Annotated in this window: 223 protein-coding genes and 5 tRNA genes (1 of these 228 running past the window's edge); 123 read left to right on the top strand and 105 right to left on the bottom strand. The window is 70.8% G+C overall.

Features of this window, described 5'->3' with window-relative positions; genetic code table 11:
• From pknB to EDF47_RS10155, 7 genes are all read right to left on the bottom strand, one after another.
• On the bottom strand, positions 1–637 hold the beginning of the coding sequence (pknB, locus tag EDF47_RS10185) for a Stk1 family PASTA domain-containing Ser/Thr kinase (RefSeq protein WP_131845192.1). Its footprint begins 1,184 nt before the window's first position; the window shows 637 of its 1,821 coding nt (coding positions 1–637); it begins with the start codon at positions 635–637; its stop codon lies off the left edge, out of view.
• 133 nt (positions 638–770) lie between these two features.
• Entirely contained in the window at positions 771–2,555 is a 1,785-nt protein-coding gene (locus EDF47_RS10180) for a serine/threonine-protein kinase (protein WP_133938101.1), read from the bottom strand.
• The gene (locus tag EDF47_RS10175) at positions 2,552–4,006 is read right to left on the bottom strand and encodes a penicillin-binding protein 2 (protein WP_111083694.1); all 1,455 of its coding nucleotides are present in this window, start codon (positions 4,004–4,006) and stop codon (positions 2,552–2,554) included. The genes EDF47_RS10180 and EDF47_RS10175 overlap by 4 nt, the downstream gene beginning before the upstream one ends.
• Complete coding sequence (locus EDF47_RS10170; protein ID WP_123339315.1) at positions 4,003–5,445, bottom strand: FtsW/RodA/SpoVE family cell cycle protein; 1,443 nt, start codon at positions 5,443–5,445, stop codon at positions 4,003–4,005. The genes EDF47_RS10175 and EDF47_RS10170 overlap by 4 nt, the downstream gene beginning before the upstream one ends.
• Complete coding sequence (locus tag EDF47_RS10165) at positions 5,442–6,800, bottom strand: Stp1/IreP family PP2C-type Ser/Thr phosphatase (protein WP_111083696.1); 1,359 nt, start codon at positions 6,798–6,800, stop codon at positions 5,442–5,444. Before EDF47_RS10165 ends, EDF47_RS10170 begins: the two co-directional genes overlap by 4 nt.
• 6 nt (positions 6,801–6,806) lie before the next feature.
• Positions 6,807–7,358, bottom strand: coding sequence for an FHA domain-containing protein (locus EDF47_RS10160; RefSeq protein ID WP_111083697.1), 552 nt, complete (start codon positions 7,356–7,358; stop codon positions 6,807–6,809).
• Entirely contained in the window at positions 7,355–8,035 is a 681-nt protein-coding gene (locus tag EDF47_RS10155) for a DUF3662 and FHA domain-containing protein (RefSeq protein WP_133938099.1), read from the bottom strand. The genes EDF47_RS10160 and EDF47_RS10155 overlap by 4 nt, the downstream gene beginning before the upstream one ends.
• A gap of 86 nt (positions 8,036–8,121) precedes the next feature.
• Between EDF47_RS10155 and EDF47_RS10150 the strand changes: the two genes are divergently transcribed.
• Positions 8,122–8,208: transfer RNA gene (locus EDF47_RS10150), tRNA-Leu, on the top strand.
• 86 nt (positions 8,209–8,294) lie between these two features.
• On the opposite strand, the gene EDF47_RS10145 is transcribed toward EDF47_RS10150, so the two are convergent.
• Complete coding sequence (locus EDF47_RS10145) at positions 8,295–8,774, bottom strand: hypothetical protein (protein WP_133938097.1); 480 nt, start codon at positions 8,772–8,774, stop codon at positions 8,295–8,297.
• Positions 8,775–8,832: 58 nt separating this feature from the next.
• Between EDF47_RS10145 and EDF47_RS10140 the strand changes: the two genes are divergently transcribed.
• On the top strand, positions 8,833–9,534 hold the full coding sequence (locus EDF47_RS10140; protein WP_123292927.1) for an NUDIX domain-containing protein: 702 nt from the start codon (positions 8,833–8,835) through the stop codon (positions 9,532–9,534).
• Here EDF47_RS10140 and EDF47_RS10135 read toward each other — a convergent pair.
• Together EDF47_RS10135 and EDF47_RS10130 are read right to left on the bottom strand one after the other, a co-directional pair.
• Complete coding sequence (locus EDF47_RS10135) at positions 9,517–10,134, bottom strand: TetR family transcriptional regulator (protein ID WP_133938095.1); 618 nt, start codon at positions 10,132–10,134, stop codon at positions 9,517–9,519. The two genes, EDF47_RS10140 and EDF47_RS10135, sit on opposite strands and share 18 nt — an antisense overlap.
• Positions 10,135–10,154: 20 nt before the next feature.
• Positions 10,155–11,690, bottom strand: a complete 1,536-nt coding sequence (locus EDF47_RS10130) for a PucR family transcriptional regulator (protein ID WP_131877947.1) — start codon at positions 11,688–11,690, stop codon at positions 10,155–10,157.
• A gap of 92 nt (positions 11,691–11,782) precedes the next feature.
• Between EDF47_RS10130 and gabT the strand changes: the two genes are divergently transcribed.
• From gabT to EDF47_RS19820, 4 genes are read left to right on the top strand one after another with little or no spacing between them, the layout of a single operon-like run.
• Entirely contained in the window at positions 11,783–13,144 is a 1,362-nt protein-coding gene (gene gabT, locus EDF47_RS10125) for a 4-aminobutyrate--2-oxoglutarate transaminase (RefSeq protein WP_133938093.1), read from the top strand.
• A complete protein-coding gene (locus EDF47_RS10120) occupies positions 13,141–14,673 on the top strand; it encodes an NAD-dependent succinate-semialdehyde dehydrogenase (RefSeq protein WP_133938091.1) in 1,533 nt (510 codons plus the stop codon). The genes gabT and EDF47_RS10120 overlap by 4 nt, the downstream gene beginning before the upstream one ends.
• Positions 14,670–16,058, top strand: a complete 1,389-nt coding sequence (locus EDF47_RS10115) for an NAD(P)/FAD-dependent oxidoreductase (protein WP_133938089.1) — start codon at positions 14,670–14,672, stop codon at positions 16,056–16,058. Before EDF47_RS10120 ends, EDF47_RS10115 begins: the two co-directional genes overlap by 4 nt.
• A gap of 36 nt (positions 16,059–16,094) precedes the next feature.
• On the top strand, positions 16,095–16,256 hold the full coding sequence (locus EDF47_RS19820; RefSeq protein WP_166673220.1) for a hypothetical protein: 162 nt from the start codon (positions 16,095–16,097) through the stop codon (positions 16,254–16,256).
• A gap of 84 nt (positions 16,257–16,340) precedes the next feature.
• Here the strand turns inward: EDF47_RS19820 and EDF47_RS10110 are convergent, their stop codons facing one another.
• From EDF47_RS10110 to EDF47_RS10095, 4 genes are all read right to left on the bottom strand, one after another.
• On the bottom strand, positions 16,341–17,705 hold the full coding sequence (locus EDF47_RS10110; protein ID WP_133938088.1) for an NAD-dependent succinate-semialdehyde dehydrogenase: 1,365 nt from the start codon (positions 17,703–17,705) through the stop codon (positions 16,341–16,343).
• A gap of 19 nt (positions 17,706–17,724) precedes the next feature.
• A complete protein-coding gene (locus EDF47_RS10105; protein ID WP_123937135.1) occupies positions 17,725–19,146 on the bottom strand; it encodes an APC family permease in 1,422 nt (473 codons plus the stop codon).
• A gap of 161 nt (positions 19,147–19,307) precedes the next feature.
• Positions 19,308–20,318 carry an agmatine deiminase family protein gene (locus EDF47_RS10100; RefSeq protein ID WP_133938086.1) on the bottom strand — a complete coding sequence of 337 codons (1,011 nt, stop codon included), beginning with the start codon at positions 20,316–20,318 and terminating at the stop codon, positions 19,308–19,310.
• Complete coding sequence (locus EDF47_RS10095; RefSeq protein ID WP_133938084.1) at positions 20,315–21,349, bottom strand: nitrilase-related carbon-nitrogen hydrolase; 1,035 nt, start codon at positions 21,347–21,349, stop codon at positions 20,315–20,317. Before EDF47_RS10095 ends, EDF47_RS10100 begins: the two co-directional genes overlap by 4 nt.
• A gap of 60 nt (positions 21,350–21,409) precedes the next feature.
• Here EDF47_RS10095 and EDF47_RS10090 point away from each other — a divergent pair, with 60 nt between their 5' ends.
• Together EDF47_RS10090 and EDF47_RS10085 are read left to right on the top strand one after the other, a co-directional pair.
• Positions 21,410–21,850, top strand: a complete 441-nt coding sequence (locus EDF47_RS10090) for a VOC family protein (RefSeq protein WP_133938082.1) — start codon at positions 21,410–21,412, stop codon at positions 21,848–21,850.
• A gap of 106 nt (positions 21,851–21,956) precedes the next feature.
• Entirely contained in the window at positions 21,957–22,775 is an 819-nt protein-coding gene (locus tag EDF47_RS10085) for an SDR family oxidoreductase (RefSeq protein WP_133938080.1), read from the top strand.
• 6 nt (positions 22,776–22,781) lie between these two features.
• Here the strand turns inward: EDF47_RS10085 and EDF47_RS10080 are convergent, their stop codons facing one another.
• Entirely contained in the window at positions 22,782–23,435 is a 654-nt protein-coding gene (locus EDF47_RS10080; protein ID WP_133938078.1) for a DUF1345 domain-containing protein, read from the bottom strand.
• Positions 23,436–23,594: 159 nt separating this feature from the next.
• Between EDF47_RS10080 and EDF47_RS10075 the strand changes: the two genes are divergently transcribed.
• Positions 23,595–24,047, top strand: coding sequence for a hypothetical protein (locus EDF47_RS10075; RefSeq protein ID WP_132099251.1), 453 nt, complete (start codon positions 23,595–23,597; stop codon positions 24,045–24,047).
• A 135-nt stretch (positions 24,048–24,182) separates the two neighbouring features.
• Positions 24,183–25,649 (top strand): Abi family protein, encoded by a 1,467-nt coding sequence (locus tag EDF47_RS10070; RefSeq protein ID WP_165918697.1) that lies wholly within the window; start codon positions 24,183–24,185, stop codon positions 25,647–25,649.
• A gap of 4 nt (positions 25,650–25,653) precedes the next feature.
• Here the strand turns inward: EDF47_RS10070 and EDF47_RS10065 are convergent, their stop codons facing one another.
• Genes EDF47_RS10065 through EDF47_RS10050 form a run of 4 tightly spaced genes read right to left on the bottom strand, consistent with a single transcriptional unit; the run spans position 25,654 to position 30,267 of the window.
• A complete protein-coding gene (locus EDF47_RS10065; protein WP_133938076.1) occupies positions 25,654–26,991 on the bottom strand; it encodes an NAD(P)/FAD-dependent oxidoreductase in 1,338 nt (445 codons plus the stop codon).
• Positions 26,991–28,355, bottom strand: a complete 1,365-nt coding sequence (locus tag EDF47_RS10060; RefSeq protein ID WP_133938074.1) for an FAD-dependent oxidoreductase — start codon at positions 28,353–28,355, stop codon at positions 26,991–26,993. The genes EDF47_RS10065 and EDF47_RS10060 overlap by 1 nt, the downstream gene beginning before the upstream one ends.
• Before the next feature lie 2 nt (positions 28,356–28,357).
• The gene (locus EDF47_RS10055) at positions 28,358–29,800 is read right to left on the bottom strand and encodes an aspartate aminotransferase family protein (protein ID WP_123292906.1); all 1,443 of its coding nucleotides are present in this window, start codon (positions 29,798–29,800) and stop codon (positions 28,358–28,360) included.
• A complete protein-coding gene (locus tag EDF47_RS10050) occupies positions 29,797–30,267 on the bottom strand; it encodes an Lrp/AsnC family transcriptional regulator (protein ID WP_027466949.1) in 471 nt (156 codons plus the stop codon). Before EDF47_RS10050 ends, EDF47_RS10055 begins: the two co-directional genes overlap by 4 nt.
• A 145-nt stretch (positions 30,268–30,412) precedes the next feature.
• Here EDF47_RS10050 and EDF47_RS10045 point away from each other — a divergent pair, with 145 nt between their 5' ends.
• From EDF47_RS10045 to EDF47_RS10005, 9 genes are all read left to right on the top strand, one after another.
• Complete coding sequence (locus EDF47_RS10045) at positions 30,413–31,867, top strand: aminobutyraldehyde dehydrogenase (protein ID WP_133938072.1); 1,455 nt, start codon at positions 30,413–30,415, stop codon at positions 31,865–31,867.
• Positions 31,868–31,898: 31 nt separating this feature from the next.
• Positions 31,899–33,086 carry an ABC transporter ATP-binding protein gene (locus EDF47_RS10040; RefSeq protein ID WP_123292904.1) on the top strand — a complete coding sequence of 396 codons (1,188 nt, stop codon included), beginning with the start codon at positions 31,899–31,901 and terminating at the stop codon, positions 33,084–33,086.
• Positions 33,083–34,303 (top strand): spermidine/putrescine ABC transporter substrate-binding protein, encoded by a 1,221-nt coding sequence (locus EDF47_RS10035; protein ID WP_165918680.1) that lies wholly within the window; start codon positions 33,083–33,085, stop codon positions 34,301–34,303. Before EDF47_RS10040 ends, EDF47_RS10035 begins: the two co-directional genes overlap by 4 nt.
• Positions 34,300–35,235 carry an ABC transporter permease gene (locus EDF47_RS10030; RefSeq protein WP_123339295.1) on the top strand — a complete coding sequence of 312 codons (936 nt, stop codon included), beginning with the start codon at positions 34,300–34,302 and terminating at the stop codon, positions 35,233–35,235. The genes EDF47_RS10035 and EDF47_RS10030 overlap by 4 nt, the downstream gene beginning before the upstream one ends.
• A complete protein-coding gene (locus EDF47_RS10025; protein ID WP_133938070.1) occupies positions 35,232–36,101 on the top strand; it encodes an ABC transporter permease in 870 nt (289 codons plus the stop codon). The genes EDF47_RS10030 and EDF47_RS10025 overlap by 4 nt, the downstream gene beginning before the upstream one ends.
• 611 nt (positions 36,102–36,712) lie before the next feature.
• Complete coding sequence (locus EDF47_RS10020) at positions 36,713–39,280, top strand: carboxylate--amine ligase/circularly permuted type 2 ATP-grasp protein (protein WP_133938068.1); 2,568 nt, start codon at positions 36,713–36,715, stop codon at positions 39,278–39,280.
• Complete coding sequence (locus tag EDF47_RS10015; RefSeq protein ID WP_133938066.1) at positions 39,280–41,064, top strand: N-acetylglutaminylglutamine amidotransferase; 1,785 nt, start codon at positions 39,280–39,282, stop codon at positions 41,062–41,064. Before EDF47_RS10020 ends, EDF47_RS10015 begins: the two co-directional genes overlap by 1 nt.
• Positions 41,061–43,010, top strand: a complete 1,950-nt coding sequence (locus EDF47_RS10010; RefSeq protein ID WP_133938064.1) for a prolyl oligopeptidase family serine peptidase — start codon at positions 41,061–41,063, stop codon at positions 43,008–43,010. The genes EDF47_RS10015 and EDF47_RS10010 overlap by 4 nt, the downstream gene beginning before the upstream one ends.
• A gap of 155 nt (positions 43,011–43,165) precedes the next feature.
• Positions 43,166–44,083: a GNAT family N-acetyltransferase gene (locus EDF47_RS10005; protein ID WP_208320977.1), complete on the top strand. Its 918-nt coding sequence runs from the start codon at positions 43,166–43,168 to the stop codon at positions 44,081–44,083.
• A gap of 20 nt (positions 44,084–44,103) precedes the next feature.
• Here the strand turns inward: EDF47_RS10005 and EDF47_RS10000 are convergent, their stop codons facing one another.
• Complete coding sequence (locus EDF47_RS10000) at positions 44,104–44,991, bottom strand: aminoglycoside phosphotransferase family protein (protein WP_131877992.1); 888 nt, start codon at positions 44,989–44,991, stop codon at positions 44,104–44,106.
• 130 nt (positions 44,992–45,121) lie between these two features.
• On the opposite strand from EDF47_RS10000, the gene EDF47_RS09995 reads away from it, so the two are divergent.
• The 9 genes from EDF47_RS09995 (at position 45,122) to EDF47_RS09955 (ending at position 54,873) form a co-directional block, all read left to right on the top strand.
• Positions 45,122–46,099 carry a matrixin family metalloprotease gene (locus EDF47_RS09995; protein WP_165918698.1) on the top strand — a complete coding sequence of 326 codons (978 nt, stop codon included), beginning with the start codon at positions 45,122–45,124 and terminating at the stop codon, positions 46,097–46,099.
• A gap of 84 nt (positions 46,100–46,183) precedes the next feature.
• Positions 46,184–47,203, top strand: coding sequence for a PDDEXK nuclease domain-containing protein (locus tag EDF47_RS09990; protein ID WP_131877996.1), 1,020 nt, complete (start codon positions 46,184–46,186; stop codon positions 47,201–47,203).
• Positions 47,204–47,247: 44 nt separating this feature from the next.
• Positions 47,248–47,964 (top strand): GntR family transcriptional regulator, encoded by a 717-nt coding sequence (locus EDF47_RS09985; protein WP_131877998.1) that lies wholly within the window; start codon positions 47,248–47,250, stop codon positions 47,962–47,964.
• Positions 47,965–48,055: 91 nt separating this feature from the next.
• Positions 48,056–49,102 (top strand): TIM barrel protein, encoded by a 1,047-nt coding sequence (locus tag EDF47_RS09980; RefSeq protein WP_132099261.1) that lies wholly within the window; start codon positions 48,056–48,058, stop codon positions 49,100–49,102.
• The gene (locus tag EDF47_RS09975; RefSeq protein WP_131878002.1) at positions 49,099–50,052 is read left to right on the top strand and encodes a 3-hydroxyacyl-CoA dehydrogenase family protein; all 954 of its coding nucleotides are present in this window, start codon (positions 49,099–49,101) and stop codon (positions 50,050–50,052) included. The genes EDF47_RS09980 and EDF47_RS09975 overlap by 4 nt, the downstream gene beginning before the upstream one ends.
• Before the next feature lie 11 nt (positions 50,053–50,063).
• On the top strand, positions 50,064–50,849 hold the full coding sequence (locus tag EDF47_RS09970) for an SDR family oxidoreductase (RefSeq protein WP_133938062.1): 786 nt from the start codon (positions 50,064–50,066) through the stop codon (positions 50,847–50,849).
• Positions 50,850–51,020: 171 nt separating this feature from the next.
• A complete protein-coding gene (locus EDF47_RS09965; protein ID WP_133938060.1) occupies positions 51,021–52,412 on the top strand; it encodes an MFS transporter in 1,392 nt (463 codons plus the stop codon).
• Positions 52,409–54,115, top strand: coding sequence for a dihydroxyacetone kinase family protein (locus EDF47_RS09960; RefSeq protein ID WP_133938058.1), 1,707 nt, complete (start codon positions 52,409–52,411; stop codon positions 54,113–54,115). Before EDF47_RS09965 ends, EDF47_RS09960 begins: the two co-directional genes overlap by 4 nt.
• Positions 54,112–54,873 carry a triose-phosphate isomerase family protein gene (locus EDF47_RS09955; RefSeq protein ID WP_132099263.1) on the top strand — a complete coding sequence of 254 codons (762 nt, stop codon included), beginning with the start codon at positions 54,112–54,114 and terminating at the stop codon, positions 54,871–54,873. The genes EDF47_RS09960 and EDF47_RS09955 overlap by 4 nt, the downstream gene beginning before the upstream one ends.
• On the opposite strand, the gene EDF47_RS09950 is transcribed toward EDF47_RS09955, so the two are convergent.
• The gene (locus tag EDF47_RS09950; RefSeq protein WP_132099264.1) at positions 54,866–55,708 is read right to left on the bottom strand and encodes an NAD(P)H-binding protein; all 843 of its coding nucleotides are present in this window, start codon (positions 55,706–55,708) and stop codon (positions 54,866–54,868) included. The two genes, EDF47_RS09955 and EDF47_RS09950, sit on opposite strands and share 8 nt — an antisense overlap.
• A 79-nt stretch (positions 55,709–55,787) precedes the next feature.
• On the opposite strand from EDF47_RS09950, the gene EDF47_RS09945 reads away from it, so the two are divergent.
• On the top strand, positions 55,788–56,519 hold the full coding sequence (locus EDF47_RS09945) for a TetR/AcrR family transcriptional regulator (RefSeq protein WP_235036037.1): 732 nt from the start codon (positions 55,788–55,790) through the stop codon (positions 56,517–56,519).
• On the opposite strand, the gene EDF47_RS09940 is transcribed toward EDF47_RS09945, so the two are convergent.
• The 3 genes from EDF47_RS09940 to EDF47_RS09930 form a co-directional block, all read right to left on the bottom strand.
• On the bottom strand, positions 56,516–57,190 hold the full coding sequence (locus EDF47_RS09940; RefSeq protein WP_132099265.1) for a response regulator transcription factor: 675 nt from the start codon (positions 57,188–57,190) through the stop codon (positions 56,516–56,518). The genes EDF47_RS09945 and EDF47_RS09940 overlap by 4 nt on opposite strands.
• Positions 57,187–58,398 (bottom strand): histidine kinase, encoded by a 1,212-nt coding sequence (locus EDF47_RS09935; protein ID WP_131878012.1) that lies wholly within the window; start codon positions 58,396–58,398, stop codon positions 57,187–57,189. Before EDF47_RS09935 ends, EDF47_RS09940 begins: the two co-directional genes overlap by 4 nt.
• A 343-nt stretch (positions 58,399–58,741) precedes the next feature.
• A complete protein-coding gene (locus tag EDF47_RS09930) occupies positions 58,742–59,512 on the bottom strand; it encodes an alpha/beta fold hydrolase (protein ID WP_131878014.1) in 771 nt (256 codons plus the stop codon).
• Positions 59,513–59,562: 50 nt separating this feature from the next.
• Here EDF47_RS09930 and EDF47_RS09925 point away from each other — a divergent pair, with 50 nt between their 5' ends.
• Together EDF47_RS09925 and EDF47_RS09920 are read left to right on the top strand one after the other, a co-directional pair.
• Positions 59,563–59,976, top strand: coding sequence for a helix-turn-helix domain-containing protein (locus EDF47_RS09925; RefSeq protein WP_131878016.1), 414 nt, complete (start codon positions 59,563–59,565; stop codon positions 59,974–59,976).
• Between the two features lie 91 nt (positions 59,977–60,067).
• Positions 60,068–60,859 (top strand): NAD(P)-dependent oxidoreductase, encoded by a 792-nt coding sequence (locus EDF47_RS09920; RefSeq protein ID WP_131878018.1) that lies wholly within the window; start codon positions 60,068–60,070, stop codon positions 60,857–60,859.
• Positions 60,860–61,349: 490 nt separating this feature from the next.
• Here the strand turns inward: EDF47_RS09920 and EDF47_RS09915 are convergent, their stop codons facing one another.
• Positions 61,350–62,036 (bottom strand): SDR family oxidoreductase, encoded by a 687-nt coding sequence (locus EDF47_RS09915; RefSeq protein WP_131878020.1) that lies wholly within the window; start codon positions 62,034–62,036, stop codon positions 61,350–61,352.
• A gap of 113 nt (positions 62,037–62,149) precedes the next feature.
• Between EDF47_RS09915 and EDF47_RS09910 the strand changes: the two genes are divergently transcribed.
• Positions 62,150–62,356 carry a hypothetical protein gene (locus tag EDF47_RS09910; protein ID WP_131878022.1) on the top strand — a complete coding sequence of 69 codons (207 nt, stop codon included), beginning with the start codon at positions 62,150–62,152 and terminating at the stop codon, positions 62,354–62,356.
• A gap of 57 nt (positions 62,357–62,413) precedes the next feature.
• Here EDF47_RS09910 and EDF47_RS09905 read toward each other — a convergent pair whose 3' ends face one another.
• The gene (locus EDF47_RS09905) at positions 62,414–63,064 is read right to left on the bottom strand and encodes a helix-turn-helix domain-containing protein (protein ID WP_243692337.1); all 651 of its coding nucleotides are present in this window, start codon (positions 63,062–63,064) and stop codon (positions 62,414–62,416) included.
• Positions 63,061–64,581 (bottom strand): APC family permease, encoded by a 1,521-nt coding sequence (locus EDF47_RS09900; RefSeq protein WP_133938056.1) that lies wholly within the window; start codon positions 64,579–64,581, stop codon positions 63,061–63,063. Before EDF47_RS09900 ends, EDF47_RS09905 begins: the two co-directional genes overlap by 4 nt.
• Positions 64,582–64,800: 219 nt before the next feature.
• On the opposite strand from EDF47_RS09900, the gene EDF47_RS09895 reads away from it, so the two are divergent.
• The 6 genes from EDF47_RS09895 to EDF47_RS09870 all read left to right on the top strand — a co-directional run bounded on the left by EDF47_RS09895 (position 64,801) and on the right by EDF47_RS09870 (position 71,099).
• Positions 64,801–66,294 carry an APC family permease gene (locus EDF47_RS09895; protein ID WP_133938054.1) on the top strand — a complete coding sequence of 498 codons (1,494 nt, stop codon included), beginning with the start codon at positions 64,801–64,803 and terminating at the stop codon, positions 66,292–66,294.
• 80 nt (positions 66,295–66,374) lie between these two features.
• Positions 66,375–68,414: a primary-amine oxidase gene (locus tag EDF47_RS09890; RefSeq protein ID WP_133938052.1), complete on the top strand. Its 2,040-nt coding sequence runs from the start codon at positions 66,375–66,377 to the stop codon at positions 68,412–68,414.
• Between the two features lies 1 nt (position 68,415).
• A complete protein-coding gene (locus EDF47_RS09885) occupies positions 68,416–69,033 on the top strand; it encodes a hypothetical protein (RefSeq protein WP_133938050.1) in 618 nt (205 codons plus the stop codon).
• A gap of 563 nt (positions 69,034–69,596) precedes the next feature.
• Complete coding sequence (locus EDF47_RS09880) at positions 69,597–69,779, top strand: hypothetical protein (RefSeq protein ID WP_123292879.1); 183 nt, start codon at positions 69,597–69,599, stop codon at positions 69,777–69,779.
• 18 nt (positions 69,780–69,797) lie between these two features.
• Positions 69,798–70,475: a MarR family transcriptional regulator gene (locus EDF47_RS09875; RefSeq protein ID WP_133938048.1), complete on the top strand. Its 678-nt coding sequence runs from the start codon at positions 69,798–69,800 to the stop codon at positions 70,473–70,475.
• Between the two features lie 9 nt (positions 70,476–70,484).
• Positions 70,485–71,099, top strand: a complete 615-nt coding sequence (locus EDF47_RS09870; protein ID WP_131844991.1) for a TetR/AcrR family transcriptional regulator — start codon at positions 70,485–70,487, stop codon at positions 71,097–71,099.
• Between the two features lie 136 nt (positions 71,100–71,235).
• On the opposite strand, the gene EDF47_RS09865 is transcribed toward EDF47_RS09870, so the two are convergent.
• Positions 71,236–72,372, bottom strand: a complete 1,137-nt coding sequence (locus tag EDF47_RS09865) for a Gfo/Idh/MocA family oxidoreductase (RefSeq protein ID WP_123294463.1) — start codon at positions 72,370–72,372, stop codon at positions 71,236–71,238.
• A complete protein-coding gene (locus EDF47_RS09860; RefSeq protein ID WP_173169103.1) occupies positions 72,348–73,148 on the bottom strand; it encodes a sugar phosphate isomerase/epimerase in 801 nt (266 codons plus the stop codon). Before EDF47_RS09860 ends, EDF47_RS09865 begins: the two co-directional genes overlap by 25 nt.
• A 255-nt stretch (positions 73,149–73,403) precedes the next feature.
• On the opposite strand from EDF47_RS09860, the gene EDF47_RS09855 reads away from it, so the two are divergent.
• The 5 genes from EDF47_RS09855 (at position 73,404) to EDF47_RS09835 (ending at position 78,530) form a co-directional block, all read left to right on the top strand.
• Positions 73,404–74,702, top strand: coding sequence for an MFS transporter (locus tag EDF47_RS09855; protein ID WP_133938046.1), 1,299 nt, complete (start codon positions 73,404–73,406; stop codon positions 74,700–74,702).
• Between the two features lie 4 nt (positions 74,703–74,706).
• Positions 74,707–75,939, top strand: coding sequence for an MFS transporter (locus EDF47_RS09850; protein WP_131920713.1), 1,233 nt, complete (start codon positions 74,707–74,709; stop codon positions 75,937–75,939).
• A 10-nt stretch (positions 75,940–75,949) separates the two neighbouring features.
• Positions 75,950–77,272, top strand: a complete 1,323-nt coding sequence (locus EDF47_RS09845) for a carboxylesterase family protein (protein ID WP_133938044.1) — start codon at positions 75,950–75,952, stop codon at positions 77,270–77,272.
• A 148-nt stretch (positions 77,273–77,420) separates the two neighbouring features.
• Positions 77,421–78,011 carry a TetR family transcriptional regulator C-terminal domain-containing protein gene (locus EDF47_RS09840; RefSeq protein ID WP_133938042.1) on the top strand — a complete coding sequence of 197 codons (591 nt, stop codon included), beginning with the start codon at positions 77,421–77,423 and terminating at the stop codon, positions 78,009–78,011.
• Between the two features lie 78 nt (positions 78,012–78,089).
• Positions 78,090–78,530, top strand: coding sequence for an NUDIX domain-containing protein (locus EDF47_RS09835; protein ID WP_123294468.1), 441 nt, complete (start codon positions 78,090–78,092; stop codon positions 78,528–78,530).
• 69 nt (positions 78,531–78,599) lie between these two features.
• On the opposite strand, the gene EDF47_RS09830 is transcribed toward EDF47_RS09835, so the two are convergent.
• Together EDF47_RS09830 and EDF47_RS09825 are read right to left on the bottom strand one after the other, a co-directional pair.
• Positions 78,600–78,788, bottom strand: a complete 189-nt coding sequence (locus tag EDF47_RS09830; RefSeq protein ID WP_131878038.1) for a hypothetical protein — start codon at positions 78,786–78,788, stop codon at positions 78,600–78,602.
• A gap of 76 nt (positions 78,789–78,864) precedes the next feature.
• Positions 78,865–79,233 carry a VOC family protein gene (locus EDF47_RS09825; protein ID WP_131920703.1) on the bottom strand — a complete coding sequence of 123 codons (369 nt, stop codon included), beginning with the start codon at positions 79,231–79,233 and terminating at the stop codon, positions 78,865–78,867.
• 54 nt (positions 79,234–79,287) lie between these two features.
• Here EDF47_RS09825 and EDF47_RS09820 point away from each other — a divergent pair, with 54 nt between their 5' ends.
• On the top strand, positions 79,288–79,926 hold the full coding sequence (locus tag EDF47_RS09820) for a nucleoside/nucleotide kinase family protein (RefSeq protein WP_123294471.1): 639 nt from the start codon (positions 79,288–79,290) through the stop codon (positions 79,924–79,926).
• A 37-nt stretch (positions 79,927–79,963) separates the two neighbouring features.
• Entirely contained in the window at positions 79,964–80,797 is an 834-nt protein-coding gene (locus EDF47_RS09815; RefSeq protein ID WP_133938040.1) for an SDR family oxidoreductase, read from the top strand.
• A gap of 121 nt (positions 80,798–80,918) precedes the next feature.
• Here the strand turns inward: EDF47_RS09815 and EDF47_RS09810 are convergent, their stop codons facing one another.
• The 4 genes from EDF47_RS09810 to EDF47_RS09795 all read right to left on the bottom strand — a co-directional run bounded on the left by EDF47_RS09810 (position 80,919) and on the right by EDF47_RS09795 (position 85,197).
• Positions 80,919–82,286 carry an MFS transporter gene (locus EDF47_RS09810; RefSeq protein ID WP_347876471.1) on the bottom strand — a complete coding sequence of 456 codons (1,368 nt, stop codon included), beginning with the start codon at positions 82,284–82,286 and terminating at the stop codon, positions 80,919–80,921.
• Positions 82,283–82,939, bottom strand: coding sequence for an HAD hydrolase-like protein (locus tag EDF47_RS09805; protein WP_133938039.1), 657 nt, complete (start codon positions 82,937–82,939; stop codon positions 82,283–82,285). Before EDF47_RS09805 ends, EDF47_RS09810 begins: the two co-directional genes overlap by 4 nt.
• A 221-nt stretch (positions 82,940–83,160) precedes the next feature.
• Positions 83,161–83,856: an endonuclease NucS gene (nucS, locus tag EDF47_RS09800; RefSeq protein WP_111083752.1), complete on the bottom strand. Its 696-nt coding sequence runs from the start codon at positions 83,854–83,856 to the stop codon at positions 83,161–83,163.
• A 9-nt stretch (positions 83,857–83,865) separates the two neighbouring features.
• A complete protein-coding gene (locus EDF47_RS09795) occupies positions 83,866–85,197 on the bottom strand; it encodes an MFS transporter (RefSeq protein ID WP_243834041.1) in 1,332 nt (443 codons plus the stop codon).
• Positions 85,198–85,315: 118 nt separating this feature from the next.
• Here EDF47_RS09795 and EDF47_RS09790 point away from each other — a divergent pair, with 118 nt between their 5' ends.
• Positions 85,316–86,443, top strand: coding sequence for a LacI family DNA-binding transcriptional regulator (locus EDF47_RS09790; protein ID WP_208320975.1), 1,128 nt, complete (start codon positions 85,316–85,318; stop codon positions 86,441–86,443).
• Positions 86,444–86,500: 57 nt separating this feature from the next.
• Here the strand turns inward: EDF47_RS09790 and EDF47_RS09785 are convergent, their stop codons facing one another.
• The 3 genes from EDF47_RS09785 to EDF47_RS19810 are packed head-to-tail and all read right to left on the bottom strand — an operon-like array spanning position 86,501 to position 88,184.
• Entirely contained in the window at positions 86,501–87,097 is a 597-nt protein-coding gene (locus EDF47_RS09785) for a TetR-like C-terminal domain-containing protein (protein ID WP_123294474.1), read from the bottom strand.
• A complete protein-coding gene (locus tag EDF47_RS19815) occupies positions 87,094–87,735 on the bottom strand; it encodes an amidohydrolase family protein (RefSeq protein ID WP_166673219.1) in 642 nt (213 codons plus the stop codon). The genes EDF47_RS09785 and EDF47_RS19815 overlap by 4 nt, the downstream gene beginning before the upstream one ends.
• On the bottom strand, positions 87,732–88,184 hold the full coding sequence (locus EDF47_RS19810; protein ID WP_166673218.1) for a hypothetical protein: 453 nt from the start codon (positions 88,182–88,184) through the stop codon (positions 87,732–87,734). The genes EDF47_RS19815 and EDF47_RS19810 overlap by 4 nt, the downstream gene beginning before the upstream one ends.
• A 485-nt stretch (positions 88,185–88,669) precedes the next feature.
• Here EDF47_RS19810 and EDF47_RS20050 point away from each other — a divergent pair, with 485 nt between their 5' ends.
• The gene (locus EDF47_RS20050; RefSeq protein WP_208320974.1) at positions 88,670–89,194 is read left to right on the top strand and encodes an amidohydrolase family protein; all 525 of its coding nucleotides are present in this window, start codon (positions 88,670–88,672) and stop codon (positions 89,192–89,194) included.
• Here the strand turns inward: EDF47_RS20050 and EDF47_RS09770 are convergent.
• The gene (locus tag EDF47_RS09770) at positions 89,160–89,798 is read right to left on the bottom strand and encodes a TetR family transcriptional regulator (RefSeq protein ID WP_123294477.1); all 639 of its coding nucleotides are present in this window, start codon (positions 89,796–89,798) and stop codon (positions 89,160–89,162) included. The two genes, EDF47_RS20050 and EDF47_RS09770, sit on opposite strands and share 35 nt — an antisense overlap.
• A 116-nt stretch (positions 89,799–89,914) precedes the next feature.
• Here EDF47_RS09770 and EDF47_RS09765 point away from each other — a divergent pair, with 116 nt between their 5' ends.
• Both EDF47_RS09765 and EDF47_RS09760 read left to right on the top strand, forming a co-directional pair.
• The gene (locus EDF47_RS09765) at positions 89,915–91,654 is read left to right on the top strand and encodes a CocE/NonD family hydrolase (protein ID WP_133938036.1); all 1,740 of its coding nucleotides are present in this window, start codon (positions 89,915–89,917) and stop codon (positions 91,652–91,654) included.
• Positions 91,651–92,307: a hypothetical protein gene (locus EDF47_RS09760; protein ID WP_123294478.1), complete on the top strand. Its 657-nt coding sequence runs from the start codon at positions 91,651–91,653 to the stop codon at positions 92,305–92,307. Before EDF47_RS09765 ends, EDF47_RS09760 begins: the two co-directional genes overlap by 4 nt.
• A 106-nt stretch (positions 92,308–92,413) precedes the next feature.
• On the opposite strand, the gene EDF47_RS09755 is transcribed toward EDF47_RS09760, so the two are convergent.
• From EDF47_RS09755 to EDF47_RS09740, 4 genes are all read right to left on the bottom strand, one after another.
• Entirely contained in the window at positions 92,414–93,217 is an 804-nt protein-coding gene (locus EDF47_RS09755; protein WP_208320973.1) for a MerR family transcriptional regulator, read from the bottom strand.
• Complete coding sequence (locus EDF47_RS09750) at positions 93,210–93,746, bottom strand: VOC family protein (RefSeq protein ID WP_123294480.1); 537 nt, start codon at positions 93,744–93,746, stop codon at positions 93,210–93,212. Before EDF47_RS09750 ends, EDF47_RS09755 begins: the two co-directional genes overlap by 8 nt.
• Positions 93,747–93,886: 140 nt before the next feature.
• On the bottom strand, positions 93,887–94,528 hold the full coding sequence (locus EDF47_RS09745) for a GNAT family N-acetyltransferase (protein WP_133938033.1): 642 nt from the start codon (positions 94,526–94,528) through the stop codon (positions 93,887–93,889).
• A 63-nt stretch (positions 94,529–94,591) separates the two neighbouring features.
• Positions 94,592–95,014 (bottom strand): NUDIX domain-containing protein, encoded by a 423-nt coding sequence (locus EDF47_RS09740; protein WP_133938031.1) that lies wholly within the window; start codon positions 95,012–95,014, stop codon positions 94,592–94,594.
• Between the two features lie 110 nt (positions 95,015–95,124).
• Here EDF47_RS09740 and EDF47_RS09735 point away from each other — a divergent pair, with 110 nt between their 5' ends.
• Positions 95,125–95,661 (top strand): AAA family ATPase, encoded by a 537-nt coding sequence (locus EDF47_RS09735; protein ID WP_133938029.1) that lies wholly within the window; start codon positions 95,125–95,127, stop codon positions 95,659–95,661.
• Positions 95,662–96,498: 837 nt separating this feature from the next.
• On the opposite strand, the gene EDF47_RS09730 is transcribed toward EDF47_RS09735, so the two are convergent.
• The gene (locus tag EDF47_RS09730; protein WP_131921971.1) at positions 96,499–97,083 is read right to left on the bottom strand and encodes a recombinase family protein; all 585 of its coding nucleotides are present in this window, start codon (positions 97,081–97,083) and stop codon (positions 96,499–96,501) included.
• A 516-nt stretch (positions 97,084–97,599) separates the two neighbouring features.
• On the opposite strand from EDF47_RS09730, the gene EDF47_RS09725 reads away from it, so the two are divergent.
• Together EDF47_RS09725 and EDF47_RS09720 are read left to right on the top strand one after the other, a co-directional pair.
• Positions 97,600–98,154, top strand: a complete 555-nt coding sequence (locus tag EDF47_RS09725; RefSeq protein WP_123291680.1) for a hypothetical protein — start codon at positions 97,600–97,602, stop codon at positions 98,152–98,154.
• A gap of 23 nt (positions 98,155–98,177) precedes the next feature.
• Entirely contained in the window at positions 98,178–98,636 is a 459-nt protein-coding gene (locus tag EDF47_RS09720; RefSeq protein WP_131921972.1) for a hypothetical protein, read from the top strand.
• On the opposite strand, the gene EDF47_RS09715 is transcribed toward EDF47_RS09720, so the two are convergent.
• Complete coding sequence (locus tag EDF47_RS09715) at positions 98,626–98,994, bottom strand: hypothetical protein (RefSeq protein ID WP_131921973.1); 369 nt, start codon at positions 98,992–98,994, stop codon at positions 98,626–98,628. The two genes, EDF47_RS09720 and EDF47_RS09715, sit on opposite strands and share 11 nt — an antisense overlap.
• A gap of 349 nt (positions 98,995–99,343) precedes the next feature.
• On the opposite strand from EDF47_RS09715, the gene EDF47_RS09710 reads away from it, so the two are divergent.
• Positions 99,344–100,024 carry a hypothetical protein gene (locus tag EDF47_RS09710; RefSeq protein WP_131922103.1) on the top strand — a complete coding sequence of 227 codons (681 nt, stop codon included), beginning with the start codon at positions 99,344–99,346 and terminating at the stop codon, positions 100,022–100,024.
• A 466-nt stretch (positions 100,025–100,490) separates the two neighbouring features.
• Here the strand turns inward: EDF47_RS09710 and EDF47_RS09705 are convergent, their stop codons facing one another.
• The 5 genes from EDF47_RS09705 to EDF47_RS09695 all read right to left on the bottom strand — a co-directional run bounded on the left by EDF47_RS09705 (position 100,491) and on the right by EDF47_RS09695 (position 105,424).
• Positions 100,491–101,900 carry a hypothetical protein gene (locus EDF47_RS09705; protein ID WP_133938614.1) on the bottom strand — a complete coding sequence of 470 codons (1,410 nt, stop codon included), beginning with the start codon at positions 101,898–101,900 and terminating at the stop codon, positions 100,491–100,493.
• A 284-nt stretch (positions 101,901–102,184) separates the two neighbouring features.
• On the bottom strand, positions 102,185–102,349 hold the full coding sequence (locus EDF47_RS19805; RefSeq protein ID WP_166673217.1) for a hypothetical protein: 165 nt from the start codon (positions 102,347–102,349) through the stop codon (positions 102,185–102,187).
• Between the two features lie 135 nt (positions 102,350–102,484).
• Positions 102,485–102,634 (bottom strand): hypothetical protein, encoded by a 150-nt coding sequence (locus EDF47_RS19800; protein WP_166673216.1) that lies wholly within the window; start codon positions 102,632–102,634, stop codon positions 102,485–102,487.
• Positions 102,635–102,848: 214 nt separating this feature from the next.
• On the bottom strand, positions 102,849–104,036 hold the full coding sequence (locus EDF47_RS09700) for a hypothetical protein (RefSeq protein WP_133938616.1): 1,188 nt from the start codon (positions 104,034–104,036) through the stop codon (positions 102,849–102,851).
• 65 nt (positions 104,037–104,101) lie between these two features.
• A complete protein-coding gene (locus EDF47_RS09695; protein WP_166673223.1) occupies positions 104,102–105,424 on the bottom strand; it encodes an MATE family efflux transporter in 1,323 nt (440 codons plus the stop codon).
• On the opposite strand from EDF47_RS09695, the gene EDF47_RS09690 reads away from it, so the two are divergent.
• Positions 105,408–106,376: an ornithine carbamoyltransferase gene (locus tag EDF47_RS09690; protein WP_243834040.1), complete on the top strand. Its 969-nt coding sequence runs from the start codon at positions 105,408–105,410 to the stop codon at positions 106,374–106,376. The two genes, EDF47_RS09695 and EDF47_RS09690, sit on opposite strands and share 17 nt — an antisense overlap.
• A 15-nt stretch (positions 106,377–106,391) precedes the next feature.
• On the opposite strand, the gene EDF47_RS09685 is transcribed toward EDF47_RS09690, so the two are convergent.
• The 5 genes from EDF47_RS09685 to EDF47_RS09665 all read right to left on the bottom strand — a co-directional run bounded on the left by EDF47_RS09685 (position 106,392) and on the right by EDF47_RS09665 (position 110,995).
• Entirely contained in the window at positions 106,392–107,318 is a 927-nt protein-coding gene (locus tag EDF47_RS09685) for an arginase family protein (RefSeq protein WP_133938618.1), read from the bottom strand.
• Positions 107,319–107,357: 39 nt separating this feature from the next.
• A complete protein-coding gene (locus EDF47_RS09680) occupies positions 107,358–108,014 on the bottom strand; it encodes a response regulator transcription factor (RefSeq protein ID WP_133938620.1) in 657 nt (218 codons plus the stop codon).
• On the bottom strand, positions 108,011–109,120 hold the full coding sequence (locus tag EDF47_RS09675) for a histidine kinase (protein WP_133938622.1): 1,110 nt from the start codon (positions 109,118–109,120) through the stop codon (positions 108,011–108,013). Before EDF47_RS09675 ends, EDF47_RS09680 begins: the two co-directional genes overlap by 4 nt.
• A gap of 68 nt (positions 109,121–109,188) precedes the next feature.
• Entirely contained in the window at positions 109,189–109,998 is an 810-nt protein-coding gene (locus tag EDF47_RS09670) for a hypothetical protein (RefSeq protein ID WP_133938624.1), read from the bottom strand.
• Between the two features lie 184 nt (positions 109,999–110,182).
• Positions 110,183–110,995, bottom strand: coding sequence for an isocitrate lyase/phosphoenolpyruvate mutase family protein (locus tag EDF47_RS09665; RefSeq protein ID WP_133938626.1), 813 nt, complete (start codon positions 110,993–110,995; stop codon positions 110,183–110,185).
• 64 nt (positions 110,996–111,059) lie between these two features.
• Between EDF47_RS09665 and EDF47_RS09660 the strand changes: the two genes are divergently transcribed.
• From EDF47_RS09660 to EDF47_RS09650, 3 genes are all read left to right on the top strand, one after another.
• The gene (locus tag EDF47_RS09660; RefSeq protein WP_208320994.1) at positions 111,060–111,551 is read left to right on the top strand and encodes a GNAT family N-acetyltransferase; all 492 of its coding nucleotides are present in this window, start codon (positions 111,060–111,062) and stop codon (positions 111,549–111,551) included.
• 78 nt (positions 111,552–111,629) lie between these two features.
• A complete protein-coding gene (locus EDF47_RS09655; RefSeq protein WP_133938630.1) occupies positions 111,630–112,205 on the top strand; it encodes a sigma-70 family RNA polymerase sigma factor in 576 nt (191 codons plus the stop codon).
• The gene (locus tag EDF47_RS09650; RefSeq protein ID WP_133938632.1) at positions 112,205–112,969 is read left to right on the top strand and encodes a hypothetical protein; all 765 of its coding nucleotides are present in this window, start codon (positions 112,205–112,207) and stop codon (positions 112,967–112,969) included. Before EDF47_RS09655 ends, EDF47_RS09650 begins: the two co-directional genes overlap by 1 nt.
• A 170-nt stretch (positions 112,970–113,139) precedes the next feature.
• Here EDF47_RS09650 and EDF47_RS09645 read toward each other — a convergent pair whose 3' ends face one another.
• Positions 113,140–114,477, bottom strand: coding sequence for a solute carrier family 23 protein (locus EDF47_RS09645; protein WP_133938634.1), 1,338 nt, complete (start codon positions 114,475–114,477; stop codon positions 113,140–113,142).
• Between the two features lie 81 nt (positions 114,478–114,558).
• On the opposite strand from EDF47_RS09645, the gene EDF47_RS09640 reads away from it, so the two are divergent.
• Positions 114,559–116,523: a M13-type metalloendopeptidase gene (locus EDF47_RS09640; protein ID WP_133938636.1), complete on the top strand. Its 1,965-nt coding sequence runs from the start codon at positions 114,559–114,561 to the stop codon at positions 116,521–116,523.
• Positions 116,523–117,461 (top strand): serine hydrolase, encoded by a 939-nt coding sequence (locus tag EDF47_RS09635; RefSeq protein WP_131880861.1) that lies wholly within the window; start codon positions 116,523–116,525, stop codon positions 117,459–117,461. Before EDF47_RS09640 ends, EDF47_RS09635 begins: the two co-directional genes overlap by 1 nt.
• A gap of 9 nt (positions 117,462–117,470) precedes the next feature.
• On the opposite strand, the gene EDF47_RS09630 is transcribed toward EDF47_RS09635, so the two are convergent.
• From EDF47_RS09630 to EDF47_RS09620, 3 genes are all read right to left on the bottom strand, one after another.
• Complete coding sequence (locus tag EDF47_RS09630) at positions 117,471–118,826, bottom strand: hypothetical protein (RefSeq protein WP_133938638.1); 1,356 nt, start codon at positions 118,824–118,826, stop codon at positions 117,471–117,473.
• Positions 118,827–118,885: 59 nt separating this feature from the next.
• Entirely contained in the window at positions 118,886–119,305 is a 420-nt protein-coding gene (locus EDF47_RS09625; protein WP_133938640.1) for a GNAT family N-acetyltransferase, read from the bottom strand.
• Between the two features lie 137 nt (positions 119,306–119,442).
• Positions 119,443–120,141 (bottom strand): DUF4232 domain-containing protein, encoded by a 699-nt coding sequence (locus EDF47_RS09620; protein ID WP_133938642.1) that lies wholly within the window; start codon positions 120,139–120,141, stop codon positions 119,443–119,445.
• A 99-nt stretch (positions 120,142–120,240) separates the two neighbouring features.
• On the opposite strand from EDF47_RS09620, the gene EDF47_RS09615 reads away from it, so the two are divergent.
• A complete protein-coding gene (locus EDF47_RS09615) occupies positions 120,241–120,516 on the top strand; it encodes a hypothetical protein (RefSeq protein WP_123294504.1) in 276 nt (91 codons plus the stop codon).
• A 3-nt stretch (positions 120,517–120,519) separates the two neighbouring features.
• On the opposite strand, the gene EDF47_RS09610 is transcribed toward EDF47_RS09615, so the two are convergent.
• Positions 120,520–120,924 (bottom strand): NUDIX domain-containing protein, encoded by a 405-nt coding sequence (locus EDF47_RS09610; RefSeq protein WP_279586403.1) that lies wholly within the window; start codon positions 120,922–120,924, stop codon positions 120,520–120,522.
• Between the two features lie 32 nt (positions 120,925–120,956).
• The gene (locus tag EDF47_RS09605) at positions 120,957–122,279 is read right to left on the bottom strand and encodes a glutamyl-tRNA reductase (RefSeq protein WP_133938644.1); all 1,323 of its coding nucleotides are present in this window, start codon (positions 122,277–122,279) and stop codon (positions 120,957–120,959) included.
• A 38-nt stretch (positions 122,280–122,317) separates the two neighbouring features.
• Here EDF47_RS09605 and hemE point away from each other — a divergent pair, with 38 nt between their 5' ends.
• From hemE to EDF47_RS09545, 12 genes are all read left to right on the top strand, one after another.
• A complete protein-coding gene (gene hemE / locus EDF47_RS09600; protein WP_133938646.1) occupies positions 122,318–123,424 on the top strand; it encodes a uroporphyrinogen decarboxylase in 1,107 nt (368 codons plus the stop codon).
• Positions 123,421–124,761: an FAD-dependent oxidoreductase gene (locus EDF47_RS09595; RefSeq protein WP_133938648.1), complete on the top strand. Its 1,341-nt coding sequence runs from the start codon at positions 123,421–123,423 to the stop codon at positions 124,759–124,761. The genes hemE and EDF47_RS09595 overlap by 4 nt, the downstream gene beginning before the upstream one ends.
• A gap of 100 nt (positions 124,762–124,861) precedes the next feature.
• Complete coding sequence (locus EDF47_RS09590; RefSeq protein WP_017887727.1) at positions 124,862–125,116, top strand: hypothetical protein; 255 nt, start codon at positions 124,862–124,864, stop codon at positions 125,114–125,116.
• Positions 125,113–125,571 carry a phage holin family protein gene (locus EDF47_RS09585; RefSeq protein ID WP_111083766.1) on the top strand — a complete coding sequence of 153 codons (459 nt, stop codon included), beginning with the start codon at positions 125,113–125,115 and terminating at the stop codon, positions 125,569–125,571. The genes EDF47_RS09590 and EDF47_RS09585 overlap by 4 nt, the downstream gene beginning before the upstream one ends.
• 32 nt (positions 125,572–125,603) lie before the next feature.
• Entirely contained in the window at positions 125,604–125,834 is a 231-nt protein-coding gene (locus EDF47_RS09580; RefSeq protein WP_111083767.1) for a DUF3618 domain-containing protein, read from the top strand.
• A gap of 67 nt (positions 125,835–125,901) precedes the next feature.
• Positions 125,902–126,645: a hydrogen peroxide-dependent heme synthase gene (gene hemQ / locus EDF47_RS09575; protein WP_243834039.1), complete on the top strand. Its 744-nt coding sequence runs from the start codon at positions 125,902–125,904 to the stop codon at positions 126,643–126,645.
• On the top strand, positions 126,642–127,877 hold the full coding sequence (locus EDF47_RS09570) for a ferrochelatase (RefSeq protein WP_133938650.1): 1,236 nt from the start codon (positions 126,642–126,644) through the stop codon (positions 127,875–127,877). The genes hemQ and EDF47_RS09570 overlap by 4 nt, the downstream gene beginning before the upstream one ends.
• Entirely contained in the window at positions 127,874–128,833 is a 960-nt protein-coding gene (gene hemC / locus EDF47_RS09565; RefSeq protein ID WP_131844972.1) for a hydroxymethylbilane synthase, read from the top strand. Before EDF47_RS09570 ends, hemC begins: the two co-directional genes overlap by 4 nt.
• Positions 128,722–129,585, top strand: a complete 864-nt coding sequence (locus EDF47_RS09560; RefSeq protein WP_133938651.1) for a uroporphyrinogen-III synthase — start codon at positions 128,722–128,724, stop codon at positions 129,583–129,585. The genes hemC and EDF47_RS09560 overlap by 112 nt, the downstream gene beginning before the upstream one ends.
• On the top strand, positions 129,582–130,637 hold the full coding sequence (hemB, locus tag EDF47_RS09555) for a porphobilinogen synthase (RefSeq protein WP_260154506.1): 1,056 nt from the start codon (positions 129,582–129,584) through the stop codon (positions 130,635–130,637). Before EDF47_RS09560 ends, hemB begins: the two co-directional genes overlap by 4 nt.
• The gene (hemL, locus tag EDF47_RS09550; RefSeq protein ID WP_131844970.1) at positions 130,634–131,965 is read left to right on the top strand and encodes a glutamate-1-semialdehyde 2,1-aminomutase; all 1,332 of its coding nucleotides are present in this window, start codon (positions 130,634–130,636) and stop codon (positions 131,963–131,965) included. The genes hemB and hemL overlap by 4 nt, the downstream gene beginning before the upstream one ends.
• Positions 131,966–132,033: 68 nt before the next feature.
• A complete protein-coding gene (locus EDF47_RS09545; RefSeq protein ID WP_133938653.1) occupies positions 132,034–132,498 on the top strand; it encodes a DIP1984 family protein in 465 nt (154 codons plus the stop codon).
• A gap of 226 nt (positions 132,499–132,724) precedes the next feature.
• Here EDF47_RS09545 and EDF47_RS09540 read toward each other — a convergent pair whose 3' ends face one another.
• From EDF47_RS09540 to EDF47_RS09520, 5 genes are all read right to left on the bottom strand, one after another.
• A complete protein-coding gene (locus EDF47_RS09540; RefSeq protein WP_131921989.1) occupies positions 132,725–133,318 on the bottom strand; it encodes a hypothetical protein in 594 nt (197 codons plus the stop codon).
• A 142-nt stretch (positions 133,319–133,460) separates the two neighbouring features.
• A complete protein-coding gene (locus EDF47_RS09535) occupies positions 133,461–134,291 on the bottom strand; it encodes an ATP-binding cassette domain-containing protein (protein WP_243692340.1) in 831 nt (276 codons plus the stop codon).
• Between the two features lie 19 nt (positions 134,292–134,310).
• Complete coding sequence (locus EDF47_RS09530) at positions 134,311–135,018, bottom strand: GntR family transcriptional regulator (RefSeq protein WP_123294516.1); 708 nt, start codon at positions 135,016–135,018, stop codon at positions 134,311–134,313.
• A gap of 88 nt (positions 135,019–135,106) precedes the next feature.
• Positions 135,107–136,084: an MDR family oxidoreductase gene (locus EDF47_RS09525; RefSeq protein WP_133938655.1), complete on the bottom strand. Its 978-nt coding sequence runs from the start codon at positions 136,082–136,084 to the stop codon at positions 135,107–135,109.
• 153 nt (positions 136,085–136,237) lie between these two features.
• Complete coding sequence (locus tag EDF47_RS09520; RefSeq protein ID WP_111083779.1) at positions 136,238–137,266, bottom strand: 6-phosphofructokinase; 1,029 nt, start codon at positions 137,264–137,266, stop codon at positions 136,238–136,240.
• Positions 137,267–137,354: 88 nt separating this feature from the next.
• Here EDF47_RS09520 and EDF47_RS09515 point away from each other — a divergent pair, with 88 nt between their 5' ends.
• Positions 137,355–138,317: a DNA-3-methyladenine glycosylase 2 family protein gene (locus EDF47_RS09515; protein ID WP_133938657.1), complete on the top strand. Its 963-nt coding sequence runs from the start codon at positions 137,355–137,357 to the stop codon at positions 138,315–138,317.
• 96 nt (positions 138,318–138,413) lie between these two features.
• Here EDF47_RS09515 and EDF47_RS09510 read toward each other — a convergent pair whose 3' ends face one another.
• Both EDF47_RS09510 and EDF47_RS09505 read right to left on the bottom strand, forming a co-directional pair.
• Positions 138,414–139,271 carry an NAD-dependent epimerase/dehydratase family protein gene (locus tag EDF47_RS09510; protein WP_133938659.1) on the bottom strand — a complete coding sequence of 286 codons (858 nt, stop codon included), beginning with the start codon at positions 139,269–139,271 and terminating at the stop codon, positions 138,414–138,416.
• A 71-nt stretch (positions 139,272–139,342) separates the two neighbouring features.
• On the bottom strand, positions 139,343–140,353 hold the full coding sequence (locus tag EDF47_RS09505; protein ID WP_123294520.1) for a TerC family protein: 1,011 nt from the start codon (positions 140,351–140,353) through the stop codon (positions 139,343–139,345).
• Positions 140,354–140,491: 138 nt separating this feature from the next.
• Between EDF47_RS09505 and EDF47_RS09500 the strand changes: the two genes are divergently transcribed.
• Genes EDF47_RS09500 through EDF47_RS09490 form a run of 3 tightly spaced genes read left to right on the top strand, consistent with a single transcriptional unit; the run spans position 140,492 to position 142,397 of the window.
• On the top strand, positions 140,492–141,181 hold the full coding sequence (locus EDF47_RS09500; RefSeq protein WP_133938661.1) for a YceI family protein: 690 nt from the start codon (positions 140,492–140,494) through the stop codon (positions 141,179–141,181).
• Positions 141,178–141,693 carry a sigma-70 family RNA polymerase sigma factor gene (locus tag EDF47_RS09495; protein WP_133938663.1) on the top strand — a complete coding sequence of 172 codons (516 nt, stop codon included), beginning with the start codon at positions 141,178–141,180 and terminating at the stop codon, positions 141,691–141,693. Before EDF47_RS09500 ends, EDF47_RS09495 begins: the two co-directional genes overlap by 4 nt.
• Positions 141,690–142,397 carry a zf-HC2 domain-containing protein gene (locus EDF47_RS09490; protein WP_123937209.1) on the top strand — a complete coding sequence of 236 codons (708 nt, stop codon included), beginning with the start codon at positions 141,690–141,692 and terminating at the stop codon, positions 142,395–142,397. The genes EDF47_RS09495 and EDF47_RS09490 overlap by 4 nt, the downstream gene beginning before the upstream one ends.
• A 178-nt stretch (positions 142,398–142,575) precedes the next feature.
• Here EDF47_RS09490 and EDF47_RS09485 read toward each other — a convergent pair whose 3' ends face one another.
• Entirely contained in the window at positions 142,576–143,052 is a 477-nt protein-coding gene (locus tag EDF47_RS09485; RefSeq protein ID WP_131921995.1) for a MarR family winged helix-turn-helix transcriptional regulator, read from the bottom strand.
• 153 nt (positions 143,053–143,205) lie between these two features.
• Between EDF47_RS09485 and EDF47_RS09480 the strand changes: the two genes are divergently transcribed.
• Both EDF47_RS09480 and EDF47_RS09475 read left to right on the top strand, forming a co-directional pair.
• Positions 143,206–143,466, top strand: coding sequence for a DUF4190 domain-containing protein (locus EDF47_RS09480; RefSeq protein ID WP_166673215.1), 261 nt, complete (start codon positions 143,206–143,208; stop codon positions 143,464–143,466).
• Positions 143,467–143,545: 79 nt separating this feature from the next.
• The gene (locus EDF47_RS09475; protein WP_133938667.1) at positions 143,546–147,118 is read left to right on the top strand and encodes a bifunctional proline dehydrogenase/L-glutamate gamma-semialdehyde dehydrogenase; all 3,573 of its coding nucleotides are present in this window, start codon (positions 143,546–143,548) and stop codon (positions 147,116–147,118) included.
• A 93-nt stretch (positions 147,119–147,211) separates the two neighbouring features.
• Here the strand turns inward: EDF47_RS09475 and EDF47_RS09470 are convergent, their stop codons facing one another.
• Genes EDF47_RS09470 through EDF47_RS09455 form a run of 4 tightly spaced genes read right to left on the bottom strand, consistent with a single transcriptional unit; the run spans position 147,212 to position 149,354 of the window.
• Positions 147,212–147,409, bottom strand: a complete 198-nt coding sequence (locus EDF47_RS09470) for a hypothetical protein (RefSeq protein WP_123339214.1) — start codon at positions 147,407–147,409, stop codon at positions 147,212–147,214.
• A gap of 10 nt (positions 147,410–147,419) precedes the next feature.
• On the bottom strand, positions 147,420–147,962 hold the full coding sequence (locus EDF47_RS09465; protein WP_133938669.1) for a dihydrofolate reductase family protein: 543 nt from the start codon (positions 147,960–147,962) through the stop codon (positions 147,420–147,422).
• A gap of 58 nt (positions 147,963–148,020) precedes the next feature.
• Positions 148,021–148,362: a hypothetical protein gene (locus EDF47_RS09460; RefSeq protein WP_131844960.1), complete on the bottom strand. Its 342-nt coding sequence runs from the start codon at positions 148,360–148,362 to the stop codon at positions 148,021–148,023.
• Entirely contained in the window at positions 148,359–149,354 is a 996-nt protein-coding gene (locus EDF47_RS09455; protein ID WP_133938671.1) for an SDR family oxidoreductase, read from the bottom strand. The genes EDF47_RS09460 and EDF47_RS09455 overlap by 4 nt, the downstream gene beginning before the upstream one ends.
• 100 nt (positions 149,355–149,454) lie before the next feature.
• Here EDF47_RS09455 and EDF47_RS09450 point away from each other — a divergent pair, with 100 nt between their 5' ends.
• Positions 149,455–150,117, top strand: coding sequence for a hypothetical protein (locus EDF47_RS09450; protein WP_133938673.1), 663 nt, complete (start codon positions 149,455–149,457; stop codon positions 150,115–150,117).
• Here the strand turns inward: EDF47_RS09450 and EDF47_RS09445 are convergent.
• The 4 genes from EDF47_RS09445 to EDF47_RS09430 are packed head-to-tail and all read right to left on the bottom strand — an operon-like array spanning position 150,089 to position 152,537.
• Positions 150,089–150,862: a DUF2071 domain-containing protein gene (locus tag EDF47_RS09445; protein WP_208320995.1), complete on the bottom strand. Its 774-nt coding sequence runs from the start codon at positions 150,860–150,862 to the stop codon at positions 150,089–150,091. The genes EDF47_RS09450 and EDF47_RS09445 overlap by 29 nt on opposite strands.
• Entirely contained in the window at positions 150,859–151,692 is an 834-nt protein-coding gene (locus EDF47_RS09440; RefSeq protein ID WP_133938675.1) for a nitroreductase family protein, read from the bottom strand. Before EDF47_RS09440 ends, EDF47_RS09445 begins: the two co-directional genes overlap by 4 nt.
• Before the next feature lie 22 nt (positions 151,693–151,714).
• Positions 151,715–152,089, bottom strand: coding sequence for a hypothetical protein (locus EDF47_RS09435; protein WP_132099294.1), 375 nt, complete (start codon positions 152,087–152,089; stop codon positions 151,715–151,717).
• A 10-nt stretch (positions 152,090–152,099) separates the two neighbouring features.
• Entirely contained in the window at positions 152,100–152,537 is a 438-nt protein-coding gene (locus EDF47_RS09430; RefSeq protein ID WP_111083794.1) for an Lrp/AsnC family transcriptional regulator, read from the bottom strand.
• Between the two features lie 246 nt (positions 152,538–152,783).
• Here EDF47_RS09430 and ddaH point away from each other — a divergent pair, with 246 nt between their 5' ends.
• Both ddaH and rocD read left to right on the top strand, forming a co-directional pair.
• Positions 152,784–153,686, top strand: a complete 903-nt coding sequence (gene ddaH / locus EDF47_RS09425) for a dimethylargininase (protein WP_123339207.1) — start codon at positions 152,784–152,786, stop codon at positions 153,684–153,686.
• Positions 153,686–154,915, top strand: a complete 1,230-nt coding sequence (rocD, locus tag EDF47_RS09420) for an ornithine--oxo-acid transaminase (protein ID WP_133938677.1) — start codon at positions 153,686–153,688, stop codon at positions 154,913–154,915. The genes ddaH and rocD overlap by 1 nt, the downstream gene beginning before the upstream one ends.
• A 104-nt stretch (positions 154,916–155,019) precedes the next feature.
• Here rocD and EDF47_RS09415 read toward each other — a convergent pair whose 3' ends face one another.
• Entirely contained in the window at positions 155,020–156,012 is a 993-nt protein-coding gene (locus EDF47_RS09415; protein ID WP_133938679.1) for an SDR family oxidoreductase, read from the bottom strand.
• 342 nt (positions 156,013–156,354) lie between these two features.
• On the opposite strand from EDF47_RS09415, the gene EDF47_RS09410 reads away from it, so the two are divergent.
• Positions 156,355–157,365, top strand: coding sequence for an aldo/keto reductase family protein (locus EDF47_RS09410; protein WP_133938681.1), 1,011 nt, complete (start codon positions 156,355–156,357; stop codon positions 157,363–157,365).
• 65 nt (positions 157,366–157,430) lie between these two features.
• On the opposite strand, the gene EDF47_RS09405 is transcribed toward EDF47_RS09410, so the two are convergent.
• The 3 genes from EDF47_RS09405 to EDF47_RS09395 all read right to left on the bottom strand — a co-directional run bounded on the left by EDF47_RS09405 (position 157,431) and on the right by EDF47_RS09395 (position 157,710).
• Positions 157,431–157,506 (bottom strand) — tRNA-Phe (locus EDF47_RS09405).
• 1 nt (position 157,507) lies between these two features.
• Positions 157,508–157,584: transfer RNA gene (locus EDF47_RS09400), tRNA-Asp, on the bottom strand.
• A gap of 53 nt (positions 157,585–157,637) precedes the next feature.
• Positions 157,638–157,710, bottom strand: a tRNA-Glu gene (locus EDF47_RS09395).
• Positions 157,711–157,968: 258 nt separating this feature from the next.
• Here EDF47_RS09395 and EDF47_RS09390 point away from each other — a divergent pair.
• Together EDF47_RS09390 and EDF47_RS09385 are read left to right on the top strand one after the other, a co-directional pair.
• Positions 157,969–159,246: a M23 family metallopeptidase gene (locus EDF47_RS09390; RefSeq protein WP_131922004.1), complete on the top strand. Its 1,278-nt coding sequence runs from the start codon at positions 157,969–157,971 to the stop codon at positions 159,244–159,246.
• 33 nt (positions 159,247–159,279) lie between these two features.
• On the top strand, positions 159,280–160,737 hold the full coding sequence (locus EDF47_RS09385; RefSeq protein ID WP_133938683.1) for an NlpC/P60 family protein: 1,458 nt from the start codon (positions 159,280–159,282) through the stop codon (positions 160,735–160,737).
• 201 nt (positions 160,738–160,938) lie between these two features.
• On the opposite strand, the gene EDF47_RS09380 is transcribed toward EDF47_RS09385, so the two are convergent.
• The gene (locus EDF47_RS09380) at positions 160,939–161,430 is read right to left on the bottom strand and encodes an inorganic diphosphatase (protein ID WP_123294540.1); all 492 of its coding nucleotides are present in this window, start codon (positions 161,428–161,430) and stop codon (positions 160,939–160,941) included.
• A gap of 64 nt (positions 161,431–161,494) precedes the next feature.
• On the opposite strand from EDF47_RS09380, the gene tilS reads away from it, so the two are divergent.
• The 14 genes from tilS (at position 161,495) to EDF47_RS09315 (ending at position 174,229) form a co-directional block, all read left to right on the top strand.
• Entirely contained in the window at positions 161,495–162,514 is a 1,020-nt protein-coding gene (tilS, locus tag EDF47_RS09375) for a tRNA lysidine(34) synthetase TilS (protein WP_133938685.1), read from the top strand.
• Between the two features lie 9 nt (positions 162,515–162,523).
• The gene (hpt, locus tag EDF47_RS09370; protein ID WP_111086933.1) at positions 162,524–163,075 is read left to right on the top strand and encodes a hypoxanthine phosphoribosyltransferase; all 552 of its coding nucleotides are present in this window, start codon (positions 162,524–162,526) and stop codon (positions 163,073–163,075) included.
• 135 nt (positions 163,076–163,210) lie between these two features.
• Positions 163,211–165,199 carry an ATP-dependent zinc metalloprotease FtsH gene (ftsH, locus tag EDF47_RS09365; RefSeq protein WP_123294542.1) on the top strand — a complete coding sequence of 663 codons (1,989 nt, stop codon included), beginning with the start codon at positions 163,211–163,213 and terminating at the stop codon, positions 165,197–165,199.
• A 9-nt stretch (positions 165,200–165,208) separates the two neighbouring features.
• Positions 165,209–166,075, top strand: coding sequence for a dihydropteroate synthase (gene folP, locus EDF47_RS09360; RefSeq protein WP_208320996.1), 867 nt, complete (start codon positions 165,209–165,211; stop codon positions 166,073–166,075).
• Complete coding sequence (gene folB / locus EDF47_RS09355; protein WP_123294543.1) at positions 166,072–166,461, top strand: dihydroneopterin aldolase; 390 nt, start codon at positions 166,072–166,074, stop codon at positions 166,459–166,461. Before folP ends, folB begins: the two co-directional genes overlap by 4 nt.
• Positions 166,458–167,015 carry a 2-amino-4-hydroxy-6-hydroxymethyldihydropteridine diphosphokinase gene (gene folK, locus EDF47_RS09350; protein ID WP_133938687.1) on the top strand — a complete coding sequence of 186 codons (558 nt, stop codon included), beginning with the start codon at positions 166,458–166,460 and terminating at the stop codon, positions 167,013–167,015. The genes folB and folK overlap by 4 nt, the downstream gene beginning before the upstream one ends.
• The gene (locus tag EDF47_RS09345) at positions 167,012–167,500 is read left to right on the top strand and encodes a DUF3180 domain-containing protein (protein ID WP_123294545.1); all 489 of its coding nucleotides are present in this window, start codon (positions 167,012–167,014) and stop codon (positions 167,498–167,500) included. The genes folK and EDF47_RS09345 overlap by 4 nt, the downstream gene beginning before the upstream one ends.
• A 58-nt stretch (positions 167,501–167,558) precedes the next feature.
• Positions 167,559–168,080, top strand: coding sequence for a PH domain-containing protein (locus tag EDF47_RS09340; RefSeq protein ID WP_123937224.1), 522 nt, complete (start codon positions 167,559–167,561; stop codon positions 168,078–168,080).
• Positions 168,081–168,089: 9 nt separating this feature from the next.
• Positions 168,090–169,847 carry a PH domain-containing protein gene (locus EDF47_RS09335; RefSeq protein WP_133938689.1) on the top strand — a complete coding sequence of 586 codons (1,758 nt, stop codon included), beginning with the start codon at positions 168,090–168,092 and terminating at the stop codon, positions 169,845–169,847.
• Positions 169,844–170,536, top strand: a complete 693-nt coding sequence (locus tag EDF47_RS09330) for a Rossmann-like and DUF2520 domain-containing protein (RefSeq protein ID WP_165901298.1) — start codon at positions 169,844–169,846, stop codon at positions 170,534–170,536. Before EDF47_RS09335 ends, EDF47_RS09330 begins: the two co-directional genes overlap by 4 nt.
• Positions 170,537–170,753: 217 nt before the next feature.
• Positions 170,754–172,280 (top strand): lysine--tRNA ligase, encoded by a 1,527-nt coding sequence (lysS, locus tag EDF47_RS09325; RefSeq protein ID WP_131922009.1) that lies wholly within the window; start codon positions 170,754–170,756, stop codon positions 172,278–172,280.
• Positions 172,281–172,309: 29 nt separating this feature from the next.
• Positions 172,310–172,513, top strand: a complete 204-nt coding sequence (locus EDF47_RS09320; RefSeq protein WP_131880928.1) for a hypothetical protein — start codon at positions 172,310–172,312, stop codon at positions 172,511–172,513.
• Positions 172,514–172,660: 147 nt separating this feature from the next.
• The gene (locus EDF47_RS20340) at positions 172,661–172,792 is read left to right on the top strand and encodes a hypothetical protein (protein WP_258373406.1); all 132 of its coding nucleotides are present in this window, start codon (positions 172,661–172,663) and stop codon (positions 172,790–172,792) included.
• Positions 172,793–173,170: 378 nt separating this feature from the next.
• Positions 173,171–174,229: a sigma-70 family RNA polymerase sigma factor gene (locus EDF47_RS09315; RefSeq protein ID WP_133938693.1), complete on the top strand. Its 1,059-nt coding sequence runs from the start codon at positions 173,171–173,173 to the stop codon at positions 174,227–174,229.
• 149 nt (positions 174,230–174,378) lie between these two features.
• On the opposite strand, the gene EDF47_RS09310 is transcribed toward EDF47_RS09315, so the two are convergent.
• On the bottom strand, positions 174,379–175,311 hold the full coding sequence (locus EDF47_RS09310) for an NAD(+)/NADH kinase (protein ID WP_111086944.1): 933 nt from the start codon (positions 175,309–175,311) through the stop codon (positions 174,379–174,381).
• 70 nt (positions 175,312–175,381) lie between these two features.
• Here EDF47_RS09310 and EDF47_RS09305 point away from each other — a divergent pair, with 70 nt between their 5' ends.
• Both EDF47_RS09305 and EDF47_RS09300 read left to right on the top strand, forming a co-directional pair.
• A complete protein-coding gene (locus tag EDF47_RS09305; protein WP_166673214.1) occupies positions 175,382–175,858 on the top strand; it encodes a Clp protease N-terminal domain-containing protein in 477 nt (158 codons plus the stop codon).
• 222 nt (positions 175,859–176,080) lie between these two features.
• On the top strand, positions 176,081–178,600 hold the full coding sequence (locus tag EDF47_RS09300) for an ATP-dependent Clp protease ATP-binding subunit (protein ID WP_123294552.1): 2,520 nt from the start codon (positions 176,081–176,083) through the stop codon (positions 178,598–178,600).
• An 84-nt stretch (positions 178,601–178,684) separates the two neighbouring features.
• On the opposite strand, the gene EDF47_RS09295 is transcribed toward EDF47_RS09300, so the two are convergent.
• The gene (locus tag EDF47_RS09295) at positions 178,685–179,137 is read right to left on the bottom strand and encodes an SRPBCC family protein (RefSeq protein ID WP_123294553.1); all 453 of its coding nucleotides are present in this window, start codon (positions 179,135–179,137) and stop codon (positions 178,685–178,687) included.
• Positions 179,138–179,235: 98 nt separating this feature from the next.
• On the opposite strand from EDF47_RS09295, the gene EDF47_RS09290 reads away from it, so the two are divergent.
• Together EDF47_RS09290 and EDF47_RS09285 are read left to right on the top strand one after the other, a co-directional pair.
• Positions 179,236–179,778 carry an amino-acid N-acetyltransferase gene (locus EDF47_RS09290; protein ID WP_173170102.1) on the top strand — a complete coding sequence of 181 codons (543 nt, stop codon included), beginning with the start codon at positions 179,236–179,238 and terminating at the stop codon, positions 179,776–179,778.
• A 64-nt stretch (positions 179,779–179,842) separates the two neighbouring features.
• Positions 179,843–180,511 carry a hypothetical protein gene (locus EDF47_RS09285; RefSeq protein WP_133938697.1) on the top strand — a complete coding sequence of 223 codons (669 nt, stop codon included), beginning with the start codon at positions 179,843–179,845 and terminating at the stop codon, positions 180,509–180,511.
• 93 nt (positions 180,512–180,604) lie between these two features.
• Here EDF47_RS09285 and EDF47_RS09280 read toward each other — a convergent pair whose 3' ends face one another.
• Both EDF47_RS09280 and EDF47_RS09275 read right to left on the bottom strand, forming a co-directional pair.
• A complete protein-coding gene (locus tag EDF47_RS09280) occupies positions 180,605–181,336 on the bottom strand; it encodes a DUF3800 domain-containing protein (RefSeq protein WP_133938699.1) in 732 nt (243 codons plus the stop codon).
• A 74-nt stretch (positions 181,337–181,410) separates the two neighbouring features.
• A complete protein-coding gene (locus tag EDF47_RS09275) occupies positions 181,411–181,620 on the bottom strand; it encodes a cold-shock protein (RefSeq protein ID WP_017887662.1) in 210 nt (69 codons plus the stop codon).
• Between the two features lie 281 nt (positions 181,621–181,901).
• Here EDF47_RS09275 and EDF47_RS09270 point away from each other — a divergent pair, with 281 nt between their 5' ends.
• Entirely contained in the window at positions 181,902–182,285 is a 384-nt protein-coding gene (locus EDF47_RS09270) for an SseB family protein (protein WP_133938701.1), read from the top strand.
• Between the two features lie 4 nt (positions 182,286–182,289).
• Here the strand turns inward: EDF47_RS09270 and radA are convergent, their stop codons facing one another.
• Together radA and EDF47_RS09260 are read right to left on the bottom strand one after the other, a co-directional pair.
• A complete protein-coding gene (radA, locus tag EDF47_RS09265; RefSeq protein ID WP_243834038.1) occupies positions 182,290–183,651 on the bottom strand; it encodes a DNA repair protein RadA in 1,362 nt (453 codons plus the stop codon).
• 10 nt (positions 183,652–183,661) lie between these two features.
• A complete protein-coding gene (locus EDF47_RS09260; protein WP_133938706.1) occupies positions 183,662–184,627 on the bottom strand; it encodes an SGNH/GDSL hydrolase family protein in 966 nt (321 codons plus the stop codon).
• Between the two features lie 143 nt (positions 184,628–184,770).
• Between EDF47_RS09260 and EDF47_RS09255 the strand changes: the two genes are divergently transcribed.
• A tRNA-Ser gene (locus EDF47_RS09255) sits at positions 184,771–184,860 on the top strand.
• Positions 184,861–184,962: 102 nt separating this feature from the next.
• Here the strand turns inward: EDF47_RS09255 and EDF47_RS09250 are convergent.
• The 9 genes from EDF47_RS09250 to EDF47_RS09210 form a co-directional block, all read right to left on the bottom strand.
• Positions 184,963–185,382 carry a hypothetical protein gene (locus EDF47_RS09250; RefSeq protein ID WP_133938708.1) on the bottom strand — a complete coding sequence of 140 codons (420 nt, stop codon included), beginning with the start codon at positions 185,380–185,382 and terminating at the stop codon, positions 184,963–184,965.
• Positions 185,382–185,606: a hypothetical protein gene (locus EDF47_RS09245; protein ID WP_133938710.1), complete on the bottom strand. Its 225-nt coding sequence runs from the start codon at positions 185,604–185,606 to the stop codon at positions 185,382–185,384. Before EDF47_RS09245 ends, EDF47_RS09250 begins: the two co-directional genes overlap by 1 nt.
• A 287-nt stretch (positions 185,607–185,893) precedes the next feature.
• Positions 185,894–186,502 carry a biotin transporter BioY gene (locus tag EDF47_RS09240; RefSeq protein ID WP_133938712.1) on the bottom strand — a complete coding sequence of 203 codons (609 nt, stop codon included), beginning with the start codon at positions 186,500–186,502 and terminating at the stop codon, positions 185,894–185,896.
• Positions 186,503–186,547: 45 nt separating this feature from the next.
• A complete protein-coding gene (locus tag EDF47_RS09235) occupies positions 186,548–187,240 on the bottom strand; it encodes a TetR/AcrR family transcriptional regulator (RefSeq protein WP_133938714.1) in 693 nt (230 codons plus the stop codon).
• Between the two features lie 26 nt (positions 187,241–187,266).
• On the bottom strand, positions 187,267–188,955 hold the full coding sequence (atzF, locus tag EDF47_RS09230) for an allophanate hydrolase (protein ID WP_133938716.1): 1,689 nt from the start codon (positions 188,953–188,955) through the stop codon (positions 187,267–187,269).
• The gene (gene uca, locus EDF47_RS09225) at positions 188,952–192,623 is read right to left on the bottom strand and encodes an urea carboxylase (RefSeq protein WP_133938718.1); all 3,672 of its coding nucleotides are present in this window, start codon (positions 192,621–192,623) and stop codon (positions 188,952–188,954) included. Before uca ends, atzF begins: the two co-directional genes overlap by 4 nt.
• 26 nt (positions 192,624–192,649) lie before the next feature.
• Positions 192,650–193,354: an urea amidolyase associated protein UAAP2 gene (locus EDF47_RS09220; RefSeq protein ID WP_131880947.1), complete on the bottom strand. Its 705-nt coding sequence runs from the start codon at positions 193,352–193,354 to the stop codon at positions 192,650–192,652.
• Positions 193,354–194,193, bottom strand: a complete 840-nt coding sequence (locus EDF47_RS09215) for an urea amidolyase associated protein UAAP1 (protein WP_133938720.1) — start codon at positions 194,191–194,193, stop codon at positions 193,354–193,356. Before EDF47_RS09215 ends, EDF47_RS09220 begins: the two co-directional genes overlap by 1 nt.
• 13 nt (positions 194,194–194,206) lie before the next feature.
• Complete coding sequence (locus tag EDF47_RS09210; RefSeq protein WP_133938722.1) at positions 194,207–195,835, bottom strand: amino acid permease; 1,629 nt, start codon at positions 195,833–195,835, stop codon at positions 194,207–194,209.
• A 224-nt stretch (positions 195,836–196,059) separates the two neighbouring features.
• Between EDF47_RS09210 and EDF47_RS09205 the strand changes: the two genes are divergently transcribed.
• Together EDF47_RS09205 and EDF47_RS09200 are read left to right on the top strand one after the other, a co-directional pair.
• On the top strand, positions 196,060–197,079 hold the full coding sequence (locus tag EDF47_RS09205; protein WP_133938724.1) for a phosphotriesterase: 1,020 nt from the start codon (positions 196,060–196,062) through the stop codon (positions 197,077–197,079).
• Positions 197,080–197,125: 46 nt separating this feature from the next.
• Positions 197,126–198,580, top strand: a complete 1,455-nt coding sequence (locus EDF47_RS09200; RefSeq protein WP_111086482.1) for an aldehyde dehydrogenase family protein — start codon at positions 197,126–197,128, stop codon at positions 198,578–198,580.
• Here EDF47_RS09200 and EDF47_RS09195 read toward each other — a convergent pair.
• Positions 198,567–199,769: an MFS transporter gene (locus EDF47_RS09195; RefSeq protein WP_159572869.1), complete on the bottom strand. Its 1,203-nt coding sequence runs from the start codon at positions 199,767–199,769 to the stop codon at positions 198,567–198,569. The two genes, EDF47_RS09200 and EDF47_RS09195, sit on opposite strands and share 14 nt — an antisense overlap.
• The gene (locus tag EDF47_RS09190) at positions 199,766–200,272 is read right to left on the bottom strand and encodes a RidA family protein (protein ID WP_131844897.1); all 507 of its coding nucleotides are present in this window, start codon (positions 200,270–200,272) and stop codon (positions 199,766–199,768) included. Before EDF47_RS09190 ends, EDF47_RS09195 begins: the two co-directional genes overlap by 4 nt.
• 100 nt (positions 200,273–200,372) lie before the next feature.
• Between EDF47_RS09190 and EDF47_RS09185 the strand changes: the two genes are divergently transcribed.
• From EDF47_RS09185 to EDF47_RS09165, 5 genes are read left to right on the top strand one after another with little or no spacing between them, the layout of a single operon-like run.
• Positions 200,373–201,614 (top strand): aminotransferase class V-fold PLP-dependent enzyme, encoded by a 1,242-nt coding sequence (locus EDF47_RS09185; protein WP_131844896.1) that lies wholly within the window; start codon positions 200,373–200,375, stop codon positions 201,612–201,614.
• Complete coding sequence (locus tag EDF47_RS09180) at positions 201,611–202,705, top strand: FAD-dependent oxidoreductase (RefSeq protein ID WP_133938726.1); 1,095 nt, start codon at positions 201,611–201,613, stop codon at positions 202,703–202,705. Before EDF47_RS09185 ends, EDF47_RS09180 begins: the two co-directional genes overlap by 4 nt.
• The gene (locus EDF47_RS09175) at positions 202,702–204,258 is read left to right on the top strand and encodes a gamma-glutamyltransferase (RefSeq protein WP_133938728.1); all 1,557 of its coding nucleotides are present in this window, start codon (positions 202,702–202,704) and stop codon (positions 204,256–204,258) included. The genes EDF47_RS09180 and EDF47_RS09175 overlap by 4 nt, the downstream gene beginning before the upstream one ends.
• A gap of 28 nt (positions 204,259–204,286) precedes the next feature.
• The gene (locus EDF47_RS09170) at positions 204,287–206,296 is read left to right on the top strand and encodes a primary-amine oxidase (protein WP_133938730.1); all 2,010 of its coding nucleotides are present in this window, start codon (positions 204,287–204,289) and stop codon (positions 206,294–206,296) included.
• Complete coding sequence (locus EDF47_RS09165) at positions 206,296–207,729, top strand: amidase family protein (protein ID WP_133938732.1); 1,434 nt, start codon at positions 206,296–206,298, stop codon at positions 207,727–207,729. Before EDF47_RS09170 ends, EDF47_RS09165 begins: the two co-directional genes overlap by 1 nt.
• Before the next feature lie 102 nt (positions 207,730–207,831).
• Here EDF47_RS09165 and EDF47_RS09160 read toward each other — a convergent pair whose 3' ends face one another.
• Positions 207,832–208,527: a GntR family transcriptional regulator gene (locus EDF47_RS09160; RefSeq protein ID WP_200849186.1), complete on the bottom strand. Its 696-nt coding sequence runs from the start codon at positions 208,525–208,527 to the stop codon at positions 207,832–207,834.
• Between the two features lie 110 nt (positions 208,528–208,637).
• Between EDF47_RS09160 and EDF47_RS09155 the strand changes: the two genes are divergently transcribed.
• The 10 genes from EDF47_RS09155 (at position 208,638) to EDF47_RS09110 (ending at position 219,398) form a co-directional block, all read left to right on the top strand.
• Positions 208,638–209,138, top strand: coding sequence for a hypothetical protein (locus EDF47_RS09155; protein WP_131880965.1), 501 nt, complete (start codon positions 208,638–208,640; stop codon positions 209,136–209,138).
• Positions 209,139–209,279: 141 nt separating this feature from the next.
• Positions 209,280–210,041 (top strand): amidohydrolase family protein, encoded by a 762-nt coding sequence (locus EDF47_RS09150; protein ID WP_133938734.1) that lies wholly within the window; start codon positions 209,280–209,282, stop codon positions 210,039–210,041.
• On the top strand, positions 210,038–210,574 hold the full coding sequence (locus tag EDF47_RS09145; RefSeq protein WP_208320997.1) for a hypothetical protein: 537 nt from the start codon (positions 210,038–210,040) through the stop codon (positions 210,572–210,574). The genes EDF47_RS09150 and EDF47_RS09145 overlap by 4 nt, the downstream gene beginning before the upstream one ends.
• Positions 210,575–210,688: 114 nt before the next feature.
• On the top strand, positions 210,689–211,294 hold the full coding sequence (locus tag EDF47_RS09140) for an isochorismatase family cysteine hydrolase (protein ID WP_133938736.1): 606 nt from the start codon (positions 210,689–210,691) through the stop codon (positions 211,292–211,294).
• Entirely contained in the window at positions 211,287–212,678 is a 1,392-nt protein-coding gene (locus EDF47_RS09135) for an amidohydrolase family protein (protein WP_133938738.1), read from the top strand. Before EDF47_RS09140 ends, EDF47_RS09135 begins: the two co-directional genes overlap by 8 nt.
• A gap of 110 nt (positions 212,679–212,788) precedes the next feature.
• Positions 212,789–214,369 (top strand): ABC transporter substrate-binding protein, encoded by a 1,581-nt coding sequence (locus tag EDF47_RS09130; protein ID WP_166673213.1) that lies wholly within the window; start codon positions 212,789–212,791, stop codon positions 214,367–214,369.
• Between the two features lie 93 nt (positions 214,370–214,462).
• Positions 214,463–215,533, top strand: a complete 1,071-nt coding sequence (locus tag EDF47_RS09125) for an ABC transporter permease (protein ID WP_133938742.1) — start codon at positions 214,463–214,465, stop codon at positions 215,531–215,533.
• A complete protein-coding gene (locus tag EDF47_RS09120) occupies positions 215,526–217,286 on the top strand; it encodes a dipeptide/oligopeptide/nickel ABC transporter permease/ATP-binding protein (protein ID WP_243834037.1) in 1,761 nt (586 codons plus the stop codon). The genes EDF47_RS09125 and EDF47_RS09120 overlap by 8 nt, the downstream gene beginning before the upstream one ends.
• Entirely contained in the window at positions 217,283–218,101 is an 819-nt protein-coding gene (locus EDF47_RS09115) for an ABC transporter ATP-binding protein (protein ID WP_111086467.1), read from the top strand. The genes EDF47_RS09120 and EDF47_RS09115 overlap by 4 nt, the downstream gene beginning before the upstream one ends.
• Before the next feature lie 19 nt (positions 218,102–218,120).
• Positions 218,121–219,398, top strand: a complete 1,278-nt coding sequence (locus tag EDF47_RS09110) for an amidohydrolase family protein (protein ID WP_133938744.1) — start codon at positions 218,121–218,123, stop codon at positions 219,396–219,398.
• 30 nt (positions 219,399–219,428) lie between these two features.
• On the opposite strand, the gene EDF47_RS09105 is transcribed toward EDF47_RS09110, so the two are convergent.
• Together EDF47_RS09105 and EDF47_RS09100 are read right to left on the bottom strand one after the other, a co-directional pair.
• Positions 219,429–220,115, bottom strand: a complete 687-nt coding sequence (locus EDF47_RS09105) for an alpha/beta hydrolase (protein WP_133938746.1) — start codon at positions 220,113–220,115, stop codon at positions 219,429–219,431.
• Positions 220,112–220,762, bottom strand: a complete 651-nt coding sequence (locus EDF47_RS09100; RefSeq protein WP_131844886.1) for a cyclase family protein — start codon at positions 220,760–220,762, stop codon at positions 220,112–220,114. Before EDF47_RS09100 ends, EDF47_RS09105 begins: the two co-directional genes overlap by 4 nt.
• Positions 220,763–220,838: 76 nt before the next feature.
• Here EDF47_RS09100 and EDF47_RS09095 point away from each other — a divergent pair, with 76 nt between their 5' ends.
• Positions 220,839–221,648: an N-acyl homoserine lactonase family protein gene (locus EDF47_RS09095; protein ID WP_166673212.1), complete on the top strand. Its 810-nt coding sequence runs from the start codon at positions 220,839–220,841 to the stop codon at positions 221,646–221,648.
• A 42-nt stretch (positions 221,649–221,690) separates the two neighbouring features.
• Here the strand turns inward: EDF47_RS09095 and EDF47_RS09090 are convergent, their stop codons facing one another.
• From EDF47_RS09090 to ppk2, 3 genes are all read right to left on the bottom strand, one after another.
• Positions 221,691–222,206: a DUF6611 family protein gene (locus tag EDF47_RS09090; protein WP_133938750.1), complete on the bottom strand. Its 516-nt coding sequence runs from the start codon at positions 222,204–222,206 to the stop codon at positions 221,691–221,693.
• Positions 222,203–222,739 carry a hypothetical protein gene (locus EDF47_RS09085; protein WP_133938752.1) on the bottom strand — a complete coding sequence of 179 codons (537 nt, stop codon included), beginning with the start codon at positions 222,737–222,739 and terminating at the stop codon, positions 222,203–222,205. Before EDF47_RS09085 ends, EDF47_RS09090 begins: the two co-directional genes overlap by 4 nt.
• An 86-nt stretch (positions 222,740–222,825) precedes the next feature.
• Positions 222,826–223,773 carry a polyphosphate kinase 2 gene (ppk2, locus tag EDF47_RS09080; protein WP_131880988.1) on the bottom strand — a complete coding sequence of 316 codons (948 nt, stop codon included), beginning with the start codon at positions 223,771–223,773 and terminating at the stop codon, positions 222,826–222,828.
• Between the two features lie 120 nt (positions 223,774–223,893).
• On the opposite strand from ppk2, the gene EDF47_RS09075 reads away from it, so the two are divergent.
• Positions 223,894–224,895 (top strand): aldo/keto reductase, encoded by a 1,002-nt coding sequence (locus EDF47_RS09075; protein ID WP_133938754.1) that lies wholly within the window; start codon positions 223,894–223,896, stop codon positions 224,893–224,895.
• Positions 224,896–225,044: the final 149 nt, after the last annotated feature.

Genomic DNA, 225,044 nt, shown 5'->3' with positions numbered 1-225,044 from the left:
CGAACAGCACGACACCGGTGGAGTAGATGTCCGTACGGGCGTCGACGGTCTCGCCACGGGCCTGCTCCGGCGAGAAGTACGACGCAGTGCCGAGGATCGACGTGGTCTGCGCGACCGTGGCGGAGGTGTCGGTGATGGCTCGGGCGATGCCGAAGTCCATGACCTTGACCTGGCCGCTGTGCGTGACCATGACGTTGGCGGGCTTGATGTCGCGGTGCACGACGCCGGCGCGGTGGGAGTACTCGAGCGCGGTGAGGATGCCCTCGGTGATGCGGACGGCCTCGGCCGGAGCGACGGCGCCCTCGGCGATGATGTCGGAGAGCGGGCGGCCCTCGACGTACTCCATCACGATGAAGGGGACCTGCACCTCGGCGCCCGAGGTCTCGGTTACGGTCTCTTCGCCGGCGTCGTACACGCGGACGACCGTGGGGTGCGCCATACGTGCGGCGGCCTGGGCTTCCTGCCGGAACCGGGTGCGGAACGCCGGGTCGTTGGCCAGGCTCGGCTTCAGGAGCTTCACCGCGACCTTGCGACCGAGACGGGTGTCGTTGCCGAGGTGCACGGTTGCCATGCCGCCTCGGCCGATGACATCACCGATCTCGTAACGGTTGGCGAGGAGGGTGATCCCCGCGGTCACACCTTCTGGCACGTACTCCTCCGTCTGTCCGTCCGGGCTAGTGTACGGCAGCACCACCTGGTGAGACGCTGGTCAGGGAGGGGTCGACCGAACCGTTACCGAACGGTGTCGACAGTCCCCGTCCGGGGGTCGTTCAGTTGCCGTCCATCGGGGCGTCGGTCGGGTCGATGCCGTCGTTCGGGTCGGTCGTGGGCTCCTCGGTGGGCTCGGTCCAGGTGACCTGCGCAGCCTCCGAGGAGTTCGACACCGCTGACCCACCGCCGACGGACGAGCACGCAACCGTGTACGTGAACGTGGTCGGCGCGCCGGGTGTGGCGGCGGCGATCGTCACAGCCGTTCCGGTCGTCGACCCTTCGCTGCTGCCGTTCGAGACCACCGTCCCGTTCGTCACCGTGTACGCGTACGTCGTCTTACTGGTGTACCCAGTGGGGCACTTCTCGTACGTGGGCCAGGTAAAGGTCACACGCCCTGACTCGGACACCGCTCCGGGCGTCGCAGCAGCGGGTGCATCTGGCGTCGGGATGGCCTTGTACGCCTTGATTGAGATTGTCGTCCCAGGCTCGAGACTTCCCTCGGGTGTGAGGGATTGAACGGTCCCGACGAGATCCTCGGAAGGCGCGTTGTCACCGTCCGTGACGTTGACGGTAAAGCCTTGAGCTCGAAGCTGATTGGCGACGTCCTGGGCGTCCTGGCCGTTGTAATCCGAGGCGTTGACCGTGATTCGGGTGTCGACCGGCGTCTGGGACGGGGTCTCCGACGGGGTCTGCGACGGACGCGAGGTCTTCGAGGCGGACTTCGACGGGCTCGGGTCGGGGTCAGCCGGGTTGTTCAGGGCGTACACACCGAAGCCACCCGCGATGGCGAGCACCACGACGATGCCGACGACCCACCAGATCCAGGCGCGCTTCTTCTTCGGTTCCTCGGGCTCGTCCGTCGCCGGGGAGCGCGGTCCGACGGGTCCACCGGCACCGCCGGCGGCTGCACCGGACTGGGTGCCGAGCAGCGCGGTGGCAGCGTCGTTGCCCTGACCCTGCGGCGGGTTGAACGCGACGGTGCCGCCCTGTGCGATGGCGGGGACGGCGACGGTGGCCGCTGCGACGTCACCACGGCGGAGCGCCTGTGCGGCGCGCGCCAGGTTGGCGGCGGTGGCGGGACGATCGGCGGGCTTCTTCGCGATGCACGAGATCACGAGGGCGGCGACGGGCTCGGGGATGTCCCCGGGCAACGCCGGCGGCTGCTCGTTGATGTGCGCCATCGCGATCGCGACCTGCGACTCGCCCGTGAAGGGACGACGACCCGCCAGGGCTTCGTACGCGACGATGCCGAGCGAGTAGATGTCGGTCGACGGCGACGCCGGGTGCCCGCTCGCCTGCTCGGGCGAGAGGTACTGCACGGTGCCCATGACCTGGCCGGTCGCGGTGAGCGGGACCTGGTCGGCGATGCGTGCGATGCCGAAGTCGGTGATCTTGACGCGGCCGTCCGGCGTGATGAGCAGGTTGCCGGGCTTGATGTCGCGGTGCACGAGACCGACCGCGTGCGCGGCCTGCAGGGCGTTCGCGGTCTGCGCGACGATGTCCAGGACCTTGTCGACCGGCAGCGTGTGCTCGCGCTCGATCATGGTCGAGAGCGCTTCGCCGGGGACGAGCTCCATCACGAGGTAGGCGCTGCCGTCCTCTTCGCCGTAGTCGAAGACGTTGGCGATGCCCTCGTGGTTGACGAGCGCAGCGTGCCGGGCCTCGGCGCGGAAGCGCTCGAGGAACCCGGGGTCGCCGAGGTACTCGTCCTTGAGGATCTTGAGTGCGACGGTTCGGCCGATGACGAGGTCGGTGGCCTGCCACACCTCTCCCATGCCGCCGATGGCGACCCGGGACGAGAGCTGGTACCGCCCACCGAAGGTGAGTCCGCTGGTGGGTCTCATTTGTTCAGCACCGCCTCCATGACTTTCTTCGCGACCGGGGCCGCGACTGTGTTGCCGACTCCCGACTGGCCGAGCCCGCCGCCGTCTCCGACGACGACCGCCACGGCGACCTCCGGGTCCTTCGCGGGCGCGAACCCGGTGAACCAGAGGGTGTAGGGATCGCCTGTTCCGCCCTCGGCCGTGCCCGTCTTCCCTGCGACGTCGACACCGTCGATCTTGGCATTCGTTCCGGTCCCGGCGTTCACGACGCTCTGCATGGCCTCGGTGAGGTCAGCGGACTCGGAGGAGGACAGCGGATCACTGTACTGCCTCGGGGAGAAGGACTCGACCGTCTTCAGGTCGCTCGTGGTGATCGAGTCGACGAGCGAGGGCTGCATGACCTTGCCGCCGTTCGCGATGCCGGCCGACACCATGGCCATCTGCAGCGGGGACACCCGGACGCTCGCCTGGCCGAACGCGCTGAGCATGAGCTGCGCGGTGGAGTCGACCTCGGGGTACTGGCTGGCGGTCGCGGACATCGGGACCTCGATGGCGTCACCGAAGCCGTACTTGTCGGCCATGCTCTTGATCGCGTCGTACCCGAGCTTCTGTCCGAGCTCGGCGAACGGGATGTTGCACGAGTACTGGATGGCCGTGCGGAGCTTGACCTTGTCGCCGCCCCCGCACGTGCCACCCTCGGCGTTGTTGATGTACGAGCTCGTGCCGGGGAGCTGCAGGCGCGACGGGTTCGGGAACGTCGAGTCGAGGTTGTACTTGCCGCCCTCGAGCGCCGCCGATGCCACGACGAGCTTGAAGACGGACCCGGGCGTGTACAGGTCGCCGCCGATCGCGCGGTTCTGCAGCGGGGACGACGAGGCGCCGAGCAGGGCGTCGTACTGCTCCTTGACCTTCGCGGTGTCGTGCGAGGTGAGGGTGTTCGGGTCGTAGCTCGGCTTCGAGACCATCGCGAGGATCTTGCCGGTCTTCGGCTGGATGGCCACGACGGCGCCGCTGTTCGTGCCGAGGGCGTCGTACGCGGCCTGCTGCACGGCGGGGTCGATCGTCAGGTTGACGTTGTCGCCCTGCACGTCCTGGCCGGTGAGGATCGAGTTGAGGTTCTGGAAGAACGAGGCGTCGGAGTTGCCGGAGAGCACGGTGTTCTCCGCGCTCTCGATGCCGGTGTTGCCCTGGCCGATGGTGAAGTACCCGGTGACCGCCGAGTACAGGTCACCGTTCGTGTACTTGCGCTGGTACTCGTACTGGTCGTCCACGGGGGTCGACTCGGCGATCGGGCTGCCGTCGACGAGGATCGCACCGCGCTTGGTCGAGTAGCTGTCCAAGATGGTGCGTGAGTTGCGGGAGTCGGCGCGGAGCGTGTCCGCCGAGAAGAACTGGATCGAGGTCGTCGACACGAAGAGTGCGACGAACATGAGCACGATGACGGTCGAGACACCGCGGAGCTGTCGGTTCATCGACGACGCTCCTTCCTGGTCGCGCGCGCGGACCGCCCGCTCGCGGCGGGGATCGCACCCTGCTGGACGCGTTGTTCGGCTGGGATGGAATCGGTGAGTCGCAGCAGCATCGCGGCGATGATCCAGTTGGCGATGAGCGAGGAACCACCCGCAGCCATGAACGGCGTGGTCAGGCCGGTCACCGGGATCACGCGGGTGATGCCACCGACGACGACGAACACCTGCAGGGCGATCACGAAGCCGAAGCCGACGCCGAGCAGCTTGCCGAAGTCGTCCTGCGCCATGAACCCGACGCGGATGCCGCGCGAGGCCAGCACGATGAAGAGCGCCAGGATCGCGAAGACGCCGATCAGGCCGAGCTCCTCGCCGAGCGAGGCGATGATGTAGTCCGCGTTGGCGACGGGCGTGATGTAGGGGCGCCCCTGGCCGAGGCCGGTGCCGGTGATGCCGCCGTTCGCGAAGCCGAACAGTCCCTGCACGAGCTGGTAGCTCGCCTGGGTGTCGCGGCTGAAGACCTCTTGGTTGAACGGGTCGAGCCACTGCTCGAAGCGGCCGTGCACGTACTCGAGGGCGCTCTGCGCGACGAGGGCACCACCGACGAACAGCGCCAGACCGATGACGACCCAGCTGATCCGCGCGGTCGCGACGTAGATCATCACGAGGAACAGGCCGAAGTACAGCAGCGCCGTGCCGAGGTCGCGCTGGAAGACGAGGACCGCCATCGCGGCGCCCCACATCACCAGGATCGGGCCGAGGTCGCGGGCACGCGGGAACGTCATGCCGAGGAACTTCTTGCCGACGATCGACAGCGAGTCGCGCGCGGTGACGAGGTACCCGGCGAAGAACAGCGCCATGGTGATCTTCGCGAGCTCGCCCGGCTGGAACGAGAACGGTCCGATCTTGATCCAGACCCGTGCACCACCGATGTTCTGACCGATGCCGGGCAGGATCGGCAGCAGCAGCAGCGCGATCGTCAGGAACATGAAGATGTAGCGGTAGCGCTGCAGGAACCGGTGGTTCCGGACCAGCAGCAGCGTGATGATCGCCAGGACCATCGCGAGCATCGTCCAGACGATCTGCTTCACACCGATGGCGTCCCAGCCGGTCAGGCCGTTGTGGACGTCGATGCGGTAGATCTCCGCGATGCCGATGCCGTTCAGCACGAGTGCGATCGGCAGGACGAACGGGTCGGCGTTCTTGGCGACGACCCGCAGCACGACGTGCATCACGAGCCCCAACCCGAGGATGCCCCCGCCGACCCACAGCACCGAGGTGTCGAACAGTCGCCCCTTGGTGCCGAGCTGCACGAGCACCATCGCGCCGGCGCAGATGCCGCAGGCGATGACGAGCAGCACGAGCTCGAGGTTCCGAGCACGTGCGGGTTCACGGAGCTTGATCGTGATCGCCTGCGTGAACGACTGGGCGGTGGCGTTGCTCATCGCGAGCCCCGGGTCGGGGACGGGGAGGGCGTCGACGACCGGGTCGGTGACGGCGAGGGTGACGAGGTGGATCCGCCGTCACCGCCGGTACCGGCTTGGTCCTGCCCGGTCTCGGCGGCCTTGCGCAGTCGGTCGACGATGTCCCGCGCGTCGTCGAGCGACTGCGCGTTGATCGTCGAGCGGACGTTCTCGCGGGTGTAGTCCGGGAGCATCGACACGGTGATGTCGGTGTCCTCGTAGACGTCCGACAGCGCCAGTGGTCCGATCGACTGCTGGACGCCCTTGTAGATCGCGACCGTGCCGCGGTCGGTGCCGACGTAGTAGTGGTCCTGGGTGATCCGCCAGCCGAGGAACACGGCCCCGACCAGGGCAGCGACCGCCACCACGAGCGCGACCGTCCACGAGACCCGACGTCGGATGCGGCGTCGGCGGTCCTCGGCGATCAGCTCCGCGAAGAACTGGTCGGACTCGGGCTCGAAGTGCGAGTCCTCCGGGGCGGTGGTGACCTTGAGCGGGTGCAGCAGGATCGTGGGGAGGCGGATCGGCTTGCGACCGGTCGACGCCTCGAAGGTCAGGGGAGCGGCCGCGGACCCGACGGTGGTGGCCGCGTCGTCGTCGTCGTCGACCTCGTCCGCGGTGACGTCCATGACGACGACGGTGACGTTGTCGGGGGCGCCGTGGTCGAGGGTCTCCTTGACCAGGCGCTGTGTGACCTGGTTGGCGTCCATGTTCGACGCCAGGGCGTGCCGGATGCGCTCTTCGGCCAGGTACGACGACAGGCCGTCGGAGCACAGCAGCCAGCGGTCGCCCGGCTGGATGTCCATGATCGCGGTGTCGACCTCTGGTGCGGCATCGACGTCGCCGAGCACCCGCATGAGCACCGAGCGACGGGGGTGGACCGCGGCTTCCTCCGGGGTGATCCGGCCGCTGTCGACCAGGCGCTGCACGAAGGTGTGGTCCGACGTGATCTGCTGCAGCTCACCGTCACGGTGGCGGTAGATGCGCGAGTCACCGATGTGCGCGATCGCGATCTGCTCGCCGACCCGGATCATCGCGGACACCGTGGTGCCCATGCCGGTCAGTTCCTGGTGCTCGAAGACCGTCTCGGTGATCAGCTGGTTCGCGGCGATCAGGGCCGACTGCAGCGCGAACTCGGCGTCGTGGGCCGAGGGGAACTCGCGGTCCACCTCCCTGATGCGCCGGATCGCGATCGCCGAGGCGACGTCGCCGCCGGCGTGCCCACCCATGCCGTCCGCGACCGCGAACAGGTGCGCCCCGGCGTAGCCGGAGTCCTGGTTGTTCGCGCGGATGCGGCCCACGTGGGACACAGCGGCGCTCAACGTGCGAGCGGTCATGCCGGGTTACCGCCGCAGCTCGAACGTCGTCGTCCCGATCGTGATCGGCGTGCGCTCCGCGACGATCAGGGGAGCGCTCACCTTCTGACCGTTGACGAAGGTGCCGTTCGTGGACTCGAGGTCGGTGAGGAGCCAGCCGTCGGCGCGCAGGTCGAGCCGGGCGTGGTTGGTCGAGGTGTAGTCGTCGCGGATCACGACGTTGGACTCGCTGGAGCGGCCGATCGTGATCGGCCCGCCGCCGAGTGGCATCTCCATGCCCTCACGCGCGCCCTCGGTGATCACGAGGCGCACCGCTGCCGGCGAGGGCGACTGCGTCGCCGCCGTGGGTTGCCCGATGAGGTCGGTGAACGCGCCGCCCGAGGCCGCTGCCGGCGCCGCCGCTGCGGGGATCGTCGGGGTCGTCGGGCCGGAGGGAGCCGACTTGGAATCCGTGGGGATCGTGCGCACGCGCTGGCCGAAGAGATCACTGCGCAGGGCGAAGACGATCACGAAGACGAACAGCCAGAGCACCGCGAGGAACGCGAAGCGCAGGACGAGCAGGGTCAGGCCTGTGGTCATCGAGCACCTCCGTCGTTCTCCGGGATCACCCGGAACACCATACGGGTACGACCGATCTCGATGGTGGAGTCCGGCTCCACGATCGCCTGTTGGAAGTGCTGTCCGTTCAGCTTCGAGCCGTTCGTCGAGCCCAGATCCGTGGCCTGGGCGTGCTTGCCGTCCCACAGGACCTCGACGTGCTTCCGGCTCGTCCCGGTGTCCGCGACGGTGATGTCGGCGTCGCTGCCGCGGCCGATCACGGTGCGTCCGCGCTGCAGGCGGTGGCGCTGCGAGCCGATGTCGAGCACGGCGATCCAGGCGACGTCGCGCTGCACCGTGGTGGAGTCGATCTGCAGGATGCCGGTCGACAGGGTGCCGTCCTGCTGCAGCCGGATGGTGACCGGTCCGGAGAACGAGTAGTTCTGCGCGACGGCGTGCTGGTGGGCCATCTGCGTGAGTTCGTCGATGAGCGGACGACCGACGTCGTTCATGCGCGTGAAGTCCGGCGGTGCGAGGCGCACGGTGAACTCGTTCGGCACCAGGATGCGCTCTCGCGACACCACGGCGGCCTTCGTGTCGAGCTCACGGCGCAGGGCGCTGGAGATCTCGACCGGCTGCACACCGGAGCGGAAGGTCTTCGCGAACGCGCCGTTCACGGCGCGCTCCAGCCCTCGCTCGAAGTTGTCCAGCAGGCCCATGTGTCTCCAGAGTCGTCGGTCGTCAACCACTGCATGGTAGTGGTTGGCGCAGGGGGCAGTCTGTGCGTGGTAGTGTTTTGGGGCTGGCGCGAGTGGCGGAATTGGTAGACGCGCACGGTTCAGGTCCGTGTGCTGGAAACGGCGTGGGGGTTCAAGTCCCCCCTCGCGCACCAGGCGAAACAGCGAAAGGCCCCGGAGGAATCCGGGGCCTTTCGTGTTCCCCCAGGACGTACCGGGGCGGCCGTCGCCGGATGGCGGATCAGGTCCGATCGGCGTCCGTCGCGTGGTCGGGATCCGGCCAGGAGGCGCGGCTCGACCCCGACACGCCGGGTCCGGAGAACCCGTGGTCGGTTCTTCCCGCATCGCTCGGTGCGAAGAACGGGCGCGCGCTGGGCAGGAAGAGGAGGACCGCGGCGACGACCGACAGCGCGATCGTCAGGAGTCCGAGTTCGCCGCTCGTGAGGCTGAGCACCGCACGGGCCACGGCGACGACGACCAGCACGATGCGTGCAACCCGCGACCCGGCGGCCATGCGGACGACCGCCCACCCGACGAGTCCCCAGACCACGATGGCGACGAGCACCGTCAGGACCGTGCCGAGGGCGTTGCCTCCCGTGCCCGCCACGAACTGCAGGACGGTCGCCACCAGGCAGACCGCGACCCAGACCAGCCAGAGCACGAACGACACGGTGACGACCTGCGGTCGGTCCGGGCGACGGGTGAACGGTGTCCTGGTCATGGCTGCACGGTACCGGGCGGGCAGGTCGTGCGAGCAGCCGCCCCGCTAGCGTGACCAGGTGACCGATGATCGTGCAGCAGCCCCTCGTCCCGGTGTCGACGTCCCCGATGCCCGTGGGCGGACCGGACTCGACGCCGTCGGCCGTGACCTCGACCGCAATCCCGACGTCGTCGTGCGGGACGTCGAGGTCGTGTCGGACGGCTGGCACGTGCTCCGTCGCACCACGCTCGACGTCCGGCGCCGGGACGGCCGGTGGGACCGGCAGCAGCGGGAGACCTACGACCGCGGGAACGGCGCCACCGTGCTGCCGTACGACGCCGAGCGCCGCACGGTCCTGCTCACGCGGCAGTTCCGGTGGCCGGCGTACGTGAACGGGCACCCGGACGGCATGCTCATCGAGGCGGCGGCGGGGCTGCTCGACGAGGACGACCCCGAGACCGCCGTCCGCCGCGAGGCCGCCGAGGAGCTCGGCATCCGGCTGGGTGAGCTGGTGCGCGTCGGCGACGTCTTCATGAGCCCCGGTTCGGTCACCGAACGTGTCCATTTCTACGTCGGTGCGTACACACCGGCGGACCGGGTCGAGGCGGGCGGCGGGGTCGAGGACGAGGGCGAGGACATCGAGGTGCTCGAGCTGGCACTCGACGAGGCCCTCGCGATGGTCGAGGACGGCCGGATCGCCGACGGCAAGACGATCATGCTGCTGCAGTGGGTGGCACTGCGGTCAGTGGCACCGCGGCGGGTGTCACCCCGACAGGGCTGAGCCGTCCAGGCCCACCGCTCGGGCGATCGTCGTGCGGACCAGGCCCTCGCGGGTCGGGCGGTCGAGGTAGTCGACCAGGGCGTACCCGTTGGTGGCGTCGACGAGCGCGAAGAGCAGGCGTCCCACGCCGTCCGGGTCGTCGGTCCGCAGCACGCCCGCGCGCACCCCGTCGACGACGACCGTGGTCGCGAGGAGCTGCCAGTCGTCCATGACGTCCCGTGCCGCGGTCGCCAGCGCCGCGTTCGTGCGGCCGATGCTCCACGCGTCGGCCCACAGGGTGGCGACGTCGTCGCGCGCGGGATCGGCGATGCAGCCGAGCAGGGTGCGGAGGCCGGAGACGGGGTCGGGCGCAGCGCCGACGATCGCGCGGACCTCGGCGACCTCGGCTGTCGCGACGGTGCGGAACGTCTCGCCGACCAGGTCCTCCATGCTCGGGCGGTAGTGGGCGACGAGCGACGGCGCGACCCCGATCACGGCGGCGACCCCGCGGAGCGTCACCGCCGCGAGGCCCTCGGCGCGCGCCAGGTCGACGGCGGCCGCCGTGATCTGGGATCCGCGTTCGGCCGGGCTCAGGCGCCGGCGGGCCGGTGTCGACGGCATCGTCCCACCGTATCCGCGGGTCACGCGCCTTCGACGACGAACGCCGCCCACAGGTCGGCCCGGGTCGCGAAGACGGAGAGGTCGCGGTCCAGGAGTCGGCCGGCGTGCTCGACCCGGGAGCGTGCGGTGTGGCGGTGGATGCCGAGCACCTGGGCGGCGCGGTCGTACTCGCAGTTCTGCTCGAGCCAGGCGCGGACGGTGCGGGTGAGCTCGGTGCCCGCCGACCGGTCGTGTTCGAGCAGGGGAGCGAGGAACGCGCGGGCGACGGCGCCGGCGTCGACGTCCACGTGGGCCAGGTGTGCGAGGACGCCTTCCCGGGCGAGGTCGCCGAACTCGGTGGTGCCCGGTCGTCCTTCGCGCCGACGGTCCAGGGCCTGCACGGCCTCGGTGCGAGCACGGCCGAACGACCGGTAGGCGGCACCGTCCGACAGGCCGGCCCGCAGGTCGAAGCGCCCGACCAGTTCCTCGACGATCGCGGTGTCGTCGGCGCTCACGCACAGGAAGAGGGCGTCGTCGACGGCGAAGAAGAGCTGTCCGGGCCGGTCCTGCACCCACAGTTCGAGCAGGTCGACGACGGTGTCGAGGTCGTGGTCGTCGACGTCGAGGGCCGCGATCCGGACGGGTTCGGCGGGCAGGGGACCCCACACCTCGCGCGAGGTCGACTGGACCACCTCCGGATCGCCGACCGAGAGCATTGTGAGCAGGCCGGTGCGCAGGAGCCCGCGTGCCCGGGCCAGCTCACGGTTCTGCTGCAGCGCGAGTCCGGCGAGGGCGATGACGGACGTCACCACCTCACGACCGGCGCGGTCGAGCGCACCGCCGTTCGCGATCGCGAGCACGCCGCTCAGGTGGCCCCCGCTGCCGAGGGTCTGCAGCGTGAACCCGGTGTGGTGCTCGGTCGTCACCGGCAGGCTCGCCCGCTGTCCCGCGCGCAGCAGGCGCAGTGCCTCGGTCCGGAGCAGCTCGAGGTCCTGCGCGGGCACGCCGTCCGCCGGGTGCCCACGGTCCAGGCGCCCCGACACGTCGAAGAGCCCGACCCAGCCGTCGAGCTGCCCGGAGAGCTCGGCGATCGTCGCCCCGAGCCCGTCCGGGCGCATCGCCGCGAGCGAGATCGCCCGCTGTGCGGCGAGGGCCCAGGCGTTCCGGGCGTTCGCGTCGCGGGCGACCGCTTCGGCGTTCGCCTGCGCGACCGCGATGAACGAGGTCTCGTAGGGCACCTCGAACAAGGGGAGTCCGTGCTGCGAGCAGGCGGCGACGAGGGCGTCCGGGGTGCCGGCGCGGACGACCTCGGTGCCGAACCCGAGTGCGACGACGCCCCGCTCGACGAGTCGGCGGACGTAGGGGCCGGCGACGTCCTCCGGGACCTCGGCCTCGGCGCCGAACTGGGTGCCCGTGGTCAGCAGTCCCTGCCCGTCGGCCAAGAACGGTGTCGGGTCCTCGAGGTCGGAGCTGTGCAGCCACGACAGCGGGGCGTCGAGGGCGCCCGTGTCCGCGTCGGTCAGCGGGCGGAGGCGGAGATCGGCACGGTGCAACAGGGAACGCAGCGTCGCGGGCATGGGAGCACTTTATCCACCGGGGCGATCGGACCGGTGCTCGATGTACACGGTGGACAGCCGCCGTGGTCACCGCAGACTCCTACCATCGCCGCATGTCCTCCACCGCAGCACCCTCGATCAGTGCGCCCACCGGCGGCCCCTCGCTGCCCCAGGAACGACGGCTCGTCACGGCCGTCCCCGGCCCGCGATCACGCGAGCTCATGGCGCGGAAGGCCGGAGCCGTCGCGGTCGGGGTCGGGGTCGCCGTGCCGATCGCCGTCGTCGCAGCCGGTGGCGGGGTCGTCGTGGACGCGGACGACAACTCGTTCGTCGACCTGGGGTCCGGGATCGCCGTGACCAGCGTCGGCAACGCGCACCCCGCCGTCGTCGCCGCGGTCACCGAGCAGGTCGCTGCCTTCACCCACACGTGCTTCACGATCGCCGCCTACGACGGGTACGTCGCGGTCGCCGAGGCGCTCAACCGGCTGACCCCCGGTGACCACGAGAAGCGCACGGCGCTGTTCAACTCCGGCGCCGAGGCCGTCGAGAACGCCGTGAAGATCGCGCGCAAGCACACCGGTCGGCAGGCCGTCGTGGTGTTCGACCACGCGTACCACGGCCGCACGAACCTCACGATGGCGCTCACCGCGAAGAACCAGCCCTACAAGGACGGCTTCGGCCCGTTCGCGCCCGAGGTCTACCGGGTGCCGATGTCCTACCCGTTCCACGACGGCCTCTCCGGACCTGAGGCCGCGAAGCGCGCGATCAGCCAGATCGAGAAGCAGGTCGGCGCGGCGAACACCGCGGCGCTGCTCATCGAGCCGATCCAGGGGGAGGGCGGGTTCGTCGTCCCCGCGCCCGGGTTCCTCACCGCCCTGTCCGAGTGGACCACGGCGAACGGCGTCGTGCTCATCGCCGACGAGGTGCAGACCGGCTTCGCGCGCACCGGGGCGATGTTCGCGAGCGAGCACGAGGGGATCGTGCCGGACGTCGTCACGACCGCGAAGGGCATGGCCGGCGGTCTGCCCCTGTCCGCCGTGACCGGGCGCGCCGAGATCATGGACTCCGCGCACGTCGGCGGGCTCGGGGGCACCTACGGCGGCAACCCGATCGCCTGTGCCGCCGCCCTCGCCGCGATCGACGCGTTCGAGCACGACGGGCTGGTCGACCGAGCCCGCGAGATCGGGGACGTGCTGCTCGGACGACTCCGTGCCGCGCAGACGACCGACCCGCGGATCGGCGATGTCCGCGGACGCGGCGCGATGGTCGCGATGGAACTCGTGGACCGCGCGACCGGAGAACCGGACGCCGCACTGACCGGGAGGGTGGTGCGGTCCGCGTTCGAGCACGGCGTCATCGCGCTGACCGCCGGCACGTACGGCAACGTCGTCCGGTTCCTGCCCCCACTGTCGATCGATGACGCCCTGCTCCACGAGGGACTCGACGTCGTCCTGGAAGGACTCGCAACAGCATGACCACCGGCACCACCACCGCCCCGGCGGCCGACCGCACCGACGCCGAACGCGAGCTGCTCGCCCGCGTCCCCACGGGCCTCCTGGTCGACGGCGCATGGCAGCCGTCGGCCGACGGCCGGACCTTCGCCGTCGTCGACCCCGCCACCGGCGAGACGCTGCTCGACATCGCCGACGCAACCCCCGAGGACGGTGTCCGAGCGCTCGACGCCGCGGAAGCGGCCAAGACGGGCTGGGCGACCACACCGCCGCGGCACCGCGCCGAGCTGCTGCGTCGCGCGTTCGACCTGCTGCAGGAACGGCGCGAGGAGTTCGCGCTGCTCATGACGCTCGAGATGGGCAAGCCGCTCGCCGAGGCCCGCGGCGAGGTCGCGTACGGCGGGGAGTTCCTGCGCTGGTTCTCGGAGGAAGCGGTCCGGATCGGCGGCTCGTACGGCACCAACCCGGAGGGCACCGGCCGTACCACCGTCTCGCACAAGCCCGTCGGCCCCGCGTTCCTCATCACGCCGTGGAACTTCCCACTGGCGATGGCGACCCGGAAGATCGCACCGGCGCTCGCAGCCGGGTGCACGGTCGTCGTGAAGCCGGCCGAACTGACGCCGCTCACGACCCTGCTGTTCGTCGACCTGCTGCGCGAGGTCGGACTGCCCGCCGGCGTGGTCAACGTGGTGCCCACCACCCGCGCCGCCGACGTCTCCGGGCCGGTGATCGCCGACCCCCGGCTCCGGAAGCTGTCCTTCACGGGCTCGACGCCGGTCGGACGCACGCTGCTCGCCCAGGCGGCGCAGAACGTGCTCCGGACGAGCATGGAGCTCGGCGGCAACGCCCCGTTCCTGGTGTTCGCCGACGCCGACCTCGACCTGGCCGTGGAGGGCGCGCTCGCCGCCAAGTTCCGCAACACCGGGCAGGCCTGCACCGCCGCGAACCGGTTCCTGGTGCACGAGGACGTCGTCGACGAGTTCACGCGCCGGGTCACCGAACGTGTCGAGGCCATGTGCGTCGGACGCGGCACCGAGGACGGCGTCGCCATCGGACCGCTCATCGACGACCGTGCCGTCGACAAGGCGCACCGCCTGGTCACCGACGCGCTCGACCGCGGGGCGACGCTCCGCACCGGCGGGCACCCGGTCGACGGCCCCGGCACGTTCTACGCGCCCACGGTCCTGACCGACGTGCAGCCCGGCAGCGACCTGCTCCGCGACGAGATCTTCGGACCCGTCCTGGCGATCCGGACCTTCCGGACCGAGGACGAGGCCGTGGCCGCCGCCAACGACACCGAGTACGGTCTGGTCGGCTACGCGTTCACCGAGGACCCGGCCCGCGGCCAGCGCCTGATGGAGCGGCTCGAGACCGGCATGCTCGGACTCAACACCGGGGTCGTCTCGAACGCGTCGGCCCCGTTCGGCGGGGTGAAGCAGTCCGGCCTCGGCCGCGAGGGTGGCGGCGAGGGCATCGCCGAGTACCTCGAGACCATGTACACGCTGACCCCGGACCCGTTCCGGAGCACCACCACCGAAGGAGCAGCACGATGATCGAGAGCGACGTCGTCGTCATCGGAGCCGGTGTCACCGGCCTGACCGCCGCGAACCGCCTGCGCGCCGCGGGGCTCACCGTCACGGTGCTCGAGGCGCGCGACCGCGTGGGCGGCCGCACCTGGACGAACGACATCGACGGGGTCACGCTCGAGATCGGTGGCCAGTGGGTCTCGCCCGACCAGACCGCGCTGCTCGAGACCCTCGACGAACTCGGGCTCGACACCTACGACCGGTACCGCGAGGGCTCCAGCGTCTACGTCGACGCCGAGGGCACCCGCACCGAGTACACCGGCGACATCTTCCCGCTGCCCGAGGCGACGGCGAACGAGATCGAGCGACTCGTGACGGTCGTCGACGAGTACGTCGCGGCGGTCGATCCCGCGCGCCCGTGGGAGAACCCGGACGCCGCCGCACTCGACGAGGTCTCCTTCCGTGCCTGGCTGCACGCGCTCAGCCCGGACCGCGTCGCCACCGACAACGTCGAACTGTTCATCGCGGGCGCCATGCTCACGAAGCCGGCACACGCGTTCTCGGCACTGCAGGCCCTGCTGATGGCTGCCTCTGCCGGGAGCTTCACGAACCTGGTCGACGCCGACTTCATCCTGGACAAGCGCGTCGTCGGCGGCATGCAGCAGGTGTCCGAACGCCTCGCGGAGCGCCTCGGTGACGCCGTGCACCTGAAGGCGCCGGTGCGCACCCTGCGCTGGACCGACGACGGGGTCGTCGCGTTCGCCGACGGCGGCCTCGAGGTCCACGCTCGGCAGGCGCTCGTCGCCGTGCCGCCGCCCCTGTACTCGCGGATCTCGTACGAACCCCCGCTGCCCCGTCGCCAGCACCAGCTGCACCAGCACCTGTCGATGGGCTTCGTCATCAAGGTGCACGCCGTCTACGACCGGCCGTTCTGGCGCGGCGCCGGGCTCTCCGGCACCGCGTTCAGCCCGTACGAGGTCGTGCACGAGGCGTACGACAACACCGAGCACGGCTCGGAGCAGGGCACGCTCGTCGGGTTCATCTCCGACCAGCACGCGGACGACCTGTTCGCACTGTCGGCCGAGGAGCGGAAGGCCCGAGTGCTCGCGTCGCTCGCGCACTACTACGGCGACGAGGCCCTGCGCCCGGTCGTGTACTACGAGAGCGACTGGGGCACCGAGGAGTGGACCCGCGGCGCCTACGCGGCGAGCTTCGACCTCGGCGGGCTCGTCCGCTACGGCGCCGACCAGCGTGCAGCCGTCGGTCCGATCCGGTTCGCGTCGAGCGACCTGGCCGGGCAGGGGTACCAGCACGTCGACGGTGCGGTGCGGATCGGGCGCGAGGTCGCCGACGAGATCCTGGCCGTGACCCCGGTCGCAGCCGGCTCGGGCGCTGCCGCCTCGTCCGTCTGAACGGGTGCAGCGTCGACCGCGCGTAGCGTCCGGGCCATGAGCGACACGACGGCGAACGGATCCAGCGACCCCAGCGAGGCCGAAGCGCAGTACACCGAGGACCTGCCGGACGGGTCGCCCACGGGCGACGCGACGAAGGACCCCGCGCAGGACAGCGACACGGACTCCGGCGGCGAGCCCGCCGAACCGCAGCAGTAGCGGCGACCGACGAGCAGACGGGAGGCACGGTGCCAGCTGGCACCGTGCCTCCCGTCCGTCGTGGAGCCGGGTCCAGAGCGTCCGTCAGCCGATGCGGATCAGCTTCTTGTTGACGAACTCGTCGGCCCCCAGGGGGCCGAGCTCGCGGCCGAAGCCGCTCGCCTTGACGCCGCCGAACGGCAGTTCGGGGCTGTCCGCGCCGACGATGTTGACGTAGACCATGCCGGCCTCGAGCCGGTCCGCGACGCGGAGTGCCTGGTCGGCGTCGGTCGTGAACAGGTACGAGCCGAGGCCGTACGGGGTGTCGTTGGCGAGTGCGACGGCGGCGTCCTCGTCGGCGACGCGGTACACGGCGGCGACCGGGCCGAAGAACTCCTCGCGGTACGCGTCGTTGTCCGGCGTGACGTCGGTGAGGATCGTCGGCACGAAGGCGTTGCCCTGGCGGTCACCACCGGTGACGACGCTCGCACCCTGCGCGACGGCGGACGCGAGCTGCTCCTGCAGCCGGTCCGCGGCGGTCGGGGACGACAACGGGCCGAGCTCGGCACCGGGCACGGACGGGTCCGTCGGCGAGACCGCCGACATGGCCGTCGTGAACTTCGCCAGGAAGTCGTCGTACAGGTCGTCCACCACCAGGAAGCGCTTCGGGGCGTTGCAGACCTGCCCGTTGCCCTCGAGGCGGGTCGTGACGGCGGACTCGACGACCGAGTCGAGATCGTCGGTGGACAGCACGATGAAGGGGTCCGACCCACCGAGCTCGAGCACGACCTTCGTGAGGTTCCGGCCGGCGATCTCGGCGACGGCGGCACCGGCGCGGGCGGACCCGGTCAGCGAAACCCCCTGCACGCGCGGGTCGGCGATGACGTCTGCGGCCTGGTCGTTCGTCGCGAAGACGTTCGTGTACGCGCCCTCGGGGAACCCGGCGTCGTGGAAGATGCGCTCGATCGCCAGGGCCGACTCGGGGCACTGCGGTGCGTGCTTGAGCAGGACCGTGTTGCCGATGAGCAGGTTCGGACCGGCGAACCGGGCGATCTGGTAGGCGGGGAAGTTCCACGGCATGATGCCGAGCAGCACGCCGATCGACGACTTCCGGATGAAGGCGCTGCCCTCGGAGCCATCGGCCAGGGTGATCGGCTGGTCGGCGAGGAACTCCTCGGCGTGGTCGGCGTAGTAGTCGTAGATGTCGGCGCAGAAGTCCACCTCGCCCTCGGCCTGGTCGATCGGCTTCGCCATCTCGCGCACGATCGTGGCGGCGAGGTCGGCGTGACGCTCCCGGTACAGGTCCGCGACGCGGTGGAGCAGGGCCGCGCGGTCGGCGACGGTGCTGGTGCGGCCCCACTCGCCGTGGGTCTGGTGGGCGGTGGTGACGGCGGCGCGCAGCTCGTCGTCGGTGATGGTCGGGAACGTCTCGAGGGTCGTGCCCGTGGTGGGGTCGGTGACGGCGTACATGGCGTCCTCTCGTGGTGGGTCAGGCCTGGTCGGTCAGCTGCTTGTTGACGCCGGTGACCGGCTGGTTCTCGTCGAAGCTCTTCGGCAGCACCCGGAAGCCCTTCGTGATGACGAGCAGGTAGGCGAAGCCGATCGCAGCCCACACTCCTCCTGCGATCAGTGCGTCGGCGTGGAGCTGCGACCAGAGCACCCCCGTCAGGACCATCGCGAGGCCGGGCAGGACGATGTACTTCCACCGGTCACCCGCGGTGTGGCGGCGGCCCTGCCGGACGGCGAAGTGCACGATGACGCTCGCGTTGACGAAGGTGAAGGCGACGAGCGCGCCGAAGTTGATGTACGACGAGATGGTGTCGAGCGAGAAGCTCATCGCGAGCAGCGTGACCGCCCCGACGAAGACCACGTTGAACACCGGGGTGTGCGTGCGCGGGTTGACGTAGCCGAACACCCGCTTCGGCAGGACGTTGTTCCGACCCATCACCATGAGCATGCGGGCGACGCTCGCGTGCGAGGCGAGCCCCGACGCCAACGCGGCGACGAACCCGGCCGACACCAGGACCGCCTGGAACACCGGGCCACCGACGAGCAGGCCGATCTGGGGGAGCGGGTCGTCGGTGAACTCGCCGAACGGGGTGTTCGTCGGGAACCGCAGCTGCGCGAAGTACGCGGACACCAGGAAGATCGCGCCGCCGAGCAGCACCGTCAGCATGATCGCCTTCGGCATGATCCGGATCGACTTCGCCTCTTCCGTGTACATCGTCACGGCGTCGAAGCCGATGAACGAGAAGCAGACCACCGTCGCACCGGTGAGCAGGGCGGACATCGTCACGCCGTCGTGCACGAACGGCTCGGTGCTCGCGATCGTGCCGGCGCCGGCACCGTGGACGAGTTCGATGACGGTGAAGACCACGAACGCGATCATCGCCAGGATCGCGCCGATGAGCAGCACCATGTTGAGGTTCGACGTGCCACGCATCGACAGGCAGATCACCGTCGTCACGAACACCGTGTAGACGACGACCGTCACCCACGACGGCAGCGCCGGGAACACCTGCTCCAGGTAGAGCCGGATGATCAGGGCGTTCACCATCGGCAGCAGCAGGTAGTCGAGCAGGGACGCCCAGCCGACCATGAACCCGAGGTTCGGGTGCATCGACTCCCGCACGTACGTGTAGGCCGAACCGGCTGCCGGGTAGACCCGGACCATCTTCCCGTAGCTGATCGCCGTCAGGGCCATGATGACCAGCGCGATCAGGTACGCGCTCGGCACGGCGCCGTCGGTCTGCCCGGAGACGATGCCGAAGGTGTCGAACACCACCGTCGGGGTCATGTAGCCGAGGCCCAGGCCGACGATCGCCCAGAGTCCGAGGCTCCGCTTCAGGGAACCGCCGCGCGCAGGAGTTGCCGGTGCTGTCGGTGTGGGGACCGCGGTCGGTGATGCCATGTGCGTGGACTTCCCTGCTGGGTCGGGGGATGGGCAGCGCCGGAGCTGGGCTGGGCAGCGTCGCCCGGACTGGTTCGGAGCAACATACCGATGCGCGAGTGCTCGGTGGACCGGCCGCGGTGTACAGACGTCGGGCAGTTGCTGTACACCGCGGCGATGGATCAGACCGCCGGCTGTTGCTGCGTGATGCAGTGCAGGCCGCCGCCGCGCGCGAAGACCGGACGAGCGTCGATCGAACGCACCTGACGACCCGGGTACACGTCGGCGAGGATGCCGCGGGCGCGGTCGTCGGCAACGGCGTCACCGAACGCGCAGGCGATCACGGCGCCGTTCACCACCACGTGGTTGACGTAGTTCCAGTCGACCGGGCCGTCGTCGTCGGTCAGGGTCGACGGGGCCGGCAGTTCGACGATGGTCGCGTCCGTGGCCTGCTCGAGCGCCCGACGGATCTGCGGCATCACCAGGTGGTCCGGGTGGCCGGCGTCGGGCTGCGCGTGCAGCAGGACGGTGCCCGGATCGGCGAAGGTCGCGACCATGTCGACGTGGCCCCGGGTCCCGAACCCGTCGTAGTCACGGGTCAGGCCGCGGGGCAGCCAGACCACGTTCGTCGCGCCGATCGTCCGGGCGAGCTCGAGTTCGACGCGCTCGCGGTCGGCGTACGGGTTCCGTCGCGGATCGAGCTGCACGGTCTCCGTCACCAGGACCGTGCCCGTGCCGTCGACGTGGATCGCCCCGCCCTCGTTCACGAGCAGCGACGGGATCCGCCGCGCACCGGCGGCGGCCGCGACCGTGGCGGCGACCTCGGCGTCACGGGTCCACGTCGACCAGGAGTTCGCGCCCCAGCCGTTGAAGACCCAGTCCACGGCGCCGAGCTCGCCGGTCACGTCGTCGACGACGAACGTCGGCCCGATGTCGCGCATCCAGAAGTCGTCGAGGGGCGCTTCGAGCACCTCGACCGCGGTCGACAGCAGGCGACGAGCGTCGGCTCGCGCGACCGGGTCCACGACGATCGTGACGGGCTGGTGCTCGCTGATCGTGTTGGCGGTGGTCGCCCACGTCCGTCGCGCCGCCTCGGCGCTCGCCGCGTCGTCACCGAGTGTCAGGCCGGGGCGCGGGAACGCCATCCAGGTGCGTTCCTGCGGAGCAGTCTCGGGAGGCATCACCCACGTCATGCGCGCACCTCCGGTCCGGCGTCGGTCGCCGCCACCCCGATGGCCGCGTCGATCGCGTCGCGTGCGCCGTACGCGTGGCGGTCCTCGTCGACCGGGGCGACGAGCCCCGCGTAGAGGTCGGGGCGACGGGTCACGTAGAAGGGGAACAGTCGGAGCCACTCCGTCCGGGCCTCGAGGTCGAGGTCCGCCACGAGCACCGCGTCAGCGTCACGCGGAGCTTCGGCGAGCACGCGGCCGAACGGGTCCGAGATGAACGACGACCCGTAGAACGTGATGTCGCCCTCGTCGCCCCAGCGGTTCGGGACGACCATGAACTGGCCGGCGGTGATGCCGTTCGCGACGATGACCTGCCGCCAGATCGGCGCGGTGTCGAAGTCCGGGAACGTCGGCTCGGAGCCGATCGCCGTCGGGTACACCAGGACCTCGGACCCGGCGAGGCCGTAGGACCGGGCCACCTCGGGGAACCACTCGTCCCAGCAGGTCGGTAACCCGAGGCGTGCGCCGAGTCCCGCCGGCTCGTACACCGGGAAGGCGTCGTCGTCCGTGCCCGGGCGGAAGTACGTGTCCTCGTAGTAGCCGGCGCTGATCGGGATGTGGGTCTTTCGGGTCCGGCCGACCAGGGTGCCGCCGGGGGCGACGAGGACGGCGGTGTTGTAGCCGCGGGGGTCGTCGGGCTGGTCGTCGTCGGCAGGGCGCTCGTACAGGGAGGCGTGGACGAACACCCCGTGCTCGATCGCCTGTGCGCGGGCGAAGGTGACCGTCGGGCCGTCCTCGAGCGACTCGGCGAGGTCCTTCGGGACACCACTGGCCGGAGTGTCGCCGGGGTAGCGGCGCAGGGTGAGCTCGGGCAGGAACACCGCCGCGGCGCCGTTGGCCGCCGCGGTGGCGATGCCGTCGGCGAGTTGTGCTCGGTGGGCAGCGGGGTCTTCGAGCCAACGCACCTGCACGAGGGCGACGCGGGTCGAGCGGCGGGGGGTGCCGGTGTCCTGGTGCAGCGGAGACGGGTGCGGGGGAGCGATGACGACGTCCATCCCGCCATTGTTGATCGCATGGTCAACGAGCGCAAGGCCCAGGGGGAGTTGGGTGGGGTGATGAGCGAACCCCTCGTCACGCCGCTCGGCTTCTCGCACGTGCGCCTCACGGTCACGGACATCCGCCGGAGCAAGGCCTTCTACGAGCAGCTGTTCGGCATGTCGCCCGGCAGTGACTTCAGCGACCAGATCGACGACCCGACGATCCACGACGACCCGTGGCGGACCTACGGCGGGTGCTCGTTCACGTTCGGCGGGCAGACGCTCGGCCTGCGACCGGTCGCCCCCGCCGAGGACCGGTTCGATCCCGACCGAGTCGGCCTCGACCACGTGTCGTTCCGCGTCGGGTCCGTCGACGACCTGCACGCCGCCGTCGAGCGGCTGGACGCCGCCGGCATCGAGCACGGCGACGTCACCGACCTGCCGCCGTTCGGCCTGGTGATCCTGTCCGTGCAGGACCCCGACAACGTCAACCTGGAGTTCGCGGCACCGCGACCCTGAGTCGCGGTCCGCCGGTGTCCGCTTGCCGCGTCCGTCACCCGGACCTCCAGGTGCCACGGAAGCGGGGAGCGTTGCCTGATCGCGTCAGATCTCAGGAGGAGACAGCATGAGCAAGACCTGGTTCATCACCGGAGCGTCGAAGGGCTTCGGCCGCGAGTGGGCGGAAGCCGCTCTCGAACGTGGAGACTCCGTCGCCGGCACGGCCCGCGACACCGACGACGTGCAAGCACTCGTCGACCGGTACCCGGACACGTTCCTCGGACTGCAGCTCGACGTGACCGACCGTGCCGCGGACTTCGCGGCCGTGCAGCGTGCGGTGGAGCACTTCGGCTCGCTCGACGTCGTCGTGAACAACGCCGGCTACGGCCACTTCGGCATGGTCGAGGAACTCACCGAGGACGAGGTCCGCGCCCAGCTCGAGACGAACCTGTTCGGGGCGCTCTGGGTGACCCAGGCCGCGCTGCCGATCATGCGGGAGCAGGGCTCCGGGCACGTCATCCAGGTGTCGAGCATCGGCGGGATCAGCGCGTTCCCGACGGTCGGCGCCTACCACGCGTCGAAGTGGGCGCTCGAGGGGCTGTCGCAGTCCCTGTCGCAGGAGGTCGCCGGCTTCGGCATCCACGTGACGCTCATCGAGCCGGGCGGCTTCTCGACCGACTGGTCCGGACCGTCGTCGAAGAAGAGCGACGAGATCGCCGCCTACGCCGACGTCCGCGAGGCCGCGTCGAAGCGCCCGTCGGCCGCCGACCCCGGCAAGCCCGAGGCGACCCGCTCGGCGATCCTGAAGGTCGTCGACGCCGAGCAGCCGCCCCTGCGCGTCTTCTTCGGCAAGGCACCGCTCGGCATCGCCGAGAAGGACTACGCGTCCCGCCTGGCGACCTGGCGCGAGTGGCAGCCGGTGTCGGAGGAGGCACACGGCTCCTGAGCGACCTCAGCTGATGATGTTGACCGCGCGCGAGATGACCAGGGCCAGCAGGATGAACCCGCCGAGTGCCTGGTAGGCCATGATCATCTTCGCGCGCACGGTCATCGGCATGGTGTCGGTCGGGCTGAACGCCACCATGTTCGTCATCGCGACGTAGAGGTAGTCCAGGTACACCGGTCGCCACGCGGCGGTCTTCGGGTCGGTCTCCTGCGGGAACTGGAAGTCGGCCTCGGCACTCGTCCACAGCTCGGGACGACGACGAGCCACCGGCCCGCCCCGGTCGAGCTCCCAGTACACGAGCCCGAACGCGATGATCGTGCTCACCCACACCTGCAGGGCGGTGAGCAGCACGGCACCGCCGTCGGCCTGGCCACCGAGGAGCACCTCGATCGTCCGGACCACGGTCAGCTGGTTCGCGACGGTGAGCAGGATCGCCAACGAGAAGGACACCCACCGCGACCAGGTCGTCTCGCGGGTCAGTCGCCGCGGGTTGAAGACGACGAGCGGGATCAGCAGCAGGACGCCGAGCACCGGGACCACCCACGACGGGAAGAACAGCACCTCGCTCGGCAGGAACAGGCCGAGCCCGAGGTTCACCAGGACGGCGATCGCCACCGGTGCGCGGTGTTCGTGGCGGTGGCGGGTCCTGGTCGGGGTCACGGTGTGAGTGTCGCGCACCGGCTTCGCGCGGAGGTGACCCGTGGCGGCGCGTCGGTCCGTCGTGTCCACCGCGCGACGGACGCGGGGTCGCCCCGGAGGTGCACGACGGCGCACCGAGCGGCGGACGACACCGGATCGCCACCGGTCGAGGCTGGAGCCATGACCGAACGCATCCACCGCCCCGTCCGTCTCGTGGCAGCCGCCGTCCTCGCCGGGGGCCTGGCCCTCACCGCGACCGGCTGCTCCTTCATCCAGCAGCAGACCGGCGACGCCTGGGCGGTCACGTACCAGGTGCAGGTCGACGGGTCGGCCGGGTCGGAACTGACCGACGTCCGCGTCGAGGGCGCCGAGAAGCGCGGCGACGCCCCGGAGGTGCACCGACTCGGCACGCAGGAAACGGGCACCCAGAAGACGGGCACGCAGGAGGCGGGCACCTGGGAGCACGAGTCGATCGTCCTCGCCGAGCAGCGCGCCTCGGTCCGGGCGGCCCCGGCGCGGGGCGCGACGGCGACCTGCCGGATCCTGCTCGACGGCAAGCGCGAGATCGCCACGGAGACCGCTGCCGCGGGTGAGCCCGTGACGTGCTCGGTCGACACCCCCGCGTTCGACTGAAGGGTTCCCACCGCGGTGCAGCACGACGTCGCCTGAGGGGGTGACATTGGCGGGCCGTCGGGGTATCGTTGCGGCATCACGACTGGCCGTCATTCCCGACAAGGGGAGGCGGCCAGTTTTCTTTACGATGACGGTGTGACGAGCACCTACGCGAAGCCGTTCCTGTCCGTCGAGGACCAGCTGGAGCTCATCGAGCGACGCGGTCTTCAGATCGGAGACAAGACGACCGCGCTCAACGCCCTGGCGTCGATCGGGTACTACCGACTCTCCGGCTACTGGTATCCCTTTCGCGTTCCTGCAAGCGCGGAGGGTGAGGCGCGCCCGTCCGACTTCGTTGCAGGCTCGAGTCTGGCCGACGTCATCGCGAGCTATCGGTTCGATGAAGCGCTGCGAGCCGCGGTTCTCCTCGCGCTGTCACGGGTCGAGGTCGCTCTCCGATTTCGGATCGGGCACCTCCTGGGACGAACGGGACCGTTCACCCATACCGATCCGTCAGCGTTGAGTTCAGATTGGACTCGATCGAGGAATCGCAGTTGCAGCGGGCCGAACTGTACGAGCGCCTGCGATCACATTGAAAGCGACCACCAGTCGTGGCTTCGGAAGCAGGCTCGCGCCGAGGAGCTGTCGAACGAGACTTTCATGCCGCACTTCGAGGCTACCTACGGGAGACCGTTGCCGGTTTGGGCGGCAACGGAGGTCATGTCCTTCGGCACGCTCAACAGGCTGTTCGGCGGTATGAGCCAGCGGCACCGACAACAGATCGCAATCGACTTCGACCTGTACCTCCCCGACGGCAACGGGGACGCAGCTGCCCTGAGCAACTGGCTCGAGCACCTGCGACAGGTCCGCAACACCGCGGCGCACCATGCCCGGTTGTGGAACCGGAACCTGACCGCTCCCCTCGCCGTGCCTGAGGGCGCTCCTGAGCTGGCTCACCTCCGAGAGCAGGCAGACGAGATCAGCGGGACGACGCCGGTCTCGCGTCCGTCGAGCCGTGTCTACGGCACACTCGTCGTCCTCGCGTACTTCCTCGTGCGCATCGACGGCTCGAACGAGACACGCGATGGGCTCCGTGACCTGATCGAGTCGTTCGCCGGTGACAGCGCCGAGAAGTTGCGTGGAATGGGATTCCCGCAGGGGTGGGAAGCCGAACGAGTGTGGCAGCCCGACTACGCGAGAGACCGCGTCCTCCTCGAGCGGGCAGAAGCTCTGCGAGGGATCGACTTGCTGTACCCAGTCGATGCGGCAGCTCGGCTCTGGCACAAGGAGTCTCAATCGAAGCAGCGGAGCCGGCTCGGCTACTACCGGAAGCAGGGTGCCGTACTCGCAGTGCCGGGCGCGCAGGCGCACCGGTACCCCGCATTCCAGTTCAACGACGAGACTGGTGACCTCTTCCCCGTCGTCATCAACGCCAACCGCCGCCTGTTGCAGGGTGGCGACGGGACAGAGCAGCAGCGGTGGGATGCCCTGCAGTGGTGGAACGTGCAGCAGGCTGTGCTCGGCTCCGACTCCCCACGCCGTGCGCTGGAAGCCGGGTCGTTGACGAACGCGCTGCTCGACTCGTTGCTGCCCCCGCTGCCGGAGACTGACCTCCTCGGCTGACAGATCAGCCCCTGACGGGCGTCGCGAGCACGAGCGGCTCGACCTCGGAGCCGAGCAACCGCCCGGCCGCCCGCAGTCCGGACAGCAGCGCGCCGTGCACGGTCGCCGGGTCGTCGCCCCACGTGGCCTCGCCGGCGAGTTGCACCCGGCCGGACGGCGCCCCGAGCAGGTCGTGGTCGTCCGGTGACGCCCCGACGTGCAGGTACGAGTACGAGCCGCGTGCGAACGGGTCGTCGGCCCACCGGGTGATGCGGAACGCCTCGGGTTCGGGGACCGACGGGCCGAACATCCGCCGCAGGCCGCCGACGCCCTCTTCGACGATCATGGCGTCCGGCAGGGTCTCGAGGCGCCGGGCCCCTGTCCCGCCGACCAGTGCGGCCAGTACCGGCGCTCCGGTGACGCGGGACATGTCGTACCAGGAGTGCCAGTCGACACCGGCCGACCCCTGCTGGCGGACCACCCACGACTCGCCCCAGAACCGCTCCGGGAACCGCAGGAACACCTTGTCGTAGACGCCCATCCCGAGTCGGCCCATCGCACCGGTGACCGTCTCGGCGAGCGGTGGGTCGAACGTCACGTCGCCGGCCTGCAGCACCCCGAGCGGGACGGTCACGACGACGTCGTCCGCCGTGACCGACGAACCGTCGGCGAGTCCGACCACGACACCCGTCGCGGACTGCGTCACCGACCGCACGACCGCGGACAGCCGGACGTCGAGCCCCTCGGCCAGGGCGGCGGCGTACTGCGCGTAGCCGCCGGGGAACACCACCTCGTCGCCGGGGACGTGTTCCTCTTCGAGGCCGCGGGCGTCGAGGACGGTCACGGGTGCGCCGCAGAGGTCCTCGGAGCGGTGCGCCATGTACTCGCGGACCCGCGCGGCCCGGTCGCCCTGCCACTGCAGGGACCGCAGCACGGTGTCGACGGCGGCCGCGTACGTCGAGGGCGGTGGAGCGTGTGCGACGACGGTGTCCAGGGCGGCGTCGACGGTGTGCAGGTCCGCGACGAACGCGGAGGCCGAGGCCTCGGACAGCGGCGCGCCGGAGGGGCCGTGCCACGCGATCGGCCGGCCGTCGAACTGGAAGCTCCCGACGGTGAACTCGACGGTCTCGATGCCGAACCGGGGAGCCAGGGCCCAGAGCGGGTTGCCGTCGACACCGTGGATCCACGAGGCGCCGAGGTCGACGGGCACGCCGAGCGCGGTGTCGGTCCAGGTGCGGCCGCCGATCCGGTCGCGGGCCTCGAGCACGACGACCCGCTGGCCGTCGAGTACGAGCGCCCGGGCAGTGGCGAGCCCGGCGACCCCGGCTCCCACGACGACGACGTCGGCATCGAGTGCAGCCATCAGTGGCCTCCTGTCAGGGGTGCCATCAGCCGCGCCGCCAGGCTCGGCCGTCCGGTCAGGGCTTCTTCGCGGTCGGCCAGGTCGGTCGCCACGAGTCCGGCGTTCGCCCCGAGGAACCGGAGCGGCTCGGGCTCCCAGTCGGGCGAGCGGTGGTTCACCCACGGCAGCGCGGTGAGCGGTGACGCGACCCCGCGCACGAGGTCGGCGAGCGTCCGCCCGGCCAGGTTCGTCGTGGAGAGTCCGTCACCGACGTAGCCGCCAGCGGTGCCGACGTGCCCGTCCCAGGTGACGGACGCGCACCAGTCGCGCGGCACCCCGAGCGGGCCGCCCCACGTGTGGGTGATCGGGGCGTCGGTGACGGCGGGGAACAACTCCGCCAGGGACTTCCGCAGGTGCTCGAAGACGCGTGGCACTCGGTCGTAGCCGGGGGTGATCGCGGACCCCCAGTGGTAGCGGGCTCCGCGTCCGCCGAACGCCAGTCGGTCGTCTGCCGTGCGCTGCCCGTACACGAGCAGGTGCCGGTAGTCGGAGAACGTCTGCCCGTGCTCCAGGCCGATGCGGTCCCACACCGCCGCGGGCAGCGGCGCCGTCGCGATCATGAGCGAGTAGAGCGGCAGGATCCGCCGCTTCGTCTGTTCGAGCTGTGCGCCGTACCCCTCGACCGCGATGACGACCGCGCCGGCCGTGACGGTCCCACGCGACGTGACCACACGCCCGTGGTCCCACGACGAGGCGGGCGTGTGCTCCGCGATCCGGACGCCCCGGGCCTCCAGGGCGGCCGCCAGGCCACGCACCAGTGCTGCGGGCTGCACCCGCGCGCAGTCCGGGGTCCACGCGACCCCCGCCGATCCGGCGGCGTCGCCGGGCCGAGCCGGGCGCCAGGTCATGTCGTCGCCCCACTCGGCCGACGAGGCGACCTCGTCGTGCGCCGCGCGTTCCTGCACGGCGGAGCGCGCGTAGAGGACGGTGCCGCCCTTCACGTAGTCGCAGTCGACCTCGGCTTCGGACGCTGCCCGCCCGACCTCGTCGACGGTGTCGCGCATCGCTGCGCGCAGCGCGAGTGCGGCGTCACGGCCGTGCTCGCGCGCGACGGACTCCGCGGAGCGCGGGAACAAGGCCGAGCACCAGCCCCCGTTGCGACCGGAGGCGCCGAACCCGGCGATCTCGCGTTCCAGGACGACGATCTGGAGGCCCGGGTCGGCCTGGTGCAGGTACCAGGCGGTCCAGAGACCCGTCAGTCCACCGCCGACGATCGCGACGTCCGCGGTCGTGTCGCCGTCGAGCGGCGGCCGGGGCGCCAGGTCGTCGCGTCCGGTGGACGCGAGCTGGTCGAGCCAGAACGAGACGCCCCGGTAGCCGCTCACGGTCAGATCTTCGACGAGGCCTCGGACAGGACGCTCCGCAGGATCGAGGTGATCTCGCGGAACTCCGGCTGCCCGATGGTCAACGGCGGAGCGAGCTGCACGACCGGGTCGCCGCGGTCGTCCGCCCGGCAGTACAGCCCGGCGTCGAACAGCGCCTTCGACAGGAACCCGCGCAGCAGCCGCTCGGACTCGTCGTCGTCGAAGGTCGTCTTGGTGGCCTTGTCCTTGACGAGCTCGATGCCGTAGAAGTAGCCGTCACCGCGGACGTCCCCGACGATCGGCAGGTCCTTCAGGGTGTCGAGCTCGGCCTTGAACAGCGGGGCGTTCTGCCGCACGTTCGCGAGCAGGCCCTCTTCCTCGAAGATGTCGAGGTTCTCCATCGCGACGGCGGCCGACACCGGGTGCCCGCCGAACGTGTACCCGTGGTAGAAGGTCGTGTCGCCCTTGGAGAACGGCTCGAAGAGCTTGTCGCTGATGATGGTCGCGCCGATGGGGGAGTAGCCCGAGGTCATCGCCTTCGCGCACGTGATCATGTCCGGCACGAAGTCGTAGGTGTCGCACGCGAACATGGTCCCGATGCGGCCGAAGGCGCAGATCACCTCGTCGGAGACGAGCAGGACGTCGTACTCGTCGCAGATCTCGCGCACCCGCTGGAAGTACCCGGGCGGCGGGGTGAAGCAGCCGCCGGAGTTCTGCACCGGTTCCAGGAACACCGCCGCGACGGTGTCGGGGCCCTCGAACTCGATCATCTCGCGGATGCGCTCGGCCGCCCAGAAGCCGAACTGCTCCTCGGTGCCGCCCGGGAAGCCCATCTCCTCGGCGCGGTAGTAGTTCGTGTTCGGCACCCGGAAGCCACCGGGCGTCAGGGGCTCGAACATCTGCTTCATCGCCGGGATGCCGGTGATCGCCAGGGCACCCTGCGGGGTGCCGTGGTAGGCGACCGCGCGCGAGATGACCTTGTGCTTCATGGGCTTGCCCTGGAGCTTCCAGTAGTACTTCGCGAGCTTGAAGGCGGTCTCCACCGCTTCGCCGCCGCCCGTCGAGTAGAAGACCTTGTTGAGGTCACCGGGGGCGTGCTCGGCCAGGCGGTCGGCGAGCTCGATGGCCGCCGGGTGCGCGTAGGACCAGATCGGGAAGAAGCTCAGCGTCTCCGCCTGCTTCGCAGCCATCTCGGCCAGGCGCTTCCGACCGTGGCCGGCGGCGACGACGAACAGGCCGGAGAGCCCGTCGATGTAGCCCTTGCCGTGGCTGTCGTAGACGTGGTGGCCCTCGCCGCGCACCATGATCGGCACGTCGGCACCGGCCTGGTTCGCACCGTGTCGGGCGAAGTGCATCCACAGGTGGTCCCGGGACTTCCGCTGCAGGTCGGCGTCGTCGACCGGGGCGAACGGGTCGTAGGAGTGGAGCCGCGTGGGCTGTCCGGTCGTCTGGTCTGAGATGGTCATCGCGTTCCCCAGTCGTAGAGCTGTTTGCGGAGTTGCAGGTAGACGAAGGTCTCGGTGCCGGCGACGCCCGGGATGGCCCGGATCGTGCCGTTGAGCAGTTCGATCAGGTCGTCGTCGTCCTCGCAGACGACCTCGACCATCAGGTCGAAGCTGCCGGCGGTCATGACGAGGTAGTCGACCGCCGGCAGCTGTTCGAGGGCATCGGCGACTGTTCGGGTGTCGCCGCTGACCCGGATGCCGATCATCGCCTGCCGGTGGAAGCCGAGCTGCATCGGGTCGGTGACTGCGACGATCTGCATGACGCCGGTCTCGGTGAGCTTCTGGACTCGTTGCCGGACCGCCGCCTCGCTGAGACCGACGGCCTTGCCGATCTCGCCGTACGGACGGCGGCCGTCCGCCTGGAGTTGTTCGATGATCCGCTTCGAGGTGTCGTCGATCGGTCCCGGACGTCGTGGTGCTGCCGCCATGCCGGACAGCATGGCAGCGAGGCCCGGAGCGCGCAAGGGATTCCGTTGTGAACACCGTGTTTCGCGACGATTTCCGTTGTTACGGTTCTCCACAACCTCCGAATCCGTCTTCCGCGCCGCCGGAATCCGTGTCAGGATCACCGCCATGCTGGACACGACGGAAACGGTGACCACGACGCACGAGGTGCGCAACTTCGTCGGTGGGTCGTTCGTCGAGTCGGGCGCGGACACCCGGTTCGACCTGGTCGACCCCACCACCGAGCAGGTCTACGGCACGTCCCCCGTGTCCACGGCCGCCGACGTCGACGCCGCGTTCACGAGCGCGAGCACCGCCTTCGCGACCTGGCGACGCACGACCCCCGGCGAACGGCAGCTCGCGCTGTTCCGGATCGCGGACGCCATGGAGCAGCGGGCATCGGAGTTCGCCGACCTCGAGTCCCTCGACACCGGCAAGCCCCGGGCCACCCTGGTCGAGGACGAGATCCTGCTGTCCGTCGACCAGATCCGCTTCTTCGCCGGAGCCGCCCGCAACCTCGAGGGCCGCAGCGCCGGCGAGTACATGGCCGACCACACCTCGTTCGTCCGGCGCGAGCCCATCGGCGTCGTCGCCCAGGTCACCCCGTGGAACTACCCGCTCAACATGGCGGTGTGGAAGTTCGCCCCGGCGCTCGCCGCGGGGAACACCACCGTGCTCAAGCCGAGCGACACCACTCCGCTCTCCACCCTGCTGCTCGCCGAGGTCGCCGCCGAGTTCCTGCCGCCCGGCGTGCTCAACGTCGTCGTCGGCGACCGCACCACCGGCGCCGCGATGATCGACCACCCCACCCCGCAGCTCGTGTCCATCACCGGGTCCGTCCGCGCCGGCATGGAGGTCGCCCGCGCCGCCGCCGGCGACCTGAAGCGCACCCACCTCGAGCTCGGCGGCAAGGCCCCGGTGATCGTGTTCGACGACGCCGACATCCCGTCCGCCGTCGCCGGCATCGTCGCCGCGGGGTTCTTCAACGCCGGGCAGGACTGCACCGCCGCCACCCGGGTGCTCGTGCAGGACGGCATCCACGACGAGTTCGTGGCGGCGCTCGCCGCCTCGGCACGTGCGACCGCGACCACCGGCGCCGACACGGCCACGCCGTACTTCGGCCCGGTGAACAACGCGAACCAGCTCGCCCAGGTCCGGTCCTTCGTCGACACCCTCCCCGACCACGCCACGATCGAGCTCGGCGGCGGGCGGCAGGGCGACGTCGGCTACTTCCACCAGGCCACGATCGTGTCCGGCCTGCGCCAGACCGACCGCATCGTGCAGCAAGAGGTCTTCGGCCCCGTGCAGACCGTGCAGCGCTTCACGACCGAGGACGACGCACTGCGCGCCGCGAACGACGTCGAGTACGGGCTCGCGAGCTCGGTGTGGACGACCGACCACTCGCGGGCGATGCGCTTCGCCCGTGACCTGGACTTCGGGTGTGTGTGGATCAACACCCACATCCCGATCGTCGCCGAGATGCCGCACGGCGGGTTCAAGCACTCCGGCTACGGCAAGGACCTGTCCCAGTACGGGTTCGACGACTACACCCGCATCAAGCACGTCATGTCCTACATCGGCTGACCCCGATCCTTCCGAAGCAGCAGGAGGCACCATGGCAATGACCGGCACGTTCGCCGAATCCGGAGCCGATCTCCGACTCGAGCAGATCACCAAGTCGTTCCCCGGCCACACCGCGGTCGACGCGCTGGACCTGACGGTGCCGGCCGGCTCGTTCTTCGCCCTGCTCGGCCCCTCGGGCTGCGGCAAGACCACGACCCTGCGACTGGTCGCCGGGCTCGAGGAGCCCACGAGCGGCACCATCACGATCGGCGGCGAGGACGTCACCGACACGAAGCCCTACCAGCGGCCCGTCAACACGGTGTTCCAGAACTACGCGCTGTTCCCGCACATGAGCGTGCTCGACAACGTCGCGTTCGGCCTGAAGCGGCGACGGATCCCGGACCCGATGACGAAGGCGCGCGAGGCCCTGCACCTGGTCGAACTCGACGCCTCGGCCGACAAGCGCCCCGCTTCCCTGTCCGGCGGCATGCAGCAACGCGTCGCGCTGGCACGCGCGATCGTGAACCGGCCGGCACTCCTGCTGCTCGACGAGCCGCTCGGTGCGCTCGACCTGAAGCTCCGGCACCAGATGCAGCTCGAACTCAAGACGATCCAGGCCGAGGTCGGGCTCACCTTCCTGCACGTCACCCACGACCAGGAAGAAGCGATGACGATGGCCGACACGGTCGCCGTCATGAACGGCGGCCGGATCGAGCAGATGGGCAGCCCCCAGGACCTGTACGAACTGCCCCGGACCGCGTTCGTCGCGAACTTCCTCGGCCAGTCGAACCTGCTCGAGGGCGAGGTCCGCGGCACCGACGGTCCGCTGCTCGTGGTCGCGACCCCGGCGGGCACCATCGCCGTCCCGGCCGACCGCGCCGTCCGGACCTCGGGCAGCGTCGTCGTCGGCGTCCGCCCCGAGAAGCTCAAGATCCGCACCTCGGAGCCCACCCCCGAAGCCGGCCGCAACATCCTCGGCCCCGGCCGCGTGGTCGACGTCTCGTTCTCCGGAGTCAGCACGCAGTACCTGGTGGACGTCCCCGGAGCCGGCCGCGTCTCCGTCTTCGCGCAGAACTCGAAGGGCGGACCGCGGATCGCCACCGGCACGGAGGTCTGGCTCACGTGGGGCGTCGACCACGGATTCGGCCTGGAGGCGCACCCCGCGTCCGACCAGACCGTCACCACCCACGCCGCCACGGGCCTCCAGTCCGCACCCGCCACGGCAGGATCGCTCGCGTGACCGGCGGGGGACCCGGCCCGGACCTGCTGCGCGGACTGACGTCCGCGCGCGTCAGCCGACGCGGCCTGCTCGCCGGCGGAGGAGCCGCCGCGCTCGCGGCGCTGCTCACCGGGTGCAGCATCAAGGGCTCAGCCGCCTCCGGCGCCGAGAACGCCGTCGACTGGACCGCGTTCTGGAAGGACGCCAAGGCGACGAAGCAGCTGAACTTCGCGAACTGGCCGCTCTACATCGACTCCGACCACGGCAAGTCCGAGTCGCTCGCGCTGTTCCAGAAGGCCACCGGCATCAGCGTCGACTACCAGGCGGTGATCCAGGACAACGCGACGTTCTACGCGACCGTCTCGCCGATCCTGCGGGCGCAGGGTGCCACCGGCTACGACCTGGTCGTGATGACCAACGGGTTCGAGCTGACCCAGATGATCAAGAACGGCTTCGTGTGCGAGCTCGACCACTCGCGGCTGCCGAACTTCGCGGCGAACGCGGGCGACTCGGTGAAGGACCCGACGTACGACCCCGGCAACAAGCACTCCGTCGTCTGGCAGACCGGCTTCACCGGGATCGCCTACAACCCGAAGTACATCGACCGCGAGATCACGTCGTTCCAGGACCTGCTCGACCCGGCGTTCGCGGGCCGCGTCGGGCTGATGAGCGACAACACCGAGCTCGGTTCCCTCGGGCTGCTCGCGAACGGCATCGCCCCGGAGACGTCCACCCCGGCGGACTGGCGGAAAGCGCAGGCGTGGTTGCGGAAACTGCGCCCGAGCGTGACCGGCTTCTACGACCAGAGCTACATCAACAAGCTCGAGAACGGCGACACCTGGATCACCCAGGCGTGGTCCGGCGACGTCTTCCAGGCGCAGCAGTCCGGGTTCGAGGACCTGAAGTTCGTCACGCCGGAGGAGGGCCAGATGATGTGGCACGACAACCTCATGATCCCGCGGCAGGCAGCGAACCCGGTGGCCGCCCTCGAGTGGATGGACTTCTACTACACGCCGAAGATCGCGGGCATCGTCGAGGACTGGGTCAACTACGTCTGCCCGGTCCCCAGCGCCGAGGCCTACGTCCGTGACGAGCTCGACGACGCGACGGTGGCGGACAGCCCGCTGGTGTTCCCGGACTCCGACGTGCTGGACCGGTCGCACGAGTTCCGGGTGTTCGAGAACTACGACGAGTACTCGGAGTGGAACGGCATCTTCAACGCGGTGGTGCAGTCGTGACCGCCGTCGGGGTCGCCGGCCCGGGTGCCGCACCGACACCGGGTGCTGGTCCGGCACCGGTCCGTCGGGGACGCCGTCGCAGCACGCCCTTCCTGCTCGCGCTGGTCGGGACCGCGTACCTCTGCGTGTTCTTCGTCATCCCGCTCGTGTCGGGGCTCATCGTCTCGCTCATGTCGGGCAACCCGGACGACGGGTACACCTTCACGTGGAACTGGGGGATCTACGGCTCCCTGTTCATCGACCCGCAGGTGCCCTACCTGACGTTCCTGCTCCGGTCCCTCTGGTACGGCGCCGCCGCCACGGTCGTGACCATCATCGTCGGCTACCCGGTGGCGTACTTCATCGCGTTCCGGGTCTCGCCGCGGTGGAAGAACCCGCTGCTCATGCTCGTGTTCGTGAGCTTCCTGGTGTCGTTCATCATCCGCACCGACATGTGGGCGTTCGTGCTCGCGTCGCAGGGTCCGGTCGTCACCTTCCTGCAGGCGATCGGCCTGGCCGGCAAGGACTTCCACATCCTCGGTACCGGCGGCGCGGTGATCTTCGGCGACGCCTACAACGACCTGGCGTTCATGGTGCTGCCGATCTACGCCGCGCTCGAACGCATCGACCCGCGACTCGGCGAGGCCGCCAACGACCTGTACGCCGGCAAGTTCCGGGCGTTCTGGCACACCACGCTGCCGCTGTCCCGCTCGGGCATCTTCGCCGGCGTCCTGCTCGTGTTCATCGACAGCGTCGGCGACCCGGTGAACTCGGCGCTGCTCGGCGGCACGAACACCTACACGATCGGTCAGGCGATCCAGGACGCGTACTCCGGCAACCAGCAGTACAACGTCGCCGCGGCACTGTCGACCGTGCTCATGGTCGTGCTCGGCATCATCCTGTTCATCTACGCCCGCGTCTCCGGCACCGACGACCTCGAGGACCTCGTATGACCGCCGTCGCACCCACCCGATCGTCCGCCGCACCGGCCACCGGCGGGATCGCCCGCGGCCCGAGCCGCCACGGCGTGAACCGCCGCGGGCCCTGGCTCGCGATCGTCTACTGGGTCACCATCGCGATCACACTCGTCCCGATCGTCTACATGATCGTGTACTCGTTCAACGACGCCCCGACGAACCGGCTGTCGTTCGCGTGGAACGGCTTCACGACGTACTGGTACGCGAACCTGGTCAACGTGTGCGGGCTCGGAGCCGCGTTCGTCACCTCGGTCGTCGTCGCGTTCCTGGCCGCGATCATCTCGGTCGCGATCGGGCTGCCGCTGGCCCTGGCACTCGAGCGGTACCGGTTCCCCGGCCGCGGTGCCGTGAACGCCGTGGTGTTCGCGGACATCGCGGCGCCGTCCATCGTGGTCGGCTCGGCGTCGCTGTCGTTCTTCCTGTCCGTGGGGCTCGGCACCGGGTTCCTGACCGTGCTCATCACCCACGTGGCATTCGACGTCGCGTACGTCGTGGTGGTGCTCCGCGCCCGGATCTCCGGCACGTCGCGGGTGCTCGAAGAGGCAGCGAGCGACCTCGGGGCGACGCCGCTCCAGGCCTTCCGGCTCGTGACGCTGCCGTTGCTCGCGCCGGGCATGCTCGCGGCCGGGCTGCTCGCGCTCGCGATGTCGATCGACGACTACGTCATCACCTCGTTCGTCGCCGGGCCCGCGGTGACGTTCCCGCTGTTCGTGTACGGCGCCGCGAAGGCCGGGATGCCGCCGCAGGTGCTGTGCTTCGGGACGCTCGTGTTCGCGGTGGGGCTGCTCGTGGCGCTGCTGAACGGTGCGCTGAACCGGCGCCTGGCCCGGACGCGCGGGTAGGCGCCGCACGCACGGTGGGAGGTGCGTGGCCTGGTGCGAGGTTCCGTACTCCGTGCGAGCCCGCGCGCCTCGCACCGAGCACGGAACCTCGCACGGGGTGACGAAGCGTGCACGGTGCGGGCGGGAGGCGCGTGGCGGGCTGGCGCCGTGCCTCCCGTCCGGCGGGTGGTGTGCGTCCACAGCACGGTGCGGCTTTCGCGGGCTGGTGCGGGGTTGCGCGCGTGGTGCGCGCTTGTTACCGGGCACGGTGCGTGGAACCTCGCACGGGGTGGCGAGGTGCGCACGGTGCGGGCGGGAGGCGCGTGGCGGGCTGGCGCCGTGCCTCCCGTCCGCACGTGCGGTGCGTCCACAGCACGGTGCGGCTTTCGCGGACCGGTGCGCGATCCGCGCGGGTCGCACGGTGCGAGGTGCGTGAGCTGGTGCGAGGTTGCGCGCGTGGTGCGCGCTTGTAACCGGGCACGGAGCGTGCAACCTCGCACGGGGCGGCGACGGGCGCACGGTGCGGCCGGGAGGCGCAGCGCTCGTGACGCTCGATTGACGGGCGTGTTACGGACGCGAGTCAGGCGGTGTGCCGCGGCGCACGCCACAGCGGCCGCGCGTAGGTTCCAGCCATGAGTGCAGAGCTGACGCTCGGCGCCGAGGAAGAGCTGCACCTCATCGACCTCGAGTCCGGCCGACTTTCCGCGAAGGCCCCGCGCCTTCTGCCCAAGCTGCCCGCCGACCGCTTCGGCGCGGAACTGCAGCGCACCACCATCGAGACGAACACCCCCGTGGTGCGCACCCTCGACGACCTGCGGCGGGTGATCGTCGACCTGCGCCGGGAGCTCAGCGCCGCGATCGCACCGGCCGGGGTCACCATCGCGTCGGTGGGCACCGCGCCGCGGTCCGAGTACGCCGACTTCGAACTGACCAGCGGCGGGCGCTACGGCCGGATGCAGGAGCAGTACCGGATGCTCGTCGACGAGCAGCTCATCTGCGGCCTGCAGGTGCACGTCGGGGTGAGCGATCGCGACCTGGCGGTGCAGATCGCCCAACGGGTCGCGCCGGTGCTGCCGGTGCTGCTGGCCCTGAGCGCGTCCAGTCCGTTCTGGAACGGGCAGGACACCGGGTACTCGTCGTTCCGCAGCATCATCTGGCAGCGGTGGCCGTCGGCCGGCAGCTTCGGGCGAGTGTCGAACGCGGCCGAGTACGACAAGGTGCTCGACGACCTGATCGCCTCGGGCGTGATCGCCGACAAGAAGATGGCGTACTTCGACGTGCGGCCGTCGTCGCACGCTCCGACGCTCGAGCTCCGGGTCTGCGACGCCACCCCGATCGTCGACGACGCGGTCCTGATCGCCGGCCTGTTCCGGGCCGCGGTGCGGAAGGCCGAGGTCGCCGTCGAGTCCGGCGCCGAGTGGCACCCACGCAGCGAACCCCTGCACCGTGCAGCGATGTGGCAGGCGGCGCGCACGGGGCTGAGCGGCGAACTGCTCGGCCTCGGGCAGCACCCGGACCGCCTGCCCGCCGAGGTCGCCGTCCGGCAACTGGTGTCCCGCCTGCGCCCGGAACTCGAGGAGCTCGGCGACTGGGGCACTGTCACGGACCTGCTCGAGGCGACCCTGGCCCGCGGCAACTCCACCGATCGACAGCGCACCGCGTACGCCGAGCGCGGGGAGCTCGACGACGTCGTCGCCCTGGTGGTCGAGGACACCGCCGGCACGCCGTCCGGACGTGACGAGGACCCGGCGGTCGCGGTCCCCGGGTACCGCGTGCGCGCCGGCGACGAAGCGGTCGGCCCCGGTGCCCGCCCCCGTCCGGCGTTCCGCGACCTGGCGACGTACTTCACCGCCTGGGACGCCGACACGACGAACGAGCACTGCGCCGCGCGCGACGCCTGGACCCGCGAGCACGAGGTCGGCTTCGTCGTGGACGGCGGCGTGCAGGCGTTCGGGTGCGACCTGGTGCCGCGGACGATCAGCGCGTACGAGTGGTCGCAGCTGGAGCGCGGCCTCGGGCAGCGCGCACGGGCGATCGAACTGTTCCTGCGTGACGTGTACGGCGAGCGGCGGATCGTGGCCGACGGGGTCATGGACGAGCACCAGTTCGTCGGTGCGAACGGCTGGGACCCCGACGCCTCGCGCCTGCCCGGTCACGCGGTGCGGGCACCCGTGCTCGGCTTCGACCTGGTGCGGAACGAGTTCGGCGGTTGGCGGGTGCTCGAGGACAACGTGCGCTCACCCTCGGGTGTGGCGTACGGCATCGCCCTCCGCGAGCTCATGGACGCCGTCGTGCCCGACGCGCCCCGTCCGGCGCTGTTGCGGGACCCGCACGGCGTGACCGACCGGCTGCGCGAGACCCTGCGCACCAACGCGACCGCGGTGACCGGTAACCCGGACCCGGTGCTCGCACTCGTCAGCGACGGCCCCGCCGCCGGCGCGTGGTTCGAGCACCGCAGGCTGGCCGACGGAGCCGGGCTGCGCCTCCTGGCCGGGTCCGACCTGGACGTCCGTGACGGACGCGTGGTCGACGCGACGACCGGCGACGTGCTCGACGGGCTGTACCTGCGGATCGACCGCGATGTGCGCGCGCTGACCGCGGAGCACGCGCCGGAGCTGGGCGCCCGCGTCCTCGACGTCGCCGAGGCCGGACACGTCCACCTGGCGAACGCCCCGGGCAACGCCCTGGTCGACGACAAGGCGATGTACGTCAACGTGCCGGACCTGATCTGGTACTACCTGGACGAGAAGCCGCTGCTCGAGTCGGTGCCGACGTACCGCACGAGCATCGAGGGCGAACGGCTGTCCGTGCTCGACCGGGTCGGCGAACTCGTGACGAAGCCGGTCGACGGCGAAGGCGGACGCGGGGTCCTGATCGGGCCGAGCGCGAGCGCTCCCGAGGTGGCCGAGCGACGGCGTGAGATCGCCGCGGATCCTGCTGGTTGGGTCGGGCAGGAAGTGGTGCAGCTGTCGTCGCACCCGACCATCGGACCGGCGGGCCTCGACCCACGGCACGTCGACCTGCGCGCGTTCGTCTACCTGACCGGTACCGGCGCGGACGACGCGCACCTCGCCGACGTCGCCCTGACCCGGGTCGCACCCGAGGGCAGCATGGTCGTCAACTCGTCGCGCGGCGGCGGGGCCAAGGACACGTGGATCGTGGGATCCGCCGCGAAGGCGGCGGCCGAGGGAGAGCGCTGATGTGTGGACTCGCGGGCGAGATCCGGTTCGACGGCACGGCCCCGGACGTCGGAGGAGTGGCGCGGATGACCGGGTGCATGGTGCACCGCGGCCCCGACGGTGACGGGCTGTGGGCACGCGGACCGGTCGCGCTCGGGCACCGACGGCTGTCGATCGTCGACCTGTCCACCGCCGGTGCGCAGCCGATGGTGCTGCCCCGGGCCGGACTGACGATCGCCTACAACGGCATGGTCTACAACTACGAGCAGCTGCGTGACGAGCTGCGGGGCAAGGGTCACGAGTTCTTCTCGACGTCGGACACCGAGGTCATCGCCGTCGCCTACGCCGAGTGGGGCACGGCCTTCGTCGAGCACCTGATCGGCATGTTCGCCATAGTGATCTGGGAGCACGCCAGCGGCCGACTCGTCCTCGCGCGGGACCGGCTCGGCATCAAGCCGTTGTACGTGGCACAGGTACCTGGCGGGCTCCGCTTCGCGTCGTCCCTGCCCGCGGTGCTGGCCGGCGGCGGCATCGACACGTCCATCGACCCCGTCGCCTTCGCGTCCTACATGAGCTTCCACTCGATCGTGCCGGCACCCCGCACGATCCTGTCCGGTGTCGGCAAGCTCCCGCCCGCCACCGTCCGGGTGATCGAGCGCGACGGTACGTCCCGCGACACCGTCTACTGGGAGCCGCGGTTCGAACGCGACCCCGCCAGGGCCGACTGGACCGACCAGGACTGGGAGCAGGCGTTCATCGGCTCGCTCCGCACCGCCGTCGAACGCCGCATGGTGGCCGACGTCCCCGTCGGCGTGCTGCTGTCCGGCGGCATCGACTCGTCCCTGGTCGTCGGGCTGCTCGCCGAGGCCGGGCAGCAGGACCTCGCCACGTTCAGCATCGGCTTCGAGGCGGCGGGCGGTGAGTCCGGCGACGAGTTCGAGTACTCGGACCAGGTCGCGGAGCACTTCGGGACCGACCACCACCGCATCCACATCCCGTCGACGCGCCTGCTCGACGGCATCGACGGTGCGGTCGCCGCCATGAGCGAGCCGATGGTCAGCCACGACTGCGTCGCGTTCTACCTGCTGTCGCAGGAGGTCTCGCAGCACGTCAAGGTCGTGCAGTCCGGCCAGGGTGCCGACGAGGTGCTCGCCGGCTACGACTGGTACCCGCCGTTGGCGGACGTGCCCCGCGACCAGGCGGCGGAGGCCTACCGTTCCGTGTTCATGGACCGCAGGTGGCCGGCGCTGCAGGGGCTGCTCGGGGAGCGCTGGAAGAGCGACGACGACACCCCGTCGGCGTTCGTGGACGCTGCGTTCGCGGTTCCGGGCGCGGAGACGAGCGTGGATGCTGCGCTCCGCAGCGACACGATGACGATGCTCGTCGACGACCCGGTCAAGCGCGTCGACAACATGACGATGGCGTGGGGCCTCGAGGCCCGCGTGCCGTTCCTGGACCACGAGTTCGTCGAGCTGGCCGGCGCGATCCCGCCCGCGCTCAAGCTGTCGGACGGCGGCAAGGGCGTGATGAAGCGGGCGTCGCGCGGCATCGTCCCCGACAGCGTCATCGACCGCAGCAAGGGGTCGTTCCCGGTGCCCGCGATCCGGCAGCTCGAGGGCCCGTACCTGGAGCGGGTGCGCGCGGCACTGCACGCGCCGGAAGCACGTGAGCGCGGCCTGTTCGACCCGGGTACGGTCGAGCGGATGCTCCAGGACCCGAACAGCACGCGGACCGAGATCGGCGCCAACGCGCTCTGGCAGCTCGGCCTGATCGAGATGTGGCTGCAGCAGCAGGGGGTGCGGTGAACGTGGGTTCGATCCGGACTGGAGGCTCGGCGAGCGTCGCGTCGTCGGCCGACGTCCGTCCCTCGGTCACGACCAGGGCCGCGGCCGACCTGGGTGAGCGGCTCGCCGCCGCCTGGGGGTCGTGGGGCCCCACCATGACCCGGAACGCCCGGCGCGTGGCGTTCGTGTCCGACCGGCACGGCACCCCCGAGGTGTTCGTGCAGGACGTCGTCGTCGACGGCGAACTGCCGGAACCGGTCCGGATCGCGCTGTCCGACGACCCCGTGATCCGGGTGTCGTGGTCGTCCGACGGGGAGTGGCTCGCCGTGGCGATCGCGACCGACGGCGGCGTGAAGCAGCAGGTCTGGGTGGTCCGGCCGGACGGCACCGACGCCGCACAGATCGCCGGTTCGCGGTACCAGCACGCCGAGCTCGGCCCGTGGAGCCGCAGCGGGCACCGGGTCGTCATCACGCTGCCCTCGACCGAAGCCGACCAGCCGGCCCGCTCGTACCTGGTCGACCCGGTGTCCGGCGACCGCGACGACCTGGCCGTCGGCGAACTCATCCACATCCTCGACCTGTCGGTGGAGGAACGCCTCGTCGTGCTCAGTGACGGGCAGCGCGGCCAGGAGTTCGTCGTCGTGGTCGACCGCCTGACCGACGAGAGCCACGCCCTGTTCGCCGACGATCCCGACGGGTCCGCTGACATCGCGTTCCTGCGGCCCTCGCCGGCGAGCGAGACCAGCCCGCTCGTCGCCTACGTCGCCACCGAGGCCGGCCTGCCCCGCCGCGGACTCGTCGCCCAGCCTGTCGGACCGCACGGGTGGCGCGGCACACCCCGCCGGATCGCCGAACGGCCCGACGCCGAGCTCGAGTACCTCGACGCCGACGACGCCGGCCGCACGCTGCTGCTCGTCTGGAACGTCGACGGGCGCAGCGAACTCGACCTCATCAACACCCACGACGCCTCGCGCACCCCGGTGCCGGACCTGCCCGGGTACGTGGTCACCGACCCGGTGCTCAGCCGCGACGGCCGGAGCGTGCTGCTCGCCGTCGAGGGGCCCACCCGACCGCGGGAACTCTGGCGGCTCGACACGAACGCACTCACCTGGAACCGGGTCACCGACGTTCCCGCACTGCCGGACGTGCAGCTGGTCGAGCCGACGCTCGAGCGGTTCGCCGCGCGTGACGGACTGGAGCTGACCGGCTGGCTGTACCGGGCGGTGGAGCCGGCCGCGTCGTCGGCGGATGCCGATGGCGCGACGCAGGACGTTCCTCCCGGCCCGCACGCAGCGCTCGTCCACCTGCACGGCGGACCGGAGTCGCAGGAACGACCCACGTTCTCGCCACAGCACCAGGCGCTCGCCGCCGCCGGGGTGACCGTGTTCGCCCCGAACATCCGCGGTTCGTCCGGGTACGGACACGAGTTCGTGCACGCCGACGACCTGGCCCTGCGCTGGAACGCGCTCGCCGACGTCGTCGACTGCGCACGGTTCCTGGTGTCGAACGGGTACGCCGACCGCTCCCGGGTGGCCGTCGAGGGCCGCTCCTACGGCGGGTACGCGACCCTCGCATCCCTGGCGTTCACGCCCGACGTGTTCGCGGCAGGTGTCGCCGTGTGCGGGATGAGCGACTTCGCAACGTTCTACCGGGACACCGAACCGTGGATCGCCTCTGCCGCTGCGACGAAGTACGGACACCCCGTCGACGACGAAGCGCTGCTCGCGGCCCTGTCGCCGATGCGGGCGATCGACGACGTCACGGCGCCGTTGCTCGTCGTGCACGGCGAGCTCGACACGAACGTCCCCATCGGCGAGGCGCACCAGGTGGTCGCGGCGCTGCGGGAGCGGGCGCACGACGTCGAGTACCTGGAGCTCGCGGGCGAGGGGCACGAGTACCGGCGGGCGTCGTCGCGGGCGTTGCTGGTGCGGCGGATGGTGGAGTTCGTGGCGTCGCGCTTGGCGTGAGGCGAGGCGCTCGGTCTGGTGGGGGTGCTCGCTGGTGCGAGGTTTCACACTCGGTGCGAGGTTGTTTCCTCGCACCAGGTGAACAACCTCGCACTGTGCCGTCACGGGGTGCAACGATGCGGTGGCGGCGCTCGCCGCGGGCAGAGAATGGTGGGATGACGACGACTGCGCCGACCTCGACCGCGCTGCCCCGACCGGGAGAGGTCCTCGTGGCCTCGGCAGCGGACGTCGAGCAGGTCGTCCAACGCGCCACGAACCACTACGCCTCCGGTGTCGTCGCGGACACCGCCGGGTGGGCGGACGGCGATCGTCGGCGGATCGAGGACCTCGGGTTCCGCGGTGGTGATGCCCGCGGCGAAGAACTCCGGACCCTCGACCTGACGATCGCCGACGACGGCACCCCGACGCGCGTGCTCGACGCACCCGCGATGGCCGCGCTGAACAGCCACCACGCACGGTTCGCCGAGCGGCGTGGCGAGGTCGTCCGGTACCAGACCGACGTGTCGGTGTGGACGGGGATCCCCGCGCAACCCACTGCGCAGGACTGGGAGGACGTCCGGGCACTGCTCGGATCGGGCGGGATGCTCGGCGTCGGTGCGGCTGCCGTCCTGCCGTCGGGGTGGGAGCTCGTCGAGGGTGCCGGCGGCGTGCAGCTCACCGGCGAGGCGATCGAGGGGGCGCCCGACGACGAAGCCGTCGTGCTGACACCCGACGACGTGCCGGAGATGACCGCCCTGGTGGAGCGGACGAAGCCGGGGCCGTTCCTGCCGCGCACCATCGAGCTCGGCACGTACCTGGGCATCCGGCGGGACGGACGGCTCGTCGCCATGGCGGGGGAGCGGTTGCACCCGCCGGGGTGGACCGAGATCAGCGCCGTGTGCACCGATGCGGAGTACCGAGGCCAGGGGTTCGGGCGGCGGCTGGTGCTCGCCGTCGCGCACGGGATCCGCGAGCGTGGGGAGACGCCGCTCATGCACGCGGCCGCCGGGAACACCGGGGCGATCGGGTTGTACCAGCACCTCGGGTTCCGGCTGCGGGATCGCGGGGCGCCGCGGTTCGTGCGGGTGCCGTGAGCTGGGCTCGTTCCTGACCGTCAGAAGGCGGTGAGGGCGCGCCGGAGCATGTCGTGGCCCTGCGCCTCGAAGCCCTCGTCGCCGACGGCGTAGGCCCAGGTCGCGGTGCCGACGGCCTCGCGGAGTTGCAGCCAGCGCCAGGCGTCCGACTCGCGCGGATCGTCGCCGTAGCCGTCGAAGAACGCCGCTTCGAGGGCCGGATCGTCCTGCCAGTGCAGCACCGCGAGGCGGGTGAGGTCGAAGGAGGCCGGGCGCCAGCCGAAGCGGCCGAAGTCGATGACGCGGAGCCTGCCGTGGCCGTGGCCGTGGCCGTGGCCGTCGCCTTCGTCGTCGACGATCCAGTTGCGCGGGTGGAAGTCGCCGTGGGTCGGGACCAGGGGCTCGTCCGGGTGGTCGGTGGGGAGCATCTCGAGTGCCGCGCGGGTCCGGGCGACGACGTCGGACGAGATCCGGTGCGGGGTATCGAGGGCACGGAAGGCCTTCGCCTGTTCGTGCAGCAGGAACGTCGGGTCGTGCCGGGTGCCGTGGTCGTGCAGACGCCGGAGGACTGCGCCGGCCTGCCGGTGGACGTCAGGGGCGTGCTCGTCCGGGGTCCCGAGGGCGAGGTAACCGGGGACGCGCTCGAGGATCAGGACCCGGTGCTGTTCGTCCGCGGCCACGAGGGCACCGGTGTCCCCGGCGGCGCACAGGTCGTCGGTCACGGTCCGGTGCGCGTCGAGTTCGCGGGGAAAGTGGGTGTTGTCCTGGCCCGAGGCCTTCACGGTGTAGCCGACGTCGCCGTCGACGACGTGCAGGACCCTCGTGTCGAGCAGGCCCCACGAGTCGTCCGCCACGAGGACGGCATCGGGGAGCGTGTGGAGCACGAACGCGATCTGGTGGTCGTCGAGTCCGGTGTCGCCCCAGTGCATGGCGGCACGTTACCCGGTCCGCTCTGCGCACCGCGGCCGTTCTGGGGGCTTGTCGACCCTTCCGCACCCTCGGACACTGATGCAGCCGTCCGCCACCGGGGTGCGGGTGCGGCGTGATCAAGGAGGCGCTGTGCGCACGTCGTCGAAGGCCGCAGCCGCGGTCGCACTCGGGCTCGCCCTGACGGCGGTCGTCGCCGCACCGGGAATCGCGGGAGCGCCAAGCTGCCAGGGGAGCAGCATCTCGATCCACGACCTGGCGTCCGGGTGTCGCGTCAGCTCCGGCGTGGTCGCGCTCGAGGACGGCCGGACCTTCGCGGTACCCGCAGCCGGCGTCACGCTCACCGCTGCCCCGGTCGCCGAAGGGGACACCGACCCCGGTGACGTGGTGATCGCGAACCGTGGTGCCGCGGGCATCGCCGTGCAGGTCGACGAGGTGTGGGCCGGATCGCCCACCGCCGTCCGGCAAGAACGCGCAGCCCAGCAGCGCCGAGCGCTCGGAGCGACGATCCGTGGCACCGTCTCGCACAGCGGCGCCACGACGTCCGCGAGCTGCGGGAGCAAGGCGTACGTGCTGACCGGCGCGCACTGGGAGTCCACCGTCCAGTGGCGGTACAACCCGACGGGGTCGAAGGTGTCGAACGTCGCAGCGATCCAGCGCGGTGCTGAGGCCTGGACCGGCACGATCACGGCGTGCGGTGAGAAAGTCCAGTCGACGGCGGCCCAGGAGTACCTCGGCACCGCGACGCAGAAGCCTGCGGTCACCGCCGATGGTGGCTGCGGGACCTCGAACCGGACGAGCGTCGTCGGGTGGGGCAAGCTGCCGTCGAAGACCCTGGCGCTGACGTGCATCTGGTCCTTCACGGGCGGGGTCGCATTCGAGACCGACCAGCGGTACTCGACGAGCCACCGGTGGGCATCGACCAGCACCTGCTCGGGCAACCGGTTCGACCTGCGCGGCATCGCGACGCACGAGTGGGGGCACTCGTACGGGCTCGGGCACACGGCGCAGAAGTCGGGGCTCGTGATGAAGCCGTCGTCCACGGTGTGCGACACAGCGCAGCGGACGCTCGGGCTCGGCGATCTGCGGGGGATCGCGGTGCTGTACTGAGCGGACGCGACGGCGTCGTCGATCTGTCCACAGGATCAGCTGGACGGGCCCGCTGACCGCGCGCACTGGCTACGGTCGTTCGCGATGACCCAACCTGCCCTGCCCGAGAATTACGCGGCAACGCTCGATGCGCTGAAGAAGCGCGTCCAATCCGCCAGGTTCACGGCGCAGCGCCGTGTCAACACAGAGCTGGTCCGCCTCTACTGGCAGATCGGCGCAATGATTCTCGACCGCCAGCAAACCGCAGGGTGGGGGAGTGGGCTCGTGGACCAGTTGGCGCGTGATCTCCGGACCGCCTTTCCTGAGATGAAGGGCTTCTCACGGCGGAACGTGTTCTACATGCGCAGTTTCGCGGCAGCGTGGCCTGGTCCGGATGTCGTGCAACAGCCTGTTGCACAACTTCCGTGGGGTCACATCACCGTGTTGCTCGGTCGCCTCGACGGCCGAGAGCGCCGTGACCGGTACGCGGCGCAAGCGCTCGAGCACGGTTGGTCCCGGAACGTCCTCGAGCACCACGTCGCGACGAACGCCCACGAGCGATTCACCTCAGCACTGACCAACTTCGACCGTGTCCTCGACGAGGCTGACTCCGATCTGGCGCAGCAGATCACGCGCGATCCGTACGTGCTCGACTTCTTGGCGCTCGACGCAGGTGCAACGGAGCGACAGCTGGAGGAGCGGCTCGTCGACCGCATCATCGACACGCTCCGGGAGCTCGGCACTGGGTTTTCGTTCGTCGGGCGGCAAGTCCACTTCGAGGTTCACGGTGACGACTTCTTCGTCGATCTTCTCTTCTTCCACGTCGACCAGCTCCGGTACGTCGTCGTCGAACTCAAGAGCGGCAAGTTCAAACCCGAACACCTCGGCCAGCTGTCGTTCTACGTGTCCCTGGTAGACGACCGGCTCCGGCGCCAACAGCACTCGGGCACCGTTGGGCTCCTGCTCGTGGCTGACAAGAACGACCCGGTCGTGCGGTACGCCCTCAGCGGGCACGGAGCCCCGGTCGGCGTCGCTCGGTACGACCTCCTTCCATCGACGCTTCGTGCGGCACTGCCCTCGGAGGACGACCTGACGGGGATGCTCGCCGATTCTGCCGTCAACTGATCAGGGTCGAGCTGTCGGATTCGTGGATTCTCTAGGATCGACCCATGTCCACGACCATGCCCGGCTTCGGGACCGAACGCATCTCGCAGCTCGGCCTGCGTGACCGCGTCTACGACCGGGTGCTCGAGGTCCTGATGGGCCACGACGTCGAACCCGGCATGCGGCTGTCGATCGATGGGCTCGCCCGAACCCTCGGCGTCTCCCCGACGCCGGTGCGCGAAGCCCTCGTGCAGCTCGAACGCACCGGCCTCGTCACCCGTGAAGCGAACAAGGGGTACCGGGTCTCCCCACCCCTGGCCGGCGACCAACTCGAGGCCCTGTTCGACGCCCGACTCATCGTGGAGAGCGGCGCCGTCGAGCTCGCTGCGCGCGGTGACGTCGACGCCCTGCGGGAGCGGCTCGGCATTGCGCTCGACGAGCAGACTGCGGTGGCCGACGAGGTCGCGGCGGTCGGTGCGGCTGAGGCGTCGGAGGAACTCATGGCCCGCTTCTTCCGGAGCGACTGGCAGTTCCACCAGCTGATCTTCGATGCCACGCGGAACCCGTTCCTCGAGGAGATGTCCGAGATCATCACGACGCGGGTGCACCGTATGCGGCAGATCGTCGAGGGCGGCGGGGACGACACCGACCGCGCCGTGCACGAGCACCGAGCGGTGGTCGATGCCCTCGCGGTCGGGCCGGCTGAAGCGGTCGCGGCGATGCGGCACCACATCGACGCCGTCCGGCTCCGGTCGCGCGAGGACGCTTCGCACACGAGCTGATCCCGCAGGGGTTGCGCTCTGTCGAGGTGCGAGTATCTTTCCTATAGGAAAGAGGTTCACCGCCGAACCCCGACATGCGAAGGAGCATTCCGTGAGCACACCGCAGGACTGGGTCGACCAGGATTGGGACCCCACCACCTGGACGTCGGACACCTGGCCGATCGCCGCCTGTCTGCACGGCTTCGCCCAGGTCACGCGCGACGGCACTGCGTTCCACGATGCCCCGGCTGAGGTCTGGGACGACGTGTTCGCACAGATCGCAGCCGCAGGGTTCTCGCTCGCTGAACTCGCCGACAGCCACATCCGCCCCGCGGACCTCGAGCGCTCCCGCCGCGACGAGCTGTTCGCCGTCGCGAAGGTGCACGGCATCGGGATCCCCTCGGTGCACCTGCAGCGCAAGAGCGTCATCCAGCCCGGGCACGAGGAGGACAACCTCGCCTACGCCCACCGCACCATCGACGCGGCGGCCGAGTGGGGCATGCAGGTGTTCTCGACGGGCCTGCACCAGCCGTTCACCGAGGCCCAGAAGCGCGCGCTGTGGTTCTGGACAGCGCAGGGCCCGAAGGACCCGGACGACCCCGAGGTCTGGAACGCGGCGGTCAAGCGCCTGCGGGAGCTCGGTGAGCACGCTGCGAGCGTCGGACTGCCGATGGCCCTCGAGCTGTACGAGGACACCTACCTCGGCACCGCCGACAGCGCCGTGCGCCTGGTCGAGGACATCGGGCTCGACAACGTCGGCTTGAACGCGGACGTCGCGAACCTCATCCGCCTCCACCGGCCGATCGAGGACTGGCGGGAGCTCTTCGCGAAGACCATGCCGCACACGAACTACCTGCACGTGAAGAACTACACGCGTGACGAGGCCGGCGACGGCAGCTGGGCGACGAGCGCGCCGAGCACCATGGAGACGGGCCTCATCAACTACCGCCAGGTCCTGCGCGACGCTGTCGCCGACGGGTTCCGCGGGATCGTCATGACCGAGCAGTACGGCGGGGACAGCCTCGGCGTCTGCGCCACGAACCAGCAGTACATCCGATCCGTCCTCGCGACGACGAAGCTCGACGCGACGGCGACGGCGACGGCGACGGCGACGGCGACCCCGACTGCAGCAACCAGCACCGAAGGAGCAACCCGATGAGCACCCTCGACATCGCCGTCGTCGGATCCGGCTACATGGGCGGCGGGATCGCCCAGGTCCTCGCCCTCGCTGGCCACACCGTCCGGATCGCCGACGTCTCGGCCGAGATCGCCGCTTCCAACCGAGCCCGGCTCATCGCAGAGACCGAGCAGTTCGTCGCGGACGGCCTGTTCCCCGCGGACGCCGTGGCACGCGTCGACGCCCACCTCAGCGCAGCCGCCTCCATCGAGGAAGCAGTCGCGGAGGCCGACTTCATCGAGGAGGCCGTCCCCGAGAAGATCGAGATCAAGCACGCGACCCTCCGCCGCATCAGCGAAGCCGCCCGCCCCGACGCGATCATCGGCTCGAACACCTCGACGATCCTGATCGAGTCGCTGGCCGAGGCGGTCGTCGGCCCGGAGCGGTTCCTCGGCGTGCACTTCTCGAACCCGGCGCCGTTCATCCCCGGCGTCGAGCTCATCCCGCACCCGACCACGAACGAGCACGCGATCGCGGTCGGCGAGACCGTCGTCGCCGCGACCGGCAAGCAGTCGGCGCGGGTGAAGGACTCGACCGGGTTCGTGCTGAACCGCCTGCAGTACGCGCTGTTCGAGGAGGCCACGAAGATCGCCGACGAGGGCATCGCCACCCCCGACGACATCGACACCATCGTGCGGACCACGTTCGGGTTCCGCCTGCCGTTCTTCGGCCCGTTCGCGATCGCCGACATGGCCGGCCTCGACGTCTACGCGTTCTGCTTCGAGTCGCTGCAGACCCGCTGGCCCGAGCGCTTCGCCACCCCGCCGTCGCTGCAGCAGCACGTCGACGCGGGCGAGCTCGGCACGAAGTCCGGCGCCGGGTACCTCGAGGTGCCGGCCGACCGCACGCCGGAGCTCGTCGCCTACCGCAACAAGGCCTACGTCGCGATGCAGAAGCTGCTCGACGACCTCGGCCCGGCCCCGATCCACTGAGGGGGACGAGCATGAACACGAACACGAACACGAACACGCAGAACCAGCCCCGCACCGTCGTCCTCACCGGAGCGGCATCACCGCGTGGCATCGGTCGCGCCACCGCCCACCACCTGGCCGAGGCCGGCTGGGACATCGGCGTCATCGACCTCGACCAGACCGCCAGCGAACAAGTCGCCACCGAGATCCGCGAGCGGCACGGTGTCCGTGCGGTCGGCGTCGGCGCGAACGTCGCCGACGAGACCGCGGTCCGGGCAGCGTTCGACACGATCGAGGCCGAACTCGACCCCGTCGTCGCCCTCGTCAACCTGGCCGGCGTCTCGTCCGCGCACGCCTACCTCGACCTGCCCGAGGGGGAGTGGCACCGCGTGCTGTCGATCAACCTCGACGGCGTGCACTTCGCCAGCCTGCGGGCAGCGGAGTCGATGGTGCAGCACGGCTACGGCCGCATCGTGAACCTGTCGTCGGTCTCGGCCCAGCGCGGTGGCGGCACCTTCAGCAAGACCCCGTACACGGTGGCGAAGGCCGGCGTGATCGGCCTGACCCGTGGCCTGGCCCGCGAGCTCGGCCCGCGCGGCGTCACCGTCAACGCGATCGCTCCCGGCCCGATCGACACCGACATCATGGGCGGCACCCTGACCGAGGAGCGCAAGACCGAGATGGCAGCGGACGGCGTGCTGCCGCGCATCGGTACGCCGCGGGACATTGCCGCGGCGATCGCGTACCTGATCAGCGAGGACGCCGGGTTCGTCACCGGCCAGACGCTGAACGTCGACGGCGGCCTGTACATGCACTAGAGCCGACCGGCCACGGATCGCGCGCCGTCCGCGCGACGCGATCCGTGCCTCCCGTCCGACAGGCCGAACGGCCAGACGGCCCGACGGCCAAACGGCCGAACGGCCAAACGGCCACCAGGCCCCACCGCCGGACGCCCCGAAACCGCACCGTGCTCGCAAAGGAGCGAACCCGTGTCACTTCCCCCTGCCCCCGCGCTCGGGTCGACGAACGACCCCGGCCTCAAGTCCGCCATCGGCAAGGCGACGAAGCACCTCATGCCGATGCTCGTCATCCTGTACTTCGTCGCGTTCCTCGACCGCACCAACGTCGGCTTCGCCGAAGAGGCCCTGAGCGTCGACCGCGGCATCTCCGACGCGGCCTTCGCACTCGGCGCCGGCATCTTCTTCATCGGCTACGCGATCTTCGAGATCCCGTCGAACCTGCTGCTCAAGCGCTTCGGCGCTCGGTTCTGGCTCGCCCGCATCGCGGTCACGTGGGGCATCGTCGCCGCGCTGTTCGCCTTCACGACGAACGACACGATGTTCATCGTCCTGCGCTTCATCCTCGGTGTGACCGAGGCGGGGCTGTTCCCGGGCGTGATCATGTACTTGTCGGAGTGGTTCCCGAACAAGGTGCGCGTGCGGATGTTCGCGATCTTCTACCTGGCGCAGCCGCTCTCGCAGATGATCGGCGCCCCGTTGTCCGGCGGTCTCCTGAGCTTCGGCGACCAGGCGACCCCGTTCCACGGCTGGCAGGTCATGTTCTTCGGCGAGGGGATCCTCGCGGTGCTCGCCGGCATCGCGGCCCTGGTGTTCCTGACGAACAGTCCGCAGCAGGCGAAGTGGCTCGAACCGGGCGAGAAGAAGTCCCTCACCGCGGCGATGGCGCGCGAGGACACCGCCCGCAGCGCGGACGGCCCGACCGGCATCTGGAAGGCCATGGCGAGCGGCCGGGTCTGGTACTTCACGATCATCTACTTCTGCCTGCAGGTCGCCGTGTACGGCACGACGTTCTACCTGCCGCGGCAGGTCTCCTCGCTGCTCGGGCAGGACGTCGGGTGGCAGGTTGGCCTCGTGACCGCGATCCCGTGGCTCGTCGGACTCGTCGCCTGCTACCTGGTCGGCTCGAAGGCGGACTCCGTCGGTCGCCGTCGTCGCTGGGGCACCATGTTCTACATCACGACCGGGCTGTCGATCCTCGGGTCGGCGTGGGCCGGTGCGAACGGGCAGCCGATCCTGGGGATCGTGTTCATCACGCTGGCGGTCGCGAGCTTCCTGGCCGTCGGCCCGATCACCTGGGCGTACCCGACGGCGTTCCTCACCGGGGCAGCCGCTGCGGCGGGCATCGGCCTGATCAACTCGCTCGGCAACCTCGGCGGGTTCGTCGCCCCGATCATGCGCACGGCGATCAACGAGGTGGTGCCGACCGACAGCGGTGCGTTCGGGATCGTCTCGCTCGGGGTCCTGGCGTTCGTCGCGGCCGTGATGATCTTCTGCACGAAGTTCTTCCGGGGGTCGAAGGCGGATGATCTCCTCGACACCTCGCATGTCCGCACCACGACGTCGAAGGAGACGAACGCGTGACCAGACTGTTCAACGACCCGGCGGACTTCGCCGACGAGGCGACCGACGGTTTCGTCGCCGCGAACGAACGATGGGTGCGGAAGGTGCACGGCGGCGTCGCCCGCGCCACCACGAGCCCCGACGGCACGGTCGCCGTCGTGATCGGTGGCGGCTCGGGCCACTACCCGGCGTTCGGCGGACTCGTCGGGCCGGGCCTTGCAGCCGGTGCCGCAATGGGCAACCTGTTCGCCAGCCCCAGCGCCCAGCAGGTGGCCGGCGTCGCGCGGGCCGCCGAGCACGGCGGCGGGGTACTGCTGAGCTACGGCAACTACGCCGGTGACGTCCTGAACTTCGACGCCGCGGCCCGCACGCTCGAGGCCGACGGCATCCCGGTCCGGACCGTCCGCGTCACCGACGACGTGACGAGCGCCCCCGCCGACGACCGCGCGAAGCGACGCGGCATCGCGGGCGACCTCTGCGTCTTCAAGGTCGCCGGTGCCGCCGCCGAGCAGGGCCGCAGCCTCGACGAGGTCACGGCCGTCGCCGAGCGCGCCAACGACCGCACGCGGTCGTTCGGCGTCGCGTTCTCCGGCTGCTCGCTGCCCGGCGCCGACGAACCCCTGTTCACGGTGCCCGAGGGACGGATGGCCATCGGCATGGGCATCCACGGCGAGCGGGGCATCGACGAGACCGACGTGCCGACGGCGTCCGAGCTGGCGTCGCTGCTGGTGACCCGACTGCTCGACGAGCTGCCGGAGAGCGTGACACCCGACGGCGCGCGCGTCGTCCCGATCCTCAACGGGCTGGGCAGCGTCAAGTACGAGGAGCTCTTCGTCGTCTACCGCTCGGTGCAGCAGCGGCTCGCCGACGCGGGGGTCGTCATCGTCGAGCCCGAGGTCGGCGAACTCGTCACGAGCTTCGACATGGCCGGTGTCTCGCTCACCCTGTTCTGGCTCGACGGCGAACTCGAGGAACTCTGGGCAGCAGCCGCGGACACCCCCGCGTACCGCAAGGGCGGCGCCGTCCCGCAGGAACGCGTCGACCCCTCCACCGTGGAAGCGGACGCCGAGGGCGTCGCCATCGGCGCTGCGAGCGACGACTCGCGCGCGGTCGGCGAGCAGGCTGCGGCCGGCTTCGCCGCCGTCCGCGCGCTCCTCGACGAGCACGCCGACGAGCTCGGCCGGATCGACGCCGTCGCGGGTGACGGCGACCACGGCATCGGCATGCAGCGGGGCGCGCACGCCGCAGCGGCCGCAGCCACCGACGCAGTAACCGCCGGCGCAGGTGTCGGTTCCGTCCTGCGGATCGCCGCAGACGCCTGGTCCGACAAGGCCGGCGGCACGTCCGGTGCGATCTGGGGAGCCGCCCTGGAGGCCCTGGGTCGCGTCCTCGGGGACGACGAGCGTCCGTCGGCCGCCACGGTCCAGAGCGCGGTGCACGCCGCCACCGAGGCGGTCCTCGCGTTCGGCGCGACCGTCGGCGACAAGACCATGGTCGACGCGCTCGTGCCGTTCGACGAGGTGCTCCGCACCCGGGTCGACGCGGGAGCGTCGCTCGCGGACGCCTGGGCCGACGCCGTCAGCGCCGCTCGCGAGGCCGCCGACGCCACCGCGTCGCTCGTGCCGAAGATGGGCCGCGCACGCACCCACGCCGAGCAAGCCGTCGGCACACCGGATCCCGGAGCGGTGTCGTTCGCGCTCATCGTGGAGACCCTCGCACCGTGATCACCATCGGTGTGTCGCTGAAGACGTACTTCTCGCACGCTCGGACCCTGGAGTGGTCGGGGGCCGTCGCCGAGATCGCGCGGAGGCACCCCGCGACGCGGTGCGGAGCGGCCACGCTGTTCGTCGCGCCGACGTTCCCGGCGCTCGTGCCCGTGCGTGACGTGCTGGCCGGGTCGGGGGTGCTCCTCGCCGCGCAGGACCTGTCGTGGGCCGACGAAGGAGCGTTCACCGGCGAGGTCTCCGGCGCCGAACTGCGGGAGATCGGGGTCGACCTGGTCGAGATCGGGCACGCCGAACGACGCTCCCTGTTCCACGAGGACGACGTGACCGTCACCGCGAAGGTGCACGCGGCCTTCCGCAACCACCTGCGTCCGCTCCTCTGTGTCGGGGAGACGACCCGGGCCTCCCGGTTGGCGGAAGCCGTGGCGGAGGTGACCGCGCAGCTCGACCGTGGTGTCTCGACGGCCATCGCTGACGGACTGGCCGGGGCGCTGACCGTCGCCTACGAGCCGGTGTGGGCGATCGGTGCGCCCGCACCGGCGCCGGACGACCACATCGTGGCGGTGCTCGCGGGGATCGAGCAGCACCTCGCCACGCGACCCGAGCTGCGCGGGAGCACGGTCCTGTACGGGGGCAGCGCCGGGCCCGGTCTGCTCACCCGTGGGCAGGGGCGGCTCGGCGGGTTGTTCCTCGGTCGGTTCGCGCACGACCCGGCTGCGGTCGAGGCGATCCTCGACGAGGTCGCAGCCCTCAGCTGAACTGGTCCTCGACCGTGCGCGGTGCACGTCCGAGGAGTTCACCGAGCAGGGGATCGGTGCCGGCGAACAGGCCCTGTGCTGCAGCCTCGTACATGCCAAGCAGGAACCCCACCATGTGCGGGTCCTGTCCGGCGGCGACCGCGCGAGCTCGCCACTCGTCCTCTCCGAGGGCCTCGAAGCCGATGGTCCGGCCGGTGCGCTCCGATGCGGAGCCGGCGAGGTCGGCGAAGGTCGGGGCCGCCGGCGCGGTGAGCGTCACCGGGCCGTCGAAGGGCTGCTCGGCGAGCAGGATGCGAGCGGCTGCCTCGGCGGCGTCCTCACGCGCGGTCCACGACACCGGGCCGTCGACGGGCACGGACACGGTGCCGGTGGTCTGCCACGGTCCCATCAGCCACGTGGTGCTGTGGGCGTAGAACCCGTTCCGCAGGCTCGTCCAGGGCAGGCCAGACTCGCGGAGCAGGTCCTCGGTCGCGGCGTGGTGGGCCGCGGGGACGAACGGCGACCCGTGCGCTGCACCTTGGTGGCTCGTGTACAGGACGCGGCCGACGCCGGCGGTCACGGCCGCGGCCACGGCGGAACGGTGCAGCGCGACGGCGTCTGCACCCGGGTCGTTCGACGAGACGAGCAGGAGCTGGTCGGCACCGGCGAAGGCGCGGGCGAGCGTGTCGGGCTCGGCGTAGTCGCCGCGGCGGACCTCGACGCCCTGGTCGGCGAACCGCTGGCCCTTCGCCGGATCGCGGGTGACGACCACGAGCTCGCTCGGGTCGACCTGTCCGAGCAGGTGGTCGGTGGTGGCGCCGTTGAGTGCGCCCGTGGCGCCGGTGATGACGATCATGGGATCTCCGAATCAGTGGTAACGGCCAAGTTGTATCGACGGTAACACACTGATAGCAGTGATCCGTTATCGTTGTTCCGTGATCGACCAGGGAACCCAGCGCGAGGAGACACGAGCGCGCATCGTCGAGGTCGCCGGCTCGATGCTGCGGGAACTCGGCGCGGCAGCGGTGACCACCCGCGCAGTCGCCGACGGCGCAGGCGTGCAGGCGCCGACGATCTACCGGCTGTTCGGCGACAAGGACGGGCTGCTCGAAGCGGTGGCTGAGCACGCGATGACGACCTTCGCTGCGGTGAAGGCGGACGCGGTGCGGGCAGCGCGTGACGGACGGACGGACCCCGTCGACGACCTGCGCGCCGGGTGGTCGATGACGATCGGGTTCGGGCTCGCCAACCCGCACCTGTTCGTGCTGTTGAGCGACCCCGAGCGTGGTCGGCGCTCAGCAGCGGCGCGGGCCGGCACGGCGTTGCTCGCCGAACGGATCCAGCGCGTGGCCGAGGCCGGGCGGCTCGCCGTGCCGGAACGACGTGCCGTGGAACTCGTGCACGCGGCCGGCACCGGCGCAGTCCTCGCGGTCCTGGCCGCCCCGGTGGACGAGCGGGACCCGTCGCTCGCCGACGACGTGCTCGACGCCGTGCTCGGCCGGATCCTCGTGCCGAGCGCGTCGACGACGGACGACGGTGGCACGGGCGGCGACGCCGTGACGAGCGCCGCGATCACGCTCCGTGCTGCTGCACCCCGGCTGGATCGGCTGTCGGCTGCCGAGCGGACGATGCTCGCGGAGTGGCTCGATCGGATCGCGACCGGCTAGGACCCGTCGCGGGTGCCCGCCAGTCCGTGGTCGTGCGCGTAGACCACGAGCTGCACGCGGTCCCGCAGCGAGAGCTTGCCGAGGATGCTCGAGATCTGCGTCTTCACGGTCGACTCGGTGACGTACTCCTTCGTCGCGATCTCGGCGTTCGAGAGCCCGCGGGACGCCCAGCCGAACACCACCCGCTCCCGCTCGGTCAGCGCCTGGAACTCGGGCGGCTGCGGCGCCGGTGCCCTCGCGACGTCGGCCCCGAACAGCTGCGCGAGGTCGTTCGGGGCGATGACGGAGCTGCCCTCGTGGACCGCCCGGACCGCCGCGAACAGGAACGTCGGGGTGGCGTCCTTGAGCAGGAACCCGCTCGCACCGAGCCGGATCGCGGTCGCGGCGGCGGGGTCGAGGCCGAACGTGGTGAGCACGACGACCCGGGGGAGCGGGCCCTCGACGGCGCCGGAGAACAGCTGCCGGACGGTCTCGACGCCGTCCATGCCGGCCATCCGCATGTCGAGCAGCATCACGTCGGGTCGGAGTTCCTGGATGCGGGCGAGGGCCTCGGCACCGTCCGCGGCCTCGCCCACCACCTGCATGTCGTCCTGCGCGTCGAGCACCACGCGCAGACCGGCGCGGAACAGCGCCTGGTCGTCGGTGAGCAGGATCGTGATCGGTTCGGTCATCGGACGGGTCCCCCTTGGACGTCGAACGGGATGCGGGCGCGTGCGGCGAACACGTCGTCCAGCGCGGCGGCGTCGAAGGACCCGCCGAGTGCGGTGAGGCGGGTGTGCATGCCGTCGATCCCCCGGCCGGAGCCCCCGGTGGTGCCGTCACCCACGACGTTCTCGACCTCGAGCACGACGTCGGCGCTCCGCCAGGTCTCACGGACCACGACGGGCAGCCCCGGCGCACCGTGCCGGAGCGCGTTGGTCAGCATCTCCTGCAGCACGCGCCGTGCTGCCGTGCCGGTGTCCGGGCGGAGCGGGACCGGGACGCCGCGCACCGTGCGGTCGACGTCGACTCCGGCGTCGCGGATGCCCTGCACGATCTCCTCGAGCGAGCCGGGATCGGTCGTCTCCCCGGAGCCGTCGATGTGCCCGAGGACCTGCCGGACCTCGAGCAGGGAGCTGCGGGCGGTGCTGGCGATGGTGGCACTGACCTCGCGGATGCGGGCCTCGTCGGCCAGGAACGGCACCGAGTCGGCCTGCGCGATGATCACCGCGAGCGAGTGGCCGACGACGTCGTGCACGTCACGGGCGATGTCGGCGCGGATGCGTTCGGACTCCGCGACGTCGATGGCACGGGTGGCGGTCGCCTCGGCCTCGCTGGCCACCGCCTCGGCGCGCGACGCAGCAGCCTCGGCATCGGCTCGACGGACGGATTCGCGGTCGCGCGACCGGAAGGCCCGGACGGCGACCCCGCCCGCCCACACCCCGAGGAGGGCGGCGACCGGTGCGGCCATCGCGAGGAACGCCTGGTCGCGGGGACCGTTGAGCAGCACCAGGTACCGGAAGCCGGTGACGGCGAGGTAGAACGTCGCACCGACACCCGCGACGAGCGCGAGCACCCCGGAGAGGATGACCTCGGTCCGGGTCCCGACGACCGCCGCGGTGCCGATGACGACGAAGATGGCGAGGTCGACGAGTGACGGGCGCTCGCCGCCGCCGACCTGGATGATCCCGAGGACGACCACCATGAGCATCGCCGCCGACGGGGAGACCCGACGGAGGGCGATCGCGCCGGCGGCAGCGAGCACGGCGAAGAAGCTCGCGTGCTCGAGCTCGACCTCGAGCGGCAGCAGGAAGACCAACGCCGCGAGGACCGCCCACGCCACGTCGACGACGATCGAACGGGTGGCGAGCGGCCGGATGAACGTGCGCCGGTCCGTCACGGCTCGATCATCGCATGCCGCCCACGCCGGGCAGCGCGGACCGACGTCACGCGCCCGGGGTCATGGCGGCGAGGGCGATGACGGTCGTGGCGACGATCGCGGCGCAGAGCAGCAGCGTGGCGATCGTGTGTTTCGTCGAGGACTCCATGTCACCAGACTCGCGGTCCGGAGTCGCCGGGGCATCGGGCGCACGGGCGAAGCGCTTCGTCCCTGCGGGTGAAGCGAGGGGCGAGCACCCGGTACTCGGCGTCGACGAAGACACCCGCAGTTGGGCGACCGGTCGTCCTGCACGGTCCCCGCGCGGAGCCGCGTTCCTTCCGGTGTGTGCCGCCGTGCGTGCTGGTCAGCTCAGGAAGGCGTCGATCGCGGCCCAGGTCGCTTCGGGTGATTCGAGGTGCGGGAGGTGGCCCGCGGCCGGGATCTCGGCGTAGGCCGCACCCGGTACCGCCGCGGCGACTGTTCGCCCGTAGGCCGGAGTGACGACGCGATCGCTTGCGCCCCAGACGACGAACGTCGGCACGTTGACCGCATGGAGTCGGCTGAGCAACGTCGGGTCGCTCATCGCCGCGCCGGCGACCGCTGCCATCGTGCGGCCGTTGGACTGCTGTACCGCTCGTTGCTCTTCGGTGGAGTCGGCGGGATCCGTGTACCCGCGTTCGGGGTCGTGCCACGCGACCTCGGCCAGGCCGCGAGCATCGAGGGCGAAGAAGTCGGCGATCGGCTCCCCGTCGACGATGGCACCAACGGTGTCGATGACCACCACGGCCCCGATGAGGCCGGCGAACCGCTGGTCGGCTGCGGCCTGGACGGCCATCTCGAGCGCGATCCATCCGCCGATCGAGGACCCGACCACGACCACGTCGCGGTCGCCGTGTTCGGTGAGCCGCGCGAGGTACGCGTGGGCGAGCTCGGCAACGGAAGCGATCGACTCAGGGCGTGCGGTTCCGTCCCAGCCCGGGTGGGTCGGGGCGAGGGCGTGCATGGTCGCCGACAGGTGTCCGACGATCGGCGCCACGGTCCTCGGCCCCCCGCCACCGTGCAGGACGAGGGCGGTGCGAGCGGTCGAGCTGCCGGCCTCGATGACCGGCAGGGGTTCGGGGAGGGAGCTGTTCATGATCGTCCTGTCTAAACATGTTGATGTAAGCGTGTTGATACAGTAACACCATGGCGGCGGACCTCGAGGTACTCGGACAGATGATCAAGCGCGCGCAGTACCGGAACCACCGGACGATGGACGCGGCGCTCAAGGACGTCGGCGTCTCTCTCGTGCAGTGGGATGCGCTCCGTGCCATCGATCGGATGCCCGGCGCATCGGGCCACGAGCTGGCCGTCGCGACCTTCCAGAGCGACCAGGCATTCGGGACCCTCGCGACACGGCTGGTCGAACGAGGGCTCATCACCCGGTCGGCAGGGCGCGGACGGCGTCTCGAGCACGCGCTGAGTGGTGCCGGTCGGACTGCGCTCCAGGACGGCCACTCGGTGGCGTCGAGCGTCCTCGATGTCCTCTTCGCTCCGCTCGACGGCGACCAGCGCAGCGACCTGCTCCACACGCTGCGCCTGCTCACCGAAGCGGACTGAACCGGAACGGCGGCGAGACGTCGCTCAGGCTTGGCCGCGATCGAAGACCCGGACAAGGCCGCTCCGCTGGCGTCGCCAGTACGATCGCACGATGTCGAGCATCGCCGGAAGCCGTTGGGTCGTCACCGGTGCTGCCGGGAACATCGGGTCTGCGCTCCGGTCGGCGCTGTTGGAGCGCCATGCGGTCCTCGTCTCCACCGACATCCGTCCGATCACCTCCAGCAGCCCACAGGAGTCCGTCGCATCGGTCGACCTCGCCGACCTGGAGAACCTGGTGGAACTCTTCGCCGGAGCTGACGGTGTGGTCCATCTGGGCGGAATCGCGGACGAGGCTGACTTCCACGACCTGGCCGAGGTGAACATCGTCGGGACCTACCACGTGCTCGAGGCCGCCCGGCGGGCACGGGTACGTCGGGTCGTGTACGCGAGCAGCAACCGCCTGACGGGCTCGTACACCGCGGGTCACCACGTGACGCCCGACATGCCGCCACGACCTGACGGCTTCTACGGAGTGTCGAAGGCCGCGGGGGAAGCACTCTGCCGGCTGTACGCGGACAAGTTCGGCATGAGCACCATCTCGTTGCGCATCGGCAGTTACGAGGAGCAGCCGTCTTCGGCTCGAGAGCAGCAGACGTGGCTCAGCCCCGCGGACGCGATCCGCGCCTTCGTCGCGGCGATGACGACCACCGAACACACGGCAGTGTTCTACGCCGTCTCCGCGAACACCGATGGATGGTGGGACCTCCAGCCCGGGGAAGCCGTCGGCTTCTTCCCGCAGGACGACGCGGCTGCGTGGAGCACGCGCGCGCCCCTTGCCCCGGACGTGCCGCAAGGTGGGAGGTACGCCACACCCGAGTACTCAACCGACCGCATGCGCCGGTAGTGGAGCGTCCATCCGACGCTTCACAGTGCCGTCGACCGCTGTTCCGATCGACGCGAGAGGTTCCGAAGTCGACGGCCGGAGAGACCCTCGCTCCAGCGCGCCGTGGACCCGGGCAGCACGGCGACGTGCATCCCGTCGTGCGCGGGGGCCAGCCCGCAGCGCCACCGATCGAAGACGCTGCCGCACCACTCCTGCGGGCAGGCTCCAGGGACCGACGGCGCTCCGTCGGCAATCGAGGGTGGACCGCCGGCGCCATCGGATCCAGGAGCGGGCAAGAGGTTCTCGGTCATTCATGATGAAGACGGGGAGCGGCCCCGATTCGTCACGAACTCGGCGTGCCGGTCAGCGCTCCGTGGCACGGCACCGCCTGGCGTGCGCGAGCGGCACGTCGACGCAGCACGGACGGACGTGGGGCTCGCCTCCGGAAGCCCACCTGCGGTGCACCGGTACTTCTGCAGGCAAGAGCAGATCCTGACACTCGTACTCGGGATCAGATGACGACGGATCCCCGCTGGCGGTGCGCGATCGAGACGGACTCGCCGGACACCGCGTTCAGCGGCGACGACAGGAACGCGATGAGATCAGCGATCTGCTGCGGGGTCGAGTCGCCGGGGCCGCCCGGGCGGACCTCGGCGGACGGGGTGTCCGTCACCGTCCCGGGGTTGACGACGTTCACCGTGACCCCGGTCCCCGCCACGTCGTCGGCCAGGTTCTTCGCGATGACGCTCACCGCGGTGTTCCGGAGCGACGCCGTGATGTTGCCGGAGAAGTAGGCGTTCTGCCCGCTCACGACGACCACGCGGCCGAACCCGGCCTCGCGCTGAGCGGGGAGCACGGCGTTCGCGACGCGGAGGAACCCGAGCGCCTTGCCGTCGATCGCGTCGAGGACCTGCTCCGGGTCGGACTTCCGAGCCGGGTCGAGGGTGCTCGCGCTCGGGGCAGCGGTCACGACGAGCACGTCGATGCGCCCGTGCCGCTCGAGGACGGTGGCGATGCCCGCGTCCACGGAGTCCTGCGAGGCGGTGTCGATCGACACGCTGCCGTCGGAGTCGTCGGCGCTGCGGGACGCGACGACGACGGTCGCCCCCTCGGTACGGAGACGATCGGCGACAGCGGTACCGATGTACCCCTTGCCTCCGACGACGAGTGCGACACGGTTCTTGAGTTCGAGGTCCACGCGCCCACGCTATGCCGGGGCGCTGCAGTCTGCCCGCCCGTCGCGGCTCGCCGGTCGACGAGCACATGCTCTTCTCGTAGTGTCGGTGGGTATCGCAACGGAACGAGGTGGACATGGGCTCACGATCAGCTGGCAACGTCGCGACGATCATCGCCGCAGGGTGTTTGGTCCTGCTCCTCGTCGTCGTGTGGCTCGGCGGACAGCAGTCGATCGGAGACGCGTTCGCGATCCCGGTCGTGTCCGCGCTCGTTCTCGGGTTCGCCGGCTGCACGGTCTGGGCCGGTGTCGTCGCCTTGCGTCGACGCGGATCCGGGCGCTGAGTACCGTGCACTGCGGTTCGCGGCGGGCCGCAGCGACATCGGACGTGTGACCACGCCTCACCCGAGCAGCGGCTCGAGCCGCGTCACTGCCCGGCGCAGGTGCACCAACGCGTCACCCGGCGACGACACCCGGGCCGCCGGCGCCGACAGGGTCAGCCCCGCCACGAGTTCGCCGCGCTCGCCGCGGACCGGGAGCGCCAGGCACCCGAACCCCGCCGTGAACGCGCCGACCTGGTGCACCGGTCCGAGGCCCCCTTCGGCGTGCAACCGCCCCATCGCACTCGACCCGGGCGTCGCCCGCAGCGCGGCCTCGTCGAGCAGCGGGAAGTCCGGGTCGACGTCGATGTCGCGCACACCGGCGGCGTCGTAGCGCGCCAGGTGCACGCCCGCCCGGACGGCGGAGCGGACGTCGGCGAGCACCGACCGCACGGCTCGGGGCAGCGGTGCGAGTACCGGAGCCGGCGACACCCCGGCCAGGTCGGCGACCTTGTGGCCGAGGGCGAAGCCGCGCAGGTCCGGCAACCGGACGAGGTACTCGTCCTCGACGAGCAGCGTGATGAGCCGGTAGGTGGTGGCCCGCGGCATCCCGAGGGCGTCCGAGATCTGCTGGGCGGTGACACCCGGTCCCGCGTGCGCAGCAGCCTCCAGCACCGCGAGGGCGTTCTGGATCGCCTTCGGCTGCCGCGCGCGGAGTCCGGGTTCGCTCACCGCACCTCCGCCGGCTGGCCGGTTCCGGCGGACGGACGGGAGGCCCCCAGCAGGTCCGCCTCGACCGGCACGTCGTACACGGCGCGGCTCCGACCCCGCCGCCAGGGTCGCCGACGCGTGGCCACCAGGAACGCGACCACCACCGCGGCGACCGTCCCGACGGCGAGGGCGACGGCCGGCCAACGGGACGACGCGGCCTCGACCCCGAGGTAGGTGAGCAGGACGGCGGTCAGCAGGACCCCGGTCGTGACGGCGACGACCGCGACCCCCGCCGTCAGCTCGCCGATGCGCCGCAGGAACACCGGGGCCGCGAAGCACGTCAGGGCGTACGCGGCGATGTACCCGAGGGCGGCGACGACGAGCTCGGCCTCCATGAGTGTCCACGTCGGGATCCCGCTCGCCAGGCCGAGGACCGGCAGCACCGTGAGCACGCCGCACGCGACCGCGCCGGCCACGAACGGGGTCCGGAAGCGCGGCGACGCCCGACCGAGCACCCGGGGCAGGACTCCCTCGCGGCCCATCGCGAACAGGACCCGCACGAGCGCCGTGGTCGAGGCGATCGCGCACGCCGCGAACGACGCCGCGATCCCGAGGTCGAGCGCCCACCCGATCCACTGCATGCCGAAGGCGTTCGCCAGCTCGTTCACGGGCGAGGCGCTCGACGCGAGGTCGGCGCCCACGGCGGCGAACCCCATCTGCTGGGCCGCAGCGCTGACCACGTAGAGCACCCCGGCGACCAGGACGGTCCACGAGATCGCGCGGGGGATCGCCTGGAACGGGCGCCGGGCCTCCACACCGAGCACCGACGCGCTCTCGAACCCGACGAACGCGGTCACGGCGAGGGCGGTGCCGACCGCGAACGACGCCGGCTGCGTCGGCCCGAGGGCGACCGCGGAGGCGTCGGCCGGGTGCAGGCGCGCGACCAGCGCGACGATCAGGACCACGATGACCGCCACCGACAGCGACTCGACGAGCAACGTCAGCCGGGTCGACAACCGGACTCCGAGCGCGATCACCGCGAAGACGGCCGCGCCCATCACCAGCACCACGACGATCGTGACCAGGGCGTCGTCGCCGGCGGCGGCCGGCACGAAGCGGGACAGCAGGTAGTCGAGGTAGTAGCCGCTGCCGGTGAGCGAGAACATCGCGATGAAGCCGTACCCGAGCAGGAGCGCTGCGCCCGCGACGACCCCGGCGACCGGGCCGAGCCCGAGCGAGACGTAGGTGTAGAGCGACCCGGTGCCGGCGACGCGTCGGACGAACTGGTTCACCGTCCGCCCGACCAGGAACGACAGCGCCATCGCGGCCAGGAGCGACCACGTTGCCCCCTGGCCGGCGACCGTCGCGACGAGGACCGGGATCGTGGTCGCGGCAGCGGACGGTGCCACGGCCGACACCGACTGCGCGAGGACGTCGACCGGGCCGATGCTCCGCCGCGACAACCCGTCGACGGGGGAGCGCGTGCCGACGCCGGGCACCCGCGGCGGGTCGGCGATGGCTCGGTCGAGCGCGGTCATGCGGCAACCGTAGGGCTGCGCCGTTGCGCCCGTGTCTCGGTGGTGTTTCGGCGGCGTCTCACGCAAATGAGACGCCTCCGACGAGCACGTCCCATTCGGCGGCGACAGGGCTTCACGCCGGTGGAACGGCACCGCAACGGCGGCACGGGACCGTGGTCACACCCAGCACCACGACCTGCGATCCCCACTCACCCCGTTCCACCCACCCGGAAGGCCACGATGTCCAGCATCACGAAGGACCCCGCGTCACTCGGAGCCGCACCCACGCCGCAGCGGACCATGCGCGGCTCGCTCGGCGTCACCGCGATCGTGTTCATGGTCGTCGCGGCCGCCGCCCCGCTCACCGTCGTCGGCGGCGCCGCCCCGCTCGGCATGCTGCTCGGCAACGGCGTCGGGTTCCCGTCGCTGTACGCCGCGTCGGCCGTCGTGCTGCTGCTGTTCTCGGTGGGGTTGGCGGCGATGACCCGGCACGTGCCGCGGCCCGGCGCGTTCTTCACGTTCGTCGGGCACGGGCTCGGTCGTCCGGCCGGCGCGGGAGCCGCCACGCTGGCACTCCTGACGTACACGACCATCCAGGTCAGCGTGCACGGGTACATCGGGTACCTGCTCGGCGTCACCGTCACGGGTCTCGGCGGACCGGACATCCCCTGGTACGTCTGGTCCCTGGTCGTCGTGGCCCTGGTCGGGATGCTCGGCTACCGGCACATCGACCTGTCGAGCAAGGTGCTCGGCGTGATGCTCGTCGGCGAGGTCGGCATCGTGCTCGTCCTGGTCGCCGCGATCGTGTTCCGCGGCGGGGCCGACGGCCTGTCCCTCGCACCGTTCGAGCCGACCCAGATCATGTCCGGGTCGCCCGGCGTCGGGCTGATGTTCGCCATCGCCGCGTTCATCGGGTTCGAGGCCACCGCGATCTTCCGCGACGAGGCGAAGGACCCGGAGCGGACCATCCCGCGTGCGACCTACACGGCCGTGATCGGCATCGGCGTCTTCTACACACTCGCGTCGTGGGGTCTCGTGATGGCGTGGGGCCCCGACGGCATCCTCGCCGAGGTCGCGAAGGACCCCGGATCACTCATCCTCACCACCGCCGCGCAGTACATCGGCAGCGCCGGGGAAGCCGTGCTCAACGTGCTGCTGCTGACGAGCATGTTCGCCTGCGTCCTGTCGTTCCACAACGTGATCACCCGGTACCAGCACTCGATGGCGAACGCGTCGCTGCTGCCCGGCCGGCTCGGCGACGTGCACCGGAAGCACGCGTCGCCGCACACCTCGAGCCTGGTGCAGACCGTCACCGCCGCCGTGCTGATGGTGCTGTTCGCGGTGCTCGGCCTCGACCCGGTGCTGCAGGTGTTCAGCTGGTTCGCCGGCGTCGCCACCCTGGGCGTCGCGATCCTGATGGCCGCGACGAGCCTCGCCGTCATCGTGTACTTCCGCCGCAACCCCGGTGACCGGCGGGTCTGGAACACCATCGTGGCCCCCGTCCTCGGGTTCCTCGGGCTCGTCGCCGCTGCCGTCCTGATCTGGGTGAACTTCCCGACGCTCGTCGGCGACGTCGACGCCTCGGGCGCGAGCGTCTTCGGCGTCGTGAGCATCGTGCTCACCGGCCTGGTCGTGGTCGTCCCCGTCATCGGCGTGGTGCAGGCGGTGGTGCTGCGACGCCGCAGTCGGAGCCGCTACGAGCTGATGCTCGACCGTCTCGCCACCGAGAGCTGACCCGCCGGGCGCACCACGCGCCTCCCGGCCGAACCGAACTGACCCCACGCACGACGCAACGCGCAAGGAGCACCACGCACATGACGATCACCGACCCGACCACCGTGACCACCGACGCAGCCACCACCGCGCACCCGCTCGGCAGCCTGACGCCCGACGAGTTCACCGCCGTCCGCGACCTCGTCACGGCGCAGCCGGACTGGACCGACACCACCCGCTTCGCCTACGTCGGCCTCGAGGAGCCGCACAAGCAGGAGGTCCTGGCGTGGCAGGCCGGCGACGGCCCCCTGCCGGACCGCACGGCCCGGGTGATGCTGCTCGACATGGCGACCGGTCGCTCCACCGACCGCGTCGTGTCGATCAGCACCGGCGCGGTGCTGCGGACCGACGTGCTGGACGGGTCCCGTGGCCAGCTGCCCGTCCTGATCGAGGAGTTCGACGCCGTCGGCGAGATCGCGAACGCGGACGAGCGCTGGGTCGCTGCCCTGGCGAAGCGCGGACTGTCCGCCGACGAGGTCAAGTGCGTGCCGCTGTCCGCCGGGTACTACGACTACCCGGAAGAGGTCGGTCGGCGCATCCTGCGCGTGCTCGCCTTCAAGCAGGACCACCCGGCCGACCACGTGTGGGCGCACCCCGTCGACGGCCTGTCGGCGTACGTCGACGCCGCGAACCGGGCCGTCACGCGGATCGTGGACGTGGCGGACATGCCCGTTCCGACCACCTCGGGGAACTTCGACGACCCGGCGATGCAGGGCGAACCGCTCGACCTCAAGCCGATCGTCATCACCCAGCCCGAAGGGCCGTCGTTCCGCGTCGACGGCGAGTTCGTCGAGTGGGCGAACTGGCGGTTCCAGGTCGGCTTCGACGCCCGCGAGGGACTCGTGCTCCGCCAGCTCTCGTGGCAGGACGGCGAGCGGCTGCGCCCGATCGTGTACCGGGCGTCGATCGACGAGATGCTCGTGCCGTACGGCGACCCGTCGCCCGTGCGGTTCTGGCAGAACTACTTCGACACCGGCGAGTACCTGTTCGGTCGCTTCACGAACTCGCTCGAACTCGGCTGCGACTGCGTCGGCGAGATCCAGTACTTCGACGCCGTCCTGGCCGACGAGCTCGGCAACCCGCAGACCATCCGCAACGGCATCTGCATGCACGAGGAGGACTTCGGCACGCTCTGGAAGCACGGCGACATCTACACCGGCTCGCAGGAGGTCCGTCGGTCCCGCCGCCTGGTGATCTCGTTCTTCACCACCGTCGGCAACTACGACTACGGCTTCTACTGGTACCTCTACCTGGACGGCACGATCGAGTGCGAGGCGAAGCTCACCGGCGTGCTCTTCACCAGCTCGTACCCGGGCCGTTCGGAGTCCGGCGACGACTACCCCTACGCCTCCGAAGTCGCCCCCGGCCTCGGTGCCCCCTACCACCAGCACCTGTTCTCGGCGCGACTCGACATGATGGTCGACGGGCTGTCGAACGCCGTGGACGAGGTCGACGCCGTGCGGGTACCGGTCGGACCGGGCAACGAGCACGGCAACGCCTTCACGAAGTCGGTGACCCGGATCGCGTCGGAGTCGTCGTCCGGCCGTCTCGCCGACGCCTCCAAGGCACGCACGTGGTTCGTCTCGAACACCGAGGAGCGCAACCACCTCGACCGCCCCACCGGCTACGTGCTGTACCCGCAGGACGCCCCGGTGCTGCTCGCCGACGACTCGTCCTCGGTCGCAGCCCGTGCCGAGTTCGCCCGCAAGCACCTGTACGTCACGCAGTACGACCCGGCGGAGCGCTTCGCCGCCGGCGACTTCGTGCACCAGAACCCCGGCGGCGACGGGGTCGCCCGGTACGTCGAGGGGGACCGTCCGCTCGACGGCGAGGACATCGTGCTCTGGCACACCTTCGGCCCGACGCACTTCCCGCGGCCCGAGGACTGGCCCGTCATGCCGGTCGACTACGCCAAGTTCACGCTCAAGCCGTACGGGTTCTTCCCGCGGAACCCGGCGCTGAACGTGCCGGCGGCCATCGGGGCGTCCGCCGGGTCGCACTGCTCGCACCACGTCTCCGGCGCCGTCGGGGCCGCACACGACGCAGCCGAGCACCAGCACGACCACGGGCACGGACACTGACGTGACCGACCTGCTCGGGCTCGCCGCGATCGTGCCGGCGTCCGCCGGGGCCTGCTGCACGGTCGGGGCGTGGCGCCCCGGCCGTGCGGTCGACGTGGTGGCGGCAGTGGTGATGGTGGCCGCGATGGTGGACGGGGCCTTCGGGCCGCGCGTGCTGCCCGGGGTGCTCTGGTTCGTGGTGCTCGCGCTGCTCGCCGTGGTGGTCGCCGCGGTGCACCGGGTGCAGAGTGCGTCTGGTGCGTCTGGTGCGTCTGGTGCGTCTGGTGCGTCTGGTTCGGACGGGAGGCCCGGGTCGGCTCCGGCGGGCCGGGTCGCGTCGGCGCACGGTCGGTTCGGGCGACTGCACGCGGCGCTCGGTCTGCTGGTGATGGGCGCGCTGGGCGTCGGCATGGCGCACGACCCCGGCATGTCCGGCATGGCGGGTGTCGGCGTGCACGGACACGGCGGCGCAGTCGCAATGACGTGGCAGGTCGTCCTCGGCGGCCTGACCGTCGGCTACCTGCTGCTCACCGCCCACATGGTGCGGGACGGCATCCGGCGTCGGACCCGCGCGCTCCCCGTCGTCGAGACGCTCGCCATGGGGATCGCGGTGGCGGTGATGGCCGCAGCGATGGCCTGACGGCTCCGGAAGGCATCCCGCGACGATGGAACCGCCGCGGGATGCCTCGAGCACCTAGCCCTTCCGCCCCAGGTCGTACAAGAACCGCGCCACGGTCACGAGCAAGCTCGCGATCCCCAACCACGGAACCTGACGCCTGCGGTCGGACTCGTTGTCCTTCGACATCGAGTCCTCCTCTCGGTGTCAGCCGGCCGACACGAAAGAGCGGAGAGCCAGGGATGCGTACGCGAGCGTGCCCGCGTACACTTGCTCCCGAGCGCTCAGCTCGGGAAGACTTGTTTCCCTGGCTTTCCACTCGGAGAGCTGATCGAAGCCCACCACCGTTGCTGCGGTGGTGGGCTTCAACTTTGCCCGGATGCACTCCCCGGCGAGAGTGGCATCTGATGTGCAGCGTATCGGAGGGTCTTCGACCGCAGGCCGCCGCCGCGCACTGATGTGCGACGCGAACTGTTCGGCGCGCGAAACGTACAGTTTGCGAACCGTTCGTTGCGAAAAACGTTCACGTCATGAAAGAGTTCGAGCGTCCGCAGGGGACGAACGGCCGCAGAAGGGCGGGATCAGACATGCACAGCACGTACTCCGGGATGCCTCGGGCGGCACGGATCGGTGGCAGCCACACCCGCATCGGTCTGACCGACCCGGCCGTCATCGACGCCTACGTCGAGCGCCGCATCGAGGACCCGTCGCTCCTCGCCGGTCGCGCCGAGCCGGCGTACGCCGACTTCTTCACCGTCCCCGCCGCGTAGCAAGGAGCGCATGATCACATGCCGTTGACCGTCGTCCGTCGAGAGCACGTCCACCTCTACGCCCACGAGCCCCGATCCGAGGCCGCGAAGACCGCCGTCGACGCCTTGCTGCGCCTCCAGCACGCCGAAGAGCAGCAGATCGAGTCCGCACGCATCGAGAGCGGGCTGAGCAAGAACGAGTCGCTGGCGATCCGGTACATGCTGCAGGCCCACCGGGACGGCCGGACCATGGGGCCGAAGGACCTCGCCGTCATGCTGACGGTGTCGAACGCCTCGGTCACGAAGCTCGTCGACTCGCTCGTCGACAAAGGACTCCTCGTCCGCACCGCGCACCCCACCGACCGTCGCGCGCAGGTCCTCGAACCCACCGACCTGGCCGCCGAGAAGATCGATGCCTCGTACGCCCGCTTCCACGAGGCCGTGGTCGGGGTCCTCGACCACCTGTCCGACGCCGACAACGCCGTCCTCGCGGAGTCGCTGACCAGGATCGTCGACGCGCTCGCCGACGGTGAGCCGACGCGATCGACGAGTACACCGTCGACGACCAGGACTGACGAGCCCGGGCTGAAGCGGGCTGGACCGACGCGACCGGACCGACGCGACCGAGGCGGTCGACGCGACCACCCGTCGACGGGAGGCGCGGTACCGGATCGCTGCGGGCCTCCAGACGGTGGCGGAAAAACCTTCCAGCGGTAAGTTGGGTGCATGACGCACCCCGCCGACGACGACGCGGCCCCGCCGCGACGCGGCGGGTACCGCAAGGGAGCCGAGCGCCGGACCCAGATCCTCGACGAGATGATCCGCATGGTCGCGGAACAGGGCGTCGACGCATCGTCGCTGCGGTCCGTGGCCGAGGCCCTCGGGATCACCCACGCGGCGCTCCGCCACTACTTCCCCAGCCGTGACGAACTGCTGCTCGCCGTCTACCGCGAGCACGAGGTGCGCGAGCAGGGGGCGCCCGACCGGTTGAAGTCGGCGATCGGGGACATGCGCGACAGTGCCTCGCGCAACCGTGCGGTGCCGGGCCTGGTGCAGCTCTACACGACGCTCGCGGCCGACGCCGTGCAGGAGGGGCACCCGGCGACCCGTGACTTCATGCGGGAGCGGTTCACGCGGCTCCGGGCCGACCTGGCCGCGTTGATCGCGGCGGACCAGGCGGCGGGACGGATCCGCGGCGACCTGGACCCGGTCGACCTCGCTTCGTTGAGCATCGCGGCGTCCGACGGGCTGCAGGTGCAGTGGTTGCTCGACCCCGAGGCCGTCGACGGCGAGAAGGTGCTGCGGTTGCTCGAGCAGATCGTGCCCGCGCCGCCGGAGTGAGCGCGGCGCGTGCGCGCGTGGTGCGTGCGTCCGTGCGTGGCGCGTGCGTTTCGTGAGCAGAAATGGTCGGGTCCCCGTTCGGGACCCGACCATTTCTGCTCACCAAGTGCGGCGCGGTGCGCGACGCACGACGTGACTACGCGTTCGCGGCCTCGGCGAGGACCGCGGCGGCGGGGTCGAAGTCCTCGGGGAGCGGCTGGATCGGGTCGATCGACGAGGTGATCTCGACGGACTGACCCGACTCGGCGGCGTCGCGGATGCCGAGCATGACGTCCAGCGCGTGCGACGCGACGGCACCGGAGGCGCGCTCCGGGCGGCCCTCGGCGATCGCGCGGGCCAGCTCGACGACACCCGTGCCACGGCCCCAGGTGGAGCCCTTGTGCGTCAGCGTGGTCGGCTCGTCCTTGCCGAGCGTCCACAGCGTGCTGTCGCCGTCGAAGACGTTCGGGTCCGGCAGGACGATGGTGCCCTCGGAGCCGTTGATCTCGACGAATCCGTTGCGGGGCAGTGCGTGCTGGAACGACAGGGTCGTCTGGGCCGACTGGCCACCCTCGAACGAGATGAGCGCTGCGTGGTGCGTGGGCACCTCGACGGCGAACTCGGTGCCGGCGCGGGGGCCGGAACCGATCACGCGCGTCTCGCGGGACTTCGACGACACGGCCTGCACGCGCGAGGCGGCGCCGAAGGCGTGCAGGAGCGTCGTGACGTAGTACGGGCCGATGTCGAACAGCGGACCGGCGCCCTGGGCGTACAGGAACTCGGGGTCCGGGTGCCACTGGTCCGGTCCGGGCACGTGGAACATCGTCGTCGCGGTGAGCGGCGTGCCGATGTCGCCGCGGGCGATGGCGCGGATGGCGGTCTGGATGCCGGCACCGAGGACGGTGTCGGGAGCGCAGGCGTAGCGGACACCGGCGGCGGCAGCAGCTGCGAGCAGCTCCTGCGCGTCCGAGGCGTTCGTCGCGACCGGCTTCTCGCTCCAGGTGTGCTTGCCGGCAGCGATGATCTGCTGCCCGACCTTGGCGTGCTCGGCGGGGATCGTGATGTTCACCACGATCTGGATGTCGTCGCGGGCGAGGAGCTCCTCGACCGTGCCGGACGCGGGCACGCCGTACTTCTCGGCCTGCGACGCGGCGCGCTCGAGGATGAGGTCGGCGACCATCAGGACCTCGACGTCGGCGAACTGGGTCAGGTTCGTCAGGTACTGGTCCGAGATGTTCCCCGCACCGATGATGCCGACTCCGATGCGGCTCACTTGTCGTTGTCCTTCAGCCATGCGAGGGACTCGGTGATGCCCTGGAAGACGTCGCCGGAGTAGGCGTCGAACTCGACGACGCGGATGGCCTGCGGCGCCGCGGCGAGGATGCCCGCCACGTTCACGTCGCCCTGGCCCGCGGGGGTCTGGTTCTCGAACGCACGCTGCAGCGCCTCGGGCACGACGAGCGCGCTCTCCGACGAGGGCAGTGCGGTGAGGATGTCACCGTCGACCTTGCCGTCCTTGACGTGGATGGCAACGACGCGGTCGCCGAGTGCCTTCAGGACGGCGGGGGCGTCGGCGCCACCGACGGTGGCCCAGAAGGTGTCGAGCTCGAGCACCGTCTCCGGGCTGATCTGCTCGACGAAGTGGTCGTAGACCGTGCGGCCGTCGACCTTGTTCGTGAACTCCCACTGGTGGTTGTGGTAGCCGAACTGCAGGCCGCGCGAGGCTGCCTCGGCGGTCAGGACGTTGACGCGCTCGGCGATCTTCGCGACGTCGTCGGCGGTCTGCCAGCGGTCGGTCGGGATGAACGGGTCGATGACCGTCTGGATTCCGAGGCGCTCGGCGGCGTCCCAGATCGGCGCGGTGTCCTCGGCGTCGATCACGGCGACGTGGCCGGACGGCGCCTTGAGGCCGGTCGCGGCGAAGGCACGCTCGAGGTCCGTGGCACGCTCGACGAACGCGTAGGGCTCGACGTTCTCGTACCCGATCTCGGCGACGCGGGCGATGGCCTTGTCGAGGTCTTCGGCGATGGCGTCTCGCAGCGAGTACAGCTGCACAGAAGTGGTGGGCATTGCAGAGGCTCCTTCGGTCCTGTCTGGGGGTCGCGACTCCCAGGTGTCGAAGCACCGGGTGTCGCAGTCCGTCGAGGAGCGATGCTCCACGGCGAGATCGATGACGACGCTACCCCAAAAACCACCCGGTGTGTAGTTTTTGCGTCCCCCCGTGTCGCACGTCGGTACATGAACGACACCTGTCGATGTATGCTCAGCCAGTCAAAACCGTGCATAGGACGGTTTTGGCCACCAGCATCGACTCGAGGAGGCGTCATGAGCACACCCGAACCCGGCAGCCCGGCACTGTTGCACCCCGAAGAGGGCATCACCCAGCCGATCAGCACCGTGAAGGTGGGCATCGGCTACCAGATCGCCCTGTTCCTCGGGCAGTTCGGCCTCTTCGTCGCACTCATGGCACCGGTCTACGTCAGCATGCAGCTCAAGGCGCAGGCCCTGGTCGGCGACGACGCGGCGAACGTCATCGGCTCGGTGCTGCCGATCGGCGCGTTCGGTGCGCTCATCATGAACCCCCTCGCCGGCGCGCTGTCCGACCGCACCCGCACCCGTTGGGGTCGTCGTCGGCCCTGGCTGCTGAGCGGTGTCGTCGTCTTCGCGATCGCCCTCGCCTGGATCGCCTACTCGCCCGACGTCCTGAACCTGACGCTGGCCTGGCTCCTCGCCCAGCTCGCCGCCAACGCGACGCTGGCCACCCTGCTCGCGAGCTTCGCCGACAACGTCCCCCAGCTGCAGCGCGGCCGCTCGTCGAGCATCATCGCCCTCGCGCAGAACATCGCCGTGCTCGCCGGCACCTACCTGTCGGTGTTCTTCGTCGCGAACCTGCCCGTGCTGTTCATCGCACCCGGCATCCTGGCGATCATCCTCGTCGCGGTGTACGCCGTGGTCGCCCGTGACGACCTGCCGACGTACAAGCTGAAGAAGTTCACGTTCCTGAACCTCATCGCCTCGTTCTGGACGAACCCGATCAAGAACCCGGACTTCGCGTTCGCCTGGTGGTCGCGCTTCCTGATCATCTTCGCCACCTTCATGTTCACGACCTACCGCCTGCTCTACATGGAGAAGCACCTCGGCATCGAGGACGCGAAGGAGGCCACCGCGGCCGTCGCCTTCGGTGTGCTGCTCTACACGATCGCGCTCCTGATCAGCGCGGCGCTGTCCGGCTGGGCGTCCGACAAGATCGGCCGGCGCAAGGTCTTCGTCGGTGGCTCGACGGCGATGTTCGCCGTCGGCCTGGTCGTGCTCGCGCACGCCGACACCGTGAACGGCTTCTACGTGGCCGAGGTCATCATGGGCTTCGCGTACGGCATCTACTCGGCCATCGACACGGCGCTCGTCGTCGACGTGCTGCCGAACGCCGACCGCCCCGGCAAGGACCTCGGGGTCATCAACATCGCCAACGCGCTGCCGCAGTCGCTCGCTCCGGCCGTCGCACTGTTCTTCCTGAAGATCGGGTCGGGCGACGCCGCCGACAACTACACGCTCATGTGCTGGGCCGCCGGTGCGATCGCCATCATCGGTGCCCTTGTGGTGATCCCCATCAAGCGGGTTCGATAGCCGGATGCACACCTCCGGGGTCGACGTGGACCGCAGCCAGCTCGCCGGGTGGCGGAACGCGATCATCGTCGCGTTCGCCATCGGCGGGATCAGCCTGGCCGGCTGGGGTCCCCGGCTCCCGGAGCTCCGCGTCGAGCTCGGTGTCGACATCGGCACCATCGGTCTCATGCTCGGCGGTGTCACGATCGGCTCGATCGGCGGGCTGCTCAGTGCCGCCCCGCTGCTCCGGCGCCTGGGCGGCCGACGCGCCCTGACGGCGGTCGCCGTCCTGGTCCCCGCCGCACTGGCACTCATCGGCATCGCCGCTGCGCTGCACTCCGTGCCGCTGGCGAGCGTCGGGTTCGTCGTGGCCGGTGCCGGGATCGGCGCGCTCGACGTCATGGCGAACGTCGAGGGCACGGCGATCGAGGCGCTCGCCGGTCGCACGCTGCTCCCGTTGATGCACGCCGCCTGGTCGGGAGGCGCGGCTCTCGGCGCCGGGATCGCCGCCCTCTGCGCATGGCTGGGCATCACCCCCTCGGCCCAGTTGATCGGTGAGGCCGTCGTCATCCTGGTGGTCGGCGTGATCGCCATGCGTGCGATCCCGGACGGCACGCGCGCCGAGGAACACGACACGACGCTCACCCCGCGGCAGCGCCTGCGGCAGTGGGCGCGCGGCTGGGCGGACGTCCGACTGCTGCTGATCGGCGTCGTGATGCTCGGCGTCGAACTCGGCGAGGGGTCGGCGAACAACTGGCTCGCCCTGGCGGCCACCGACGGACACGGCCAGACGGCGACGGTCGGCGCACTCTTCTTCACCGTTTTCGCGGTCTCCGAGGCCGCGACGCGCGTCTTCGCCGGCCCCGTCGTCGATCGGCTCGGACGGGTCCGGACGGTCCGCTGGACGACCGCGCTCGGCATCCTCGGCGCCGTCCTGTTCATCGTCGGCACGACCTGGTGGCTCACGCTCATCGGCGTGGTCCTCTGGGCGGTCGGCGTCTCGATGGGGTTCCCGCTCGGCATGTCGGCAGCGGCGCAGAGCGGCCCGAACCCGGCTGCCCGGGTCAGCGTCGTCGCGTCGATCGGGTACTTCGCGAACTTCGCCGGCCCGCCCGTCATCGGCGCGATCGCCGAGCAGGTCGGCGCGCTCAGCGCGCTCTGGTTGATCGCCGTGCTCTTCGTGGCCGCCTTCGCCGCATCCGGGTCGCTGCGTCCGGTCGCCGAACCGACCCACGAGCGGGTCAGCGACCCTCGGTAGCGTGGAGCCCATGCTCGACGCGACGCCTGCCCCGTTCGACACCCCGGTCGGCCGCATCGTCGGGACGGTGGACGGCGACGTCGTCCGCGTGCTCGGGATCCCCTACGCGCGGGCCGACCGGTTCGCGCCGCCGGAGCCGATGCCGCCCTTCGCGAGCGAACTGCACGCGTCGACGCCGTCCCCCGTGGCGCCGCAGCCGCACGCGCAGTTCGTCGACCAGCTGCTCGGCGAGGTCGAGGACATCACCGTCGACGAGCACTGCCAGCGCCTGTCGATCACGCTGCCCGCCGACGTGACGCCCGACGAGCGCCTGCCCGTGATGGTCTGGATCCACGGTGGCTCGTACGTCATCGGCGGCGGCGACCTGCCGATCTACGACGCCCGCGGCCTCGTGACCGAGCAGCGCGTGATCGTGGTGTCGGTGACCTTCCGGCTCGGAGTCCTCGGGTTCCTGGGCGACGGGGCGTCGATCCCGGCGAACCTCGGGCTGCTCGACCTGCTCGAGTCGCTCCGCTGGGTGCAGGCGAACATCGCCGCGTTCGGTGGCGACCCCGACCTCGTCACGGTGTTCGGGCAGTCGGCCGGCGGCGACGCAGCAGCCCACCTGATGATCAGTGACGGCGCGGCCGGGCTGTTCCGCCGGGCGATCATCCAGAGCGCACCGCTCGGGCTCTCGCGCGGTCGTTCCCGGATGAACCGCGCGATGATCCGGGCGGTCGGTGCCGTGCACGCCGACACCCCGCTCGACGACCTGCTCGAACGGCAGGCCCTCGGCACCCGGGCGGCCGCGCCGTACGGACTCGCGGGCGGGATGCCGTTCGGCACCCAGTACGGGTTCGCCCCGTTGCCCGTCGAACGCGACCTCGACGACGCCTGGAGCCGAGTCGCTCCCGACGTCGACGTCCTGATCGGTTCCGCGACGGACGAGACCGGCATGTACGTGCCGTTGGTCCGCGGTCTGTCGCGGGTCGCTCGGTCACGGATCCTGCGCCCGGCGCTCCGCTGGTGGGTGGTCCGTCCGCTCTCCGACGTCATCTACGGCCGCGACGTCCGACGCTTCACCGCGCGGCACCGCCGAGCCGGCGGGCGAGCGACGTCCTACCGGCTCCTCCGTGGCGTGACGACCGCGCCGACCGGCGCCGTCCACATGAGCGACCTGCCGCTGTTGCTCGGCGGCCGCGAGGCCTGGGCCGGCACCCGCTTCGTCCCCGAGCGCGACTGGCCCGAGGTCGAGCGGCGCGGCCGGGCCTTCCGTGCGATCTGGGCCGAGTTCGCCCGGACCGGCGCCGTCACCGCCCCGGACGACGAGACGCTGACCTTCGACCGGCCCTGACGTTCGATCGGCACGGACCTTCGATCGGCACTGACCTTCGACCGGCACTGACGTTCGACTGGCACTGACCTTCGATCGGCACTGGCCGTCTTCGCGCCCCCTGAACTGGCGGTCGCGTGGTCGCCCCCGGGACCGGACAATCGTCAGCATGCCCACGCCCGACGCCGATCTCCGTGCACGCATCGTGTCCGGTGCGATCGCGGCGTACCGCGCGACGGACTTCCACCGGGTCGGACCGGACGAGGTCGCCGAGCACGCCGAGGTGCCGGTCGCCGAGGTCAGCAGAGCGTTCCCGATGTGGGAACTCCTCGTCGTCGCCGTCATCGACCGGTGGAACAACGGCAGCCGACTCGCGCTGTGGCCCGTCGCCGAACGGGACGGTGCCGTCGCGTACCTGCGTGCCCGGCTCGAGGCCGGCATCACGGACCCGGCCCTCGTCCGGCTCCGGATCGCCGTGCTCAGCGCCGCGTCGAACCCCGGCCACCCCGCAGCCGGGTGGTTCCGCACCCAGTACACCCGGGCGTTCGAGGACCTCACCCTCGCCCTGGTCCGTGACGTCGTCGCTGCCCGCGAGCCACGGGGCGCCTCGCCCCGGCACGCCGCCGAGCAGCTCATGGCACTGTTCGAGGGGCTGCAGCTGCAGGCGATGGTCCGCGACGACGCCGAGCCGCTGAGCGGCTTCGACCGCGCCGTCGCCCGGATGCGGGTCGGCTGGGCAGCAGCGCGCGTCGACGCCTGAGGGCTCCGAGCGGGAGCACGGACGGGAGGCACGGCGCGGCTTGCGTGCGTCGGCTCGCCCACCTGGCATGGTCGGCCCATGGAGTACACCGACTACGACACCCGGCTCGCCGCGTACGGCGTGATCACGGACGGTGACCGGGTGCTCCTGGCGAAGCTGCGCTTCCCCGAAGCCGGCACGTGGACGTTGCCGGGCGGTGGCGTCGAGTTCGACGAGACCGTCGAGCAGGCTGTCGTGCGCGAGGTCCGCGAGGAGACCGGGTACGAGTCCGAGGTCGGCGCGCTGCTCGGCGTCCGCCACCACGTCGTCCCCGCGGAGCGCCGGATCCACGCCAACGGTCGCCCGATGAAGGCCGTGCAGGTCGTGTTCCGCGCGACGGTCGTCGGCGGCACGCTGCGCGACGAGATCGACGGGTCGACCGACGAGTCGCGCTGGCTGCCCATCGCCGAGCTCCCGCACCACCGGCACGGGCTGCTCGTACCCGTCGCACTGGCGTGGGCGGGTGCGCTCACCCGCTGACCCCTCATCCGGCGGCCAGCGTCGCGAACTGTGCCAGGACGTCAGTGGGTACCGGCGTGGCTGACTCGGTCATCGCTCGCCCAGCAGGAATGAGATGCTGTCGAGCCAGTCCTGAGGCAGGTACTCGTCGGTGAAGAGATCGCGCCACTGCTCGGTCGGCGCGAACTCTCGTTCATCGAGGTCCCACTGCGCCCGGACCCGCGCGCGTTCGATGAGGAGTTCCTCGCGGGTCCAGTGTCGTCCCACTACAGCGGTCATGGCCGTCCTCTCGTCGGTGTGGGACGACGGTAGGGCGGTCAGTGGGGCCGGCGCGAGCTTTCTGAATACAACATGTTCACTCGGCGACGACGCTCAGGACGTTGCCCGACGGGTCGGTGAACCAGGCGATGAGCGGCCCGCCCTTGCGGTTCACGCCCTTCTCGTCGGTCATCCCCTCGTACTGCAGGAACGTGATGCCCTTCGCGGTGAGCTCGTCCACCGCGGCGTCGACGTCCGGCACGGGGAAGTTCAGCACCGTGAAGGCCGCGGGTTCGTGCGCAGGGCCCTTCGGGTAGACGAGGACACCGTGGCCGTCGCCGAGCTGCAGGAAGAGCATGCCGTGGTCCTCGGAGACCTCGACCCCAAGGACGTCCTGGTAGAACTCCTTCGCCTCCGGGACGTCCCGTACCGAGAACCCGCTGAACGCCTTCGTCGCATCGACCATGCCGCCAGTGAACCACCCCGGTCCGGTGTCGGCGCGCTCTGCCAGGATGGGGCCGTGAGCCACCCGGACAGCAGCGTCGACGACGCCGTCGAGCGTGCGGTCGAGCTGGCCTCGGCGGGGCCCCGGGCAGTGCTCGGCATCGCGGGTGCTCCCGGTGCCGGCAAGTCGACCCTGGCCCGCCGCGTGGTCGCCGCCGTCGACGAGCGACTCGGGGCCGGCACGGCGGTGCAGGTGCCGATGGACGGCTTCCACCTGTCGAACGCGGCGCTCGACGCCCTCGGCCGGCACGACCGCAAGGGGGCCGTCGACACGTTCGACGCCGACGGCTACGTCGCCCTGGTCCGACGACTCGTCGCTGCCGACACCACCGTGTGGGCGCCGGACTTCGACCGCCGCATCGACGAGCCCGTCGCCGGCAGCATCGCCGTCCCGCCGACCGCCCGGCTCGTGGTCTCCGAGGGGAACTACCTGCTCGACGATGCCGAACCGTGGGCAGCGCTCGGCGACCTGTTCACCGAGACCTGGTTCTGCACCGTCGACGACGGCGTTCGCGTCAACCGCCTGGTCGGTCGGCACATGCGTCACGGACGCGACCACGACGCCGCGCGCGCCTGGGCGGTGGAGGTCGACGGCGTGAACGCGGCGAGGGTCGCGCCCACGGTGATCCGTGCCTCCAGGACGGTGCGGACGTGACCATCAGAACGACGCGACACCGATCGAAGGAGCGACCATGACCATCGCCATCACCGGAGCGACCGGCAACATCGGGGGCGCCGTCGCACGCGCGCTCGCCGCGGACGGCGTGCCGTTCCGGATGATCGTGCGCGACGCAGCGCGCGCGCCGGAGCTGCCCGGCGCCGAGGTCGCGGTCGCGACGTTCGCCGACGCCGACGCCAGCCGGGCGGCGCTCGAGGGGGTCGACGTGCTCCTGATGGTGTCGGCGGCCGAGGCCGAGGACCGGCTCGACCAGCACCGCACCTTCGTCGCAGCAGCTGCCGAAGCCGGTGTGCGGCACGTCGTCTACACGTCGTTCCTCGGCGCGGCCGAGGACGCGACCTTCACCCTCGGGCGCGACCACTGGGCGACCGAGCAGGCGATCCGCGCGACCGACACGGCGTACACGTTCCTGCGGGACAGCTTCTACCTGGACTTCGTCGAGGACCTGGTCGGCGAGGACGGCGTGATCCGCGGGCCGGCAGGCGACGGCGCCATGGCGGCGGTCGCCCGTGCGGACGTCGCACGGGTCGCGACCACCGTGCTGCGGGACCCGGGTGCGCACGTGGACCGCACGTACGAGCTGACCGGGCCGGCGGCGTTCACGCTCGCCGAAGCCGCCGCGGTGGTGACCGAGGCGCGTGGCCGCACGGTGACGTACCACCCGGAGACGTTGGACGAGGCGTACGCGTCTCGTGCGCAGTGGAACCCCGAGCCGTGGCAGGCCGATGCGTGGGTGAGTACCTACACGGCGATCGCCGAGGGGGCTCTCGCGCACGTGTCCGGCGACGTCGAGCGGATCACCGGCCGGCGCCCGATGTCGCTGCGCGAGGTGCTCGCCGCGCGGTAGTGGGCGCGGGCGGGGCGCGGGCGGGACTTCGTGAGCAGAAATGGTCGGGTCAGGTGCGGCGACCCGACCATTTCTGCTCACGAAGCGCCACCGCAGCGCAGTGCAGCGGGCGCGGCGCCGCTCAGGACACGCGGCGCGCGGCGAGCGTGCCGACGACCCCGAGCGTCAGCACCGACACGAGCACGACGAGCAGCGGTGCCGTCCAGTCCCCGGTCGCACCGTGCAGCGCCCCGGCGACGAGCGGCCCGGCCGAGCCGATCAGGTACCCGCCGCCCTGCACGAACGCGGACATCCGACGGGCATCGGCGTCGCTCGACACGATCCGCACGATCACGATGAAGATCACGGTGATGCCGCCGCCCTGGGCCGCGCCGCCGAGCACCGACCACAGCAACCAGAGCTGCGGGGCGAAGAGCAGCCCGAGGGGCATCGCCAGCCACAGGAACGCGACGAGCGCGATGATCGCCCGCGGCCGCCACTTCGCCGCGAGCAGCGGGACCCCGAGCGCACCGACCACGGCCAGGATCTGGAACACCGACGAGCTCGCCCCGGACGACGCCTTCGAGAACCCGATCTCGTCGTGCAGCAGGGTCGGGATCCAGGCGGTCAGGGCGTAGTACGAGAACGCCTGGCCACCGAAGGCCAGCGTGAGCCCCCACGTGATGAGTCGTCGTGCGGGACGGACCGGCTCGGCGGCGGTGGCAGCAGCGGCCGCCGCGGCCCGGTCGGCGCGGATCGTCCGGATCGCCCCGGTGTCGAGCACCTGGTCGATCGGACCGGTGATCGGCAGGGGCTCGTCGTCGTCGGAGCGCACCGGGCGGCGCCACGCGGCCCGGGCACCCACCGCGTACGTCCAGGCGAACCCGGCGATGACCGCGAAGACCGCCCACACGGCGATCGCGACGGGCCAACCCCACAGCGCCGCCAGGGGAGCGGTCGCGAGTGAGGTGATCATCGACCCGACGTTGAGCGCCGACGTGTAGACGCCGGTGACCAGGCCGACACGCTCCGGCGAGGTGTCCCGCCGGATGACGACGGGGATCACCACGTTGCCGATCGTGATGCCGATGCCGATCACCGCGGTGCCGATGAGCAGTGCGGCGGACGACGGCATCGAACGCACCACTGTGCCGGCGAGCACGATGACGAGCGACAGGGACACCGCACGCTCGGGGTCGGCCTTCGCGATGACCCAGCTGGCGAACGGCGTCGCCAGGGCGAAGCAGAGCACGGGGATCGTCGTCAGCAGCCCGGCGATCGTGGACGTCAGGCCGAGGTCGAGCCGGACGTCGCCGATGACCGGGGCCGTCGCGACGATCGGCCCGCGGAAGTTCAGTGCGATGAGGACGATGGCGGCGGGCAGTACCCACGCGGCGGCACGCAGCCCCTGCCGCGTCGCGTCGGTCCGGCCGCGCCCGCTCGTCGCGTCGGTCCCGCCGGTCGTGTCGGTCGCGTCGGTCCCGCCGGTCGCATCGGTCCCGTCCGTCACGGCAGCAGGATCGGGAGCAGGTCCAGCGGGGTGGCGGCCGTGGCGATGGTGCCCTCGGCCTCGGCGGGGGAGCCGTACCCCCACTCGGCGAAGACCACCGGGACGCCGTGCACCGTGGCGCCCTCGACGTCGTGCACCCGGTCGCCGATGAGCACCGGGCGGCTGACGTCGAACCCGCGGGCGTCGAGGCGGCGCAGCGCTTCCTCGACGACGTCGGCCTTGCTCGACCGGACCTCGTCGTCGCTGGCACCCGTGATGATGTCGATGTCCCCGGTGAGCCCGTAGTGCTCGAGGATGTACGTCGCCGGCGTCTCGGGCTTGCTCGTCGCGGTCGAGATCGGCAGCCCCGCGTCGTGCAGCGTCCGGAGCACGACGTCGATGCCGGGGAACATCGTCGAGTCGAGGGCGCCGTGCGAGAAGTAGTGCTCGCGGTACACGGCGAGGGTGTGCTCCGCCTGCGCCTCGTCCATGCCCATCGCGACCCGGAACGTGTCCATGATCGGCGGGCCGACGAACGACATCAGGGTGTCGTGGTCGGGCACCGGGACGCCCACGGTGCGGAAGGTGTGCGTCAGGCTCTCGAGGATGCCCGGCGCGGAGTCGCTGATGGTGCCGTCGAGGTCGAACAGGATGGCGGAGAACGGGCTGGTCATGTCCTGCCCACCCTACCGGCGGCGGTCGACGGGACCACCCTGGTGCCGCGCGCGACGGGGCGGACGTGCGCCGGGCCTCCCGGTCGGGCCGTCGGGCGGAACCAGGTTCCGGACACAGCACCACGCGATTCCGCGGTTCCGTGTCCGGAACCTGGTTCCGGCGGGCAACGCACCAACCCACCAACGCGACGCCGCACCAACACGCACGCGCCGCTCCGCACTCAGAACAGGCGGGTGTGCCCGCCCTCGATGCCGCGCATCGCGTCGTAGTCGAGCACGAGGACGCGGATGCCGCGGTCCTCGGCGAGGGTGCGCGCCTGCGGCGCCACCGTCTGCGCCGCCAGCACGCCCTGCACCGGCCGCAGGTGCGGATCGCGGTTCATGAGCTCGAGGTAGCGCGTGAGCTGCTCGACCGCGTCGATGTTGGCGTTGCGCTTCATCTCGACCGCGACGCTCGCGCCGGCGTCGTCGCGCGCCAGGATGTCGACGGGCCCGATGGCGGTCATGTACTCGCGGCGGACCAGCGTGTGGCCGTCGCCGAGCAGTTCGATCTGCTCCGCGAGGAGCTGCTGCAGGTGCGCCTCGACCCCGTCTTTCACCAGGCCCGGGTCGACGCCGAGGTCGTGGGTCTGGTCCGCGATGACCTCGTGGATGGACACGATCAGGCGGTCCTGGGTCTTCTTCTGCGTCACCGTCCAGACCTCGGTGATGCCACCGACGGTCTGCTCCTCGTCCGGCTCGCTCATCTCGATCGAGCACGGCGGGCTCATCCAGTTCAGCGGCTTGTAGCTGCCACCGTCGGAGTGCACGAGCAGTGAGCCGTCCGCCTTGAGCATGAGCAGACGGGTCGCGAGCGGCAGGTGGGCTGAGAGCCGGCCCGCGTAGTCGACGGAGCACCGGGCGATGACGAGACGCACCCGGGAAGCCTAACGGGCGTCGCGTCCCGACCCGGACGGCGCGCTCGTCGCGTTGTCGACGTTGTCGGCGCTGTCGGCCGGGAGGCGCGGCTCGCCCCCGCCGTGTCCGTCGCCGCCCCCGCGGGTCGGCCTGGCGGCGGCGCCGGTCTCACGGGCGGCACCCGACGCGAGTCCCGCCGCGATGATGAACACGAAGACGACCAGGAGCGCACCGAGCAGTCCGACGTGCTCGCCGAGGAACCCGATGAGCGGAGGACCGGCCAGGAACGCCACGTACCCGATGGTCGCGACGGCGCTGACCTTGGCGGCGGCCGTGCGGGGGTCGTCGGCAGCGGCCGACATGCCCATCGGGAAGCCGAGGCTGGCACCGAGGCCCCAGAGCACGACGCCCACGATCGCGAGCGGCACGTTGTCGATGAAGATGAGCATGCCGAGGCCGACCACCGCGACGGCGGCGCTGATGCGCAGGATCGGGACGCGCCCGAACTTGTCGATGAGGGGGCTGCCGGCGACGCGACCGACGGTCATCGCCGCGAGGAACACGGTGAGCACGCCGGCACCGGCGGCGTTGTCGAGCCCGTGGCCGTCGATCATCGCGAGCGGCAGCCAGTCGTTCGCGGAGCCTTCGGCCAGGGCCATGCCGAGCACGATCACACCGATGAGGATCGTGGACGGCTGCGCCCAGACCTGCATGCGGGTGAGCGGCGTGGCGACCGGGCTGGTGTCGGTGGAGACCTGCTCGGCGAAGCGGTGCTCGTCCTGGAACTTCGTGACGGCGACGAGCATCACGGCGCTCGTGATGACGACCAGCACGATGAAGTGCACGGACACCGGGATCTCGAGCCGCTCGGCCAGCGCTCCGAGCCCGGCGCCCGCCAGCGTTCCGAGGGAGAACGCTGCGTGGAACAGCGGCATGATCGTGCGCCCGCCGGCCTTCTCGGCTGCGGCACCGGACACGTTCATCGACACGTCGCACAGGCCGTTGCCGAACCCGAAGGCGATCAGGGCGATCCAGATGGCGGCGAAGCCCCACCCGAGCGTGACCGCGATGCCGGCGAAGACCATGCCGAGTGCCAGACAGGCGGCGGCGATCTGGATCCCGCGGCGTGCGCCGAGCTTGGCGACGATGTGGCCGGCGAAGGTCAGGCCACCGATCGAACCGACGGCCATGCCCAGGACGAGCAGACCCATCTCGAACGTGCTCGCGCCGAGGGAGTCGCGGACGCTCGGGATCCGGCCGAGCCACGTCGCGATGTCGAGCCCGGACAGGGTGAACACCACGAACACCGCGATGATCCAGGCCCTGGTGGTCGGAACGGTGCGGGTGGACGGCGTCGTCATGGTGGTCCCATCGTGCTTCGTTGCTGGTGGTCGTGGTGCGGGTCGCGCTGCGCGTTTTGTTCGGGGTCGGCCGCTATCGAATCGATTCGACCGCTTGTTCCCGCTACGCTAACCGGCGATGGACGAACCGGCAACAGCACTCGGCGCGTCGCCTGCCCGCGGCGGCGGCACCCGTCCGTCGCGCCCGACGCTGGCCGCGGTCGCCCGCGCCGCCGGTGTCGCGCCGTCGACGGCCTCGCTCGCGTTCAGCGGCAGCGGCCCGGTGTCCGAGGACGCCAAGGCCCGAGTCCTCGCCGCCGCCGCAGAGCTCGGCTACGGCGGCCCCGACCCCCGTGCGCGTTCGCTCCGCCGAGGGCGTTCGGGCGTCATCGGTGTCGTCATGGACGAGCGTCTGAGCGATGCCTTCCGTGACCCCGTCAACGTCCTGACGCTCGACGGCATCGCCGAGGTCGCCGGGGCTGCGGGCGCTTCGCTCTTGCTGGTCCGGAGTCCGCTCGATGACGAACAGGGAGCCGGCCCCCTCGTCGATGCCCCGATGGACGCCGTCGTGCTCGTCGGGTGCAACGTCCGGATCGACCCGGCCGTGGCGGTGCTGCGGCGCCGGCAGATCCCCGTCGTCGCGATCGAGGCGGACGAGATCGAGGGTGCCGTCCCTGTTCAGCTCGACAACCGGGATGCCTCGCGCCGTGCTGCTGCGTACCTGCAGGACCTCGGGCACGCCGACGTCACGGTGGTGACGCTGCCGCTCGACGCTGCTCGTCGGCGGGGGCCGGTCGACGACGACCGGTTCGCGTCGGGCATCGCGTTCACGACGCTGGAGCGACTGCGGGGCGTGCGCGAGGTCTACCCCTCCGCCGTGGCGGTCGAGACGGCGGGGAGCTCGGTGGAAGAAGGACGCCTGGCCGGCGTGGAGCTGTTCGCTGCCGATGGCCCTCGCCCCACCGCCGTCATCGCCCAGAGCGACCTGATCGCCGTCGGGGTGATCTCGGCTGCCCTCGACGCCGGGCTGCGGGTGCCCGAGGACGTCAGCGTCGTCGGGTTCGACGGCATCACGGTGGACGACAGCCTGTTGCACCGCACGCCGATCCGGCACCTGACCACGCTCGTGCAGCCGTTCGTGCAGAAGGGCCAGGCTGCCGCTCGTGCTGCGCTGGCGATGCTCGAGGGGGCGGAGCCGCAGCCGGCGTCGTTCATCTCGGAGTTGCGGGTGGGGGACACGACGGGGCCGCCGCCGGCTGTGCGCTGATCCCACCCCCGGATTCCGCCACACCCCTACGAGTCGGTCAGCGCAACTTCGCGACGATCACCGCGACAGGGCGGGAAGTACGACGTCATCGACGACCTCGACGATGTCGTCGCGGGACAGCGGGCCAGTGGTGAGGTGACGGGCGAGCACGAGTGCGGCGCCAGCGCTGACGCGTGATGGGCTGACAGCGCTCGAGGGGATCTCGCCACGGGCCGCGGCGCGTCCGAATGCTTCGGTCACGAGGCGTTGGCGCGGCTCGATGAGCAGTGCGACGATGCGCTGCCACATCTCGGGTCGTCGCTCTCGCTCCAGGAGAAGTGGTGCGAGGACCCGTCCGACGGGGGTGGTGAGCCCGTCCGCGAGATCGGACAGGAACGCGATGAGTTCGTCGCGGAGGTCACCGACCGGCTGGAGTCGGGTCCCCCCGGGGTGATCGCTCCGCTCCGCGGTGTCTTCGGTCCAGGCGAGGGCAGCGAGGACGAGCTGCTCCGGATCGGTCCAGCGCCGGTAGAGCGAGGCCTTGCCCGCACCGGCTGCCGCGGCGACGTTCTCGAAGGTGAGGCCCGCCATGCCGTGGTCAGCCAGCTGTTCGAGTGTGGCGGCGAAGATCGCGTGCTCGAGGTCAGCACCGCGCCGCCGGACGGGAGCGTTCACGAGATGAGTGTCCCACCGACCCACACAGCGCCCGGCTGAGCGAGGACGGCTGGGTCGACGAGGGGATCGCCGGTCGTGAGCAGGAGGTCCGCACGCAGCCCCACTTCCACACGCCCGCGGTCGTGCAGACCGAATGCCGCCGCTGCCCCGTCCGTGGCAGCGGTCAGTACCGCGCCGTTCGTCATCCCGGTGTCCCGCAAGAGGAGCATCTCCTCGTGGAGGGCCTCGCCGTGGCGAACCGGCGCGAACGGGGTCTCGTTCGCGTCCGTGCCGGCGACGACTGGCACACCGGCGGTGTGCATCCGGCGCACACTCTCGACGGCGTTCTCGAATGCGGCGTCGGCACGGTCCCCGAGCCGCGCGCGGGCCATCGCGCGCATCATGACGAGGGTCGGTGACGCGATGGTGCCCTGGTCGACCATCCGACGGACGGTCTCGCCCGGCAGCGGCCGGTCGAGCGGTGCGTGCGTGAGGATGTCGACCCCGGTGTCGAGCCCGCGGACGAACGACGCGGCGGTCACGACGTGGGCCACGGTCCGGAGCCCCCGGCGGCGTGCACCGTCGACCAGGGCCGTGATCGTTGCGACGTCGAGCGCGGGGACGTCGGTGGCGTCGGGGTCCTCGATGATGATCTTCACCAGGTCCGACCCCTCGCGGCCCGCCAGTCCAGGTACCGCTCGGCATCGGCTGCGCTGCTCACGCCGCTCGCGTCCGGGAAGCCCATCCGAGCGATCTGGGTGCTGCCCGGCGCCGAGGCGGCCGAGCCCGCGCTGAGGAGCCCCGGTGCCCCCGGTGCTCCTCGCTGCTCGTCGACGAGGGAGTCCGGGTGTGTCCCGAGGTCGACCATCGTCGTGACGCCGGCTCGGACTGCGGACGACAGCGCCGCCGGGGAGCCCAGGTGGACGTGCGTGTCGATCAGGCCCGGGACGAGGAACTGCCCCGTTCCGTCGACGACCGGACCGCCGGCTGGAGCGACGGTCCCCGCGGGACGGACCGTGGTGATGTGTTCGTCGAACTCGACGTCGACAGCCTCGGTTGTGGTCACCCCGCCGGAGCTGGTGCGGACGTTGCGAATGGTCGTGGTCATGCGGTCTACGATACAGAATCGTTCACTACACGCAACGAGGAGCCATCGATGTCCGAACTGATCGACGTCCACGCACACTTCGTCACCGCGGGCTACGTCGCAGCGGCCCGAGCAGCCGGGTACGAACAGCCGGACGGCATGCCCGCCTGGCCGAGCTGGTCGCTCGCCGGCCAGCTCGGTGACATGGACCGCCGCGGGATCGCCCGAGCGGTCCTGTCCATCTCGTCGCCCGGAGTGCACTTCGGGGACGACGACCGAGCCGCGGAGCTCGCGCGGACACTCAACGACGAAGCCGCCGCGATCGCGGCCGCGCACCCGGACCGGTTCTCGTACTTCGCGTCCCTCCCGGTGCCGGATGTCGACAGTGCGGTCCTGGAGGCCCGGCGCACGTTGCAGGGACCGGGTGCGGTCGGCGTCGTCCTCGAGTCCAACGCGCACGGCCAGTACCTGGGAGATCCCGCGTTCAGTACCTGGGAGATCCCGCGTTGGAGCCGCTCTGGGCCGAGCTCGACGCCCGCGGCGCGGCCGTCTTCGTGCACCCGACCTCGCCCGTCGGGTGGGAGCACACCGCCCTCGGGCGTCCTCGCCCGATGCTGGAGTTCATGTTCGACAGCACCAGGAGCATCGTCGACCTGGTGTTCGCCGGCGTCCTCGACCGGTACCCGGACCTGCGCGTCATCGTGCCGCACTCGGGCGCGACCCTGCCGGTCCTCTCCGACCGGATCGCCCTGTTCCAGCAGTTGTTCGGCGCCACCGCCGGCACGATGCCCTGGAAGGACGCGATGCGGCGGCTCTGGTTCGACACGGCAGGCACGCCGTTCCCACTCGACGTGCCAGTCCTCGCCGAGGTCGCCGGGACGGACCGGCTGCTCTACGGCAGCGACTCGTGCTGGACGCCGACGCAGGGCGTGGACGCGCAGATCGCCGCGCTCGACGATGTTGAGCCGCCGCACGACGCGACGAGTTGGCGGGAACTCACGACCCGGAACGCTCGGCGTCTGCTCGACTGACTCCGGCGAGGACGCTCTGGATCGCGGGTCCGGCGATCGCGACGACGGTGTCGTGGTCGGCTGCGAGCACGGCAGGGACCCCGAAGACCTGCCGGCTCGTGATGATCCCGACGAGCATGGCCGCGGCGAGCCCGGCCCGGAGCGCACGGTCCTCGTGATCGGCGCCGGAGGCTCCGTGTACGAGGCGGGCCTGGATGAAGTCCCGCAGCTGCGCCGTCGCGTCCTCGTTGACCATCGCACCTCGGAGCATCGCCATCAGCGGTTCCGACTCCTCCGGGGCGCCTTCCCAGGCCTGTAGGAACGCCCGGACGACACGCTCGCCGAGATGCTCGTCCGGACCCTCGAAGGCCGTGTCGAAGCGCCGGAGCGCGGACGGGGACACGGCCATCACCGCTGCGAACAGGTCGGCCTTCGACCCGAAGAACTGCATCACCTGCGAAGGGTCGACGCCGGCGTCCGCCGCCACGGCCCGGATCGTCGTGCCGGCGAAACCGTCGCTGGCGAACCGCGCACTCGCCGCCGCGAGGACCGTCGTGCGGGTGCTGGCCGCCCCGGGACGGCGACCCACGCGGGAGGTCGTCGCTGCTTCCGTCGTTCCGTCCATGCCCGCAATCTACTCCGCCGACGGGTTTCTCAACACGCGTTGAGTTCTTGCCGGATCGGACGTACGCTCGCCTCGACGACGAGCCCACGGAGGACTCCCGCACGAAGGAGAACACGATGACCGACCAGAGGATGACCGTCCCCTCCACCCCGCTGCCCGCGCCGCGCACGGGTGTGCTCACCCCCTTCGAGCCCGGCACCCGAACCCTCGAGGCCGGGTTCCGGATCGCGCCGCAGTTCAAGCCGCTGCCCGTCGACACGGTGTTCGACAAGGACGTCGCGATGCAGCTGCGCGACGGCACGACCATCCACGTCGACGTGTTCCGCCCGGTCGGTACCGAGCCGGTGCCGGTGATCGTGGCATGGAGCCCGTACGGCAAGGCGCAGGGCACGTCGCTCAGCGTGATGGGGGTGTTCGGGCTCGTCGGGCTGCCGAACAGCACGGTGTCCGGACTCGAGAAGTTCGAGGCACCGGACCCGGCGTACTGGGTCGAGCACGGCTACGCGATCTGCAACGTCGACATCCGCGGCGTGGTCGACTCCGAGGGCGACAGCGTGCTCTGGGACCGGCAGGAGGGCCGCGACGCGTACGACGTCATCGAGTGGCTGGCCGAGCAAGAGTGGTGCGACGGCAAGGTCGGCATGAGCGGCACGAGCTACCTCGCCGTGTCGCAGTGGTTCACCGCCGCCGAGCAGCCCCCGCACCTCGTCGCGATCAACCCGTGGGAGGGCGTCAGCGACGTCTACCGCGACCTCGTGAAGCGCGGCGGCATGCCCGACACCGGGTTCGCGCAGCAGCTGCAGGACGGCAGCTTCTTCGGGAAGGGCCAGAAGGAGGACATCCTCGCCGAGGTCGACGCCCACCCGCTGATGACCGACCTGTGGGAGCAGAAGATCCCTGACTTCTCGCAGATCGAGGTGCCGGCGTACGTCGTCGCGAGCTACTCGAACACCCTGCACACCGCCGGGACCTTCCGCGCCTGGCGTCGGATCGCCAGCGACGAGAAGTGGCTCCGGATCCACAACACCCAGGAGTGGCCGGACTACTACGACCCGGCGAACGTCGAGGACCTCCGCCGGTTCTTCGACCACTTCCTCAAGGGCGCCGACAACGGGTGGGAGACCACTCCGACCGTCCGGTACTCGGTCCTCGACCTGCAGGGCGGAGACGAGGTCGCCGTGCCGGCTGAGTCGTTCCCGCCGCAGGACGCCGCTTCGACGAAGTACTTCCTCGACGCCCGGACGCGAACGCTGACCACGGCCGCGCCCGAGGCACCTGCAGAAGCGTCCTACGCCGTCGACGCGAACCCGGACGCCGTCTCGTTCCTGACCCGCTTCGACGAGGAGACCGTCCTGGTCGGGTACCCGAAGGCGCACCTGTTCGTCGAGGCCCGGGGCGCCGACGACATGGACCTGTTCGTCCTCGTCCAGAAGCTCGACCGCTGGGGAACGCCGCTGCAGGCGTTCACCGTGCCGAACCAGTCGGCGATGGCGCACGACCTCACCGACCACGGCGCAACGATCCTGCGCTACAAGGGCTCCGACGGACGCCTCCGCGTGTCCGCCCGGCACCTCGACGAGGCCCTGTCGACCGACGACGTCCCCGCGCACTCGTTCGACCGCGTCGAGAAGCTCGCTGCCGGGCAGGTCGCCGAGATCGAGATCGACCTGTTCCCGGTCGGACTGCGCTTCTACGCGGGCGAGCAGCTGCGGTTCATCGTGAGCTCCCGCAACCTGCTCGGCACGCTCATGCCGGCGATCCGCGAGTACGTCGGCGCGAACACCGGGCGGCACGTCGTGCACACCGGCGGCGACCAGGCCTCGTACCTCCAGCTCCCCGTCCGGGCCGCACGGTGACCGGCGCGACCGTCCGCCTGGCCGGCGAGGACACCGACTCGACCATCGACGGGTTCGAGCTGTTCTCCGCCCGCCGGGCGCTCGCGCTCCTGAAACGGAAGCTCGGCCGGGTCCAGCTGCTCGAGCTGCTCGAGGACGAGATCGCTGCGGGTGACGCGTTCCTCCGCGCCCACCTCGGACGCTCCGGCGGCGAGCAGGCAACCGGCACGACCACGCTCCGTGCACGGGGCATCAGTGCCGCGCAGTTCGGTGCGTGGCTCGGCGCCGCGTTCGCCCGCGAGGACGTCATGCTCGCCGGACACCCGGAGCACTACGGGATCCACGCCGAGCCGGGGCGCAACGTGAACATCGTCGAGACCCTCGACGAGTACGTCTGCTCGTTCTTCATGCGCCCCTGGGACGACAGTGCCGTCGTCGAGCAGGAGCTGCCCGCCGCAGAAGCGACTGCCGGTCGCCGGTCGCACATGCTGTTGGCGGACGGGACGGTGATCGGCTCGATCGCGAACTCCTTCGACGAGGAGCAGGACGGCTTCACCGCACGTCTGTCCGTCACCTTGCCGGCGACCTGCGCCCCGGCGGTGATCGAGCAGCACCTCGAGCACTTCGCCGTCGAGTTCCGCACCTGGATCCGCCGAGCCGCCAACGAGCGGTGACCACTCGAAGGCCGGCGATCCGCACGAGACGTTGGCTCAGGGCAGCGTTCGCTCCCACGTCGACGTCGACGTCGGCCGCTCCGCGCGCGACCGTGAGCTGCGAGTCCTACTGCCAGGTGGCGGTGTCGGGGTCGATGCCGCGGGCGCGTGCGCCGGCGTCGATGATGCGACGCAACCATGAGGCGAGCCCGGCTCGGATGCCGTCGTAGTGTGCGGCGTACCCCGGATCGGCTTCGTAAATGCGGCCGAGGACGACCTGCATCTGCCGGGTGATCGGGAAGTAGGCGGAGAACACCTCGCGGTGCTGTTCAACGAGAGCGTCCGCGGCCGGGCTGCCGGGTTCGACACCAGCATCCATGGCGTCGGCAAGGGCCTGATCAAGCGCCGCAGACGCATCGGCGACGGCCTGCCAGTCGTCCACGGTGCGTGACGCCGAGCGTTCGGCGTAGTGCCGCCACTCCGGCGTATCGCCGTAGAGTTGCCGCGCCTCAGTCGGCCACTGCGGATTCCATCCAGGCCCGAACGTCGCGGTCTGCTCCTCATTGGTCATGAGCAGCCCGTGCTCGTGGGCGTCGGCCATCCGGGCCAGGTCATCGCCCAGCGCGCTGAGATGCTCGATCCGCGCCGCAAGCTGGGACTGCTGGGCGCGCAGCGCAATGACAACGGCCGCACTCGGATCGTCGAGAACGTTCCGAATGGCTTCCAGGTCGAGCCCCAGCTCGCGGTAGACGACGATGCGCCGCAGCCGCTCGAGGTCGTCTTCGGCATAGAGCCGGTACCCGGCAGCTGACCGTGACGACGGCCTCGCAAGGGCGATCTCGTCCCAGTGATGCAACGTCCGGACCGTCACGCCCAGGCGCGCCGCGGCCTGACCAACAGTCAGGTCCACGGCGTCGCTGTCATCAGGCATGCGCTCCATTCTTCTCGCCGTCGGCGTCAGGTGCGGTGATGCCGATCGCTTCGAGGTTCTTGGCGGTCTGGCTGGTCGGCTCGAAGGGTTTCGCGGCAGTGAAGACGACTCGCACCTTCTCCGGCGTGATCACCTCGACATCGCGGGTGCCCCAGGGCGTGTCCCGCGGCTCGCTCACCACGCCCGCGTCGTGGGCTCGGCACGCGGTGACGAGGGTGTCGATCTGGTTCAGGACGCACGCGAAGCTGAAGCTCACCGCCGGCGCCTGATCCGGAGCGGACGCGGTTGGGACCAGCAGGACGTCCTGAAAGGCCCACCGGCGCAGGTGCACGAGCTGGCCCGGCACGCTGAACAGGTCGAAGAAGCCCAGGCCGCGAGTCCAGAAGTCGACGGAAGCGGCCAGGTCGGTTGTCGGGATCGTCACGAACGACGGCATCCCGTAGATCCCGTGGAACGGCTCAGGCGCGACCACGTCAGGGCCGGGGGCGGGGACCGGGCTCATCTCAAAGGCGTTGTAGTAGCTGCTCATGGGTCCACGTTCTGCCCTCACGCGGCGTGAGGGTCAAATCGGGGAACTCTGGGACCAACCTGTTGGCCCGGTTCACCGAGTTGGCGGCCCGCGTCCGGAGAACGATCGGCTACCGGACCGCCGAGCGCTCGCCTGTTGGACTACGTCAAGAACTCGGTCGCTGATTCGACCCCTTCAGTCATCAGGCTCCAGCTCGGCCGGGCGAAGTCCTCCCGTCTCAAGCGCACCCTGACCTCGTCAACGACCTCATCGGCGCGGGTCTGGGCGCGAGTGACACCGTTGAGCTCGTAGCCGAGCTTCGCGGACACCCGAAGGGATGGCTCATTCCAAGCGACTGCGCTCGACTCCGCCCACTCAGCTCCCAAGTGGTCGAACGAGAACAGCAGCAGCGCCGCCCGCATTTCGGTCCCGAGCCCGTGGCCCTGATGTTCGAGGGCAAGCCACGAGCCGCTCTCGACGGTCTTGCGGGCGGCGAAGCGGCGAGCGTGCAGCTCTTGGACCCCGACCGGTGTCCGCTGGTGAAGCACGGTGAAGCTCACACCCCACGAGTCACGGCTCACCCCCGACCGGAGCTTCCAGTGGTACTGCGCGAGAGAACGAGCCAACGTTGTCGGTGCTGCGTCCGTCCATGGGACACCGAACGGCATTCGAGCCGGATCGTGGACGCCGGACAGAGCCACGTCGACGAGCCCAGGAAGATCCTCGTCGCGCAGGGGCCGCAGTTCCAGCCGAGGAGTGATGAGGCGCAGCCCAAACAAGGGCCAAACGTGATCGAGATCCATCGCCCAACGATAAGAGCGCGGCGTCGAACGTTACGGGCCAGCGATGTCCCGTTGGCCGATCAGCTATCGCGACGGCGTCTGTGAGGGCCATGCCGTGCTCAGCGCGAGGCGCACCGCCTGTTTCGCCTCGTCGGGTACGAGGTGTTCATCGTCGAGGGAAGTGACGGCGATCCAACAGGGGTCGTACTCGTTGCACTCCGATGCTCGGTGGAGCTCAGGTCCCCCGAGCGACACCTCAGTGGACGTCACCCGCACCGCGAAGTAGGCGACTGGCACCTCGCTATCGACGGGGACGTCGAGCAGATCACCCACGTCGCCATCAAGGCCGGTCTCTTCAAGGAGTTCCCGACGGCAAGCACCACGCATGCTCTCGCCCTGCTCGACACCGCCTCCGGGGAGCACGCAGTAGCTCTGACTTTCCTTTCGCCGCCTGATCACGAGCACCAGCTCGTCGTGAACGACGACTGCTGCTGATCGAACACGCATGGCCTCAGTTCACCACGCACCGCCTGTCCGGGCGTCCTGCAACGAAGCCGTCGACAATCTTCTCGTACGAGTGACCCGTCATCTCTGCGTGTACCTGCGAGACTCGCCCGATGGACCTCGACGAGCTCGGTCAACGGATCTGTGTCCTGGGGCCGTCCAACAGTGGCAAGTCGACCCTCGCGGCTGCTGTCGGCCGAGCCCGGTCGCTGCCCGTCGTGCACCTTGATCAGTACCGACACCTGCCCGGAACAGACTGGCTTGAGCGACCTGACCTCGATTTCGAGTTCCTGCACAACCAAGCGATGAGCACCGATCAGTGGGTCATTGAGGGCAACTACTCGCGTTGGTTGCCGGCCCGGTTGCAGCGAGCAACCGGTCTGGTGCTGCTGGACGTCTCGACCGCCGTGGGCATCGTCCGCTACTTTCGGCGCACCCTCTTCGAGCCCGACCGTGCTGGAAGCTTAGAAGGCACTCGTGACCGAGTCAGTGTCGAGATGCTGCGCTTCATGCTCGGGCCCGCCAGGAAGAACCGGCGCCGGTATCGCCATGCCTTCGACGAGTTTGGAGGGCCGAAGGTGTTCCTGTCAGATCGCGCTGCCGTGGAGCGCTTCTGCCGCCGCAACGGACTGGCCCGTCAGAGTCGATGACGCTGTCCGATAGCCGATAGCCGATAGCCGATAGCCGATAGCCGATAGCCGATAGCCGATAGCCGATAGCCGATCGACTACCGGACTCCGTCTGGTCCCGCCTTCGACTCTCTGGTCACTCGGGGTGACCGAAGATCGACAGGGGGATCCAGATGATGCCAATCATCGCAGCCCTCCAGCGAGAACACGCACGAGCCCCGGAGTCATCGCACGCTTCGGACCGCGGCAGCTCTGCTGGGCGTCAACGAAATACTGCGCGATCGGCACCCGACGCACCAACGCGGCGACCGCTACCGCAACGATTGCCGGCCCAGCGATGAGTCCGGGGATCCACAGGGACTCCACCCAACCAGGTCGACTTGATGGCAGTGAGGTGTAGCTGTCCGGTGTCGATCGTCAAGCGGCCACAGGTCAGGAGCCGGCAACTGTAAGAGCCAGAACGATGACAGTCGCGCCGATCACGACTCCGATCGCGCCAGCCCCGATCATGCCCATGCGCGCGAGTCGCGGCCGGAACGGTACTCCGAACCTTCCCCAGGATGCCTCAGAGATGGCGCGCGCAAGTCCGCGTGAGATTGTAATCACGCCAATGCCGGCGACGATCACAAAGCACCCCATGGTGACCATCTCGACTTGCTGTCCAGACATCGGGGCTCCGTTTCTGCTCCCAAGCACGCTACCCAAACCTGGGACGCTCGTGCTTTGAGCTGTCCCGAAAGCCGGTCTTGGGTTCAGCGGACGAGCTTGCTCGAAACTGTCTGGCCGCGTCCGTTACGGTTCCGGTCGCAGGTGAGGCTCCGCTCTCGAACGCCTGCGTTTGAGAGCGGAGCTGGGGGGTTAGCGGTTGGGATGTGCTTGTCGTTCGATGCAGCGGTAGACAGTGGCTCGTCCGATACCGAACAGCTCGGCGAGTTCAGCGACCGAGTGCGTGCCGGCTTGGTGGACCTCGAGGAGGTGGCGTTGTTGCGCGTTGCTGAGTTTGGGTTGCCGGCCGCGGAGATGGCCCTTGGCTTTCGCGATCTGCATCCCTTCCCGTGTTCGGGCTCGGATCAGGTCGGATTCGAACTCGGCCACCATGGCGAGGACGTTGAACAGCAGCCGGCCGACGGGATCGTTCGGGTCGTGGACGGAACCGCCGATGTTCAGCTTGACGTTCTTCGCAGTGAGCTCGTCGACGATGTCCTTCGCGTCGCGGAGGCTTCGTGCGAGCCGGTCGAGCTTCGCGATTACGAGAGTGTCCCCGTCACGACAAGATGCGAGCGCTTCGCGCAGCCCTGGTCGAGATCTGTTCGTGCCAGTCAGGCCATGATCGGTGTGGATGTTGGGCGGGAGGACTCCAAGCCGTTCAAGCGCGACTCGCTGAGCGGTGAGGTCCTGTTCGTAGGTTGAAACGCGGGCGTACCCGATGAGTAGAACGTTCATGGCGCGAGGATCCGCCGACTTCGAGGGTCCGCCTCGTCTCGCAACGCGATCGGCTACCGGACGCCCGTAGCGTCGTGATCATCAACTGCCGCTGAAGAGTTCGATAAGCAGGAGGGTGATGCCCGTCACCGCCACAGCAGCATTGCGCGCGCACAGCGCCTTCCGGGGGCGATGGCTCGGCTGCCTTCGCTGACGAGTTTGCTGCAACTCCGATCCGCGACCTCCGAAAGGGGTACAAGCTAGTGGGGCGAAACACCCGCTCGAGACATCGCGGCTCGTCTGTACGGTTATTCAGGTACGCCGACAGCAACGAGAAAGGCTTCAACGATGAAGTTCAGAACCGCCGCCTTCAGCGCAGCGACCCTTGTCCTCCTCAGCACTCTCGGGCTTGCTGGCCCCGCCAGCGCGGCCACGTCAGCGACCGACGACAACGGCGCAGCTGGTCAAGCCTGCGTCCAAGCGGCAACCGACCTCACCAGCAGCGGTGGAACAGGCGACTTCGCCTGCCTCATCACCATGTCCTCCGAAGAGGCGGCGAACCTCGCGCCACAGTCGAACGCCCGTGCCGACAGCGTCGGCTGCTATAACAGCACCCCCGTGCGCACGATCTGGGCTCCATCGTCGAGCGACATCGTCTACGGCGTGATCTACGGACAGGCGAACGACCCGACCAACGGCTCCTGGAGCAACTGCATCGACCTCACGTTCACCATCGGACTGCAGACCGACAAGCACATCTTCGGCCTGTCCGCTTTCTCCGTCCTCCGCAACTACAACGTGGACCTCAGCGGTGGCATCACTCTTGAGCAGATGGAAGGACTCCTGCCCAGCCGGACGGTGGACTCCACGGGCTACTCGAACCTCTCCGGCGACGGCTTCAACTTCACCGGCTCGATGGGCGGAACACACAACGGCACCTACATCTTCAAGCTCGGCAACATGAAGATCCAGGACTACGAGCGTGCGCACACGTTCAACCTCAACCTCGACCTCTCCACGTACCGTTTCCTGTGCACCCCGGGAGACAGCTGCCGGTACCCGGACGGCAAGGAAGCGCCGGTCTTCGGCTGAAACACCTAAGAGGAGGAGCGCACGTGAACAACCGCATCGAGGCAATTCGTGAAGCCATCAGAGCAGACACCGACCGTAGCGTCACCGCGACAGTCCTCATGCAGGACTTCAACGGTGTCGACGAGTGGAGTGTGAAGACCGACCTCCGGGACGCCAGCTGGACCGCCATCCACGTTGCAACGCAACGCACCATCGTCTCCGACGGCTACAACGAGCGCATCGGTGAGGGGCACAGCAAGCGCCCCCATCCGGCCGCGAGCCTCATCTATCCCGACAGCATGTTCATCTGGGGTGGTGATCAGTCCGACTGGCATCCGACCGACGCAGAAGACGGGGACGGCTTCACCGTGCTCGTCCTTCGACACCGATTGGACCGTTCTCTCCTTGCTTCCATCACCTACGACCAAGAGCTGAATCTCTTTAGCAGGTTCGACTCGCCAACCCGCCTCATCCACCTTCGAGACGCCGCAGTCAGCCGGTGACAGGTACGTACGCCGTCACCCTTTCGTTGGGCGATGACGAGGGCATGAGGTCGTCCTTCTTCCCACGGATGAGGAAGATCGCCAGGAGCGATGCGATGACCATGGCGATGCCGGAGGCGAGGAACGCGGCTGAGTATTCGTCGGTGAACGCAGTCAGCTGGTCACCACCGGCGGCGAGGGTGTGCTCGACGGCGCTGGCGTAGAAGACGGTAAACACGGCCAGGCCGATCGATCCGCCGATGTGGAAGGTCGAGTTGACGGTCGCGGAAGCGACGCCGGCATCCTCGGGCTGCACACCGGTGAGGGCGAGGTTTTGCAGCGGCACGAAGAGCATCGCCAGTCCAATCCCGAGGAGCACGAGCGCAGGGAGGCTGAACTAGGACCAGCCAGTAAATAGCCGGCAGGCCAACGAATCGAGGGGTGCGATGGACCTGTCTCGGTAGACAATCCTCAATCGAGACGGGCTCCGACAAAATACACGACCCTCGAACAGGTTACATTTCCCACAACAAATATTACGATGCGGTAACGGGGTACGGGATCCCCATCCGTTCAGCGGAGGGCGCCGAATAGCTTGCACAGACCGGGAAACACCCGGAGCGCTCACCAGCCGCACATTGCTGGTTCTCCACCCTGCACCAGGGTGTGTTCGGCGCGCACACAGCAGCCGCGCCGAGCGCGACACCTCAGCAAAGGAAACGATCACCATGCGCAAGAGCCTGAAGACCTCCATCACCCTCGCCACGACCGGCGCCCTCGTGCTCGGCGGTGCCGCGTTCGGCATCTCCTCCGCCCAGGCCTCCACCCCCGCGATCCACACGGTCTCGTCGTCGTCGTCGAAGATCCCCGCACCGGTCGCCTCGGTCCCCGAGGTCCTCGGCGGTTCCACCGCCGTGAAGCTCGACTCCGGCTTCACCGACGCCCTCACCGCCCTCAAGCTCACCCCCGGCGTCTCCGGAGATGCGACCCTCGCTGACGGGTCGGTGTCGTTCCCGATCACCGCCGGGTCGGTCACGTACTGGTCGCCGGACGGCAACTACAAGCCCTACGTGCAGGGCCTGCTCAACCACGACGACTCCGGCCTCACGCTGAAGGCCGGCGACACCACCGTCACGCTCGAGAACTTCGTCGTGAACCCGGGCTCCTCCAAGCTCTACGGTGACGTCCTGGTCAACGGCAAGGTCGCCGCGTCCAACGCGTTCCTGTTCGAGCTCTGGGGCGGTTCCCTCAAGCCCCTCCAGCTCGAGGGCGACAACGCCATCCTGACCGGCACCACCGTCCACGTCTCCGAAGACGCCGCCGGCCTGCTGAACAAGACCTTCGGCACCGACGCCGTCAAGCGCGGCCTCCTCGTCGGCACCGCCACCATCACCGCACAGATCAAGTAACACCCCACGTACTCCGGCTGTGCATGGCAGACCGGAACGGCCAACGCCCCGTCGCTCGCGACGGGGCGTTGCTCGTTTCCGAGGAGGGGAAGCAGGCGACGTCCGACGTGCCGCCAGTTACCTCGGCAATCGAGTTCGTTCACGGAGCGCGTGACCTGTGGCCCGCTCGTTCCAACGCACCCGCTCGCTCCCGTAGACACACTCGTGCTCTCCAGAGTGACCAAGGATCAGGTCACATCTCCACCTATCGAAGGTGCTCGGGCAGATCGTCGACATCGTGCAGCAGCATAGACACCACCACCGGCGCCCTCGTCTCACTGAACGATCGGCTATCGAGACGCTGCGACCAGCAGGCTTGCGGCGTGGAACGCCGAGCGGTCCTGGCGGCTGATCGGATGACAGACCCCACCACCCACTTAGGCAGCAGGGCCGCTTCGGAGAGTGCTCCGGTTGCCGGCCCTGAGGGTTATGGGCGGCGGGCGGTTCTGACCCGGCGCGCAAGGATGAGCAGGGCAAGACCAGCAGCGAGCAAAGCGCCGGTGATCAGGAGAGGTCGGGTCGGGTCGGTTCCGGTCGCAGCGAGTGTGTCGTTACCGCCTGCGTCGATCGAGCCCACCGGGGCGGGGCTCGCATCGGGGGATGCGATTGCGCCCGGAGTCGGAGTCGGAGTCGGAGTCGGCGTCGGCGGATTGACCGCGGCGGCCGCGACGACGATCGATTGATTGAGGTCCTGTGAGCCCCGGCTGTTTGAAGTGGTCAGCGTGAACGCGAATGTGCCTGCAGCTGATGGCGTGCCTACGAGCTTGCCGCCCGGAGTCAGCGTGAGGCCTGGCGGAAGGGTGCCGGCTTTGAGGGTCACGTTCCCCCCTCCCGTGACGGCGTATTGATACTCGTAAGTGGCGCCGACCGTGGCGCGGACTGCTTGGCCCGTCAGTGCCGGTGGGGGCGTGATGGCGGTGACAACAGGAGCTGTCGAGGCAGTAGCGGACTGCCCCGTCTCACCCACGCGTCCGGGGATACCAACGTCGACGCCAGCGACGGTGAACTGATGCTTCACCGACCGCGCTTGATCGTCTGCGGGAGTGAACGCGTAATGGCCCGGACAGGTGATCGTGGCACCTGGTGCGATGACGGCGTCAGGGCAGGTGATGGGAACTGCCCCACCAGCTTCGTTCACGCTGAAGGCGTAGGGGATGAGAGACGGATTCGACACCTCGATGCTGTAGTCAACGGCGTCGGGGTGGGGCTGAGACGACACCGTCGCGGTCAGCGTGGCGGGTGTGTCGCTTTGCACGGCGACCAGTGCGCGAGTGGCAACGGATAGATCCGCACCCGGGTTGTAGTCGCAGGTTGGTGACGGTTGCAAGAAGGTCCACGTCGTATCCAGCGGCTTGTCGCCGTTGTTCCCGGGAATCATCAGGTTTCGACGGGAGTCGCCGATACGGCAGTTGGTACCTGTGGTGAACGCGTCGGTATCGGGCGCCGCTGCTTCGGGCAGCGTGAAGGTGCCCTCAAAGAGATTCTCCCAAGTGACATCCCGGAACTCGAAGTGGTAGGTCCCCGCGTCCGGCAGGAAAACAACTGTCGGCTTGCCTCGCATCGAGACGTCGGCGACTTGGATGCCGCTGTCCTCGTCTGTGATGACGACTCGGCATTCGTGCCCTGGCAGATACGAGAGTTCTGACATGGCGAAGTAGTTGTACGCGCTCGGGTTTGAGGTATCGGCGACTGCCCCAACGCATCCGCTTGCGATCCAGTACGTCAGTGGATCAGCGTTTGCAGCTGTGGGGCCCGCCGATATATACGTGCCGGTGAGGCCGGCGATGGCTAGGCCGAAAGCGAGCACGCGCGCGCGACGAGATTTCTTCTGCTTCATGGATCGTCTCAATCTGAGGGGAGTTGCTGCGGCAGGTGCTCGATCACACAACGGGTGGCTGCGAGTGTAGCCGCGGGTGGCACCTCGCGGTGTAGTTCCCACCTCGTCTCGGAGTGTTCCCCACGCGTGGTTTCCGAGGCCGTTGTGAGCACGGTCACGGGGCAGCAGATCAGTGGTTGCAGTTCGTCAATCGCTGAGGTGCGCACCGCGCTGGATCACTTGAGGGGTCGCCCGGGAGCGAGCGAACCTTGAAGCCGTGAGCCGTTGCTATGCAATATATAGCATCAAAACGTACGGCGCAACCAGCTCAGTAACGGTTTGGGCTTCCGCACCAAGATGGCGTCGATGGCGTCGATGGCGTCGATGGCGTCGATGGCGTCGATGGCGTCGATGGCGGCGATGCGGTGGGTATCAAAGACACCAGCCCCACGGCGGGCCGCGCGTAGCACCGGGGAGGGCAGTCCTCCGAACCGTCTCTGAACTCATCACCCCCGCCGGCAATCCGGCGGGGGTGATGCTGTCAGCATTGATGGGCGTCTCGACAGCTGATCCCCCGGTGGGACGGGGTTCAACACAGACGAGGATCAACCTCGTGGACGCCGCACGATCCCCAGGACGACGCAGGCAAGGCCAGCGACGAGCGCGACGACCAGCACCACGAAACTCACCCCATGAATCGTCGGATTGATGATCCCCACAAGCAGCGCGAACGCGATCACGACGACACCGGTCACGGTGAGACTCCGAGCAGACATGTGGCGAGTCAATCAGGACGGGTGCCGTCCCGATAGCCGGTCGACTACCGCGACTTCGTGCGCAGCGGTCCAGCTCCCCCCTCGAGCCCCGTGCTTCCTGATGGGGGCGTTCTCGGATAGGTGGTCCGAAACGATTCCGAATGACGGGACGTCAAACGAGGCGTTCCACCGACGCCCACCACGTGCGGAGGAATCAGCGCCGCCGCACCCCGAGCCCCACCACCGTCACGAGGTTGACAGCACTCCCCACCAAGAACCCCGTCGTCCCACCCGCGACGCCGGCCACCGGCCCGAGCACCGCCATGAGCCCAGCACCGACGACGAACCCGGCGACCGAGGCCAACGCCACCTGCCGTGACCGCCCCGATGCGAGCAGCAGCGCCGCAGGCACGAGCCCGACGGTGAACACCCACACCGCGACCATCAAGTACCGCAGGTCCGCCACGGCGGCAGCGCCCTCGGCGGGGTAGACGATCGGCAGGAACCACCCGGCGAGCAGCGCCACCAGACCGAACACAACGGCAGAAGCAGCGGCGAACCCGACGACGAGCATCAGCGCTCCGCGAGACCGCAAGGACCCACCATCCGTCCGGTGCGCAAACGCCGGCACGAGCACCTGCCCCAGCGCCTGCCCGAGCATCGATGCCGGCGTCGCCAGGGTGAACGCCGCGGCGTAGACCCCGGCCTCGTGCGCCGACGAGGTCACCTGCGCCGAGATCATCGTCAACTGCAGCAACCCGTTCGAGGTCACCACCGCCAGCACGTTCCACGCCGCGAACCCGAGCACCCCTGCGGCGGGTTCGCGAGCGGCAGGGCCGAAGTCGTTCCACCGCGGCCAGCACGCGATCGCGAACACCGTGTACCCGATGGCCAGCGGCAGCAGCACGAAGGGCTCGAGCCGAGTGATGCACGCCACCACGAGCAGTCCGAGCGCGAGCACGCTCGTCACCGAGTCCCAGAGCGCTACCCGCGGCGCCCGGCCGTAGCCGAGCTGCGCTCCGCGGGCGTAGCAGTACAGCCCGTAGCCGACGACGACCCCGACACCACCGAGCACCATGCCGGGCCCGTTGCCCCAGGCGACCGCGACCGGCACGGTGACCGCGGCGAGCACCACGGTCGACACCAGCATCGACAGCCCGAGCACCCGGTTCACCGCGGCGTCCGACCGCCGACCCCGCAACGCGATCGCCAGGTACCGAGAGGCGGTGTTGCCCGCGGCGTTCGGCCAGAGCAGCGCGACGAACACCGACAGGGACAACAGTGCCGTGGTCTGCCCGAGGGTCTCGGTGCCGAACACCCGCCCGACGACGACGGTCACGAGCAGCTTCGCGACGCCCTGCACCCCGATCCCGACCGTGGCGAGCACGGCTGACGACGCCACAGAAGACGACGGAGCCACAGGGGCAGCAGGCCCGCCAGAAGGCCCACCAGAAGATCCAGACCCGCTCACCGCGCCAACGCCTGTTCCACCCATCCACGCCGATGCGCGCGCACCCCGAGCGTCACCGCCCGGACCCCGATGTACCCGAGGGCGAACGCCGCCCACAGCCCCGCGAGCGTCCCGCCGGCCCACCACAGCAGCGGCAGGTACACGACCAGGTTCACGCCGCCCGCGATCGCCAGGTACCGCGCATCCCCAGCGCCGATCAGCACCCCGTCGAGCACGAACACGTACCCGGCGACGGGCATCCCGACGGCGATGAGCACCAGCACGAGCGGCAGCGCGTCCCGCACGGCGGACGAGTCGGAGAACACCGGCCCGAGCACACCACTGACAGCCAGGGTCACCACGCCGAGCAGCGCCCCACCGACGATCCCGAGCAGCACGAGCCGCCGCGTCACCAGCCGGACCCGCTCAGGATCCCGCGCCCCGAGCCCGTGCCCGAGGAGCGCCTGCCCGGCGATGGCCAGGGCGTCGAGCGCGAACGCCAGGGTCGAGAACACGGTCAGCCCGACCTGCGTGGTCGCCAGCCCGGTCGTGCCGAGCCCGGCCGCGGCCCCGACGGTCGCGAGCATCGCGATCCGCAACGACGCGGTCCGCAGGAACAGCCAGGCCCCGGACCGCAGTGCCCGGACGACGCCCGAAGCGCCGGGGCGAAGCGGCGCTCCCGATGATCGTGCGGCCCGCACGGCGATCCGGACGTAGACGATCGCCATCGCCCACTGCACGATGACGGTGCCAGCGGCGGATCCCTCGACACCCCAGTCGGCGCCGTAGATCAGGACGGCGTTGAGCAGCCCGTTCGCGACGAACCCGACGGTCGCGACGACGAGCGGGGTCTTCGTGTCCTGCAACCCACGCAGCAGCCCGGTCGAGGCGGTGACGACCAGGATCCCGGGCAGTCCGATCAGCGAGATGGTCAGGTACGCGGTCGCGGCCGCCGACACCTCGGCCGAGGCGCCGAACAGGTCGACGAGCGGACCGGCGAGCGGCCACCCGACCAGCGCCAGCACCACCCCCAGCGCAAGCGCGAGCCACATCCCGTCGATGCCGGCGTGCACGGCTCCGCGACGGTCGCCACCGCCGAGCGCCCGCGCCACGGCCGGGGTCGTCGAGTACGCCAGGAACACCAGGAGCCCGGTCACGGTCGACAGCACGGCACTCGCGAGTCCGACGGCCGCCAGGGGCGTCGCGCCGAGGTGCCCGACGAGTGCGGTGTCGGTGAGCAGGAACAGCGGCTCGACCACGAGCGCGCCGAGCGCCGGCACCGCCAGCCGCACGATGTCGCGGTCGACCGCGCGCCGTTCGGCAGTGATTGCGGCTGTCATCGTTCGGGGCACCGGGCCATTCTGGCGGGGATGGGGCACGGGCATCGTTCGCACACCCGGTGATGGTCGCCATCGTCGACTTGGCCGGTCCTGCTGGATGGCTCGGTGTCCCGGCCCCTACGCTGCTCGGATGCGTTCTCTCGTCAAGCTCGATGACTGGTCTGCATCTGACGTCGACGCAGTCTTCGACCTGGCTGACGCATACCGTGCGGGCCGGGGGCCCGTGACGGATGGCGCGGCGGTCATGTTCTTCCCGCCGACGAGTCTGCGCACCAGGGCGACGTTCGAGCGGGGCGCTTCGCTCATGGGGCTCGAACCGATCGTGTTCCCGGACACGACACTCGACAAGCCGGAGGCGCTGTCAGATGTCGTTCGCTACCTCGAGAACTGGGTCGACATCGTCGTGGTGCGCCACCACGACCTCGCCGTGGTCCAGGCCTTGGCTGCGGCTCACGCGTTGCCGGTCGTGAACGCGATGACGGACGACAACCATCCGTGCGAGGTGCTGTCCGACCTTCACGCCTTGCAGCAGCGGGGCGACATCACCGCGATGCGCTTCCTCTTCGTGGGCGCGGACGGCAACATCGCCAGGGCGTGGCAGGAAGCCGCTCGCGTCTTGCACCTCGACCTCATCCAGTGCTGCCCGGCCGAACTCGCAACCCCGGGGGCTGCGTGGACCGACGACCTCGAGGCAGCTGTTCGGTCTGCGGACGTGGTCCTCACCGACGGTCCCGGTGCGCATGCTGACGCGCTCGAGCAGTGTCGGATCACGGCGGCGCTCCTCGACCTCGCGCCGCCGGGAGTCCGCTTCAACCCGTGCCCGCCGTTCGTGCGCGGCCGTGAGGTCAGTGTCGACGCGGTCGAACACGCCACATTCGTCGGACACGACTTCAAGGCCGGACTCCTCCCGGTACAGCAAGCCGTCATGGCGTTCTGCCTCGGCCTCGGCTGAGCAGAGGCGTTCTGATCACCGATCCGCTCCAGATCGCGGCTCCTGCAGCTCACGGCCGAGGCCGCCGAGGCTGGCCGTGAGGACCTCTGTCAGGAGTCGGGCATGCGTGCCGTCCGGGTCGAGATCCGGATCGTAGACGGTGATCGATGCGCCGACGGCACGGGGAGCGAGCGCGCGGAGCAGATCGATCAGCTCGTGTGGCGTGCAGCCGCCCGGGTCGGGACTGTCGACGGCGGGCATCACCACTGCGTCGAGCACGTCGACGTCGACCTGCAACCAGTAGCCCGCCGCACCCGCCGTCGTCCGCAGGGCCTTGACGACTGTGGCAGTGCCACGGGCGCGCCACTCCGAGGTCGGGACGACTGCGCCGAGCACAGAGCGGACCTCCGCGAGCTCGGCGTCGTCGTCGCGACAGCCGACGTGAGCAGTTCGTGCAGCATCGAAGTACGGGCCGGCACCGTCGATGTCGGACAGCGCCGGCCAGTGGTGCCCGACGGCGGCGGCGAGGTCCTCCCCGGCCACGCTCGCGCACGCGTCGCTGTTGCCCGGGTTCCGGAAGTCGGTGTGGCCGTCGACGTGCACCAGTCCGACGCCGTCCCGTCGTTTCATCGCGAGGCCAGCGCCGAGCAGCACGCTGCAGTCTCCGCCGATGACCAACGGTGCGGCTCCGGAGGCGAGCACCGTGTCGATGCGGTCGGCGAGCCGCCGCGCGTGGTCGATCACGGCGCGTTCGTTGCGAACGACACCGGGCGCACGGGTTGCGTCATCGTCGACGTAACGGCCGGGAACGACCACGCCGGCATCAGCAGCTCCCTGCTCCGCGAACCGGCGGTGGAGGCCGGCTTCGCGGAGCGCCTCGGGTGCTTTCGCCGTGCCGGGCACCGCGCCTGGCTCTGGTGGCCGCAGGCCGAGGTTCGTCGGGGCAGAGACGAGCGCGATCACCCGACTGAGTGTGTCAGACCGTGCCCGCCTCGCTGTCGGTCAGGTGAGGTGGTTTTCGTGGGCGTAGATCGCTGCGGCGATGCGGTTGCGGAGGCCGAGCTTGGTGAGGACCCCGGCGACGTGGGTCTTGACGGTGACCTCGCCGATGCCGAGCGCTGCGGCGATCTCGGCGTTCGACTGGCCCTTCGCGACGAGGAGGAGCACCTCGTTCTCCCGCTGGGTGAGGTTCGGGAGTGCGCGCCCGTCTGGTGCCCGGAGCGGCCCGGTCGGGAGTTGCGGTGCGAAGCGGTCGAGCAGGAGCCGCGTGATGCGGGGCGCGGTCACGGCATGGCCGGCAGCGACGGCGCGGACGCCCGCGAGGAGCTCGGCGACCGGCGCGTCCTTCAACAGGAATCCGCTGGCACCGGCACGGAGCGCCCGGTAGGCGTACTCGTCGAGGTCGAAGGTGGTCAGGATCAGGATCTTCGCGTCGGGGTCGTCGGCGAGGAGTCGTCCGGTGGCTTCGAGACCGTCCATCCCGGGCATCCGGATGTCGAGGAGGACCACGTCCGGGCGAAGTGCCTTCGCCTGACGGATGGCGCTCCGACCGTCCGGGGCCTCGCCGACGACCGTGATGTCCTCTGTGTCGTCGAGGATGAGCCGGAATCCCATCCGGATGAGGGCCTGGTCGTCGACGAGGAGCACGCGGATGGTCATGCTCGTGCTCCTCCGGGCCGGATGGCGAGGGGGATCGAAGCAGCGATCCGCCATCCACGGGTGCCATCGGGTCCCGCCTCGAGGATGCCGCCGAGCTGGGTGACGCGTTCTTCCATCCCGACCAGCCCGGAGCCTCCGGCTCGGGTCTCGTGCGCGCCTCCGGTGCCGTCGTCCTCGATGCTGAGGACGAGCTCGTGTCGCGAGGCCGTGATGTTCACGGTGAACGTGGTCGCGCTCGCGTGCTTGAGGGTGTTCGTGATGGCCTCCTGGGTCACCCGGTACACGGCGACCCCGATCGCTGCCGGAACTCGGTCGACGGCGCCGTCGGTCTGCAGTGTGGCACGCAGGCCGGCTGCGGTGACGAGGTCGAGCAGCGCCGGTACCCCGTCGATGCTCGGCGTGGGCAGCAGTCCATCGCTCGCTCGGATCGTCCCGACCGCGTGACGGGTGTCGGCAAGGGCCGTGCGGGCGGTGCGTTCGATCAACCCGACGGCCTCGTCCACGCGCTCCGGTTGCCGAGCCGCCCTGCCGGTGCTGGCCGCCGCGAGGGTGACGATCACGGCGAGGCCATGGGCGATGACGTCGTGCATGTCCCGTGCGATCCGGGTGCGCTCGTCGGCGACCGCGAGCAACGTCTGCTGCTCACGTTCACGCCGTGCCCGAGCGCTCTGCTCCTGCAGGACCGCGACCACGCGGCGGTGGCTGCGGACCGAGGCACCGCACGCGGTCGCCGCGAGGACGAACACGGTGAGGACGGTCAGCATCTCCGTGACGTGGAGCCCGTGCGGCCACGTGACGGACGCGGCCACCGCGCCCACCTCGGCGATCCCGACCGCGACCGCGGTGTCCCGCACCGGGCGGTGGGCGGCGACCGTCGCCAGCGCCACCAGCACGCTCACGTCCGCAGCGAGCTGCACCCCGATCGACCACTGCACGGCAGTGACGACGCTGATGCCGAAGAAGACGGCAACGGGCCATCGTCGACGCACAGTCAGCGGCGCGATCATCGCCAGCGACAGCGTGACGTACGCCACGAGCAGCGGGTCACCGGCCCGGGCGTGGAAGACCAGCTGCGGTGTCACCGCGACGGCGAGAGCACCGGCCATGACGGCATCCGCCACGATCGGGTGCGCCCGCCACCACTGCCGCACCGTGCGGTCGTGACCCAGGACCCTCACATCCCGCTGCCGTCGAAGAACGCGGCCAGGGCGGGTGCCGTGTCCGCGACGGTCGACAGGTTCGCCAGGAGCACGATCCCGAGGAACAACAGCATCCCGGGGAGCAGGATCCCGCCGCCGGCGAGCACCCGGCGGAGACGCCGATCGGCCTTCGGGGTCCGGGCCCGCTGCACCCAGATCGCCGCTGTCCCGGCGACGACCACGATGAGCGCAGCGACCGTGGTCACGACGAGTGCTGCGTGGTAGCGGCGGAAGTCATCGATGAGCGCGGCCAACGGCGGCGTCATCGTCCCGGACGCGAGCTCACCGCGGACCTGGAGCACCGAGGTGCCGTCCATCGGGAGGAAGTTCAGCACCGATGACAGCGGAGCCACCGCACCCTGCACGTTCGCCATCACGACCAGCAGCACGACCGGGGCGATCGGAGCACCCAGGATGCCGACCAGGAACAGCCCGACGCGACGCCCCCGCGATCGTGCCCGTGCGAACGCGGTCCAGACACGTTGCCCGACCGGGACCAAGACGACCAGCAGGGCGACCGCGACGATCGCCTTCACGACGTGGAACACGGTCCAGAACGACACCGCGGCGGCCAGCGGCGAACTCGACGTCCGCCCGGACCCCACCCACTGCGCGAACCCAGAGGCCACGGCTCCGGGAAGCGCCGCGACGGACAGGTGCGTCCCCGAGGACCAACCGGCGATCGCTGCCGGCCACACGACCACTGCGATCGTCAGCGCTCCAGCCAACGTGAACCACACCACTCCACGGCGATCCACAGTTGCCGGCGTGTTCGTCATCGTCATCGTCATCATCATCATCATCACCCTCCACCACGTCGGGCGCATCCCGACGAGACAACGGTAGGGAGCGTGACCACACCGCCGCGTCCTCCCCGGACACGAGATGTGGGGTCGGCGAACCTCCTCCTCGGGGAGGACCCGGCAGACGGAACCCGCGAGTTTCACACGCTCGGCACGGTTCCGGGGTTCAGTCGCGGACGACCTCGTTGATCGTGGCCCAGCCGAGCGTCGGTGGTGCCGAGACCACAGCACCCGGCGTGCCGAACATCTGTGCAGCCCAATCGCTGGCGACGCTGTACGCGGCTTCGGCGATGGCCGATCCAGCGCTGACCCGGCTCGCCCCCGCCCGTGCGAGGTCACCGACCGACAAGGTCCCGGGCCCGAACGCGACGTTGAGGGGCAGCTCGATCGCGTCCACGAGCATCGAGATCGTGGCGGCCGACAGCGCTCCGAGCACGAAGACGCCACTGGCGCCGGCCCTGGCGTAGGCGTTCGCACGGGTGAGCGTCTCCTCCACCCAGACGTCGCTCCCGGGCGCGCCCAGCAGGTGGGTGTCTATCCGAGCGTTGACGAAGAGTGGGATGCCGGCGTCATCCGCAGCCTGGCGGGCTGCGCGGATGCGGTCCTCCTGTTCCGCCACCGGCCGGAGGGAGTCCTCGATGTTCACGCCGGAGACCCCGAGCTCGAGGAACGCGGACACGGTCGAGGCGACGTCGCCCGGTGTCTCGCCGTACCCGCGCTCGATGTCGGCGGTGAACGGGACGTCGACTGCCGCTGCGATCGGCCGCACGGCGTCCAGCGCGCCGTCCCGGGTCAGATCGTTGCCGTCCCGGTGACCGCGTGACCAGGCGACGCCGGCGCTCGTCGTCGCGATCGCACGCGCTCCGGCCGAGAGGACGATGCGTGCGGACGCGACATCCCACACGTTCGGCAGGACGACCGGTGCACCGAGGACGTGCATCGAGTGGAAGTCTCGGGTGCGCTCGAGGTGCGTGCTCATCGTGCAATCTCAGCACATCGCCCATCGCGACGCTTCCTGGAGATACTGGGACATGCTCGAGCTGGTGAGACCACAGGCGACGTCCTTCCGAGCGTGGTCCGACGCGCATCGTGAGTGGGGCCCGGGCCTGCACGAGGACGGGTTCGGCATCACACCCCACGACGACGTCGACGACGAGGACGGCTTCCGCACCTGGGTCGATCGGCTGCACACCCGCCCCGGCGCGCACTGGTGGATCGTCGAGGACGGGCGCGTGCTCGGGGGCATCGCGCTCCGCTCTCCGGGGGACCCGAGCGTGGTGCAGTTCGGCCACGTCGGGTACGGGATCCGACCGTCGGCACGGGGCCGCGGTGTGGCGACGTGGGCACTGGGTCAGGTGCTCGCGCATGCCTCACGGATCGGCATCGATCCGGTCCTCGCCGTGTGCCGCGACGACAACATCGGCTCGATCGCGACGGTGGAGCACTACGACGCGACCCTCGTCTCGACCGAGCGACGCGGGACCGTCCGCCTGCGGCACTACGCGATCTCGAAGTCGCACCGTCGTCCGGGGTAGCGAACCGAGCGGGATGCGTCGTCGGCGCCACTCCGCAGCTGTCTGTAACGCTGGAGCCATGACCGGACACTCCAGAGTGTGAAGGACGAACAGGACGACGGCCCGCTGTGGACGCGAGCGGTTCGTGATGACGGGGCTGCGTTCGCCGCGCTGTTCGACCGGCACCGACCGCGCATCTACCGACGGGCGTTGAGCCTGACGGAGCACTCGCACGACGCCGAGGACATCACAGCGGCGGCGTTCTACGAGCTCTGGCGCAAGCGCAAGAGCGTCACCCTCGTGGCGGGTTCCGTCGCTCCGTGGTTGCTGGTCACGACGGTCAACCTGACCCAGAACCATCGACGCGCAGCGGCGCGGTACCGGAGGCTCCTCGAAGCGCTCCCTCGGGACGATGCCCAGGCTCCAGCCACGGACGCCGAAGACCTCGAGGCCCGCGAACGCCTCAGGACGACGATCCGGGGGCTCGCGCCGCAGGACGCCGCGCTGCTGGTGCTCACCGGGGTCGAGGAGATGCCGGTCTGGCAGGCGGCGCAGGCGGTCGGTCTCAAACCACCCGCGGCACGCGTGCGGCTGCACCGGATGCGGCAGCGCCTGCAACGCGACCTGCACGATCTCCGTCCCAGTGTCCGCAACGCCCCGGAAGGCACCTACTGATGAGCATCGACATGAACCCCGACGCTGCCGCGGCGGTCCGCTCGGAGCTGGCCGCCATCGGGACACGACGGAGCGCCCTGCAGCGACAGCAACGACGTGCACGCATCGGCGTCTCGATCGTCTCCGTCGCAGCGATCGCGGTGACGACGAGCGCCGCCGCCCTGGTCGTCGCCGGGCTCCCGGGGACCACGACGACGGCAGCAGTCGGGCGCACGACCACTGCGACGCGCACCGGTCCCGCACTGATCGACATCGGGCAGGCTCCCGACACAGCTGGGGCCGTGATCGTCGACGTCACGTGCCGCAACGACGTCGGCATGGTCCAGGTCCCCACCGTCGGCGGGGGCACATCCGGCCTGAGTTGTCGGGACGAGGGGACGATGCGCGTCGTCGACGGCCGGCTCCCGGAGCGAGGGACGACGACGTTCAGCATCGAAGCGTCAGCGGGGACGAGGTGGACGGCGACGCTGCAGTACGCCACCGCGGTTACGTCGGACTGGGCGGTCAACGACAAGGGCCAGACCTACGGGGTCCCGAACGCGTCGGGGCACCCGGATCTGGTCCCCGGGAGGGCGGACAACGGCCGCAAGGGCTGGGTTCTGTGGAGCGAGCCGGACGGCGGCGATGTGTACGAGTCCGACGGCACGACGGTCGTCGGGCATTGGACGGCGCGGGTCGCCGATGAGGTCCCGCTCGATCAGCGGTACATCGACGAGCAGGAGTCCGTGCAGACCGCGACCCCGTCGCCCAGCGCGCCCCGCTGAACCGGGCGGGGAGTGTGTGCGGACCGGAGCGACCAATTGGGGGGGGGGGGCGTCCCGGTCCGCAACGCACCACGTGACGGACTGGAGGCCCGTGGCGGCGCCGCCACGGGCCTCCAGTCCGGTGGTCCCACGTCGTCAGGCCGGACGCGCGCTTCGGCCGACCGCTCGCATCAGTCGGCGCGCGGCTCCGCGGGGACGGCGCCGGTGGCGGCGTGCGCGGGGTCGGCGACCTCGGTCGGGGGCGCGTCGGTGCCACGGGCCCGACCGATCAGGTCCATCAGGTGGTAGACGACGATCGCGGCGATGGTGCCGAGGATGATGCCGCCGAAGCTCGCCTGGCCGAACGCGAACGTGAAGTCCGCGATGCCGATGATGAGCGCGATGCCAGCGGTCAGCTGGTTCTTCGGCTTCGAGAAGTCGACCCGGTTCTCGACCCAGATCCGGATGCCGATGACACCGATCAGGCCGTACAGGGCGGTGGTCGCACCGCCGAGCACGCCGGCGGGGACCGAGGAGATGACGGCACCGATCTTCGGGGAGAGGCCGAGCAGGACGGCGGCGATCGCGGCGACCCAGTACGCGGCGGTGGAGAAGACGCGGGTGGCGGCCATGACGCCGATGTTCTCGCCGTAGGTGGTGGTGGCGGAGCCGCCGCCGGCACCGGCGAGCACGGTCGAGACGCCGTCGGCGAAGAGCGCCCGGCCAGTGAGGGGCGTGAGGTCACGGCCGGTGAGCTGCCCGACGCCCTTCACGTGCCCGACGTTCTCGGCGACGAGCGCCAGGACGACCGGCACGAACGCCAGGTAGATCGCGAGCTGCGACGGGTCGAACGCGGGAGCGGTGAACGTCGGCAGGCCGATCCAGGCGGCGTCGCCGACCTTCGAGTAGTCGACCTGGCCGCCGATGAGTGCTGCCACGTAGCCGACGAGCACGCCGATGACGATCGACAGACGACCGATCAGCCCCTTGAACAGGACGGTGACCAGGATGATCGCCGCGAGGGTGATGACCGCGACGACCGGGGCCGCCGTGAAGTTGTCCTTCGCCGCGGGCGCCAGGTTGAACCCGATCAGGGCCACGATCGCACCGGACACCACCGGGGGCATCAGCCGGTCGATCCAGCCGGCGCCGGCCAGGTGCACGACGAGCCCGACGATCGCGAGCAGCGCACCGACGACGATGATGCCGGAGAGCGCGAGGGGGATGCCGCCGATCTTCGTCGCCGCGCCGATCGGAGCGATGAACGCGAACGACGACCCGAGGTAGCTCGGCAAGCGGTTGCCCGTGATGAGCAGGAACAGGATCGTGCCGATGCCGCTGAACAGCAGGGTCGTGGACGGCGGGAAGCCCGTCAGCAGCGGCACCAGGAAGGTGGCACCGAACATCGCGACGACGTGCTGCACGCCGAGACCGATCGTCCTGCCCCAGGTGAGTCGCTCGTCCGGTGCCACGATCGTCGTCGCGGAGACGGTCTTGCCGTCGCCGTGCAGCTTCCACGGAAGTCCCATGCGATGACCGTACCGGCAGCCGTCCACAGGTGACGACGCACACCGACCTGCTGCATGGCGTCGGTGGCTATCGTGGACCGCATGACCGACGTCGCACGTGCCTCCGGCATCCACACTGACGAACTCGACCCAGCGGTGCGCCCCCAGGACGACCTGTACCGCCACGTGAACGGCACCTGGATCGCCGAGACGCCGATCCCCGACGACAAGGCCCGCTACGGCTCCTTCACGGTGCTGGCCGAGGCCGCCGAACTCGCCGTCCGCGAGATCATCGAGCGCTCGCAGCAGGCCGCACCCGGCACCGAGGAGCGCAAGGTCGGTGACCTCTTCTCCTCCTTCACCGACGAAGCACGGCTCGAAGAGCTCGCCACCGCGCCGATCGAGCCGCTGCTCGCCGAGATCACGGCCATCGAGTCCGTGCCCGAGCTCATCGCCACCGTCGGACGCTTCGAGCGCCTCGGTATGCCGAGCTTCCTGCAGCTCTTCGTCGACAACGACCCGGGCGACCCCGAGTCCTACGTCGTGTTCCTCGAGCAGTCCGGTCTCGGGCTGCCCGACGAGTCCTACTACCGCGAAGAGCGGTTCGCCGACATCCGCACGAAGTACCGCGAGTTCGTCGCGGCGATGTTCCCGCTCGCCGGGTTCGAGGACGGCGGCGACCGCACCGAGCACGTCATCGCGCTCGAGACCGCCCTGGCGTCGAAGCACTGGGACAACGTCACCACGCGCGACAGCCAGAAGACCTACAACAAGCTGCCCTGGGCCGAGGTCGCGGCGCTCGCCGAGGGCATCGACCTGCAGACGTGGTGGGAAGCCATCGACGCCCCGGCCGGCGCGTTCGAGACCGTCGTGGTGCGCGAGCCCTCGTTCATCACCGGCCTGGCCGAGCTCCTGCGCGACCAGCCGCTCGAGGTCTGGAAGGACTGGCTGCGCTGGCAGGTCATCCGCGGCTCGGCCGCGTACCTGACGAGCGCGTTCTCGGCCACGAACTTCTCGTTCTACGGCACCGCCCTCACCGGGGCGCCGAAGCAGCGCGAGCGGTGGAAGCGCGGCGTCTCCCTGGTCGAGGGCGCGATGGGTGAGGCCGTCGGCCGGATCTACGTGCAGGAGCACTTCGACGAGACCTCGAAGGCCACGATGGACGACCTCGTCGCCAACCTGGTCGAGGCGTACCGGCAGAGCATCACGGCGCTCGACTGGATGACCGACGAGACCCGTGCGCGTGCCCTCGACAAGCTCGACAAGTTCACGCCGAAGATCGGGTACCCGGTCAAGTGGCGCGACTACTCGGCGCTGCCGGTCGTGCCCGACGACCTCGTCGCGAACGTCCGCGCCGTCGCGTCGTTCCAGGTCGACCGCGAGCTCGGCAAGATCGGCAAGCCGATCGACCGCGACGAGTGGTTCATGACCCCGCAGACGATCAACGCGTACTACAACCCCGGTTTCAACGAGATCGTGTTCCCCGCGGCGATCCTGCAGTTCCCGTTCTTCGACGCCGACCGCGACGCCGCCGCCAACTACGGTGCGATCGGTGCCGTCATCGGCCACGAGATCGGGCACGGCTTCGACGACCAGGGCTCGCAGTACGACGGCGACGGCAAGCTCGAGAACTGGTGGACCGAGGCGGACCGCACGGCGTTCGAGGAGCGCACGAAGGTCCTCATCGCCCAGTACGACGCGCTCGTCCCGACCGAGGTGCCGGACGGCCACGTCAACGGTGCCCTGACGATCGGCGAGAACATCGGCGACCTCGGTGGCCTGTCGATCGCGTGGAAGGCGTACCTGCTGTCGCTCGACGGCCAGGAGCCCCCGGTCGTCGACGGCCTGACCGGTGCCGAGCGGTTCTTCCTGAGCTGGGCGCAGGCCTGGCAGATGGCGATCCGTCCGGAGGAAGCCGCGCGCCTGCTGTCGATCGACCCGCACTCGCCGAACGAGTTCCGGTGCAACCAGGTCGTCCGCAACATCGACGGCTACTACGACACGTTCGGCGTGACCGAGAAGGACGCGATGTACCTCGACCCCGCCGAGCGCGTCGCGATCTGGTGATGGTGGAGCCGGACGCGGCTCGGTCGTCACGCCGTCGGCGGCCGGAGGACCGCTCGGATGGTGGCGGTCGGGCCCGCGGTCGGCACAGCGGTCGGCCGGACGACCGCTTCGGCGCCACGACCGAGGCCCTCGGTGCCCTCGCCCTCGACGGCGCCGGCGTCAGCGCCTCGGTGATCGACACCTCGACCGGCAAGGCCCTGCTCGCGATCGACGACACCGTCGTGCAGCCCGTCGCGAGCCTCGGCAGGGTGCTGCTGCTGATCGAGGTCGCGGCGCAGCTCGAGGACGGCCGCCTGCACGGTGACCGCCTGCAGCGCATGGCGCGGGACACCGCGACCGGCGCCGGCCTGTGGCAGTTCCTGCAGGAACCGACGATGCAGGTGCCCGATCTGGCGACCCTGGTCGGTGCCACCGGTGACACCTGGGCGATGAACGCACTGTTGTCGACGGTCGGCATCGACGCCGTCCGCGAGCGTGCCGAATCGCTCGGCATCGAACGGACCGCGCTGATCGACCGAGTGCGCGACCGTCGTGGTCCGGACGACGCCCCGGATGCCTCGGTGGCCCCGACGGGTGAGCTCGCGTGGGTGATGCGCGGACTGGCGCTCGGGGAGGTCGTGGACGAAGCGGTCTCGAACCGGGTGCTCGGCTGGCTGTCGCTGGCGAGCGATCTGAACCTGGTCGCCGGCTCGTTCGGCCTCGATCCCCTGGCGCACCGTGCGCTCGACCACGGGTTGCAGGTCGTCGCGGTCACCGGGTCGAGTACGGGCGTCCGTGCCGAGGCCGGGATCCTCCGGGGTCCGGGGTCGTCGGTCAGCTACGCCGTGACGGTGACGTTCGACGACGCCTCGTTGCAGCGGCGCCTCGCGGTCATCGAGGCACTGCGGACCATGGGCACCGAACTGCTCGAGGCAGTGCACGCCCCGGCGCGCCGCTGACCGGGTCGCTCAGTTCCCCTCGGACGTTGCGTCGGGTGGCGGCACGCAGGCCGACTCGGCGGTGAGGCTCAACCCGTCGACGGTGCCGCGGATGCTGGCGGTGGCCGGGTCTGCGCCGGAGGAAGACGACCAGAAGTCGCGGCCCATCGCGCGGTCACTGACCCCGAGGCCCTCGGACGTCCAGAGCGCGGTCACGGCGTCGAACGGCTCCTGGGCGTCGTCGACCACGTCGAACACGGGCACCACGCTGAGCGCCGTCGCCCGGGTGCCGGTCGGGTCGGACGACCCGGACGTCGCGCACTGTTCGGTGCCCGTCGTCACGGTCGCCGGGACCCCGGCGGCGGCTGCTGACCGCTCGAGGAACGCGCGGAGCACGGTGGCGCGGTCGTCGACTTCTGCACGGACCCACGGGGTCGGCGTGGGACTCGTCGGTGCGTCGCCGTGCGGACCGGCATCCCGCGGCTTGGGTGCGTCGAGGGGGAGCCCGAGCCACCCACTGACCGCGCCGCTGCCCAGGTCGAAGGCGGTCCGCGGTGCGCGGTGTGCATCGGCTGCCTCGTCCGTCGTCGCGGCGAGGGTCTCGGCGACGTCGCCGAGCGGACGCACGCCGATCGACAGGGACGGCCGATCGGCCACTGCCGGGAGGCCGGAAGCGTCGTCGGGGGCCCGCGCCGCGTCTGCATACGTCGTCCCGGGCGAGTAGTAGAGGCGCTCCACGTGGTGGTCGTCGGCGAGTGTGTCGATCATGCGCATCAGGGCCCGGCCGGGGTGCGTGGCCGTGACGTCGACGGACACGTCGCCGCGGCTCAAGGTCGTCGTCCTCGTCGTACTCGTGTTCGTCGGCTCTGGACCGGTGATCGTCCGCACACGTTTCGCTGCATCGCTGAAGCTGACGTCCCGCACGAGCCCGATCCTCGAACCGGTCGGGGTCATCCACAGCTGTCGCACGAAGGTCCGCGTGCGCAGCCGACCGGCCAGGCCGACGACCCTGCGGTCCATCGGATCGAGGCTGACCGGAGCGGTCTTCCGCGCAGACGGCACGTCGAGTGTCACCTGCAGCGTCGTGCCGGTGACACCGCGCTCGGCCGTCCGCCGGACCCGATCGGCGACGGCGAGGTCGGCGGTGTCCGCTGTGACCTGGAGCGACGTGAGCCAGTGGTCCGGGTCGTCCTTGGCGTCGAACTGGCGGATCTCGCCCTCGGTCGAGCCCACGCCGGGCAGCCGATCGACGTCCGCGATCAGGTCCGCGAGCGCCGACTCCGACCCGTGCGGCGGCGGTGGCATCGTGCACGCTGCGAGTGCCAGCAGGGCCCCGAGTGTGGTCGCGATCGCTGCCGCGGACCGTGTTCGTCTTCGAGCCCCCATGCCGTGAGTCTAGGAACGGGCCGTCGCAGTGCGGTATCGGTCGCGAGACCCATCGGTGCTCAGCGGAGGACCACGAACGACCGCAACGGCTGCGGGGCGACGTCGTGGACCTCGACGAAGCCACGTGACTCGTAGAACGCGCGCTGACCTGGCTCCGCATCGGTGAGCAGGACCGTCTGGCGGACACCCGCGTACCGCTCGAGGACAGCGTCGAGCAACGCGCCGCCGACGCCGGACCGGTGCGCTTCCGGCACCACGAGCAGGTCCTGGACGTAGACGATCGTCACGCCGTCGGACACCGTGCGGACGAGCCCGAGCATGCGGTCGTCGTCGTCGCGTGCGGTCAGCACGGTGTGGGAGCCGGCGATCGCCCTGGCGAGGGCGGCGGGGTCCTGCGTGTACACGGTCCACCCGACGGCGTCGTAGAGGGTGAGGAGTTCGTCGGTCCCCGGTCGTTCGTCCCTGATGGCGAAGGTCACCGGTCCATCGTGCACGAGGCCCGAAGTGGGCAGGCCGAGGTCGACACCGCCGCCGGGCGTCCGGTGAACTGCCGGAGGTGCCCTCCGTGGGCATCACGGCGATCCGGCTGCCCGACGAGCCAGCCGTCACCCACCCGCTACGACGTCGCCTGCCCCTCCGGCACGAGCGCCTGCACGGACAGCAGCGACGCATCGGCGGACGAGCACGCCTGGTAGTCGGCGTCCTTCACGAACAGCGACTGCTTGGATCCGGGCGGGTACACACGGAAGCCGTCCGGGGTCTTCGGCGAGCAGTCGGCCTTCGAGTAGTTCCCGGCCTGGACGATCTTGAGCGGCGCCACGGCGGTCTGCCCGGCGGCCAGGGTCACGGTCGGGTGCGGTGAGCTCTTCTCCTGCGTCGCCGCAGCACCGATCTGGGTGCCGTTGCCGCCGCCGACGAACGAGACGCCCGGCCAGCCCTGCAGGGTGCAGGTGGTCGACCCGGTGTTCTGCAGGGCGAGGTGCACGATGACGCTGCCGGCCGCACCGCCGCTGCCCGGCTCGATGCTGGCGGCGAGCGAGGACGCGGCACAGCGACCGCCAGCGGCCGACCCGGACCCCGACGACCCGGATCCGGAGGACCCGGGACCGGTGCCGGCCGACGCCGACGAGCCGGACGACGGGGTCGCGGACGACGACGACGCCGACGAGGACGACGACGCGGACGGCGACGGCGCGGGCGCGGTCACCGTCTCGGTGGCGGAGGGCTCCCCGCCGGAGGCACAACCCGCCAACGCCCCGACTGCGACGAGCCCGGTGACGGCGAGCAGGAACTTCGATCGACTGCTGCGTTGCATGGTGCACAGGCAACCACCACCGGGAGATCGCGGTTCGGTCGGCATCCAGGGACCGCGAGCACACTCCGGAGCAAGGAACCCGAGCAGCGGAGGTCGGACATGACGGGCAAGCACGAACAGGCACGTGGCGACGAGGGCCGCGCGGACGGGGTCGAGACCCGCGCAGGTGCCTTCACGGACAGCGACATCCCCGGCGAGGAGCGCGTCACGACGACGGAACCCGTCGGCGAGTTCGTCGCGAGCGACATCCCGGGCGAGGCCCGCCCGGAGTCGAGCGGACCCGACGGCGAGTACGTCGAGTCGGACATCCCCGGTGAGGCCGAACCGACGCAGGACGGCGAGACCGGCCACTACGTCGACAAGGACCAGGCCTGACCACTAGTCGATGCGCTCCGCCGCCACCAGGCGGCGGAGCGTCTCCACGCCCGCTGGCGGGCAGCGACCGGCGTCCGCCGAGGTGACCCACTCGACCTCGTCGACCTCGGCCGAGGCGACGGGCGTGGCGGAGTCCAACGGGCCTCCTGGTCGGACCAGGAACAGGGTCATCGCGACCATCGTGCCTGGTGCCTGCCCGTGGGCCGGCTCGAGGACGACACCGAACGGGTCGACGTCATCGGCGGTCACCCGCAGACCGGTCTCCTCGTGGGCTTCGCGGATGGCGGCGTCGAGGTCGGTCTCGTGCGACTCGGCCTTGCCGCCGGGCAGGTAGAGCACGTCGCGCGCTCGCGCACGCACCATCAGGACGCGTCGGTCCCGCACCAGCAGGAGCGCGCTGACCCGCAGCGTGGGTGGCTGGGTCGTGTCGGCCGGGAGGCTCAGCTCGCGTCCGCCTCGTCGGCGCGCTTCGAGACGGTCGGGTCCAGGGCGGTGCGATCGGCGAGCGGGACGACGGGCGCCGGCAGCTCTGCCTCGGGCTCGGGTCGCACGCCGAACAGGGCGTCGATGGCCCCGACGAACTCCTCGCCACGGCCGGCGCGGCCGAGCTCGCGGGCCCGGACCGACGGGCGGTGCAGCAGGACGCCCACCAGGTGCCGGAGGGCGCGCTCGGTGTGCTCGGCGGACTCGCCGTCGGCGTCACCGCGGCGCTTCGCACGGTCGATCTCGTCGTCGAGGATGTCGAACACGTGCTTGCGGAACGCGACGAGGGCCGGGGTGGTGGACTGCTCGAGCGCCTGCGCCCGGAAGCGGGACACGGCGTCGTCGACCATCGCGCGGGCCTCGGACTCGGCGTTCAGCTCGGAGATCGGGGCGTGCAGGCTGATGGTCTCGAGGTCGAGCAGCTCGACGCCGTCCACGCCGGCAGCGGCCGGGTCGACGTTACGGGGGAGTCCGAGGTCGATGACGATGCGGCGGATGCCGTCGTCGAGATCGGCCGGTGTGACGACCGGGAGCTCGCTCGACGTGCAGGTGATCACGACGTCGCTGGTGCCGATCGCGTGGCGAAGGTCACGGGCGGCGACGAGGTCGTGCTTCGCGGCGAACCAGGCGGCCCGGCCCGAGGGCGAGAACACCTGGATGTGCACGGCGCCGCGGTCGCGCAGGGCCGCGATGGTGGTGGCCGCGTAGCTGCCGGTGCCGATCAGCAGCACGCGGGTGTGGGCCCAGTCGGTGACGCGCGACGACGCGAGCTGCAGGCCGAGGCGCACGAGCGAACGACCGGCGGCACCGATCCGGGTGCGGGTCTTGACGCCGCGCGAGGTGTGGGCGGCTTCCTGGAACAGCCGCTCGAGGTCCGAGGTGGTGGTGCCGTTGCTCCGGGCGTCCTCGAGCGAGCGGCGGACCTGGCCGGAGATCTCGGTCTCGCCGACGACGACGGACTCGAGTCCGCTCGACACGGCGAACAGGTGCTGCACGACGTCCTTGCCGCCGAGCACGTTGACCGAATCACGCAGTTCGGTGGCGTCCAGGTCGCTCGCAGCGGCCACGGCCTGCACGGTGGCGGCGACGGCGGAGTCGCGGTCGTCGCCGGCGATGTCGAGGTAGGCCTCGAAACGGTTGCAGGTGGCGAGGACGACGGCGCCGTCCAGGACGTCGGAATCCGTCACGAGGTGGCCTGCTGCGGCCGGGGCAGCGATGCTCAGTCGCTCCAAGAGGTCGAAGCTGGCGTTGCGATGCGACGCCGTGAGACAGATGAGCACGTAGCCAATGGTAACGCGCTCGATGGGACAATCATCCGGTGACCGACGCGACGACCACATCCCTCCCCGACTCCCACCCCCTGGCATCAGGGCGGACGAGCGGGTCCCGCCTCGTCCGGGCCCTGCGGGGTGACCGTCCGGAGACGCTGCCGGTGTGGTTCATGCGGCAGGCCGGTCGGTCGTTGCCCGAGTACCGCGAGCTCCGGGTGGGCACGGCCATGCTCGACGCGTGCCTCGACCCCGAGATGGCGTCGGAGATCACGCTGCAGCCCGTCCGCCGGCACGGGGTGGACGCCGGCATCTTCTTCAGCGACATCGTCGTGCCGATCAAGCTCGCGGGCGTGGACGTCGAGATCGTCCCCGGTCGCGGCCCCGTGCTCGGCTCACCGATCCGCACCGCGGCGGACGTCGACGCTCTCGAGCCGCTGGACCCGGCGGCCCTCGAGCCGATCCGGCAGGCGGTCGCCCGCACGGTCGAGCAGCTCGGCGACACCCCGCTGATCGGATTCGCAGGCGCACCCTTCACGCTCGCCGCGTACCTGGTCGAGGGCGGCCCGTCGAAGGACCACATCCGCGCACGGACTCTCATGCACGCGGAGCCGGAGACCTGGTCGCGGCTGCTGGCCTGGGCGGCCGAGGTGTCGGGGGCGTTCCTCCGGGCCCAGGTGCTCGCCGGGGCCTCGGCCGCACAGCTCTTCGACTCGTGGGTCGGGTCCCTGTCGCGCGCCGACTACGTCCGGTACGTCGCACCGCACTCGGCGCAGGCGCTGTCCCACGTGACCGACCTGGGCGTGCCGCGCATCCACTTCGGCGTCGGCAGCGGCGAGGTCCTCGCCGACATGACCATGCTCGGCACCGACACGGTCGGCGTCGACGCGGTCGGGGTCGACTGGCGGCTCCCGCTCGACGAGGCCGTCCGCCGCGTCGGCACCGGCGTCAGCGTGCAGGGCAACATCGACCCGGCGATGCTCGCGGCCCCGTGGGAGGTCCTCGAAGCGCACGTGCGCGAGGTCGTCCGCCGCGGTGGCGCCGCCCGCGCCCACGTCGTGAACCTCGGCCACGGTGTGCCGCCCGAGACCGACCCGACGGTGCTGACGCGCGTCGTCGAGCTGGTCCACTCGCTCGGTGACGGGTCTGCCGCGTGACCGACGTCGTCGTGGTCGGCGGCGGGATCGCCGGACTCGTCACGGCCCGTGACCTGGCGAAGGGCGGCGCGGACGTCGTGCTCGTCGAGTCGTCCGGCGTGCTGGGCGGCATGATCCGGCGGCACACGGTCGGCGGCCTCGACCTCGACATGGCGGCAGACTCGTTCGCGACCCGCACGGACGCCGTCGGCCGCCTGGCGATCGAACTCGGGCTCGGCAACGACGTCGTCGCCCCGGACCCGCGCGGTGCCTGGTTGATGACCCGTGACGGCCGGACGTCGCCGATCCCCGCGACGGGGCTCCTCGGCATCCCGAGCACCCCGATGGCCGCCGACGTGCTCGCCGTGGTCGGGCAGAAGGGCGGGCTCCGTGCACAGATGGACTCGCTGCTGCCCGGACCGGTCGGCGCCAAGGCGGAGTCCCTGGGTGAACTCGTCCGGCGGCGCATGGGGGAGCGGGTCCTCGACGACCTGGTCGTCCCGATCGCCGGCGGGGTGCACTCCACCCACCCGGACCAGCTCGACCCGGAGCGGGTGGCTCCCGGCCTCCGTGCGGCACTGCTCCGCGAGGGCTCGCTGGCCCGCGCGGTCCTGGCACTCCGCGCCCGCGCGGCCGCCGGTACCCCGGTGCAGGGGATCCGCGGCGGGATCGTCCGGCTCGTGGACGAACTCGTCGCCGACATGGAGACCTACCGCGTCGACGTCCGGCTGCACACCCGGGCGACCCGGATCGAGGCGCACGCGGTCGAGGTCGTCTCCGCCGACGGCACGGTCGAACGCCTGCCCGCGCAGCACACCCTGTCGTCGGTGCCCGATCCCGAGCGCACCGCGGCGTCGGACCGGACCGGGATCGAGCTCGTCACGCTCGTCGTCGACCAGCCCGAGCTCGACGCAGCCCCCCGCGGGACCGGGATGCTCGTGCACCCGGACGCGCAGGCCGTGTCGGCGAAGGCCCTGACGCACGCGACGGTGAAGTGGCCGTGGCTCGCCGAGGCGGCTGCCGGCCGCCACGTGCTGCGCCTGAGCTACGCGATGCCCGCCGAAGCGACCAGCGCGCACGGCGCGAGCGGTCCCGACGACGCGGCCACGAGCCTCCCGGTCGACCCGGACGGACCCGTCGGCACCCGAGCGCTGCACGACGCGGCCACGCTGCTCGGCGTCCCCCTGACGGCGACGCACGTCGTGGGCGCTGCGCGCGTCCGCTGGCACGGTCCGGACCTGACCGCTGCCGGCCTCGGAGCAGGCGTCATCGGCATCGGTGAGGTCGCGACCGGACGGGGCCTGGCCGGGATCATCGCGGCCGCCCGCACCGCCGCTGGACAGATCCTGGATTCCTGAGCGGACCCCAGACCGCCCGGGGGCTACTGTTGGTGAGACCGTCGGACGTATTCCGTTCGGCGCATGACCACCGCACACTGAACCAACGGAGGAATCGCACATGCGCGGAAAGCTCCTGTTCGTCGCCGGCGCCGCACTCGGGTACGTCCTGGGATCGCGAGCCGGACGGGCGCGGTACGAGCAGATCAAGACCGTCAGCGGCAAGGTCTGGAACAGCAACGGCGTCCAGAAGGGCGTGCACGTCGCCGAGGACTTCATCGCCGACAAGACCCCGGACGTCGCCGAGTTCATCGGTGAGACGACCAAGAAGGCCGTCCGCAAGGTCGGCCAGAAGAAGGACACCACCACCTCATGACCGACACCCGCGACCGCAAGTCGCGTTCGCTGTTCGGTCTGGTGGGCGACGTCCCGAAGCTCGTCAAGGGCCTGGTCAAGGGTGAGATCGACCTGCTCAAGGCCGAGATGCTCACGAAGGCCAAGATCTTCGGGCTCGCCGCGGGGCTGCTGGTCGGTGCACTCGTCATCGTGCTCTACGCGATCGGCGTGCTCCTGACCGCCGCCGTGATGGGCCTGGCGACCGTGATGCCGGCCTGGCTCGCAGCGATCGTGATCGCCGTGGTGATGCTGATCGTCGCCGCCATCCTCGGGTGGATCGGCTGGAAGCGCCTGAAGAAGGGCCTCCCGATCACGCCGAAGCGCACGATCGACAGCGTCAAGAACGACATCAACGCGGTGAAGGGGATGGGCAAGAAGCCCACTCCGCCGAGCCAGTACGGCAGCCGCAAGCCGGACGTCGGCGGCCGGTTCTGAGCCCCGACAGCCGCACCACCGACGGAGGAACCGTGACCGATCCGCACGACGATCTCGCAGACCGCGTCGCCGCGACCCGCGCCCAGCTGTTCGACACCCTCGACGCGATCGAGGACAAGCTCAACGTGCCGAAGCAGATCGGCATCGCGGCGTCGAAGGTCAAGCGCGGCATCGACGAGAAGCCGGTCCCGTACCTGGCCGGCCTCGCAGCCGGAGTAGCGGTGGTCGGGGGTATCGTCGTGATGGTGCTCCGACGGCGGTAGACCGCCCGAGCGCGGTCCACCGGGTGCGGGGCGGCCACGACCCTGGCAACCGATAGGACAAGGACCCATGAGTTCCGACGCGCCCGCTCCTGCATCCGCGCACACCTCTCCGCACGAGACCGACCCCGCGACGGGGATCGATCCCAACCTCATGACGGCGTACGCCCTCTGGGCCGTGTTCCGCAGGCCGCTCGGCCCGGTCCACCGCGTCGGTGACGACGCCGTGGCCGAGCTCGACGCCGTGGTCGCGTCCGCCGCCGAGCGCGGGGTGACCGTCCGTGGCTTCTACGACGTCTCCGGCTTCCGTGCCGACGCCGACGTCATGATCTGGCTGCACGGCGACGACGCGCAGGTCATCCAGGCCGTGCTGCGCGAGATCCGCCGCACCGGGCTGTTCCAGGACACCGAACCGGTGTGGCACGTCATGGCGATGCACCGCGAAGCCGAGTTCAACAAGCGGCACACGCCCGCGTTCCTGCGTGGCAAGGACCCCGAGGCGTGGATCACGGTCTACCCGTTCGTCCGTTCCTTCGAGTGGTACCTGCTGCCCGAGGACGAGCGCTCGAAGATGCTGCGCGACCACGGGATCGCCGGCGCCAAGTACCGCCGCGTCCTGACGAACACCATCGCCACCTTCGCCCTGAGCGACTACGAGTGGATCCTGCCGCTCGAGAGCCCCGAGCTCGTCGACCTCGTCGACCTGATGCGCGACCTGCGTGCCACCGAGGCCCGTCTGCACGTGCGCGAAGAGGTCCCCTTCTTCACGGGTCGTCGCGTGACGACCGCCGAACTCCCGGAGGTGCTGTCATGACCGACACCAGCCTGATCACGAACGGTCAGCCCGTCCTCGCCGCCACCCCAGCGGCCGCTTCCGGCCCGGAGCACGTCGAGGTCCCGACCGCCTACGACGCGATCCTGCTCGCCGGCTTCGGTGGCCCCGAGGGCCAGGACGACGTCATCCCCTTCCTGCGCAACGTCACCCGCGGCCGCGGCATCCCGGACGAGCGGCTCGAAGAGGTCGCGCACCACTACCGGCACTTCGGCGGCGTGAGCCCGATCAACGCGCAGAACCGCGCGTTGAAGGCGGCGCTCGAGGTCGAGCTGGCATCGCGCGGCATCGACATGCCGGTGCTCTGGGGCAACCGCAACTGGGAGCCCTACCTCGAGCAGGCCTTCACCGAGGCCGCCGACAAGGGCTACAACAAGCTCATCGCGATCGCCACGAGCGCCTACTCGTCGTTCTCGAGCTGCCGCCAGTACCGCGAGGACTACGCACGCGTGCTCGACGAGACCGGTCTGCTCGGCACCATCGAGATCGACAAGATCCGGCAGTTCTTCGACCACCCCGGCTTCGTCCGCCCGTTCGTCGACGGCGTCCGTGACGGCATGGCGAAGGCCATCGCCGAGAACGCTCAGCTCGACGTCGCGACCGAGCTGCACGTGCTGTTCTCGACGCACTCGATCCCGTCGACCGACGCCGCGAAGTCCGGCCCGGACTACCGCGGCTTCGACGAGCACGGCGCCTACGAGGCCCAGCACCTCGCCGTCGCGCAGGTCGTCCTCGACCAGGCCTGGGCGGAGCTGCTCGAGCAGCCCGAGCACGCGCACCTGCAGGGCACGTCCAAGCCCGCGTGGAAGCTCGTCTACCAGTCGCGCTCCGGCCCCCCGACGCAGCCGTGGCTCGAGCCCGACATCAACGACTACATGAACGAGGAGCTCAAGGGCGGCCCGACCCGCGCCGTGCTCATCGTCCCGCTCGGCTTCGTGAGCGACCACATGGAGGTCATGTGGGACCTCGACGAGGAAGCCACCGAGACCGCGCAGGAGCTCGGCTTCTGGTCGGTCCGCACGCAGACCCCCGGTGTCGACCCGGCCTACGTCTCCGGTCTCGTCGACCTGGTGCTCGAGCGCGTCAACGGCACCCCCACGAGCGAGCGTCCGCACCTGACCGACATCGGTCCCTGGTACGACGTCTGCCGCCCGGGCTGCTGCGAGAACGTCCGCGCCGGCTTCAAGCCCGCCGCCGCCGGCGTCGCACCGTGACCGACGCACCGACCCCGATCCGGCTGGGCACCCGCGCCAGCCGGCTCGCGGTCGCGCAGTCGCAGGACGTCGCCGACCGCCTGGCAGCGGCGTCCGGTCGGCCCGTCGAACTTGTCACGGTCACGAGCGAGGGCGACACGAACCGCGCCTCGCTCGCGTCGCTGGGGGGCACGGGCGTGTTCGCCAGCGCCCTTCGCGAAGCCCTGGTCGCCGGCGAGGTCGACGTCCTGGTGCACTCGCTCAAGGACCTGCCGACCGCGCCGTACCCGGGCCTGACGATCGCTGCCGTGCCGAAGCGTGCCGACGCCCGCGACGTCCTCGTCGCGCGGAACGGCGCCACGGTCGAGAGCCTGCCCGAGGGTGCGAAGGTCGGCACGGGTTCACCGCGTCGCGTCGCGCAGCTCAGGGCGAAGCGCCCCGACCTGGACGTCATCGACATCCGCGGCAACATCGACACCCGCCTGGGCCGGGTGGACGACGACCTCGACGCCGTCGTGCTCGCCGCCGCCGGGCTCACCCGCATCGACCGGCTGTCGGCCGCCACCGAACTGCTCGACCTCGGTTTCTGGCCGAGCGCTCCGGGCCAGGGCGCCCTGGCGATCGAGACCCGTGCTGCTGAGACCGACACGAACCTGCTCGCCGCGCTGCGCAAGATCGAGCACGCCCCGACCCGCCTGACGGTGTCGGCCGAGCGCGAGGTCCTGGCGAAGCTCGAGGCCGGCTGCTCCGCCCCGATCGGTGCGACCGCGGTCGTGGACGCCGAGCTCCTGCTCGTCTCCGCCACCGTCTACAGCCCCGACGGCGCCGAGTACCGCACGGCGTCGCACGCTGCCGTGCTCGAGGGATCCGCGCAGGACCGTCTTGCCGAAGCACTCGAGGTCGGTGGCCGCGTGGCCGCCGAGCTGCTCGAGAACGGTGCCGGCGACCTGGCGGACCTCGCCGACTCGGTGAAGTAGAGCCCGTCACGGACACGCCCGCTCCCGTCGTCGTCATCCCCCGGGGTGGCGCGTGGGGCGAGCGCGTCGCGACGGCGGCTCGGCAGCGCGGGCTCGACCCGCGGGTCGTCCCGCTCATCACGACCGAGCCGCCGCTCGACTGCGGCCCGCTCGACCGTGCCGTCGCCCGCGTGGCCGGGTACGCGTGGGTGGTGGTGACCAGTGCGACGGCCGTGACGGTGCTCGCAGAACGCGTGGCGGGCCTCCCGTCCGGTGTCTGCGTTGCGGCGGTCGGTGAGCCGACCGCCCGTGCCGCGCGTGCTGCGGGCTGGGTCGTCGACCTCGTGCCGGAACAGGCCTCGGCCGCTGCCCTCGTCGAGGCCCTGCCGGACACCGACGGCACCGTGCTCTTCCCGCGCTCCGAGATCGCCGCGCCGACCCTCGTCGACGGACTGCGGGCCCGCGGCATCGACGTGGACGACGTGGTCGCGTACCGTACCGTGGGGACCGGCGACGAGCCGATCACCCTCGACGCGGTGCCCGACGCGGTGCTCGTGACGAGCGGCAGCGTCGCCCGCGAGATCGCCCGCCGGATGACCCCGCTCGACCCCCGCACCCTCGTGGCCTGCATCGGCCCCGGAACCGCCGCGGACGCGCGCGCGGCCGGACTGCCGGTCCACGTCGTCGGACCCACCCGGTCCGCAGAAGCCCTGCTCGACGCCGTCGTCGAGGCCCTGAACCCCACCGCCCCCGAACAGGAAGGCCACCCGTGACCGGCCGTTTCCCCCAGGTCCGCCCCCGTCGACTCCGCGCCACCCCCGCGATGCGACGGCTCGTCGCCGAGACCCGGCTGCACCCAGCCGAGCTCGTGCTGCCGATGTTCATCCGCGAAGGCGCCACCGACGCCGTCGACATCTCGAGCATGCCGGGCGTGCAGCAGCACTCGCTCGACTCGTTCCGTCGCGCCCTGGTGTCGGCCGCGGAGGTCGGGATCGGCGGCGTGAACCTGTTCGGCGTCCCGACCACGAAGGACGCCACCGGTTCCGGCGCGACCGACCCCGACGGCATCCTCAACGTGGCCATCCGCGTGGCGAGGGAAGAGGTCGGTGACGACCTGGTCGTGCAGTCCGACCTGTGCCTCGACGAGTTCACCGACCACGGCCACTGCGGCGTCCTGGCGGCGGACGGCTCCGTCGACAACGACGCGACCCTGCTGCGGTACCGCGACATGGCGGTCGCGCAGGCAGAGGCCGGCGCCGAACTGGTGTGCCTGAGCGGGATGATGGACGGCCAGATCGCCGCCGCGCGTGACGCGCTCGACGTCGCCGGGCACACCGGCACCGCGCTGCTGGCCTACGCGGCCAAGTACGCCTCCGCCTTCTACGGCCCCTTCCGCGAGGCCGTGTCGTCGTCGCTCGTCGGCGACCGGCGGACCTACCAGATCGACGCCGCCAACGGTCGACAGGGGCTGCGCGAGGTCGCGCTCGACGTCGACGAGGGTGCCGACGTCGTGATGGTGAAGCCCGCGATGAGCTACCTCGACGTGCTCGCCGAGACCGCTGCGACGTCGCCCGTGCCGGTCTGGGCCTACCAGATCTCCGGCGAGTACGCGATGATCACGGCAGCCGCGCAGAACGGCTGGATCGACCGTGACGCCGCCGCGATGGAGTCGCTCATCGGCATCAAGCGTGCCGGCGCCGACGCGATCCTGACCTACTTCGCCGTCGACATCGCGCGGAAGCTCAACCAGGAGGCCGGCCTCCGCACCTCCGGCACCACCGCCGCAGTCGCCGGCATCGCCTCGACCGGGAAGGCCCCCGAATGACCACGAACGACCAGCTGTTCGGCCGCGCCAAGAACGCGATCCCCGGCGGCGTGAACTCGCCCGTCCGCGCCTACGGTTCGGTGGGCGGCACCCCGCGCTTCCTGGTGTCGGCGAAGGGCGCGTACGTCACCGACGCCGAGGGACGCGAGTACGTCGACCTCGTAGCGTCGTGGGGTCCGGCGATCCTCGGACACGCCCACCCCGGCACCGTCGAGGCCGTGCAGCAGGCCGCCGCGCGCGGACTGTCCTTCGGCGCCTCGACCCCGGGCGAGACCGAGCTCGCCGAGCTCGTGAAGCAGCGGGTGTCGGTCGACGGCGACGGCCCCATCGAGAAGCTCCGCATGGTGTCGACCGGCACCGAGGCCACGATGACGGCGATCCGGTTGGCCCGCGGCTACACCGGCCGCGACCTGCTCGTGAAGTTCGCCGGGCACTACCACGGGCACTCCGACTCCCTGCTCGCCGAGGCCGGTTCGGGTGTCGCCACCCTGGCCCTGCCGGGCAGCGCGGGCATCACCGAGGAGACCGCGGCGCAGACCCTGGTGCTGCCGTACAACGACCTCGACGCCGTCCGCCGCGCGTTCGACGAGCACTCCGAGCGCATCGCCGGCGTCATCGTCGAGGCCGCCGCGGCGAACATGGGCGTGCTCGCTCCCGAGCGCGGGTTCAACCGCGCGCTCGCGCAGATCGTGCAGGCGCACGGGGCGCTGCTCATCGTCGACGAGGTCCTGACCGGGTTCCGCGTCGGGTCGGCCGGCTGGTGGGGCCTCGAGGCGTCGAAGGTCGTCCCCGACGGCGCCGGGTGGAAGCCCGACCTGATCACGTTCGGCAAGGTCATCGGTGGCGGCATGCCCCTCGCCGCGCTCGGCGGCCGACGCGAGGTCATGGACTTCCTCGCCCCGCTCGGCCCCGTGTACCAAGCGGGCACCCTGTCCGGCAACCCGCTCGCGGTCGCCGCCGGCATCGCCACGCTCCGGGCTGCGACGCCGTCGGTGTACGAGTCGCTGAACCGCACGGCCTCGGTCATCTCCGCGGCCACGTCGGACGCACTGTCGGCCGAGGGCGTCGCCCACACCGTGCAGCGCGCCGGCAACCTGTTCTCGTTCGCCTTCACGGACACCGCACCGCGGAACTACGACGACGTGCGGGCACAGGACGTGTTCCGGTACGCCCCGTTCTTCCACGCGATGCTCGACGCCGGGGTGACCCTGCCGCCGAGCGTGTTCGAGGCGTGGTTCGTCACGGCCGCCCACGACGACCGGGCCGTCGGACGGATCCTCGACGCCCTGCCCGCCGCGGCGAAGGCAGCGGCCGCCGCGGCGGCGTAGGCAGGAGCCGCCGCGGCGGGATAGGGGTCGGTGCTCCGTGCCGGAGCCTCGGCTGGTTGACTGGCCGCATGCAACTCGCCGAGGCCCTGATCGAGCGCGCCGACCTGCAGAAGCGCATCGAACAACTGCGCGGCCGCATCGCCGCGAACGCCCGCTACCAAGAGGGCGAGGAGCCCGACGAGGACGCCCGCGAGCTCCTCGCCGAGGCCGAACGGTCGATCGACGCGCTCGAGGTCCTGCTCGCCCGCATCAACGCGACGAACGCCAGCACCACCGTGGCGTCCGGACAGACCGTCACCGCACTGCTCGCCCGACGCGATGCCCTCCGGCTGCGGCACGCGCTCGTCACCGGAGCGGCGGACGCCACGTCCGGCACGAACGGCGGTTACCGACAGCTCCGCAGTGAACTCCGCACGTTCGCCGCGCTGCCGACCGCCGAGCTCCGGTCGCGGGCCGACGCCCTGGCGAAGGAGATCCGCGAACTCGACGCGGTCGTCCAGCGCACCAACTGGGAGGTCACCCTGGTCGACTGAGCAGCGGGCGGTGCGTCGGTAGACGGACCGGGGCGGGTACGGACCCGACGACCGGCGGGCAACCCGGTCACCTGTCGGCGCAGTGGGCAGCGCCATGGCGAGAGCCGTGCACATCGCAGCCCAGCACGTCGCACCAGGTACGGTGCACACCGCACCACGCACAACCGCGTACCGACCGGACCGACGAGGGCGGGACAGGGGACAGCACCGCCCCACCCTCGACGGGTCAGGAGCAGTCGGCCTTGGTGAAGGTCGTGTCGAGCGTCTTCGAGGTGCCGTCGAACGCGTAGGTGTACCGCATGTCGACGCCCTCGTCGAGGAGGTCCTTGGTGTCGCTGTTCGAGCAGAGCGTCGGGCCGACCGAGTCGCGGATGGCGCTCTCGGTGATCGACGCCGGGTCGACGCTGGACGACACCGTGTAGTCGTAGTGGATCGCGTTGCCCTCGGCCTCGACGCCCGTCCACGACGTCACGGAGTCGACCTGCTTCGGCAGGTCGCTCTGCTCGCGGATCTGCACGACGGCCTTCGAGACCTTCTCCTCCGTCGAGTCGCTGAACGCGGCGGTGAGCGCCTGGCGGACCAGGAACGCGACGACCACGGCGACGACGACGCCGAGCAGCGAGATCAGGACGCGCTTGCCACGGGACTGCTTGGGCGGCGGGGCGTACGGAGCGCCGGCGGGAGCGGGCTGCGCGTACGGCTGCTGGCCGGGCTGCTGCTGCGCCCAGGGCTGCTGGCCCGGCTGCTGCGGACCGGGCTGCTGTGGGCCGGCGTTCGGCTGCGGCTCGGACCCCGGGTAGGGCGGCGGCGTGGTCGTCATGGTGTTCCCCCTCGTTGCGGTGCGCGGCCTGACACCGTCGTCCGGCATCGGGTCCCTCCCCGAAGCGGGCCGCGGACACCTGAGCAACCATCCAAGCACAGGCCGGAGCGCCGCAACGCGCCTGTCCGGCCCACGCGACGCGTCAGGCGGAACGGCGAGCTGCCCAGCGCCCCTCGGAGCGCAGGATCGCGAGCGGGAAGTCGAACGCGTGCGACACCGCCGACGACGTGATGACCTCGTCCGCCGTGCCCTGTGCCACCACGGCACCGTCACGGAGCAGCATCGCGTGCGAGGTCGACACCGGCAGGTCCTCGAGGTGGTGCGTGACCATGACGCTGCCGAGCTCGGGGTGTCGGTGCCGCAGCGCGTCGACGGTCTCGAGCAGGTGCTCGCGCGCGGCGACGTCGAGCCCGGTCGCTGGTTCGTCGAGCAGCAGCAACTGCGGCTCCGACATCAGCGCCCGTGCGATGAGGGTCCGTCCGCGTTCGCCCTGGGACAGCACGGGCCAGCGTGCGTCGCGTCGTGCGGCGAGCCCGACGTCGGCGATGTGCTGCTCGGCCAGTGCGACCTGCGCGGCCGTGGGCTCCCACCGCATCATGAGGTCGGTGGTGCCGGTCAGTCCCGTCAGCACCGTCTCGAGCACGGTGAGCGGGGAGAGCATCCGGTGCCGCGGGTCGACGTGGCCGATGTGCTCACGCAGCTCGCGGACGTCGACGCGTCCGAGGCGTCGGCCGAGCACCTCGACCGTGCCCGCCGTGGGGTGGCCCGTCGCCCCGAGCACCGCGAGCAGCGTCGACTTGCCGGCGCCGTTCGGTCCGAGGAGCGCCCAGTGCTCACCGCGGCGGACGGTCAGGTCGACGTCGTGCAGCAGGTCGCGGCCGGAGCGCGTCACACGGACGCCCTCGGCACGGAGCAGGACGCCGTCGGCGCGGAACTGGGCGCCCGCGGCGCGGGACTGGTCGGTGTCGGTCACGACTCCATCGTGGCCGACGTCAGCGCCGTTCGGTGCCGTCCGCCAGCGCGCCGCCCTCGGCGACGAACGCGCGGGCCTGTACGGTGTGCTCCTCGACGGTGCTGCTGAGCGAACGGATCACCGCGGCCGCTGCCTCGCCGTCGCGCTTCGAGATCGCCGCGCGGAGCGGGTCGACGAAGTGCTTGACGTCCCAGAACATGCCGCTCTGGTGGGTCAGGGCGAGGAAGTTCGCGCGGGGCAGCAGCGAGGTCGACAGCTGGACCAGCAGGTCGTTGTCCGCTGCACCGATCAACTGGGTGACGACCGCGCCGACCTGTGTCGAGACGTCGCCGGCCCGCTCCTGCTCGGCGGCCGTGCGCAGGGCTTCCAGCGTGTCGACGAGGCGGGTGGCCGCAGCGTCGTCGAGCTTCGGGACGGCCCAGCGGGCGGCGAGCTCCGTGACGCCGGCGAGCACCTGGATGGTGTCGTCGAACTGCTTGGCGGTGGGCGACGCGACCCGGGTGTACCGGTTCGCCTCCATCTCGACCAAGCCGTAGTCGACGAGCTTGGCGATCGCCTCACGGATGGGCGTGCGACTGACACCGAGCCACTGGACCAGTTCGTCGTCGTTGAGCCGTTCGCCGGCCTGCAGCGTGCCGTCCTGGATCGCGGCCAACATCTTCTCGAGGACCACGTCGCGGAGCAGCTTGCGCGGCGAGTTCTCGACGGTCGACTTGGGTACCGGCATGACGGACTCCTCGTGTCACGGACGTTTGGTATCCAAACCCTAACGTGTCAATATGCAATCGTTTGCGGAATAACAGCATCCCAGAACATCAGCCACGCACGTCGACCACGGTGCGTCCGTGCACCCGACCGGCGACCACCTCGGCGCCGATCTCGATCGCCTGCTCCGGGGTGACGGTCCGGGTGACACCCGCCAGCAGCGCCGGGTCGAGGTCGGTCGCCAACCGCTCCCACGCCCGGTGCCGCAGCTCGGACGGGGCGTCCACCGAGTTGATGCCGAGCAGCGACACCGCACGCAGGATGAACGGCAGCACCGTCGTGGGCAGCGCGGAGTCCTGCGCGAGCCCGCACGCCGTGACGGCTCCACCCCACCGGGTGCCGGCCAGCACGTTCGCCAGGGTGGCCCCGCCGACGCTGTCCACGGCGCCGGCCCACGCGGCACGCTGCATCGGCTTGCCGGGCTCGGACAGGGCACCCCGGTCCACGACCTCGGTCGCGCCGAGGCGTCGGAGGGAGGCCTCGTTGGTGCTCCGGCCGGTCGACGCGGTCACCTCGTACCCGCGCGCGGCGAGCAGGGCGATCGCCACCGTCCCCACCCCGCCGGACGCACCCGTGACGAGCACCGGCCCGGCACCCGGTTCGACGAACCGTTCGAGCGCGAGCACGCTGAGCATCGCCGTGAACCCCGCCGTGCCGATCGCCGCCGCGAACGAGTCCTCGATCGCCTCGGGCAGGACCACGAGGGAACCGGACGGCACCACGGCGTGCTGCGCCCAACCACCGTGCCGGGTCTCACCGAGCCCGGCACCGTTCAGCACGATGCGGTCGCCGATCGAAACGTCGTGCACACCCGGTCCGAGCGCCGACACGGTCCCGACGACGTCGATGCCGGGCACGAGCGGGTCGACCCGCGCGACGCCGGGGTTCCTGGCGAGGGCGAGGCCGTCCTTGTAGTTGACGCTCGAGTACGTGACGTCGACGAGGGCTTCGCCCTCGGTCGGATCGGGCAGGTCGACGTCGGCGACGGTGGGCGGGGCTGAACTGGACACGACTACGGCGCTGTTCATGCGCCGGACGCTACCCCGGGCCTCCCGGCTGGCGGTCCGTTCTTTCCCAGAACGCGCGCGATCCCTGGCGGAATCGGGCGTACCGGGCCGGAAAAAAGGACCAGGTACGCCCGAATCGGTCAGGTACGCCCCGGCCAGCGCCCCCGACCAACCTCAGCCGAACATGATGGCGGCTTCGTCGAACCGCGCCTGCGGCACGGTCTTCAACTCGCCGAGCGCCTCGTCGAACGAGACGTGCACGATGTCGGTGCCCTTCAGGGCTACCATCCGGCCCCACCGTTCCTCGACCACCGAGTCGATGGCCGCCAGGCCGAGCCGCGTCGACAGCACCCGGTCGTACGCGGTCGGCGTGCCACCGCGCTGGATGTGCCCGAGGGTCGTGGCGCGCGTCTCGATGCCCGTCATCTCCTCGATGAGCGGCGCGAGGCGCTCGCCGATGCCACCGAGCCGCGGACGCCCGAAGGCGTCGAGCCCGCGCTCGGTGTGCGCGTTGTCCTCGTGGTCGGGGACGAAGCCCTCGGCCACCACGACGAGCGGTGCGCGCCCGCGGTCGTAGGCGGCACGCACCCACTTCGCGATCTGTTCCATGCTCGTCTTCTGCTCCGGGATCAGGATCGCGTGCGCGCCCGCGGCCATGCCGGAGTGGAGGGCGATCCAGCCGACGTGCCGGCCCATGACCTCGGCGACCATGCAGCGGGAGTGCGACTCGCCGGTGGTGCGGAGGCGGTCCATCGCTTCCGTCGCGATCGCGACGGCGGTGTCGAAGCCGAACGTGTAGTCGGTGGCGCCCAGGTCGTTGTCGACCGTCTTCGGGACGCCGACGATCTTCAGCCCGGCGTCGGTCAGGCGCTTCGCCGCGGCGAGCGTACCCTCGCCGCCGATCGCGACGATGGCGTCGATGCCGTGGCGGTCCAGGGTCTTCGAGATGTTCTCGACGCCGCCGTTCGGCCCCTCGAAGGGGTTCGTGCGGCTGGTGCCGAGGATCGTGCCGCCCTGCTTGGCGATGCCCTGGATGTCCTTGCGGCCGAGCGGGACGATGTCGCCGTCGACGACGCCGCGCCAGCCGTCCCGGAACCCGACGAACTCGTGGCCGTGGATGGCGATGCCCTTGAGGACGATCGCGCGGATGACCGCGTTCAGACCGGGGCAGTCGCCTCCGGAGGTGAGGATGCCGATGCGCATGGGAACTCCGTCGTCGGGTGGTGCGGGTGGGGGTCGTGGGGGACTGCGACCATCATGACTGACGGTGGTTGCGCATTACCATCCCGGTGTGACCCTGCTCGACTCCGCCTCGTCGTCCGGCGACGCGTCCGTCGATGCGTCTCGCGTCGACACCGTGTACCGACCGGGAGGCCCGGTGAACGTCACGTCGACCCTGCGGCCCCTGCAGCGCGGCTCCGCCGACCCCGCCTACAAGGTGGTCGGGTCGGTCGTGTGGCTCGCCCTGCGGACGCCCACCGGCCCCGCTGCCGTGGCGATCCGGCCGGCCGGCGACACCATCGCGGTCTCGGCGTGGGGCGACGGCGCTGCGTGGGCGGTCGAGCACGCGCCGGAGCTGCTCGGTCGCGGCGACGACTGGGACGGGTTCGACGTCTCCGGGCACGCGTTCCTCGCTGCCGCCCGACACCGGCAGCCCGGACTCCGGCTGCTCCGGACGAACACCGTCGTCGCGATGCTCGTGCCGGCGATCATGGAGCAGAAGGTGACCTCGCGGCAGGCGTGGGGCGCGTGGCGGTACCTGCTCCGTCGGTACGGCACGCCCGCGCCGGGTCCCGCGCCGGAGGGACTGACGGTGCCGCCGACGGCCGACGAGTGGGCGCGGATCCCGAGCTGGGAGTGGCACAGGGCCGGCATCGAGCCCGGACGGTCGGCGACGGTGATGCGCGCGGTGCGTGTGGCTCCGGCGCTCGAACGGACGCTGACGCTCGGTCGCGGCGGTTCGGTCGTGTCGGCGCGGCTCCAGTCGATCCCCGGCATCGGGAAGTGGACGGCTGCCGAGACCGCGCAGCGCTCCCACGGCGACCCCGATTCGCCGAGCGTCGGGGACTTCCACGTCCCCGCGCTGGTCGGGTGGGCGCTGACCGGGGGACCGGTCGACGACGACGGGATGCTCGAGCTGCTCGAGCCGTGGCGGGGGCACCGGGAACGGGTCGTGCGGCTGATCGGCGGATCGGGGTTCCGGAAGCCGTCGTTCGGGCCGCGGCTCACGATCCAGGACCACCGCGGGCACTGAGCGGTCGCGCGCGGCCCGCTGCGGTCCGCACCTGTTTCGCGACACGACACCAGGTGATCACGTGGTGTCGTGTCGGAGAACCGGTGTCGCGCCGGGTCAGGGGTGGCGGACGCCCTCGCCGGCCAGCACGGCGCGGTAGCCCTCGCGGAACGTCGGGTACTGCGGCGCCCAGCCGGTGGACCGGAGCAGCGCGTTCGACAAGCGCTTGTCACCACCGGACTGCCGGGCACCGCCGTCACCGGTGACGGGCTCGGGAACGCCGAGCTCGTCGGCCAGGAACCGCAGCACGTCGTCGAGCCGGCTCGGTTCGTCGTCGGTGCCGAGGTACGTCGGCGCCGGGTCCTCCACGGTCGCCAGGTGCACGAGCGCGGCGGCGGCGTCGTCGCGGTGGATCCGGTTCGTGTGCGGCGAGGCACCCGGAGCCAACCGGGCCGAACCGGAGCGGACCTGGTCGATCAGACGCTCACGACCCGGACCGTACACCCCGGACAGGCGCACGAGCACGGCGTCGGGAGCACGGTCGCGCAGTAGTGCCTCGGCCTCGACCAGGACCTCGGCGGTCGGGGTCGCACCGTGCGCCGGGGTGTCCTCGGTGACCTCGCTGCCGTCGTCGACGTCGTACACCGCGGTCGACGACACCACGAGCAGGCGTGGATCGGCGTCCGAGGCGTCGATGCCGTCGAGCACGTTCCGCAGGCCGTCGACGTAGGTGGCGCGGTACTCGTCGACGTCACGGCTGCCCGCGGCGAAGGCCACGACGACGACGGAGGTGTCGGCGGGGATCTCGGGGACCTCGTGCCGCAGGTCGGCGCTGCGGCCGGTGATCGGGGCCGGGACCAGTTCGGCGCGGCGTCGGAGGCCGATCACGTGGTGTCCCAGGCGCGCGAAGCGGAGACCGGCTTCGGTCCCGAGGTCGCCGCAGCCGGCGATCACGACGGTGTCGTTGTTGTGCACCCGTCGACCTTGGCACGGGCAGCTGGTGGACGTTCCCGCGCCCGGCCTGCTGCCGCTCAGAGCACCTTCCGTCAGTCCGAGGTGCGAGCGGGTTCTTCGTCCTTCGCCTCGACGCCGTCGTGGCGCATCCGCACGACGCTGGCCAGGGTCGACAGCGCCATCGCGGCGATGATCACGATCAAGGAGACCCAGGTGTTGATCTCCGGCGCCCACTCGATGTGCTCGCCACCGTTCAGGAACGGCAGCTCGTTGTCGTGCAGTGCGTGCAGGACGAGCTTCACGCCGATGAACGCGAGGATCACCGCGATCCCGTACTTCAGGTAGACGAGCCGCTCCAGCAGCCCGCCGAGCAGGAAGTACAGCTGCCGCAGACCCATCAGGGCGAAGACGTTCGCGGTGAACACGATGAACGGGCTCTCGGTGATGCCGAAGATCGCCGGGATCGAGTCGAGTGCGAACAGCAGGTCGGTGGTGCCGATGGCGATCAGCACGATCAGCAGCGGGGTGAAGTGCCGCACGCCGTCGTGGGTGGTCCGGAACTTCATGCCGTCGAACGTGTCGGTGAGGCGCACCCGACGGCGGAGCAGCCGGACGATGAAGCTGTCCTTCTGGTCGTCGGCATCGTCCTCGCCGCGGAGCTGCTGGATCGCCGTCCAGATCAGCCAGGCGCCGAAGATGTAGAAGATCCATGAGAAGTTCTCGATGAGCTGGGCGCCGACGAGGATGAAGATGCCGCGCAGCACGAGCGCGATGATGATGCCGAGCATCAGCACCTCTTGCTGGATCTTCTTCGGCACCGAGAACCGCGCCATGATGATGACGAAGACGAAGAGGTTGTCGATGCTCAGGCTGTACTCGGTGAGCCAACCGGCCAGGAACTCACCCGCCGAGTCGCCGCCCGCGAACACGAGCATCAGGACCGCGAAGACCAGCGCGAGCCCCACGTAGACGCCCACCCACGTCGCCGACTCGCGCAGCGTCGGCACGTGCGGCCGGCGCGCGACGATGAGCAGGTCGGCGAGCAGGATCGCGACGATCGCGATCAGCGAGCCGACTTCGAACACGACGGGGAGTTCGGGCATTGCGGCCTTCCTGGCTGCGGGGGATCGGGTGGATGAACAGCCTGACAGAGGTGGATGAACAGCCTGACAGATCCGAACGCATCCGGCAGCCGGATCGTTCCGGGTGAACGATCCGCCCCACCACCTCGTTGACCGGGTATGGGACTCCGCACACGCACCAAGGTCATCATCGGCATCTCCACCGGCGTCGTGGTCATCGCGGCCGCCGCCGCCATCGCCGGTCCGTCCATCTACGCGAACACCGTCAACGGACAGGCCGCCGCCGCACCCTCGCTGCAGGCGACGTCGTCCGCCAGCCTCGACGCGGCGGACGCCGACGGCACCTGGACCAGCACGAAGACCTCGTACGCCGGCTACCGGGTGCACGAGGTCCTGCAGGGGAATGATGTGAACGTGGTCGGACGCACGAAGGACGTCGAGGGCGCCGCCGAGGTCGACGGCGGCTCCCTCGCGACGGCGACGGTCACGGTCCAGGTCGCGAAGATCTCCACCCCCGAGTCCGCGCGCGACGCCTACTTCCGGGACACCGCGCTGGAGACGGACAAGTTCCCGACGGCGACGTTCACCTTGACGAAGCCCGTCGACGTCTCGAAGGCGCTCGACGGCAGCACGCAGGACGTCACCCTGACCGGCACGATGGACCTGCACGGCGTCACGAAGGCCGTCACCGCCGACGCGCAGGTGGCGGTCGGCACGGGAGGCACCGTCCAGGTCGCCGGCTCGGTGCCGATCACGTTCGCCGACTACGGCGTGAAGGCTCCCTCGCTCGGCTTCGTCACCGTGGACGGGAAGGGCACCGTCGAGTTCTCCCTCGACCTGCAGAAGTGACCGTGTCGAGTCGTTCCGCCGACGAGCTGCTCGCGACGCTGTACCGCGAGCACGGTGACGCGCTCACCCGGTACGTCCGGCACCTGACGCGGGACGGCTCGGCGGTCGAGGACGTCGTGCAGGAGACCATGGTCCGCGCCTGGCAGCGCCCAGCGGTGCTCGAACGCGCGCCGGACAGCGCCCGCGCCTGGCTGTTCACGGTCGCGCGGAACCTGGTCGTCGACGACGCGCGATCAGCTCGGAACCGCCGGGAGTTCGGCACCGAACACCCCGTCGACCGCGCCGAGTCGGACCGCACCGACGCCGTGCTCGACCGCATCGTCGTGGCCGACGCGCTCGCATCGCTCTCCCCGGACCACCGCCGCGTGGTCGTGGACGCCTACTGGCTCGGCCACACGGTGCCGGAGATCGCACAACGACACGACATCCCCGAGGGCACCGCGAAGTCGCGGCTGCACTACGGGCTGCGAGCCCTGCGGCTCGCACTGCAGGAACGAGGAGTGACCCGATGAGCGACGACCGGTACGCAGAGTGGGACGCGGCGTACGTGCTCGGGTCCCTGAGCCCGGACGAGCGGCTCGAGTACGAGCAGCACCTGGAGACCTGCGACCGCTGCACGGCCGCCGTCGCCGAGCTGGTCGGCCTGCCCGGTCTGCTCGCCAAGCTGCCGGCCGACCAGGCGATCGAGATCGCCGAACCGGACGGGAGGCCCGACACCGGTTCCGAGAGCACCCTCGCCTCCGTCGCGCACCGCGTTCGACACCGTCGCCGTCGTCGCCGGGTCTGGGTCGCCGCCACCGCGGGGCTCGCGGTGGTCGCTGCCGTCCTGGGCGGACTCGCCGTCGGCACGGCGGGGGACCGCGGCTCGGTGCAGGCCGGGCGCGACGTCTCGGCATCGGCGACCGCGGACCGCTACGACATGACCGGCGCCCAGGGACTCGACGTCGACCTGGCCGTCAGCGGTGAACAGTGGGGCACCCGCTTCGACTGGGGTTGCTCGTACGGCGGCAAGGAGTGGGCGGCGGACGGCTCGGTCATGTACGACCTGGTCGTGGTGCGGTCGGACGGCACCGCGCAGATCGTCGGCTCGTGGACGGCCGCGGGCGAGGACGCGAAGGGGCTGTCGGCGTCGACGGACATCCCGCGCGACGACATCGCGAGCGTGCAGGTGCGGCTCCGCGGCGAACAGGGAGCCCTCGCCGTCGTCGACCTCTAGCTCCCGCCCGCCGCTCCGTCGTCCCGCTCGTCCCCGTCCCCGTCCCCGTCCCCGTTCCGAAGCCTCTGCTCCCGAGGTTCCGAAATCTCGGCATCTGGGCGCAGCACGGCGTCGTTCGTGGAACCTCGGCGCTCCCCGTGCGGCGAGTCGTGGAACCTCGGTGGACGTGCGGGGGCAGCTAGCCCGAGACGGCCTCGTCCGACACGTCGGGGCCGATCGCGTCCTGGACGCGCGCGCTGACGGACCGGAGGATGTCCGCGTCGGTCCCCACGGGCCTCCAGAACAGGTCTTCCAGCGCACCGGTGTGCGCGCGGATGCCGGCGAGCACCGCGCGGCGGCCGTCGGGGGTCATCTCCACCCAGCTGCCGCGGCCGTCGGTCGGGCAGTCGGCGCGTCCGACCAAGCCGCGGGAGACCATCCGTGTGACCTGGTGGCTGACGCGCGACTTCTCCCAACCGATGCCGGCGGCGATGTCGCGGACGCGCAGCCGGTGGTCCGGCTCGCGCTGCAGCCCGATCAGGATCTCGAACTCGGGGATGGAGATGCCGGCGCCCGCCTGGACGGCCTGGTCGAGCGCTCGGTCGAGGCGTCGCCAGACGTCGTGGTAGGCGTCCCACGTCGCCCAGTCGTGGCCATCGTTGCCCTGCGTCGACATGCCGACCAGCGTATCCACCGTGGGGACCGACCGACCCCGCCGCCGCGTCTTTCATCCGTCCGGATGACCCGAACGGGGCGCTGCGGAGCGATCCGTCCGGCCCGTACGATGACCGGGCCGTGCAGCGCCCGGCGCGACGAGACAGGAACCCGCATGACGAACCCGTACGCACAGCCGCCGATCGCACCGGTCCGCCCGACGAACACCCTGGCGATCATCGCGCTCGTGCTGGGGTTCGTGGTGCCCATCGGCGGGGTCGTCGTGGGGCTCATCGCGCTGCCGCAGCTGCGGCGGACGGGCGAGGCCGGGCGCGGTCTCGCGATCACGGGCATCGTCGTCGGCGCGGCCATCTCCGTCTTCACGGTGCTGCCGGTGCTGCTCTTGCTGCCGGAACTGATCCGGGTCTTCGGCTGACGTCATCCCCCAGGACGGTTCCGAGCCGACGTGCGGCGCGCTCCAAGGTGAGGTCGGAGGTGCGGCATACGATCGGAGCATGCCGAGCGCCCGCCTCCAGGACTGCACCGACGACGCCGTTGCGCTGGTCCGCAAGTGGCTGGCGGCGTCCGCCGGGGCGAAGCCGGACGCCGGTGCCGCCCGTCTCGCCGAGGCCCTGCGCGACGAGCGTGGCCTCGACTTCACGCGCAGCTTCGTCGACAAGGTCATCCGCCCCGAAGACCCCCGGGTCGCGGCCCGCAACCTCGAGCAGGTCAGCCGCGACGTCCCTGACTTCCTCGCCTGGTACCTGCGCGGCGCGGTGACGCTCGGCGGCGGGTTCGCGACGATGGCGCCGTGGGCGGTCATCCCCACCGCACGGCGGATCCTGCGTCGGATGACCGGCCACCTGGTGATCGACGCGAGCACGGCGAAGCTCGGTCCGGCGCTCGCCAAGGTCGGTGGGCCGGGCACCCGGCTCAACGTGAACCTGCTCGGCGAAGCCGTGCTCGGCAGCGCCGAGAGCGACCGCCGGCTGCAGGGGACGATGGACCTGCTCGCCCGCGACGACGTCGACTACGTGTCGATCAAGGTCAGCTCGGTCGTGCCGCAGATGTCGATGTGGGCGTTCGACCAGACGGTCGAGCGGATCGTCGACCGGCTCGTGCCGTTGTACCGGCTGGCGGCGGCTCCGCTGGCGTCCGGCGGCCCGGCGAAGTTCATCAACCTGGACATGGAGGAGTACCGCGACCTCGACGTCACCCTCGCGGTGTTCCGGACCTTGCTCGACCGTGACGAGTTCGCGGGGCTGCAGGCCGGCATCGTGCTGCAGGCCTACCTGCCCGATGCCGCGGGGGCGCTCGAGTCCCTGACGACGTGGGCGCAGGAGCGCCGGGCCCGTGGTGGAGCGCCGATCAAGGTGCGGCTCGTCAAGGGCGCGAACCTGGCGATGGAGCACGTCGACGCGATCGTGCACGACTGGCCGCTCGCGACCTGGGGCAGCAAGCGCGAGACCGACTCCGCCTACCTGCGGATGCTCGACGCCGCGCTGACCCCGGAGCGCACCGACGCCGTGCGCATCGGGGTCGCCGGGCACAACCTGTTCGACCTGGCGACCGCGTGGGTCCTCGCCCAGCGCCGCGGGGTGACCGACGCGGTCGACGTCGAGATGCTGCTCGGCATGGCATCGACGCACGCCGACGCCGTCCGCGCCGACGTCGGACAGATCCTGCTCTACACACCCGTCGTCCAGCCGGACGAGTTCGACTCCGCGATCGCGTACCTCGCCCGCCGCCTGCAGGAGAGCTCGAGCCCCGAGAACTTCATCGCCGCGGCGTCCGACATCGACCACGACGCCAGCGTGTTCGACCGCGAGCACGGCCGGTACCTGGCGTCGGTCGCGGCGCTCGACCAGCCGGTGCACGCGACGCACCGCACCCAGGACCGCCACCGGGCGCTCGGCGAGCCCGTCCTGCGCGACGCGTTCCGGAACGCCCCGGACACCGACCCCGCCGTCCCCGCCAACCGTGCGTGGGCGCTCGACGTCCTGCGCCGGGTACCGCGCTCGCAGCTCGGCGCGCAGACGATCCGCGGGGCCAAGGTGGCCGACCGCTCCAAGCTCGAACGGATCATGGCCCGCACCGCGCAGGCCGGCGTCAACTGGGGGCGGCAGGACCCCTCCGACCGTGCCGAGCTCCTCGACCTGATCGGGCACGAGCTCGAGACCCGCCGCGCCGACCTGATCGAGGTGATGGCGGCGGAGACCGGGAAGACGTTCTCCGAGGCCGACACCGAGGTCACCGAAGCCGTCGACGCCGCCCACTACTACGCCGAGCGCGCCCGCCGCCTCGGCGACATCGAGGGTGCCCGCTACGTCCCGCCACGCCTGACGGTCGTCGTGCCGCCGTGGAACTTCCCCGTCGCGATCCCCGCCGGTGGGGTGCTGGCGGCGCTCGCCGCGGGCAGCGGAGTCGTGCTCAAGCCGGCACCCGAGGCGAAGCGCAGTGGTGCGCTGCTGGCCGACGTGCTCTGGGACGCCGGGGTGCCGCACTCGTTGCTGCAGCTCGTCGACCTGGCCGAGGACGAACTCGGCCGCGACCTGGTCGGGCACCCCGCCGTCGACCGCATCATCCTGACCGGTTCGGCCGACACCGCGCGATCCTTCCGCTGGTGGCGCGCGGGTTTGCCACTGAGCGCCGAGACGAGCGGCAAGAACGCGATCGTCGTCACGCCGAGCGCCGACATCGACCTCGCGGTGCAGGACATCGTGCAGTCCGCCTTCGGCCACGCCGGCCAGAAGTGCTCGGCGGCGTCCCTGGTCGTCCTGGTCGGCACGGTCGGCGAGAGCGAACGCTTCCGTCGGCAGCTCGTCGACGCCACGCGCACGCTCCGGGTCGCCTGGCCCGACGACCCCACCGCCCAGGTCGGCCCGGTCATCGCCGAGCCCGAGGGCAAGCTGCGGCAAGGGCTCACCGAGCTCGGGCCGGGGGAGTCCTGGCTCGTGCAGCCGACGGCCCTCGACGACTCCGGGCGGCTCTGGTCACCCGGCATCCGCGACGGCGTCCGCCCGGGCAGCGACTTTCACCAGACCGAGTACTTCGGCCCGGTGCTCGGCATCATGCGCGCCGAGACGCTCGAGCAGGCGATCGCGATCCAGAACGGCACGGACTACGGCCTGACGGCGGGGATCCACTCGCTCGACGCCGACGAGGTGGCGGACTGGCTGGCGAGCGTGCGCGCCGGCAACCTGTACGTGAACCGCGGCATCACCGGTGCGGTCGTCGGCCGGCAGCCGTTCGGCGGCTGGAAGCGGTCGTCCGTGGGCACCGGCACGAAGGCGGGCGGACCGATGTACGTCGCGACGCTCGGCCGGTGGGAGCCGGTCCCGCGCACGGTGCACAAGAGCATCCAGCTGCACGGTCTCCCGCCGCGCGTGACCTCGGTGATCGAGGCCGCACGCAGCGGCTTGTCGTTCGAGGAGTTCGACCAGGTGCGGGCCGGTGCGCTGAGCGACGTCCGTGCGCGCGAGGAGCTGTACGCCGGGTCGCACGACCTGTCGGGTCTCGTGGTGCAGCGGAACGTGCTGCGCCACCGACCGCAGTCCGTCATCGTGCGGCAGGCCGAGGACGCCTCGGCGGGTGACCTGGTCCGCGCGCTCGTCGCCGCCACGGCTGCACGCGCCCACGTCCTGCTCAGCACCGCCCGCCCGTTGCCCGGTCCACTCAGCCAGCTGCTGGCCTCGAGTCGGTCGCCGCTGGACGTCGTCGACCACCTGGTCGAGTCCGACCAGGACTTCCACGCCCGCGCGTCGTCCGGCGCCGTGTTCCAGGCCAACTGGACGAGTGGTGAGGACGACGAACCCGTCGACGCGCTCGGGGACATGCTCGCGCAGGGGCAGGACCGACCCGTGCACACGGCGTTCGGCGGCCCCGGCGCACGGATCCGGCTCATCGGTGGCGATGCCCTGGCGCTCGAGGAAGCCCTCGGGGCGAGCATCGACGTCGCGATCCACGACGCGCCGGTGGTCGAGGCCGGGTTGATCGAGATGCTCCCGTTCATCCGTGAACAGTCGGTCTCGATCACCGCGCACCGGTTCGGGGACGTCGACGCGGACTTCGCTGACCTGCGCGTCTGACGGACTGCCGCTCGGTGAGCAGAAATGGTCGGGTGCGCTGCGGCGGACCCGACCATTCCTGCTCACGAAGTGTGCGGCGTGGCGCCGGCCGGGTCAGTCCTCGGTGTCGCCTGCTTCTTCGTCCTCGACGCCGGTCTCGTCCATCCGGTCACGCAGGTGGTCGGCCATCGCTCCGGCGCCCTCGCCGTGGTGGTCGTGGTCGACCTGTTCGATCAGGCCGTGCAGCTTCTCGTGGTTCGTGGCCTCGTTGGCGCCGTCCATGACGGGCTCGGTCTGCTCGTTGTCGCTCATGGCTCGGACGCTACGCCGGGGTGGCTGCGGACCGGTAGTGCAGCTCGACGGCACCGCCGGTGAACGGCGTCGTCCCGACCAGCTCGAACACCGGGGTCGGTGCCGCGACCGGTAGCAGCGGCGCACCGGCGCCGAGCGCCACCGGCATCACGGTGACGCGGAGCTCGTCGAGCAGCCCTGCTTGCTGGTACTGCGCCGCGAGCAGTCCGCCGCCGACGACCCAGACGTCGCGCTCGCCGGCGGCCCGTTCGAGGTCGGCCTGGAGGTCCGCGACCTCGCCCGACACGAAGTGCACGTCGGCGCCGTCCGGCACCGGCAGGTCACGCGTGGTGAACACCCACGTCGCCAGGTCCGGGTACGCCCACGTGTCGTCGTGCTCGAGCAGCCACTCGTACGTGGTCGAGCCCATGACGATCGCGCCGATGCCCGCGAAGAACCGGTCGTGGTGCTCCTGGAACGGCTCGAAGCCGAACTGCAGCAGCCAGTCGAGGTCGTCGTCCGGTGCAGCGACGAAGCCGTCCAGCGAGGACGCGACGGAGTAGGTGGTACCCATGCCCCGGACGCTACCGAGCACCCCCGACAGGCGTCAGCGCCGCCCGCCGTCAGCGCCGTCAGCGCCGGCTGCCCCGACCGACGACGGCGACCTCGGCGACGGTGAGCACCGTGGCGATCCACACCTGCTGCAGGGCGAACCCGCGGCGTCGTGGGTCGAGGGCGAGCGGCACCATCGTCACGCCGTGCACCGCGTCGACGGCGGCGCTCAGCGTGTGTGCGTTCCCGGTGCCCGTGCGTGCGACGAGGGCGGCCTGCACGAGCTGCCGGACGCCGAGCACGCCGTGCAGCACGGCCTGGTCGCGACCACGAGCCGCTCGGCCCAGGTGCCACAGGCCGAGTCCGGCCCGGCACAGCTCGACGACGGCTGCACCCCGCACCGACGATCCGTGGCGGCTCATCGTCGTCGTCCGGCCACGAGTGCGACGGCCCCGGCCGCGCCGAGTGCCGCCCCGATGATGCCGTTGCCGATCCGTCGGTGTTCCACCCACCAGGTCTGCGGCGACCAGGCGTGCGCGGACTCGTCGAACACACCGTGCGCGCCGTGGTCGCCCGGCACCGGCTCGTACAGGTTGTCCTGCAGCTCCTGCCCGTCCTTGTCAGGCGCCTGCTGCCCGGAGACGAGCGTCTTGGCGGCGTACCAGTCGGCGAAACGCCCGCTGAACCGGTTGCCGAGGATCGTGTAGACGGTCGACTCGCCGACCCAGGTGCGACGGCGCGGCCGCTCGGCCACGGCAGCGATCGCGCGGGCACCGACCTCGGGCTGGAAGATCGGTGCGACCGGCTGCGGGTGGTGCGGCAGCTTCGACTTCACCCACCCGAACTGGATCGTGTTCAGGGCGGGCATGTCGACCCGCGACACCTTCACCTTGCTGCCCTGTTCGAGCAGCTCGGAGACGACGGACTCGGTGAACCCGACGATCGCGTGCTTCGCGCCGCAGTACGCGGCCTGCAGCGGGATGCCCCGGAAGCCGAGTGCCGAACCGACCTGGACGACGTGCCCCTGGCCGCGGGGCACCATCCGGGCGAGCGCGGCACGGGTCCCGTTGACGAAGCCGAGGTAGGTCACGTGCAGCGCCCGCTCGAAGTCCTCGGGCGCGGTGTCCAGGAACTTGCCGAACACCCCGACCATCACGCCGTTCACCCACAGGTCGATCGGCCCGAGTTCCTGCTCGACGCGGTCGGCCGCGGCCTCGACGGCCTCGCGGTCGGACACGTCGGCGACCAGGGCCAGCCCGCGACGCCCCGCGGCCTCGACCTCGGCGACCGCGGCGTCGACGCCGTCCCGTCCACGGGCGAGGACGGCGACGTCCCACCCCCGCGCGGCGAGCTCCCGGACGGTCGCACGCCCCAGTCCTGCGGATCCACCGGTCACCACTGCCACTCGAGTCATGGCTCACTTGTACCTGCGGCCGACCATGCACCACTCAGCCGGTGTCCCCCGGACCGGCGGGCACCGAACCACGATCACACCGACCGGCCATGATGGCCACGTGGAGACTCGAGACCCCGAGAGTGACGAGCTCGCTGAGGAAACCCCTCCCGGCTGGGTCCTGAACACCCCGAACCGGCTGCTCGAGGTCTGGCTCTACCCCGTGCTCGAGCTGCTCCTCGCCGCCGCGCACGTCGCCCTCGGCATCGCCTTCGGCGGCGTCTTCGCGCTCGTCGTCGGCATCGCCGCTGCGGTCGTGTTCGGGATGGGTTCAGTCGCGCTGCTCGTGACAGGCTGGCGCGCGTACGACGAGCAGACGCGTGCGGCCTCGTGGCGCTGCCACGTCACCCGGGTGGTGGTGGCAGTGACGAGCGCGGCGGTCGTCGCGGTGGCGAGCCTGGTGGTCGGGACTCCATCCGGCCTGGTGTTCGGCGCGATCGCCGGGATCCCGATGGCGTTCCGGTTCGCGCGCATCGTCCCGCGCATCGACCACCTCGTCGTCGCGTGGGCCTCGGCGTCGGTGGCGGTGATCTGCACGACCCTCGCCGTGATCGGGTTCACCGTGCCCGACCTCCCGGAGTACCGGACCGTCGCCTGGATCGGCGGGTCCTTCTTCGGACTGTTCGGTGCCGTCGTTGCCGTTCACCAGTTCCGGGCAGCCGCCCGGGCGCCGCGCGACGAGCTCGAGCTCGGCCTCAGCGCCCCCGACCGAACCGCGTCGTGACCCCCGCCGAGTAGAGCACCGAGTCCGGCTCGAGCTCCGTCAACCCGAACGGCAGCCCGGCGGCGCCGACCAGGTCGTCCCGCAACGACACCACCGAGGCCCGGTGCAACGGCCACGCGTCGTGCTCGTTCGGCCAGAACCGGGTCCGCCCGGCCCGGTGCACGTGCATGCCCCACCGCGCGGTCAGGAACGTCTCGAGCAGCCCTGGCTCGTCCAGTACCTCGCCCACGCGGACGTCGAGCATCGACCGCAGGTGCGTCCCGTGCCGCCGCATCGCGTACCCGACGCGGCCGTCGCCGCTCCGCGACTCGGCGTCCGCCCACCAGTAGGGCAGTCCGGTGGCCACGCGTGCGCCGAGGGTCGGCAGCAGCTTGCCGGCGTCGAGCGACAGGAACACGACACCGTGCTGGCCCTGCTCGTCGACCGTGTAGACGCGGACGTTCACCTCGACGAAGTCGCCGATCGAGCCGGTCCGCCCCAGCGCCCCGAGGGGCGGGAACCGGGTGTCCTCGAACCGGAACCCGATGAGGCCCACCCAGGTGGTCACCCCGTCGTCCGTCCCGTCGAGCGCCATCGTGTCGGGTCGCGTTCCGGCCGGCAGCAGCGGGGCCACCGCCGACACGTCGACGCGCCAGTGCACGAAGACGACGTCGAGCCAGTCCTGCGAGATCCAGGGACGGCCCGGCAGGCCGGGGGCGGCTGACTGGAGGCCCGGGGTGCCGTGGGTGGGTCGGGTGTCGGTCACGATGTGGTCGCCTCCGGTTCGATGTGGCCCGCGACGGGCGCGTCGTCCCACCCCTGCTGCGGGGTGTCGCAGGTGCCGCGGAACACGTACTGCGATGGCCGCTTCCGCTCGCTCGACGTCCAGTCGATCGCGGGGCGGCGCCGTTCGGGCGGCAGGTACCCGATCCGGTAGACGGCCATGAGCTCGAGCGACTCGGGCACCCGGAGCAGCCCCTCGATCTCCGCCCAGGCGCCTGGCGTCTCCATCGGGAAGGACACGAACTGGATCCCCAGCCCGAGCTCGGTCGTCGCGAGCCAGATGTTCTCCATCGCCGCGCCCATGCTGAACACGGAGTAGAAGCCGGACAGCTCCTGCTGCCGGTACTCGTGGCGGTCGAGCATCACGCCGAGCAGCAGCGGCGACCCGGCGACGAGCTTCCGGTTCTCCTCACCCAGGCTCTGCGGCACGCGGAGGGTGTTCATGAGCAGCTGCCCGCGCTTCGTGAACACCTGCTTCGTGAACGGCAGGAGCGGCCCGGGCAGCTTGTCGAACAGCATGCCGTCGCGCCGCTCGTCCATCTCGGCCTTCGAGAACCGGAAGTACGGCTTGTACCGCTCGAAGAACGTCCCCTCGGCCATGGTGCGGGTCATCGAGCTGCCGCTGATCGCGGCGACCAGGTCGATCGTGTCGCGCTCCTCGACCAGCACGAACCGCCACGGTTGGCTGTTCAGCTGGGACGGGGCCCGGCCGGCGAGCTCCATGAGCAGCCGTTGGTGCTCCTCGGACACCGGGTCGGGCAGGAACGCCCCGTTCGTGGTCCGGCGGCGTCGGATGGCCTCGAAGAGCTCCACTGCTTCCCCTCGTGTCTCGTCGTCACGGTCGACGCCGCACCAGCAGCGCCCCCAGGTAGGACGGCGCAGCGGCCACCGCGATCTTCCAGTGTGCTCCGGAGCGCGGGTTCGTGCGGGGCGCGAGCGCGAGCGGGACGAGTGCGGGCAGCAGGAACAGCGCCGAACGGTCCCGGGTCCACAAGGGTGTCGTCGCGGCGGCCCCGGTGAGCGTCGCCGTCACGACGAACAGGCCGTGGTGCACGACGCGGAGCTTCCTCGTCCGGATCAACCGGACGGCGACGGCCGTGCCCCAGAGGCAGTTCGCGACGTAGGCGAGGCCCGCAGCGGTGACCAGCCGACGGGCGGGACGCGATCCCGTGGGCGGTGATCCGCGCCTCCCGGTCGTGTTCCGTGCCATCTGCCGGACGTTACGCGGTGTCGCGACTGACCAGCTTGGAGAGCACGATCGCGGACCGCGTGTGGTCCACCTGCGGTGCGAGGCGGACCTTGTCGAGCGCCTCCTCCAGCGCGGACAGGTCCTTGGAGCGCATGTGCACGACGGCGTCGGCGCTCCCCGTGACCGTGCCGGCGTCGATGACCTCGGGCACGGTGTCGAGCAGCGCACGGAGCTCGTCGGGGGAGACGGTGCCGCGGCAGTACAGCTCGACCCAGGCCTCGGTGCCGCGGTCCTCGACGGCGGGGTCCACCTTGATCGTGAAGCCCTGGATGACACCATCGCCGACGAGCCGGTCGACACGGCGCTTGACGGCCGATGCCGAGAGTCCGACCACCGACCCGATGTCGCCGTAGCCGGCGCGGGCGTTGTCCCGGAGTTGATCCAGGATGCGGTGGTCGAGCGAATCCATTGCACCCATCGTACGCGGACTTCTTGCGAGGTCGGCGGTTCGGACGCACGAAACGTGCGTCACCCGAACGGGTGCCACGGCGCTTCGCTCCCGGTACTGCACTTGCCGGACGGTCTGTGTCAGGATCGACGTGGCGTCGACCTGGTCCGCTACGGCGAGTGAGCCTGCATCTCGCCGGAGCACCTCTCCTTCGTTCCGTTTCGGTTCCTGGCAGGCTCGGGCCCCGGTCCCTTCTCAGGAGGACTGATGTCGAACACCGCACCCTCGACCACCGATGCACCGGCCCGTACCGCCACCAAGCGGACGATCCTGATGTGCAAGCCGGACTTCTACACGGTGAGCTACCGGATCAACCCGTGGATGCACCCGGAGGAGCCGACCGACACGTCGAAGGCCGTCGCCCAGTGGCAGACGCTCGTCGACGTGTACGAGCAGCTCGGCTTCGACATCTCGTACATCGACCCCATCGACGGCCTTCCGGACATGGTCTACGCGGCCAACGGCGGGTTCGTGCTCGACGGCATCGCCTACGGCGCGAAGTTCCAGTACCCCGAGCGCCAGCCCGAGGGCCCGGCGTACATGGACTGGTTCCGTCAGGCCGGCCTGACCGTTGCCGAGCCCGAGCAGACCAACGAGGGCGAGGGCGACTTCCTGCTCATCGGGAACACCATCTTCGCCGGCACCGGCTTCCGGTCGGACAGCACCTCCCACGACGAGCTCGCGACGATCTACGGCCGTGAGGTCGTCACCCTGAAGCTCATCAACCCGAGCTTCTACCACCTCGACACCGCCATCGCCGTGCTCGACCCGGAGCCCGACGCTTCCGGCCGGTCGAACATCGCGTACCTGGAGAGCGCCTTCGACGAGCCGTCGCTGGCGATCCTGCGCGAGCGTTTCCCCGACGCGATCATCGCGACGGAGGAGGACGCCGCGATCCTCGGCCTGAACTCCTACTCCGACGGGTACAACGTCGTGATCGCCGCCCGGGCTGTTCGGTTCGCGGAACAGCTGCGCGAGAAGGGCTACAACCCGATCGGCGTCGACCTGTCCGAGCTGCTGCTCGGCGGTGGCGGCGTGAAGTGCTGCACGCTCGACCTGCACCCGGTCGGCACCGGCACCTCGGTCGCGCGTTCGCTCGGGGTCAGCTGATGTCGGCGGCAGCGTCGCTCGGGGTCAACACCGCGGCGGCGCTCGCCGTCGAGGACCGCGCCCTCGCGCACAACTACAGCCCGCTGCCCGTCGTCATCGCGTCGGGTGCCGGAGCAACCGTCACCGATGTCGACGGCAAGCAGTACTTGGACGGGCTCGCCGCGTACTCCGCGGTGAACTTCGGCCACGGCAACCCGCGGCTGCTCGACGCCGCCCGGGCGCAGCTCGACCGGGTGACGCTCACGAGTCGTGCGTTCGTGAACGACCAGCTCGGGCCGTTCGCCACGGCACTGGCGGCGTTGACGGAGACCGAGATGGTCCTGCCGATGAACACCGGTGCCGAGGCCGTGGAGTCCGCGATCAAGGTGTCCCGCGCCTGGGGCTACCGCGTCAAGGGGGTCCCCGGGGACCGCGCGACGATCATCGTGGCGTCCGGGAACTTCCACGGCCGCACCACCACGATCATCTCGTTCTCCGACGACCCCGACGCGCGCAACGACTTCGGTCCGTACACCCCGGGGTTCCGCACCGTGCCGTACGGCGATGCCGCTGCCCTGCGCGCAGCGATGGACGAGACCGTCGTCGCCGTGCTGCTCGAACCCATCCAGGGCGAGGGCGGCGTGGTCATCCCGCCGGCGTCGTACCTCCCTGACGTCCGGGAGGTCTGCGACGAGTTCGGTGCGCTGTTCATCGCCGACGAGATCCAGTCCGGCCTCGGACGCACCGGCCACACGCTCGCCGTTCAGCGCGTCGGGGTCCGCCCGGACCTCATCACGCTCGGCAAGGCACTCGGCGGCGGCATCGTGCCGGTGTCCGCGGTCGTCGGGTCGCGCGCTGTCCTCGGCGTGCTGCGTCCCGGCGAGCACGGTTCGACCTTCGGTGGCAACCCGCTCGCTGCGGCCGTCGGAGCCGAGGTCGTGGCGATGCTCGGCGAGGGCACGTTCCAGCAGCGCGCCCTCGACGGCGAACCGCTGCTGCGCGGGCTGCTCGACGACCTGCTCGGCAAGGGGGTCGTGTCGCACCGCGTCGCCGGACTCTGGGCGGGGATCGACATCGACCCCGCGCTCGGCACCGGCAAGGAGATCTCGAAGGACCTCGCCGACCGCGGGCTGCTCGTGAAGGACACCCACGGTTCGACGATCCGCTTCGCTCCGCCGCTCGTGGTCACCGACGACGAGCTGCGCACGGCGATCGGCACGCTCGCGTCGGTCCTGGCCGCGCGCGCCTGAGCCGCGCGCCTGAGCCACGCGCTCGGCGCCACGCGCTCGCTTCGTGAGCAGAAATGGTCGGGTCGCCACACGGCACCCGACCATTTCTGCTCACCAAGTGCGGCTCACACCGCCCAGCGCGCCGCCAACTCGTCCATCAGCGCATCGAGGCGCTCGTCGACGACCTGCGCGTCGGGGTTGGCCTCGAACCAGGCGATGACCTCGCGCACACCCTGCCGGTAGGGCGTCCGCGGCCGGTACCACGGCACGAGCGACCGGACCTTGCTGTTGTCGAACACTGAGCTGTTGGCCTTGTCGCCGAGCAGCGCCGCACCCCACTCCGGGTCCACGGCGTTGATGGCGTCCGCCGGCACGTGCACGATCTGCAGGTCGGACACCCCCGCCGCCGCCGCGATCTCGTGTGCGATGGCGTTCCACGTCGGCGCCTCGTCGCTCGTGATCGTGAAGGCCTCACCGATCGCCGACGCGTTGTCGAGCAGCCCGGTGAACCCGACCGCGAAGTCACGGCTGTGCGTCAGCGTCCACAGCGACGTGCCGTCACCGGTGATGATGATCGGCTTGCCGGCGCGCATCCGCGCCACCGCAGTCCACCCGCCGGTGAGCGGCAGCTTCGTCTCGTCGTAGGTGTGCGACGGCCGCACGATCGTCACCGGGAAGTCCTGCTCCCGGTACGCCTCCATCAGCAGTTCCTCGCACGCGATCTTGTCGCGCGAGTACTGCCAGTACGGGTTCTTCAGCGGCGTCGACTCCGTGATCGGCAGGTGCGTCGCCGGCGTCTGGTACGCCGAGGCCGAGCTGATGAAGACGTACTGCCGCGTCCGTCCGGCGAAGAAGTCGATGTCGGCCTGCACCTGGTCCGGCGTGAAGGCCACCCAGTTCACCACCACGTCGAAGTGGCGGTCGCCGAGTGCGTCCGCCAGGGCGCTGCGGTCCGACACATCGGCCTGGAGGCGCGTCACCCCCTCCGGGATCGGCCTGCCCCCGGTGGTCCCCCGGTTCAGGACCGTGACGTGGTGGCCCTGTTCGGTCGCCTCCCGCACACAGGAGGCGCTGATCACGCCGCTCCCGCCGATGAACAACACGCTCGCTCCGGTCATGGATGCTCCCTCGCTCTCCGCGGCGCAGCCCTGCGCCGAACCCCTCCGATCCTGCACCTCCTTGTCGGAGCGGGCGCGGAGAACGGCGCGGAGCCGAGTGGCCTGTGTCCTACAGCGAGGTACTTGGAAGAGCAACTCGATGAGTCCATGGGCCGTAGCCCTGACTACTTCAGCTGTGACAATTTCCATCATCTTTTCGAGGTCCATACCGATCATGTGCCCGGTTCCTCGAAAACCGCGGACGTGTGGTCGGGGGAGGACCGCTGTGCTTTGGCTCCGACCTGGGGACTACCGTCACGGGTCGAGCCGCACCGACGCGGCCACGACAGGAGTGACACGCACATGGAGTACCGCTACCTCGGCAACTCGGGCCTCAAGGTCTCCGAGATCACCTACGGCAACTGGCTCACCCACGCATCCCAGGTCGAGAACGATGCGGCCATCGCCTGCGTCAGGGCCGCCCTCGACGTGGGCATCTCGACGTTCGACACCGCCGACGTCTACGCCAACACCGGCGCGGAGACCGTCCTCGGCGAAGCCCTCAAGGGGGAGCGTCGCCAGTCGCTCGAGATCGCCACGAAGGTGTTCGGGCCGACCGGGCCGAAGGGGCACAACGACACCGGGCTGTCTCGCAAGCACATCCTCGAGTCGATCGACGGCTCGCTCGGCCGCCTGCAGACCGACTACGTCGACCTCTACCAGGCACACCGCTTCGACCACGAGACCCCGCTCGAGGAGACGATGCAGGCCTTCGCCGACATCGTGCGCCAGGGCAAGGTCCTGTACGTCGGCGTGAGCGAGTGGACCGCGGAGCAGCTCCGTGCCGGCGCCGCGCTGGCCGAGGACCTCGGGTTCCAGCTCATCTCGAACCAGCCGCAGTACTCGGCGCTGTGGCGGGTCATCGAAGAAGAGGTCGTGCCGACCTCGAAGGAGCTCGGCATCTCGCAGATCGTCTGGTCCCCGATCGCCCAGGGTGTCCTGACCGGCAAGTACAAGCCCGGTCAGCCACTGCCCGAGGGCTCACGCGCCACCGACGACAAGGGCGGCGCGGACATGATCAAGCGGTTCATGCGCGACGAGGTGCTGTCCTCGGTGCAGGAGCTCGAGCCGATCGCGAAGGAACTCGACCTGTCGATGGCACAGCTCGCCGTCGCCTGGGTGCTGCAGAACGAGAACGTCGCGAGCGCCATCATCGGGGCGTCGCGTCCGGAGCAGGTGCACGACAACGCCGGCGCTGCCGGTGTCACGATCCCGGGGGAGCTGCTCACCCGGATCGACGATGCCCTCGGTGCCGTGGTCGAGCGTGACCCGGCGAAGACCAACGACAGCAGCCCGAAGACCCGCGAGGCCTAGCGCCGACCCGGGCCAGACGGCTCAGACAACGGAAAAGGCCCCCTGCCGAAGCAGGGGGCCTTCACTGGTGGCTGGACACGGCATCGATCCGTGGACCTTTCGATTTTCAGTCGAACGCTCTACCAACTGAGCTATCCAGCCGTGGCGACCCTGACGGGACTTGAACCCGCGACCTCCGCCGTGACAGGGCGGCACGCTAACCAGCTGCGCTACAGGGCCATGTTGAATTGCTGTGGTGTTGCTCAGTACTACTTGCTCGCTCACTCGGAGAGTGACCCCAACGGGATTCGAACCCGTGCTGCCGCCGTGAAAGGGCGGTGTCCTAGGCCACTAAACGATAGGGCCGCAAGTGGTGCTTCGCGCTACCGATGGACAAGCATACGGATGCCCCCGGGGGTTCGCAAATCGGGCCGCGTTCCCGCGGAATCCCCGGCGTGTCGCGCCCGCCCGGCACCGGGTGTCGAGGTTGCGGTGCGAGCATCGTCACCGGCTCCACGCCCCTCGACCGAGGGGCTGTGGGGCTGCGACACCTGTTGTTACTGTTGCGTCTGTTAACAGTGTTACGTGCGTGAGCCTTGCCGCGCTGTTACGAAATCGAGATACATGTCGACCTCACCTTCGCTCTCCCTCCGCAACCGCAGCCGCCTCGTCGCCGCCGCGGTCGCCGTCGCGCTCGCCGGCAGCACCCTCGCGGTCCTCGCCCCGGCGACGTCGGCCAGTGCCGCGAGCTACCCGAGCTGGTCCGAGGTGCAGAAGGCCAAGTCCTCGACGAGTGCCCAGCAGGCGAAGGTCACCGAGATCAAGTCGCTCATCTCGACCCTGAAGTCCGAGGCCGCTGCGAAGCAGAAGGCCGCACAGGCCGCCGGCGAGGCCTACCAGGCGGCACAGAACAAGTACGACGAGGCGACCCTCGAGCAGAAGACCCTCCAGTCCCAGGCGGACGACGCCGAGCAGACCGCCGCACAGTCCGAGGAGCAGGCCGGTCAGCTCGCCGCGCAGCTCGGTCGGGCCAGCGCCAACGACGTGACGACCGACATCCTCACGCACCCCTCGGACTCCGGCGACCTGCTCTACGAGCTCGGCGCCATGTCGAAGCTCAGCGAGCAGGCCGACGGCATCTACTCGCAGGCGTCGCAGGACCGGGGCACCGCGCAGGCGCAGGCCGACAAGGCGGACAAGGCCAAGGCGGCGCTGGGCGACCTCGCCGACGCGGCCCAGTCGAAGATGCAGCAGGCGCAGGGTGCTGCCGACGCGGCGCAGACCGCCGTCGACGCCCAGAACGACAACGAGTCGCGGCTCGAGGCCCAGCTGACCGCTCTCACCACGAAGCAGCGCGGTGTCGAGGCCGACTACCGCAAGGGCGTCGCCGCCGAGAAGGCCCGACAGGCCCGCATCGCCGCTGCTGCCGCCAAGGCAGCCGCGAAGGCCGCGGCGACGAGCCAGGGCGGTACCGGCGGCGGGACGGCCAACTCTGCCGGGTGGGTCCGTCCGGCCGGCGGCTTCCAGACCAGCGGCTACGGCATCCGCGTCGACCCGTACACGCACTACACGGCACTGCACGCCGGGGTCGACCTCGCTCCCGCCTGCTACGCCCCGATCTACGCGGCCCACGACGGCACCGTGACCTTCGCGGGCAACGGCGGCGGCTACGGCAACGAGGTCATCCTCGACAACGGCGGCGGCATCTCGACGGCCTACGGCCACATCGTCGACGGCGGGATCATGGTCGCCAGCGGCCAGCACGTCACCGCCGGGCAGCAGATCGCCAAGATCGGTTCGACCGGCTGGTCGACCGGGTGCCACCTCCACTTCGAGACCCGGATCAACGGTGCTGCCGTCGACCCGGTCCCCTTCATGGCAGCGCGGGGGATCTCGGTATGAGCATCAGCGCAGCCGGGATGCGTTGACCCCGCCATGACCCTGTCCGCTCGCTCGTTCTCCTGCGGGATCGCCACCGTCGCCGTGCTCGGCATCGGACTGTCGGTCGTCATCGCCGGACCCGCCCAGGCCGCGCCGTCGGCACCGTCCTGGGACGACGTCAAGGCCGCGAAGTCGGATGCCGCCGACGCGCAGCAGACGGTGGACGAGCTGAGCGACCGGCTGACCTCGCTGCAGGCCGCCGCGGACCGCGCCGGCATCGTCGAGCAGCAGGCCGGGCAGGCGTACGCCCTCGCCGCCTCGCAGCAGCAGGAGGCGAAGGACACCCTCGCCGACCTGTCCGCGCAGTCGAAGCGGGCCAAGGGCAAGGCGGACGACTCCGCGGGCCAGGTGGCCGCGCTCGTCGTCGAGCTGTCCCGCACGGGCGGCGGCGACCTGTCGACGACGATGCTCACGGACGCCTCGGACTCCGGTGACCTGCTCTACCGGGTCGGCACGATGTCGCACCTGTCCGAGCGGTCGGCGACGATCCTGGCCCAGGCTCGCTCCGACCAGAAGACCGTGGACTCGCTCGCCGACCAGCAGTCCGTGGCCACGACGGCGCTGAGCAAAGCGACCGAGGCGACGAAGACCGCCTTCGCCACCGCCAACGACGTCTCCGCCGACGCCCAGGCCCGGGTGCAGAAGCAGCAGGACCAGCAGGACGAGGTCCTCCGCCAGCTCGCGTACCTCAAGGGCACGAGCGTCGCGACGGAGAGCGCGTACTGGAGTGCGCAGCAGGCCAAGGCGGCCGAGACCGCCCTGGCGGCCCAGACGAGCAGCGGCACCGGCACGGCCAGCGGCAGCGGCGCGAGCGGCACCAGCACCGACAACGGCACCAGCGGCGGCACCAGCAACGGCAACACCTCGACCACCAACCCGAGCACCGGCGGCGGTAGCGGCACGACCGCCCCGTCGCGCCCGAGCACCCCGTCGAAGCCGAGCACGCCGGCGGCGCCCGCTCCGGCGCCCGCCCCGGCTCCCGCCAAGCCGAGCACGCCGACGCCGTCGAAGCCGAGCACCCCGGCGCCCAGCACTCCGGCACCCGCCCCGAGCAGCCCCTCGAAGGCCGCCGGTGCGATCTCGTACGCCCGCGGGCAGCTCGGCAAGCCCTACGTCCTCGGTGGTGCAGGCCCGAGCACCTGGGACTGCTCCGGCCTCGTCATGATGGCCTACAGCTCGCAGGGCATCGCGACCGGTGGGCACAACGTCGTCTGGCAGTACAACTACTTCGGCTCGATCGGTCGCCTCGTGCCGCTCTCGCAGCGCCAGCCCGGCGACATCCTCTTCTACTCGTCGAACGGAACCGCTTCCGGCGGTTACCACGACTCGATCTACACCGGCAACGGGATGATGGTCGAAGCGGCTCGACCGGGCGTCGGCGTGGTCGAGCGGGCGGTCTGGACGCCGAGCCAGCTCCTGCCGTACGTCGCCCGCCCGAGCGGTTCCCTGTAGCTCGCAGCCCGGTCCTTCCCAGAGCGGCTGCGGTAGCAAGCGGGATCGGGCATGCCTGCCCGGATCAGAGCACCAGGTACGCCCGTTTCCGCCAGGTACGCCCCCGACCCCTCCCGACCCCGCCCGGCAAAGCAACCCCGGACACAGAACGGCGCCCGCCCTCCGGATGGAGAGCGGGCGCCGTTCTGTGCCAGAGGAGCGTCAGTGACCAGCGGGCACGTAGGCCTTCTGGCCGGCCTGCACGATCGCCTCGGCCTCGGCGGCGTCGCCCCAGCCCTCGGCCTTGACCCACTTGTTCGGCTCGAGGTCCTTGTAGCGCTCGAAGAAGTGCGCGATCTCGGCCTTCGTCTGTTCGTCGACGTCCGAGATGTCCTGGATGTGCGTCCAGCGCGGGTCCTTCGCGGGGACCACGAGGACCTTCTCGTCCTTGCCGGCCTCGTCGCTCATCTTGAAGACGCCGACCGGACGGACCTTGACGCCCACGCCGGGGAACGTCGGGAACTCGAGGAGCAGCAGCGCGTCCACGGGGTCGCCGTCGTCGGCCAGGGTCTTCTCGAAGAAGCCGTAGTCGGTCGGGTAGACGAACGACGTGAACAGCACGCGGTCGAGGTAGACACGACCGGTCTCGTGGTCCACCTCGTACTTGTTGCGGCTGCCCTTGGGGATCTCGACGACGACGTCGTACGCGGCCATGTCTGTACTCCTGGTGTGTCGGTGGGGCTGTCGGTGGTCCCGAGAGCGCGGCTAACGTTACCGGGTGAACTCTCCGCGTCCCCGGCTGGACCCTGCCGTCGCCGAGACCCGCCTGGCGGTCCGCGACCTGCTCGCCACCGCGCTCGACGACGGCGTCGTCACCGCGGGTGACCTCGTGCTGGTCGCGCTGAGCGGCGGACCGGACTCGCTCGCGCTCGCAGCGGCCACCGCGTTCGAGGCGGGCAAGCAGGGGCTCCGAGCCGGGGCAGTGGTCGTCGACCACGCGCTCCAGGCGGGCTCCGAGGCGGTCGCGAGCCGCGCCTCCCGGCAGGCATCCGAACTGGGTCTGGACCCGGTCGAGGTCCGCAGGGTCGCGGTCGGCTCCGACGGTGGTCCGGAGGGCGCCGCCCGGGAGGCCCGCCACGCGTCGATCGCCGAGGTCGCGTCCGCCACCGGGTCGCCTCTCGTGCTGTTGGGACACACCCTGGACGACCAGGCCGAGACGGTGCTGCTGGGCCTGCTGCGCGGCAGCGGGCCGGACAGCCTGTCGGGCATGCTGCCCCTGGCACGGCGCGACCAGGGGCCGGCCTACGGCCGCCCGCTGCTCACCGTGCGGCGGCACGCGACGCGGCAGGCGTGCGCCGCCGCCGGGCTGGCGCCGTGGCACGACCCGCAGAACGACGACCCCGCCTACGCCCGTGTCCGCGTGCGGAACACCCTCATGCCGGTGCTCGAGCGCGAACTCGGTGCCGGGGTGCCCGAGGCGCTGGCGCGGACGGCCGACCAGCTGCGCGAGGACTCTGCAGCACTCGACCACTTCGCCGAGGAGATGGCGGAGGACATCGCCGAGCACTCCGAGGCCGGCATCTCGCTGTCCGTCCGGGCGCTCGGGGCGAACCCGCCGGCGCTCCGGCAGCGACTCGTGCGCCTGGCGGTGGAGAGCGAGTTCGGCGTGACGCTGTCGCGCGTGCAGACGCTCGAGGTCTGCCGGCTCGTCACAGACTGGAGCGGACAGGGGCCGATCGACCTGCCGGGCGTCCGGGCGTCGCGATCCGGTGACCGCCTGTCGTTCAGTGCCGGTTAGGCTGGACCGGTGGAACTCTCCGACGTCCAGGCAGACCTGTCCGAAGTCCTCTTCACCCCCGAGCAGATCGACGACAAGCTCGCCGAACTCGCGGCGGTCGTCGACGCCGACTACGCGGGCCGCGACCCCCTGCTCGTCGGTGTCCTGAAGGGTGCCGTCATGGTGATGGCCGACTTCTCGCGGCACCTCAAGATGCAGGCGCGGATGGACTGGATGGCGGTGTCGTCGTACGGCTCCGGCACGAAGTCGTCCGGTGTGGTGCGGATCCTCAAGGACCTCGACACCGACCTGCACGGCCGCGACGTCCTCATCGTCGAGGACATCATCGACTCCGGTCTGACGCTGTCCTGGCTCAAGCAGAACCTGCAGTCCCGCGGTGCCGCGAGCGTCGAGATCGTCGCCCTGCTGCGCAAGCCCGAGGCCGCCAAGGTCGAGGTCGACGTCAAGTACGTGGGCTTCGACATCCCCGACGAGTTCGTGGTCGGTTACGGCCTCGACTACGACGAGCGCTACCGGAACCTGCGCGGTGTCGGCGTCCTGGCGCCGCACGTGTACTCGTAACCCGTCCAGGGGGTACTTGCCTCGGGTTGAGTTCGCCCGCAGAGGACACCCATTCTCGCCACAGAATCGCGGCCGTATGCTGACCTGCACGCAACTTCGGCAGAGAAAGGTGTCGGGCACTCGCGCCCGGATCACATGAACTTCAAGCGCATCTTCCGCGGCCCGTACCTCTACGTGCTGATCGCGCTGGCGGGCATCTTCATCGGCTGGAGCGTCATCAGCCAGGGCAGCACGACCGAGGTCAGCACCCAGAAGGGCCTCGAGCAGCTCGCCGACGGCAAGATCTCGTCCGTCATCGTCAACTCGACCGAGCAGCGGGTCGACATGATCACCCGCGACGGCGACAAGCAGGAGCAGTTCTACTACTCCACGCCCCGTGGCGAAGAGGTCATCCAGGCCGTCAACGACGCCAACCTGCCCAAGGGCTACGACGACCACGTGAACACGGGCAACTGGTTCCTGTCGCTCCTCGGCGTCCTGCTCCCCTTCCTGATCATCGGTGCCCTGTTCTGGTTCCTGCTCTCGAGCGCCCAGGGCGGCGGCTCGAAGGTCATGCAGTTCGGCAAGTCGAAGGCCAAGATCAACAACAAGGAGAACCCGCAGGTGTCGTTCGCCGACGTCGCGGGCTCCGACGAGGCGATCGAGGAACTCCACGAGATCAAGGAGTTCCTGAAGGAGCCGGCGAAGTTCCAGGCCGTCGGCGCCAAGATCCCGAAGGGCGTGCTGCTGTACGGCCCTCCCGGAACCGGCAAGACCCTGCTCGCCCGCGCCGTCGCCGGCGAAGCGGGTGTGCCGTTCTACTCGATCTCCGGTTCGGACTTCGTCGAGATGTTCGTCGGTGTCGGTGCGAGCCGTGTCCGTGACCTCTTCGAGCAGGCCAAGGCGAACTCGCCGGCCATCGTCTTCATCGACGAGATCGACGCCGTCGGTCGTCACCGTGGTGCCGGCATCGGCGGCGGCAACGACGAGCGGGAGCAGACGCTCAACCAGCTGCTCGTCGAGATGGACGGCTTCGACGGCAAGACGAACGTCATCCTCATCGCCGCGACGAACCGTCCCGACGTGCTCGACCCCGCGCTCCTGCGTCCGGGCCGCTTCGACCGCCAGATCGGTGTCGACGCCCCGGGCATGGCCGGCCGCAAGCAGATCCTCGAGGTGCACGCGAAGGGCAAGCCGCTCGCCGCGAGCGTCGACCTGGAGCTGCTCGCCCGCAAGACGCCGGGCTTCACCGGCGCCGACCTGGCGAACGTCCTGAACGAGGCCGCGTTGCTCACCGCCCGGTCGAACGCGCAGCTCATCGACAACCGCGCGCTGGACGAGGCCGTCGACCGCGTCATGGCGGGCCCGCAGCGTCGGACCCGGATCATGTCCGACCAGGAACGCCTGATCACCGCGTACCACGAGGGCGGCCACGCCCTGGCGGCAGCGGCGATGCGGCACACTGACCCGGTCACGAAGATCACGATCCTGCCGCGCGGCCGTGCCCTCGGGTACACGATGGTGCTCCCGCTCGAGGACAAGTACTCGGTCACCCGCAACGAGCTGCTCGACCAGCTGACCTACGCCATGGGTGGACGCGTCGCCGAGGAGATCGTGTTCCACGACCCCACCACCGGCGCCTCGAACGACATCGAGAAGGCCACCGGCACCGCCCGCAAGATGGTCACCGAGTACGGCATGAGCCAGGCCGTCGGGTCCGTCAAGCTCGGCTCCGGGTCCAGCGAGCCGTTCGTCGGCCGTGACATGAGCGGTGGGACCGGGCGCGACTACTCGGAGAACATCGCCCAGACCGTCGACGCCGAGACCCGTGCGCTGCTCGAGGCCGCGCACAACGAGGCCTACCAGGTGCTCAACGACAACCGCGACATCCTCGACCGCCTGGCCGGTGAGCTCCTCGAGAAGGAGACGCTCGACGCCCCGGAGCTCGTCGAGATCTTCAAGGACGTCCGCAAGCTGCCGGAACGCCCGCAGTGGCTCTCCAGCGACAAGCGTCCGGTGAGCAACCTGCCCGCGATCGACGTGCCCGGGCAGGCCGCCGCCACCGCAGCGGACCAGTCGGACAGCGAGTCGACCTCGAAGCCCCGTCGTCGCCCCTTCGGCAACCCGGGTATCGCCCCGGCGTAGGGGGCCGGCATGACCGACCTGCCGACGAGACGTGCTCGTCGGCTCGACACCCGCGGCGGTCCGACACCGGACCGCACGCGGGTGTTGGGCATCCTCAACGTGACGCCCGACTCGTTCAGCGACGGCGGGCTGCACCAGGCCTACGACGCCGCCGTGCAGCACGCGCGTGACCTCGTCGCCGCAGGTGCCGACCTCATCGACGTCGGTGGAGAGTCGACCCGGCCGGGCTCGGAGCGCGTGCCGGTGCCGGTCGAGCAGGAGCGCGTCCTGCCGGTCGTCCGGCAGCTCGTCGCCGAGGGCATCCCGGTGAGCGTCGACACGATGAACGCCTCGACCGCCGAACGGGCCGTCGAACTCGGCGCCGCGATCGTCAACGACGTGTCCGGCGGCCTGGCCGACCCGGACATGGCCCGCGTGGTCGCCTCGACCGGGGCCGGGTTCGTGGTCATGCACTGGCGTGGCCACAGCGACCGGATGTACCGCAACGCCGAGTACGTGCACGCCGTCGACGAGGTCCGTCGCGAGGTCGAGATGCGGGTCGCCGAGCTCATCGTCCTCGGGGTGCGCCAGGAACAGGTCGTGATCGACCCGGGCCTCGGCTTCGCCAAGCAGGGCGTGCAGAACTGGGAGATCCTGGCCGGCTACGAACGGTTCGCCTCGATCGGCCTGCCGGTGCTCGTCGCCGCATCACGCAAGCGGTTCCTGGACGGAGTGGGCAGCCCCGAGGGTGCCCCGCCGAAGGACCGCGACCTCGCCACCGCCGCCATCAGCCTGCTCGCCGCCGAACGCGGTGCGTGGGGGGTGCGCGTGCACGACCCGGCACCGACCCGTGCCGTGCTCGACGTCTGGGACGCCTGGAGGGCAGCTCGCTCGTGAACGACACCATCCGCCTCGTCGGGGTCCGCGCCCGCGGCCACCACGGGGTCTTCGACCACGAACGTGCCGACGGTCAGGACTTCGTCGTCGACGTCGCCGTGGAGCTCGACGCCCGCGCGGCCTCGGGCAGCGACGACCTCGACGCCACCGTGCACTACGGCGTGCTCGCCGAGCAGGTCGTCGCCGAGATCGAACGCGACCCGGTGGACCTGATCGAGACCCTCGCGGAGCGCATCGCGGCCGCGGTGCTCACCCACCGTGCGGCCCTGGCGACCGAGGTCACCGTGCACAAGCCGCAGGCACCCATCACCGTGCCGTTCACGGACGTCTCGATCACCATCCGCCGTGCCCGCGGGGCGACCGTGCCGGACGAGGAAGAAGAGTGAGCCGCGTCGTCGTCGCGCTCGGCGCCAACCTCGGTGACCGGGGGAGCACCCTCCGCGCCGCCGCCCGAGCGGTCGCCGCGCTGCCCGGGGTCCACCCGGTGGCGTCGAGCCACGAGGTCGAGTCCGTCGCCGTCACCCTGGACGGCCGCGACGACACCAAGCCGCGGTACCGCAACGCCGTCGTGGTCGTCGACACCGACCTCGAGCCGCAGGCATTCCTCGACGCACTGCACGGCATCGAGGACGAGCACGGCCGCACCCGCGACGTCCGCTGGGGCGACCGGACCCTCGACCTCGACGTCGTCGCCGTCGACGACCTGCACATCGACACCGCCACGCTCACCGTCCCGCACCCCCGCGCCGCCGAGCGGGCGTTCGTGCTCGCACCGTGGCTCGACGCCGACCCCGCGGCCGTCCTGCCCGGCGCCGGGCCGGTGGCCGACCTGCTCGCCGCCGTGGGGGACGACACCGAGCGTGTCGACGAGCCGCGCCTGTTCGCGGACGTGCCCAGCGCCTCCCGGGCCACCACCGAAGGGAACGTGACCCAGCCGTGAAGCCGACCCGGCCCTCCACCCTGCTGAGCATCGCCGTCGTGACCGCGGTGGCGGGCTTCGCGTTCGACGCGGTGCTCGCGTCGCGACAGTCGCCGACGCTGCTGCTCGCCGTGCCGCTCGGCATCACGCTCGCGTTCATCGGCGTCGCCGTCGTGCTCATGGCGCGTCCCGTCCGCCGGCACGCCCGCGAGGGCGCAGGCCGGCAGCGCCCGGTCGACCCGCTCTACGCCACGCGCGTGGTGGTGCTGGCGAAGGCCTCGAGCATCTGCGGCGTCCTGTTCGGCGGCTTCGCGATCGGCCTGGTCGTGTACCTCCTGACCCGCTCGGTGACGCCTTCGCTAGGCTCGACCCTGCCGAACGTGGTCGCCGTCGGGGGCGGGATCGTGCTGACGGTCTGCGCACTCGTGGCAGAGCGCATGTGCATCGCTCCTCCGAGCGACGACGACGAGCCGGGCGACCCCCGGAACGGCACGACGGCGAACTGACCCGAGCGCACCCCGCACGACGGCGAACTGACCCGAGCACACCCACTGGAGGCCCGCGATGGCGCGTGAACGACTCGACGAGCCGGGCCTCGGCCTGACCGGCATCGACTGGACCAGGGTGTCCGCGAAGCTCGTGTGGACCGAACTCATCACGACCCTGGTGATCGGCCTCGTGGTGACCGCCGGCCTGGTCCTGATCGGGGTCGTGAACGACGGCTTCGGCTCGGGCGCCGGCACGGTCTGGCTGCTCATCGGCATCGTGGTGCTCGTCATCACGCTCGTCACCGCGGCGCTGACGCCCCGCCGGGTCCGTGCGATCGGCTACGCCCTGCGCGACGACGACCTGGTGGTCCGCCGCGGCCTGATGTGGCAGCGCTTCACGGCGGTGCCCTACGGGCGCATGCAGCTCGTCGACGTGGCGCGCGGTCCGCTCGACCGGGCGCTCGGCATGAGCGAGCTGAAGTTCGTGACCGCCGCGGCCGCCACGAACGTCCGCATCCCCGGCATCCCCGCGACCGACGCCGACGAACTGCGCGACCGGCTCGTCGAGCTCGCCGAGTCCCGCCGCGCCGGGCTGTAGGGGGTCGCGGTGACCTTCCGACCCGGCCCGCCGCCGCCCGTCCCGCCCACGCGCGGGAACGCCGCTGCCGCAGCGCCCCTGACCGACGGCGAGTGGCACCGCCTGCACCCGCTGACCCCGCTGCTCAAGGGCGGGATCTTCCTGATCGTCATCCTCGGCTACGTGCTGAACAGCCTGCGCGACCAGCTCGTCGAGTTCTTCATCCCCGGCGGCGAGCAGCAGGACGGCGACCCCGTCCGCTACGTCTACGAGCACGGCGTCGTCGGCTGGGTGCTACTCGGCGTCGCGGTGTTCCTGCTCGTGCTGATCGGGCTCTTCTACCTGTCCTGGCGGATGCACGAGTTCCGGGTCACCGGCGAGATCGTCGAGGTCCGCTCGGGCGTGCTGTTCCGGAACCACCGCAAGGCCCGGCTCGACCGGATCCAGGGCATCAACATCTCGCGTCCGCTCATCCCGCGGGTGTTCGGCACGGCGAAGCTCGAGATCGCCCAGGCTGGCAACGACGCCAACGTGCAGCTCGCGTACCTCGGGGTGAAGGCCGCCGACGACCTGCGGCTGCGCATCCTCGTGCTCGCCTCTGGTGCGAAGGACGACGACCGTGGCAGTGGTCCGGCGCGCGCGTCGAACGGTGTGCTGCAGGACCGCGTCGACGAGATGTTCTCGCCCGAGCTCGACGCCGCCGCGGTGCAGGCCACCCGGATCGTCAAGGTGAAGCCCGGTCGGCTGATCGCGTCGATGCTGCTCTCCGGCACCACCGTCTTCATCCTGCTGGCCGTGGCGGCGATGATCGTCAGCGTCGCGCTCACCGGCGAGTACGGGATCCTGTTCGGCCTGTTCCCCGCCGTGATCGGTGCGGGCAGCTACTACGTCCGCAAGTTCTCGCGGTCGCTGCAGTACACGATCGCCGAGACCCGCGACGGCATCCGGATCGGGTTCGGGCTCGTCTCGACCTCGAACGAGACGCTGCCCCCCGGCCGCATCCACGCCGTCAGCGTCGCGCAGCCGCTGCTCTGGCGGCCGTTCGGCTGGTGGGACGTCCGGATCAACCGTGCGACGAACGCCGGCAACGGGGCATCGAGCAACCAGCAGGCCTCCGCCATCGTGCTGCCCGTCGGCACCGCGGCCGACGTCCGCGAGGTCCTCGACATCATCCTGCCCGGCCTGGTCGGCACTGCCGTCGCGGGCCCCGAGGCCTCGCAAGAGGCGCTGCGGGAAGGCTCCGCCGAGGCCGTCAGCGTCGTCGACGACAGCCTCACCACGAGCGGCGACGAGGGCGGCTTCGTGCACTCCCCGCGCCGCGGCGCCTGGCTCCGGCCGTTCGCGTTCCGACGCAACGGGTACCGGTTCGTGCAGGGCGCGGTGCTGCTCCGGCTCGGCGCCGTCTGGCGGTCGCTCGTCATCGTGCCGCTGCCCCGGGTGCAGAGCGTCAAGGTCGAACAGGGTCCGCTCGAGCGTGCCCTGCGGCTCGCCGCCGTCCACGTGCACACCGTCGCCGGGCCGGTCTCGGCCCGCGTCGGTGCGCTCGACGCGCGGGACGCGCAGCGTCTGTGGTCCGAGACCACCCAGCGCGCCGTCGAGGCCGCTGCGGTCGACACGTCCCACCGGTGGCGCGAACGGGAGGCCCGTCCCGAGTCCGCCAGGCACGCTGCGGACGTGCCGTGGCCCGGGACCGGAGCCCCTGCCGGACCCGACGGCGACCACCGGCCCGGCACCGTGCCTCCCGGACCGGGGTGGAGCGACGTCCCGCCCACCGGAGCGGCCCGATGAGGGCCGGGCGCCTCGGCGTCGGCGTCGTCGGTGCCGGACGGGTCGGCCCCGTGCTCGGTGCCGCACTGGCGAACGCGGAGCACGCGGTCGTCGGGGTGACCGCCGTGTCCGCCGAGAGCCGCGACCGCGCCGAGGCGATGCTGCCCGGCGCTCCCGTGCTCGCAACGCCGGACCTGGTCGAGCGGAGCGAACTCGTCCTGCTCGCGGTGCCGGACGACCAGCTAGCCTCACTCGTGCAGGGCCTGGCGGACGCCGGCATCTGGCAGCCCGGACAGCTCGTCGTGCACACCAGCCCGGACCACGGCGTCGGCATCCTCGCCCCAGCGATGGCGGCCGGCGCGATCCCCCTCGCCATCCACCCCGCGATGGCGTTCACCGGCACCAGCGTCGACCTGTCGCGGCTCCGTGACGCCTACTGCGCGGTCACCGCCCCGTCACCCGTGCTGCCCATCGCGCAGGCCCTGGTGGTCGAGATGGGCGCGGAGCCGTTCGTCATCGCCGAGGCGGACCGGCCCGCGTACGCCGACGCCGTGCGTGCCGCCGTGAGCTTCTCGACCGCGATCGTGGACCAGTCGGCGGGCACGCTCTCCGGCATCGGAGTCGACCACCCCGGCCGGGTGCTCGGTGCGCTCGTCCGCTCCGCCGTCGACAACGCACTGACGGCCGCCGACGGGCAGTCCACGCTGTAGGGGCATGGCGGTCGGTCACGACTCCCCGCTCAGTTCCGCCGAGCGGTCACGAACCGTCGGCCCGCAGCGCTCCGGCCGACGGAACGTGACCGGTCGGCGCCGCGCCGGCCGGGAGTCGCGACCAGTCGAGGGGACCCGTCCGCGCACGGTTCGGGGGCGGGAGCGCGGCGCGGGTAGCATTTCCCCCGACCCCCACGACCATCGGAGCCGCACCCGCATGACCGACGAGACCGCCACCACCGACACCGCGATCGCCGACGCCGCCGCACTGGCCGAGCAGGAGACCAGCGAGCAGCGACAGGTCCGGCTCGACAAGCGCGCGAAGCTGCTCGAGTCCGGCATCGAGGCGTACCCCGCCGAGCTCCCGATCACGACGACGATCCCGGCGGTCCGCGACCAGTACGCGCACCTCGAGACCGGCGAGGAGACGCAGGACGTCGTCGGTGTCGCCGGCCGCATCGTGTTCTCGCGCAACACCGGCAAGCTCTGCTTCGCGTCGCTGCAGTCCGGCGACGGGTCCCGCATCCAGGCGATGGTGTCCCTCGCCGAGGTCGGTGACGAGTCCCTCGCGCGCTGGAAGGAGTTCGTCGACCTCGGCGACCACGTCTTCGTGCACGGCCGCGTGATCTCCTCGCGCCGCGGTGAGCTGTCGATCATGGTCGACGAGTGGGCGATCGCGGCGAAGGCGATCCTGCCGCTGCCGAACCTGCACAACGAGCTGAACGAGGAGACGCGGGTCCGCCAGCGCTACCTCGACCTCATCGTCCGCGACGAAGCACGCGCCACCGTCCGCGCCCGCGCCGCCGTGATGTCCTCGCTCCGCCAGACCTTCACCGAGCACGAGTACCTCGAGGTCGAGACGCCGATGCTGCAGACCCAGCACGGTGGCGCCTCGGCTCGTCCGTTCGTGACCCACTCGAACGCCTTCGACACCGAGCTCTTCCTGCGCATCGCACCCGAGCTCTTCCTGAAGCGCGCGGTCGTCGGCGGCATCGACCGGGTGTTCGAGATCAACCGGAACTTCCGCAACGAGGGTGCCGACTCGTCGCACTCGCCCGAGTTCGCGATGGTCGAGGCCTACCAGGCGTACGGCAACTACGAGCAGATGGCCGACCTGACGCAGGAGCTCGTGCAGCGCGCTGCGCGGGCCGTGACCGGCGGCTCGCTCGAGGTCACCCTGCCCGACGGCAGCACGTACGACCTCGGCGGCGAGTGGCCGCGCATCGACATGTACGGCTCACTGTCCGAGGCAGCCGGTCGCGAGATCACCCCGGAGACCCCGCTGTCCGAGCTGCAGGAGCTCGCCGCTGCCGAGGGCGTCGAGGTCGCGCACGCCACGCACGGCAAGTACGTCGAAGAGCTCTGGGAGCACTTCGTGATCGACTCGCTCGACCGCCCGACGTTCGTGATGAACTTCCCGGTCGACACCTCGCCGCTCACCCGCGAGCACCGCACCCGACCGGGCATCGTCGAGAAGTGGGACCTGTACGTCCGCGGCTTCGAGCTCGCGACGGCGTACTCCGAGCTCGTCGACCCGGTCGTGCAGCGGGAGCGCTTCGTCGAGCAGGCGAAGCTCGCAGCCGGCGGTGACCCCGAGGCGATGCGCGTCGACGAGGAGTTCCTGCGAGCCCTCGAGCACGCGATGCCCCCGTCGGGTGGCATGGGCATGGGCGTCGACCGCCTGCTCATGGCGATCACCGGCCTCGGCATCCGCGAGACGATCCTGTTCCCGTTGGTGAAGTAAGACCCGGTTCCCCGGGGTACGATGCTCCGGTGCCGCATGGAGTCGTGACCGGGATCATCTTCGCCCTGACGCCGACCATCGTCGTCGGCCTCATCTTCTGGTTCGTGATGCGCGCCATCATGCGGGCCGACCGCACCGAGCGTGCCGCGTACGCCAAGGTCGAGGCCGAGGAGCGTGTCCGGTTCGAGCGGGAGCACGGCGTCCCCGCGCCGGCACCGGCCTCGGCCGAGTAGCGCCGCCCGACCCAGTCCTGTCCGAAGGCCGTCGTCCCATCGTGGTCGGCGGCCTTCGACGTCGGTGCCCCCCTGGACGGCTGTGCGCCCTCGACCGGTCACGCGCCGTTCACCTTGCCGTCGCGCGCCGGGGTGAGCATCGTCCGCATGGCAACCACACACCCCTTCACGGGTCGCAGCCTCGTCGGTGACATCGAGAGCGAGTACGACGAGTTCGACCGAGACGCCGACCTCGAGGCGTCCAAGCGCCGGGACGGGTGGCTCGAACCCTCCTGGTGACCCCCACCCACTCGGTTTTCGGGGTACGACCACCGGATCGCATCGATCCGGCCGGACGTACCCCTTTTGCATGTCCGGAAGGCGCGGCGGTGCGGGGTACAGGTTCGGAAATGCGTGAGAAACACTCCTGCAACGCCGGAAACATCACGTCATACCCTTGATCCGCGGCAGTTCGGGGGACCACACTGGCAGCATCGCTGTACCCCACGGGGGACGGTTTCGATGACGAAGCACGGAGATGCCTGAGAATCATTCCGATCGGTTTGTGGGGTACACCTCCGGACCGCTTTACTCGTGAACACCCCAAGCAGCACCCAGAAGCAACACCCCGAGCACCACCGCACGAAGCCATCACCGCCGAACGCAGGGAGCAACACCATGACGATCGCACCGGCTGCACCGAGCACCACCCGCCGCGCCACCACGAAGAAGGCAGCGGCATCGAAGACCCAGGGCGCCGAGTCCGCGACGACCTCCCTCGACACCGAGGTCGAGGCCGACGAGCAGCTCGCTGGCGTCCGCGGTGCCTCCGTCGACCAGGTCGGCGACTACCTGCGCCACATCGGTCGCCTCTCGCTCCTCACCGCCGAGGAAGAAGCGCAGATCGCCCGTCGCATCGAGGTCGGCCTGTTCGCGGAAGAGAAGCTCGCGACCGAGAAGGGCCTCGCGAAGACCCTGCAGCGTGAACTCCGCTGGCTCGTCCGCGACGGTGAGCGCGCCAAGGAGCGCATGATCACCTCGAACCTCCGCCTGGTCGTCAGCATCGCGAAGCGCTACTCGCAGCGTGGCCTGCCGTTCATGGACGTCATCCAGGAGGGCAATCTCGGCCTGGTCCGTGCGGTCGAGAAGTTCGACTTCACGCAGGGCTACAAGTTCTCGACCTACGCCACCTGGTGGATCCGCCAGGCGATCTCGCGTGGTCTCGCCGACAAGGCCCGCACGATCCGCATCCCGGTCCACACCGTCGAGCTGATCAACAAGATCTCGCGCACCGAGCGCGACCTGACCGTCGACCTCGGCCGCGCGCCGATGCCCGACGAGGTCGCCGCCGAGCTGAGCATGTCGGTCGAGGAGCTCGTGGACCTCAAGGGCCGTTCGCACGAGCCGGTCTCGATCCACACCGTGGTCGGCGACTCGGACGACAGCGAGCTCGGCGACTTCATCGAGGACGAGGACGCTGCGTCCCCGAACGAGCTCACCGAGACCACGCTCCTGCACCGCGACATCCGTTCGATCGTCGCCGAGCTGCCGAGCGAGGAAGCCAACGTGATCCGCATGCGCTACGGCCTCGACGACGACAAGCCGATGACGCTCGACGAGATCTCGAAGATCGTGCACACGACCCGCCAGGCCGTCAGCCGGGTGGAGTCGCGCGCCAAGCTGCGCCTGTTCGCCAAGGCGGTCTCGCAGGACATGCAGCTGTACCTGACCGACTGAGGTCAGCAGGCTTCGGCCGGCGCTCGCGCCGGCAGGGGAACCCGGGTCGGTCTGTGGGAAGACGATCCGGTGGGGTGATGGGAAGGCCCGCTCGAGCACTGCTCGAGCGGGCCATTCACGTTCGTGGGCGTAGGCACCTGCCCGGACCGCTACTGGTCGAGTTCGCGCCCGAGCTTCTGCCGCAGGTCGCTCGGGATCAGCTCGATGAGCTGGTCGGGTCGTACCGGCAGGTCGAGCAGGCTCAGCTTCACCCGACCGGTGCGTCCGTGCCGCTCGGCGTCGAGTCGCACGACGCTGCCGGCGTCCTTGCGGAGGCGGACGTCGATCTGCGCTCCGGTGGCGACCTCGCCGACGACGAGTCCGTCGACCTCGAGTGCGGCGCTCCTGGTGCCCTCCGCGATGTCGAACCGGTAGCGCTCGCGGGCGGCGAGCACCACGGCGCGGTCGATGCCCGCCATCGGGGCGACGGGGGTGACGACGGACCCGGAGAGTGCGGGGGAGAGCACCGGGCCACCCGCGGCGTAGTTGTACGCGGTGGAGCCGGCCGGGGTCGCGGCGACGATGGCGTCGGCGCGGTAGTAGCCGTAGCCGAGCCCGCCGACGCTGAGGTCGGCCGACACCTGGCCGGAACCGGGGCGCCGCACGATCGTCAAGTCGTTGAACGCCAGGTAGTCCGTGCGTGCGCCGCTCCAGGACAGCCGGGCCTCGAGCGCGTGGTGCGGCTCGAGCTGGTACTCGCCGGCCGACAGCCGGTCGAGCGCTGCCTCGAGTTCGGGCGGTTCGATCTCCACCAGGAACCCGACGTTGCCGTAGTTCACACCGAGCACCGGGACCGGGCGCTTCGCCACGAGTCGCATGGCGCCGAGCATGGTGCCGTCGCCGCCGAGGGCCACGACGAGGTCGACGCGTGCGGTGAAGTCGTCGTCCTCCACCGCGGTGATGCCCCCGCCGATCCGCTGTGCATCGGCTCGGCGGGCGACGAGCTCGCCCCGGCCGGACGCGTTCCATCGCTGCAGGGTCGTGACGGACTCCTGCACGTTCTTGGTCGGGTGGACGACGAGGCCGACGACGGGCTGATCCATGACCGGATGGTACCGAGCCGCGCTGAACCGAGGGGTGTTCAATTGCTAACGCATGCGATATTCTGAATACATGCAGATCGCTCAGCTGTCCGTCGCCCTCCCCACCGTCCGGCAGGGTCGCGAGATCGTGCTGCTCGCCGACCTCGAGTCCCACGAGACGGGCTTCGGCTTCGTCGACGCGGAGCACCTCCTGCTCGCCGCCGTCACCCTCTGCAGCGGGATGCCCCGGTTCCGCCCGATACTCGACGCGCACGGCGTGACCCCAGAGGCCGTCCGCTCCGAGATCAGCGTCTTCGTCGGTGCGCGGGCCGCGTGCCCGGACGAGCACGACCGGGTCGCCTGCACCCCGGCGGCCGCCAGGGTCCTCGCACGAGCAGCCGTCCTCGCCGGTCCGGCCGAGCGCGTGCGCCCGGTGCACGTCGTGCTGGCCGTCCTCGACGGCGTCGACGACCCCTTCATGGGCTCGGCGCACGACGTCCTCGACGCCCTGGGCGTCGAGCCGCGCCGCTTCCGGCGCGCCCTGCGCCGGGCAGCGCGCCGCGCCTGAGACGCGACGGAACACCAGACGGGAGGCCCGTGGCGGACGCCGCCACGGGCCTCCCGTCGTCTGTTCCGTTCGCTCACTGCGCACATCGCGCAGTGAGGTCACGCCCACGGCGAACAGGGGCAGCCCGCACGGGGAGCGCTGGTTACTCTCGGAGTACGTGACCGGACTCAGACGAGACCGGACCAGCTGTCGGCTCCGTCAGAAAGGGCCAAGGGAGAGCACATGTTCGAGAGATTCACCGACCGAGCCCGTCGTGTTGTCGTCCTCGCTCAAGAAGAAGCGAAGATGCTCAACCACAACTACATCGGCACCGAGCACATCCTCCTCGGCCTGATCCACGAGGGCGAGGGCGTTGCTGCCAAGGCGCTGGAGTCGCTCGGCATCTCGCTCGACGCCGTCCGCGAGCAGGTCCAGGACATCATCGGCCAGGGTCAGCAGCAGCCGACCGGGCACATCCCGTTCACGCCGCGTGCCAAGAAGGTGCTCGAGCTGTCCCTGCGCGAGGCGCTGCAGCTCGGCCACAACTACATCGGTACCGAGCACATCCTGCTCGGCCTGATCCGCGAGGGCGAGGGCGTCGCAGCCCAGGTGCTCGTGAAGCTCGGCGCCGACCTCAACCGGGTCCGCCAGCAGGTCATCCAGCTCCTGTCCGGCTACCAGGGCAAGGAAGCGGTCGCCGTCGGCGGCGAGCAGCAGCAGAACGCGCAGCAGGGTTCGCAGGTCCTGGACCAGTTCGGTCGCAACCTCACCCAGGCCGCGCGCGACGGCAAGCTCGACCCTGTCATCGGGCGCGAGAAGGAGATGGAGCGGGTCATGCAGATCCTCTCCCGCCGCTCCAAGAACAACCCCGTCCTGATCGGTGAGCCCGGCGTCGGCAAGACCGCCGTCGTCGAGGGCCTCGCCCAGGCGATCGTCAAGGGCGACGTGCCCGAGACGCTCAAGGACAAGCAGCTCTACTCGCTCGACCTCGGATCGCTCATCGCCGGGTCCCGCTACCGCGGTGACTTCGAGGAGCGCCTGAAGAAGGTCACGAAGGAGATCCGCACCCGCGGCGACATCATCGTCTTCATCGACGAGATCCACACGCTCGTCGGTGCCGGTGCTGCCGAAGGTGCGATCGACGCTGCATCGATCCTCAAGCCCCTCCTCGCCCGCGGTGAGCTCCAGACCATCGGTGCCACCACGCTCGACGAGTACCGCAAGCACTTCGAGAAGGACGCAGCACTCGAGCGTCGCTTCCAGTCGGTGCAGGTCAACGAGCCGTCGCTGCCGCACACGATCAACATCCTCAAGGGCCTGCGCGACAAGTACGAGGCGTTCCACAAGGTGTCCATCACCGACGGTGCGATCGTCTCGGCCGCCAACCTGGCGGACCGCTACGTGCAGGACCGCTTCCTGCCGGACAAGGCCATCGACCTGATCGATGAGGCCGGCGCACGCCTCCGCCTCTCGATCCTGTCGGCGCCCCCGGAGCTCCGCGAGTTCGACGAGAAGATCTCGACGGTCCGTGGGTCGAAGGAAGCCGCCATCGAGGAGCAGGACTTCGAGAAGGCCGCCAGCCTGCGCGACGAGGAGAAGAAGCTCCTGGGTGAGCGTCTCCGCCTCGAGAAGCAGTGGCGTGCCGGTGACGTCGCCGCGTCCGGCACCGTCGACGAGGGCATCATCGCCGAGGTCCTGGCGCAGGCCACGGGCATCCCGGTGTTCAAGCTCACCGAAGAGGAGACCTCGCGTCTCGTCTTCATGGAGAAGGCACTGCACCAGCGGGTCATCGGTCAGGAAGAAGCCATCTCGGCCCTGTCCAAGACCATCCGCCGGACCCGTGCCGGTCTGAAGGACCCGAACCGCCCCTCGGGCTCGTTCATCTTCGCCGGGCCCACGGGCGTCGGCAAGACCGAGCTCGCCAAGGCGCTCGCCGAGTTCCTGTTCGACGACGAGGGCGCACTGATCTCCCTCGACATGTCGGAGTTCGGTGAGAAGCACACCGTCTCGCGTCTGTTCGGTGCCCCTCCCGGGTTCGTCGGCTTCGAAGAGGGCGGCCAGCTCACCGAGAAGGTGCGCCGCAAGCCGTTCTCCGTGGTCCTGTTCGACGAGATCGAGAAGGCCCACCCGGACATCTTCAACTCGCTGCTGCAGGTGCTCGAGGAAGGCCGTCTCACCGACGGCCAGGGCCGCGTGGTCGACTTCAAGAACACCGTCATCATCATGACCACGAACCTCGGTTCGCAGGGCATCGCCGGTGGCCCGGTGGGCTTCCAGGTCGAGGGTGACTCGGCCGTCGGCTACGACCGCATGCGCGGCAAGGTCAACGAGGAGCTCAAGAAGCACTTCAAGCCGGAGTTCCTGAACCGCGTCGACGACACGATCGTGTTCCCGCAGCTGTCGCAGCCCGAGCTGCTGCAGATCGTGGACCTGTTCGTGAAGCGTCTGGCGGACCGTCTGCTCGACCGCGACATGACGGTGGAGCTCACCCTCCCCGCCAAGGAGCAGCTCATCAAGGTCGGGTTCGACCCGTCCCTCGGTGCACGCCCGCTGCGTCGCGCGATGCAGCACGAGGTCGAGGACCAGCTGTCCGAGCACATCCTGCAGGGTGAGCTCACCGCCGGTGACCACGTGAAGGTCGACTTCGTCGACGGTGCGTTCCACTTCGAGACCGGGCGTCAGCCGGGCCGCGAAGAGGTCCTCGCCGGCGCAGCCGCGGTCGAGACCGCGACCGACGCGCCCCAGGGTGAGATCGAGTCCTAGACCCGATCCCAGACAGACGGGAGGCCCGGTGCCAGCTGGCACCGGGCCTCCCGTCTGTCCGTGTGCGGACGTGTCAGGCCGTGATCACGCCTGCACGTCGCCGCGCCAGCCCGTATCGGTCGGAGCCGACTCGACGCGCTCCTTGTAGTTCTGCAGGTCCTTCTTGATGGCGTGGCCACCGACGCCGACCGCAGCGCCGAGCTTCTCGAGGAAGCCGGACGGCTCCCAGTCGATCTGCGCGGTCACGCGCGTCTCGTCGTCGGAGAGCTTGTGGAAGGTGACGACGCCGGCGTGGTCGGTCTCGCCGTCCTTGACGGTCCAGGCGACACGCTCGTCGGGGTGCTGCTCGGTGATGACGGCGCGGAACTCGCGCTCCTGGCCGGCGACCTTCACGGTCCAGTCGGTGGTCTTGTCGTCGACCTGGACGATCTTCTCGACCTCGTCGAGGAAGTGCGGGAACTCCTCGAAGCGGGTCCACTGACCGTACGCTGCGGAGACGGGGACGTTGACGTCGACGGTTTCGATGATCTGAGGCATGGTGTGGACGGTAGGCGGCCGCGCCTGGGCGCAGTACAGCGGGACGTCCCCCGGAGCGGTCGGCTGCCGCTCGTCCACGCGCGGCTATGGTTGTCGGGATGACAGAGCACGGGAAGCACGCGTTCCACGAACGTGACGAGCACGGGATCCTGGTGCGTCCGGCACTCGCCTCGGACGTCCCGCACATCCAGCGGCTCATCGCCCCCTACGTCGATCGGCGCATCCTGCTCGGCAAGGAGAACGTCGCGCTGTACGGCTCGATCCAGCAGTTCCGGATCGCCGAGGGTCCCGACGGCGTCCCGATCGGCTGTGGTGCCCTCGCCGTCTTCTGGGACGACATCGCCGAGGTGCGCACGCTCGCCCTCGACGCCGACTGGATCCACAAGCGCGTCGGACACCGGATGCTCGAAGCGCTCGAACACGACGGCCGTGAACTCGGCGTCGCGCGGATCTTCTGCCTGACGTTCGAGGTCGACTTCTTCGCGAAGCACGGCTACCTGGAGATCGGCGAGCAGGTCGTCGAACCGGCGGTCTACGCCGAGCTGGTGCGGTCGTCGGACGAAGGGGTCGCGGAGTTCCTCGACCTCGCCCGGGTCAAGCCGAACACCCTCGGCAACACCCGCATGCTGAAGATCCTCTGACGCTTTCGCGCGGCACCCGGCGGGGGTCCCGCACCGGGCATCCGCCGTTGTCTACCCTGTGCGCATGTCGTCGTTGCGTCACCCCGTCGGGCCCGAGAAGCCGGTCGTGTACTGGCGCCGTCGTGCAGCCGTCCTCGGCGCACTCGTGATCATCGTCGTGGTGGTCGTGCTCATCGTCGTCGGGCGGGGCAGCGCGTCGACCCCGACGGCAGCGCCCACGTCCTCGCCGTCCGCCTCGGCTTCGGCTTCGGCCGGTGGTGCTTCGTCCGCTGCACCGTCCCGTTCGGCCTCGGCATCTGCGTCGGCGTCTGGGTCGGGCGCTGCCGACGGGTCGACGTGCAGCAAGGACCAGGTCGTCCTCACGCCCGTGCTCGACAAGGAGGCGTACGGCCCCACCGAGGACCCGAAGATCGCCATGTCGATCAAGAACACCGGCACGAACTCGTGCCACCTCGACCTCGGGTCAGCGCAGCAGGTGCTGACGATCAGCTCGGGCGAGGAGCAGTACTGGTCGTCGAAGGACTGCCAGACCGGCGGCACGAACCAGGACGTCACGATCAAGTCCGGGCAGACCCTGACCACGCCCGCGATCGCCTGGGACCGCACCCGGTCGTCCACCACGACGTGCGATGCGTCCCGCCCGGCGGTCTCGGCCGACGGGGCGAGCTACCACCTGCAGGTCGCGGTGGGGAACCTCGAGTCGAAGGCCTCGGTGCAGTTCATCCTGCAGTAGCCCGGGCGTCGCGCGGGCTGGTAGCCTCAATCCAAGTGGATTGGGAATGCCCGATCGGCGTCGAACCCCCGGAAGCCCCGGGGGTTCTCGCTTTCACGGGTACACCTTCAGGCCCCAGCCCTTCACCGAACCAGACGGCGACTTCGGCATGCGCTCGAGGATCCGGTCCCACGCGCGGTTGGGCTGCTCGGGCTTGAGGAGAGTGGTGCCGATCGGACGAGCGACGAGATCGGCGATCTGGAGCCCGGCACTGTTCGTCTGCTTGCTCGCGATCTTGAAACGGAAGGTCTCGGCCATCCCACGCATCTTCGTGGTGCTCATGATTCGGTCGAACTCGGCCTCCAGCTCCCTGTCCTCGGAGCGGCCCCGGCTCTCGAAGACCACGAACGTCTCGCAACGGGACGCTCCTCGATCCTGGAGCTGCAAGAAGACCCGTTCGAGCCTGAACTCGAGCGCGACGTGGTACGGACTCGTGTCCTCCCCGACCCGGCGGACGAACTCGTGCTTCCGGATGGCGGATGCAACCACCCCGAAGCGCTCATCGAACACGGCGTCGACTCTTGCCATGAAATCGCTGCGGACGGAGGCGTTCAGGAGGATGTCGAACGGCGGAGCTGACTGACGCATCTCCCGCTCGTGGAGGACGACCATGTCGTGGTTGAAGAAGTCGAACTTGAGGCGTTGGACGAGCGGAACGATCCGGTCGACGTAGACGTCGACGGGGAAGATGCAGAACGCGAGCACGAACATCGGGTAGTCCGGATTGATGCGCGTGAGACTGTGATCTCCGCTTTCGTCGACGTAGACGATGTATCCACTGCGCACCGGTCCAACAAATCAGTGGACAGCAAACGGCCCCGCCGTCCAGAGGACGACGGGGCCGTTCGAAGCTGATGTGATCAGCCGAGGACGGTGATGTTCTCCGCCTGCGGGCCCTTGCGGCCCTCGGTGATGTCGAACTCCACCTTCTGGTTCTCCTCCAGCGACTTGTAGCCGTTGCCGGCGATCGCGGAGAAGTGCGCGAAGACGTCAGCGCTTCCGTCGTCCGGGGCGATGAAGCCGAAGCCCTTTTCGTTGTTGAACCACTTGACGGTACCGGTAGATGCCATGATGGCGTTTCCTTAGCTTTCTTGCGTTCCGCCATGGTGCGATCGCACCTGCGGAGCCCCGACGTACGTCGACGGGGGTGATGCGCCACGCGGGCAGGTGCCGGCGGGACGGGTTCGGGGTCAGGCCTGATGGCCAGTGACCCTGGTAGTCCGAGTTGAGGGGCAAACCACCTCGCCCGAACGTTGAGCGCCGCCGAAGCGGTTCCATCAGGCTAGCGTGCTCAGGGCCGACTGGCTACCCGTGCGTCACGGAACGGCGAAAATCTGGTGGAATTGATCAGATGGCAGACAAGGAACAGCGCTTCCGGAGCGAGCAGCTCGAGGAAGCCCTCGCGAAGCAGGACGTCGCTGCGGTGGCGTTCGCGCTGCGCAACGACATCGTGATCGTCCCCCGGCTCGTGACCGGCAAGAAGGACATGCAGGTGCGGGTGTTCGGGCGCGAAGGCTCCGAGAAGCGCATCCTGCTGCTGTTCTCGTCGGCGGACGCCTACACGGCGATGGTGCCGGACGAGAAGATCCGGCAGGTCATGGTCTACGACGGACCGCGGCTCGAGGAGTTCCTCGCCGCCCACCTCGACATGCTCGAGGGCGTGTTCTTCGACATCGCCGGGCCGAACACCATGCAGGCGACCCCGGGGGACCTGCTGGCCGCATTGCGCGCTTAGGCGATCAGAACGCGCGGTCGAGCTCGCGCTCGCGAGCTGACTGCGTCATCGAGAACGCCACACGCAGTGCTTCGCGCAGATGCCCGGAGTCGGCACCGAGGACTGTCGTGAAGCCGAGTCGGCCCGCCTCGTTCACCCGTTGCTTGGTCCCCGTGGCCGGACGGATCTCGCCCGCCAGGCTGATCTCGCCCACGGCCGCGAGCGTGTGCGGGTACGGACGGTCCCGTGCTGCACTCGCCAGGGCCAGTGCGATCGCCAGGTCGGCGCCGGGTTCGGTGAGCTTCATGCCGCCCACCGTCGAGACGTAGACGTCGGCATCGGAGAGCTTGAGGCCGGCTCGGCGTTCGAGCACCGCGAGCAGCATCGCCACGCGTGAGGCATCGACACCGTTCACGACCCGACGGGGCTGCGGCGCGGAGCTCGGCACGATGAGCGCCTGGACCTCCACCGGGAGCGCCCGACGCCCCTCGAGCGCCACGGTCACGCACGTGCCGGAGACCGGGGTCGCGTTCTTGGACATGAACAGGCCGCTGGGGTCCGGGACTTCGTGGATGCCGTCGCCGCCCATGTCGAAGCACCCGACCTCGTCTGTGGGGCCGAAGCGGTTCTTCAGTGCCCGGACGAAGCGGAGCGCGGTCTGCCGGTCGCCCTCGAAGTGGCAGACGACGTCGACCAGGTGCTCGAGCAGGCGCGGCCCGGCGATCGTGCCGTCCTTCGTGACGTGGCCGACGATCAGGACGGGGAGGGCGCGGTCCTTCGCGATGCGGATCAGGGTCGAGGCGACTTCGCGCACCTGGGAGGTGCCGCCCGCGATGCCGTCGATCGAGCTGGACGAGATGGTCTGGACGGAGTCGGCGATGAGCAGGTCCGGCTTGACCTGGTCGATCTGGCCGATGATGACGCCGAGGTCGACCTCGCTCGCCAGGTAGAGGTCGTCGTGCATCGCCCCGGTGCGCTCGGCCCGGAGCCGGACCTGGTCGACGGACTCTTCCGCACTGACGTAGAGGACGCGCTTGCCGGAAGCGGCCGCCCGTGAAGCGACCTCGAGCAGGAGCGTGGACTTGCCGACGCCGGGTTCGCCGGACAGCAGGACCGCGGCACCGGGGACGACCCCGCCGCCGAGCACGCGGTCGAACTCGCCGATGCCGGTCTGCCAGCGCTGCACCGTCGTGCCGCGGGCCTCGGTGATGGGGCGGGCCGCGCGGGCCCCGGTGACGGCGACGGCCGCCGTGCCCCGGGTGCTCGCCGAGACCGCCGAGGAGTCCTCGACCGTGCCCCAGGTCTGGCACTCGCCGCACCGGCCGACCCACTTGACACTGGTCCAGCCGCACTCGGTGCATCGGTAGAGGGACTGCGGGCGCGCCATGTCGTCGAGGCTAGGCCGTGCCGCCGACATCGCCGGAGCGGTGCACCGGCTCGTCGGGCAGGGCGATCGACCCCGTCATCCGGTTGCGGATCCGTTCGACGGGATTCGGTCGGTTGGCGTGGTCGAGTGCCTCGGCACCGTCGGTGTCCTGCTCGGCACGAGCGTTCGCGACCGCCCCGGCCTCACGCCCGAGGTTCTCGGCCTCACGCGCCGAGAGGTAGTGCCGGATCGCCGCGACCGTGTCGACCCGGGCGTCGACCGCCGGCTCGAACGCGCTCGCCCAGACCTCGTACCCCCGGTCGTTCGGGTGGAACAGGTCGCCGTAGCTGTTGAAGAACGTGCGACGGACCCCGACCCGCTTCGTGATCGTGTGCAGCGGCGCCACGGTCAGCCCGAACTCGGCGGCCACACGGTGCACGATCTCGTTCGCCACCGCCACCTTGCGCTCACGGTCCGGCACGAACATGCACGGCAGCTCGGCCACCACGGCGTGCGACGGCACCGCGCCGTAGATCGCCCGGATGTTCCGCTCGAACTTGTCCGGGTCGAAGTCCGCGATGTCGTTCGCCCCGATCGACACCGTGCAGATGTCGGGTGTGTACTGCCGGAGCTTCGGCAACTGGTCGCGCTTGGCACCCCAGGTCGTCGAGCCCGAGACGCTCAGGTTCACGACCCGCACCGACTCGTGGGAACGGTGCCGGATCCGTCGCGCCAACAGGCCCACGTACCCGCGGGACGGCACCGTCGCGCCCACGCCCTGCGCCGCCGAGTCGCCGATCGCCACGTACAGGAGCTGCCCCTCGTGCTGCTGTCGCTCGTGCCACCAGTCGGCGTGGATCGGCAGCATGTCGACCACCCGTTGCGCAGCCGCCCGTTGGCCCTTGACGCCGGCCCGGGCCCCGACGGCGGCTGCCCCGAGGACACCGGCCCCACCGAGGACGGACGTCAGGAGTGCGATGAGCGTGCGGGTCTTCATGCCGTGGACGGTACGCCCGCAGGCCGAGTCGACGACGTGGGCGGCCTGTGGGTGTGGGAAGAGCCCTGGGGGTGACCGCCTGTGGAGGGCGAGCCGACGTCGGGTGGCGTGACGGGCCTCCCGGATCGTGTAAACTCTTTCCCGGTACCGTGTCCGAGCGGCCGAAGGATCATGTCTCGAAAACATGTGTGGGGGCAACTCCACCGTGGGTTCAAATCCCACCGGTACCGCCACTTCTCAGAAAACCCCCGTTCACGCGGGGGTTTTCTGCATTTCCAAGTGCAGCACCGATCGCCCTCGAGGGCGTGAGCGACCGGGGCGCTCTGCAGCCGGGTTCAGCGCCGCTTGCGGAGTGCGTTCGTCGCCCAGAGCGCGACGGCGATCAGCACGGGCTGGAACAGGAGCCGGACGAACCGCTTGGTGTCGGTGTCCAGGCCGAAGCCGTCACGGTGGTGCATCCACTGCGCGATGTTGCCGGGGAAGATCGCGGTGAAGAACACCGCTGCGACCCACCCGACGGTGGCCTGCCGGCGGACCAGCAGCATCAGGGCGGCACCGAGGGAGATCTCGGCGACGCCCGATGCCAGGACCGTGACGTCCGGGTCCAGGGGGACGAACTCCGGCACCTGGGCCCGGAACTCCTGGCGTGCGACCGTGAGGTGGCTGATGCCGGCCCAGGACATGGCCGCACCCAGCAGGATGCGGACGACGGTGCGGGGCTTGGTCGAGCGGGAAGTGCGGCGGCGGGAGGTCATCAGGGGCACGTGCCTTTCACAGGGGAGGGTGGAGCGGTGCGTCGACCGACGCTGCGGATGCGACGCCGGCGGGTGAGCTCGAACACGATCACTGCACCGGTCGCCGCGAGGAGGCCGACGCGATGCGCGCGGGCCACCGCCGTCGCGCCGGAGACGGCCAGTACTGCGGCGGCGACGGTTCCGACGGTGACGGTGCGGTCCTCGAGGTCGATGCCGGTGCGCACTGCTCCGAGTGCGGTCGCTGCGGCAGCGGCTGCGACCGCTGTCGCCGACCGTCGTCGGCTTCGTGCGAGGGTTGCGCCGGCTGCGATCTCCAGCAAGGGCACCAGCACTGCGTGCGGGAGGCCGGGGACGAAACCGCGCTCCCGCATCCGGTGCGCCCGGACCGGCAGGGGTCGCGTCATCGACGTGCCTGCTCCGTGCAGGGCGAGGAGCGTACCGGCGGACCGGATCATCGGTTGAGCGCAATCATGTTGTGCACAACCTAACACGATGGCCCGCCGAGTGCGCCTCAGCGGCCCGCGTCCCGCGCAGCCACGCGTCGCCGGACCGCCGCCGTCCACCCGAGCGAGATGGCACCGGCACCGAGCAGCGCCTTCACCGCACCGCCGAGGACGAACGGGTACAGCCCGAAAGCGAGCGTCTGCTGCAGGTCCAGCCCGAGCGACACCGCGAGCCAGACCATGCCGGCCGCGAAGGTCACGACGGTGCCGAGCGCGAAGGACAGCACGGAGTTGCGCAGGGGGCGGTCGCCGAAGCGTTCGGCGATCCACCCGACCAGGGCAGCGGCGGCGATGAACCCGACGATGTACCCGCCGGAGGGACTGACGAGCACGCCGAACCCGGCGGAGCCACCCGCGAAGACCGGCAGCCCGATGACTCCGAGCAGCGCGTAGACGAGCATCGACAGGGCACCGCGGCGAGCACCGAGGGCGCTGCCGACCAGGAGGACGGCGAGCGTCTGCCCGGTGATCGGGACGGGCCAGAGCGGGACGGACACCTGTGCGGCGCCGGCAGTGAGCAGTGCGCCGCCGAGGACGAGTGCCGTGCTCACGACCGCGGTGCGGGGGAGCAGGGCGTCGGCGAGCGGACGGTGTGCGGTGGGGGAGAGCGCGGTCATGGCAGAACCTCCAGATGGGGCGACGGAGACGTACGGAAGAGCTGGTCAGACGGTGACGGCGGCGAGCAGTGACTCGGCCTCGCGGCGGGCATCCGCCACGGCAGTGGTGTCGAGCCCGCACGCCCGCAGGCAGGTCGCGACGATGGCGTCGCGGTCGGCCTCCTCGACACCTCCGACGCGGCGGAGCTGGATGACGGTCTCGGCGAGCTGGATGAGGATCCCACCGAGCCGTGCCGGCGGGATCGCGACGGTGACGTCGGAGTCGGCGGCGAGCGACCCGAGGCGCCCGTAGGCGTCCCGCAGCTCGATCCGCTCGGCGCGGAACCCGTCGTAGCGCTCGCCCTGCACCTCGGGCAGCAGGTAGAGCGTGCCGATGTTGTGCGGGGTGCGGGCGAGGGTCTCCACGTCGATCAGGACGAGCGCGGCCAGGGCACCGGCGGCCGATGCCGACGAGGGCACCCGGGCTTCGAGGCCGCGGACGACCTCGAGGCTCGGCCGGACCGAGGTCGTCAGGAGCTCGACGAGCATGTCGTCCTTGCCGGCGAAGTGGTAGTACAGCGAGGCCTGCCGGATGCCGACCCGCTCCGCGATGGCCCGGGTCGAGGTCGCGCTGATGCCGTTCTCGACGAACAGGGCAGCGGCTGCGTCGAGGATCTGGTCGCGGGGGCTGAGCGCCGAGTCGGCGTTCGGGACGGCCCGCGGACGGCCGGGGCGTACGGGCCGGTCGTCGGAGGACATGCCCCCATCCTGACAGCCGGGGTCCGTCACGCCTGCTCCCGGTACGCGCGCCACCCGCCGTGGTGGGTGATGTCCCGGGCGCCCTCGACGGCGAAGGGTTCGACCAGGAAGCCGGTGACCTCGGCGCCGTCGTCGAGTGCCACGGTGCCGATGGCCATCGGCGCGGGCAGGCCTGCCACGAAGGTGCCGAACCCAGCGGCGGGCAGGCGCCAGACCTCACCGGCGATGCCGGATGGCGACGCGACACCCCCGCCGCCGGACGCGACCGGCCCCACGCGGACCAGCCCGGGCTTGGGCGGCACCGTGTCGAGGGCGTAGAGCCGGTAGTCGGACGCGGTGCGGGCCTCCCGGACGAACGATCCGCCGGACGCGACCAGCTGGCCGTTCAGCGGCTGGTCGCGGAGGTGCGCTCCGACGACCAGCAGGTCGACGGTGGGCGCGAGGAACGCGGCGCCGAGCGCCGCGAGCCGTCGGTCGGTGAACGCCGGACCGGTCAGCATGATCCCGAACGGCAGGCCGTCGACGAACCCGGCAGGGACGGCGAGCGAGGCCATGTCGAGCAGGTTGGCGAAGTTCGTGTACCGGCCCATCCGGCTGTTCGCGCCGATCGGATCGGCCGCGACCTCGTCGAGGGTGGGGTGCCACGTCGTGGTGGGCGTGAGGAGCGCTGTGGTGCCGGCGAGGGCGGCGCGTCCCGCGGCGCCGAGCACGTCGAGGCGTTCCTGGTCCGCGAAGAGGTCCGCTGCCGTGGGTCGGGCGCCACCCAGGACGATCGTGGCGACCGACGGGTCCAGGTCGTCGCCGACCAGGTCGCGGTGCGCCTCGACGTGCGCGCCGACGGCGGCGTACCGCTCGGCGACGAACGCGCCGTCGTAGAGCAGCGACGCTGCGTCGAGCAGGGGTGCGATGTCGACCTCGACCACCTGGTGGCCGAGTGCGCGGAAGCGCTCGACGGCCGCGGCGAAGGCCTCCGCCCAGCCGGGTGCGAGGCCCTCGAGCTGCGACGGCAGCGGGATCGCGATCCGCGGGACGGCCGGCACGTCGGCGAGGGCGACGTCGATGCGGGCGAGCGGGTCGGTGTCGTCCGGCCCGGCCATCAGCTCCGCCGCCGTGCGGGCGAGGTCGAGCGATCGGGCGAAGACCGTGACGCAGTCCTGCGAGCGGCAGGCCGGCACGACACCGGTGTTCGGCACCAGGCCCTTGGTCGGCTTCACGCCGACCAGGTTGCCGAGCGCCGCGGGCACGCGACCGGAGCCGGCGGTGTCGGTGCCGAGCGCGAAGTCGACGATGCCGAGCGCGACGGCGGTGGCGGAACCGCTCGACGACCCACCGGAGATCCGCGTCGGGTCCCACGCGTTCCGGACCGCGCCGAAGGGCGACCGGGTGCCGACCAGGCCGGTGGCGAACTGGTCGAGGTTCGTCTTGCCGACGACGACCGCGCCGGCGGCGCGCAGGCGGGCGACGGCGGTCGCGTCGGCGTCGGGTTCGTACGCGTAGGAGCGGGCGGCGGCGGTCGTGGGCAATCCGGCGACGTCGATGTTGTCCTTGACGGCGAACAGGAGTCCGGCGAGTGGGAGGGCCGGGTCGACGGCCTCGGCCTCCTGCAGGACCGCGGCGCGGTCGCGCAGGGTGATCCAGACCTCGGGCCGGTCGACGGCGTCGATGCGGTCGAAGGCGTCGCGGACGCGGTCCGCAGCGGCGCTCGCCGCGCTCACGCTCCCGCTCCGATCGCGGCCAGGACCTGCCCCGGTGCGACCTGGTCGCCCGGCTTGATGTAGACCTCCAACACGTGGCCTTCCACCGGTGCGTGCACCATCGACTCCATCTTCATCGCCTCCACTGCCAACAACTTCTGTCCCTCGTCCACCCGGTCGCCCGGTCGCACGTCCACCTGCCACACCGTCGAGGTGAAGGGTGCGGTCACGGCCGTCGCCCCGGCGGGAAGGACGACCTCGTCCGCCACGACGGCGGCCGGTTCGTCGCGCACGTCGAACTCGCCGGAGGCTCGCCACCGCTCCTTCTCCTCGCCGAACGCTCGCGCTTGCTGCGCCCGGAAGTCCGCGATCGAGCCCGCGTTCGCCTCGAGGAAGCGGTTGTACGAGGCGATCGAGAACTCGCCGTCGACGGTCTCGAACGAGCCCCGTCCGGCGTCGGTCTCGGCCCGCAGCTCGAGCAGCTCGTCGGCACCGACCGGGTACCACTCGATGCGATCGAAGAAGCGCAGCGCCCACGGGTCCTCCTGGAACAGCCCGCCGCGGCGGAACCGGTTCCAGATCTGCACGGTGCGCCCGACGAACTGGTAGCCGCCCGGCCCCTCCATGCCGTAGATGCAGAGGTACGCACCGCCGATCCCGACGGAGTTCTCGGCGGTCCAGGTGCGGGCCGGGTTGTACTTCGTCGTCACGAGACGGTGCCGGGGGTCGAGCGGTGTGGCGACCGGGGCGCCGAGGTAGACGTCGCCCAGGCCGAGCACGAGGTAGCTCGCGTCGAAGACGGTGCGGAAGACGTCGTCGACGCTCTCCAGACCGTTGATGCGCCGGATGAACTCGATGTTCCAGGGGGTCCACGGAGCGTCGTTCCGCACGCCGTTCATGTAGCGCTCGATGGCGAGGCGTGTGGCGGGGTCGTCCCACGACAACGGGAGCTTGACGGTGCGCGACGGCACGACGAGCTGGTCGGTGGGCGGGATCTCGTCCTCGAGTTCGCGGAGGAGCCCGGCCACGTCACGGGCCTTCAGGACCGACGCGTCGGTGTGCACCTGCAGCGAGCGGATGCCCGGGGTGATGTCGAGGACGCCCTTCGGCGCCTCCTGCTGCAGCTTCGTCATGAGCGCGTGCACGCGCATGCGCAGCGCGATGTCGAGCGTCATGTCGCCGTACTCGACGAGCACGTTGTCGTCGCCGTCGCGTCGGTAGGCGACGCTCGGACGGACGTCGGTCGCCTCCAGGCGGGTGATCACGCCGTCGTCGCCGTCGCCCCCGGTGCGGGGGACGGTCCGGGAGGCCCGGTTCGCCTCGAGCGCGGCGGCGTCGGCTTCGCGGACGGGGACGAACCGGACCGTGTCACCTGGTCGGAGCTGGCCCAGCTTCCACAGGTCGCCGCTGGCGACCACGGCGGGGCAGACGAAGCCGCCGAGCGAGGGCCCGTCCGGCCCCAAGATGATCGGGGTGTCGCCGGTGAAGTCGATCGCACCGACCGCGTACGGGGTGTCGTGGATGTTCGAGGGGTGGAGGCCGGCCTCGCCACCGTCCGTCCGCGCCCACTCGGGTCGGGGCCCGATGAGCCGGATGCCGGTGCGCGCCGAGTTGTGGTGCACGCCGTAGTCGGTGGCGTAGAAGACGTCCAGGTCCGCGCGGGTGAAGAAGTCCGGGGCGGCGTGCGGCCCCTCGGTCACGGCGATCTCCCACGCGTCGGTGAGTGCCGTGCGGTGCTCGGCCGGGGTCGGACCGCCGACCAGGCCCAGGCGGGCGCCCCCGGGGAAGGCGGGGTGCGGCGCGTCGGAGTCCGGGGAGCCCGGCCGCAGGACGTCGCCGGCGAGCAGCGCGCGACCGGCATGGCCGCCGAAGCCGCCGAGCGTGAACGTGGCGGTGGAGCCGAGGTAGGTGGGGACGTCGAAGCCACCGCGGACGGCCAGGTAGGTGCGCAGGCCGGGCCCGGGCCCGGGCGCCGTCCCGACCGCCAGGGTCTGTCCGGCGCCGACGTCGATCGGCTCCCAGAGCGGGACGGGATCACCGTCGAGGGTCGCGGGCGCCGGTGCGCCGGTGAGCGCGACGACGGCGGCGGTCGAGAAGCGCAGCGTCGGACCCGTCGCCGTGATCTCGAGCGCGGGGGCGCCGTCGGGGTTGCCCACGGCGCGGTTCGCCTCGGCGAACGACGCGGCGTCGAACGGTCCGCTCGGCGGGACGCCCACCTGCCAGTACCCGACCCGGCCGGGCAGGTCCTGGATCATCGTCATGGTGCCCGGGGCGAGGACGTCGATGCGCGGGTCCGGGTCGTCGGTCTCGTCGAGCGTCGAGGTGGAGTGCGTGGCGGTGCGGAGCTCGAGGTCGTCGGTCAGCGCACGGAGCAGCCCGGTGTTCGTCACGATGCCGTCGATCCGCGTGGCGGCGAGGCCGTCGCGCAGCCGGTCGAGGGCGTCGTCGCGGGTCTCGCCGGTGGCGATGACCTTCGCGAGCATCGGATCGTAGAACGCCGAGACCTCGGAGCCGGTCTCGACCCAGCCGTCGACGCGGAGTCCGCTCGGGTCGCCGGACTCGGTGGTCGCGCTCGGGAACACCGCCTGGGTGACGAGGCCGCTCGAGGGCAGCGAGCCCTTCGCCGGGTCCTCGGCGTAGACGCGTGCCTCGACGGCGTGGCCGTTCGGGGTCCAGGTGCGGTCGAAGACGTCGTCGTCGATGCCGTCGGCGCCGTCACGAGCCAGGCGGAGCATGAGGTCGACGAGGTCGACTCCGAACACCTCCTCGGTCACCGGGTGCTCGACCTGCAGGCGGGTGTTCACCTCGAGGAACGACGCCTCTTCGCGGACCGGGTCGTAGACGAACTCGACGGTGCCGGCGCTGCGGTACCCGACGCTCGCGGCCAGGCGACGGGCGGACTCGTGCAGCTCGCTGCGGACGTGCTCGGGCAGCGCGGGCGCCGGGGCCTCCTCGATGACCTTCTGGTTCCGACGCTGCAACGAGCAGTCCCGGTCGCCGATCACCGCGACGCGCCCGTGGCCGTCGCCGAAGAGCTGGACCTCGACGTGCCGGGCCGGTCGCACCAGGCGTTCGAGGAAGATGCCGGCGGACCCGAAGGCCGCGGTGGCCGTGCGGGTGACGCTCGTGTAGGCCTCGCGGACCTCGTCGAGGGTCGCGCACGCCTGCATGCCGATGCCGCCGCCGCCACCGGTGGCCTTGAGCATCACCGGCAGGCCGATGCGCTCGGCCTCGGCCACGGCGTCGTCGACGCTCTCGAGCAGGCCGGTGCCGGCGAGCATCGGGACCCCGGCTGCGGCGGCGAGCTCGCGAGCGGTGTGCTTCGCGCCGAAGCGGACGATCTGGTCGGCGGTCGGCCCGACGAACCGGATGCCGGCGTCCTCGCAGGCGCGGGCGAAGTCCGTGTTCTCCGACAGGAACCCGTAGCCGGGGTGGACCAAGCCGGCGCCGGTGTCCTTCGCTGCCTGCACCACGGCGTCGATGCGCAGGTAGGAGTCGCGGGCGGGCGCCGGGCCGAGGCGGACGGCGACGTCGGCTTCGCGGACGTGCGGCGCGGCGCGGTCGGCGTCGGAGTAGACGGCGACGGTGCGCATGCCGAGGGCCTTGGCGGAGCGGATCACCCGGCGGGCGATCTCGCCGCGGTTGGCGACGAGGACGGTGTCGGTGGAGAGCGCGGGTGGCTGGGGCACGGTGTCCTCCGTGTCGGGTGCGGCGATCACGGCTGGACCACGATCATGCGCAGCGGGGTGCAGGAGAAGTCGTTGCACGGGTTGTTCATCTGGGGGCAGTTCGACACGATGACGAGCACGTCGCGTTCGGCCCGGACGGCGACGCGCTTGCCCGGTGCGCTCATGCCGTCGACGATCCCGAGGGCGCCGTCGGCCTCGACCGGGACGTTCATGAACCAGTTGAGGTTCGAGACGATGTCGCGGGCGCCGAGGCCGTGCCGGCCGGCCTCGGCCAGGAAGTTCTCGCGGCAGCCGTGCTGGTACTGGGTGTGGTGGCCGTACCGCAGGGTGTTGGACTCCTTCGAGCACGCGCCGCCGATGGTGTCCTGCCGGTCGATCTCGTTGGCGACGACCGTCATGAGCGGGTGCCCCTCGTTCGACATCAGCACGGTGCCGGTGCGGACGTAGGCGTTCCCCTGGGCCGCGAGGGTGTCCGGGACGCTGTAGCGCTCGTCGGGGTCGTGCGCGTCGTAGACCAGGCAGTCGGCGCTCTGGTTGCCGCCGACGTCGACGATCGTGAGCACCTCGCCGGCGCGGACGACGGCGGACCAGGGCGCGAGCGGCTCGACCCGGTCGTCGCGGACGACGTCGCCGGGCACGAGGGACTCGCTCCAGTCCAGGGCGACGTCGGGGGCGTGGACGGCGCCGACCGGGACGGTGGAGGTGCGGGTGTGCGTCGTCGTGTCGGGCATCAGAGGCCTCGTGCTTCCGCGTAGTCGATGGCGTTCAGGTAGGCGCGGGTGAGTTCCGGCGTCGCCGTGAACCGCTCGTCCGCGTCGGTCGTCGGTGCCCCACGCCAGGCGTGCACCCGGAGCGGGCCGACGGCGTACTCCGGCCGGGGGTCGATCGGGTGCGCGACGTTCGCGACGAGCACGAGCAGCGGCAGCTCGGCGACGAGGGTGACGTGGTGCCCGGCTCCGGCCGACCCCGTGAAGGTCATCGCCCCCTCGTCGTCGATCCGGACACCCTGGAAGAACGAGACGCTCGGCGGCAGGTCACGCCTCGTCAGCCCGTGCTTGGCGGCGGCCTTCACGAAGAGCGACCGGCCGCTCGGGCTGAGCCCCTCGGGTGCCGCACCGCCGTACTTCCGCTCGTTCCAGGCGTCCGTCGACGTGCCGCAGAAGGCGTCGTGGTGCCCCGAGGTGTCCTCGACCACCGTCGCCAGGGCACGGCCGTCCCCGCTGAGCAGCGGCGTGCCGACGCCGAGGTAGGCCTGCCACGGGATCTTCTGCGTGTCGGCGACGTTCAACCGCTCCCACGGTTCGAGCGCGTTGAACACCAGGAGGTTGGCGCAGGCCTGCCCCGTCGGGTCGTCGAAGCGGAGACGAGAGCCCCTGGCCAGGATCTTGTGCGTGTACCCGCCGGGGGCCACCGTCTCTGCCCAGACGAGCTGTGCGCGGTCCACGCCCTCGGGGGCGAACGGGGACGTCGACGCCGGCAGGTACGGCATGTACTCGGACTGCGTCCCGGCCTGGGCGCGCGCATCGGAACGCGAGGCGAGCACGCTGTCGGTCTGGTGGAGGTCGCGCATGGGGTTCCTTCGGTCAGGCTTCGACGGTCGCAGTCGCGGAGGCGGGTGCCTGGACGGCGGGGACCGAGGCGGTGGACGGGACCTCGGCGAGGGTGATCGGTCCGTGCGCACGGTGCCGCCGGGCCGACCACACCCAACCCACGAGCAGGACGGCGCCGATGAACAGCAGTGCGCTGTACTGCAGCCACCACGAGTTCCCGGTCAGGTCGTAGATCTCCGGGCGCGGCCAGATGAGGTTGACCGCCATGCCGATCTGGAAGGCGACGGCGAGGGCGTTGAGCGGGATGCCCCACCGGCCGAGTGTGAACAGCGGCTTGCCGTCCTCGTCCACGCCGGCGGGGAAGCCGGACCGTCGGAGCCGGATGCGTTGGACCAGCAGGGGGCCGGTGACGCCGAGGTAGGCCAGGTAGAGCATCGCGATGCACAGGCTGGACAGGGCGGTGAAGATCGCGGACTGACCGATGTTCACGGCGAGTGCGAGGGCGGCGCCGACACCGACGACGATCGACGCGGCGATCGGTGTCCCGGTCCGGGGTGAGACCCGAGCGAGCGTGCGGTGGAAGGGCAGGGCCTTCTCGCGGGCCATCGAGTAGACCATGCGCGCACCGGCGGTCTGCACGGCGAGGGTGCAGGCGAACACGGCGACCGCGACGGTGCAGAGCAGCAGCCGGCCGAAGACGTCGCCGAGCGTCGAGGTGATCACCCAGGCGAGTCCCTGCGTCGCCAGTTTGCCGTCGGTCAGGCTCGGGGCGGCGACCAGGGCACCGATGATGAGCAGCCCACCGCCGAGGCCGGAGACGGTGAGCGCGCGGACGATGGTCTTCGGGGTGGTCCGGCGGGGGTTGTGCGTCTCCTCGGCGAGCTCACCGGCGGAGTCGAAGCCGACCATCACGTAGGCAGCCATCAGGGACGATGCCAGGAACGCCCAGACGTACGGTTCGGTGCTCGTCGAGCCGGCGGTCGTGAACACCACCGCAGGGCTGCGGTGCGGCAGCAGGAAGAGCGCGCCGATGAGCACGACGACGCCGATGATCTCGATCAGCACGCCGAAGCTCGTGACCCGCGCCATCAGCCGGACGCTCGTGATGTTCACCAGGGTCGTCACGACGAGCATCACGATGCCGAGCACCACCGCGTTCGCAGCACCGGTCGACGAGGCGAGGGAGGGGTCGGCTCCGGGGCCGCCGACGACCTGGAACCCGTTCCAGATCGCGGGGAGCACGGCCTGCACCGCGATGGCCGCGACGGCCACGGTGAGGATCTGCCCGATGATCATCGTCCACCCGGTGAACCACCCGAAGCGCGCGCCCGCCAGACGACTGGACCACTGGAAGATCGCGCCCGAGATCGGCCACCGGGCGGCGAGCTGCGCGAAGTTCAGCGCGACGAGCAGCTGGCCGCCGAAGACGAGCGGCCAGGCCCAGAAGAAGGCGGCACCGCCGAGTCCGAACCCGAGGCCGAACAGCTGGAAGACGGTGGTCAGGATCGAGACGAACGAGAACCCGGCCGCGAACGACGAGAACGAGCCGACCCCGCGGTGGAGTTCCTGCTCGTAGCCGAGTCGGGCGGAGCCCTGGGTGTCGACGGGGTCGACGCTGGACGTGGCGCGCGGTGCGTGGAGCGGTGACTCTGGAGAGCGCATGGCTGCAGACCTTTCGCGGAGTACCTATCGGGCGACAGGTAGTGCGACCAGTGTCGTGCGGACCCGTGTCGCCGTCGTTGCCCGGCTGTTTCGGGCACGTGACGGAAGGGGGCCGCGTGTAAACGTTCGGAGTCGAGCGAGGAGCTCGGCGACACGTGTGGACAAGAGGGATCCAAACCGATGTAGATTGGATCCGTCAAGTCCGCCACCGCGAAAGGCACGTCGTGATCCAGACCGTCCTCGGCCCCGTCGAGTCGTCCGGGATCGGTGCGGTGTCGATGCACGAGCACCTGCTGACCGACGCGAGTGCCCTGCAGCGACCCGGTGTCGAAGCGCTGGAGCCGAGCCTCGCGGTCACCGCGGACCTGGCTGCCGCCCTGCGGTGGAGCCAGCTCGCACTCGCGGACAACCTGCGCCTCGACGACGTCGACCTGCTCGCCGACGAACTCCGCACCGCGCGGAACAGCGGCCTCGGGCTCGCCGTCGACCTGAGCTCCCTCGGCTTCGGCCCCGACCACGCCCGGCTGCCCGAACTGTCACGGGCGTGCGGCGTCGGGATCGTCGCCGGCTACGGGGCCTACCTGCCACGACTGCTGCCCGAGTGGTACCTCGACCTGGACACCGACGGGCGACAGGGGCTCTTCGAACGGGCACTGACGGACTCGGTGCCCGGCACCACGTACCGCGCCGGGCTGCTCGGCCTGATGGGGACGACGACGGCGTTCGCGACCGCCGACGGACTCGAGGAACGCCGCAGTCTCACGGCGGCTGCACGAGCGGCGGCGACCACCGGCGCGGCCGTCGCCGTCCGGCTGGCCGCCGACGCCCGGAACGGCCTCGAGGTGCTCGCGCACGTCGTGGCCGAGGGGGTCGACCCGAGCCGGGTCGTGTTCTCGACCGTCGACGAGTTCCTCGACCTGCCCTACCTGCGCGACCTCGGCCAGGCAGGAGCCGTGCTCGAACTCTGCTTCGGCAACGAGGGCTCGCACGTCGGTCGCATCCGCAACGCCAGCGATCCGCAACGGCTCGACGCCTTCCTGACCCTGCGCGAGAGCGACCCCGACACCCGCTGGGTCTTCGGTCACGCCACCTGGACGAAGGGCCAGCTCCGTCGGTACGGCGGACACGGCCTCGACCACCTGACCGCCCGGGTCGTCCCCGGCCTCCGCGCACTCGGCGTACCCGACGAGGTCCTCACCCGGATCACGGTCGACGAGCCCGCTCGACTGCTCGACCGCCCCTGACCGAGCACCTCGACCCACCGCACCCACGTCCCACGGAGGAACCGTCATGAGAGACACGCTCGCACCCCTGGCCCCGCTCGAGCCGTTCCTCGTCGACGGCACCTGGACCGCACCCGACGGCGCCGAACTCCTCGACGTGCTCGACCCCGCCACCGAGGTGCTGCTCACCCGGGTGCCGCAGGCCGGTCCCGCCGACGTCGACGCCGCCGTGGCCGCCGCGCGCCGGGCACACGAGGACCGCCGGTGGAGCGGGATGAGCCCGCACGACCGCAGCCGCATCCTGAACCGCGTCGCGGACCTGATCGAGGAGCGGCTCGAGGAACTCGCCGTGCTCGAGACCCGCGACAACGGCAAGCCGATCGAGCGCTCCCGCGCCGACACCGCGACCTCGGCCCGGGTGTTCCGCTACTACGCCGGCGCTCCCTCGCGCCTGACCGGCACGGTCGTCCCCGTCGACGGCGGAGCGCACCACGTGTACACGACCCTCGAACCGGTCGGCGTCGCGGCGCTCATCCTGCCCTGGAACTTCCCGATCATGACCGGCGCGTTCAAGCTCGCACCGGCGCTCGCCGCGGGCTGCACGGTGGTCGTCAAGCCGGCCGAGCAGACCCCGCTCACGATGCTCCGGGTCGCCGCGATCTGCGAGGAAGCCGGTGTGCCCGCCGGCGTCGTCAACGTCCTGACCGGCGACGGCCGGGTCGGTGCCGCGCTCACCGCGCACCCCGGTGTCGACAAGGTCTCGTTCACCGGCAGCACCGAGGTCGGCCGCAAGGTGATGACCGCCGCGAGTGCGGACTTCAAGCGCCTGACCCTCGAGCTCGGCGGCAAGAGCCCGAACATCGTGTTCGAGGACGCCGACCTCGACGCCGTCGTCCTCACCGCCATGCGTGCGTCGTTCGGGCACTCCGGCCAGATGTGCACCGCGGGCAGCCGCCTGCTCGTGCAGCGGTCGGTCCTCGACGAGGTCACCGAGCGCCTGGTCGCCGCCGTCCGGAAGGTCCCCGTCGGCGACGGGCTCGACGGCGGGATCACCGTCGGACCGCTCGTGTCCGAGGAGCAGCGGCAGCAGGTGCTCGGGTACATCGAGCAGGGCAAGGCCGAGGGGGCGACGGTCGCGGTCGGCGGCGGCGTGCCCGAGCGCCCGGGCTACTACGTCGAGCCGACGCTCTTCACCGGCGTCTCGAACACGATGACCATCGCGCGCGAGGAGATCTTCGGGCCCGTCGTCGGTGTCATCCCGTTCGACGACGAGGACGAGGCGATCGCCATCGCGAACGACCAGACGTACGGCCTCGCCGCCGGGGTCTGGACCCGCGACCTGTCCCGCGCCCACCGGATGGGCCAGCGGCTGCACGCCGGCACCGTGTGGGTGAACACCTACAACCTGTTCGACCCGGCACTGTCCTTCGGCGGGGTCGGCGAGTCCGGCCTCGGTCGCGACCTCGGCGAAGAGGCCCTGCGCGCGTTCTGCGAGTCGAAGAGCGTCGTCATCGCGCTCTGAGGTCGCGACCGGTGCCGCCGCCGTCGTGCCTGCCGAGTGCGGGCACCGCGGCGAGCTGCAAGGCGGCGAGGACGACGAGCGCCCACCCGGAACCGACCGCCGACACCAGGACCCCGCCCACGAGTGAGCCGACGGCGTAGCCCGCGCTGGTGACGGCCGAGAAGACGCCGACGCCGGTGGCCCGGGTGCGGTCGTCGAGCGTCCGGGTGCTCAGGATCGTGAGCGTCGGGAACAGCGGCGAGTACCCGGCACCGACCAGGACGGCACCGGCGGCCGCGGTCGGGAAGTCGTGTGCGACCGCGAGGACGACCAGCCCTGCGGCGAGGACGACCAGGGCTCCTCGTGCGGTGCGGACGGGCCCGATCCGGTCCGGCAGTCCGCCGAGGAGCAGTCGCACCCCGACGACGCTCGCTGCGAAGACCGTGAAGACGTTCGCGGCCCCGGTCAGTCCCTGCGCGCCGACGCCCTGCCCGACCAGGTGCTGGATGAGGAACGCGATCATGAAGCCCTCGGCCGCCCAGGCCACGAGTCCCGCCGCGCCCGGTCGTACGACGGCCCGCAGCACCGCCGCGAGACCCGCACCGGCCGGTCGCGCCGGGCTGCGGTGCACCGGAGCCGATCCGCCCCGCGTGAGCAGTGCCACTCCGAGCCCGGCGAGCTGGATGCCGATCGCGACGACCCACACGGTGCGGTGTCCGGCCGACTGGTACAGGTTCTCGCCGACCACGGGCCCCAGGGCGAGACCGATCCAGACGGCGAGCCCGAACAGGCCGAGTGCGCGGCTCCGCTGGGTCACCGGCACCTCGGCGACGACCCAGGCAGTGAGGGCGGTGGCGGTGGCCGCGTTGCCGGCGCCGAAGACGAGCCGGCTGACCGCGAGGCTCGGGACGCTCAGCGCGACGAGCACGATGCCGAGTCCGGCTGCCGCCAGCAACCCGGCACCGAGGAGGACACGTCGTGGACCGAGCCGGTCGCTCAGGATGCCGGCGAGTGGCATCGCGCCGATCGCCACGAACCCCGCGAGCGACACGAGCAGCCCACCGACGGCGGGGTCGGCGCCGAGCTGGTCCGTCGCCACCCGTGGCACCACCGGGGTGCTCGCACCGTTGACGACGTAGCCGGCGGTCGACGCCACGACGAGGAGCCAGAACGCGGTCCCCCGCGTGCCGGTCTCGGCGAGCGGTCTCACTCCCCGGCTCGGCGGGGGCGGCACTCCAGGCTGAGCCAGAGCTCGAAGCAGGCGCTCCGTGACAGGGCGGTCGCACCGATCGACGCGCGGCCCATCCGGCCGACGTCCGGTCCGAAGACGTCGAACAGCAGGTCGCTGGCCGCGTTCGACACCTGGTTGAGCTGCTCGAACCCGGGCGGGCAGAGGACGAAGCACAGCCCGCGGGACAGCGCAGTGACCTCGTCGAGCGAGCCGAGGGCGTAGCGGATCATGCCGAGGGCGTTGACCGCGGTGTAGCGGGCCGCTTCACGAGCCTGCTCGAGGGTGATGTCGACCCCGACCGACCCCGGGTGCAGCATCGTGCCGTCCCGTGACTCCGGGGTCATGCCGCTCAGCTCCAGCAGGTCGCCGGTGCGGTGGAACGCGCGGAGCGAGCTGCCGTACCGGCCACCGTAGGGCGGGTTCGCGTAGTCCGGGATGACGAGTCCGAGTTCCTGCGCGCGGGCTTCAGCGGAGTGCTCCATGGGACAACAGTATCCGGCGGTGGCGGTAATGGATACAACCTGTTTATGATGGGATCCATTGAGCGTCCGGGGGTGACGCGCACGAGGGAGGACCCGCGACATGACGATCGGTCTCGAGGACGGCACGATGGCCGCCCAGGCAGTGACGGCGATCGACGTGGCCGCCGAGCGGTCCCGCACCGCCGGCACCGCAGGGCGCCACTACTTCAACGCGGCCGGCGCGGGCCTGGTCAGCGACGGCGTCCTGGAGGCAGTGGTCACCCACCTGCGCCGGGAACAGCGGGTGGGTGGGTACGAAGCCGCCAACCAGGTCGCCGACGAGGTCGCCGGCGTCTACACCGCGGCCGCCACCCTGCTCGGGTCGGCGCCGGACGAGATCGCCCTGTTCGACAGCGCCACGAGCGGCCTGCGCGGTGTCTTCGACGCGCTGCGGCTCGGTGCCGGGGACACCGTCGTCGCACCCCGCTCCAGCTACGTCAGCCAGGCGCTCCGGTTGTTGGCCATGCAGCGGCACGACGACGTGCGGCTCGAGGTCGTGCCGAGCGACGCCACCGGTGCCATGGACCTCGAGGCCCTGGACCGCGCCGTCGCCGGAGCGAGCGGCCGTGTCGTCGTGAGCGCGGTGCACGTGCCGACCTCGTCCGGCCTCGTCGAACCGATCGCGGAGATCAGCGCCGTCGCCCGTCGCCACGGCGCCCTGACCGTCGTCGACGCCACGCAGTCCGTCGGCCAGATCGACATCGACGTGCGCGCCGTCGACTGCGACGCCCTCGTCACCACCGGCCGGAAGTTCCTGCGTGGGCCGCGCGGCACCGGGATCGCCTACCTGCGCCGCGGGATGCTCGAGGGCGTCGGTGCATGGGCGCCGGATGTCCGCGGAGCCGTCTGGACCGGCGAGGATGAGTGGACGATGGACGGCACCGCGCGACAGCTCGAGACGTGGGAGTGCTCCGTCGCCGCACGGCTCGGCCTCGGAGTGGCGCTGCGCGAGGCCCTCGACCGCGGGCCGGCGGCGACCGAGGCGCACCTGGTCGGCCTCGGCGCCCACCTGCGCACCGCGCTCGACGCCGTGGACGGCGTCACCGTGGCGGACCCGTCAGCGTCAGCGTCCGCGATCGTCACCTTCACGGTCGACGGCGTCGCCGGCAAGGAGGTCTCGGCCCGGCTCCGGCAGCGCCGCATCGACTCCATCTCCGTCCCCGCGAGCCACGCGCAGTGGGACCTGGGCGCCCGTGGCCTGCCGAGCGTCGTCCGCGTCTCGCCGCACGTGTACAACGACGACGAGGACGTCCGGGTCCTGCTCGAGGGCGTCGCGGACGTCGTCGCCGAGGTCCGCGCGTGACGGCCGTGCACGACGTCGTCGTCCTCGGACTCGGCATCCACGGATCCGCCGCCACGTACGAGCTCGCGCGCCGCGGCCTCGACGTCGTCGCGGTGGAGCGCTTCGCACCGGGGCACGAGCGCGGCTCGTCGCACGGCGCCACCCGGATGATCCGCCGCGCCTACCCACACCCGGTGTGGAACGACCTCGTCGACCGTGCGTACCGCGGGTGGGACCGCTGGGGAACCGCAGCCGGCGCGCCCTTCCTGCACCGGACCGGTGGACTGTACGCGCACCGGGGCGAGCCGACGATGCAGGGTGGGGCGAGCCTCCCGGTCGACCGCGCAGCCTGGCCGACGCTCGCGCCCTCGCTGCGTCCGCCCGAGACGTACGGCGCGGTCCACGACCCCGACGCCGGTGTGCTCGAGGCCGCGCGGGCACTCGCGTTCGCGCAGTCCGCCGCCGCGGCGGCCGGCGCCGACCTGCGGTACGGCGAGACCGTGCTCGACTGGCGGGTCGACGACGGCGTCGTCACCGTCCGGACCGACGCCGGCAGCGTCCGCGCGCGACGGCTCGTGCTCGCCGGCGGCGCCTGGGCGTCGCAGCTGGTACCCGGGGCCGCCGCGTTCTTCGAGGTCTGGCGCATCGTCACGCTCACCGCGCCGACGGGGCAGACCGTGGCGCAGCCACCCGCGCTCGGGTGCTTCTCGGTCGACCTGCCGGAGGGGCTCGTCTTCGGGCTCCCGGAGACCGCCGGATCCGGCGCGAAGATCGGCATCGACGCCGGACCCGTGTGGGACCCGGACGTGCCCGTCGCACCGCCGACCGAGGCCGAGGTCGCGCACCTGGCCGAGCTCCTCGAAGGGTTCGTCCCCGGCATCGTCACCGCCGGTGCCCAGGCAGTCGCGTGCCTGTACACGATGACCCCGGACAAGCGGTTCGTCGTCGGCGCCCTGCCCGAGCAACCCGAGGTGCTCCTCGCCGCAGCCTGCTCCGGCCACGGCTTCAAGTTCGGGCCGGCGATCGGTGCGGCCGTCGCCGACCTGGTGCAGGGCATCGACCGCCCCGACCTCGCGTTCCTCAGCCCCGCACGGATGGTGACCACCGCATGACCGCCCCAGCAGCACCCTCCACCCGACGCATCGCCGTCGCCGCACCGCACCCGGCCGCCCTCGACGCTGCGTCCGAGGCGGTCGCGGCCGGCGGGGACGCCATCGACGCCGCGCTCGCTGCGGCCACCGCACTGACCGTCGTCTACCCGCACCAGTGCAGCATCGGCGGGGACCTCGTCGCCCTCGTCAGTCGGCCAGGACGGCCCGTCGTCGCCGTGGTCTCCGCCGGCGCCGCACCGGCCGGCATCGACGTCGCGGCGCTCGCGCAGCAGGACCGGATGCCCCGGCAGGGCGCCCAGACCGTGACGGTCCCCGGCGTCGTCGCGGGATGGCAGGCGATCGACGCGCTGGGCGGCCGACTCGGGCTCGCCGACCCGTTGACCCGCGCAGCACGACTCGCGGCCGGCGGGGTCCCCGTCTCCGCCGGACTCGGCCGTGCGATCGCGGTCCGGACCGACGAGCTCCACGCCGACCCCGGGATGCGCGAGGTCTTCACCGACGACGCCGGGGCGCTCCTGGCCGAAGGCGACCCGCTCGTGCAGCCGGCGCTCGCCGCGACCCTGACCGAACTCGCTGCCGACCCGGGCGCGATGTACCGGGGACGGATCGCCGCCTCGATCACCGCTCGGCTGCGGGAGCTCGGTGGCACCCACACCGAGGCCGACTTCGCCGCGCACGACGCCGAGCTCGTCGAGCCCCGCGGCACGACGATCGGCGGTGCCCGATGGTGGGTCGCGCCGCCACCCACGCAGGGCGTCGTGCTGCTCGGGATCCTGCCGGAAGCACTCGCCGGCGGCAGTGAGCACGGCACCGCGACCTCCGCGGCCGCCGACCTCGTCGACGCCGTGCACCGTGCCGCGCTCGTCCGCCAGGCCGAACTCGGCGACCCCCGCGGCGGCTCCATCGACGTCGCAGCGATGCTCGACCCACGCGACTCCGGTCGGGTCGGCGCACTGCCCCGCGCCGGCCGTGCCCTCGGCGACACGGTCGCGGTGACCGCTGCGGACAGCGACGGCACCGTCGTCACGCTCATCCAGAGCGTCTACCAGCTCTTCGGTTCCGGCATCCTCGACCCGGGGACGGGCGTGGTGCTGCACAACCGCGGCTCCGCCTTCAGCACCGACCCCGCCCACCCCGCCCACGTCGGACCGGGCCTGCGACCGCCGCACACCCTGTTGCCGGTGATCGCCGAGACGGACGACCTGGTGCTCGGCCTCGGCTGCCAGGGCGGCAGCGCCCAGCCGTGGATCCTCGCGCAGCTCGCCCGCGACCTGGTCGCCGCCGGCAGCGATCCCGACGAGGTCCTCGGCAGACCGCGGTTCGTGATCGGTGCGCGCGACCTCGGGCACGAGGTGATGACGCTCGTCGCCGAACCCGGCTCCGAGGACGCGATCTCCGCGGCCGAGGCCCTCGGCCTGCCGGTCGCCCGCACCGACGGCCCCGTCGATGAAGCCGGGCACGTGCAGACCGTCCGCCTGCACGCCGACGGGCACCTCGACGCCGCGAGCGACCCCCGCGCGGACGGCCGCGCCGTCGTCCTCGACGCCCACTGACCGCACGATCCACCCGAGAAGGAAGCCCATGAGCAGCACCCACGTCCTCGATCCGCTGACCTCCGCCGAGATCGCCTCCTTCGTCACCGCCGTCCGTGCCTCCGGGCGCATCGGGGCCCGGCCGCGCTTCTGGGGGATCGCGCTCGACGAGGAGAAGGCCAGGGGCACGACCGCCGGTGGCGCCCGTCCGGTGCGGATCGTCGTGATGGACCCGGACGCCCACGCCGCGTGGGAGGTGCGCGGGTGGACCGCCGGCCCGGACTCGCCCGCGATCGTCGAGCTGTGGACCGACGTGGACCACCGTCGCCCCGGCGTCTCGAGTGACGAAGCACGGCTCATCGCGCAGGCCGCACGGAAGTCGCCGCTCATCATCGAGGCGCTCGCGAAGCGCGGGATCACCGACACGTCGCTCGTCTGGGTCGACCCGGAGTCGATCACCGGCTTCGTGCCCGAGGACCTCGCCGACCGCCGCCTGAGCTGGGGCACGGTCTGGTACCGCGAGTTCCCCGAGGACAACGGTTACGCACGACCCGTCGCCGGGCTCGTCCCGATCCTCGACCTCGACACCCTCGAGGTCATCCGGATCGAGGACCACGGCGTCATCCCGATGGCGAGCGAGACCGGCGTCTACACCTCCGGCACCTGGGGTCCCGACCGCGAGGTCTCCGCGCTCGACATCGTCCAGCCGAACGGTCCCGGCTTCACGATCGACGGGCACGAGGTCCGCTGGCAGAACTGGACGTTCCGCGTCGGCTTCTCGCACCGCGAGGGGCTCGTGCTGCACGACCTGTCCTACCGTGACGGCGACGTCGAGCGCCCGGTGCTGCACCGTGCGGCCGTCAACGAGATGTACGTGCCGTACCTGGACAGCGACCCGACCGCGTACCGGAAGAACTTCTTCGACTGGGGCGAGTACGGCGCCGGCCCGCTGACCGCGAGCCTCGAGCTCGGTTGCGACTGCCTGGGGGAGATCCGCTACTTCGACGTCGACTTCCTGGACGGCCACGGCGAACCGCAGACCATCGTCAACGGCATCTGCCTGCACGAGGAGGACGACTCGATCCTCTGGAAGCACGTCAACACCCGCACCGGCAGCGCCGAGGTCCGTCGCAGCCGCCGACTCGTGATCTCGAGCTTCGCGACCGTGGCGAACTACGACTACGGCTTCTACTGGTCGCTGTACCAGGACGGCTCCGTCGAGCTCGAGGTGAAGCTCACCGGCCTGATGTCGGTGTCCGGCATCGCCGACGGCGAGACCCCGCGGTACGGCCGGATGGTCGCACCGAACGTGCAGGCCCCGACGCACCAGCACTACTTCGCCGTCCGGCTCGACACCGCCGTCGACGGGCCGTTGAACCGGTTGGTCGAGGTGCACGCCGAGCCCGAGCCCGACGAGGCCCTGAACCCCTACGGCAACGCCTGCATCGCGGTCGAGACGCCGATCGGTTCCGAGGCCGACGGCGCCCGGATGACCGACCCGGCCCGCGCGCTGCACTGGCGCATCGAGAGCGAGTCCGCGCAGAACCGCTACGGCGAGAGCACGGCCTACCGCCTGGCGGTCCAGAACACCGCGCAGCTGCACGTCCGCCCGGGCAGCATCGTCGAGCGGAAGGCGCCGTTCGTCGCGAAGCACCTCTGGGCGAGCGCCTTCGACCCCGAGGAGCGCTTCATCGCCGGCGAGTACCCGAACCAGGGCGAGCTCGGCGATGACGGGGTGCACGTCTGGCAGCAGGCGGACCGGTCCCTCGAGAACGAGCGCCTCGTGCTGTGGCCCGTCCTCGGCGTGCACCACTTCCCGCGTCCCGAACAGTGGCCGATCATGCCCGTCGACACGATCGGCTTCCGGCTCGAACCGGACGGCTTCTTCGACCGGAACCCCTCGCTCGACGTCCCGCCGTCGGCGACCGACCACTGCGCGCCGGGCGCCGACCACGACCACGCGGCGCACGACCACGCGGCGCACGACCACCACACCGACGCCGCGCACGACGGGCACGTCCACGCCGAGCAGCAGCACGACCACGAGGGCGGCCGCTGATGCCCGCGCCCGAGCACACCCCGGAGCACCTCGCCGACTGGTCCGCCGTCCGCCTGGCCGACGCCGTCGCGAACCGCGAGGTGTCGGCGGTGGAGGTGATGCGCGCCCACCTGGAGCGGATCGAGGAACGCAACCCGCGCCTCCAGGCCGTCGTCTCCCAGCAGCCCGACTCGGTCTCGTTGGCCGCGGCAGAAGCGGCGGACCGCCGCACCGCCGCGGCACGCGCCGCGGGCGAACCGCTCCCGCTCCTGCACGGCCTGCCCACCGCGGTGAAGGACCTGATGGACGTCGCCGGCCTGCCGACCACGAACGGGTCGGCGGCGTTCGCCGACGCGCGCCCCGCCGAACAGGACAGCGTCCTCGCGACGCTGCTCCGCGATGCCGGCGCGATCATCATCGGCAAGACGAACACGCCGGAGATGGGCCAGGGCGTGCTGACCTTCAACCCGGTGTTCGGCACGACCGTGAACCCGTGGGACACCTCGCGGCACGCGGGTGGGTCCAGTGGTGGCGCCGCAGCGGCCCTCGCCGGGCGGATCCTGCCGATCGCCGACGGCTCCGACAGCGGCGGGAGCCTGCGCTACCCGGCCGCGTTCTGCAACGTCGTCGGCGTCCGGCCGAGCCCGGGCCGGGTGCCGAGCGGCCGGACCGGCAACGCCTGGACGCCGCACGGCGTCACCGGCCCGATGGCACGCGACTCCGCCGACGCCGCACGCTTCATGGAAGCCCTGGCCGTCGAGAAGACCGTCTGGCCGATGTCCGCCATGACGCAGCACCCGGTCCGACCGGTGGAGCTCGACGGCCTGCGCGTCGCGTGGAGCGAGGACGCCGGCGGCCTGCCGATCGACCCGGCCGTGCGTGCCGTGCACCGCGCGTTCGGCGAGCAGCTCGCCGGGCTCGGCGCGGTCGTCGAGGCGGACGAGCCCGACTTCGCGGGTGCGGACGAGGCGTGGGAGACCATCGAGACGTTCGAGTTCTTCCTGGGTGGCCGGCACGCCGTCGACGCCGGTGCCAGCGGGTTCCGTCCCGACTACGTCCGGAACGTCGAGCAGGGGCGCGCCACCACGGCGGCGCAGCTCGCCGATGCGTACGAGCGTCGGACCCGGATGTACCGGGACACGGCTGCGGTGCTCGACCGGCACGACGTGCTCGTGCTGCCGGCGACGCCGGTGGTCGCACCGCCGGCCGAGGTCGAGTGGGTCGACGAGGTCGACGGCCACCGCTTCGACCGCTACTTCACGTGGCAGATGCTCGCGAACCGGCTGACGTTGACGGCGCACCCGGTCGTGGTGACCGCGGCCGGGTTCACGCCCGAGGGGCTGCCGGTCGGCGTGCAGGTCGTCGGGCGGTACGGCCGCGAGGCCCAGCTGCTCGCGGTGACGCGCGCGATCGAGGAGGCCACCGGCTGGATCCGGCGGGCGCCGGTCCTGTAGACGGCCGGCGCGGTCCGGTCGGGAGGCGCGGGTCGACCCCGCCCCGTCGGTGCAGGGCCGCGCGGTCCGGTCTCTCGCGCCGCTTCCGCTGGTCGCGCCGGGTCAGCCGGTGAAGACGGTGGACGAGCGGCGCTCGTACCAGTGCGCCAGGTGTTCGCCGGCGCGCAGGACGTGGTCGCGCATGAGCTCGGCGGCGCGCTCGCGATCCCCGGCGACGAACGCCTCGATGAGCTCCTCGTGCTCGCGGAAGTTCTCCTCGCGGTGCCGGGAGTTCTCGCGGAGCACCAGGGCCGAGACGTTGCGCGGGAAGGCGTCGTTGATCTCGACGAGCATCCGGGTCAGCCGGGTGTTGCCGGAGGCCTGGTAGATCAGCCCGTGGAACTGGTCGTTGTCGCTGCCCTCGCGCTGCTTCGGCTGCTCGCCCTCGGCTGCGGCCAGAGAGCGCTCGTACATCGCCTGGTTCACCGAACGGAGCTGCGCGATGGTGGCGTCGTCGAGCCGGTCCACGGCGCGACGGGCTGCGAGCGACTCGAGCTCGGCGCGGACCTCGTACGCCTCGCGGACCTCCCACGGCACCGGCACCCGGACCACCGCGCCACGGTTCGGCACGACCTCGATGAGGCCGCCGGTCTGCAGCTGCCGGAGCGCTTCGCGGACCGGGGTGCGGCTGATGCCGAACTGCGCCGCGAGGTCGGCCTGACGGAGCGGTGCGCCGATGGGGATCTCGCCGGACATGATCTTCGCGCGGATCCGGGCGGCGAGGTCGTCGACGAGTGCGTTGCCGTCGCTGGTGGTCACGTCGTGGTCTCCCTCGGTACGTCGTCACAGCGAACCCCCGCTGCGGATCCAATCCTGCCAGGTGTTGGATCCCGTTGCCGTATCCGACTCGCTCGTGATTGGATCCAATCATGTCCGTGTTGCTCGTCGTCATGCTCGTCGCAGCCGTCGGTGCGCTCGGGCTCGGCATCGCTGGCGGGCGACGTGTCGGGCCGGTCGCACTCGTCGCCGAGGCGGTGATGCTCGTCGCGATGCTCGACGTCCACGTGTCGGCGCTCCACATGGTGCCGGCGCCGTTCTGGGCACTCCTGCTCGGTGGATGCGCGATGGGCACGGCTGCGGTGGACCGGTGGCGTCGCCGGAGTCGCCCCGGTGGTGACCACCTGCACGCGCTCGGGATGCTCCTCGGCGCGGTGTTCGTGCTGCTCGCAGGTGGCCATGCCGGTGCTGGTGCCGGCGCGGGGCACTCCCACGGTGCAGTGCTGCTGCCGGTCGGGGTGGCGGTCGCGGTGCACGCCGGTGTGGTGCTGTGGAACGTCGTCGGTGGCCGGGTGCCGCGGGTCGAGTCCGTGCGCCGGGCGGCGTCGCTGGTGAGCGTGCTGGCCATGGGCGCGATGGTCGTCGTGCACTGAGCCGGCGCGGCGGGGGTGCGTCGCGCCTCCAGGCTGGGTGTCTCGCACCCCAGTGCTACCAAATTGGATCCAATTCTGGCAGTATCGGATCACATGTGCGGGAGTTCCGCCCCACGAGCCGCCGACGAGGAGACGCCCACGATGATCATCGACGCCTACAACACCACGCAGGACCGCCGCGGCCGCAGTGACTACCTGAGCGGGGTGCGCCCGGGCGAGGAGCCGCCGGCGTACACGCCGTTCGACGCGAACCGGATCCTCGACCGCATGGACGCCGCGGGGGTCGACCGCGCCATGGTCTGCTCGCTCGCGCAGGGGATCGAGAACGACTTCCTCATGGACCTGGTCGCCGCGCACCCGGACCGGCTGTTCGGCTTCGGCCAGGTCATGCCGCAGTGGGAGAACGCGACCGACGAGATCCGTCGCTTCGCCGAGGGCGGGCTGGTCGGCCTGAAGCTGCACCCCAGCCTGCACGGGTACCACGTCGCCGACCACGGCCTGCTCGACCCGCTGTTCGAGGTCTGCGCCGAGCTCGGCCTGCCCGTGCTGATCAACGCACTCGACGACGCGTTCTGTGCACCGTTCTCCATCGAGGAGATCGCGAGGAACTTCCCGACGGTGCCGACGATCATCGCCCACATGGGTGCGGTGTGGAACGTGCCCGAGGCGATCATCGTCGCCGAGCGGAACCCGCACGTCTACCTCGAGACCTCGGCCACCCTGATGTCCGACGTCAAGCGGGCGTACGCGCGCCTCGGCGCGGAGAAGATCCTGCTCGGATCGGAGTGGCCGGGCAGTGACTTCGACCTCGAGCGCATGAAGATCGCCAAGGCGATCCCGGACGAGGCCGACCGGGCCCTGGTCGAGGGCGGCAACATGGCGCGGATCCTGGGCTGGTCGTGAGCGACTCGACGGGCGGGGCTCCGTCCGGCGGCAGTGACCGTCCGGTGCTCGCCGGCCCGCCGTCCGGCATGGACGCCGCGGACCAGGAGCTGCTCCGGATCGCGACGGACGTGCTCGACCGGCGGTACCGCGCGGGCGTGCACGAGGTCGCCGCAGCGCTCCGGCTCGCCGACGGGAGCGTGGTCACCGGGCTGCACGTCGAGGCATCGGCCGGTCGGGCGTCCGTGTGTGCCGAGTCGGCTGCGCTGAGTGCGGCCGTCGTCGCCGGGTCGCCGGTGGTGTCGATCGTCGGGGTGCTCCGCCGGCCGGGCGGGACGATGCACCTGATCGAGCCGTGCGGGGTCTGCGCCGAGCTCCTCGCCGACCACGCCCCCGACGCCCGGGTGTGGGTCGCGGTCGGAGACGGCTTCGGGCCCGTCGGGGTCGCCGAGCTGCTGCCGTTCCGGCGGCGGCGGAGCGCGCGGGCTGCGGCGGGCGCGGTGGCGTCGCCGTCCGCTTCGTCGACTTTCGGTTCGGCGACACCTGAGGTTTAACGCCGCCGAAACACCCCGGACCCGTGCGGTGTCGGATCCCGTCACAGAATGACGGCGACGGCGCGCACCGGTCCCCACCCGAGTGCACGATCCGTCCCGGAAGGAACCACCAGCATGCTCGCCGTCTCCGGCAACCCCGTCCTGATCGTCGTCGACATCCAGGGCGGAGCAGCCTCGACGCTGCCCACGCCCGGCATCCCCGTGATGGGCGGCCGCGCCGAACGCGCCCCGCGCGTCCGCGACCTCATCGAGCACTGCCGTGCATCGGGCGTCCCGGTCGTCTTCATCCAGGAGGTCCACAAGCCGGACCTCGTCGACATCGGCCGTGAGCTCGACGGCGCCGAGGGCCCGCACTGCATCGAGGGCGAGGAGCAGACCGAGCTCGCCTCGTGGATCGACCCTCGGCCCGAGGAGTTCGTCATCCGCAAGCGGCGCTACTCGGCGTTCTTCGGCACCGAACTCGAGATCGTGCTCAAGGCGTACAAGGCCGGCACCGTCCTGCTCGTCGGCGGACTCACCGACGTCTGCATCCACTACACGGCGGTCGACGCCCACCAGCACGACTACGCCGTCCGGGTCCTGACCGACTGCGTCGCCGGGTCCAGCGAACGCGCACACGACGCGGCGCTCGAGGCGATCGGGTACCTGCAGCGAGACGCCCTGGTGACCGCGGCGGACGTGCGCACCTGGCTCGACGAGCGGGAGCCGGCCGGTGTCTGAGTCGGTCGGCACGCCCGCGCGGATCGTCGTCGGGCACATCCGGACGATGGACCCGGCGCAGCCTACGGCCGACGCCCTGCTCGTCGTCGGGGACCGGATCGCGGCGATCGGGACGCTCGACGACGTCCGGGCAGCAGCTCCGGAGGGCACGGTCGAGGATCACGTCGAGGGCGCCGTCCTGCCGGGGTTCACCGACGCCCATGCGCACGCGCAGCGTGCCGGACTCAAAGCGCTGCAGCTCGTGGACGGCGACGCCGACGCCTCGACGTTCTCGGCCGCGATGCTCGCCGACGGCGATGCGGACCCGGACGCCCCGGACTGGATCGGTGACGCACCGCCGACGCTCGACGACCGGCTCGCCGCAATCCGCCGCATCCAGCCCCTGCTGCACGCGATGGGGTTCACCGGCGTCGTCGACCCGGCCGTCACGATGCCCGAGCTCGAGGGGTACCGGGAGGCGCACCGGCAGGGACTCCTGACCCTGCGCGTGGTCGCGATGCCCTACCCCGAGCTCGGCACCCCAGCGGTCCCCGACGTCGACGCTGCCCTGGCGGTGCTCGACTCGATCGACGGCGTGACCGGTGACGGCGACGACCGCCTCCGGCTCGGCCCGATCAAGGTCTACTACGACGGCGAGGGCATGAAGGGGCAGGCGCTGCTCGAACAGCCCTGGACCGGCGACGACCACGGCGTGCAGCGGATCTCGGCGACGGACTTCGCCCGCCTGGCGTCGTCGTGCGTGGCCCGGGGGTGGGGGCTCGGCGTCCACGCGGTCGGCAGCCGTGCGGTCGCCGAGGTACTCGACGGCTTCGAGGCGGCGGAACGGGACACGGGGCGATCGGTCGCTGGGCTCCGCTGCCAGCTCATCCACGCGTACCTCGAACCGAGCATCGCGAGCGCGGACCGTGCGGCACGCCTCGGGGTCGTAGCGTCGCTGCAGCCCTCGATCGCCTGGAAGAACGCCGCCGGGCTGCAGCGCCGACTCGGCAGTCGTGTCGACGAGGTCAACCCGATGCGGACCTGGGCCGACGCCGGCGCCACGGTCGCCATGGGCTCGGACGCGCCGTACTTCCCCTTCGATCCGCGCGAGGTGGTCCCCGTCGCCGCAGCCCGTCGGATGCGCGGCCTCGACGAGCCGATCGGCCCGGCGCAGGCGATCTCGGTGCTCGAGGCTGTCGAGGCCTACACGCGCGGTGCCGCACACGCGTCCTTCGCCGAGGATCGCCGCGGCGTGCTGCGCGACGGCGCCCTGGCGGACTGGGTGCTGCTCGACGTGGACCCGGCCGCGTGCACGGTCGACGAGTTCGCCGCGGCACGGGTCCTGCGCACCGAGGTCGGCGGCGAGACGGTCTTCCACACCTCCGCTCCATCCATCGAGATGTAATCCACTCGAAACACAGTTGGATGCGGATTGTTCTAGATTGGATCCAAGTTGGACCCGCCCCTGGGACTGACTCCCTGGCATCACCCCGAATCCCACTGGAGGACAGCACCATGGTGAGGAAGCGCATCCTCGTCGGCGTCGCGTTGGCGACCGCCGTCGGACTCTCCCTGAGCGCGTGCACCGCGTCCGGCTCCGCCGACGGCGGCGACAGCTCGTCGAGCACCGACACGATCAACGCCGAGCTCTGGTACGCCCCGGCGACCTTCGACCCGGCGAAGGCGTCGGCCAGCTCCGACGTCGAGGTCGCACGACTCGGCTTCGACACCCTGCTCCGGCAGGGCGAGGGCGACGACGGCGGCTACATCGGCGGACTCGCGACGAAGTGGGACGCCGAGTCGGCGTCGAAGTACGAGTTCACGATCCGCGACGGCGCCACGTGCTCCGACGGCACCGAGATCACGCCGACGGTCGTCGAGAAGTCCTTCGAGTACCTGGTCGGCCTCGACGACTCGGGTGCGCAGACCTGGAAGAACCAGGCCTTCGGCTCCGGCGACCCGAAGTTCACCGCCGACGACTCCGCCGGCACCCTGACGATCTCGCTCAGCGAGCCGTACTCGCAGCTGCTCGGTGGCCTGACCCGCCCCGGTACCGGCATCATCTGCCCGGCCGGTCTCGCCGACACGAAGGGCCTCGCGGCCGGCACCGTCGACGGCGCCTGGTCCGGCCCGTACACGCTCGCGAAGTCGTCCGCCGGCAAGAGCGTCTCCTACGCCCTGCGGTCCGACTACGACGCCTGGCCGGCGTGGAAGACCGTCACCGGTGAGCCGGCCAAGACGATCAACCTGACCGTGCAGGGCGACTCGAACACGAGCGCCAACCTGCTGCAGTCCGGCGGTGTCGACGTCGCACGCTTCTACGACTCGAACGCCGAGCGCTTCAGCGGCGACGACTACTCCACCGTGAAGTTCGCCAGCTCGGCCTACAACCTCGTGTTCAACGAGGCAGAGGGCTCCGGCTCGGTGTTCGCCGACGACCAGCCGCTCCGCGCCGCGGTCGCCCAGGCGATCGACACGAAGGGGTTCAACAACGCCGGTCTCGATGGACTCGGGGTCACGCAGGACACGGTGAACGCGGCGAGCTACCGCTGCGCGGTGGACGACTCGTCCCTCGTGCAGTCCTACGACGCGAAGGCCGCGACGAAGGAGCTCGCGGGCAAGACGATCCGCCTGCTCATCATGTCGAACTGGGACCCCGCCGCCGACTTCCTGGCTGAGTCGCTCCGGAACGCCGGCGCGACCGTGAAGGTCTCGGCGCCGGACCCCGCCGACTGGACGAAGCAGATGCGCACCGAGCCCAAGACGTGGGACGTCGCCGTGGCGGCCGAGGACGCGCAGACCGGCCTGATCAACACCTCGATCGCGCGCTACGTCGGTCCGACGTACGCCGAGGGCGGCACGAACGTGTCCTCGAGCGACAACCCCGAGGGACTCGCGGCCTACCAGGCGGCGATGGCCACGTCGGACGCCGACCAGCAGTGCGAGGACTTCGCCACGGCGCAGAAGTCGATCCTCGAGCGCGTCGACATGACTCCGCTCATCACGGACACGCACCGGTACGTCGCTCGCAAGGGCTTCGAGACCCACGTGTTCTCGGGCTACTGGGACGTCTCCGCGATGCGGATCGTGTCCTGATCGCCTGACCGAACAAGCAACACGCAACACGCAACACGCAACGTGCACCACAGCACCACCCCAGCCCGGACCGGAGCACCAGGAGGACCCGCGATGAGCACCACCACCGTCGACCATCTCCCCGTGCCCGGTCCGGGCACCCCCGGGTCACCGGGCACCCCGGGTGCCCCGACCGCCGCAGCACCCCGGGCCGCGAGCCTCGGCGGTGCCTGGCGCCGCTTCCTGCTCCGCCGCGCCGTCGGCCTCGTCATCAACCTGGCGTTGCTCGTCCTCGTGACGTTCCTGATCGTCCAGCTCATCCCCGGCGACCCGGCCACCGCCATCGCGGGTGACACCGCGACGCTCGCGCAGGTCGAGCTCGTCCGGCACCAGCTCGGCCTCGACCAGCCGATCTCCGTCCAGCTCTGGCACTACGTCGCCGGCGTCGTGCAGGGCGACTTCGGTGACTCGTACAAGTACCGCGCGCCGGCGATGGACATCGTCATGACGGCCGTGCCGTACACGCTGACCATCACGATCGCCGCGGTCCTCCTGCTGCTCGTCCTCGGACTCGCACTCGGCATGACCGTCGGTGTCCTCACCCGCGGCGACCGGCACCGCTGGCTCGACGTCTCGTTCTCGGCGGTCACCGGCCTGATCTCGTCGATCCCGACGTACGTGCTCGCCACCGGGTTCGTCGTCGTCTTCGCGGTCCTCCTGCACGTGCTGCCGCCCGCGTACTCACCGGCGTACGACTTCGGCGCGGCCGCGGTCCTGCCGATCGCCTCGCTCACCGTCGGCGGCACGTGCTCGGTCGCCCGCATCGTCCGCCGCGAGACCGCCGTGATCCTCGAGCAGGACTACATGCGCACCGCCCGCGGGTGGCGGCTGCCGGCGCTGTCGATCTACGCGAAGCACATGCTGCCGAACCTGCTCACCACCGCACTGACGTTGTCCGGGATCATCCTGACGGCCCTGCTCGGCTCGGCGCTCATCACCGAGGCGGTCTTCGCGTGGCCGGGCCTGGGCGGCGTCATCGTGCAGGCGATCGCGGTGGACAAGGACTACCCGGTGATCCGCGCCGCGGTCTTCGTGATCGGGCTCATCTCGCTCGTGATCACGCTCGTCATCGACATCATCCTGGGTCTCATCGACCCGCGCACCCTCGGGGAGAAGCGTGGCTGACACCATCACCGCCGTCCGGGCCGCCACCACCGACCCGGCCTCGCGCCCTCGGACCTTCGCCTGGAACGGCGGGCTGATCGTCGGACTCGCGATGTTCGGGCTGATCCTGATCGTGGCGGTCGTCGCCCCGTTCGTGTTCGGCGCCCAGGCCACGGGCATCGGCGGAACCTCCGGGCTGGGGTCCACCGCTGAGCACCCGCTCGGCACCGACACGCTCGGGCGCGACATGCTCGCGCGCACCCTGGTCGCCACCCGGGCAACGGTCCTGATGGCGCTCGCGGCCACGGCACTGTCCGCGGTGGTCGGCATCGCGCTCGGCATCGGTGTCTGGTTGGCACCACGACGGGTGCGCGAACTCGGCCTGCGGGCGATCGAGTTCGCGGTCAGCTACCCGACGATGCTCGTCGCGATCATCGTCGCCGCGATCCTCGGTCAGGGCATGGTGCAGGTCGTCGTCGCCATCGCGGTCGCGAACATCGCCGGGTTCGCCCGTCTGACCGCGAACCTGGCGGCCAGGATCTCGACCAGTGAGTACGTCACGACGGCACGCCTGATGGGGGTCCCGGCGCACCGCGTCGCGATGCGGCACGTCCTGCCGAACATGGCCGAGCCGACGCTGATCCTGATCGCCGGCGCGTTCTCCGGCGCCCTCGTCGAGATCTCCGGCCTGTCGTTCATCGGCCTCGGCGCCCAGACCCCCGCGTTCGACTGGGGCACCCTGCTCAACGACGGCCTGGACCGCATCGTGGTGAACCCCGTCGTCATCGTCGGCCCCGCGGTCGCACTGACCTTCGCATCGCTCGCCGCCCTGCTCGTCGGCGACGGGCTCGCTGCGGCCGCGAACCCGCGGTCGAACACCACACGGGCCCGGACCACCAGGGCGACCGGAGCGTCGTCGCTCGCGGTCGAGGACGACGCCGTGCTCGTCGCGGACGGCATCTCGGTGCAGCACGCTGCCAGCGGACGCGCCCTGGTCAAGGACGTCTCGTTCACCATCCGGCGGGGTGAGGTGCTCGGGATCGTCGGCGAGTCCGGTTCGGGCAAGTCGCTGACGGCCTCGCTCGTCGCCAAGCTGCTGGGTGAGGGGCTCGAGGGCTCCGCGCGACGGCTCGAACTCGGCGGTGTCGACCTGCTCGGCCGCGTGCCGGACCGGGTGCTGGCGTCCCGCATCGGGCTCGTCTACCAGGACCCGGGCACGGCGCTGAACCCCGCCATGGTGCTCGGCATCCAGTTGTCCGACGTGCTGCGGATGCGGCTGCGGCACAGCCGACGTGACGCGATCCGGCTCCTGACGCAGGGCTTCCGCGCCGTGATGCTCACCGATCCCGAGGGCCGACTGCGCCAGTACCCGCACCAGTTGTCCGGCGGGATGAAGCAGCGCGCGATGATCGCGTCGGCGATGAGCACGAAGCCCGACCTGCTCATCGCGGACGAGCCGACCACCGCCCTCGACGTCACCGTCCAGCGCGAGGTCCTGACCGTGCTGAAGCGGATGAACGAGGACTCCGGCACCGCCGTGCTGTTCATCTCCCACGACCTGGGGGTCGTCCGGGCCCTGTGCGACCGGGTCCTGGTGATGCGGAACGGCGAGATCGTCGAGCGCATCGACGACGTCGCGGGGCTCTCTCCGGACACCGTCGACCACCCGTACACGAAGCAGCTCCTCGCGGCCACCCCGGTCGTGACGGTGCGCAGAGAGTCCACCGTGCCCACGGAGTCCGCGCGCACCGAGCAGGCGGAGGCACACGCATGACCGACACCACGACGACGCGCGAACGCCGCGCAACCGACACCGGCACGGCCCCCATGATCGACGTCCGCGCCCTCGACGTCGCGTTCGGCTCGACGACCGTCCTGCACGGCGTCGACCTCCGCCTCGAGCGAGGTCGCACCGTCGGCGTCGTCGGCGAGTCCGGCTCGGGCAAGTCCACCCTCGCCAAGGTCCTGGTCGGCACCGTGAAGCCCGCCTCGGGCAGCGCCGCGGTGGACGGCGTCGACCTGACCGCGGCCGACCGGTCGACCCTGCGCGGGTACCGCCGTCGGATCCAGATGATCCCGCAGGACCCGTACTCGTCGCTCTCGCCGCGACGGACCGTCGCGCAGACCCTGGCCGAGGCGATCGACCCCGTCCGCCCCCGGGTCGCCACCCACGAGGACCGCATCGGCGGCTGGCTCGAGCGGGTCGGGCTGTCACGGGACATGATGCACCGCTACCCGCACGAGTTCTCCGGCGGGCAACGGCAGCGCATCGCCATCGCCCGCGGCCTCGTCATCGACCCGCACCTGGTCATCGCCGACGAGATCACCTCGGCGCTCGACGTCTCGGTGCAGGCGCAGATCCTGGAGCTGCTCGCCGACATCAAGGAGTCCCTCGGCCTGACGATGATGTTCATCTCGCACAACCTGGCGGTCGTGCAGCGTGTGAGCGACGAGGTCGTCGTGCTGTACCAGGGTGAGGTCGTCGAGGCCGGTCCGGTCGAGCAGATCTACGCCGATCCGCAGCACTGGTACACGCGTCGTCTCCTCGACGCGGACCCCGGTTCCGCCCGTTTCAGCCTGGCCGGCTGACCGACCCGGAAGGCCCGCTGTGGCGGCACGACTCCCGACGACCCCGCACGCCGACGGCGTGCTCCGACTGGTCGGCGCGACCCTGGTCGACGGCACGGGTGCGCCGCCCCGCGCCGACGCCGAGGTGGAGCTGCGTGACGGCGACGTCACCTACGTCGGTCCACGGCGCGCCCCGGCTGCGGACGTGCCGACGGTCGACCTGTCCGGCCGGTGGCTGCTGCCCGGCTTCGTCGACGCGCACGTGCACCTCAGCATGGTGCCGACGACGCCCGAGGAACAGCGGGCACGGTTCCCGGAGGAGCACGTGCTCGAGGTTGCCGAGGTGCTCCGGAGCACCCTGCACGCCGGCGTCACGACCGCGCGGGACCTGGACGGGCTGACCCCCGGCTACCGCGAAGCCGTCGCCCGGGGCACCGTCGTCGGTCCGCGCCTGCACCTCGCGGTCGCCATGCTCTCGCCGACCGGTGGCCACGCCGACCCGGTCCGGCCGAACGGGTCGCTGCCGGCTTGGGCCGTCCGGCCGGGCATGCCCGCGCCGGGCGTCGTAGACACCGACGAGGACGTCGTCCGGACGGTCCGCTCGCTGCTCCGCACCGGCGCCGACGCGATCAAGGTCTCCACGTCCGGTGGGGTCGGTTCGCCGACCGACGACCCGGACGACGTCGGCATCACCGAGGACCAGGTGCGGCTCGTCGTCCACCTGGTCGGCGAACGCGGCGGCCGCCCGGTCACCGCCCACGCGCTCACCGACGCCGCGGCCCGTGCCGCCGTGCTCGGCGGAGCCGCCAGCATCGAACACGGCTACGACCTGCACGACGACACCATCGCGCTCATGGTCGAACGCGGCACGGTGCTCGTCCCCACCCTCAGCACGCTCCTGCGCGAACTCGACCCGTCCACCGCCTCTGCGGAACGCCTCGCACAGCGCGCGGCACTGCACGCTCGCGGCCTCGACAGCGTGCGACGTGCCGTCGCCGCCGGCGTGCCCGTCGCGCTCGGCACCGACGCGGGTGTGCACCCGCACGGTCGGAACCTCGCCGAGCTCGCCCGCCTCGTGCAGGTCGGGCTCTCGCCGCTCGACGCGATCACGGCCGGCACGCTGCAGGGTGCCCGGCTGCTCGGTCTGGAGGCCCGGCTCGGCTCCGTCGAGCCCGGCAAGGCCGGTGACCTGGTCGTCTCGGGCGTCGACCCGCTCGCCGACGTCGGTGCGCTGGCCGGCGCTGCCAGCGTGCGCGCGGTCCTGCAGGCGGGTCGTGTGGTCAAGGACCTGGACGGACTGGTGACCACGGCCTCCTGACCGTGGCACCACCCGCGCAGCCGGCGGTGGTCAGCGCAGCGCGGCCACTGCGCGCTCGATGACGGCGACGACCCGGTCCGGAGCGGCGTGCGCGACCGCGTGGCTCGTGTCGACCTCGTCGACCACTGCACCCATCCGGGCGACGAAGTCGCGCTGGATCGCGGGCAGCAGGTGCCGGTCGCTCGTGGCGACCAGGTACCAGCTCGGGCGGGTCCGCCACGCGGGCTCGCCGGTGGGCTGCTGGAACGCGGCGTCGGCGGTGACCCGCCCCTCGGCACGTGCGGCGAGCAGCACGTCCTCCGGGACGTCCCAGGCGAGCGCCAGCCGCGACTCCTCGTCGTCCTGTGCGATCCACTCGCCGGCCGGGCCGCGGTGCATGTACTGCGAGACGAGAGCGGGTTCCCGGGTCTCGACGATCCCGGAGACCGACTCGCCCGCGTCCGGAGCGAAGGCCGCGACGTAGACCAGCCCGACGACGCGGTCGTGCGTGCCCGCGTTCGTGATGACGGCGCCGCCGTAGGAGTGGCCGACGAGCAGGACCGGGCCGTCGATGCCGTCGACCAGGGCGCGGACCGAAGCCTCGTCGTCGCGGAGCGAGGTCATCGCGTTGTCGGCGAGCGTGTACGGGATGCGGCGGTCGCGCAGGAGCGGGGCGACGGACGACCAGGTGGACGGCGAACCGCCGGCACCGTGGACCAGGACCACGTGGACGCTCATGCGTGGGTCGCCACGGCGAGGGGGAGCAGGACGGTCGGAGCGGGAGCGGCCTCGCGCCCCGCGAACGGCACCGGCTGGCAGACCATCAGGTAGTCGCCGGGCTCGACCTCGGACAGGTCCGCGTTCTCGAGGATCACGACGCCGGCGCCGCACAGGGCGACGTGTGTCGGCCACGCCTCGGTGTGCGCCGGGGCCTCCATCGTCATGTAGTCGATGCCGGCGAACCGGACCCCGCGGTCGACCAGCCACTGCGCGCCGCTCGGGCCGAGGCCGACCCACGTCTCCGACCGCTCGTTCCGGGTCAGCGCGTCGGTCGAGTTGCGCGTGCGGAACAGCACGCGCTCGGCGCCGGCCGCACCCGCCTCCTCGAGGTCGTCGGCGGTGATCTCCTCGACGACGTGTCGCAGGTCGAGGACGCGGACCGGGCCGACCACGCTCTCGAGCGCGATCTCGTCGACGGTCGTCGCACCGGGCACGAAGTGCGACGGGGCGTCGACGTGCGTGCCCGTGTGCGCACCGATCAGCCAGCGGGACACGTCCGACGGGTAGCCGTCCGCGATCTCCTCGACCATCTCGAAGGTGGGGCGCCGGCCCCAGTGCAGCATCTCGGGGGAGATGGGGATGTTGATGTCGATCGCGTCGGTCATGGCTTCCTCCCGGAACTCCGGCACAATGGATTCGGATTGGTGCAAATTGTATCCAATCGAGCCGGAGGTGCAAGGCATGGCGAAGACGTTCGACGGAGCGGTGCGGACCGGAGCTGCGCTCGGCGGTCGTCCGCGTGGGCTCGTCCCGCTCGTGCTCGGGTGGGAACCGATCCCCGAGTCGATCTCCCTGCGGGGCGGCGATCCCGCACGATTCCTCCTCGAACCCGTCACCGCTGCGGCCGTCGTCTTCGACCACGGCTGGGTGCTCCTCGACGGCGGGTTCAACGTCGACCGCGTGCGCGACCCCGAGGCGCGCGCCGCGCACTACGAGTACGAGAGCTACACGGCGGTCGTGCCGCCGGGCGACGCGCTCGCCGAGGGGGTCGCGGCTGCGGGACTGGCCTGGGACGACCTGGCGCTCTGCGCTATCTCGCACGTGCACCTCGACCACACGGGCGGCCTGCGGCTCGTCCCACCGGGCACCCCGGTCGCGCTGCAGCGACGGGAGTGGGACTGGTTGCGGAGCGGCATCGGCCGGCGGGAGACGGTCGTCGTCGACGACGTGCTCGACGCCGACGTCCGGGTGTTCCTGCTCGACGGGGACACGGAACTGGCACCCGGCCTGACCGCCCTCGACACCCGCGGACACACGCCGGGGCACCAGTCGTTCCGCGTCGACCTGCCGGATCGGACCGTGGTGCTCGCGTGCGACGCCGCCGACCTCGAGCGGAACCTCACCGAGCGGACTCCGTGCGGGTGGGTGGGGAGGGCCGGGGACGAGCTCGAGGCGCAGCGTTCGATCGACCGGCTGGCGGACCTGGCCGCCGAGCCCGGCGTCGAGGTCTGGCCCGGGCACGACCCCGAGTGGGCGGCGTGGCGGCGCTGAGCCTGCGGGTCCGAGCCAGCGGGGCACCGTGCTCGCAATGGGTCACCCTGCCCGCGGTGGTTGCTCCGGCAGCGCGGCCCACACATCGGCCCAGACCAGCTCGAACTCGACGGGCGCGAGCCGGCGCGCCCGCACCGCCCGCTCCAGGATCGAGAGCGCGTCGAGCGACCCGGCGAGGAGCCGCTCGTCGCCGTGCACCTCCGGCCGACCGTTGCCCAGGAACGTGGTCACGGTGATCGATCGCACCCGCGGCCGCAGTCGTCTGGTGGCCCGGCCGAGGACGACGAACCCCGCGGCGTACAGGGCGAGTCCGACGGGCATGCCCGCCGCCGGCACCGAGACCGCGACGACCACGACCACGAGCGCGGTGAACGCCCCGACCGCGGGCCAGACGTGCCATGCCCGGAGCAGCAGGCGTTCGCTCGTGTTCGTCCCGGGTGGGAACACGACGAGTGTCCGCGAGGTCCACATCGTGCGTCCCACCGGCCGGATCGTGTACCGGCCCCACAGGTGCGGCCCGTCGACCAGGCGGTCGCGGACGGCCGTCGCCGTGGTCACGGCTCCACCGGCAGGAGCTCGGCGCGGACGGGGACGACGTCCCGGTGCCGGACGGTCGTCAGGCAGGGGAAGCAGACCAGGTCACCATCGCGGACATCGGCCGGCAGCGGAGCCGGGAGGCGGTGGAACGGACCGTCGGCCTGACCGTCACATCGGGTGACGACGTACATCGTGGCGCGGGGAGCGGTGCTCCGGCGTCCGATCAGGCGCACCTGGTCGAGCACGGCGCAGGTCGGCAGGACCGCGTCCAGTTCCAGGAGCACCACCCCGGTGCGCGGCCGTCGGACCCGGGTGACCGACGCGACCGCGACGCTGACGTCTCGAGGGGTCCAGCCGCGCGGGCGGTAGCGCGGCGGCGACTGCTCCGCGGTGTGCACGCTCGGGGTGCCGGTCAGGTCGGCGAGCCGGACCATCGAGATCGCGGCGACCACCAGGTCGTCGGTGGTCGCCACGGTGTGGGCCGGCCACAGGACCGGGTCCATCGGATCCGGCAGGGACGCACGGAGCGTCGGCATGATCGCTGTCAGTGTCACACCGGACACGTTCCCGCGCGGACGGGCAAGGGGGAAGGTGCCCTGACGGAACCCCTACGCCCGAGCGCCGACTCCTGACGGTCCGCTCACTCGATGTCGACGTCCCGCTTGCCGCGCCGCACGATGAGCGGGTCCGGCTTGCCGATCACGTCAACCGCCTTGTCCGGGTAGTCGAACTGCGTCAGGAAGTACCGCATCGCGTTGAGTCGGGCGCGCTTCTTGTCGTTCGACCGCACGATGGTCCACGGCGCGTACCGCTTGTCGGTGCGCGTGAACATCGCCATCTTCGCCTCGGTGTAGTCCTCCCAGCGGTCGAGGGACAGCAGGTCGATGTCGGACAGCTTCCACCGGCGCACGGGGTCGAGCTGCCGCATCGCGAACCGGGTGCGCTGCTCGCGGCGGGTGACCGAGAACCAGAACTTCGTCAGGTGGATGCCGGAGTCGACGAGCATCCGCTCGAACTGCGGCACCTGGGTCATGAACGACTCGTACTCGGCGTCGTCGCAGAACCCCATCACCCGCTCGACGCCGGCGCGGTTGTACCAGGAGCGGTCGAACAGGACCATCTCGCCGGCCGACGGCAGGTGCTGCACGTAGCGCTGGAAGTACCACTCACCGCGTTCCCGTTCGCTCGGCTTGCTGAGCGCCACCACGCGCGAGGTGCGGGGGTTCAGGTGCTCCGTGAACCGCTTGATGGTGCCGCCCTTCCCCGCGGCGTCACGCCCCTCGAACAGCACGACGACCTTCTGGCCGGTGTCCTCGAGCCAGTACTGGCACTTCAGGAGCTCGATCTGCAGCTGGTACTTCGCGTACTCGTACTCCTCGCGCGGCAGCCGCTCGTCGTACGGGTAGTCGTCGCGCCACGTCAGGACGGGGTTGCCGTGCGGGTCGATGAGGTCCGGGTCGGCGGTGTGCCCGTCGGCGACGCTGTAGCCCTCGGTCCGGAGCTGCTCGATGTACTCCCGGAGTGGTTGCGAGTACGGCGCTGTGTCCACGGTGTCTCCTCTGCCCGCCGATCGGTCGGCTGGTCCCATCCTGTCCTGTGTGACCCGACAACTGCCCAACCGGACGTGTCCCTCAGGTGACCAAGCGGCTGCGTGACCCGAAGCGGTAGCGTTCTCGATGGCCTGTCCCCGACCCCGGATCGAGCAACGATGCCTGACGTCCACCTGCCTGCCGCCGACCGCTACGAGCAGCTCCCGTACCAGCGCGTGGGGAGGAGCGGCCTCATGCTGCCGCGCATCTCCCTCGGCCTGTGGAACAACTTCGGCGCCGACCGCGCACTCGCCACGCAGCGCGACATCGTGTTGCACGCCTTCGACCGCGGGATCACCCACTTCGACCTGGCGAACAACTACGGTCCGCCTCCCGGGTCGGCCGAGGAGCAGTTCGGCCGCATCCTCGAGTCGGACCTGCGTCCGTACCGTGACGAGATCGTGGTGTCGACGAAGGCCGGCTACGACATGTGGTCGGGCCCGTACGGTGACCGGGGCTCCCGCAAGTACATGCTCGCGTCGCTCGACCAGTCGCTCGGGCGCCTCGGGCTCGACTACGTCGACGTCTTCTACTCGCACCGTCCCGACCCCGAGACCCCGATCGAGGAGACGGTCAGCGCGCTCGTGACCGCGGTCCGTTCGGGCAAGGCGCTCTACGCGGGCATCTCGAACTACGACCCGGCGCAGACCGCCGCGGCAGCCGAGGCGCTCGCCGCCGAGAACATGCACCTGCTCATCCACCAGCCGCGCTACAACATGTTCGACCGGGTCCCCGAGGACGGGCTCTTCGACGAGCTCACGCGTCTCGGCACCGGTGCGATCGTGTTCTCGCCGCTGGCCGGTGGGCTGCTGACGGACCGGTACCTGGACGGTTCGGTTCCGGTGGGGTCGCGTGCGGCCGAGGGCCGCTGGTTCGGTGCGGACCGCATCGACGACGAGTACCTGACCACGGCGCGGGCGCTCAACGACATCGCTGCGGCGCGCGGGCAGACGCTCGCGCAGCTCGCGATCACGTGGGTGCTCCGGCAGCCGGCCGTCACGTCGGCGCTGGTCGGGGCATCGAGCGTCCGTCAGCTGGACGGCACGCTCGACTCGCTCGCGGGTGCCCCGCTCACCGACGAGGAGCTCGCGGCGATCGACGCACTGGTGCCGCGCGGCTGACGCACGCCGGATGCAGTGGGCGTGACCCCTGAACGGACGGGAGGCACGGTGCCAGCTGTGAACTGGTCCCGGTTTGTTGGACCGTGAAGTCAGATTAGGCCGCGAGGGCGTGAGCTCGGTATTGAACCGGGCTCATGCCCTCGAGTCGT

Source organism: Curtobacterium sp. PhB190 (assembly GCF_004365385.1).
GTDB lineage: Bacteria > Actinomycetota > Actinomycetes > Actinomycetales > Microbacteriaceae > Curtobacterium.
The sequence above is the reverse complement of the archived record's forward strand: the minus strand, read 5'-3'. Positions and strand labels throughout refer to the sequence as shown.

Bases quoted from the DNA above. Each gene is read 5' to 3' on its own strand.
- EDF47_RS09300 (WP_123294552.1), top strand. From the start codon at position 176,081: ATGTTCGAGAGATTCACCGACCGAGCCCGTCGTGTTGTCGTCCTCGCT.
- lysS (WP_131922009.1), top strand. From the start codon at position 170,754: ATGACCGACGAGACCGCCACCACCGACACCGCGATCGCCGACGCCGCC.
- EDF47_RS09290 (WP_173170102.1), top strand. From the start codon at position 179,236: ATGACAGAGCACGGGAAGCACGCGTTCCACGAACGTGACGAGCACGGG.
- EDF47_RS09170 (WP_133938730.1), top strand. From the start codon at position 204,287: ATGAGCAGCACCCACGTCCTCGATCCGCTGACCTCCGCCGAGATCGCC.
- EDF47_RS19820 (WP_166673220.1), top strand. From the start codon at position 16,095: ATGAGCGACACGACGGCGAACGGATCCAGCGACCCCAGCGAGGCCGAA.
- EDF47_RS10145 (WP_133938097.1), bottom strand. From the start codon at position 8,774: ATGACCAGGACACCGTTCACCCGTCGCCCGGACCGACCGCAGGTCGTC.
- EDF47_RS09725 (WP_123291680.1), top strand. From the start codon at position 97,600: ATGTCCTCCGAAGAGGCGGCGAACCTCGCGCCACAGTCGAACGCCCGT.
- EDF47_RS10165 (WP_111083696.1), bottom strand. From the start codon at position 6,800: ATGACCGCTCGCACGTTGAGCGCCGCTGTGTCCCACGTGGGCCGCATC.
- EDF47_RS10000 (WP_131877992.1), bottom strand. From the start codon at position 44,991: ATGCACTGGGGCGACACCGGACTCGACGACCACCAGATCGCGTTCGTG.
- EDF47_RS10115 (WP_133938089.1), top strand. From the start codon at position 14,670: ATGATCGAGAGCGACGTCGTCGTCATCGGAGCCGGTGTCACCGGCCTG.
- rocD (WP_133938677.1), top strand. From the start codon at position 153,686: ATGTCGGCGGCAGCGTCGCTCGGGGTCAACACCGCGGCGGCGCTCGCC.
- EDF47_RS09460 (WP_131844960.1), bottom strand. From the start codon at position 148,362: ATGAGCCGCCACGGATCGTCGGTGCGGGGTGCAGCCGTCGTCGAGCTG.
- EDF47_RS09630 (WP_133938638.1), bottom strand. From the start codon at position 118,826: ATGGGGGCTCGAAGACGAACACGGTCCGCGGCAGCGATCGCGACCACA.
- EDF47_RS09705 (WP_133938614.1), bottom strand. From the start codon at position 101,900: ATGAAGCAGAAGAAATCTCGTCGCGCGCGCGTGCTCGCTTTCGGCCTA.
- hemL (WP_131844970.1), top strand. From the start codon at position 130,634: ATGACCACGAACGACCAGCTGTTCGGCCGCGCCAAGAACGCGATCCCC.
- EDF47_RS09795 (WP_243834041.1), bottom strand. From the start codon at position 85,197: ATGACGACGCCGTCCACCCGCACCGTTCCGACCACCAGGGCCTGGATC.
- EDF47_RS09675 (WP_133938622.1), bottom strand. From the start codon at position 109,120: ATGGCCGGTGCTCTCGCCGTCGCGGTGACACCGCAGCTGGTCTTCCAC.
- EDF47_RS10135 (WP_133938095.1), bottom strand. From the start codon at position 10,134: ATGCCGTCGACACCGGCCCGCCGGCGCCTGAGCCCGGCCGAACGCGGA.
- EDF47_RS09540 (WP_131921989.1), bottom strand. From the start codon at position 133,318: ATGACGACCACGCCGCCGCCCTACCCGGGGTCCGAGCCGCAGCCGAAC.
- EDF47_RS10090 (WP_133938082.1), top strand. From the start codon at position 21,410: ATGAGCGAACCCCTCGTCACGCCGCTCGGCTTCTCGCACGTGCGCCTC.
- EDF47_RS09860 (WP_173169103.1), bottom strand. From the start codon at position 73,148: ATGCCCACCACTTCTGTGCAGCTGTACTCGCTGCGAGACGCCATCGCC.
- EDF47_RS09805 (WP_133938039.1), bottom strand. From the start codon at position 82,939: ATGACCAGCCCGTTCTCCGCCATCCTGTTCGACCTCGACGGCACCATC.
- EDF47_RS09695 (WP_166673223.1), bottom strand. From the start codon at position 105,424: ATGACAGCCGCAATCACTGCCGAACGGCGCGCGGTCGACCGCGACATC.
- folP (WP_208320996.1), top strand. From the start codon at position 165,209: ATGACCGACCTGCCGACGAGACGTGCTCGTCGGCTCGACACCCGCGGC.
- EDF47_RS10155 (WP_133938099.1), bottom strand. From the start codon at position 8,035: ATGGGCCTGCTGGACAACTTCGAGCGAGGGCTGGAGCGCGCCGTGAAC.
- EDF47_RS09745 (WP_133938033.1), bottom strand. From the start codon at position 94,528: ATGGATCTCGATCACGTTTGGCCCTTGTTTGGGCTGCGCCTCATCACT.
- EDF47_RS10050 (WP_027466949.1), bottom strand. From the start codon at position 30,267: ATGGCGGCAGCACCACGACGTCCGGGACCGATCGACGACACCTCGAAG.
- EDF47_RS09380 (WP_123294540.1), bottom strand. From the start codon at position 161,430: ATGGCCGCGTACGACGTCGTCGTCGAGATCCCCAAGGGCAGCCGCAAC.
- EDF47_RS09330 (WP_165901298.1), top strand. From the start codon at position 169,844: ATGAGGGCCGGGCGCCTCGGCGTCGGCGTCGTCGGTGCCGGACGGGTC.
- EDF47_RS10045 (WP_133938072.1), top strand. From the start codon at position 30,413: ATGCTGGACACGACGGAAACGGTGACCACGACGCACGAGGTGCGCAAC.
- EDF47_RS09175 (WP_133938728.1), top strand. From the start codon at position 202,702: ATGACCGCCCCAGCAGCACCCTCCACCCGACGCATCGCCGTCGCCGCA.
- EDF47_RS09500 (WP_133938661.1), top strand. From the start codon at position 140,492: ATGGGACTCCGCACACGCACCAAGGTCATCATCGGCATCTCCACCGGC.
- EDF47_RS09275 (WP_017887662.1), bottom strand. From the start codon at position 181,620: ATGGCATCTACCGGTACCGTCAAGTGGTTCAACAACGAAAAGGGCTTC.
- ppk2 (WP_131880988.1), bottom strand. From the start codon at position 223,773: ATGGGACCAGCCGACCGATCGGCGGGCAGAGGAGACACCGTGGACACA.
- EDF47_RS09390 (WP_131922004.1), top strand. From the start codon at position 157,969: ATGTCGACCTCACCTTCGCTCTCCCTCCGCAACCGCAGCCGCCTCGTC.
- EDF47_RS09855 (WP_133938046.1), top strand. From the start codon at position 73,404: ATGAGCACACCCGAACCCGGCAGCCCGGCACTGTTGCACCCCGAAGAG.
- EDF47_RS09505 (WP_123294520.1), bottom strand. From the start codon at position 140,353: ATGCCCGAACTCCCCGTCGTGTTCGAAGTCGGCTCGCTGATCGCGATC.
- EDF47_RS10180 (WP_133938101.1), bottom strand. From the start codon at position 2,555: ATGAGACCCACCAGCGGACTCACCTTCGGTGGGCGGTACCAGCTCTCG.
- EDF47_RS10095 (WP_133938084.1), bottom strand. From the start codon at position 21,349: ATGGACGTCGTCATCGCTCCCCCGCACCCGTCTCCGCTGCACCAGGAC.
- EDF47_RS09310 (WP_111086944.1), bottom strand. From the start codon at position 175,311: ATGGATCAGCCCGTCGTCGGCCTCGTCGTCCACCCGACCAAGAACGTG.
- EDF47_RS09485 (WP_131921995.1), bottom strand. From the start codon at position 143,052: ATGTCGACGCAGGGCAACGATGGCCACGACTGGGCGACGTGGGACGCC.
- EDF47_RS09950 (WP_132099264.1), bottom strand. From the start codon at position 55,708: ATGATCGTCATCACCGGCGCCACGGGCGCACTCAACGGCGCCACCACC.
- EDF47_RS09835 (WP_123294468.1), top strand. From the start codon at position 78,090: ATGGAGTACACCGACTACGACACCCGGCTCGCCGCGTACGGCGTGATC.
- EDF47_RS09340 (WP_123937224.1), top strand. From the start codon at position 167,559: ATGGCGCGTGAACGACTCGACGAGCCGGGCCTCGGCCTGACCGGCATC.
- EDF47_RS09075 (WP_133938754.1), top strand. From the start codon at position 223,894: ATGCCTGACGTCCACCTGCCTGCCGCCGACCGCTACGAGCAGCTCCCG.
- EDF47_RS09530 (WP_123294516.1), bottom strand. From the start codon at position 135,018: ATGCCGGTACCCAAGTCGACCGTCGAGAACTCGCCGCGCAAGCTGCTC.
- EDF47_RS09210 (WP_133938722.1), bottom strand. From the start codon at position 195,835: ATGCGCTCTCCAGAGTCACCGCTCCACGCACCGCGCGCCACGTCCAGC.
- EDF47_RS09455 (WP_133938671.1), bottom strand. From the start codon at position 149,354: ATGACTCGAGTGGCAGTGGTGACCGGTGGATCCGCAGGACTGGGGCGT.
- EDF47_RS09430 (WP_111083794.1), bottom strand. From the start codon at position 152,537: ATGGATTCGCTCGACCACCGCATCCTGGATCAACTCCGGGACAACGCC.
- EDF47_RS09680 (WP_133938620.1), bottom strand. From the start codon at position 108,014: ATGACCATCCGCGTGCTCCTCGTCGACGACCAGGCCCTCATCCGGATG.
- EDF47_RS09490 (WP_123937209.1), top strand. From the start codon at position 141,690: ATGAGCGACGACCGGTACGCAGAGTGGGACGCGGCGTACGTGCTCGGG.
- EDF47_RS09305 (WP_166673214.1), top strand. From the start codon at position 175,382: ATGCAGATCGCTCAGCTGTCCGTCGCCCTCCCCACCGTCCGGCAGGGT.
- EDF47_RS09840 (WP_133938042.1), top strand. From the start codon at position 77,421: ATGCCCACGCCCGACGCCGATCTCCGTGCACGCATCGTGTCCGGTGCG.
- EDF47_RS10065 (WP_133938076.1), bottom strand. From the start codon at position 26,991: ATGGCTGCACTCGATGCCGACGTCGTCGTCGTGGGAGCCGGGGTCGCC.
- EDF47_RS09410 (WP_133938681.1), top strand. From the start codon at position 156,355: ATGGAGTACCGCTACCTCGGCAACTCGGGCCTCAAGGTCTCCGAGATC.
- EDF47_RS19810 (WP_166673218.1), bottom strand. From the start codon at position 88,184: ATGACCACGACCATTCGCAACGTCCGCACCAGCTCCGGCGGGGTGACC.
- EDF47_RS09770 (WP_123294477.1), bottom strand. From the start codon at position 89,798: ATGGACGGAACGACGGAAGCAGCGACGACCTCCCGCGTGGGTCGCCGT.
- EDF47_RS09895 (WP_133938054.1), top strand. From the start codon at position 64,801: ATGTCCAGCATCACGAAGGACCCCGCGTCACTCGGAGCCGCACCCACG.
- EDF47_RS09845 (WP_133938044.1), top strand. From the start codon at position 75,950: ATGCTCGACGCGACGCCTGCCCCGTTCGACACCCCGGTCGGCCGCATC.
- EDF47_RS10120 (WP_133938091.1), top strand. From the start codon at position 13,141: ATGACCACCGGCACCACCACCGCCCCGGCGGCCGACCGCACCGACGCC.
- EDF47_RS09185 (WP_131844896.1), top strand. From the start codon at position 200,373: ATGACGATCGGTCTCGAGGACGGCACGATGGCCGCCCAGGCAGTGACG.
- EDF47_RS09740 (WP_133938031.1), bottom strand. From the start codon at position 95,014: ATGCGTGTTCGATCAGCAGCAGTCGTCGTTCACGACGAGCTGGTGCTC.
- EDF47_RS20340 (WP_258373406.1), top strand. From the start codon at position 172,661: ATGGCAACCACACACCCCTTCACGGGTCGCAGCCTCGTCGGTGACATC.
- EDF47_RS09765 (WP_133938036.1), top strand. From the start codon at position 89,915: ATGACCGACCAGAGGATGACCGTCCCCTCCACCCCGCTGCCCGCGCCG.
- EDF47_RS09520 (WP_111083779.1), bottom strand. From the start codon at position 137,266: ATGCGCATCGGCATCCTCACCTCCGGAGGCGACTGCCCCGGTCTGAAC.
- EDF47_RS09865 (WP_123294463.1), bottom strand. From the start codon at position 72,372: ATGGCTGAAGGACAACGACAAGTGAGCCGCATCGGAGTCGGCATCATC.
- EDF47_RS09115 (WP_111086467.1), top strand. From the start codon at position 217,283: ATGACCGACACCACGACGACGCGCGAACGCCGCGCAACCGACACCGGC.
- EDF47_RS09870 (WP_131844991.1), top strand. From the start codon at position 70,485: ATGACGCACCCCGCCGACGACGACGCGGCCCCGCCGCGACGCGGCGGG.
- EDF47_RS09730 (WP_131921971.1), bottom strand. From the start codon at position 97,083: ATGAACGTTCTACTCATCGGGTACGCCCGCGTTTCAACCTACGAACAG.
- EDF47_RS09750 (WP_123294480.1), bottom strand. From the start codon at position 93,746: ATGAGCAGCTACTACAACGCCTTTGAGATGAGCCCGGTCCCCGCCCCC.
- EDF47_RS09270 (WP_133938701.1), top strand. From the start codon at position 181,902: ATGGCAGACAAGGAACAGCGCTTCCGGAGCGAGCAGCTCGAGGAAGCC.
- EDF47_RS09815 (WP_133938040.1), top strand. From the start codon at position 79,964: ATGACCATCGCCATCACCGGAGCGACCGGCAACATCGGGGGCGCCGTC.
- EDF47_RS09385 (WP_133938683.1), top strand. From the start codon at position 159,280: ATGACCCTGTCCGCTCGCTCGTTCTCCTGCGGGATCGCCACCGTCGCC.
- EDF47_RS09890 (WP_133938052.1), top strand. From the start codon at position 66,375: ATGACGATCACCGACCCGACCACCGTGACCACCGACGCAGCCACCACC.
- EDF47_RS09920 (WP_131878018.1), top strand. From the start codon at position 60,068: ATGTCGAGCATCGCCGGAAGCCGTTGGGTCGTCACCGGTGCTGCCGGG.
- EDF47_RS09590 (WP_017887727.1), top strand. From the start codon at position 124,862: ATGCGCGGAAAGCTCCTGTTCGTCGCCGGCGCCGCACTCGGGTACGTC.
- EDF47_RS09735 (WP_133938029.1), top strand. From the start codon at position 95,125: ATGGACCTCGACGAGCTCGGTCAACGGATCTGTGTCCTGGGGCCGTCC.
- EDF47_RS09545 (WP_133938653.1), top strand. From the start codon at position 132,034: ATGCAACTCGCCGAGGCCCTGATCGAGCGCGCCGACCTGCAGAAGCGC.
- EDF47_RS09925 (WP_131878016.1), top strand. From the start codon at position 59,563: ATGGCGGCGGACCTCGAGGTACTCGGACAGATGATCAAGCGCGCGCAG.
- EDF47_RS09790 (WP_208320975.1), top strand. From the start codon at position 85,316: ATGGACGAACCGGCAACAGCACTCGGCGCGTCGCCTGCCCGCGGCGGC.
- EDF47_RS09095 (WP_166673212.1), top strand. From the start codon at position 220,839: ATGGCGAAGACGTTCGACGGAGCGGTGCGGACCGGAGCTGCGCTCGGC.
- EDF47_RS09130 (WP_166673213.1), top strand. From the start codon at position 212,789: ATGGTGAGGAAGCGCATCCTCGTCGGCGTCGCGTTGGCGACCGCCGTC.
- EDF47_RS09475 (WP_133938667.1), top strand. From the start codon at position 143,546: ATGCCGAGCGCCCGCCTCCAGGACTGCACCGACGACGCCGTTGCGCTG.
- EDF47_RS09850 (WP_131920713.1), top strand. From the start codon at position 74,707: ATGCACACCTCCGGGGTCGACGTGGACCGCAGCCAGCTCGCCGGGTGG.
- EDF47_RS09470 (WP_123339214.1), bottom strand. From the start codon at position 147,409: ATGAGCGACAACGAGCAGACCGAGCCCGTCATGGACGGCGCCAACGAG.
- EDF47_RS09100 (WP_131844886.1), bottom strand. From the start codon at position 220,762: ATGACCGACGCGATCGACATCAACATCCCCATCTCCCCCGAGATGCTG.
- EDF47_RS10105 (WP_123937135.1), bottom strand. From the start codon at position 19,146: ATGGCATCACCGACCGCGGTCCCCACACCGACAGCACCGGCAACTCCT.
- EDF47_RS09990 (WP_131877996.1), top strand. From the start codon at position 46,184: ATGACCCAACCTGCCCTGCCCGAGAATTACGCGGCAACGCTCGATGCG.
- EDF47_RS09525 (WP_133938655.1), bottom strand. From the start codon at position 136,084: ATGAACAGCGCCGTAGTCGTGTCCAGTTCAGCCCCGCCCACCGTCGCC.
- EDF47_RS10130 (WP_131877947.1), bottom strand. From the start codon at position 11,690: ATGCCCGCGACGCTGCGTTCCCTGTTGCACCGTGCCGATCTCCGCCTC.
- EDF47_RS09615 (WP_123294504.1), top strand. From the start codon at position 120,241: ATGACGGGCAAGCACGAACAGGCACGTGGCGACGAGGGCCGCGCGGAC.
- EDF47_RS09635 (WP_131880861.1), top strand. From the start codon at position 116,523: ATGGTGGAGCCGGACGCGGCTCGGTCGTCACGCCGTCGGCGGCCGGAG.
- EDF47_RS09585 (WP_111083766.1), top strand. From the start codon at position 125,113: ATGACCGACACCCGCGACCGCAAGTCGCGTTCGCTGTTCGGTCTGGTG.
- EDF47_RS09260 (WP_133938706.1), bottom strand. From the start codon at position 184,627: ATGAAGACCCGCACGCTCATCGCACTCCTGACGTCCGTCCTCGGTGGG.
- EDF47_RS09285 (WP_133938697.1), top strand. From the start codon at position 179,843: ATGTCGTCGTTGCGTCACCCCGTCGGGCCCGAGAAGCCGGTCGTGTAC.
- EDF47_RS10175 (WP_111083694.1), bottom strand. From the start codon at position 4,006: ATGAACCGACAGCTCCGCGGTGTCTCGACCGTCATCGTGCTCATGTTC.
- EDF47_RS09215 (WP_133938720.1), bottom strand. From the start codon at position 194,193: ATGCGCGACCTCCACCAGACCGACAGCGTGCTCGCCTCGCGTTCCGAT.
- EDF47_RS09900 (WP_133938056.1), bottom strand. From the start codon at position 64,581: ATGACCGCGCTCGACCGAGCCATCGCCGACCCGCCGCGGGTGCCCGGC.
- EDF47_RS09150 (WP_133938734.1), top strand. From the start codon at position 209,280: ATGATCATCGACGCCTACAACACCACGCAGGACCGCCGCGGCCGCAGT.
- EDF47_RS09970 (WP_133938062.1), top strand. From the start codon at position 50,064: ATGAACACGAACACGAACACGAACACGCAGAACCAGCCCCGCACCGTC.
- EDF47_RS09620 (WP_133938642.1), bottom strand. From the start codon at position 120,141: ATGCAACGCAGCAGTCGATCGAAGTTCCTGCTCGCCGTCACCGGGCTC.
- EDF47_RS09975 (WP_131878002.1), top strand. From the start codon at position 49,099: ATGAGCACCCTCGACATCGCCGTCGTCGGATCCGGCTACATGGGCGGC.
- EDF47_RS10015 (WP_133938066.1), top strand. From the start codon at position 39,280: ATGTGTGGACTCGCGGGCGAGATCCGGTTCGACGGCACGGCCCCGGAC.
- EDF47_RS09105 (WP_133938746.1), bottom strand. From the start codon at position 220,115: ATGAGCGTCCACGTGGTCCTGGTCCACGGTGCCGGCGGTTCGCCGTCC.
- EDF47_RS09465 (WP_133938669.1), bottom strand. From the start codon at position 147,962: ATGGGTACCACCTACTCCGTCGCGTCCTCGCTGGACGGCTTCGTCGCT.
- EDF47_RS10100 (WP_133938086.1), bottom strand. From the start codon at position 20,318: ATGACGTGGGTGATGCCTCCCGAGACTGCTCCGCAGGAACGCACCTGG.
- EDF47_RS09200 (WP_111086482.1), top strand. From the start codon at position 197,126: ATGAGAGACACGCTCGCACCCCTGGCCCCGCTCGAGCCGTTCCTCGTC.
- EDF47_RS10005 (WP_208320977.1), top strand. From the start codon at position 43,166: ATGACGACGACTGCGCCGACCTCGACCGCGCTGCCCCGACCGGGAGAG.
- EDF47_RS09295 (WP_123294553.1), bottom strand. From the start codon at position 179,137: ATGCCTCAGATCATCGAAACCGTCGACGTCAACGTCCCCGTCTCCGCA.
- EDF47_RS10170 (WP_123339315.1), bottom strand. From the start codon at position 5,445: ATGAGCAACGCCACCGCCCAGTCGTTCACGCAGGCGATCACGATCAAG.
- EDF47_RS10085 (WP_133938080.1), top strand. From the start codon at position 21,957: ATGAGCAAGACCTGGTTCATCACCGGAGCGTCGAAGGGCTTCGGCCGC.
- EDF47_RS10040 (WP_123292904.1), top strand. From the start codon at position 31,899: ATGGCAATGACCGGCACGTTCGCCGAATCCGGAGCCGATCTCCGACTC.
- EDF47_RS10160 (WP_111083697.1), bottom strand. From the start codon at position 7,358: ATGACCACAGGCCTGACCCTGCTCGTCCTGCGCTTCGCGTTCCTCGCG.
- EDF47_RS09190 (WP_131844897.1), bottom strand. From the start codon at position 200,272: ATGGAGCACTCCGCTGAAGCCCGCGCGCAGGAACTCGGACTCGTCATC.
- EDF47_RS09755 (WP_208320973.1), bottom strand. From the start codon at position 93,217: ATGCCTGATGACAGCGACGCCGTGGACCTGACTGTTGGTCAGGCCGCG.
- EDF47_RS09480 (WP_166673215.1), top strand. From the start codon at position 143,206: ATGACGAACCCGTACGCACAGCCGCCGATCGCACCGGTCCGCCCGACG.
- hemQ (WP_243834039.1), top strand. From the start codon at position 125,902: ATGAGTTCCGACGCGCCCGCTCCTGCATCCGCGCACACCTCTCCGCAC.
- EDF47_RS09240 (WP_133938712.1), bottom strand. From the start codon at position 186,502: ATGACCGCGCTCTCCCCCACCGCACACCGTCCGCTCGCCGACGCCCTG.
- radA (WP_243834038.1), bottom strand. From the start codon at position 183,651: ATGGCGCGCCCGCAGTCCCTCTACCGATGCACCGAGTGCGGCTGGACC.
- EDF47_RS09220 (WP_131880947.1), bottom strand. From the start codon at position 193,354: ATGCCCGACACGACGACGCACACCCGCACCTCCACCGTCCCGGTCGGC.
- EDF47_RS09825 (WP_131920703.1), bottom strand. From the start codon at position 79,233: ATGGTCGATGCGACGAAGGCGTTCAGCGGGTTCTCGGTACGGGACGTC.
- EDF47_RS10075 (WP_132099251.1), top strand. From the start codon at position 23,595: ATGACCGAACGCATCCACCGCCCCGTCCGTCTCGTGGCAGCCGCCGTC.
- EDF47_RS09940 (WP_132099265.1), bottom strand. From the start codon at position 57,190: ATGACCGAACCGATCACGATCCTGCTCACCGACGACCAGGCGCTGTTC.
- EDF47_RS09570 (WP_133938650.1), top strand. From the start codon at position 126,642: ATGACCGACACCAGCCTGATCACGAACGGTCAGCCCGTCCTCGCCGCC.
- EDF47_RS09125 (WP_133938742.1), top strand. From the start codon at position 214,463: ATGAGCACCACCACCGTCGACCATCTCCCCGTGCCCGGTCCGGGCACC.
- EDF47_RS09250 (WP_133938708.1), bottom strand. From the start codon at position 185,382: ATGACCTCCCGCCGCCGCACTTCCCGCTCGACCAAGCCCCGCACCGTC.
- EDF47_RS09155 (WP_131880965.1), top strand. From the start codon at position 208,638: ATGTCCGTGTTGCTCGTCGTCATGCTCGTCGCAGCCGTCGGTGCGCTC.
- EDF47_RS09650 (WP_133938632.1), top strand. From the start codon at position 112,205: ATGAGCATCGACATGAACCCCGACGCTGCCGCGGCGGTCCGCTCGGAG.
- EDF47_RS09670 (WP_133938624.1), bottom strand. From the start codon at position 109,998: ATGACGATGACGAACACGCCGGCAACTGTGGATCGCCGTGGAGTGGTG.
- EDF47_RS09875 (WP_133938048.1), top strand. From the start codon at position 69,798: ATGCCGTTGACCGTCGTCCGTCGAGAGCACGTCCACCTCTACGCCCAC.
- gabT (WP_133938093.1), top strand. From the start codon at position 11,783: ATGTCCTCCACCGCAGCACCCTCGATCAGTGCGCCCACCGGCGGCCCC.
- EDF47_RS09315 (WP_133938693.1), top strand. From the start codon at position 173,171: ATGACGATCGCACCGGCTGCACCGAGCACCACCCGCCGCGCCACCACG.
- EDF47_RS10025 (WP_133938070.1), top strand. From the start codon at position 35,232: ATGACCGCCGTCGCACCCACCCGATCGTCCGCCGCACCGGCCACCGGC.
- EDF47_RS09880 (WP_123292879.1), top strand. From the start codon at position 69,597: ATGCACAGCACGTACTCCGGGATGCCTCGGGCGGCACGGATCGGTGGC.
- ddaH (WP_123339207.1), top strand. From the start codon at position 152,784: ATGTCGAACACCGCACCCTCGACCACCGATGCACCGGCCCGTACCGCC.
- EDF47_RS10110 (WP_133938088.1), bottom strand. From the start codon at position 17,705: ATGTACGCCGTCACCGACCCCACCACGGGCACGACCCTCGAGACGTTC.
- EDF47_RS09415 (WP_133938679.1), bottom strand. From the start codon at position 156,012: ATGACCGGAGCGAGCGTGTTGTTCATCGGCGGGAGCGGCGTGATCAGC.
- EDF47_RS09930 (WP_131878014.1), bottom strand. From the start codon at position 59,512: ATGAACAGCTCCCTCCCCGAACCCCTGCCGGTCATCGAGGCCGGCAGC.
- EDF47_RS09140 (WP_133938736.1), top strand. From the start codon at position 210,689: ATGCTCGCCGTCTCCGGCAACCCCGTCCTGATCGTCGTCGACATCCAG.
- EDF47_RS09640 (WP_133938636.1), top strand. From the start codon at position 114,559: ATGACCGACGTCGCACGTGCCTCCGGCATCCACACTGACGAACTCGAC.
- EDF47_RS09830 (WP_131878038.1), bottom strand. From the start codon at position 78,788: ATGACCGCTGTAGTGGGACGACACTGGACCCGCGAGGAACTCCTCATC.
- EDF47_RS09910 (WP_131878022.1), top strand. From the start codon at position 62,150: ATGGGCTCACGATCAGCTGGCAACGTCGCGACGATCATCGCCGCAGGG.
- EDF47_RS09710 (WP_131922103.1), top strand. From the start codon at position 99,344: ATGCGCAAGAGCCTGAAGACCTCCATCACCCTCGCCACGACCGGCGCC.
- EDF47_RS09435 (WP_132099294.1), bottom strand. From the start codon at position 152,089: ATGGCACGGAACACGACCGGGAGGCGCGGATCACCGCCCACGGGATCG.
- EDF47_RS09235 (WP_133938714.1), bottom strand. From the start codon at position 187,240: ATGTCCTCCGACGACCGGCCCGTACGCCCCGGCCGTCCGCGGGCCGTC.
- EDF47_RS10055 (WP_123292906.1), bottom strand. From the start codon at position 29,800: ATGACCATCTCAGACCAGACGACCGGACAGCCCACGCGGCTCCACTCC.
- EDF47_RS09665 (WP_133938626.1), bottom strand. From the start codon at position 110,995: ATGAGCACGCACCTCGAGCGCACCCGAGACTTCCACTCGATGCACGTC.
- EDF47_RS09985 (WP_131877998.1), top strand. From the start codon at position 47,248: ATGTCCACGACCATGCCCGGCTTCGGGACCGAACGCATCTCGCAGCTC.
- EDF47_RS09645 (WP_133938634.1), bottom strand. From the start codon at position 114,477: ATGGGACTTCCGTGGAAGCTGCACGGCGACGGCAAGACCGTCTCCGCG.
- ftsH (WP_123294542.1), top strand. From the start codon at position 163,211: ATGAACTTCAAGCGCATCTTCCGCGGCCCGTACCTCTACGTGCTGATC.
- EDF47_RS10020 (WP_133938068.1), top strand. From the start codon at position 36,713: ATGAGTGCAGAGCTGACGCTCGGCGCCGAGGAAGAGCTGCACCTCATC.
- EDF47_RS09165 (WP_133938732.1), top strand. From the start codon at position 206,296: ATGCCCGCGCCCGAGCACACCCCGGAGCACCTCGCCGACTGGTCCGCC.